Origin of the sequence: Thioalkalivibrio sp. AKL10, from assembly GCF_000381845.1 — a bacterium.
GTDB classification, from domain to species: domain Bacteria; phylum Pseudomonadota; class Gammaproteobacteria; order Ectothiorhodospirales; family Ectothiorhodospiraceae; genus Thioalkalivibrio; species Thioalkalivibrio versutus.
The window spans coordinates 138,596-367,573 of sequence record NZ_KB907144.1 but is presented as its reverse complement, the minus strand read 5'-3'; the positions used below and the strand labels follow the sequence as shown (position 1 = coordinate 367,573).

General features: G+C 66.6%; 205 protein-coding genes, 2 tRNA genes, 4 pseudogenes and 2 riboswitches (1 of these 213 running past the window's edge). Of the genes and pseudogenes, 141 read left to right on the top strand and 70 right to left on the bottom strand.

The annotated features are described in order from the left end of the window. Together G333_RS0110440 and G333_RS0110435 are read left to right on the top strand one after the other, a co-directional pair. Positions 1–3,188: the 3' portion of a PAS domain S-box protein gene (locus tag G333_RS0110440; RefSeq protein WP_019628430.1), read on the top strand. Its footprint begins 355 nt before the window's first position; 3,188 of the gene's 3,543 nt are visible here — the last part of the coding sequence; its start codon lies off the left edge, out of view; it ends in the stop codon at positions 3,186–3,188. 24 nt (positions 3,189–3,212) lie between these two features. Then, positions 3,213–3,572 (top strand): diacylglycerol kinase, encoded by a 360-nt coding sequence (locus G333_RS0110435; RefSeq protein WP_018951167.1) that lies wholly within the window; start codon positions 3,213–3,215, stop codon positions 3,570–3,572. Between the two features lie 190 nt (positions 3,573–3,762). Here the strand turns inward: G333_RS0110435 and G333_RS0110430 are convergent, their stop codons facing one another. Beyond that, positions 3,763–4,881: a zinc ABC transporter substrate-binding protein ZnuA gene (locus G333_RS0110430; protein WP_019628429.1), complete on the bottom strand. Its 1,119-nt coding sequence runs from the start codon at positions 4,879–4,881 to the stop codon at positions 3,763–3,765. Between the two features lie 44 nt (positions 4,882–4,925). Here G333_RS0110430 and G333_RS0110425 point away from each other — a divergent pair, with 44 nt between their 5' ends. Then, on the top strand, positions 4,926–5,759 hold the full coding sequence (locus G333_RS0110425) for an ATP-binding cassette domain-containing protein (RefSeq protein WP_051080807.1): 834 nt from the start codon (positions 4,926–4,928) through the stop codon (positions 5,757–5,759). Beyond that, positions 5,756–6,577, top strand: coding sequence for a zinc ABC transporter permease subunit ZnuB (gene znuB, locus G333_RS0110420; RefSeq protein WP_026287963.1), 822 nt, complete (start codon positions 5,756–5,758; stop codon positions 6,575–6,577). Before G333_RS0110425 ends, znuB begins: the two co-directional genes overlap by 4 nt. 438 nt (positions 6,578–7,015) lie before the next feature. Here the strand turns inward: znuB and G333_RS0110410 are convergent, their stop codons facing one another. From G333_RS0110410 to lgt, 3 genes are read right to left on the bottom strand one after another with little or no spacing between them, the layout of a single operon-like run. After that, the gene (locus G333_RS0110410; protein ID WP_019628427.1) at positions 7,016–7,510 is read right to left on the bottom strand and encodes a dihydrofolate reductase; all 495 of its coding nucleotides are present in this window, start codon (positions 7,508–7,510) and stop codon (positions 7,016–7,018) included. Positions 7,511–7,527: 17 nt separating this feature from the next. Next, positions 7,528–8,346, bottom strand: coding sequence for a thymidylate synthase (locus tag G333_RS0110405; protein WP_019568494.1), 819 nt, complete (start codon positions 8,344–8,346; stop codon positions 7,528–7,530). 1 nt (position 8,347) lies between these two features. Continuing rightward, on the bottom strand, positions 8,348–9,163 hold the full coding sequence (lgt, locus tag G333_RS0110400; RefSeq protein ID WP_019628426.1) for a prolipoprotein diacylglyceryl transferase: 816 nt from the start codon (positions 9,161–9,163) through the stop codon (positions 8,348–8,350). Positions 9,164–9,264: 101 nt separating this feature from the next. Between lgt and G333_RS0110395 the strand changes: the two genes are divergently transcribed. From G333_RS0110395 to G333_RS0110370, 6 genes are all read left to right on the top strand, one after another. After that, positions 9,265–11,298: a thioredoxin domain-containing protein gene (locus tag G333_RS0110395; protein ID WP_019628425.1), complete on the top strand. Its 2,034-nt coding sequence runs from the start codon at positions 9,265–9,267 to the stop codon at positions 11,296–11,298. Positions 11,299–11,456: 158 nt separating this feature from the next. After that, the gene (locus G333_RS0110390) at positions 11,457–11,870 is read left to right on the top strand and encodes a rhodanese-like domain-containing protein (RefSeq protein ID WP_018146120.1); all 414 of its coding nucleotides are present in this window, start codon (positions 11,457–11,459) and stop codon (positions 11,868–11,870) included. 157 nt (positions 11,871–12,027) lie between these two features. Next, the gene (locus G333_RS0110385; protein ID WP_018951172.1) at positions 12,028–12,843 is read left to right on the top strand and encodes a GNAT family N-acetyltransferase; all 816 of its coding nucleotides are present in this window, start codon (positions 12,028–12,030) and stop codon (positions 12,841–12,843) included. Positions 12,844–12,847: 4 nt separating this feature from the next. Then, positions 12,848–13,588: a 1-acyl-sn-glycerol-3-phosphate acyltransferase gene (locus tag G333_RS0110380; RefSeq protein WP_018951173.1), complete on the top strand. Its 741-nt coding sequence runs from the start codon at positions 12,848–12,850 to the stop codon at positions 13,586–13,588. Between the two features lie 24 nt (positions 13,589–13,612). Then, the gene (locus tag G333_RS0110375; protein ID WP_019628424.1) at positions 13,613–14,845 is read left to right on the top strand and encodes a glycosyltransferase family 1 protein; all 1,233 of its coding nucleotides are present in this window, start codon (positions 13,613–13,615) and stop codon (positions 14,843–14,845) included. Continuing rightward, a complete protein-coding gene (locus G333_RS0110370; protein WP_026340949.1) occupies positions 14,820–15,350 on the top strand; it encodes a phosphatase PAP2 family protein in 531 nt (176 codons plus the stop codon). The genes G333_RS0110375 and G333_RS0110370 overlap by 26 nt, the downstream gene beginning before the upstream one ends. A 285-nt stretch (positions 15,351–15,635) precedes the next feature. On the opposite strand, the gene G333_RS0110365 is transcribed toward G333_RS0110370, so the two are convergent. The 7 genes from G333_RS0110365 to G333_RS0110335 all read right to left on the bottom strand — a co-directional run bounded on the left by G333_RS0110365 (position 15,636) and on the right by G333_RS0110335 (position 23,904). Then, a complete protein-coding gene (locus G333_RS0110365) occupies positions 15,636–15,965 on the bottom strand; it encodes a hypothetical protein (RefSeq protein WP_018169389.1) in 330 nt (109 codons plus the stop codon). Positions 15,966–16,035: 70 nt separating this feature from the next. Next, entirely contained in the window at positions 16,036–17,220 is a 1,185-nt protein-coding gene (locus tag G333_RS0110360; RefSeq protein ID WP_026182143.1) for an alanine--glyoxylate aminotransferase family protein, read from the bottom strand. 64 nt (positions 17,221–17,284) lie between these two features. Continuing rightward, positions 17,285–18,550, bottom strand: coding sequence for a glycolate oxidase subunit GlcF (gene glcF / locus G333_RS0110355; RefSeq protein ID WP_019628422.1), 1,266 nt, complete (start codon positions 18,548–18,550; stop codon positions 17,285–17,287). 4 nt (positions 18,551–18,554) lie between these two features. Beyond that, a complete protein-coding gene (glcE, locus tag G333_RS0110350) occupies positions 18,555–19,664 on the bottom strand; it encodes a glycolate oxidase subunit GlcE (protein ID WP_019628421.1) in 1,110 nt (369 codons plus the stop codon). Between the two features lie 23 nt (positions 19,665–19,687). Further along, positions 19,688–20,092 (bottom strand): DUF302 domain-containing protein, encoded by a 405-nt coding sequence (locus tag G333_RS0110345; RefSeq protein ID WP_018146111.1) that lies wholly within the window; start codon positions 20,090–20,092, stop codon positions 19,688–19,690. 28 nt (positions 20,093–20,120) lie between these two features. Further along, on the bottom strand, positions 20,121–22,904 hold the full coding sequence (locus G333_RS0110340; protein ID WP_018951179.1) for a TRAP transporter permease: 2,784 nt from the start codon (positions 22,902–22,904) through the stop codon (positions 20,121–20,123). After that, complete coding sequence (locus tag G333_RS0110335; protein ID WP_019628420.1) at positions 22,897–23,904, bottom strand: TAXI family TRAP transporter solute-binding subunit; 1,008 nt, start codon at positions 23,902–23,904, stop codon at positions 22,897–22,899. Before G333_RS0110335 ends, G333_RS0110340 begins: the two co-directional genes overlap by 8 nt. 147 nt (positions 23,905–24,051) lie before the next feature. Between G333_RS0110335 and G333_RS0110330 the strand changes: the two genes are divergently transcribed. The 10 genes from G333_RS0110330 (at position 24,052) to G333_RS0110285 (ending at position 33,046) form a co-directional block, all read left to right on the top strand. After that, positions 24,052–24,846 carry a transglutaminase family protein gene (locus G333_RS0110330; protein ID WP_018146108.1) on the top strand — a complete coding sequence of 265 codons (795 nt, stop codon included), beginning with the start codon at positions 24,052–24,054 and terminating at the stop codon, positions 24,844–24,846. Positions 24,847–25,126: 280 nt separating this feature from the next. Then, positions 25,127–26,386: a serine hydroxymethyltransferase gene (gene glyA, locus G333_RS0110325; RefSeq protein WP_018146107.1), complete on the top strand. Its 1,260-nt coding sequence runs from the start codon at positions 25,127–25,129 to the stop codon at positions 26,384–26,386. Positions 26,387–26,419: 33 nt separating this feature from the next. Continuing rightward, positions 26,420–27,001 carry a transcriptional regulator NrdR gene (nrdR, locus tag G333_RS0110320; protein ID WP_018176383.1) on the top strand — a complete coding sequence of 194 codons (582 nt, stop codon included), beginning with the start codon at positions 26,420–26,422 and terminating at the stop codon, positions 26,999–27,001. Continuing rightward, complete coding sequence (ribD, locus tag G333_RS0110315; protein ID WP_019628418.1) at positions 27,001–28,176, top strand: bifunctional diaminohydroxyphosphoribosylaminopyrimidine deaminase/5-amino-6-(5-phosphoribosylamino)uracil reductase RibD; 1,176 nt, start codon at positions 27,001–27,003, stop codon at positions 28,174–28,176. Before nrdR ends, ribD begins: the two co-directional genes overlap by 1 nt. 360 nt (positions 28,177–28,536) lie before the next feature. Beyond that, complete coding sequence (locus G333_RS0110310; protein ID WP_019628417.1) at positions 28,537–29,220, top strand: riboflavin synthase; 684 nt, start codon at positions 28,537–28,539, stop codon at positions 29,218–29,220. Positions 29,221–29,244: 24 nt separating this feature from the next. Next, entirely contained in the window at positions 29,245–30,351 is a 1,107-nt protein-coding gene (gene ribBA / locus G333_RS0110305; protein WP_019628416.1) for a bifunctional 3,4-dihydroxy-2-butanone-4-phosphate synthase/GTP cyclohydrolase II, read from the top strand. 77 nt (positions 30,352–30,428) lie between these two features. Beyond that, positions 30,429–30,908: a 6,7-dimethyl-8-ribityllumazine synthase gene (gene ribE / locus G333_RS0110300; RefSeq protein WP_018169400.1), complete on the top strand. Its 480-nt coding sequence runs from the start codon at positions 30,429–30,431 to the stop codon at positions 30,906–30,908. A 48-nt stretch (positions 30,909–30,956) separates the two neighbouring features. Continuing rightward, positions 30,957–31,493, top strand: coding sequence for a transcription antitermination factor NusB (gene nusB / locus G333_RS0110295; protein WP_019628415.1), 537 nt, complete (start codon positions 30,957–30,959; stop codon positions 31,491–31,493). A 25-nt stretch (positions 31,494–31,518) separates the two neighbouring features. After that, a complete protein-coding gene (gene thiL / locus G333_RS0110290) occupies positions 31,519–32,511 on the top strand; it encodes a thiamine-phosphate kinase (RefSeq protein WP_019628414.1) in 993 nt (330 codons plus the stop codon). Between the two features lie 13 nt (positions 32,512–32,524). Beyond that, positions 32,525–33,046 (top strand): phosphatidylglycerophosphatase A, encoded by a 522-nt coding sequence (locus tag G333_RS0110285; RefSeq protein WP_018146099.1) that lies wholly within the window; start codon positions 32,525–32,527, stop codon positions 33,044–33,046. 470 nt (positions 33,047–33,516) lie between these two features. Here the strand turns inward: G333_RS0110285 and codB are convergent, their stop codons facing one another. Both codB and G333_RS0110275 read right to left on the bottom strand, forming a co-directional pair. Beyond that, on the bottom strand, positions 33,517–34,764 hold the full coding sequence (codB, locus tag G333_RS0110280; RefSeq protein ID WP_026340947.1) for a cytosine permease: 1,248 nt from the start codon (positions 34,762–34,764) through the stop codon (positions 33,517–33,519). A 45-nt stretch (positions 34,765–34,809) separates the two neighbouring features. Then, a complete protein-coding gene (locus G333_RS0110275) occupies positions 34,810–35,388 on the bottom strand; it encodes an NAD(P)H-dependent oxidoreductase (RefSeq protein WP_018146097.1) in 579 nt (192 codons plus the stop codon). 312 nt (positions 35,389–35,700) lie between these two features. Between G333_RS0110275 and G333_RS0110270 the strand changes: the two genes are divergently transcribed. From G333_RS0110270 to G333_RS15190, 3 genes are all read left to right on the top strand, one after another. Then, entirely contained in the window at positions 35,701–36,648 is a 948-nt protein-coding gene (locus G333_RS0110270; RefSeq protein WP_018169409.1) for a sodium-dependent bicarbonate transport family permease, read from the top strand. A gap of 4 nt (positions 36,649–36,652) precedes the next feature. Then, positions 36,653–36,943 carry a hypothetical protein gene (locus G333_RS0110265; protein ID WP_018169410.1) on the top strand — a complete coding sequence of 97 codons (291 nt, stop codon included), beginning with the start codon at positions 36,653–36,655 and terminating at the stop codon, positions 36,941–36,943. A 151-nt stretch (positions 36,944–37,094) separates the two neighbouring features. Beyond that, complete coding sequence (locus G333_RS15190; protein ID WP_019628412.1) at positions 37,095–37,637, top strand: hypothetical protein; 543 nt, start codon at positions 37,095–37,097, stop codon at positions 37,635–37,637. Positions 37,638–37,682: 45 nt separating this feature from the next. On the opposite strand, the gene thpR is transcribed toward G333_RS15190, so the two are convergent. The 6 genes from thpR to dksA all read right to left on the bottom strand — a co-directional run bounded on the left by thpR (position 37,683) and on the right by dksA (position 44,163). Continuing rightward, positions 37,683–38,204: an RNA 2',3'-cyclic phosphodiesterase gene (gene thpR, locus G333_RS0110255; RefSeq protein WP_026340946.1), complete on the bottom strand. Its 522-nt coding sequence runs from the start codon at positions 38,202–38,204 to the stop codon at positions 37,683–37,685. 4 nt (positions 38,205–38,208) lie between these two features. Then, on the bottom strand, positions 38,209–39,570 hold the full coding sequence (locus G333_RS0110250; protein WP_019628410.1) for a sigma-54 dependent transcriptional regulator: 1,362 nt from the start codon (positions 39,568–39,570) through the stop codon (positions 38,209–38,211). After that, on the bottom strand, positions 39,567–42,494 hold the full coding sequence (locus tag G333_RS0110245) for an ATP-binding protein (RefSeq protein WP_019628409.1): 2,928 nt from the start codon (positions 42,492–42,494) through the stop codon (positions 39,567–39,569). The genes G333_RS0110250 and G333_RS0110245 overlap by 4 nt, the downstream gene beginning before the upstream one ends. Beyond that, positions 42,484–42,657, bottom strand: coding sequence for a hypothetical protein (locus tag G333_RS15185; RefSeq protein ID WP_019628408.1), 174 nt, complete (start codon positions 42,655–42,657; stop codon positions 42,484–42,486). Before G333_RS15185 ends, G333_RS0110245 begins: the two co-directional genes overlap by 11 nt. A 92-nt stretch (positions 42,658–42,749) precedes the next feature. Further along, positions 42,750–43,697 (bottom strand): tRNA glutamyl-Q(34) synthetase GluQRS, encoded by a 948-nt coding sequence (gene gluQRS, locus G333_RS0110235; protein ID WP_019628407.1) that lies wholly within the window; start codon positions 43,695–43,697, stop codon positions 42,750–42,752. A 13-nt stretch (positions 43,698–43,710) separates the two neighbouring features. Continuing rightward, entirely contained in the window at positions 43,711–44,163 is a 453-nt protein-coding gene (dksA, locus tag G333_RS0110230; protein ID WP_018146088.1) for an RNA polymerase-binding protein DksA, read from the bottom strand. A gap of 168 nt (positions 44,164–44,331) precedes the next feature. Between dksA and G333_RS0110225 the strand changes: the two genes are divergently transcribed. Further along, on the top strand, positions 44,332–45,102 hold the full coding sequence (locus G333_RS0110225; RefSeq protein ID WP_018169416.1) for an HAD family hydrolase: 771 nt from the start codon (positions 44,332–44,334) through the stop codon (positions 45,100–45,102). 13 nt (positions 45,103–45,115) lie between these two features. Here the strand turns inward: G333_RS0110225 and G333_RS0110220 are convergent, their stop codons facing one another. Then, positions 45,116–45,823, bottom strand: a complete 708-nt coding sequence (locus G333_RS0110220; RefSeq protein ID WP_019628406.1) for a MarC family protein — start codon at positions 45,821–45,823, stop codon at positions 45,116–45,118. Between the two features lie 389 nt (positions 45,824–46,212). On the opposite strand from G333_RS0110220, the gene cysM reads away from it, so the two are divergent. From cysM to kdsB, 9 genes are all read left to right on the top strand, one after another. Beyond that, on the top strand, positions 46,213–47,124 hold the full coding sequence (cysM, locus tag G333_RS0110215; RefSeq protein ID WP_019563198.1) for a cysteine synthase CysM: 912 nt from the start codon (positions 46,213–46,215) through the stop codon (positions 47,122–47,124). Continuing rightward, positions 47,121–47,927 carry a 3'-5' exonuclease gene (locus G333_RS0110210; RefSeq protein ID WP_018146084.1) on the top strand — a complete coding sequence of 269 codons (807 nt, stop codon included), beginning with the start codon at positions 47,121–47,123 and terminating at the stop codon, positions 47,925–47,927. Before cysM ends, G333_RS0110210 begins: the two co-directional genes overlap by 4 nt. Beyond that, a complete protein-coding gene (rlmD, locus tag G333_RS0110205) occupies positions 47,927–49,255 on the top strand; it encodes a 23S rRNA (uracil(1939)-C(5))-methyltransferase RlmD (RefSeq protein ID WP_019628405.1) in 1,329 nt (442 codons plus the stop codon). Before G333_RS0110210 ends, rlmD begins: the two co-directional genes overlap by 1 nt. 27 nt (positions 49,256–49,282) lie before the next feature. Beyond that, positions 49,283–49,921, top strand: a complete 639-nt coding sequence (locus tag G333_RS0110200) for a MotA/TolQ/ExbB proton channel family protein (RefSeq protein WP_018169421.1) — start codon at positions 49,283–49,285, stop codon at positions 49,919–49,921. Further along, entirely contained in the window at positions 49,918–50,346 is a 429-nt protein-coding gene (locus G333_RS0110195) for a biopolymer transporter ExbD (protein ID WP_018650355.1), read from the top strand. The genes G333_RS0110200 and G333_RS0110195 overlap by 4 nt, the downstream gene beginning before the upstream one ends. Positions 50,347–50,417: 71 nt before the next feature. Beyond that, entirely contained in the window at positions 50,418–51,554 is a 1,137-nt protein-coding gene (locus G333_RS0110190; RefSeq protein WP_019628404.1) for a glycosyltransferase N-terminal domain-containing protein, read from the top strand. 2 nt (positions 51,555–51,556) lie between these two features. Continuing rightward, a complete protein-coding gene (gene lpxK, locus G333_RS0110185; protein WP_018951195.1) occupies positions 51,557–52,579 on the top strand; it encodes a tetraacyldisaccharide 4'-kinase in 1,023 nt (340 codons plus the stop codon). A 3-nt stretch (positions 52,580–52,582) separates the two neighbouring features. Next, complete coding sequence (locus G333_RS0110180; RefSeq protein ID WP_018169424.1) at positions 52,583–52,777, top strand: Trm112 family protein; 195 nt, start codon at positions 52,583–52,585, stop codon at positions 52,775–52,777. An 8-nt stretch (positions 52,778–52,785) separates the two neighbouring features. Next, on the top strand, positions 52,786–53,553 hold the full coding sequence (gene kdsB, locus G333_RS0110175; protein ID WP_019628403.1) for a 3-deoxy-manno-octulosonate cytidylyltransferase: 768 nt from the start codon (positions 52,786–52,788) through the stop codon (positions 53,551–53,553). 115 nt (positions 53,554–53,668) lie between these two features. Here the strand turns inward: kdsB and G333_RS0110170 are convergent, their stop codons facing one another. From G333_RS0110170 to G333_RS0110150, 4 genes are all read right to left on the bottom strand, one after another. Next, positions 53,669–54,529, bottom strand: a complete 861-nt coding sequence (locus tag G333_RS0110170) for a PA4780 family RIO1-like protein kinase (protein WP_019628402.1) — start codon at positions 54,527–54,529, stop codon at positions 53,669–53,671. Positions 54,530–55,006: 477 nt separating this feature from the next. Beyond that, positions 55,007–58,459 carry an AAA family ATPase gene (locus tag G333_RS0110160; RefSeq protein ID WP_019628401.1) on the bottom strand — a complete coding sequence of 1,151 codons (3,453 nt, stop codon included), beginning with the start codon at positions 58,457–58,459 and terminating at the stop codon, positions 55,007–55,009. A 7-nt stretch (positions 58,460–58,466) separates the two neighbouring features. Then, positions 58,467–59,747: a DNA repair exonuclease gene (locus G333_RS0110155; RefSeq protein ID WP_019628400.1), complete on the bottom strand. Its 1,281-nt coding sequence runs from the start codon at positions 59,745–59,747 to the stop codon at positions 58,467–58,469. 199 nt (positions 59,748–59,946) lie between these two features. Next, positions 59,947–60,693: an HAD family hydrolase gene (locus G333_RS0110150; RefSeq protein ID WP_019568204.1), complete on the bottom strand. Its 747-nt coding sequence runs from the start codon at positions 60,691–60,693 to the stop codon at positions 59,947–59,949. Positions 60,694–60,820: 127 nt separating this feature from the next. On the opposite strand from G333_RS0110150, the gene G333_RS0110145 reads away from it, so the two are divergent. From G333_RS0110145 to G333_RS15390, 3 genes and pseudogenes are all read left to right on the top strand, one after another. Then, complete coding sequence (locus G333_RS0110145) at positions 60,821–61,405, top strand: cytochrome b (RefSeq protein ID WP_018938486.1); 585 nt, start codon at positions 60,821–60,823, stop codon at positions 61,403–61,405. 13 nt (positions 61,406–61,418) lie between these two features. After that, the gene (locus G333_RS0110140) at positions 61,419–63,014 is read left to right on the top strand and encodes a hypothetical protein (RefSeq protein ID WP_018938487.1); all 1,596 of its coding nucleotides are present in this window, start codon (positions 61,419–61,421) and stop codon (positions 63,012–63,014) included. 376 nt (positions 63,015–63,390) lie between these two features. Then, positions 63,391–63,596: pseudogene (locus G333_RS15390) on the top strand (hypothetical protein). Positions 63,597–63,899: 303 nt separating this feature from the next. Here the strand turns inward: G333_RS15390 and fabA are convergent. Continuing rightward, positions 63,900–64,412 (bottom strand): 3-hydroxyacyl-[acyl-carrier-protein] dehydratase FabA, encoded by a 513-nt coding sequence (gene fabA, locus G333_RS0110130; RefSeq protein ID WP_018146069.1) that lies wholly within the window; start codon positions 64,410–64,412, stop codon positions 63,900–63,902. A gap of 92 nt (positions 64,413–64,504) precedes the next feature. Then, a complete protein-coding gene (locus G333_RS0110125) occupies positions 64,505–64,819 on the bottom strand; it encodes a hypothetical protein (protein ID WP_018938677.1) in 315 nt (104 codons plus the stop codon). A 200-nt stretch (positions 64,820–65,019) separates the two neighbouring features. On the opposite strand from G333_RS0110125, the gene G333_RS0110120 reads away from it, so the two are divergent. From G333_RS0110120 to mnhG, 9 genes are all read left to right on the top strand, one after another. Beyond that, complete coding sequence (locus G333_RS0110120; RefSeq protein ID WP_019628397.1) at positions 65,020–66,354, top strand: hypothetical protein; 1,335 nt, start codon at positions 65,020–65,022, stop codon at positions 66,352–66,354. A 110-nt stretch (positions 66,355–66,464) separates the two neighbouring features. Next, on the top strand, positions 66,465–67,166 hold the full coding sequence (locus tag G333_RS0110115; protein WP_018146066.1) for a TIGR04211 family SH3 domain-containing protein: 702 nt from the start codon (positions 66,465–66,467) through the stop codon (positions 67,164–67,166). Positions 67,167–67,420: 254 nt separating this feature from the next. Beyond that, positions 67,421–69,721 carry a putative monovalent cation/H+ antiporter subunit A gene (locus G333_RS0110110; protein ID WP_018938679.1) on the top strand — a complete coding sequence of 767 codons (2,301 nt, stop codon included), beginning with the start codon at positions 67,421–67,423 and terminating at the stop codon, positions 69,719–69,721. After that, positions 69,718–70,143 (top strand): Na+/H+ antiporter subunit B, encoded by a 426-nt coding sequence (locus tag G333_RS0110105; protein ID WP_018146064.1) that lies wholly within the window; start codon positions 69,718–69,720, stop codon positions 70,141–70,143. Before G333_RS0110110 ends, G333_RS0110105 begins: the two co-directional genes overlap by 4 nt. Beyond that, positions 70,143–70,490 (top strand): Na+/H+ antiporter subunit C, encoded by a 348-nt coding sequence (locus G333_RS0110100; RefSeq protein ID WP_018146063.1) that lies wholly within the window; start codon positions 70,143–70,145, stop codon positions 70,488–70,490. Before G333_RS0110105 ends, G333_RS0110100 begins: the two co-directional genes overlap by 1 nt. After that, positions 70,487–71,992: a Na+/H+ antiporter subunit D gene (locus G333_RS0110095; RefSeq protein WP_018938681.1), complete on the top strand. Its 1,506-nt coding sequence runs from the start codon at positions 70,487–70,489 to the stop codon at positions 71,990–71,992. Before G333_RS0110100 ends, G333_RS0110095 begins: the two co-directional genes overlap by 4 nt. Continuing rightward, positions 71,989–72,462, top strand: coding sequence for a Na+/H+ antiporter subunit E (locus G333_RS0110090; protein ID WP_018938682.1), 474 nt, complete (start codon positions 71,989–71,991; stop codon positions 72,460–72,462). Before G333_RS0110095 ends, G333_RS0110090 begins: the two co-directional genes overlap by 4 nt. A gap of 15 nt (positions 72,463–72,477) precedes the next feature. Further along, positions 72,478–72,753: a cation:proton antiporter gene (locus G333_RS0110085; RefSeq protein WP_018146060.1), complete on the top strand. Its 276-nt coding sequence runs from the start codon at positions 72,478–72,480 to the stop codon at positions 72,751–72,753. After that, a complete protein-coding gene (gene mnhG / locus G333_RS0110080) occupies positions 72,746–73,144 on the top strand; it encodes a monovalent cation/H(+) antiporter subunit G (RefSeq protein ID WP_018146059.1) in 399 nt (132 codons plus the stop codon). Before G333_RS0110085 ends, mnhG begins: the two co-directional genes overlap by 8 nt. A gap of 139 nt (positions 73,145–73,283) precedes the next feature. Here the strand turns inward: mnhG and G333_RS0110075 are convergent, their stop codons facing one another. Continuing rightward, on the bottom strand, positions 73,284–73,733 hold the full coding sequence (locus G333_RS0110075; protein WP_018146058.1) for a hypothetical protein: 450 nt from the start codon (positions 73,731–73,733) through the stop codon (positions 73,284–73,286). A gap of 261 nt (positions 73,734–73,994) precedes the next feature. Between G333_RS0110075 and G333_RS0110070 the strand changes: the two genes are divergently transcribed. Both G333_RS0110070 and G333_RS0110065 read left to right on the top strand, forming a co-directional pair. Beyond that, complete coding sequence (locus tag G333_RS0110070) at positions 73,995–74,684, top strand: metalloregulator ArsR/SmtB family transcription factor (RefSeq protein WP_018938683.1); 690 nt, start codon at positions 73,995–73,997, stop codon at positions 74,682–74,684. Then, the gene (locus G333_RS0110065) at positions 74,681–76,000 is read left to right on the top strand and encodes an MFS transporter (protein ID WP_019628396.1); all 1,320 of its coding nucleotides are present in this window, start codon (positions 74,681–74,683) and stop codon (positions 75,998–76,000) included. Before G333_RS0110070 ends, G333_RS0110065 begins: the two co-directional genes overlap by 4 nt. 29 nt (positions 76,001–76,029) lie before the next feature. Here the strand turns inward: G333_RS0110065 and G333_RS0110060 are convergent, their stop codons facing one another. Next, entirely contained in the window at positions 76,030–76,488 is a 459-nt protein-coding gene (locus G333_RS0110060) for a DUF6231 family protein (protein ID WP_018951206.1), read from the bottom strand. 105 nt (positions 76,489–76,593) lie between these two features. On the opposite strand from G333_RS0110060, the gene G333_RS0110055 reads away from it, so the two are divergent. The 5 genes from G333_RS0110055 to G333_RS0110035 all read left to right on the top strand — a co-directional run bounded on the left by G333_RS0110055 (position 76,594) and on the right by G333_RS0110035 (position 82,088). Further along, on the top strand, positions 76,594–77,076 hold the full coding sequence (locus G333_RS0110055) for a Crp/Fnr family transcriptional regulator (RefSeq protein WP_018146053.1): 483 nt from the start codon (positions 76,594–76,596) through the stop codon (positions 77,074–77,076). Between the two features lie 24 nt (positions 77,077–77,100). After that, positions 77,101–77,892 carry a YdcF family protein gene (locus G333_RS0110050; RefSeq protein WP_018951207.1) on the top strand — a complete coding sequence of 264 codons (792 nt, stop codon included), beginning with the start codon at positions 77,101–77,103 and terminating at the stop codon, positions 77,890–77,892. Beyond that, positions 77,892–79,964 (top strand): hypothetical protein, encoded by a 2,073-nt coding sequence (locus tag G333_RS0110045; protein ID WP_019628395.1) that lies wholly within the window; start codon positions 77,892–77,894, stop codon positions 79,962–79,964. The genes G333_RS0110050 and G333_RS0110045 overlap by 1 nt, the downstream gene beginning before the upstream one ends. A gap of 88 nt (positions 79,965–80,052) precedes the next feature. Next, positions 80,053–80,682, top strand: a complete 630-nt coding sequence (locus G333_RS0110040) for a YdbL family protein (RefSeq protein ID WP_038038247.1) — start codon at positions 80,053–80,055, stop codon at positions 80,680–80,682. 38 nt (positions 80,683–80,720) lie between these two features. Then, positions 80,721–82,088, top strand: a complete 1,368-nt coding sequence (locus G333_RS0110035; RefSeq protein ID WP_019628393.1) for a YihY/virulence factor BrkB family protein — start codon at positions 80,721–80,723, stop codon at positions 82,086–82,088. Positions 82,089–82,107: 19 nt separating this feature from the next. On the opposite strand, the gene G333_RS0110030 is transcribed toward G333_RS0110035, so the two are convergent. Continuing rightward, the gene (locus G333_RS0110030) at positions 82,108–82,539 is read right to left on the bottom strand and encodes an SRPBCC family protein (protein WP_019571418.1); all 432 of its coding nucleotides are present in this window, start codon (positions 82,537–82,539) and stop codon (positions 82,108–82,110) included. A 157-nt stretch (positions 82,540–82,696) separates the two neighbouring features. Here G333_RS0110030 and G333_RS0110025 point away from each other — a divergent pair, with 157 nt between their 5' ends. The 3 genes from G333_RS0110025 to G333_RS0110015 are packed head-to-tail and all read left to right on the top strand — an operon-like array spanning position 82,697 to position 87,501. After that, positions 82,697–83,155: a hypothetical protein gene (locus G333_RS0110025; RefSeq protein WP_018176363.1), complete on the top strand. Its 459-nt coding sequence runs from the start codon at positions 82,697–82,699 to the stop codon at positions 83,153–83,155. Positions 83,156–83,209: 54 nt separating this feature from the next. Beyond that, entirely contained in the window at positions 83,210–84,337 is a 1,128-nt protein-coding gene (locus tag G333_RS0110020) for an efflux RND transporter periplasmic adaptor subunit (protein ID WP_019628392.1), read from the top strand. Continuing rightward, positions 84,334–87,501 (top strand): efflux RND transporter permease subunit, encoded by a 3,168-nt coding sequence (locus G333_RS0110015; RefSeq protein ID WP_019628391.1) that lies wholly within the window; start codon positions 84,334–84,336, stop codon positions 87,499–87,501. The genes G333_RS0110020 and G333_RS0110015 overlap by 4 nt, the downstream gene beginning before the upstream one ends. Here G333_RS0110015 and G333_RS0110010 read toward each other — a convergent pair. The 12 genes from G333_RS0110010 to metG all read right to left on the bottom strand — a co-directional run bounded on the left by G333_RS0110010 (position 87,479) and on the right by metG (position 98,137). After that, a complete protein-coding gene (locus G333_RS0110010; RefSeq protein ID WP_019563177.1) occupies positions 87,479–87,904 on the bottom strand; it encodes a DUF1841 family protein in 426 nt (141 codons plus the stop codon). The genes G333_RS0110015 and G333_RS0110010 overlap by 23 nt on opposite strands. A 27-nt stretch (positions 87,905–87,931) precedes the next feature. Then, positions 87,932–88,582, bottom strand: coding sequence for an endonuclease III (nth, locus tag G333_RS0110005; RefSeq protein WP_019628390.1), 651 nt, complete (start codon positions 88,580–88,582; stop codon positions 87,932–87,934). A gap of 66 nt (positions 88,583–88,648) precedes the next feature. Next, positions 88,649–89,086 carry a hypothetical protein gene (locus G333_RS0110000; RefSeq protein ID WP_018169451.1) on the bottom strand — a complete coding sequence of 146 codons (438 nt, stop codon included), beginning with the start codon at positions 89,084–89,086 and terminating at the stop codon, positions 88,649–88,651. Positions 89,087–89,193: 107 nt separating this feature from the next. Further along, the gene (locus G333_RS0109995; protein ID WP_019628389.1) at positions 89,194–89,895 is read right to left on the bottom strand and encodes an electron transport complex subunit E; all 702 of its coding nucleotides are present in this window, start codon (positions 89,893–89,895) and stop codon (positions 89,194–89,196) included. After that, on the bottom strand, positions 89,892–90,587 hold the full coding sequence (rsxG, locus tag G333_RS0109990; protein WP_019628388.1) for an electron transport complex subunit RsxG: 696 nt from the start codon (positions 90,585–90,587) through the stop codon (positions 89,892–89,894). The genes G333_RS0109995 and rsxG overlap by 4 nt, the downstream gene beginning before the upstream one ends. Beyond that, the gene (gene rsxD / locus G333_RS0109985) at positions 90,580–91,641 is read right to left on the bottom strand and encodes an electron transport complex subunit RsxD (protein ID WP_019563175.1); all 1,062 of its coding nucleotides are present in this window, start codon (positions 91,639–91,641) and stop codon (positions 90,580–90,582) included. Before rsxD ends, rsxG begins: the two co-directional genes overlap by 8 nt. Then, a complete protein-coding gene (gene rsxC, locus G333_RS0109980; RefSeq protein WP_018951217.1) occupies positions 91,641–93,311 on the bottom strand; it encodes an electron transport complex subunit RsxC in 1,671 nt (556 codons plus the stop codon). Before rsxC ends, rsxD begins: the two co-directional genes overlap by 1 nt. A 32-nt stretch (positions 93,312–93,343) precedes the next feature. Beyond that, entirely contained in the window at positions 93,344–93,928 is a 585-nt protein-coding gene (rsxB, locus tag G333_RS0109975) for an electron transport complex subunit RsxB (protein WP_018146037.1), read from the bottom strand. Beyond that, the gene (rsxA, locus tag G333_RS0109970; protein ID WP_018146036.1) at positions 93,925–94,503 is read right to left on the bottom strand and encodes an electron transport complex subunit RsxA; all 579 of its coding nucleotides are present in this window, start codon (positions 94,501–94,503) and stop codon (positions 93,925–93,927) included. The genes rsxB and rsxA overlap by 4 nt, the downstream gene beginning before the upstream one ends. Positions 94,504–94,668: 165 nt before the next feature. Next, on the bottom strand, positions 94,669–95,376 hold the full coding sequence (locus G333_RS0109965; RefSeq protein WP_019628387.1) for a hypothetical protein: 708 nt from the start codon (positions 95,374–95,376) through the stop codon (positions 94,669–94,671). After that, positions 95,376–95,996: a methylthioribulose 1-phosphate dehydratase gene (gene mtnB, locus G333_RS0109960; RefSeq protein ID WP_019628386.1), complete on the bottom strand. Its 621-nt coding sequence runs from the start codon at positions 95,994–95,996 to the stop codon at positions 95,376–95,378. Before mtnB ends, G333_RS0109965 begins: the two co-directional genes overlap by 1 nt. A 101-nt stretch (positions 95,997–96,097) precedes the next feature. Continuing rightward, positions 96,098–98,137, bottom strand: a complete 2,040-nt coding sequence (metG, locus tag G333_RS0109955; protein WP_019628385.1) for a methionine--tRNA ligase — start codon at positions 98,135–98,137, stop codon at positions 96,098–96,100. Positions 98,138–98,591: 454 nt separating this feature from the next. Here metG and apbC point away from each other — a divergent pair, with 454 nt between their 5' ends. The 4 genes from apbC (at position 98,592) to G333_RS0109935 (ending at position 101,528) form a co-directional block, all read left to right on the top strand. Further along, positions 98,592–99,683: an iron-sulfur cluster carrier protein ApbC gene (gene apbC / locus G333_RS0109950; protein WP_018146032.1), complete on the top strand. Its 1,092-nt coding sequence runs from the start codon at positions 98,592–98,594 to the stop codon at positions 99,681–99,683. A gap of 27 nt (positions 99,684–99,710) precedes the next feature. After that, the gene (gene dcd / locus G333_RS0109945; protein ID WP_018146031.1) at positions 99,711–100,277 is read left to right on the top strand and encodes a dCTP deaminase; all 567 of its coding nucleotides are present in this window, start codon (positions 99,711–99,713) and stop codon (positions 100,275–100,277) included. 31 nt (positions 100,278–100,308) lie between these two features. After that, entirely contained in the window at positions 100,309–101,214 is a 906-nt protein-coding gene (locus G333_RS0109940) for a carbamate kinase (protein ID WP_019628384.1), read from the top strand. A 95-nt stretch (positions 101,215–101,309) separates the two neighbouring features. Continuing rightward, positions 101,310–101,528, top strand: coding sequence for a hypothetical protein (locus G333_RS0109935; RefSeq protein ID WP_026287977.1), 219 nt, complete (start codon positions 101,310–101,312; stop codon positions 101,526–101,528). Positions 101,529–101,561: 33 nt separating this feature from the next. Here the strand turns inward: G333_RS0109935 and G333_RS0109930 are convergent, their stop codons facing one another. From G333_RS0109930 to fnr, 3 genes are all read right to left on the bottom strand, one after another. After that, a complete protein-coding gene (locus G333_RS0109930) occupies positions 101,562–102,131 on the bottom strand; it encodes a DUF2058 domain-containing protein (protein WP_018146028.1) in 570 nt (189 codons plus the stop codon). A 71-nt stretch (positions 102,132–102,202) separates the two neighbouring features. Further along, positions 102,203–102,685, bottom strand: coding sequence for a DUF2390 domain-containing protein (locus G333_RS0109925; RefSeq protein ID WP_019628383.1), 483 nt, complete (start codon positions 102,683–102,685; stop codon positions 102,203–102,205). Then, positions 102,678–103,409, bottom strand: a complete 732-nt coding sequence (gene fnr / locus G333_RS0109920; protein WP_038034789.1) for a fumarate/nitrate reduction transcriptional regulator Fnr — start codon at positions 103,407–103,409, stop codon at positions 102,678–102,680. Before fnr ends, G333_RS0109925 begins: the two co-directional genes overlap by 8 nt. Before the next feature lie 290 nt (positions 103,410–103,699). Here fnr and G333_RS0109915 point away from each other — a divergent pair, with 290 nt between their 5' ends. The 17 genes from G333_RS0109915 (at position 103,700) to cobJ (ending at position 124,600) form a co-directional block, all read left to right on the top strand. Beyond that, a complete protein-coding gene (locus G333_RS0109915) occupies positions 103,700–104,938 on the top strand; it encodes a cyclopropane-fatty-acyl-phospholipid synthase family protein (RefSeq protein ID WP_018938707.1) in 1,239 nt (412 codons plus the stop codon). A gap of 131 nt (positions 104,939–105,069) precedes the next feature. Beyond that, complete coding sequence (locus tag G333_RS0109910) at positions 105,070–106,968, top strand: hypothetical protein (RefSeq protein WP_019628382.1); 1,899 nt, start codon at positions 105,070–105,072, stop codon at positions 106,966–106,968. 87 nt (positions 106,969–107,055) lie between these two features. Then, positions 107,056–107,302: riboswitch (cobalamin riboswitch) on the top strand. A 140-nt stretch (positions 107,303–107,442) separates the two neighbouring features. Beyond that, positions 107,443–109,257: a TonB-dependent receptor domain-containing protein gene (locus G333_RS0109905; RefSeq protein ID WP_019628381.1), complete on the top strand. Its 1,815-nt coding sequence runs from the start codon at positions 107,443–107,445 to the stop codon at positions 109,255–109,257. A gap of 3 nt (positions 109,258–109,260) precedes the next feature. Further along, the gene (locus tag G333_RS0109900; protein ID WP_019563163.1) at positions 109,261–109,815 is read left to right on the top strand and encodes a cob(I)yrinic acid a,c-diamide adenosyltransferase; all 555 of its coding nucleotides are present in this window, start codon (positions 109,261–109,263) and stop codon (positions 109,813–109,815) included. A gap of 113 nt (positions 109,816–109,928) precedes the next feature. After that, entirely contained in the window at positions 109,929–114,479 is a 4,551-nt protein-coding gene (locus G333_RS0109895) for a cobaltochelatase subunit CobN (protein WP_026340945.1), read from the top strand. Between the two features lie 143 nt (positions 114,480–114,622). Next, positions 114,623–115,066 carry a MotA/TolQ/ExbB proton channel family protein gene (locus tag G333_RS0109890; RefSeq protein ID WP_018951229.1) on the top strand — a complete coding sequence of 148 codons (444 nt, stop codon included), beginning with the start codon at positions 114,623–114,625 and terminating at the stop codon, positions 115,064–115,066. Beyond that, positions 115,063–115,353 carry a DUF2149 domain-containing protein gene (locus tag G333_RS0109885; protein WP_019628379.1) on the top strand — a complete coding sequence of 97 codons (291 nt, stop codon included), beginning with the start codon at positions 115,063–115,065 and terminating at the stop codon, positions 115,351–115,353. The genes G333_RS0109890 and G333_RS0109885 overlap by 4 nt, the downstream gene beginning before the upstream one ends. Positions 115,354–115,410: 57 nt before the next feature. Beyond that, the gene (gene cobO / locus G333_RS0109880) at positions 115,411–116,025 is read left to right on the top strand and encodes a cob(I)yrinic acid a,c-diamide adenosyltransferase (RefSeq protein WP_019628378.1); all 615 of its coding nucleotides are present in this window, start codon (positions 115,411–115,413) and stop codon (positions 116,023–116,025) included. Next, complete coding sequence (locus tag G333_RS0109875) at positions 116,022–117,314, top strand: cobyrinate a,c-diamide synthase (RefSeq protein WP_018146018.1); 1,293 nt, start codon at positions 116,022–116,024, stop codon at positions 117,312–117,314. The genes cobO and G333_RS0109875 overlap by 4 nt, the downstream gene beginning before the upstream one ends. After that, entirely contained in the window at positions 117,311–118,165 is an 855-nt protein-coding gene (cobA, locus tag G333_RS0109870; protein ID WP_018146017.1) for a uroporphyrinogen-III C-methyltransferase, read from the top strand. Before G333_RS0109875 ends, cobA begins: the two co-directional genes overlap by 4 nt. A gap of 22 nt (positions 118,166–118,187) precedes the next feature. Continuing rightward, positions 118,188–119,297 carry a cobalt-precorrin-5B (C(1))-methyltransferase gene (locus G333_RS0109865; RefSeq protein WP_018146016.1) on the top strand — a complete coding sequence of 370 codons (1,110 nt, stop codon included), beginning with the start codon at positions 118,188–118,190 and terminating at the stop codon, positions 119,295–119,297. Next, positions 119,294–120,238 (top strand): ABC transporter ATP-binding protein, encoded by a 945-nt coding sequence (locus tag G333_RS0109860; RefSeq protein ID WP_018146015.1) that lies wholly within the window; start codon positions 119,294–119,296, stop codon positions 120,236–120,238. Before G333_RS0109865 ends, G333_RS0109860 begins: the two co-directional genes overlap by 4 nt. Continuing rightward, positions 120,235–121,008: an ABC transporter permease gene (locus tag G333_RS0109855; protein WP_081624531.1), complete on the top strand. Its 774-nt coding sequence runs from the start codon at positions 120,235–120,237 to the stop codon at positions 121,006–121,008. Before G333_RS0109860 ends, G333_RS0109855 begins: the two co-directional genes overlap by 4 nt. 19 nt (positions 121,009–121,027) lie before the next feature. After that, positions 121,028–122,416, top strand: a complete 1,389-nt coding sequence (gene cobG, locus G333_RS0109850; RefSeq protein WP_018146013.1) for a precorrin-3B synthase — start codon at positions 121,028–121,030, stop codon at positions 122,414–122,416. Continuing rightward, entirely contained in the window at positions 122,413–123,066 is a 654-nt protein-coding gene (locus G333_RS0109845) for a precorrin-8X methylmutase (RefSeq protein ID WP_018146012.1), read from the top strand. The genes cobG and G333_RS0109845 overlap by 4 nt, the downstream gene beginning before the upstream one ends. Continuing rightward, positions 123,063–123,818: a precorrin-2 C(20)-methyltransferase gene (locus G333_RS0109840; protein ID WP_018146011.1), complete on the top strand. Its 756-nt coding sequence runs from the start codon at positions 123,063–123,065 to the stop codon at positions 123,816–123,818. Before G333_RS0109845 ends, G333_RS0109840 begins: the two co-directional genes overlap by 4 nt. Beyond that, the gene (gene cobJ / locus G333_RS0109835) at positions 123,815–124,600 is read left to right on the top strand and encodes a precorrin-3B C(17)-methyltransferase (RefSeq protein WP_018146010.1); all 786 of its coding nucleotides are present in this window, start codon (positions 123,815–123,817) and stop codon (positions 124,598–124,600) included. Before G333_RS0109840 ends, cobJ begins: the two co-directional genes overlap by 4 nt. 13 nt (positions 124,601–124,613) lie before the next feature. Here cobJ and G333_RS0109830 read toward each other — a convergent pair whose 3' ends face one another. Further along, positions 124,614–125,414 carry a cobalt-precorrin-6A reductase gene (locus G333_RS0109830; protein ID WP_026182138.1) on the bottom strand — a complete coding sequence of 267 codons (801 nt, stop codon included), beginning with the start codon at positions 125,412–125,414 and terminating at the stop codon, positions 124,614–124,616. Between the two features lie 4 nt (positions 125,415–125,418). Between G333_RS0109830 and G333_RS0109825 the strand changes: the two genes are divergently transcribed. The 3 genes from G333_RS0109825 to cobM are packed head-to-tail and all read left to right on the top strand — an operon-like array spanning position 125,419 to position 127,855. Then, complete coding sequence (locus tag G333_RS0109825) at positions 125,419–126,654, top strand: bifunctional cobalt-precorrin-7 (C(5))-methyltransferase/cobalt-precorrin-6B (C(15))-methyltransferase (RefSeq protein WP_026182137.1); 1,236 nt, start codon at positions 125,419–125,421, stop codon at positions 126,652–126,654. Beyond that, positions 126,651–127,094 (top strand): cobalamin biosynthesis protein, encoded by a 444-nt coding sequence (locus G333_RS0109820; RefSeq protein ID WP_018146007.1) that lies wholly within the window; start codon positions 126,651–126,653, stop codon positions 127,092–127,094. The genes G333_RS0109825 and G333_RS0109820 overlap by 4 nt, the downstream gene beginning before the upstream one ends. Further along, positions 127,091–127,855: a precorrin-4 C(11)-methyltransferase gene (gene cobM, locus G333_RS0109815; RefSeq protein ID WP_017942390.1), complete on the top strand. Its 765-nt coding sequence runs from the start codon at positions 127,091–127,093 to the stop codon at positions 127,853–127,855. The genes G333_RS0109820 and cobM overlap by 4 nt, the downstream gene beginning before the upstream one ends. Before the next feature lie 197 nt (positions 127,856–128,052). Here cobM and G333_RS0109810 read toward each other — a convergent pair whose 3' ends face one another. Continuing rightward, positions 128,053–128,610 (bottom strand): cytochrome c, encoded by a 558-nt coding sequence (locus tag G333_RS0109810; RefSeq protein WP_018146006.1) that lies wholly within the window; start codon positions 128,608–128,610, stop codon positions 128,053–128,055. Positions 128,611–128,630: 20 nt separating this feature from the next. Then, on the bottom strand, positions 128,631–129,761 hold the full coding sequence (locus G333_RS0109805) for a porin (protein WP_038032275.1): 1,131 nt from the start codon (positions 129,759–129,761) through the stop codon (positions 128,631–128,633). Positions 129,762–129,871: 110 nt separating this feature from the next. Further along, positions 129,872–130,094: riboswitch (cobalamin riboswitch) on the bottom strand. Positions 130,095–130,285: 191 nt separating this feature from the next. On the opposite strand from G333_RS0109805, the gene G333_RS0109800 reads away from it, so the two are divergent. Further along, on the top strand, positions 130,286–131,290 hold the full coding sequence (locus G333_RS0109800; protein ID WP_018951231.1) for a cytochrome-c peroxidase: 1,005 nt from the start codon (positions 130,286–130,288) through the stop codon (positions 131,288–131,290). Between the two features lie 64 nt (positions 131,291–131,354). Here the strand turns inward: G333_RS0109800 and G333_RS0109795 are convergent, their stop codons facing one another. Then, on the bottom strand, positions 131,355–131,804 hold the full coding sequence (locus G333_RS0109795) for a DUF4399 domain-containing protein (RefSeq protein WP_018951232.1): 450 nt from the start codon (positions 131,802–131,804) through the stop codon (positions 131,355–131,357). Positions 131,805–131,949: 145 nt separating this feature from the next. Here G333_RS0109795 and gltX point away from each other — a divergent pair, with 145 nt between their 5' ends. From gltX to G333_RS0109775, 4 genes are all read left to right on the top strand, one after another. Next, entirely contained in the window at positions 131,950–133,356 is a 1,407-nt protein-coding gene (gene gltX, locus G333_RS0109790) for a glutamate--tRNA ligase (protein WP_018951233.1), read from the top strand. 42 nt (positions 133,357–133,398) lie between these two features. Beyond that, positions 133,399–133,474, top strand: a tRNA-Ala gene (locus tag G333_RS0109785). A gap of 24 nt (positions 133,475–133,498) precedes the next feature. Next, the gene (locus G333_RS0109780) at positions 133,499–133,723 is read left to right on the top strand and encodes a hypothetical protein (protein ID WP_019568239.1); all 225 of its coding nucleotides are present in this window, start codon (positions 133,499–133,501) and stop codon (positions 133,721–133,723) included. 34 nt (positions 133,724–133,757) lie between these two features. After that, positions 133,758–133,833 (top strand) — tRNA-Glu (locus G333_RS0109775). A gap of 105 nt (positions 133,834–133,938) precedes the next feature. Here the strand turns inward: G333_RS0109775 and G333_RS0109770 are convergent. From G333_RS0109770 to G333_RS0109745, 6 genes are all read right to left on the bottom strand, one after another. After that, the gene (locus tag G333_RS0109770) at positions 133,939–137,829 is read right to left on the bottom strand and encodes an AAA family ATPase (protein WP_019628376.1); all 3,891 of its coding nucleotides are present in this window, start codon (positions 137,827–137,829) and stop codon (positions 133,939–133,941) included. A gap of 153 nt (positions 137,830–137,982) precedes the next feature. Next, positions 137,983–138,474 carry a hypothetical protein gene (locus G333_RS0109765; RefSeq protein ID WP_019628375.1) on the bottom strand — a complete coding sequence of 164 codons (492 nt, stop codon included), beginning with the start codon at positions 138,472–138,474 and terminating at the stop codon, positions 137,983–137,985. A 173-nt stretch (positions 138,475–138,647) separates the two neighbouring features. Further along, a complete protein-coding gene (locus tag G333_RS0109760; RefSeq protein ID WP_018938726.1) occupies positions 138,648–138,911 on the bottom strand; it encodes a hypothetical protein in 264 nt (87 codons plus the stop codon). 17 nt (positions 138,912–138,928) lie between these two features. Further along, positions 138,929–140,335, bottom strand: coding sequence for a deoxyribodipyrimidine photo-lyase (locus G333_RS0109755; RefSeq protein WP_019628374.1), 1,407 nt, complete (start codon positions 140,333–140,335; stop codon positions 138,929–138,931). After that, complete coding sequence (locus tag G333_RS0109750) at positions 140,335–141,882, bottom strand: cryptochrome/photolyase family protein (protein WP_026340944.1); 1,548 nt, start codon at positions 141,880–141,882, stop codon at positions 140,335–140,337. Before G333_RS0109750 ends, G333_RS0109755 begins: the two co-directional genes overlap by 1 nt. A gap of 45 nt (positions 141,883–141,927) precedes the next feature. Beyond that, positions 141,928–142,935, bottom strand: coding sequence for a MerR family transcriptional regulator (locus G333_RS0109745; protein WP_019628372.1), 1,008 nt, complete (start codon positions 142,933–142,935; stop codon positions 141,928–141,930). 131 nt (positions 142,936–143,066) lie between these two features. On the opposite strand from G333_RS0109745, the gene G333_RS0109740 reads away from it, so the two are divergent. Both G333_RS0109740 and G333_RS0109735 read left to right on the top strand, forming a co-directional pair. Then, on the top strand, positions 143,067–144,956 hold the full coding sequence (locus G333_RS0109740; RefSeq protein WP_026340943.1) for a thioredoxin domain-containing protein: 1,890 nt from the start codon (positions 143,067–143,069) through the stop codon (positions 144,954–144,956). 288 nt (positions 144,957–145,244) lie between these two features. Beyond that, on the top strand, positions 145,245–146,570 hold the full coding sequence (locus tag G333_RS0109735; protein ID WP_019628370.1) for a DUF3422 family protein: 1,326 nt from the start codon (positions 145,245–145,247) through the stop codon (positions 146,568–146,570). Between the two features lie 29 nt (positions 146,571–146,599). Here the strand turns inward: G333_RS0109735 and G333_RS0109730 are convergent, their stop codons facing one another. Then, on the bottom strand, positions 146,600–147,418 hold the full coding sequence (locus tag G333_RS0109730) for an inositol monophosphatase family protein (protein WP_018650325.1): 819 nt from the start codon (positions 147,416–147,418) through the stop codon (positions 146,600–146,602). 160 nt (positions 147,419–147,578) lie between these two features. On the opposite strand from G333_RS0109730, the gene G333_RS0109725 reads away from it, so the two are divergent. The 19 genes from G333_RS0109725 to G333_RS0109635 all read left to right on the top strand — a co-directional run bounded on the left by G333_RS0109725 (position 147,579) and on the right by G333_RS0109635 (position 164,757). Then, on the top strand, positions 147,579–148,316 hold the full coding sequence (locus G333_RS0109725) for an RNA methyltransferase (RefSeq protein WP_019628369.1): 738 nt from the start codon (positions 147,579–147,581) through the stop codon (positions 148,314–148,316). A 57-nt stretch (positions 148,317–148,373) separates the two neighbouring features. Continuing rightward, a complete protein-coding gene (cysE, locus tag G333_RS0109720) occupies positions 148,374–149,201 on the top strand; it encodes a serine O-acetyltransferase (protein WP_196800523.1) in 828 nt (275 codons plus the stop codon). A gap of 58 nt (positions 149,202–149,259) precedes the next feature. Further along, the gene (locus G333_RS0109715) at positions 149,260–149,772 is read left to right on the top strand and encodes an Rrf2 family transcriptional regulator (protein WP_018145989.1); all 513 of its coding nucleotides are present in this window, start codon (positions 149,260–149,262) and stop codon (positions 149,770–149,772) included. A gap of 6 nt (positions 149,773–149,778) precedes the next feature. Next, a complete protein-coding gene (locus tag G333_RS0109710) occupies positions 149,779–151,002 on the top strand; it encodes an IscS subfamily cysteine desulfurase (protein ID WP_018145988.1) in 1,224 nt (407 codons plus the stop codon). 54 nt (positions 151,003–151,056) lie between these two features. Beyond that, entirely contained in the window at positions 151,057–151,467 is a 411-nt protein-coding gene (gene iscU, locus G333_RS0109705; protein ID WP_018145987.1) for a Fe-S cluster assembly scaffold IscU, read from the top strand. Positions 151,468–151,474: 7 nt separating this feature from the next. Further along, a complete protein-coding gene (gene iscA, locus G333_RS0109700; protein ID WP_018939093.1) occupies positions 151,475–151,798 on the top strand; it encodes an iron-sulfur cluster assembly protein IscA in 324 nt (107 codons plus the stop codon). A 105-nt stretch (positions 151,799–151,903) separates the two neighbouring features. Next, the gene (hscB, locus tag G333_RS0109695) at positions 151,904–152,428 is read left to right on the top strand and encodes a Fe-S protein assembly co-chaperone HscB (protein WP_018169503.1); all 525 of its coding nucleotides are present in this window, start codon (positions 151,904–151,906) and stop codon (positions 152,426–152,428) included. A 31-nt stretch (positions 152,429–152,459) separates the two neighbouring features. Then, a complete protein-coding gene (hscA, locus tag G333_RS0109690) occupies positions 152,460–154,343 on the top strand; it encodes a Fe-S protein assembly chaperone HscA (protein ID WP_019563135.1) in 1,884 nt (627 codons plus the stop codon). 4 nt (positions 154,344–154,347) lie between these two features. Further along, complete coding sequence (gene fdx, locus G333_RS0109685; protein ID WP_018145983.1) at positions 154,348–154,686, top strand: ISC system 2Fe-2S type ferredoxin; 339 nt, start codon at positions 154,348–154,350, stop codon at positions 154,684–154,686. Positions 154,687–154,700: 14 nt separating this feature from the next. Then, on the top strand, positions 154,701–154,904 hold the full coding sequence (gene iscX / locus G333_RS0109680) for a Fe-S cluster assembly protein IscX (RefSeq protein ID WP_018145982.1): 204 nt from the start codon (positions 154,701–154,703) through the stop codon (positions 154,902–154,904). 367 nt (positions 154,905–155,271) lie between these two features. Next, positions 155,272–155,703: a nucleoside-diphosphate kinase gene (gene ndk / locus G333_RS0109675; protein WP_018145981.1), complete on the top strand. Its 432-nt coding sequence runs from the start codon at positions 155,272–155,274 to the stop codon at positions 155,701–155,703. A 107-nt stretch (positions 155,704–155,810) separates the two neighbouring features. Next, a complete protein-coding gene (locus G333_RS0109670; RefSeq protein WP_018145980.1) occupies positions 155,811–156,944 on the top strand; it encodes a bifunctional tRNA (adenosine(37)-C2)-methyltransferase TrmG/ribosomal RNA large subunit methyltransferase RlmN in 1,134 nt (377 codons plus the stop codon). Next, entirely contained in the window at positions 156,941–157,711 is a 771-nt protein-coding gene (gene pilW, locus G333_RS0109665) for a type IV pilus biogenesis/stability protein PilW (protein WP_018939091.1), read from the top strand. The genes G333_RS0109670 and pilW overlap by 4 nt, the downstream gene beginning before the upstream one ends. Next, complete coding sequence (locus G333_RS0109660; protein WP_019628367.1) at positions 157,708–158,880, top strand: helix-turn-helix domain-containing protein; 1,173 nt, start codon at positions 157,708–157,710, stop codon at positions 158,878–158,880. Before pilW ends, G333_RS0109660 begins: the two co-directional genes overlap by 4 nt. Before the next feature lie 46 nt (positions 158,881–158,926). Then, positions 158,927–160,207 carry a histidine--tRNA ligase gene (gene hisS / locus G333_RS0109655; RefSeq protein ID WP_018650321.1) on the top strand — a complete coding sequence of 427 codons (1,281 nt, stop codon included), beginning with the start codon at positions 158,927–158,929 and terminating at the stop codon, positions 160,205–160,207. Between the two features lie 23 nt (positions 160,208–160,230). Beyond that, positions 160,231–160,845 carry a tetratricopeptide repeat protein gene (locus G333_RS0109650; protein WP_018176998.1) on the top strand — a complete coding sequence of 205 codons (615 nt, stop codon included), beginning with the start codon at positions 160,231–160,233 and terminating at the stop codon, positions 160,843–160,845. Positions 160,846–160,890: 45 nt separating this feature from the next. Continuing rightward, the gene (gene bamB, locus G333_RS0109645) at positions 160,891–162,051 is read left to right on the top strand and encodes an outer membrane protein assembly factor BamB (RefSeq protein ID WP_018951250.1); all 1,161 of its coding nucleotides are present in this window, start codon (positions 160,891–160,893) and stop codon (positions 162,049–162,051) included. 49 nt (positions 162,052–162,100) lie between these two features. Beyond that, on the top strand, positions 162,101–163,552 hold the full coding sequence (der, locus tag G333_RS0109640) for a ribosome biogenesis GTPase Der (RefSeq protein ID WP_019563131.1): 1,452 nt from the start codon (positions 162,101–162,103) through the stop codon (positions 163,550–163,552). 35 nt (positions 163,553–163,587) lie between these two features. Further along, positions 163,588–164,757 (top strand): aminotransferase class I/II-fold pyridoxal phosphate-dependent enzyme, encoded by a 1,170-nt coding sequence (locus G333_RS0109635; protein WP_019628366.1) that lies wholly within the window; start codon positions 163,588–163,590, stop codon positions 164,755–164,757. Positions 164,758–164,840: 83 nt separating this feature from the next. On the opposite strand, the gene G333_RS0109630 is transcribed toward G333_RS0109635, so the two are convergent. After that, the gene (locus tag G333_RS0109630; RefSeq protein ID WP_018939084.1) at positions 164,841–166,508 is read right to left on the bottom strand and encodes a Na/Pi symporter; all 1,668 of its coding nucleotides are present in this window, start codon (positions 166,506–166,508) and stop codon (positions 164,841–164,843) included. Between the two features lie 48 nt (positions 166,509–166,556). Beyond that, positions 166,557–167,111: pseudogene (locus G333_RS0109625) on the bottom strand (sodium-dependent transporter); the annotation flags it as partial. Between the two features lie 3 nt (positions 167,112–167,114). Between G333_RS0109625 and G333_RS0109620 the strand changes: the two are divergent. Next, positions 167,115–167,534, top strand: a pseudogene (locus G333_RS0109620) (aminotransferase class I/II-fold pyridoxal phosphate-dependent enzyme); the annotation flags it as partial. Between the two features lie 25 nt (positions 167,535–167,559). Here G333_RS0109620 and G333_RS0109615 read toward each other — a convergent pair. After that, complete coding sequence (locus G333_RS0109615; RefSeq protein WP_019628363.1) at positions 167,560–168,933, bottom strand: sodium-dependent transporter; 1,374 nt, start codon at positions 168,931–168,933, stop codon at positions 167,560–167,562. A gap of 3 nt (positions 168,934–168,936) precedes the next feature. Continuing rightward, a complete protein-coding gene (locus G333_RS0109610; RefSeq protein ID WP_018938938.1) occupies positions 168,937–170,574 on the bottom strand; it encodes an alpha-D-glucose phosphate-specific phosphoglucomutase in 1,638 nt (545 codons plus the stop codon). Positions 170,575–171,002: 428 nt separating this feature from the next. Between G333_RS0109610 and G333_RS0109605 the strand changes: the two genes are divergently transcribed. Continuing rightward, the gene (locus tag G333_RS0109605) at positions 171,003–171,488 is read left to right on the top strand and encodes a DUF1249 domain-containing protein (protein ID WP_018145970.1); all 486 of its coding nucleotides are present in this window, start codon (positions 171,003–171,005) and stop codon (positions 171,486–171,488) included. A 44-nt stretch (positions 171,489–171,532) separates the two neighbouring features. Here G333_RS0109605 and G333_RS0109600 read toward each other — a convergent pair whose 3' ends face one another. Further along, the gene (locus G333_RS0109600; protein ID WP_019628362.1) at positions 171,533–173,668 is read right to left on the bottom strand and encodes an EAL domain-containing protein; all 2,136 of its coding nucleotides are present in this window, start codon (positions 173,666–173,668) and stop codon (positions 171,533–171,535) included. Positions 173,669–173,692: 24 nt separating this feature from the next. Continuing rightward, the gene (locus tag G333_RS0109595; protein WP_019628361.1) at positions 173,693–175,822 is read right to left on the bottom strand and encodes an HDOD domain-containing protein; all 2,130 of its coding nucleotides are present in this window, start codon (positions 175,820–175,822) and stop codon (positions 173,693–173,695) included. Between the two features lie 208 nt (positions 175,823–176,030). On the opposite strand from G333_RS0109595, the gene G333_RS0109590 reads away from it, so the two are divergent. Further along, positions 176,031–177,506: a MinD/ParA family protein gene (locus G333_RS0109590; protein WP_019628360.1), complete on the top strand. Its 1,476-nt coding sequence runs from the start codon at positions 176,031–176,033 to the stop codon at positions 177,504–177,506. 22 nt (positions 177,507–177,528) lie between these two features. On the opposite strand, the gene G333_RS14835 is transcribed toward G333_RS0109590, so the two are convergent. Continuing rightward, on the bottom strand, positions 177,529–177,705 hold the full coding sequence (locus tag G333_RS14835) for a PLDc N-terminal domain-containing protein (protein WP_018145966.1): 177 nt from the start codon (positions 177,703–177,705) through the stop codon (positions 177,529–177,531). Between the two features lie 174 nt (positions 177,706–177,879). Here G333_RS14835 and G333_RS0109580 point away from each other — a divergent pair, with 174 nt between their 5' ends. Continuing rightward, positions 177,880–178,329, top strand: a complete 450-nt coding sequence (locus G333_RS0109580; protein WP_018951260.1) for a YaiI/YqxD family protein — start codon at positions 177,880–177,882, stop codon at positions 178,327–178,329. A gap of 14 nt (positions 178,330–178,343) precedes the next feature. On the opposite strand, the gene G333_RS0109575 is transcribed toward G333_RS0109580, so the two are convergent. Further along, complete coding sequence (locus G333_RS0109575) at positions 178,344–178,550, bottom strand: hypothetical protein (protein WP_019628359.1); 207 nt, start codon at positions 178,548–178,550, stop codon at positions 178,344–178,346. A gap of 234 nt (positions 178,551–178,784) precedes the next feature. On the opposite strand from G333_RS0109575, the gene G333_RS0109570 reads away from it, so the two are divergent. The 3 genes from G333_RS0109570 to G333_RS0109560 all read left to right on the top strand — a co-directional run bounded on the left by G333_RS0109570 (position 178,785) and on the right by G333_RS0109560 (position 181,735). After that, positions 178,785–179,159 (top strand): hypothetical protein, encoded by a 375-nt coding sequence (locus G333_RS0109570; protein WP_019568738.1) that lies wholly within the window; start codon positions 178,785–178,787, stop codon positions 179,157–179,159. A gap of 53 nt (positions 179,160–179,212) precedes the next feature. Further along, complete coding sequence (locus G333_RS0109565) at positions 179,213–179,539, top strand: non-heme iron oxygenase ferredoxin subunit (RefSeq protein ID WP_018952305.1); 327 nt, start codon at positions 179,213–179,215, stop codon at positions 179,537–179,539. 213 nt (positions 179,540–179,752) lie between these two features. Further along, positions 179,753–181,735 carry a DUF1631 family protein gene (locus tag G333_RS0109560; RefSeq protein ID WP_019628358.1) on the top strand — a complete coding sequence of 661 codons (1,983 nt, stop codon included), beginning with the start codon at positions 179,753–179,755 and terminating at the stop codon, positions 181,733–181,735. Positions 181,736–182,046: 311 nt separating this feature from the next. On the opposite strand, the gene cysZ is transcribed toward G333_RS0109560, so the two are convergent. From cysZ to queF, 5 genes are all read right to left on the bottom strand, one after another. Then, complete coding sequence (cysZ, locus tag G333_RS0109550) at positions 182,047–182,805, bottom strand: sulfate transporter CysZ (protein ID WP_019628356.1); 759 nt, start codon at positions 182,803–182,805, stop codon at positions 182,047–182,049. Between the two features lie 13 nt (positions 182,806–182,818). Continuing rightward, positions 182,819–183,028: a DUF3185 family protein gene (locus G333_RS0109545; RefSeq protein WP_018650312.1), complete on the bottom strand. Its 210-nt coding sequence runs from the start codon at positions 183,026–183,028 to the stop codon at positions 182,819–182,821. Between the two features lie 151 nt (positions 183,029–183,179). Beyond that, positions 183,180–184,172, bottom strand: coding sequence for an IS110 family transposase (locus G333_RS0109540; protein WP_019628355.1), 993 nt, complete (start codon positions 184,170–184,172; stop codon positions 183,180–183,182). Positions 184,173–184,600: 428 nt separating this feature from the next. Beyond that, on the bottom strand, positions 184,601–185,896 hold the full coding sequence (locus G333_RS0109535; RefSeq protein WP_019628354.1) for an FGGY-family carbohydrate kinase: 1,296 nt from the start codon (positions 185,894–185,896) through the stop codon (positions 184,601–184,603). An 11-nt stretch (positions 185,897–185,907) separates the two neighbouring features. Further along, on the bottom strand, positions 185,908–186,330 hold the full coding sequence (gene queF / locus G333_RS0109530; RefSeq protein WP_019628353.1) for a preQ(1) synthase: 423 nt from the start codon (positions 186,328–186,330) through the stop codon (positions 185,908–185,910). A 217-nt stretch (positions 186,331–186,547) separates the two neighbouring features. Between queF and smc the strand changes: the two genes are divergently transcribed. The 11 genes and pseudogenes from smc to G333_RS14355 all read left to right on the top strand — a co-directional run. After that, positions 186,548–190,042, top strand: coding sequence for a chromosome segregation protein SMC (gene smc / locus G333_RS0109525; protein WP_019628352.1), 3,495 nt, complete (start codon positions 186,548–186,550; stop codon positions 190,040–190,042). 39 nt (positions 190,043–190,081) lie between these two features. Then, positions 190,082–191,299 carry a cell division protein ZipA C-terminal FtsZ-binding domain-containing protein gene (locus G333_RS0109520; RefSeq protein ID WP_019628351.1) on the top strand — a complete coding sequence of 406 codons (1,218 nt, stop codon included), beginning with the start codon at positions 190,082–190,084 and terminating at the stop codon, positions 191,297–191,299. Further along, positions 191,296–193,386 (top strand): NAD-dependent DNA ligase LigA, encoded by a 2,091-nt coding sequence (gene ligA / locus G333_RS0109515; RefSeq protein ID WP_019628350.1) that lies wholly within the window; start codon positions 191,296–191,298, stop codon positions 193,384–193,386. The genes G333_RS0109520 and ligA overlap by 4 nt, the downstream gene beginning before the upstream one ends. Before the next feature lie 156 nt (positions 193,387–193,542). Further along, positions 193,543–193,998 carry a transposase gene (locus G333_RS0109510; RefSeq protein WP_019628349.1) on the top strand — a complete coding sequence of 152 codons (456 nt, stop codon included), beginning with the start codon at positions 193,543–193,545 and terminating at the stop codon, positions 193,996–193,998. A gap of 301 nt (positions 193,999–194,299) precedes the next feature. Next, positions 194,300–196,201, top strand: coding sequence for a nucleoside-diphosphate sugar epimerase/dehydratase (locus tag G333_RS0109505; protein ID WP_026340942.1), 1,902 nt, complete (start codon positions 194,300–194,302; stop codon positions 196,199–196,201). Between the two features lie 229 nt (positions 196,202–196,430). Then, positions 196,431–197,597 (top strand): nucleotide sugar dehydrogenase, encoded by a 1,167-nt coding sequence (locus tag G333_RS0109500; RefSeq protein WP_019628347.1) that lies wholly within the window; start codon positions 196,431–196,433, stop codon positions 197,595–197,597. Positions 197,598–197,911: 314 nt separating this feature from the next. After that, on the top strand, positions 197,912–198,868 hold the full coding sequence (locus tag G333_RS0109495; RefSeq protein WP_019628346.1) for a hypothetical protein: 957 nt from the start codon (positions 197,912–197,914) through the stop codon (positions 198,866–198,868). Between the two features lie 142 nt (positions 198,869–199,010). Next, a complete protein-coding gene (locus tag G333_RS0109490; protein ID WP_019628345.1) occupies positions 199,011–199,757 on the top strand; it encodes a class I SAM-dependent methyltransferase in 747 nt (248 codons plus the stop codon). Next, positions 199,754–200,716, top strand: coding sequence for a hypothetical protein (locus G333_RS0109485; RefSeq protein ID WP_019628344.1), 963 nt, complete (start codon positions 199,754–199,756; stop codon positions 200,714–200,716). The genes G333_RS0109490 and G333_RS0109485 overlap by 4 nt, the downstream gene beginning before the upstream one ends. A gap of 28 nt (positions 200,717–200,744) precedes the next feature. Further along, positions 200,745–201,131 (top strand): hypothetical protein, encoded by a 387-nt coding sequence (locus G333_RS0109480; protein ID WP_019628343.1) that lies wholly within the window; start codon positions 200,745–200,747, stop codon positions 201,129–201,131. Positions 201,132–201,394: 263 nt separating this feature from the next. Beyond that, a pseudogene (locus G333_RS14355) lies at positions 201,395–201,709 on the top strand (MarR family EPS-associated transcriptional regulator); the annotation flags it as partial. 84 nt (positions 201,710–201,793) lie between these two features. On the opposite strand, the gene G333_RS14350 reads toward G333_RS14355, so the two are convergent. After that, on the bottom strand, positions 201,794–202,771 hold the full coding sequence (locus tag G333_RS14350; RefSeq protein ID WP_019628341.1) for an IS110 family transposase: 978 nt from the start codon (positions 202,769–202,771) through the stop codon (positions 201,794–201,796). 748 nt (positions 202,772–203,519) lie between these two features. Between G333_RS14350 and G333_RS0109465 the strand changes: the two genes are divergently transcribed. The 18 genes from G333_RS0109465 to G333_RS0109390 all read left to right on the top strand — a co-directional run bounded on the left by G333_RS0109465 (position 203,520) and on the right by G333_RS0109390 (position 227,743). Further along, a complete protein-coding gene (locus G333_RS0109465; RefSeq protein ID WP_019628340.1) occupies positions 203,520–205,148 on the top strand; it encodes a hypothetical protein in 1,629 nt (542 codons plus the stop codon). Further along, positions 205,145–206,077, top strand: coding sequence for a glycosyltransferase family 2 protein (locus G333_RS0109460; RefSeq protein ID WP_019628339.1), 933 nt, complete (start codon positions 205,145–205,147; stop codon positions 206,075–206,077). Before G333_RS0109465 ends, G333_RS0109460 begins: the two co-directional genes overlap by 4 nt. Continuing rightward, positions 206,011–208,641: an alginate lyase family protein gene (locus G333_RS0109455; RefSeq protein WP_231373043.1), complete on the top strand. Its 2,631-nt coding sequence runs from the start codon at positions 206,011–206,013 to the stop codon at positions 208,639–208,641. The genes G333_RS0109460 and G333_RS0109455 overlap by 67 nt, the downstream gene beginning before the upstream one ends. A gap of 198 nt (positions 208,642–208,839) precedes the next feature. After that, positions 208,840–212,064 (top strand): alginate lyase family protein, encoded by a 3,225-nt coding sequence (locus G333_RS14345; RefSeq protein ID WP_019628337.1) that lies wholly within the window; start codon positions 208,840–208,842, stop codon positions 212,062–212,064. Then, entirely contained in the window at positions 212,055–212,618 is a 564-nt protein-coding gene (locus G333_RS0109445) for a methyltransferase domain-containing protein (protein WP_026340940.1), read from the top strand. The genes G333_RS14345 and G333_RS0109445 overlap by 10 nt, the downstream gene beginning before the upstream one ends. Continuing rightward, positions 212,615–213,700, top strand: a complete 1,086-nt coding sequence (gmd, locus tag G333_RS0109440; RefSeq protein WP_019628334.1) for a GDP-mannose 4,6-dehydratase — start codon at positions 212,615–212,617, stop codon at positions 213,698–213,700. Before G333_RS0109445 ends, gmd begins: the two co-directional genes overlap by 4 nt. Then, positions 213,693–214,661 carry a GDP-L-fucose synthase gene (locus G333_RS0109435; RefSeq protein ID WP_019628333.1) on the top strand — a complete coding sequence of 323 codons (969 nt, stop codon included), beginning with the start codon at positions 213,693–213,695 and terminating at the stop codon, positions 214,659–214,661. Before gmd ends, G333_RS0109435 begins: the two co-directional genes overlap by 8 nt. Positions 214,662–214,708: 47 nt before the next feature. Beyond that, a complete protein-coding gene (locus tag G333_RS0109430; protein WP_231373041.1) occupies positions 214,709–215,143 on the top strand; it encodes a GDP-mannose mannosyl hydrolase in 435 nt (144 codons plus the stop codon). Between the two features lie 39 nt (positions 215,144–215,182). Beyond that, positions 215,183–216,604 (top strand): mannose-1-phosphate guanylyltransferase/mannose-6-phosphate isomerase, encoded by a 1,422-nt coding sequence (locus G333_RS0109425; RefSeq protein WP_019628331.1) that lies wholly within the window; start codon positions 215,183–215,185, stop codon positions 216,602–216,604. A 154-nt stretch (positions 216,605–216,758) separates the two neighbouring features. Next, on the top strand, positions 216,759–217,856 hold the full coding sequence (locus tag G333_RS0109420) for an IS630 family transposase (RefSeq protein ID WP_019628330.1): 1,098 nt from the start codon (positions 216,759–216,761) through the stop codon (positions 217,854–217,856). A 98-nt stretch (positions 217,857–217,954) separates the two neighbouring features. Then, a protein-coding gene (locus G333_RS14340; protein ID WP_155986121.1) for an IS5 family transposase occupies positions 217,955–218,832 on the top strand; the annotation gives its coding sequence in 2 pieces (ribosomal slippage) (positions 217,955–218,423 and positions 218,423–218,832; 879 coding nt in all). A gap of 167 nt (positions 218,833–218,999) precedes the next feature. Then, positions 219,000–219,824, top strand: coding sequence for a hypothetical protein (locus tag G333_RS15095; RefSeq protein ID WP_155986120.1), 825 nt, complete (start codon positions 219,000–219,002; stop codon positions 219,822–219,824). A 321-nt stretch (positions 219,825–220,145) separates the two neighbouring features. Next, positions 220,146–220,316, top strand: a complete 171-nt coding sequence (locus tag G333_RS15275; RefSeq protein WP_019628328.1) for a hypothetical protein — start codon at positions 220,146–220,148, stop codon at positions 220,314–220,316. 415 nt (positions 220,317–220,731) lie between these two features. Then, positions 220,732–221,385 (top strand): FkbM family methyltransferase, encoded by a 654-nt coding sequence (locus tag G333_RS14810; protein ID WP_081624529.1) that lies wholly within the window; start codon positions 220,732–220,734, stop codon positions 221,383–221,385. Positions 221,386–221,517: 132 nt separating this feature from the next. Beyond that, positions 221,518–223,344 (top strand): hypothetical protein, encoded by a 1,827-nt coding sequence (locus G333_RS0109405; protein WP_231373040.1) that lies wholly within the window; start codon positions 221,518–221,520, stop codon positions 223,342–223,344. Positions 223,345–223,479: 135 nt separating this feature from the next. Further along, complete coding sequence (locus G333_RS0109400) at positions 223,480–225,774, top strand: alginate lyase family protein (RefSeq protein ID WP_019628326.1); 2,295 nt, start codon at positions 223,480–223,482, stop codon at positions 225,772–225,774. Between the two features lie 161 nt (positions 225,775–225,935). Further along, positions 225,936–226,766, top strand: a complete 831-nt coding sequence (locus tag G333_RS0109395; RefSeq protein ID WP_019628325.1) for a sulfotransferase family 2 domain-containing protein — start codon at positions 225,936–225,938, stop codon at positions 226,764–226,766. Next, positions 226,763–227,743 carry a glycosyltransferase family 2 protein gene (locus G333_RS0109390; protein ID WP_019628324.1) on the top strand — a complete coding sequence of 327 codons (981 nt, stop codon included), beginning with the start codon at positions 226,763–226,765 and terminating at the stop codon, positions 227,741–227,743. Before G333_RS0109395 ends, G333_RS0109390 begins: the two co-directional genes overlap by 4 nt. A gap of 28 nt (positions 227,744–227,771) precedes the next feature. On the opposite strand, the gene G333_RS0109385 is transcribed toward G333_RS0109390, so the two are convergent. After that, positions 227,772–228,479, bottom strand: coding sequence for a bifunctional 2-polyprenyl-6-hydroxyphenol methylase/3-demethylubiquinol 3-O-methyltransferase UbiG (locus tag G333_RS0109385; RefSeq protein WP_196800522.1), 708 nt, complete (start codon positions 228,477–228,479; stop codon positions 227,772–227,774). Positions 228,480–228,978: the final 499 nt, after the last annotated feature.

Sequence of the window (228,978 nt, the reverse complement as noted above, 5' to 3'; positions counted from 1 at the left end):
CCCAGGTCTACGAACAGACCTTTACCGCCAATGCCGCCCCGAAGCTGCTGATCAACCCGGAGGATGGCGGGATCGTCGATGTCAACCCGGCCGCGGTGGCGTTCTACGGCTATTCGGCCGAGAAGCTGAAGCGCATGCACATCCAGGACATCAATACCCTTTCGGCGGACGAGGTGCATGCGGAGATGGAGCGGGCGGCCCGCGAGGAACGCCGCTTCTTCCGCTTCCGCCACCGCATTTGCGGGGGCGAGATTCGTGATGTCGAGGTGTACTCCGGCCCAGTGGTGCTGGACGGGCACCGATACCTCTACTCGATCATTCACGACGTGTCGGAGACCCGGCGCTACGAACACGAGCTGGAGTTCTACGGCGTGGCCTTCGGTCGCCTCCCGGTGGGGGTCTACCGCAACACCCCGGGGCCGGAGGGCCGCTTTGTCCGTCTCAATCCGGCCATGGTGGAGCTGTTCGAGGCCGCCAACGAGATCGAGCTGCGCTCGACGCCGGTCCGCGAGCTCTACCGCGATCCGCTCGAGCGCGACGCGTTCAGTCGCGATCTCGAGACCTATGGGCGGGTGATCGGTCGCGAAGTGGATCTGAAGACCCTGCGGGGACGGCCCTTCCGTGCCCGGATCACCGCCTATCGGACCGAGGATGCGGATGGCCGGTTCGTGTTCGATGGGGTGATCGAGGATGTCACCGAGCTGCGGGCGGCCGAGGCCTTCCAGACGCGTCTGCTGGGCAGTCTGGCCGAAGGGGTGTTTGGGCTGGATCGCTATGGCCGCTATACCTTCCTGAACCCGGCGGCCTGCCGCCTGCTCGGTTTCGAGAGCGAAGGCGATGCCCTCGGGCGGGACGCGCATTCGACCAACCATCACACCCTGGTGGACGGGACGCCCTATCCGTCCGAGGCCTGTCCGATCTACCGCGTCCTCGAGACCGGCAAACCGCTGGAGGCCTGGGACGATCACTTCGCGCGGGCCGACGGGACCCTGTTTCCGGTGAGCGTCTTTACCGCACCCACGTTCGACGTGTCCGGGCGGGTCGACGGCGCCGTGGTCTCGTTCCAGGACCAGACCGCCCGGCATGAGCGCGAGGCGCGTCTGACCAAGGCAACCAGCCACCTGCCCGGGGCGATCTACCAGTATCGGTTGTATCCGGACGGGCGGCATGCCTTCCCGTTCGTCAGCGAAGGCGTCCAGCGGGTGTACGGGCTGTCCCCTGACCAGATCCAGGAGGATGCCGATGCGGCCTTCGCCCGGGTGAACCCCGAGGATCTTCCGCGGATCCAGGTCAGCATCCAGGAGTCGGCGCGTTCGCTGGGGCCCTGGCAGGTGCGTTTCCGCGTCCGCCACCCGATACGCGGGACGGTCTGGGTCGAGGGCCGCGCGACGCCGCAAGTCCTGCGAACGGACGGCAGCATCGTCTGGCACGGGGTGATGATCGACATTACCGAGCAGGTGGCGATGGAGGAGGCCCTGCGCGAGCGTGGCGAGGAACTGGCCGCGGCGCAGCGCATCGCGCACGTGGGGAGCTGGGTCTGGACGATCCAGGAGGATCGCACGCGCTGGTCGGACGAGGTCTATCGTATCTTCGGCCTGCGGCGGGAGGATCGGCAGGCGAACTACGCGGGTTTCCTGCAGGCCGTGCACCCGGACGACCGGGACCGCGTGGCCGCCGCGGTGGAATCGGCGCTGGAGACCGGGGATTTCGACATTCATTTCCTCGTCCTGCGGCCCGATGGCCGTGAGCGCGTGGTCCACACGCGCGGCGCGGTCGAGCGCGATACCGGGGGCAAGCCCCGACGCCTGATCGGGACGGTGCAGGACGTGACTGCTCGCCGCGCGCTGGAGGAAAATCTGCGCCGTCTGGTCGGGATCCTGGAGCACACCCCCGATGTGGTCGGCATGCACGGGCCGGACGGTAGCATGCTGTTCCTGAATGCGGGTGGGCGCGCATTGTTCGGGCTGCCACCGGCCTCCGGAGAGCCGTGGGACCCCGAGACCGGCTGGAACACACGGGGCCTGCCGGCCGAGGTGGGGTCCCTGGAGGGCGCGATCCGGCGGTTTCATCCGCCCTGGGCCGCGGACGAAATCCTGCAGGAGGCGGCCCCGGTGGCGGTGCGCGAGGGCATCTGGCAGGGCGAGACCGCCGTGCTGGATGGCGAAGGCCGCGAGGTGCCGGTGTCCCAGGTGATCATCGTTCGCCGTGATGATCACGGGCAGGTGCGGCAGATCTCGACCATCCTGCGCGACATCTCGCAACGCAAGGCCGCGGAGGATGCCCTGCGCGAGAGCGAGGCGCGTTTCCGGCAACTGGCCGGCTCCGTGAACGAGGTCTTCTGGCTGCAGGACGCTGAATCGATCCTCTACGTCAATCCGGCCTACGAGCGGGTCTGGGGATACAGCCGCGAGCACCTGTACCGCGACTCGGTCGCGATGCTGGAGGCCGTGCACCCGGAGGACCGCGCTCGGGTGGAGGCGGTGTTTCTCTCCGGGGCTTTCGGCGACGGAACGGCCGACGAGACCTTCCGCATACGGCGCCCGGACGGCGAGCAGCGCTGGGTTCGCGTCTGCCGCTACCCGATTGCGGACACCGAGGGTCGGGTGACCCGGGTGGCCGGGACGGCGGTCGATATCACCGAGCTGAAGGCCACGCAGCAGGAGCTGGAACGCAACCAGGCGGAACTCGAGCGTCAGGCCTTCTATGATCGCCTGACCGGGGTTGCCAACCGGCGGTATTTCGAAAGCCTGCTGGACCGCGAAGTCCGGCGTGCCGAGCGGTATGGACAGGGGTTCGCGCTGGTGATGTTCGATCTCGATCACTTCAAGAAGGTCAACGACACCTATGGCCATGCCACCGGGGATGTGGTGTTGCAGGAGGTGACCCGGGTCGCGGGCGAGCGCCTGCGCAGCGTGGATGTGCTCGGCCGCTGGGGCGGCGAGGAGTTCATGGTCCTGCTGCCGGGCGCCGCGGCGGAGGAAGGCGCCCGGGTGGCGGAGTTGGTCCGGGCGCGCGTGGCCGGGCATGCCTTTCCCCGGGCGGGCCAGGTGACCGTGAGCCTCGGCGTGGCGGCATTCCATTCCGGCGAGCCGCGCGGCGAGCTGCTGCGGCGCGTCGACGAGGCGCTCTACCGCGCCAAGCGCGAGGGCCGCAACCGGGTGGCCCTGGCGCCGCCGCCCACCGCATGAGCGGGCGCACCGAGGGAAATCCGGGTGGCGCATAGTGGCCGGCGTGGCCTGAACCGGGTGCTGCATGCCTTTGGGTATTCCTGGCGCGGGCTGCGCGAAGCGTATCAACACGAGTCGGCGTTCCGTCAGGAGCTGGCGCTGCTCGCGGTATTGCTGCCGCTGGCGATCTGGTTGGGCGAGAGCGGGGTGGAGCGGGCACTGCTGGCCGGCAGTGCCTTGTTGATCCTGGTGGTGGAACTGCTGAACTCGGCGGTGGAGGCGGCAATCGACCGGTTTGGCGACGAGCGCCATCCGCTGTCGGCGCGCGCCAAGGACATGGCCTCGGCCGCGGTGCTGGTCAGCTTCCTCCTGGCAGCACTGGTGTGGGGGCTGATCCTGCTCTGACCGCGGTGGGGCATCCGGGCCTTTTCCCTTCGGTCACCCCGGCCGAAGCGAAGCGCAGAGCCGGGATATCCGGCCTTGGGGGCTGTCCCGGCGTGGGAGATCCCGGATAACCGCTACGCGGTTTCCGGGGTGACGGCACAGGAGGGTGGGGCGGCGATGCGCGGCTTCCGGAGGTGGGGCCGCGTGTCCGTCAGGAGCCGTTATGTGCCATGCAGTCGGTGAAGCCGTCCGCCATACCCTGCATCAGCAGGAACCAGGCATCGGGGCCAGGCTCCAGCTCCGCGCCGATGGGGTCGAGCATGCCGAGCCGGGTGCCGGTACCCTCGGCCACGGTTTCCGCCAGCGCCGGGCGAAACTGCGGTTCGGTGAACAGGCAGGCGACATCGCCCTGTGCCAGACGGCCGCGCAGTTCGGACAGCCGGCGGGCCCCGGGCATGCGCGAGGGATCGACGCTGATGGAGCCGGCCGCGTTCAGGCCATAGTGCTGCTCGAAGTACTGGTAGGCGTCGTGAAACACCATGAAGCGCTGGTCGCGTACCGGGGCCAGTTGCTCGGCGATCGTGGCGTCCAGCTCGTCGATGCGCTGGAGCAGGCCGTCCCGGTTGTCCCGGATCGTTGCGGCCTGTTCCGGATCGAGTTCCGCGAGGCGCTCCGCGAGTTGTTCGACGATGGCACGTGCGACGGCCGGCGACAGCCACAGGTGGCTGTCGTAATCGCCATGTGCATGCCCGTGCCCGTCGTCATGCGCGGCGTGTCCATGATCATCCGAGCCGTGAGCAGCGTGGTCGTGCGCGTGCGCGTGGTCCGCGTGTCCGTTGTGATCGTCGTGGGCATGATGGTCATGTCCGTGATCGCCGTGATCGCCGTGATCGCCGTGATCGTCATGCCCATGGCTGCCATCGTCGCCGTGGTCATGATGGCCTTCCCATACGCCCCCGGTGCGGCCCTCCAGAAGATCGAGATCGAGGTCGTGCATCAGGCTGATGACCGTCGCGCGGTCGGCGATCCCGTGCAGCGAGCGCTCCAGAAAGCCCTCGAGCTCCGGACCGACCCAGACCACCAGGTCGGCCTGCTGCAGGCGCCGTGCCTCGGAGGGACGCATGGAATAGCCGTGGGGCGAGGCGCTGGCCGGCACCAGCAGTTCCACCTCGTGGGTGTCGCCGGCCAGCGCGGCAACCAGACTGTGAATCGGTAGAATCGATGCGACGATGCGCGGGCTGTCGGCCTGCGCGGGCGTGGCCACCGTCACCAGAAACGCCAGGGCCAGGAGCAGGGCGAGGAAGGTCGGGCGGCGGGCAGCAGAGCGCATGGGCGGATTCTCCATCGGATTCAATAACGTTATAGTATACCAATATGAATCGCGAAACCCCTTCCCCGCACACGCAACCGGCGACGGATGCCTCGCCGTTGCTGGCCGCCCGCGACGTCTCGCTGGAACGCGGCGGGCGGGTGATCCTGGATCATGTCTCGGTCCAGGTGCGGCCGGCCGAGGTGACCGTGGTGATCGGCCCCAACGGGGCGGGCAAGACCTCGCTGTTGCGAGTGCTGCTGGGACTGTGGAAGCCGGGACACGGCGGGGTACAACGCCGGCGCGGGCTGCGCATTGGCTACATGCCCCAGCGCCTGCAGATCGAGCCGGTGCTGCCGTTGTCGGTGCGGCGTTTTCTGACGCTGCGCCAGCGGGCCCCGGAGGCCGTCCTGCGCGAAGGCCTGGAGCGGGTCGGCGTGCCGCATCTGCTGCACAAGCCGGTGCAGTCGCTTTCCGGCGGCGAGATGCAGCGGGTGCTGCTGGCGCGCGCCCTGCTCAATCGCCCGAACCTGCTGGTGCTGGACGAGCCCGCCCAGGGGGTGGATATTGTCGGCCAGGGCGAGGTGTTCAAGCTGATCGATGACATCCGCCACGAGACCGGCTGCGGGGTGCTGATGGTGTCGCACGACCTGCACCTGGTGATGGCCGGGGCCGATGCGGTGATCTGCCTGAACCAGCATGTATGCTGCACGGGTCGGCCGGAGGAGGTTTCGCGGCATCCCGAGTACCAGCGCCTGTTCCCGGAGACGGACATGCAGGGGATTGGCGTCTACCGGCACGATCACGACCATGTGCACGATGTGGCCGGGGATGTGCACGAACATCACGCCGGCTGCGGCCATGCCCACCGGCCCGGTCCTGGGGGCGATTCCCGATGATGGATGGCCTGCTCGACGATTTCCTGATTCGTGCCCTCCTGGCGGGGCTGATGGTGGCCGCCGTCGCGGGGCCGCTGGGGGCCTTCGTGGTCTGGCGCCGCATGGCCTATTTCGGCGATACCGTGTCCCATTCGGCGCTGCTGGGCGTCGCCCTCGGGGTACTCCTGGGGCTGAACCTGAACCTGATGGTCACGATCGTGTGCGTGGCCATCGCCATCCTGCTGGTACTGCTGCAGCGGCGGCAGGAACTGGCCTCGGACACCCTGCTCGGGATTCTCGCGCACAGTTCGCTGTCGTTGGGGATCGTCGCCGTTACCTTTATCGAGGGGTTGCGGGTGGATCTGATGGCCTACCTGTTCGGTGACATCCTCGCGGTGGGCACCAACGACTTGATGTCCATCGCGATCGGCGGGGGCGTGGCGTTGCTGCTGCTGATCCTGCTGTGGCGCCCGCTGCTGGCGCTGACGGTGCACGAGGAGCTCGCCCAGGTGGAGGGTGTGCCGGTACTGCTGGTGCGGCTGGGCCTGATGCTGCTGATCGCACTGGTGATCGCGGCGGCGATGCAGGTGGTCGGCGTGCTGCTGATCACGGCGCTGATGATCATCCCGGCGGCCAGTGCCCGGCGCTTTGCGGCCACCCCCGAGCAGATGGCGATCCTCGCCGGCATCATCGGCATGCTGGCCGTGGGGGCCGGGCTGTGGGGCTCCTTCCAGTACGACACCCCGACCGGCCCGACCATCGTGGTCGCCGCGATGCTGGGCTTCATCCTGGTCCACCTGCTGCCCGGCCGCCTGATCCCCCACTTTGGCGGGCGCTGACAACACCGTTCTTCACTACGAAGCGCACGAAGGCACGAAGAACGGGCTAAGGATCCGGGCGATTGTGCACCCTAGGGGGCACAGAGAAAGATTCTTCCTGATTAGCCACGAGGGTCAGCCAGTCAGGGGGATCGTCCAGGGGCGCAAATAGCCCGCCGCAGGTCGCTTTAATCCGGGCCTTTCTGGAATGTCACCGTCCCCGGCCCTTGCCCCTGTACTGTCATCCCGGCCGCAGCGAAGCGAAGAGCCGGGATCTCCCCCGTCGGGGCAACCCCGGCCGCCGTGATCCCGGATAACCGCTACGTGGTTTCCGGGATCACGAAGTAGGAGGGGCGTGGAGCCCTGGGGCGTGTACCACTGCGTTCCAGGGCCACCTTCGGCCGCCGGGTGCTGTACACACCCGGGCCCGCACGGTCCCTGGACGGCGCCGGGTCGCGTTCAGCGGCGGCGTTCGAGGCGTTCGAAGGTGAAGGGGCAGGCGTGGCGTTCGTCGGCTTCGTGGTGCTCGGACCAGACGACGTCCCAGTCCGTGGGGTCGAGGGCGGGGAAGAAGGTGTCGCCGGCATGGCACTCGTGCACCCGGGTCAGGTGCAGCACGTCGGCGCGCGGCAGGGTCTCCTCGAACAGGCCGGCGCCGCCGATCACGAAGGCGGGGCCGGCCTCGATGGTGGCCAGCGCCGCATCCAGATCGCGATAGACCTCGACACCCTCCGCTTGCCAGTCCGCCTGGCGCGTCAGCACCAGGTTGCGGCGATTCGGCAGCGGCCGTCCGATGGATTCGAAGGTGCGCCGACCCATGATCATCGGGTGACCGGCAGTCATTCGCTTGAAGTGCTGCAGGTCCTTCGGCAGGTGCCAGGGCAGGTCGTTGTCGCGCCCGATCACGTGATCCGGATCGAGCGCGACCATCAGATGAATCTCGGGCTGGGGCATGGGGACTCCGGGAACGCTCAGATCGCGATGGGGGCCTTGATCGGGGGGTGGGACTCATAGTCTCGCACCTCGATGTCGTCGAAGGTGAAGGCGAACAGGTCGGTGACGTCCGGGTTCAGGTGCAGGGTTGGCAGCGGCAGCGGTTCGCGCCCGAGCAGTTCTTCGACCTGCTCCTGGTGGTTGCGGTAGAGGTGGGCGTCGCCGAAGGTATGGACGAACTCGCCGGGCTTCAGGCCCACCACCTGCGCGAGCATGTGGGTCAGCAGGGCGTAGCTGGCGATGTTGAACGGCACCCCGAGAAACACATCCGCGCTGCGCTGGTAGAGCTGGCAGGACAGGCGATCGTCGGCCACGTAGAACTGGAACAGGGTGTGGCAGGGCGCCAGGGCCATGCGCCCAGCCTCCGCGTTGGCCTGTGGCGAGATGGATTCGTCCGGCAGGTCGGCCACGTTCCAGGCACTGATGATGTGGCGCCGGGAGTGGGGGCGGTTCCTCAGGTTGTCGATCAGTTCGGCAAGCTGGTCGTGGCCGGCCCAGTTGCGCCACTGCGCGCCGTAGACGGGACCCAGGTCGCCGGCCGCGGTGGCCCACTCGTCCCAGATGCGGACCTTGTGCTCGCGCAGGTAGCCGACATTGGTATCACCGGCGATGAACCACAGCAGTTCGTGGATTACCGAGCGCAGATGGGTTCGCTTGGTGGTGACCAGCGGGAAGCCGTCCGCCAGGTCGAAGCGCATCTGGTAGCCGAATACCGAGCGCGTGCCGGTACCGGTGCGGTCCGGGCGGTCCGTGCCGTGGTCGCGGATGTGCCGCACCAGGTCCAGGTATTGCTGCATCTCAGGCGGTCTCCGGGGCCGGGCGGGGTGCGGGCAGGGGGTTGCGCCGCGACCAGACGATCAGGGTAACGCCGAACAGGATCACCGGCAGGGTCAGGACCTGTCCCATGGTGAGCCAGTCGAAAGCGAGGTAGCCGAGATGGGCGTCGGGCACGCGGACGAACTCGACCGCGAAACGGAAGCTGCCGTAAAGCGTCAGGAACAGCCCGGAGATCAGTCCGGTACGCCGCGGCTGGCGCGAGACGACCCACAACACCACGAACAGCACGAGCCCTTCGAGAAAGGCCTGGTACAGCTGCGACGGATGACGGGGGATGTAGTCTGCGGCCGGGAAGACCATGGCCCAGGGCAGGTCGGTGGGTTTGCCCCACAGCTCGCCGTTGATCCAGTTGCCGATGCGCCCGGCGCCCAGGCCGATCGGGATCAGGGGTGCGATGAAGTCGGTCAGACGGAAGAACGGCTGGCCGATCTTGCGGGCGTATAGCCAGCAGGTGACCAGCACGCCGGCCAGCCCGCCGTGGAAGGCCATGCCACCCTCCCAGATGCGGAACAGGCTCAGCGGGTCGGCCAGCGTCGTGTCGAGGTTGTAGAACAGTGCATAGCCGAGCCGCCCGCCGACGACGACCCCGAGTACGCCCCAGAACAGCAGGTCACCGACCTGCCAGGGGTGCAGGGGGTCCCAGTTGCGACTGCGTGTGCGCCATACGCCCAGCGCCCAGAAGGCGACAAATCCGACCAGGTATGTCAGGCCGTACCAATACAGGGTCAGTGGGCCAATGGACAGGGCGACGGGGTCGATAAACGGGTGTGTGGGCATGGGCGCTTGCGGATGAAAAACCGGCTGCACATGCTACTCGCCCGGGCCCCGGCATGCACCTGTATGTCGCTAGCCCGATCCACCTGCAAGGAGGCCGCGCGATGAATCGACTGGCCGGGGCCAGCAGCCCGTATCTGCTGCAGCACGCCGACAATCCTGTGGACTGGTACCCCTGGGGCGAGGAGGCGCTGGAGCGCGCCCGCCGCGAGGACAAGCCGATCCTGCTCTCGATTGGCTACTCTGCCTGCCACTGGTGCCACGTGATGGCGCACGAGTCCTTCGAGCACTCGGACACCGCCGCGGTGATGAACGAACGCTTCGTCAACATCAAGGTGGACCGCGAGGAGCGCCCGGACCTCGACCGCATCTACCAGAACGCGCACATGCTGCTGTCGCAGCGCCCCGGAGGCTGGCCGCTGACCGTCTTCCTGACCCCGGACCAGGTGCCGTTTTTTGCTGGGACCTACTTCCCGAACACCCCGCGCCACGGCCTGCCATCGTTCGTGGACCTGATGACCCGGGTGTCCGATTTCCTCGCCGAGCACCCCGAGGAGATCCAGCGCCAGAACGACTCGTTGCAGCAGGCACTGGGGCGGATCTACAGCCCGGCCGGTGGCGCGATCCCGGCCCTCAGTGTCATCGACAAGGGGCGCGCCGAACTGGCGAAGACCTTCGACGAGCAGTTCGGCGGTTTCGGTGACGCCCCCAAGTTCCCGCACCCAGCCTCGCTCGAGTGGCTGGCCTGGCACTCGGCGCGCCATGGCGATGCCGAGGCGGAGCGCATGCTGGCCCGCACGCTGGATGCGATGGCCGCCGGCGGGATCTTCGATCAGGTGGGCGGTGGCTTTTGCCGCTACTCGGTGGATGCCCGCTGGATGATCCCGCACTTCGAGAAGATGCTCTACGACAACGGGCCGTTGCTGGGACTGTACGCCGAGCGCGCCGCCCACGGCGACGAACGCGCGCGGCGGGTGGTGGAGCCGACGGTCGCCTGGCTGGAGCGCGAGATGCGGGATCCCTCCGGGGCCTTTTATTCGAGCCTGGACGCGGACTCCGAGGGCGAGGAAGGACGCTTCTATGTCTGGGACCCGGAGACGGTCCAGGCGCTCCTGACGGAGGACGAGTGGGCCGTCGCCAGCCGGGTCTGGGGACTCAACGGCCCGGCCAATTTCGAGGGGCGCTGGCATCTGCACGAGGTGGCGCCAGCGGCGACCGTCGCGGATGCGCTGGGGATCGACGAGGCGGAGGCGAACACGCGTCTGGACCGTGCCCGCGAACGCCTGCTCGCGGCACGCGAGGACCGGGTCCGACCGCATCGCGACGAGAAGATCCTAGGCGCCTGGAATGCCCTGATGATCTCGGGCCTGGCGCGTGCCGCGCGCGCCCTGGAGCGCCCGGAATGGTTGCGCCTGGCACGCGAGGCGATGACCGCCGTGCGCGAGCGTCTGTGGCGCGACGGCCGGTTGTACGCCAGCGTGCGCGAGGGGGCGACCGGCGCGAAGCCGCGCGCCTACCTGGACGATCACGCCCTGTTGCTGGAGGCCACGCTGGCGCTGCTGGAGGCCGAGTGGGACAGCGACCTGCTGGCCTGGGCCACCACGCTGGCCGACACCCTGTTGGAGGAATTCGAGGACCGCGAACAGGGCGGTTTCTTCTTCACCGCCCGGGATCACGAGGCACTGATCCAGCGCCCGAAGGTCTATGCCGACGATGCCATGGCGGCTGGCAACGGGACCGCCGCTCAGGTATTGCAGAAACTCGGGTTCCTGCTGTCCGAACCCCGCTACCTGGAGGCGGCCGAGCGCACGCTGGCGAACGCCGGCCCGATGGTCGAGCAGGCGCCACTGGGCCACATGAGCCTGCTGACCGCGCTGGACATCCATTACCAGGCGCCGGCCCTGGTCGTGCTGCGGGGGCCAGCCGACGAACTTCCCGCGTGGCAGCAGCGACTGCGGGTGCAGGATGCTCCGGTGTGGACCTTCGCGATTCCCGCGCCGGCCGGCGATCTGCCCGCCGCGCTCGCGGAGAAAGCCGCCCCGGAGACGGGCGTGCGGGCCTATGTCTGTCGCGGGTTGCAGTGCGCGGCCCCGGTGACCGATCCCGTTGCGCTGGAAGGTGCGCTCGACGAGGGTTGAATCGCCCGGACTCGCACCCACGGTAGAATGAGAGCCCGTGTGTAGGAGCCTGCTTGCAGGCGAATGCCCCTGCCGGCATCTGACTCTGGCCGGGGCGTTCGCCTGCAAGCAGGCTCCTGCGGGGGGTAGTCCGATTCATTGCAAAAGGGAATGTTCGAATGAGCGAGAAGAAGCTGATGGATTTCGTCGCCGAGGCGCGGAAGAACGTGAAGGAGATCGCCCCGGCGGATCTTGCCGAGAAGATGGAGAACGGCGAGGACTGGCTGGTGGTGGATGTGCGCGAGCCCTATGAGTTCGAAAAGATGCACGCGCCGAACTCCATCCTGGTTCCGCGTGGCCTGCTGGAGGGTGCGGCCGATCCCAACACCCCGCACCGCATTGATGCGCTGGTGAACGCGCGCGAGAAGCCGGTGGCCGTGATGTGCGCAACCGGCGGCCGTGCCGCGATGTCCGTGCAGCGACTGCAGGACATGGGCTTTACCAACGTGGTGAACATCGCCGGCGGTATCAAGAGCTGGGAAGGCGAGGACCTGCCGGTGGAATCCGGCGCCTACACGGGCCCGCTGCCGTAGCAGGGGCTGGCGGGGCGGGGGCAGGGGCCTCCGCCCCGAACGGTGCCGTCTTCGGGCACGGTTCCGGCGGCGGGTTCATCCGACCGTCATCGTTCCTACACGGGGCGGTCAACCACGCGGCGTAGTCTCCGGGACAGTTCAACCGGAGGTCGCCACCATGAGCGAACCGCAGCTGTCCCCAGCTACACCGATCGCGGCAAACGAAACCGCCTACCGCATCCACCTCGCGTCCAGCCCGTCGGAGCTCGAGGCGGCCCAGCGCCTGCGCCACGAGGTCTTCGCTGGCGAGATGGGGGCTGCGCTTCCGGATGCTGGATCCGGTCTGGACCGGGATCCCCTGGACCCCTTCTGTCATCACCTGCTGGTGCGCGAACGGCGCTCCGGTACGGTGGTTGCCTGCACACGCATCCTCACCGAGGAGAGCGCCAGCACGGCCGGTGGCTTCTACTCGCTGTCCGAATTCGAACTGGGCCCGTTGATGAATCTCCCGGGGAAGACCCTGGAGATCGGCCGCACCTGCGTGCGCGCGGATCATCGTCAGGGGGCCGCGATCAACGCGCTGTGGACCGGCCTGGCGCGGTTCATGAACGCCCATCGTTACGACTACCTGATGGGCTGTGCGAGCCTGCCATTGAGCGAGCAGACGCCGGCCCAGCTGGCCTGGCTACGCCTGTTCCATCGAGCCCCGTCACGTCTGCGGGTGACGCCGCGTCGGCCGCTGCCTAATTCCCTGACCATCTGCCATGGCACACCCAGCCGTACCGGGCTGCCGCCGTTGCTGAAAGCCTACCTTCGCCTGGGTGCCCGGGTCTGCGGCGAGGCCTGTTTCGATCCCGATTTCAATGTGGCCGACGTGCTTGTCCTGCTGGATGTGCGCGCCATGCCGGACCGTTACCATCGGCACTTCATGGGCGCTATGACGCCCGCAAGCCGAGGAACGGAGCATGACCGGAACACTGCGGGCACTGGGTAGGCTGATGCGCATCGTGCTGCACATGCTGGCGGGGGTCTGGCTGACCTGGAGGATGGTCCGCCGGGGGGCCGATTTCGCGGAACGCAGCCGCATCCGCCGCGCCTGGTACGACCGCGCGCTGTGGATCGTGGGGGTGCGGCTCCGGATCCATGGCGAGGAACCCCGGCGTACATCACTGGTGGTGGCCAACCATGTCTCCTGGCTGGATATCCCGCTGATCGGCGCCGCGATGGACACCTGTTTCCTCTCCAAGGCGGAGATCGCACGTTGGCCGATCATCGGCTGGCTCGGTCGTCAGCATGACACCCGCTTTATCGAACGCGGGGCCAATCAGGCGTCGGCCCACTTCGAGGCGATGCGGGCCGGGCTCGACGAGGGCCTGCAGTTCGTGGTGTTCCCGGAAGGCACGACCAGCCGCGGCGAGTTCGTACGCCGGTTTCATCCGCGACTGTTTGCGGCCGTGGCCGGCACCCAGCATCCGGTGCAGCCGGTGGCGCTGGCCTACGAAGGCATGCCGAACGGCCCGGTGCCGGTGTCCTACGCGGAAGACGATCGCCTGATCTCGAATGTCTGGAAGCTGTTGTGTCGGCGCGAGACGCACGTGGACCTGCATCTTCTGGCCCCGCTGGAATCCGCCAACCAGGATCGGCGCAGTCTGGCCGACGGCGCCCGCAGCGCCATTGTCGATGTGCTCGGCCTGCCGGTCGATCCGCCTTCGGGGCGCGCAAGCGCCCGCGCCTCGTAGCGGCGGGCGGGGAGGGGGTTCACCATGTCGTCGCCGCTACACACGGAATCCCGCCGCCCCTCCCGCCCATGTCTGAACCTGGCCCTGGTGACCGAGACCTGGCCACCGGAGGTCAATGGTGTGGCCCATACCCTCGCGTGCCTGGTTGAGGGGATGCGCAGCCGCGGCCATCGCGTGCAGGTGCTGCGTCCGTGCCAGCCGGGCGAATCGAAGGCCGTCGTCGTGGACCCGCTGGAGACGGACGGTTTAATGGAGGAGCGGCCATTGCCGGGGTTGCCGCTTCCGGGCTACAGCGGTTTGCGCATGGGATTGCCGGCTCGCCGGCGCTTGACGGCGCTGTGGACCGAACACCGGCCTGACGCCGTGTATGTCGCGACCGAAGGGCCGCTTGGCCACTCGGCCCTGCGCGCGGCACGGCGCCTCGGGATCCCCGTCGCATCGGGGTTTCACACCCATTTCGATGGCTATGCCCGCTACTACGGCGTGGGCTGGCTGACACCTCTGGTGCGGGCCGTCCTGCGCCGTTTCCACAATCGCTGCGACGTAACCCTGGCCCCCACGCAGGCACTGGCCACAAGCCTTGCAGGCCATGGCTTCGAGCGCGTGCGGGTGATGGCGCGCGGCGTGGATACCCGGCACTTCACGCCGGCACGGCGATCCTCGCGCCTGCGTCGGCAATGGGGGCCCGGGCCGGTGGTCCTGTACGTCGGCCGACTGGCGCCAGAGAAGAATCTGGGTCTGGTGGTGGAGGCCTTTCGTGTGTTGCAGGAGCACGTGCCCGAGGCCCGCCTGGTACTGGTAGGCGACGGACCCTCCCGTGTCGCGCTTGAGCGGGCACACCCGGACCTGATCTTTACCGGGCAGCAGGTGGGGCAGGCCCTGGCCCAGCACTACGCCAGCGCCGACCTGTTCCTGTTCCCATCCACCTCCGAGACCTTCGGCAACGTGGTGATCGAGGCCATGGCCAGCGGACTCCCGGTGCTGGCCTTCGATACCGCGGCGGCTCACGAGCACGTGATCAGCGGCGTGAGCGGCGCCCGGGTGCGCTTTACCGGCGATGTGACGGCGGATGCCGCAGCCTTTGTCACGGCCGCCGCGGAACTCGCACAGATCCCGGAGGGGTGGAGCGAGATGGGGCGCCACGCCCGGGCGTGCGCCCGGGGCCTTGATTGGGTCGAGGTGGTCGCCGAGTTCGAAACGGTTTGTCTGGAACTGCTAGGAGAGGCGCGTGATGCGAGTCCTGCAATGGATGGATGAGTTCGAGTTGGCGGTCTGCGAGCAGTTCAACCATTACAATCGGCGACGCGTCGTCAGCGGGTTCTTTGGCTGGATCAGCCGCCTGGGCGACGGGGTCATCTGGTATGCGCTGATGCTTGCCCTGCCACTGATTCATGGGCCGCAGGCGGCCTGGGTCAGTCTGCAGATGGCGGTAGTGGGGCTGGCCTCGCTGCCGCTTTACAAGTGGCTGAAGCGGCGCACCAGCCGGCGTCGACCCTGCCATCGTGGTCGTCCGTTCGCGCGCACCGTGGACCCGCTGGACGAGTTCAGTTTCCCCTCCGGCCATACGATGCACGCGGTGGGGTTTACGTTGATCCTGGTGGCCTGGTTCCCGGTGTGGGCGTGGCTGGTCGTGCCGTTCGCGGTGCTGGTGGCCGCCTCGCGGCTGGTGCTGGCCCTGCACTACCCGAGCGATGTCGCCATGGGCGCCTTGATCGGCGCAACGGTGGCTGCGACCGTTCTTGGACTGGTCAGCCTGCTCTGACAGCCGAACCTGCGTCACCCACTTTGTAATCCCGGAAACCGCGCAGCGGTTATCCGGGATCTGGTTGAACGGCCCGGGGCGTTCCCGGAGATCCCGGCTCTCCGCTTCGCTGCGGCCGGGATGACGGGGAGAGGTTTGCTCCGGCCGGGGGGCGGTGACAGCTTCGCTCCGGCCGGGATGACGAGGAGGGCTTCACTCCGGCCGGGATGGCGGGGCGTTCAGGCCTTTCCGGGGTGATGGCCCACGGAATGCCCCGCCGGCTGTGTCCGGGGGCAGGGCGCGGCGTCAGCCGCGCAGGGCGAGCGCTTCCTCGTTGTAGGCGGCGTCGATGGTGACGATGGTCTTTTCCACCAGGCGGAAGCCCTCGACCGGGGCGTCGTCGCCCATGTATTTCAGGCGGGTCGGGCCGATGGACTTGACCGCCTCGGCCCGTTCCATGGTGGCGTCCGGGCTGTCGGAACCGGCGCCGTCCATCAGGGCGACCAGGACCTCGGCCGCGATGGGGTTGCGGTGGTCTCCGCTGCGCGCCTTTTCCAGTGACGCGGCGGGGTCGCCGTCCAGGAACACGCCGTCCATGTGTTCGTCCAGATACTGCAGCAGTTGACTTAGCGTCATGGTGTAGGTCTCCCGTTGGGTCTCGAAGCGCCGTCATCGCTCGCAGGCGATGACGGCGGCCGGTAATGGTTCAGCCTTGCTGCGCGTAGGTGGCGCGGGCGGCGGACAGCGCGCGGCCAGGGGTGACCGCGCCCATGTCGGCCAGCACGGCCTCCAGCGCGGACAGGCACAGCAGCACGTTCTTCTCGTTGGCGCCATGGCCCATCAGGCCGATGCGCCAGACCTTGCCCGCGTACGGGCCGAGTCCCGCGCCGATCTCCAGGCCGTAGCGGTTCAGTAGTTCGCCACGTACCGCGGCCTCGTCGACGCCTTCCGGCACGTGGATGGTATTCAGCTGCGGCAGGCGATGCTCGGCGTCCACCAGGAAGCTCAGGCCCATGGCCTCGAGCCCGGCGCGCAGGGCGTCGTGATGACGGTTGTGGCGCGACCAACTGTTCTCCAGGCCCTCTTCGGCCAGGATCACCAGCGATTCGTGCAGGGCGTACAGGGCGTTGATCGGCGCGGTGTGGTGGTAGGCACGCTTGCCGCCGCCGCCCCAGTAGCCCATGACCAGGTTGAGGTCGAGGAACCAGCTCTGCACCTTGTGGCTGCGTGCCTGGATGCGTTCCACCGCGCGTTCGCTAAAGCTGACCGGCGACAGCCCCGGGGTGCAGGACAGGCACTTCTGCGAGCCGGAGTAGATCGCGTCCACGCCCCAGTCGTCCACGTACAGCGGGCTGCCGGCGAGGCCCGTGACCGAGTCGACGATACTCAGGCAGTCATGCTCGCGGGCCAGGCGGCACAGCGTCTCGACATCCGAGCGCGCCCCGGTGGAGGTCTCGGCGTGCACGAAGGCCAGGATTTTCGCGTCCGGGTTGCCCTTCAGCGCGTCCTCGACCTTCTCGGGGGAGACCGGGGCGCCCCAGTCGTCCTCGACCAGGACGGCGGTACCGCCGCAGCGCTCGACGTTCTCCTTCATCCGGGTGCCGAACACGCCGTTGATGCAGACGATGACCTTGTCACCCGGTTCGACCAGGTTCACGAAGCAGGTCTCCATGCCGGCGGAACCGGGGGCGGAGACCGGCAGGGTCAGGGCGTTGTTGGTCTGGAAGGCGTACTGCAGCAGGCCCTTCATCTCCTCCATCATGCCGACAAACACCGGGTCCAGATGGCCGATGATCGGGCGGCTCATCGCGGCGAGCACGCGCGGATTCACGTCGGAGGGGCCGGGGCCCATCAGGGTGCGCTGCGGGGGGAGAAAGGATTTTGCCTGCATGGATGCGTCTACCGGATTGGAAAAGGGGGAATCTAGAGTGCTGTCGGGGCTTGGGCAAGCGCCCCTACGCACCGGCGGGAGTTGCGCCGCAGTGGCGTTCGAGCAGTGTGAGCCAGTGCTCGACCGGCGTATCGGTCCCGTACTGCAGGTGCGTCTGGCAGCCGATGTTGGCGGTCACGATGCGCGCGGGGCCGCTGGCCTCGAGGTTGTCCAGCTTGCGCTGGCGCAGACGGCCCGCCATCGCCGGCTGGAGAATGGAATAGGTTCCGGCCGAGCCGCAGCACAGATGCGGCTCGGCGACCGGCACCAGGTGGAAGCCGGCGGCCTGCAGTAGCGGTTCCACGCGGCCGGCCAGGCCCTGGCCATGTTGCAGGGTGCAGGGGGCATGCCAGGCGACGGGCGGGTGATCTGCCGGCGCCCGGATGCCGAGGCTGCGGATGGTCTGGATATCGAACAGCTCGACCGGGTCACGGACCTGCGCCGTGAAGCGGGCGGCGCGTGCGGCATACGTCGGGTCGTCGGCCAGGATGTGCGCGTAGTCGCGCAGCATCACGCCGCAGCCGCTGGCGGTGCTGACGACGGCGTCCACCCCGTTCGCAAGAATCGACTCCCAGGCGTCGAGGTTGGCCCGGACCCGCTCGCGGGTGCGCTCCGCGAACGCCAGGTGGTGTTCCACCGCGCCGCAGCAGCGGGCCTCGCCGGCCTCGACCACCTCGATGCCAAGGCGCCCGAGCAGGCCCCGGAGTGCGGCGTTGATGCGGGCGTCGATCGCATCGTGCACGCAGCCGCCGAGCAGCAGCACGCGCCCGTGGGGAAAGCCCGCCGGAGTCGCCGCGCCAATGCGGGTTGCACAGGCCCGGGCACCGTGGCGTGCGGGCACGCGGCGCTTCAGGGTGGCGGGCAGCAGTGGGCGGGCCAGGCGGCCGAGCCCCAGGGCGAGACGGAACGGCCAGCGTGCCGGCAGCGCGCGGACCAGCAGGGTGCGCAGCAGCCGATCGCGCCAGCCGCGCGGGAGGTCTTCCTCGATCACCTCCCGGCCAAAGGCGACCAGGTGGTTGTAATCGACCCCGGAGGGGCAGGTGGTCATGCAGTTGAGACAGGTCAGGCAGCGGTCCAGGTGGGTGCGGGTGGTGGTATTGGCCTCGCCGCTCTCCAGGACCTGCTTGATCTGGTAGATGCGTCCGCGCGGGCCGTCCAGCTCGTCACCCTGTTCCTGATAGGTGGGACAAGTCGCGTTGCAGAAGCCACAGTGCACGCAGGCACGCAGGGCGTCTTCGGCGATGCGCGCCGCCGGATCATTCTCGAAGCGCGGGTGCAGGCGAGTTTCCATGGCTTCAGCTCGTCGGCACGGTGCGTGGATGAGGGGTGATCAGCGGGGCGAAGAACACGCCGTCAGGGTCCAGGGCGGCGCGGACCTCGCCCTCCAGGCGCGCATGGGCCGGTGCGCGGGGGTGCAGCCAGGCCGCCCCGGCCGGATCGCCGGACCACAGGCGGGCGTGTCCGCCCGCTTGCTCGGTGGCAGCGCGCACTGCGTCCGGGGTGGCCGTGGAGCGCAGCCAGCGCTCGCCGCCGCCCCAGTTGAGCAGCCATTCGCCGGGCAGATCCAGCGGCGGGGTGGCGGGCGGCAGGCTCAGACGCCACAGGCGCTCGCCGCGGGCCATGGGTCGGGTGAGGAACGGCAGGTGCCGATCGCGCAGTTGCGCCCAGAAGGTCGGGCCGTCGATATCCGGTGCTGCGCCCAGGCGTTCGGCGGCCTCCTGCACGGCCTCCTGGCCACCGCCCAGGCGGATGTGGCCGATACCGTCAGCCCAGGCCAGGCCCGAGAACGGCAGGGCGGTACGGCCCCAGTCGCGCGCCTGCTCGATGAAGGCCGCGGCGGAGCTCTCCTGGCGCAGCCAGGCCTGGTAGGCGGGGGCGGGCAGCAGCTTGAAGCTGACCTCCAGCAGCAGGCCCAGGCTGCCGAGGCTGCCGGCCATCAGCCGCGAGACGTCGAAGCCGGCGACGTTCTTCATCACTTCGCCGCCGAAGCGCAGGATCTCGCCGCGACCGTTGACGATGCGGGTGCCAAGCACGGCGTCGCGCAGGCTGGCGGTCCAGGGGCGGCGGGCACCGGACAGGCCCAGGGCCACCATGCCGCCCACGGTGCTGGACGGCGTGGGCATGGCCGGTTCGAAGGGCAGCATCATGTCCACCTCTTCCAGCGCGGCCTGCAGTTCCATCACCGGCGTGCCGGCGCGCACGGTCACCACCAGCTCGCTGGGTGCGAGGTTGACGATGCCGTGATGGCCGCTGGCCTCCAGTGGCTGGACATCCGGTTGGAAGCCCGTGGGGAAGGCACGCGCGCGCTGACTGCCGCCGCCGGCAATCGCCAGGCGGTGCCCGGCGGCGACGGCCGTCCGGATGCGCTCGGCCAGCCCGGCGGACTGGTCGGTTCCAGTATCCATAGGTGTGCTCGCGAAGCTGGGGACTAGCCAGTCTCGAGGGTCAGGCGCACGCGCTCCAGACGATGGCGTACCTCGCCGGCCAGGTCTTCGACACCGGGTTTGTCGACCAGCCCCATGACCGCGACCGGGTCCATGAAGCCGACCGTGCAGGTGCCGTTCTCGTTGTCCTGCACCAGCACGTTGCAGGGCAGCAGAAGGCCGATGTTGGGGTCGGCCTCGACGGCCTGGCGTGCAAGGTTCGGGTTGCAGGCGCCGAGGATGCGGTAGGGGCGATGCTCCAGATCCAGTTTCTTCTTGAAGGCCGCAGCGACGTCGATATCGCTGAGGATGCCGAAGCCCTCCTCGCCGAGGGCGGCCGTGGTCTGCGCGATCACGTCCTCGATGCCGCCCTTCACGATGACATTGAAGCCGTAGTTGGGTTGTTCCATTGCGGTGTACTCCGATTGCGGTTCGTGGTTACGCCGAAAGGGCGGGGGTGTCGGCGGAAGGGCCGCGCCCCGGCGGTTCCGCGCGTCGGCGCTGATTCCAGACTACCAGCAGTCCCAGCGCCAGGGCCGGAAGGTAGAACCAGTATGGGCTGGGGCGCTCGGTCGGCACCAGCACGCCGGTGATGGTCCAGCCACCCTCCAACCCTACTCGGCCGGCCGGGCTGCCGAAAGCGACCGTCTGGATCTGTGCCTTCTGGTCGTCCGGGTCGAAGCGGACGTCCAGCCCGGCGTCGGCCAGACGCTCGCGCGGGGCCAGGTCGGGGTCGCCCAGGGGGAACATCACCGTGCGGGTGATCTCGCGGCCCTCCAGGTCGATGCCGGTGGCCTCCAGGCGCAGCGAGTCGCGGTCCGGGATGGTCTCGACGACCTCGAGCAGGGTCTCCGCCGGCTGGTGCTGATAGGGAGCCGCGATGCGGTCCATCAGCACGGTCGGGACCAGCAGCACGAAGGCGACTGCCATCAACGCGGCGGACTCCCAGTAGCGGCTGCGGGTCAGGAACCAGCCCTGGGTGGCCGCGGTAAAGGCGAGGATGCCGGCCAGCGAGCCGAGGAAGACCAGCGCCAGCTGGAACACGTTGTCCACCCCGATCAACAGCAACTGGCTGTTGAAGATGAAGAAGAACGGCAACGCGATGGTGCGCAGGCTGTAGGCGAAGGCCTGGATCCCGGTGCGGATCGGGTCGGCCTTGGCGATCGCCGCGCCGGCAAAAGAGGCCAGGCCCACCGGTGGCGTCACGTCGGCCATGATGCCGAAATAGAACACGAACAGGTGGGCCGCGATCAGCGGGATCAGGATGTCGTGCTGCGCGCCCAGATCGACGATGATCGGGGCCATCAGGGTCGCCACAATGATGTAGTTCGCGGTGGTCGGCAGGCCCAGGCCAAGGACCAGGCTGATCACTGCGGTCAGTACCAGCACCAGCAGCAGGTTGCCGCCGGACAGGGTATCGACCAGGTCGGTCAGCACCAGCCCGACGCCGGTCATCGCGACCGTGCCGACGATGATCCCGGCCGCGGCGGTGGCCAGGCCGATACCGATCATGTTGCGCGCGCCGGTCTCGAAGCCCTGGAACAGTTCCCAGACCCCGACCCACGCGGCTTGCAGGAGACGCCCCTGGCGCCGGAACAGGGCCACCAGCGGGCGCTGGGTCAGCACGATGAAGATCATGAATGCCACCGCCCAGAACGCCGCCAGCCCCGGCGACAGGCGTTCGACCACCAACGCCCAGACCAGCACCACCAGCGGCAGCAGGTAGTGCAGCCCGCTCAGGACCGTGGGGGCGACCCGCGGCAGCGGGCGTTCGGTATCCAGGGCCTCCGGGTCCGGCTCGCGCGCGACGATCCAGACCAGTACCAGGTAGGTGGCGAACAACAGGCCGGCGATGATCCAGGCCGCGGCATCCCCGGCGACGATCTTGATCCAGCCCAGACCCCAGTACACCGCACCCGCCAGGATAATCAGGCTGGCCACGGTCAGGGCGAAGCTGATCAGGCGCCCGCGCCAGGTCGTCACGGTGGCGCGCTGGAGGCCCTCCATGCCGTTCTTGCAGGCCTCCAGGTGGACGATGTAGATCAGCGCGATATAGGCGATCAGCGCCGGCAGGATGGCGTGCTTGAGCACCTCGACATAGGGGATGCCGACGTACTCGACCATCAGGAACGCGGCGGCGCCCATCACGGGCGGCATCAGCTGCCCGTTGACCGAGCTGGCAACCTCCACGGCCCCGGCCTTGTGCGGGGCGAAGCCGACCCGTTTCATCAGCGGAACCGTGAAGGTGCCGGTAGTGACCACGTTGGCGATCGACGAGCCGGAGACCACGCCGGTCATTCCGGAGGCCAGCACCGCCGCCTTGGCCGGGCCGCCACGCAGGTGCCCGAGCAGGGCGAAGGCGACGCGGATGAAGTAGTCACCGGCCCCGGCGCGCTCCAGCAATGCGCCGAACAGCACGAACAGGAACACGAAGCTGGTGGAGACCCCCAGCGCGATGCCGAACACCCCCTCGTTGGACAGCCATTGCTGAGCCATCGCGCGCGGGTAGCTGGCGCCGCGATGGGCGATCAGGTCCGGCATCAGCGGCCCGGCGAAGGTATAGAACAGGAAGATCGCGGCGATGATGGTCAGCGCCGGGCCGAGCACCCGGCGGGTCGCCTCGAGCAGCAGGATCAGGCCGATCCCGGCCATGATCAGGTCCAGCTCGGTGGGGGCGCCGGGACGTGCCGCCAGGGCCTCGTGGAACAGGTAGAGGTACAGGGCACTGAAGGCCGCGACCGCGGCGAACACCCAGTCCCCCAGCGGCACGCGATGCACGGGGTCGTTCCCACGCAGCAGCGGCCAGGCCACGGCGACCAGGGCGATGCCGAGCGCCAGGTAGACCTCGCCCAGGCGTTCCAGGCCGAGGAACTGCCACAGCCCCAGTGCGATCAGGGCCAGCCCACCCAGGGCATAGAGGATGCCGATGGCGTGTTGCCAGCCCTTGCCGCGGGCGGTGGCGCGGACCGCCGGGAACAGCAGATAGCCGAGGAAGATCGCGAACGCCAGGTGGATCGAGCGGGCCTCGGTCTCGGAGACGACGAAGATGTCGACCCAGTCTGCGATTGGCGAGGCGATCCAGATCTGGAACAGCGACCAGGCCACGGCGGTGAGCCAGATCAGGCTGCGGGTGGCGCGGCCCGGGTGGCGGCCGCCGGTCTCCAGTTCGGCGACCTGGCGGTCATCCGGGGCGGCTGGGTCCTGGGGTCGAGTCTCAGTCATCGATCAGTCCTGCCTCGCGGAAATAGCGCTGTGCGCCGGGGTGCATGGGGGCGGACAGGCCCTCGTCCACCATGCCCTCGCGTTCGAGACCGCTGAACGCCGGGTGCAGGCCGCGGAAGGTCTCGAAGTTGTCGAACACGGCGCGGGTCAGCTCGTAGGCAGCCGTGTTCGAGGTGCGGTCCGAGGTGACCAGGGTCGCGCCCACGCCGTAGGTGCGGATGTCCTGATCCTGCCCCGGGTAGGTATCGGCGGGGATCACGGCCGTGAGGTAATAGGGCGTCGAGCGGATCAGCTCCTCGATCGCCGGGCCCTCGATGGACACCAGGCGGGCGTCGCAGGTGGCGATGGGCTCCTGGATCGCAGCCGACGGATGCCCGACCGAGAAGACGAAGGCGTCGATCCGGTTGTCGCACAGCGCCTGCGCCTGCTCGCGCGAGGGCAGTTCGCCGACGCGGCGGAAGGTGTCGTGGTCCCAGCCGAGCTTCGCCATCAGCTCTTCCATCAGGGTGCGCTGGCCGGAGCCGGGATTGCCGATGTTCACCCGCTTGCCCGGCAGGTCGTCCAGGCCCTGGATGTCCGCATCCGGGCGGACCACCAGGGTCAGTGGCTCGGGGTGCAGGCTGAACATCGCCCGCAGGTGGTCGGCGGGCCCGAAGGCCTCGAAGCGGCCGCTGCCATGATAGGCGTGGTACTGGAGATCCGACTGGGCCACGCCGAAGTCCATGTCGCCGGAACGCACCATGTTCAGGTTGAATACCGAACCGCCCGTGCTCTCCGCGGTGCAGCGCATCCCGTGGCTGTCGCGGCGGGTGTTGAACAGCCGGCACAGGTGCTGGCCGGCCGGGTAGTACACACCGGTGACGCCGCCGGTGCCGATGTTGATGAAGCGTTGTTCCGCCTGGGCCAGGGGTGCGAGCAGCAACAGGCCGAGGGCAAGCAGCCCAACGGTCAGGTGCCGGGTGCGGCGTCTCGCGGTGCGTTGGTCGGGTCGTCCTCGCATACGGGCTCCGGGGAACAGGCGATTTCGGAAGTGTAGGGAATCGCGGGCCAATGTACACGGTCGCAGCCGGCTGCCAGGGCCACCTACGTGTAGCCCCGCCGTCGGGCAGGGCGTAGTGTAGGAGGTTCACCCCAAGAGGCCCCGTTCATGTGGCTCGAGACCCGTTGTGACTTCGAGTTCGAGATCGTCGAACCCACGCCGTTTGTGCTGATGCTGCGACCGCGCAGTGGCCCGCTGCAATGGGTCGCGCGCGAGGAATATCGCCTGGTGCCGACGGCGCCGGTGTCCGAGTTCGTCGACATCTACGGCAACCTCTGCCAGCGCCTGATCGCGCCGCCAGGGACGTTCTCCATCCATACCGCGGCGGAGGTGCAGACGGCCGAGGCCCTCGACCGGGCCCCGGGCGCACCGTTTGTCGAGGTGCAGTCCCTGCCGGATGCCGTACTGAGTTATCTCCTGCCGAGCCGATTTTGCGAATCGGATCGCTTCAACCTGATGGCGACCGAAATCACTGCCGGCCAGTGGCTGGGTTACGACCAGGTGGCGGCCATCGAGCAGTGGCTGCGCGAGCGCATCGAATATCTCCCGGGGACCAGCGATATCCCGATCTCGGCCGCGGAGGTGAATCAGCGCGGGAGCGGGGTGTGTCGCGACCTGGCGCATCTCGGGATTGCACTGTGCCGCAGTCTCAGTATCCCGGCGCGCATGGTGGTCGGGTACCTGCACGGCCTGCAGCCGATGGACATGCATGCCTGGTTCGAGGCCTTCGTCGGGGGGCGCTGGTACACCTTTGATGCGACCCAGGCCGAGTTGCGGGGTGGCTACGTGGTCGTAGGCTATGGCCGTGATGCGGCCGATGTGGCGGTCTACAACCAGTTCGGCCTGCCGGTATACCCGACCCGCCACGACGTCGACGTCCGTCGAATCGAAGGGCCGAACTAAGGCGTTGGAGCAAGCGCACGCGGCCCGTTTTCCGGATGAGCGGAAGGGGTTTGTGCCTCTGGTCTTCCCGGGGTGCGGCCGGGCATCAAAGTGCCTGATCGGACTTGCGAAACACCGGTCTTGGAAGGGGGCTCGGTGGTCCGCAGCGGCCGTGTCGGGAGACGCCCGGCCTGAAAAGAAGGGCCGGATGGCGTATGATTGGCGGCCTTTTTGCGGCAGCGCCCCAAGTAGCTGGCGCGCCGAAATCCGCTGAATCCAACGCTTTGAACGGGAGACCCGAATGTTTTCGATCGACATGAGTATCCACGGCTACGATGACGACCTCTGGAATGCCATCCGCGACGAGTCGCAGCGTCAGGAAGAGCACATCGAGCTGATCGCGTCGGAAAACTACACCAGCCCGCGCGTGATGGAAGCGCAGGGTTCGGTGCTGACCAACAAGTACGCCGAGGGCTACCCGGGCAAGCGCTACTATGGCGGTTGCGAGCACGTCGACGTGGTTGAGCAGCTGGCCATCGATCGCCTGAAGCAGCTCTACGGCGCCGACTACGCCAACGTGCAGCCGCATTCCGGCTCCCAGGCCAACGCCGCGGTGTACATGGCCCTGCTGCAGCCGCATGACACCGTCCTGGGCATGAGCCTGGACGCCGGTGGCCACCTGACCCACGGTGCCAAGCCGAACTTCTCCGGCAAGATCTACAACGCGGTGCAGTACGGCATCACCGACGAGGGCCTGATCGACTACGACGAGGTCCAGCGCCTGGCCACCGAGAACCAGCCGAAGATGATCGTCGCCGGCTTCTCCGCCTATTCGCGCGTGGTCGACTGGAAGCGCTTCCGCGAGATCGCGGATAGCGTCGGTGCCTACCTGATGGTCGACATGGCCCACGTCTCCGGCCTGATCGCTGCCGGCGAGTACCCCAACCCGATCGACCACGCCCATGTGGTCACCTCCACCACGCACAAGTCCCTGCGCGGGCCGCGTGGCGGCTTCATCATCTCCAAGGGGCAGCCGGAACTGAACAAGAAGTTCCAGTCGCTGATCTTCCCGGGCACCCAGGGTGGTCCGCTGATGCACGTGATCGCCGGCAAGGCGGTAGCGTTCAAGGAGGCCCTGGAGCCGGAGTTCAAGACCTACCAGAAGCAGGTGATCGCCAACGCCCGCGCGATGGCCGAGGTGCTGGTGGAGCGTGGCTTCGATATCGTCTCCGGCGGTACCGACAACCACCTGTTCCTGCTGAGCCTGGTCGCCAAGGGCATGACCGGCAAGGCTGCGGATGCCGCGCTGGGCCGCGCCAACATTACGGTCAACAAGAACGCCGTTCCGAACGATCCGCAGTCCCCGTTCGTGACCTCCGGCATTCGCATCGGCACCGCCGCGCTGACCACTCGCGGCTTCACCGAGTCCGAGTCCCGCGAGCTGGCCGGCTGGATCGCCGACGTGCTGGATGATCACGAGAACGAGCAGGTGATCGACGCGACCCGCGAGAAGGTCCTCGAGATCTGCCGTCGCTTCCCGGTGTACGGGCACGGCGAATAACCACCGCCAGTTGGCCGGCTGACGGGGCCCGGGATGCGCTGTCCGTCCTGTCATGATCAGGACACCCGCGTGGTCGATTCGCGGGTGGCCGGCCCGGAGCAGGAACAGATCCGGCGCCGGCGGCAGTGCCGTGCCTGTGGTGCGCGCTTTACCACCTTCGAGCGGGCGGAGTTCAGCCTGCCGCGGGTGGTCAAGCGTTCCGGTGAACGGGTCGCCTTCGACGAGGAAAAGCTGCGCAGCGGTCTGCGCCGGGCACTGCACAAGCGCCCGGTGAAGACCGATGATGTCGAGCGCGTGATCGACGACATCAAGCGCCAGCTTTCGGCCGTCACGGCCCCCGAGGTGAAGTCCGACCGCATCGGCGAAATGGTGCTGGCAGCCTTGCACGGGCTGGACCATGTGGCCTATATCCGTTTTGCCTCTATCTATCTCAGCTTCGCCAGTGTGCAGTCCTTCCGTGAGGCAATCGAACGGCTGGAGGATGACCTCAGCCCGGAGATGCGCCGTTCGCAGATGCGCCTGATCGACGAGGAGGCGACCGGAAACGCCCCGGAATCCGCGGCGGACGGGCGGGCCACCCCGGAGACGGACGGCGGCTCGCAGGAGGGGATGTAATGGAAGCGCCGACGACCGAGCAGGTCATTGCCGACCGCCGGCACATGGCGCGCGCCCTGAAACTGGCGGATTACGGCCGCTTCACCGCGGATCCGAATCCGCGGGTGGGCTGCGTTATCGTGCGCGACGGCCGGGAGGTAGGCGCGGGCCTGCACTGGAAGGCCGGCGAGGTGCATGCCGAGGTGAACGCGCTGCAAGCGGCCGGTGAGGCCGTGCAAGGCGCGACCGCCTACGTGACCCTGGAGCCCTGCAGTCATCAGGGCCGCACCCCGCCGTGTACCGATGCGTTGATCCGGGCGGGCGTCGCGCGGGTCGTGATCGCGATGCTGGATCCGAACCCACAGGTATGCGGGGGCGGGATCGATGCCTTGCAGGCGGCCGGTATCCGGGTCGACAGCGGCGTGCTGGAGGCCGAGGCACGGGCGCTGAACCCCGGCTTCGTGCAGCGCATGGAGCAGGGGCGCCCCTGGGTGCGGGTCAAGCTGGCCGCGAGCCTGGACGGGCGGACGGCCATGGCCTCCGGCGAGTCGCAGTGGATTACCGGCGAGGCGGCGCGGCGCGACGTGCAACTGTGGCGGGCGCGGGCCGGGGCGATCGTCACCGGCAGTGGCACCGTGGTCGGCGATGACCCGCGCCTGAATGTGCGCATGAAGCCGTTTGATCTGGCTGCCCACGCCGGCTTCCCGGATGACTCGCGGTATCACGATCTGCCGACCCGGCAGCCACTGCGCGTCATTCTCGATGCGCGCCTGCGCACGCCCCCGGGCTCGCAGATCCTGCGTGACGGGCCGGTCTGGATCCTCACCAGTCCCGATGTGGTGGGCTCGCCTGCGGCGGATGCCCTGCGCGGCAAGGGTGCCGAGGTGCGGGCCGTGCCGCTGGCGGAGGAATCTGCCGAGGGCGGGCTTGATCTGGGTGCGGTGCTTACGGAGCTGGGACGGGCAGAGGTCAACGAGCTCCACGTGGAATCCGGACCCGGCCTGGCCGGTGCGCTCGCCCGCGGTGGCTGGGTCGACGAGTGGCTGATCTACCAGGCGCCGTTGTTGATGGGCTCCAGCGCCCGTCCCCTGGTGGAGTGGCCACTGGCCCGCATGGCCGAACGCGCCGAACTCGAAGTCGTCGACACCCGCTGGGTCGGCGATACCCTGCGCCTGCTTGCCCGTCCGCGTTCCTAAGGGCTTGTTTGCATCACGAAGCGCACGACGACAGGAAGAGCGGGCAGGGCAAGTCGCAAGAGCGATCGACAGGAAGACGGGGAGGATGACGGAGCTCGAGGCGCGGCAATCCAACGCCTCGGCGCTGGATAAACCATAGGGCCCCTGTTCGGCTTCGTTCTAAGCGCCTTCCGATCTGCAATCGCCATTGACCTGCTTCGTGGCTTCGTGGGCTTCGTGATGGCCCTTGAAGGACTTGCGAGGACCGGCGTTGCCACTATAAACGCCCGGGTCGTGGTGCGAATTCATTAGCGTTTCCCTATGATGGGGCGCCTGTGGCCCGGCATTGTGCTCCGGACCCGACCGAACGAGTGGACATCCATGTTTACCGGAATCATCGAGACCCTTGGCAGCCTGGAGCGCCTCACCCCCAGCGGGGGCGATGTGCGCTTGCACGTCAATGCGACCGGGATGGACCTGTCGGATACCCGCCTGGGGGATTCGATCGCGGTCAATGGGGTCTGCCTGACGGTGACCGATCTGCCGGGCAATGGCTTTGCCGCCGATGTCTCGCGGGAGTCGCTGGATGTCACCACGCTGGGCCATCTCGGTCAGGGGGATCGGGTGAATCTCGAACGCGCGCTGGCGCTGGGTGATCGCCTGGGCGGGCACATGGTGTCCGGGCATGTCGACGGTGTAGGCGAAGTCGTGGCGATGGAGCCCGATGCGCGTTCCACCCGCGTGCGTTTTCGCGCGCCGGCCCCGCTGGCCCGCTACATCGCGGCCAAGGGCTCGATCACCATCGACGGCACCAGCCTGACGGTGAACCGGGTGGACGGCGCCGAGTTCGAGGTGAACATCATCCCGCACACCTGGTCACTGACCCGGTTTGCCGTGTACGCAGTGGGCACGCCGGTCAACCTGGAGGTGGACCTGATCGCCCGCTATCTGGAACGCCTGATGCTGGGCGATCGAGCGGCCGAGCCGGGTACCCAGGCGGGCGATTTGTCCGAGGCCTGGCTGGCCGAGCAGGGCTTTCCCAATCACTCCGGTTCGCGCGACTAACTGCGCGGCCGAAAGCAGGAATCTATGGAATTTTCCAATACCGAAACCATCCTGGAAGAGCTTCAGGCCGGACGCATGGTGGTCATCGTCGATGACGAGGATCGCGAGAACGAAGGCGATCTGCTGATGCTCGCCTCGCACGCGCGCCCGGAAGACATCAACTTCATGGCCAAGTACGGCCGGGGGCTGATCTGCCTGACGCTGACCCGCGAGCGCTGCAAGCAGCTGGCGCTGCCGTTGATGGTGACCGACACCAACGACGTGCACGGCACCAACTTCACGCTGTCGATCGAGGCGGCCGAGGGTGTGACTACCGGCATCTCCGCCTACGATCGCGCGCACACCATCCGCACCGCCGTGGCGCCCAATGCGACGCCCGAGGACATCGTCCAGCCGGGCCACGTGTTCCCGCTGATGGCGCAGCCGGGCGGGGTGATCGTGCGGGCCGGGCATACCGAAGCCGGCTGTGATCTCGCGCGCCTGGCCGGGGCCGAGCCGGCCGCGGTGATCGTCGAGATCCTGAACGAGGACGGCAGCATGGCGCGGCGTTCGGATCTCGAACGCTTCTGCGCCGAGCATGACCTGAAGATGGGCACCATCGAGGATTTGATCCGCTACCGCATCGAGAACGAGAAGACGGTCCGGCGGGTGTCCGAGCGTCCGTTCCCGACCGAGCATGGCCAGTTTCGCCTGCTGGCGTTCGAGGACGAAGTGGACCACGAACTGCATTTTGCCCTGGTGCGTGGCGAGCCGAAGCCGGACCAGGACACCCTGGTGCGCGTGCATCTGGAGAGCACGTTGTGCGATACCCTCGGCTATGCCGGTCCGGATCGTGGCTGGCCGCTGGATGATGCCCTGCGCCGGATCGACGAGGCGGGTGCGGGTGTGGTGGTGGTGCTGCGCAAGCACGAGAGTGGCAACGCCCTGGCCCAGCGGCTGGAGAATATCGGTCAGCCCGCGCCGGAGGAACGCAGCGGGCGCGAGAACTCCGCCGAATGGCGCATGTACGGGATCGGCGCACAGATTCTTGCCGACTGCGGCGTCGGGCGCATGAAGCTGATGTCCGCGCCGAAGCGCTTCCACGGCCTCGGGGGCTTCGGCCTGGAGGTGGTGGACTACGTCCACGAGTAGACCGACGGCGGTGCTACACTAGCGCCATTCGAAAACGGGGCCCGCGGGTCCTTCACCAGCCCAACCGGAAGTTCATCATGTCCGAGATCAAGACCCTGGAAGGCGTATTCACCGACGCCGCCGACCATCGCTATGGCCTGCTGCTGGCGCGCTTCAACAGCCTGATCGTCGAACGCCTGCTGGAAGGGGCCGTGGATACCCTGAAGCGTCACGGGGTGCAGGAGACGAACCTGACCATCGCCCGTGTGCCGGGTGCCTATGAGCTGCCGCTGGCGGCGCAGGCCATGGCGCGTTCCGGGCAGTACGATGGCGTGATCGCCCTGGGTTGCGTGATCCGTGGTTCGACGCCGCATTTCGATTACGTCGCGGGCGAGGCGGCCAAGGGCCTGGCGCAGGTGCAGATGGCGGAGGACCTGCCGATCAGCTTCGGTGTGCTGACCACCGACTCCATCGAGCAGGCGATCGAGCGCGCCGGCACCAAGGCCGGCAACAAGGGCGCCGATGCCGCCATGGGCGCGATCGAGATGGTCAGCCTGATGCGCCAGCTGCGCGGCTGATTCCGCACTGCCTACCCAGTGTTATCCGTCCACCCGAACAGGCTTGTCGTGACTGAACCCTCTGATCCCCGCCCCGAAGGTAGTGCCCCGCGCAAGGATGCCGATGCCGGCAAGTCCGCTCGGGCCCGGCGCCCGCGCAGCACGCCCGAGCAGCGGGCACGGCATGCGCGTTCCTTCGCGCGCCGGCGCGCGATGCAGGCGCTTTATTCCTGGCAGATCACGGGCGCCCACCCGAAGGACATCCTGGCCGAGTTCCGCGACGACGAGGAACACGCCAAGGCGGATGCCGAGTACTTCCGCGAACTCCTGATCGGCGTGACCGCTGACCGCGAGGCCCTGGATGCCCGCATGGAGCCGTACCTCGGCCGCCCGCTGGATCAGCTCGATCCGGTGGAGCACGCCCTGCTGTGGTTGGGCCAATGGGAGTTGGCCGAACGCATGGAGGTGCCCTACCGCGTAGTGATCAACGAGGCCGTCGATCTGGCCAAGCGCTATGGTGCCGAGCAGTCGCATCGCTACATCAACGGCGTGCTGGACCGGCTCTCCGCCGACCTGCGCGGCCCCGAGCGCTCCACCCCGCGCTGACCCCGGGCGGGTCAGCACTACGGCCATGGCCGGCCCCGATTCCGAATTCGATCTGATCCAGCGTTATTTCGGCACGCCGAGCGCAGGCGCGGTTGCCGATGGCGTGCGTCTGGGCATCGGAGACGATGCCGCCCTGCTGGCCGTGCGTAGTGGCCACGAGCTGGCCGTGACCGTCGACACGCTGGTCGAGGGCACCCACTTCTTTCCTGATCACCCGCCGGCCAGCGTGGGCCACAAGGCCCTGGCCTCCAATCTCAGTGACCTGGCCGCGATGGGGGCCGAGCCGTTGGGCGCGGTGCTGTCGCTGACCCTGCCGCGTGTGGATCATGACTGGCTGGCGGGCTTCAGCCACGGCTTTCTGACCCTGGCCGAGGAGGTCGGGATCCCGCTGGTGGGCGGGGATACCAACCGGGGTCCGCTGGCGATCAGCGTGACGGTCCTGGGCGAGGTGCCCGTCGGCCAGGCCCTGCGCCGCGACGGTGCACGGCCTGGCGATCGCCTGGTGGTTTCCGGTGCGCTGGGCGGAGCGGCCTGCGGTTTGGCCCACGAGACGCAGCGGCGTGCAGAGGGGAGTCCCGTAGACGCCTCGAGCCCCGCCTGCGCCCGGCTGTTCTGGCCCGCGGCGCGTCTGAGTCTGGGCCGTGGTCTGCGCAACCGCGCACGGGCCGCCATCGATATCTCCGACGGCCTGCTGGCGGACCTGGGCCATCTGTGTGCCGCCTCGGGTTGCGGTGCGCGAGTCGACTGGCCCAGCGTCCCGCGCGACCCGCTGCTGGCGGAGGTGTCCGAGCAGCAGGCTCGCGCCTGCGCACTGAGTGGTGGCGAGGACTACGAGCTGCTGTTCGCCCTCCCGCCGGGGGAGTCGCTGGACCTGCTCGCGTTCAGCGTGGACGTCCCGCTGACTGTGATCGGCGAGTGCACTGAGGGTGCGGGTGTGGTGGTGGAGGACGCAAACGGGCAACGGCTGGACGTGGCGCGGGCGGGCCACGATCATTTCGCGCACACGGATAAAGAATAGGGACAGGGGAGCCATGTCGGAGCAGAAGATCCGTAATCCGAAGATGCCATCGGTGAAGACCGTGTTCGGCGATCCCATTCACCTGTTGGCGTTCGGCTTCGGCAGTGGCCTGTCGCGCTGGGCACCGGGCACCACCGGCTCGCTGGGTGCACTGGTGCTGTACTTCGCGATCATGAATTTCCCGGAGTGGGCCTACCTTGCGATCACCGTGGTCGTGGTGATGGCCGGCTTCCACATCTGTGGCGAAAGTGCGCGCAAGCTGGGAGTGCACGATCATCCCGGCATCGTCTGGGACGAATGGGCCGGCATGCTCATCACGCTGGCGTTTGCCCCGGCGGGGCTGATGTGGGTGGTCGTCGGCTTCCTGCTGTTCCGGGTGTTCGACATCCTCAAGCCCTGGCCGGCGAACTACTTTGATGAAAAGTGGCACGACGGCCACGGGATCATGATGGACGACGTGGTGGCGGGCCTGTACGCCGGCTTCGCGCTGGTGATCCTGGGTGGGCTGTTCCAACAGCTGGTGGTCGAGGCTTAGGGAGACGCTGAACCGTGTTTCCCTGGACGTGATGGACTTGGCAGAGTCACATGCTGCCGGGAACCATGGGCACGCGCGGCCGCCTCAGGGGCAGGCAACAACGCAAGGAGTGAATGGCATGCAGTCCCTCTTTCGTTCCCTGACGCAGGTTGCGGTCATGGGCGCCGTTCTGGCGTTCGGTGGCGCGCAGGCTCAGCCGTCGGGCGGGCCGCCGCCCGGGTCTCCGGGCGCCAGTGGCGACACGCCCGCGGCGGGCAATTGGCCGCCCGGGCATGGTGGGACCCCGCCGGGGCAGCGGCGCGGCGACTCGCGCCCCGATCAGCGCCTGGATCTCCCGCGGGCGCCCGGTTCATCCTCGGCGCCGACTCCTGACGATCCGCCGCTGCCGGACCCGTCCGACCCTCCGAAACTGCCGACGCCACCGGCACCGAACCTGCCAGGGCTTTGATCAGGCTCTAATCCGCACTTCCCTAGCGCGGGCGCCACGCGGCGGGTGAGGCGGGAGCCATCAGGAGGGCATAGGCAGCCGTTGCCACTATGACGCCCAGCAGAGGAGGTACCACGGGTGCGTAGTACGCCGCGGCGGATCCTGCCGCGTACGCCAGCAGACCGGGCCAGTGGAAGCCGGGTAGGCGAGCCTTGTCCAGGCGGGGGTATTGCCCGCGATGGCGCAGCCAGAAGTCGGCGACGATCACGCCGCCGAGCGGCGGGATGAAGGTCCCCAGCAGGATCAGGAACGGCACCAGATAGTCACGCATCCCGGCGACCGCGAGGGCCGTGCCGATCGCGGCCCCGAGCACGGTGACCAGCCGCCGGCGCTGGGTGCGCAGCAGATTGCAGCCGGCCACGCCGAAGTTGTAGATGGTGTTGTCCTGGGTGCTCCAGATGTTCAGCAGGAGCATCAGTACCGTGATCGTCACGAAACCCTGGGCCAGCATGACGTGGACGATGTCGGCCTCGTGGTAGATCAGGGCACCGAGCGCGCCGGTCAGGACCATTAGTCCGTTTCCCAGCACGAAGGCCGCCAGGGTCGCGATGACCGCAATGCGCGGGGTGCGGGCGAAGCGGGTCCAGTTGGTGGCGAGGGTTGCACCGCCAACAAAGGTGCCGATCACGATGGTGAGGGCGGCGTGGAAATCCATCTCCGTGCGCGGGTCCTGACCAAGCAGGCCCCCGGGGCCGCCGGCGTCGCCGATCCCGATGAATAGCGTGAACAGGATGAACAGGAGCATGACCGGTACCGCGACGCGGGAGAGCCAGTCGAGACCGCGATAGCCGATCATCGCGGTGATGCAGAAGGCGAACCCGAACAGCACCATCAGCCCGACTTCCATTGGTTCCGGCAGTGCGGTGGTCTCGACCAGGATGATCGCGACGGTGGCCGTGCCCCAGGCGTACCAGCCGATCTGGGTGAACGCGAGGATGACGTCGGAGAGTTTGCTGCCCCATTCCCCGAAGCAGAAACGCCCCATCAGGACCGTGTGCAGTCCGCTCTTGCAGCCGATGTAGGCGAGCGTGGCCGCGTAGGTCCCCAGTAGCAGGTTGCCCAGTGCGATCACCAGCATCAGCTCGCCGAAGCTGAAGGCCAGGCCCAGCGACCCGCCGGCCCACAGGGTCGAGGTGAAGAAGGTGAACCCGAACAGCACCACGGCCATGGACCAGAAGCCCTTGCGGGCATGGTCCGGTACTTCGCTCAGGGGGTGGTCGTTGTGATTCACGCGCACGGCCGGTCGGAAGACCGCACGAGTGTACCGGCCACAGGGTTACCGTGCCGCGTGTCCGAGCTCGCGCATCTTCTTCAGCCAGCGTTCGCGGGCGGCGGCATCACCGCCGTTCTGCCCGATCAGGGTGTGGCGGATCGGGCCGAAGCCGCAGAAGCGGAAGATGTTGCGTTCCAGGCTCTTGAGGCTGTGGGCCCCATAGAACCAGCGGTAGGCCAGCGCCGGCATGCCCATGGTGACCACGATGCGTACCGAACGGCCCTTGAGGCGCGTGTGGCGCAGGCGGTTCATGTCGCCATCGCCGACGAATGCCGGGCGCAGGGTCTGTTCGAGGAAGCCCTTGACCAGGGCCGGCATATCGCCCAGCCAGAGGGGATAGATCAGGACGATGTGGTGGGCGACCTCGATCAGTTCCTGCGCCTCGAGGATCGCGGGCGGAACGGTCTCGTCGACAAACTCGGCCTGGTTCTTCAGCAATGGAAAGTCGCGGTGGGCAATCGTCAGGGTGTCCACCGCGACGCCGGCCTTCTCGGCCCCTTCGCGGTAGGCATCGGCCAGCGCGTGGTCAAGGTGGCCTTCGGCCGGGTCGGGGTGGCCCTGAAGGATAAGGATGCGCGTCATGCAGCTGTCCTCGTGGCGGGAAGACTTCTCTTCAAGCCTAGCCCGGATATTTCATGAATTGCACGCGCCCTCACTTGTCTCTTGGCCGCACAGGGAATTTCCCTCAGTCGGCCGTATCGCCCATACGCCACTCCTTCGGAAAATCCCCTGTGCGGCCAATATCCTGCGCGATCATCACGCGAATTCATGAAACATCCGGGCTAGATTAGATGACGGGGCTTGTTGTCACGCAATGGTTTTCTGCCGGGCGGGTCTCGCCTATGATTAGGGTGCGAGTTGCAGCGCATTGCGGCTTCAGCACACGGAGGCGAGATGGCATTCGATCCGGTTGTACTGTTCTTCCTGCTGGGCGCCATTGCGGGCCTCGCCAAGTCGGATCTGAAGATCCCGATGGCGATCTACGAGGCGCTTTCGATCTATCTGTTGCTGGCGATTGGCCTGATGGGCGGGGTCAAGCTGGCCGAGAGCGAGCTGTTGCCCTTGCTGCTGCCGGGGTTGGCGGTGCTGGCGGTAGGTTCGTTGATCCCGCTGATCGCGTTCCCGGTTCTGCGCTGGGTGGGGCGCATGCCGCGGGCGGACTCGGCCTCGATCGCGGCGCACTATGGCTCGGTCTCGGTGGTGACCTTCTCGGTCGCCGTGGCCCTGCTGGCTTCGCGCGGGATCGATTACGAAGGTCACATGGTGGTCTTCCTGGTGCTGCTGGAGATGCCGGCCCTGATCATCGGCATTCTGCTGGCGCGCATGGGCAGCAAGGGCCCGACGCGCTGGGGCAAGACCATGCACGAGGTGTTTTTCGGCAAGAGTATCTTCCTGCTGGCCGGCGGCCTGGTGATCGGTTTCATCGCGGGTCCCGTGCACATCGAGCCGCTGGAGCCGATGTTCTTCGACCTGTTCAAGGGCGTGCTGGCGCTGTTCCTGCTGGAGATGGGGCTGGTCGCCTCCAGTCGCATCGCCGACGTGCGCCAGTACGGCTTCTTCCTTGTGACCTTCGCGATCGTGATGCCGATCGTCTCGGCCGTGCTGGGTACGCTGCTGGGGTATGCGCTGGGCATGTCGATGGGCGGTACGCTGTTGCTGGCGACCCTCTATGCGAGTGCCTCCTACATCGCCGCACCGGCGGCCATGCGTATCGCGGTGCCCCAGGCCAATCCGGCGCTTTCGATTGGCGCGTCGCTTGGGGTCACGTTCCCGTTCAATATCTTCCTGGGTGTGCCGCTCTATTTCTGGATGGCCCAGACCCTTTATTCGCTGGGAGGCTAGCGCGATGGAATCCGATGACATGCATCTGCTGACGGTGGTGGCCGAGGCGATCCTGGAGGAGATGCTGATCGACGAGGTGCGCGGCATGGGTGCGGCCGGCTACACGGTGACTGACGCGCGCGGCTGGGGCCGGCATGGCAAGCGTCGGGGCAACTGGCGCCAGGGTGGCAATATCAAGGTCGAGGTGGTGGCTTCGGCCGAGTTGTGCGATCGCATCGCAGCCCGGTTCAAGGAACAGTACGAGGCGGACTATGGTTTGTTGATGTTCACCGTCCCGGTGGCGTTGAAGAATTAGGGACGCACCGGGTCCGGGGAATCGAGTTTCCATGGAGTGAAGTGTTTCGCGGAATTTCCGGGAACTCGACTGTCACCCTTGGGGGGCGCGGGGTCTGGCTGCTATCAAGGGGGCCTGAATGAACGGCGTTACAGCCCGCAGGAGGCTCCCAATGACGAGATTTCGTAGCACGGCCCTGGCCATCGCGCTGGGTACACTGTTTGCCGCCGGTTCGGCATACGCGCAGGCCCCGCAACATGGGGACCCACAGGGCGGAATGGGCCAGGGTATGCCGCCCGCCGAACAGGGTGCCCCGCCGGCCGGTGGTCAGCAGGTCCCGGGCCAGGGCGGCATGCCGCGCGGCCAGGGTCAGGAGCGTGGGCAGGGCATGCCTCAGGGGCAGCCGCCGGAGCAGCCCGGCCAGCGCAGGCAGGGGCAACAAGCTCCCGGGCAGATGGAGCGCGGTGGCCAGCCGGCACCGGGGCAAAGCGGAGCGCCGACTCCGCCCCAGGGACAGGGTCAACCTCAAGGGCAGGGGCAGCCCCAGGATGCGCCCCCGCTGGGACAGCAGCGCCAGCCCCGGGGCGAGGATGCACCGCCGCTGGGCGAGGGAACACCGACGCGACCGGGTACCGGAACCCAGCCAGCCGATCCGGCAGACCCCGCCCAGCCAGCCGACCCTTCGGCAACGGATAACCTTCCGCCCCTCGATTGATCCGACTCTCGCGGCCGCCGCTGGCCTGCCGCGCGGGCGGGCTGGTCAGGTCCGGGCGAGGATGCGGTAGGGCCCGGGATGGCCGTCTTTTCCCGACTCGATCAGCGCAATCGTGTCCGCCAGCCAGCGCAGGGGCGGTTCGATGCGTTCGGTGTCAGGCGGCGCGGCGTGGCGTCGCAGGGACACGTGGGGTCGGAAGGGACGCGGCGGACCGAGATCGATACCGCAGTCGTTGCACAGGGCATGTGCCTGCTCGGCGAGGTCGGCCAGTGCGGCGGGCGGCGCGGCGGGACCGGCCCAGGTGATGCGCGGCCCGGTGAAGTGACCCAGATGGTCCAGCGTCAGGTCGATCGGCGCGCAGGCGAGTTCCGTGATGCGCCCGGCCAGACAGTCGGCCTGTCCGACCGGGATCGTTCCGGCGAAGGCCAGCGTCAGGTGCAGGTGATCGCGCGGGACCGGTCGGCCGGGGCCGTCGAGTGCCTGGCCGAGGCGGGCTAGTGTGGCGCGTGTGGGGTCGTCGGGCCACAGGGCCAGAAAGACCCGCCGGGCTGCGGGGGATGCGGCCACCGATTCAGCCGCGCGGGCGGGGGAGATTCTCACGCTGACGGCGTTCCCACAGGGTCTTGCGGCTGATGCCGAGGGCCCGGGCCAGCTCGGTCTCGGTCATGCTGCCCTGGTTTTCCTGCACGAAGTTCCGGAAATACTCGTTCAGGCTCGAGCCCTTGCCCTTGCGGGTCGGAAACGCGGGGTTGGGGATCTCGTCGTCCCGGGCCGGAGTGCCCGTCGAGAGTCCCATGTGGTCCGCTTCGATGCAGCCATCCGGGCTCAGTACCCACCCGCGTTCCAGGGCATTCGCCAGCTCGCGCACGTTGCCGGGCCAGTCTTGCGACTCCAGTGCCTGGCGTGCCGCGTGTGACAGTTGTGGCACTGGCCCCGAACCGGCCAGTGCCTCGAGGAAATGCCGTGCCAGGGGGATGATGTCCTCGCGCCTTTCGCGCAGGGGCGGGATGGACAATTCCAGGACCCGCAGGCGGTAGTAGAGATCGGCACGAAAGGCCTGTTCCTCGATCATGGCCTCGAGGTCGCGGTGGGTGGCCGCCAGCAGGCGTACATCCACCTTCAGGTTCTCGTTGGACCCGACCGGGCGGAGCTCGCCATCCTGGAGGACCCGTAGCAGGCGGGCCTGGGCCGCGGGTGCCAGTTCGCCGATCTCGTCCAGAAACAGCGTGCCGCCGTGCGCGCTCTGGATCAGGCCGGTGCGCGCCTTGACCGCACCGGTGTAGGCACCCTGGGCATGACCGAACAGCTCGGCCTCGACCAGACCCTCGGGGATGGTGGCGCAATTGACCGCGACGAACGGGCCGCTGGCGCGCGGGCTCAGCTCGTGCAGGGCGCGCGCGGCGAGCTCCTTGCCGGTACCGGACTCGCCGCGCAGCAATACCGTGGAGTGGGTCATGGCCACACGCCGGATCTGATCACGCAATTGCTGCATGGCCTGGCTCTCGCCGATGAGGCCCAGTCCGGGGCGCGGAGCGGAATCGGTTCCCTCGTCGTCGGGTTCGGTGTTGGGGCGGTCGCGCTCGGCGCGCTCGCGCAGGGCGGCGCGCAGGGTCAGCAGCAGGGCGTCGTGGTCGAAAGGCTTGGCGATGTAGTCGGCGGCGCCTTCCTTCATCGCGTTGACCGCGGAGGGCACCGACGCATAGCTGGTCATGATGACCGTGGGCGTGCGGGTGAACTCCGGCAGCAGCTCGATGCCCTCGCCATCCGGCAGGCGCAGATCCACCAGTTGCAGATCGTAGGGATCGGCGGCTGCGAGCGCCCGCGCCTCGGCCAGGTTTTCGGCCACGCCGACCTCGAAGCCGTGATGCTCCAGGAACCGCCGCACGGCGCGGCGGATCGGGGCTTCGTCGTCAACGAGCAGGATGCGGGTCATGAGTCGTCGCGTGGCAGAGTCAGCAGGAATCGAGCACCGCCCTCGGGGCGGTTGGCGGCCATCAGGGTACCACCGTGGTCGCGCACGATGCTGTAGGCCACTGGCAGCCCCAGGCCGGTGCCCTGGCCGGCCGGCTTGGTGGTGAAGAACGGCTCGAACAGCCGTTCCAGGCTGGATGCGTCGATTCCGGGGCCGGCGTCGTCGATGGTGACCTGAACATGCCGTCCATGGACTCGGGCCGCGATGGCGACGGTGGCGTCTTCGGGCGAGGCCTGCTCGGCGTTGGTCAGCAGGTTGATGAACACCTGCAACAACGTGGCATGCGAGCCGCGGACGTGCAGCCCCGCGAGACCCGAGGTCGTGAATTGCAGGTCGTTGCGCCCGGCCAGGCGCATCAGGCGGATGGCCTCGGCCACGAGCTCGTCCAGTGCGATGGTCTCGAAGTGTCCGGCCGATGGGCCTTCGTCGGCGTGGGCGAAGGTGATCAGCGACTGGACGATGGCGTTGATGCGCCGTGTCTGGGCGAGGATGTCGTCGGCGATGCCGTGGATCTCCTGCGGATCGTCCTCGAGGGGCAGGGTCTGCGCCAGCGAGGCGATACCGGTCAGTGGATTGCCGATCTCGTGCGCGACCCCGGCGGCAAAGCGGCCGATGGAGGCCAGGCGATCGCCGTGGGCGATCTCGGACTCGAGCTGGGCGCGTTCGGTCACGTCCTCGATCAGGACCACGCGGCCTTCCACCTGACCCTGGGCATCCTGCAGTTCGGAGCGGTGCAGGTTCAGGCGGCGGTTGCCGTTGGGCAGATCCACGTTCAGCTTGTACCACTGGCGGTCCGGGCTCTCCAGGAAGGCGGTCAGCAGGCCGCTCCAGGGGCTGTCGAGCTGACCGATGTTCTGGCCCACGGCGTCTTCCGTGGCGACCTGCGTGAGCTGCGCCAGGGCCTGGTTCCAGCCGGTGATCTCGCCGGTATTGGTGAGGCTGGCTACCCCCAGCGGGAGCTCGTGCAGGATCTGGCGATGAAAGCGGCGCAGGGCGTCCAGCTCGGCCGCCAGGCCGGACAGCGGCAAGGGGCGGGTCTCCAGCTGTTCCTCGATCCGCCGCAGGCTTTCGCTCAGGGTGTGGCGCCCGGCGGCATCCAGGCGCAGGTGCTGGTCGACGATCATGCGCGCCAGTACCGGCCCCAGCAGGCCGGAGAGATTGCGCTCGATCCGTTCGCGGAGGTGGCGCAGATCGCCGCGTGAACGCGTATGGCGGGGCAGGCCGAGATCATCCAGGGCGCGCTGGACCTCGTGGCGCGCCGTGCCCGGGCCCAGGGTGGCCGCAAGTGCAGTCTCCATCTCGGTGACGTCGCCCGCCAGTGGCAGGCCCGCTCCGGTGGCGGTGGATTCGTTGGGGCAGCAGGCCCGGCCGGCCTCGGCCTCCTCGGGGTTCGGCCGGGTCAGCAGCGAGCCGACGACGAACAGGACCGCGTTGACGCCCAGGCTTAGCATTAGCGCGAAGGTCCACGGGTCCAGCATCTCCGCGCGCAAGAGGCGTTGTGGGTCGGGCAGGGCCGTCGCGATCCCGGCATCCGACAGCAATGGCATGACGAGGGTGAACGCCCAGCCGGCAATCCCGGCCCCCAGGCCCAAGAGAAATCCCACCCGGGTCGCCTGTTTCCACAGCATCAGGCCGATCAGGCCCGGCAGAAGTTGCGCCACCGCGGCAAACGAGATCAGACCCAGCTGCGCCAGGCCCTCGACGACCTGCAGCAGGCCGTAGAAGGCATAGCCGAGCCCGATGATGAACACGATCCAGATGCGCCGCCCCCAAAGCAGGCGGGTGTAGAGGTTGGCGCTGCGCTCCTCTTCGTGCAGTCGGGTCAGTGGCGAGAGGTAGTTGGTGCCCATATGGGCGAGCGCCAGGGTGGTCACGATCATCATCGCACTGGCAGCGGACAACCCACCGATGAAGACCAGCAGGGCGAGGCTGGGCGACTCCAGCAGCCCGGCGATGCCGATGGCGTAATAGTTGGGCGAGATGCCCAGCCCGGCCGCCTCCCCGGCCCAGTAGAGTACCGGCATCGGCAGGTTCAGCAGCAGCAGGAATGCGGGGAAGGCCCAGGCCGCGGTGTTCAGTGCTTGCGGGTTGATGTTCTCGGTGAACAGCATGTGGAACTGGCGTGGCAGCAGGAAGGCGGCCGCGAAGGCCAGGATCATCATCGCGAACCAGCCGCCCTGGCGCACCGGCTCGTACAGCGCATCGACCGCTTCGGGATGGGCGGCCAGCCAGTCGTTCAGCCCGCCGAGGCCGCCGAACACGGCGTACAGCGCCACGGCGGCAATCACGAGGATGGCGAGCAGCTTGACGATGGACTCGAAGGCGATGGCCAGCACCAGACCGGCGTGCTTTTCGCGCGGGGCGATGTGGCGGGCGCCGAACAGGATCGCGAACAGCGCGATGGTGCCGCTGAAGGTCAGGGCGAGCAGATGCGGTGGGGTCTCCGCGGTCAGCACCGCGGCGGACTCGGCCACGGCCTTGATCTGTAGCGCGATGTACGGGAGTACCCCGGCGAGCATGAACAGGGCGACCACGGGCCCGGTGAAGCGGCTGCGGTAGCGAAAGGCGAACAGGTCGGCCAGCGAGGTCAGCTGCTGTTCGCGGGTCAGGCGCAGGAGGGGACGCAGCAGCCAGGGGGTGGCGGCGAAGGCCAGGGTCACGCCGAGGTAGATGGTCAGGTACAGGTAGCCCTGGTCGGCGAGGAAACCAAGGTTGCCGTAGAAGGTCCAGGACGTTGCGTATACCCCGAGCGACAGGCTGAACACCCAGCCATTGGCCGCCAGCCGGCCCACTCGTGGGACGCGGTCGGCCAGGAACGCTATGCCGAATAGCAGGGCGAGGTAGGCCACCCCGACCGCGTAGATCAGACCCAGGCTAAGGGTCACGGCGCCCGCTCCGGCTCAGTGTCGCGATGGCTACGACGAACAGCGCCCAGGCCGTGAAGGGCCACCACCAGGCAGGACTCAGGTAGGCAACCCAGAGGACCAGCGGGCTCAGAAACAGCAATGCGCCCAGCAGGGCGATCAGGATGGCGCGAGGGGCGTCCATCGTCAGCCGCTCGCAAGCACCTTGCGGTGCGCGGGCGAGCGATCCTGCGGGGCCGTCCGGGTTGGCGCGCGGGTGGAGAGCATGCGGCGAGTCTACACCGCGCGCGCGGCCCCGGGCAGTGCCGCCGGCAATGGCAGGTGGTCGCCGAGGGTGTGTCCCTGCAGGCGCTTCAGGGCTTCGGCCAGCTGGGCCTCCGGTGCGTCGGGTGCCTGGGCGTCGCCCGGGGCCAGGCCGATCACCGTCAGGGTGTCGGCCAGCTGCCGCCGGGCGGTATCCGCGTGGATGCCCTCGGCTCCGGTGGCCTTGGCCAGCTTGTCGCCGCCGGGCGCGACAAGCACCGGGTGGTGGGCATAGGCCGGTGGAGTGGCGCCCAGCGCCTCGTAGAGCTGCATCTGGCGCGGGGTGGAGCCGAGCAGGTCGATCCCGCGCACCACGCGGGTTACGCCCAGGTCCAGGTCGTCCACCACGGTGGCGAGCTGGTAGGCGACGATGCCATCCGCCCGGCGGATCACGAAGTCGCTTCCGAGTGCCTCCAGATCGAAGGCGACCGTACCCAGAAAGCGATCCGCGATCGTCCAGTAGCGGGTGGTCGCCCGGGCACGCACGGCCCTTGGCTCGCGTCCGGGCGGCAGGCCGTGGCGACAGGTCCCTGCATAGACCGGCCCTTCCCAGCCCGGCCGGCCGCGCGCGGCCAGGTCCTTGCGGGTACAGCCGCAGGGGAAAGCCAGGTTCGACGTCAACAGGGTGTCCAGGGCGCGCTGATAGGCGGGACCGCGTTGGCTTTGCCACGTGACGGGGCCATCCCAGACCAGGGCGAAGGCCTCGAGGGCATGGAAAATGGCATCGGCCGCCCCCGGGTGAACCCGGGGGGCGTCGATATCGTCGATTCGCAGATGCCAGCGGCCGTCGGTACTCCGGGCATCGAGCCAGGAGATGACGGCGGCCAGCAGGGAGCCCGCGTGCAGCGGGCCGGAAGGGGTAGGGGCAAACCGGCCGACATAGCGGTCGGCCCGGGTAATCCGTTCGGGCGTGACCGTCACGGCCCGGCCGGGATCAGGCGCGCTGCTTTTCCTTGATCTCGTCGAGCTGCTTGCAGTCGATGCACATGGTGGCCGTCGGGCGGGCCTCCAGGCGGCGAATGCCGATCTCCACGCCGCAGGTCTCGCAGTAGCCGTAATCGTGGGTGTCGATCTTGCGCAGCGCCTCGTTGATCTTCTTCGACAGCTTGCGTTCGCGGTCGCGGGAGCGCAGTTCCAGGCCGAACTCCTCTTCCTGGGTGGCGCGGTCGGCCGGATCGGCAAAGTTGGACGCGTCCTGGCGCATGTGCCCCACGGTGCGATCGACTTCCTCGGCCAGCTCCTGGCGCCATGCCCGCAGCAGGCTGCGGAAATGCTCGAGCTGATCCGGATTCATGTAATCTTCGTCCGGCTTCGGCTCGTAGGGCGCAATGCCCCCGGCGACCATGTGCTGGGTGGAGGGCTTGTCGGTCTTTTCGTCAGCAGCCATGCGGGCTTTCTCCGGCTGGAAAAATGAGGCGCACTTAGTACCAGAGTCGGGCGGGCCGGGCAAGTCCCGTGCCATGACTGTTGGTGCCTGGTCTCGGCTGGATGCCGGGAATGTGCGGGCTCGCGGCCGGTTTTTCAGCGAGATACGGGAAAAGGCGGAAATAACGGGATGACGGAATTGCAGGCGCTGATTTTCGATGTGGACGGCACATTGGCGGACACTGAACGCGACGGTCACCGCGTCGCCTTCAACAAGGCGTTCGCGGATGCGGGCCTGGACTGGGACTGGAGCATCGCGCGCTACGGCGAGTTGCTGCGCGTGACCGGCGGCAAGGAACGCATCCGCCAGTATCTGTCCGAGGACCATCCCGAGGTCCTGAACGAGCCGGGGATCGATGCGCGTATTCGCGAGCTGCATGCGGCCAAGACGCGGCACTACGTGGCCCTGCTTGAGACCGGCGCGATCCCGCTGCGGCCGGGGGTGCGGCGGCTGCTGGACGAGGCGGAGGCCGAGGGTCTGCGCCTGGCGATCGCCACGACCACCACACCCGAGAACGTCACGGCCCTGCTGGAGGCCACGCTCGGAAGCGAGGGCCCGTACCGCTTCGAGGTGATCTCCGCCGGCGACATCGTGCCGGCCAAGAAGCCGGCTCCGGATATCTTTACCCATGCATTGGAGGCGATGAACCTGCCGGCGGAGGCCTGCCTGGCCCTGGAGGACTCCGACAACGGCGTGCGTTCCGCCCGCGGGGCGGGGCTGGAGGTCGTGGTCACGACGAACGACTACACCCGCGAGCAGGCGTTTGATGGCGCCTTGGCCGTGCTGGACGGGTTCGGTGAGGCGGATCAGCCCGCGACGGTCCTGGCCGGTCCGGCACTGGAAGGCTCGGTGGTGGATATCGCGACCCTGCGCGCCTGGGTCTCCGGGGCGAAGGGATAGCCAGCGCGCCGGCTCAATCGTTTTCGCGCGGCGGCAGGCGCGGGTCCTCGATCTCGGCCCCGTCGAGCATCTGGGTATCCAGCAGGAAGCCGACGGCGGCGTCGCTGACCCCGTTGATCACGAACTGCACGGCCAGGACCGCGAGAATCAGACCGAACACCTTGGTCAGGATGTCCTTGCCGGTATCCCCGAGGAATTTCACCAGATAGCGCGAATGGATCATCGCGTAGTAGCACGCGACCATGCAGGCCAGCACCGCCAGGAACACGAGGACCAGGTGATAGATGGTGGGGGCCTCGCTGGTCAGGATCATGACCGTTGCAATCGCCCCGGGCCCGCTCATGAACGGGATGGCCAGCGGGATGACCGAGATGTCCTCGGTCACCTGCCCCTTGTCGGCCTTCACCTCCTCGGCGGTTTCGCGCTCGCTGGCGGCCTTCTGCCGGATCATGCCGATCGCGATGCCGAACAGGATGATGCCGCCGGCGATGCGGAACGCCGCCAGCGTGATCCCGAACAGCTGGAAGATCACCCCGCCCAGCAGTGCAAAGGCGAACAGCAGCGATGTGGCGACCTTGACCGAGCGCAGGGCGGTGGAGCGGCGCTTCTCCTCGGAGGCGCGCGGCAGCATTGCGGTGAAGATGAACGCGGTCGTCAGTGGATTCACGATGACGAATACCGCGAGGAAAGTGACGATCAGGTATTCGAGCAATACGAGCATGGCTCTAGCTTAGGCAGAATGGGGTGTCGTTGCGAGGGCCTCCGTGGGGGTGCCACCGAGATCGTTCCGCACACCGTCATTGCCAGGGCCCGTGGCGATCGTTCGCCAAGTCCCCGAGTCCCATGGGTCTTCCGGACGGATGGCCGCGTCGGTGCGCTCCTCGCAATGACCCATACGACTACCCGTCATTGCGAGGCCCCGGAGGGGCCGTGGCAATCTCTGGAATGCCGCACGCCGTCGGAATCCGGTGGTTTCAGAGGGGGACCGCCACGTCGCTTCGTTCCTCGCGATGACGGTGCACTGAAAAACACTGGTCCCTGCGGGGGCTCGCGATGACGGGGCGAGCGTGCATGGGCATGGATCGGGTCCGATCGTTATACTCTGCGCGCATGAAGAAACGCCTGCACCCGGAATCCTTCCCGACCCTCGAGCACTTCGTCGGCAATACGCCGCTGGTGCGCCTGCAGCGCATGGCGGCGGATCTGCCGTCCACCGTGCTGGTGAAGCTCGAGGGCAACAACCCCGCCGGTTCGGTCAAGGACCGGCCCGCGCTGAACATGATCCAGGCGGCCGAGCGCCGCGGCGACATCCAGCCGGGCGACACCCTGATCGAGGCGACCAGCGGCAACACCGGCATCGCGCTGGCGATGGTCGCGGCGATGAAGGGCTATCGCATGATCCTGGTGATGCCGGACAACATGTCCGCCGAGCGCCGCGCCTCGATGAAGGCCTTCGGCGCCGAGCTGGTGCTGGTCTCGCGCGAGGAGAGCATGGAGGGCGCGCGTGACCTCGCCGATCGCTTAGAGGCCGAGGGCAAGGGCCGGGTGCTGAACCAGTTCGGTAACCCCGACAACCCGGATGCGCACTACATTGGCACCGGGCCGGAGATCTGGCGCGACACCGAGGGCACGGTGACCCACTTCGTCTCCGCGATGGGGACTACCGGCACCATCATGGGCGTGTCGCGCTATCTCAAGGAACGCGATCCGGAGGTGCAGATCGTCGGCGTGCAGCCGGCCGAGGGGGCGTCCATCCCCGGCATCCGGCGCTGGCCGGAGGCCTATCTGCCGACCATCTTCGAGGCCTCGCGGGTGGATCAGACCGTGGATGTGACCCAGGAGGAGGCAGAGGAGACCATGCACCGGCTGGCGAGTGAAGAAGGCATCTTCGCCGGGGTCTCTTCCGGTGGTTCGGTGGCCGCGGCGTTGAAGCTGGCGGCGCAGACCGAGGGTGGGACCTTCGTCGCGATCATCTGTGACCGCGGCGACCGCTACATCTCCACCGGCGTGTTCCCCGCATGAGTGCCCCGGTCCTGATTTTCGATCTCGAGACGGTCCCGGATATCGAGGGCGCGCGCCGCCTGCACGACTTCGAGGGGCTGAGCGATCACGAGGTCGCCGAGGCGATGTTCGCGCTGCGCCGTGCCCAGACCGGCTCCGAGTTCCTCAAGCATCCGCTGCATCGCATCGTGTCGATCGGCGTGCTCTATCAGGGTGGCGATGCGCTGAAGCTCTCCGCCTTCGGCCGCGAGGGCGAGGACGGCCAGACGCCCTCCGAGGCCGAACTGCTGCGGCAGTTCTTTGACGTGATCGACAAGCGCACGCCACAGCTCGTTAGCTGGAACGGCGGCGGCTTTGACCTCCCGGTGCTGCATTACCGCGCGCTGGTCAACGGCGTGCAGGCCCCGCGCTACTGGGAGCAGGGCAACGACGACCGCGAGTTTCGCTATAACAACTACCTGTCGCGCTTCCACTGGCGCCATGTGGACCTGATGGACGTGCTGGCGGGCTTCCAGGGCCGCGCGGTCACCAGCCTCGACATGATGGCCAGTCTGCTCGGCTTCCCCGGCAAGCTGGGCATGGATGGCTCGAAGGTCTGGCCGGCCTGGCGCGACGGGCGTCAGGCCGAGATCCACGACTATGTCGAGCACGATGTGCTGAACACCTACCTGGTCTGGCTGCGCTTCGAATACATGCGCGGCAACCTGACCGACGCCGCCCTGGCCAGCCGGCAACAGCAACTGGCCGAGTACCTGGAGGGCAGTGGTGCGGCGCACCACCGTGAATTCCTCGACGCCTGGCAGCCTGCCGGGACCGACACCTGATGGCACGCATCGACAAGACCCCGTTCGAGGCCCGGATCGAGGAGGTCACCCTGGACGGCCAGGGCGTGATCCGTCGCGAGGGCAAGGCCTGCTTCATCCACGGCGTGCTGAAGGGCGAGCGCGTGATGGCGGTGCAGACCGGGCGCAAGCGCCGATTCGACACGGCCGAGGTGGTCGAGGTGCTGGAGCCGGCCGCGGGTCGGGTCGAGCCGCCCTGCGAGTTCTTCGGCCTTTGCGGTGGCTGCAAGCTGCAGCACGCCTCGGTCGAGACCCAGCGTGAAATCAAGGAGCAGGCCCTGTTCGACGCGCTGGAACGCATCGGCCACGTGACGCCGGAGGCGCGCTTCGAGCCGCTGACCGCCGACACCCTGGGTTATCGCCGCACTGCGCGGCTGGGCGCCAAGCACGTGCCGAAGAAGGGCGGGGTGCTGGTCGGCTTTCGCGAGCGCGGCAGCCCGTATCTCGCCCAGATGACCCACTGCGAGGTGCTGCACCCGGCAGTGGGTGGGCGTATCCAGGCGCTGCGCGAATTGATGGACGGGCTGGAGGCGCGCGATCGCCTGCCGCAGATCGAGGTCGCGGTGGATGACGACGAGCGCGTGGCGTTGATCTTCCGCAACCTCGATCCGTTGTCGCAGGCGGATACCGAGCGCCTGTCCGATTGGGCCGAGGCCGAGGGCATCCAGGTGTATCTGCAGCCGGGCGGGGCGGACACGGTGGAGCCGCTGGCCGGGCCGATCGAGCCGCTGATCTACCGCCATCCGGACTACGGCGTGTCGGTGCCCTTCATGCCGACCGATTTCATCCAGGTGCACGCGCAGATCAACCGCAAGATGGTGCCGCAGGCCCTGGAGGCGCTGGACCTGCAACCGGGACAGCGCGTGTTGGATCTGTTCTGCGGGCTGGGCAACTTTACCCTGCCGCTGGCACGGACCGTGACCGAGGGCGAAGTGGTCGGCGTCGAGGTGGACGACGCGATGCTGGCGCGGGCGCGTGCGAATGCCCGTGACCAGGGCATCGCCAATACCCGCTACGAGCGCGCAGACCTGGACGATGTCGGGGCGTTGAAGAGCGCCGCCTGGTTGCGCGAGGACTTCGACCGGGTGCTGCTGGACCCGCCGCGTACTGGCGCGGCCGCGGTGATCGAGGCCCTGGCGCCGCAGCGGATCGAACGCCTGGTCTATGTGTCCTGCAACCCGGCCACGCTCGCCCGTGACGCCGAGCGCCTGGTGCATCATCATGGCTATCGCCTGGAGCGGGCCGGGATCATGGACATGTTCCCGCACACTGCGCACGTGGAATCCATGGCCGTGTTCCGGCGCGCCTGACGCGCTTCGATACTTTAGGGGAATTGCATGCTGGAGATCGTACAAGCGGGTGGGTGGCTGATGCTGCCGATCCTGCTGTGTTCCGTACTGGCCGTGGCCATCGTGCTGGAGCGGCTGTGGACGTTGCGCCGCTCGCGGGTCGTGCCGCCGCGCCTGCTGACCTCGGTGTGGGAACAGATGCGCACGCAGGGACTCAAGCTGGACGATATCCAGCGTCTGCGTGCGGGTTCCCCGCTGGGCGCGATCCTGGCCGCGGGTCTCGCGACCCATGACCGCGCCCGCCAGATCACCCAGGAGAGCATTGAAGAGGCCGGACGTCGCGTGGCCCACGAGCTCGAGCGCTACATGAACACGCTGGGCACGATCTCGATGATTACCCCGTTGCTGGGCCTGCTGGGCACCGTGGTCGGGATGATCGAGGTGTTCACCGTGATCACCGAGATCGGCGTCGGCAGCCCGCGCGATCTGGCCGGTGGTATCTCGCAGGCCCTGATTACCACCGCGACCGGGATCGGCGTGGCCATCCCGGCGCTGGCCTTTCATCGCTACTTCCGTGGCCACATTGACGAACTGGTGCTGGAGATGGAGCAGGAGGCCACCAAGCTGGTCGAGGTGATCCATGGCGAGCGCGAGGCCGGTGCGGTCGAGGGCGGGGCCAAGGCGTGAACTTCCGTACGCCAAGCCGGCAGGAAGAGCCCGGCGTCAATCTGACGCCGTTGATCGATGTGGTGTTCCTGCTGCTGATCTTCTTCATGGTCTCCACCACCTTCGATCAGCACGCGGACATCGAGCTGACCCTGCCCTCGGCCGACCGCGAGGCCGAGGCCGTGGAGCGCGCGTGGATCGACATCATCGTGGACGCGAACGGCAACTACTTCATCAACGGCCAGGAACTGATCAACCGCCGCGCGGAGACCTTGGAGCGCGTGTTGTCCGAGGCCCGCGAGGGCCGCGAGGACGACCCGGTGCTGATCCGCGCGGACGCCAATGCCACCCACCAGTCGGTGGTGCGCGCGCTGGATGTCGTCGGCCGCCTGGGTATCACCTCGGTCTCCATCGCCACCCTGGGTGACGCCGCCGATGACGACTGAGGCGTACCACCCGCAGCACGTCGAGCCTGACTCTGTGCTCGCGGCCGTCCCCTGCCGCGAGGAGGTGGGGGATGCGGGGTGATGCAGGAGGTTACGGCGCTCGGCGGTTTGCGGTCTGGGGCGCGACCTGGCGCGATTATCGTCGCGGTGAGGGGAACCGTGCGCGGGCCCGTCGGGGCTTCCTGACGCCACCCGACGAGCGGGGGCGGCTGGTCTGGATCAAGGCCGGCGGCACGCCCGAGGAGGTGCGCCTGGGGATCGAACTGCTCGGCGCGGTGCGCGACAAGCGCCAGGATGTGCGCATCGTCCTGACCTTCGAGCAGGATTACCCGGAGCTCTTTGAACGACACATGCAGCCGTTTCGCAAGGTGGGCGTGGGCTATGGCCCCTGTGACCGTCCGCGGGTGGTGCGCCGGGTGCTCGATCGTTTTCAGCCCCACGGCATCCTGCTGGCCGGCGGTCAGGCCCCGGTGAACCTCCTGCAGGCGGCCGAGGTCCCGGTGATCGCGGTCAATACCGAGCCGCCTGCCCGGGCCGTGCCTCCGGTCGTGCGCCACTGGCCGGTCGATCCGGCCGGGGCGCAGGCGTGGCCGGAGGCCGCGTTCGAAGCGGCACTGGCGCCCGCCGACCCGCAGGCGCGATTTGTCGAGGCCCAGGCCGATGTGGTCCTGCGCGCATTGGTCGGGGGTAACGTGGAGCGCCTGTGGTGGTGGCACGGCACGTCGGAGCAGTGGCCCGCCTGGCGCACGGCCTGGCAGGCCTCTGGCCGGGGGCAGAGCGATATCCTGCTGGCGAGCCTGCGCGGGGATGCGACCGAGGCCGGGCTGCCCGGCGCGGATCTGGCGGTCTCGGCCTGGGATCGTTCGACGTTGGCGCCAGGGACCATCCTGCATCTGGATGACCGACGCTGGTTTGCCGCTGCGGCCAGTGCCGCCCATGCGGTGCATCTCGCGGCCTCGGATCGCCAGGCCTTGTGGCAGGGCCTGGCCGGCGGGGCGGCGGTGAGCCTGGGCGAGGCCCCGGCAGCGGCGTTGCCCTGCCCGGTGCTGGGCGAACCCACCGCGGTGCTGGAGGCCTGGCAGCGGTTGAGCGCCGACCCGGCCGCGCGGCGTCAGCAGGGGGATGCGGCGCGGCGGCGCTTCTGGGACGAGCGGCGCCAGGTGGATGCCAATTTCGATGCTGTGCTGCAGCAGGTCTGGGACTGGTAGTCATGGGGTCGTTTCAGGCGTGGCTGAGCGCCCGGTTGTGGGATCAGTGGAGCCAGCGCGGGCCGTTCGCCGCGGCGATGTTCCCGTTGTCGTTGGGCTACGCCGGGCTTGCCGAGTGGAATCGTCAGCGCCAGGAGCAGGCGCGGCGCGATATCTCCATCCCGGCGCGCGCGGTGATCGTGGTGGGCAATCTGACCCTGGGCGGCAGCGGGAAGACACCGATGACGGTGTGGCTGGCCAAGCGCCTGCGCGCCGCTGGCTATCACCCCGGCATTGTCAGTCGCGGCTATGGCGGGCGTGGGGATGTGGCCGGGATCGCGGTGACGGCCGATTCCGATCCGGTGGTGGTGGGTGACGAGCCGTTGCTGATCGCCCGGCGCACGGGCGTCCCGGTGCAGGTGGATCGCGACCGGGTGCGCGGGGCGCGGGCGCTGACCGATCAGGGCGTGGACGTGGTGATCGCGGACGACGGCATGCAGCACCACCGCCTGCCGCGCGATATCACTATCCTGATGGTCGACGGGAGACGCCGCTTCGGCAATGGGCTTTGTCTGCCGGCGGGGCCGTTGCGGGAGCCGAAGCGGGCCCGGGAACGGGCCGATTTCGTGATCGTGACCGGTGGCGAGCCGGGTCCCGGCGAGATCCCGATGGAACTGGTCCCGTCCAGTCGGTTGCAGCGGGTGGACGGGGCGGAGGAGGCGCGCAAGCCCCACCGCTTTGCGCGGCGCGATGCCCACGCCATCGCCGGGATCGCGGATCCGGAGCGCTTCTTCCGCACCCTGGAAGCGGCGAAGATCGGTATCATTCGGCATCCGTTTCCGGATCACCATCGTTTCCTGCCGCATCAGATCCGCTTCGATGACGAGTTGCCGGTTCTGATGACGGAGAAGGATGCCGTAAAATGCCGGTCGTTTGCGCAGGATAATCACTGGTACTGGCCGATCGCGGCCCGGTTGCCAACCACTTTCGAGCCGGCGCTACTCGCGCGTCTGGAGACGGTCAGTCGGCTCAAACACCTGGGGTAATGCATGGACAAGCGTCTGCTCGATATTCTGGTCTGCCCGGTTACCAAGGGTCCGCTCAAGTACGATCGCGAGAATCAGGAGCTGATCTCCGTCTCCGCCGGTCTCGCCTATCCGATCCGGGACGACATCCCGGTGATGCTGGAGGACGAGGCGCGCAGTCTCTCCGAGGACGAGAAGGAACGCTGGCGCGAGGCCTGAGCATCCGCATGACGGGCTTCGTTGTGGTGATCCCGGCACGCATGGCCTCCAGCCGTCTGCCGGACAAGCCGCTGGCTGCGGTGGCCGGGCGCCCACTGATTGCGCATGTGATCAGCCGTGCGCAGGAGAGCGCCGCCACTCGCGTGATCGTCGCCGCGGATGACGAACGCATCCTAGCGGTGGCGCGCCAGTGCGGCGTCGAGGCCTTCCTGACCGATCCCGCGCTCCCTTCCGGCACCGACCGCATCGCGGCTGTGGCCGCCGCCGAGGGCTGGGGCGACGAGTCCATCGTGGTCAACCTGCAGGGCGACGAACCGCTCACCCCGGGGGCGCTGCTGAATGACCTGGCGGCCCTGCTCGAACAGACCCCGCAAGCGGATATGGCCACCCTGGGCGTGCCGATCCGCTGCGCGGAGGATCTGGCCGACCCCAACCAGGTGAAGCTGGTGACCGACCGCAACGGCCGGGCCCTGTATTTCTCGCGCGCCCCGATCCCCTGGGACCGCGAGGCGCGCCGGGCGGGGCAGCCGCCCTCGGTCGACCATGTCATCCGGCACCTGGGGCTCTATGCCTACCGCGCCGGCTTCCTGCGGCGCATGAGTGCCGAGCCGCCCGCGCCGCTGGAGCAGTTGGAGCAGCTGGAACAGCTACGCGCGCTGGACATGGGGGCCTGGATCCAGGTCGGCCGCCGCGCCGAGGCGCACCCGCCTGGCGTGGATACCCCCGAGGACCTGGACCGCGTGGACGCCTTTTTTTCGGGCACGGCCCGCGTGTAACGCGCAATCGGGCTTCTACCGCCTGCCTGCGAGGAAGCCAGCTCGCAGGTGAAGGGGGCGTTGCGGAGCTTCCGTTTCCGTCAGGACCGGGTTCGGGGGTCGCGCACCCAGTCGCCTATTGGTTGTCGGGGTGGGTCGGGTCGAGGGCGGCCAGCAAGGCCTCGTGCTCCAGTCGCGCATCCTCGATCTCGTCGAGCACCCCATCCACGTCGGGGGTCTCTTCGCTGTGCACAAAGTGCCCCGTCAGGGGTGTTTCCGGCGTCAGGTCACCGTTGGCGAACAGGTCCCACATCTCGTGGGCGTACTGCGTCTCCAGCAGCGTGGGGTCCGCGCGGCCGAAGGTTGTGCGCATGTTGTTCACGTCCCGCTGCAGCATGCGGAATGCGCTGTTGTTGCCGGCGGCGTTGACGGCCTGGGGGAGGTCGATGATGACGGGGCCGTGCGCGTCCACCAGCACGTTGTACTCGGACAGGTCGCCATGGATCAGGCCGGCGCACAGCATGCGCTGGATCTGGCGGATCATGAATGCGAACCACTCGCGTGCTGTCTCGGGGTCCAGCTCGACTTCGTGCAGCTGGGGCGCGGTGTTGCCGTCGGCGTCCAGCACCAGTTCCATCAACAGGACGCGGTCGAATACGCCGTAGGGGACGGGCACTCGAACGCCCGCGTCGGCAAGGCGGTAGAGCGCCTCGACTTCCGCGTTCTTCCACTGCGTCTCCTCGACCTCGCGGCCGTGACGCCCACGTCGGGCCATGGCCCGCGCATCGCGGCTGCCGCGGACCTTGCGGCCTTCCTGATACTCGGCCAGTTTGTGGAAGCCGCGATGCTTGGCTTCCTTGTACGCCTTGGCACAGCGTGTCGCGCCCCCGCTGCGGACGAGGTAGATGTTCGCCTCCTTGCCGCTTTGCAGCTGCCCGAGGACGGTATCAATGACGCCGTCTTCGATCAGCGGCTGGAGGATCTTGGGGGTTTTCATAAGCGCGTACGGGGTTGGCGAAACGAAAGACGCCGACCTGGGGGGAACCCCGGAGGCCGGCGTCGTGCGTTCCAAAACGGTTGGGTCAGGGCAGAAAGATCTTGGGTTTGCGCTTCTCCGCCTTGGCGGTGCGTTTCTCCATCAGTGTCTTTTCGGCCTTCTTCTTGCTGTCGCGCTTACGATCCATGGTCTTCATGGGGTGGGTCCTCTGGGGCGCCGGACGGGTCATCCGGCTGATTGCGTGCCCGTTTCTGCTGGCGTTTTTCTTCCTGCTTGGCGGCTTTCTTCAGCTCGCGCTGGCGCTTTTCGTATTGGTAGTTCGGTTTGGCCATAGGGCAGCAGGGTCTCCATTGGGGTGTCGCCAGCGAGGCGGGGTCACGAAGCGTTGTCTCTCCACAATAGCACCGAAACATCGCCGTGGGGGCGAGCGCCCGAAGAAGGGCAACGAGGCACCTGGCGTTTTCGTCCCCGTGCCGTTCAGGCGGGCGGGTGCAAGCCGGCTTGCAGGGCGCGGGCCAGGGCCTGGCCTTCGCGGATGGCCCGCTCCGCTGTGGAGTGGTGCGGTTTGAGGGTCGCGATCACGCGGTGTTCGAGCTCGGTCTTGGTCAGGATTGTGTTCGGGTCGATATACCCGTTGTCGGTGAGCCATTCGGACAGCCGTTCGCGGGCACTGCTCTGGAAGCGCTTGACCGTACCGTTCTCCAGTTCGCGCAGGAGCTGTTCGCCGTTGCCGTTCAGCTGGTTCGCCAGGTCGGAGACGGCGTCGATGAAGGTCGCACTGACGGCCTCGGAGGCCTCCAGGGCCTCGCGGTCTACCGGGCGGCCGCGACCCTGGCGCCAGGCGCGAGTCCAGGCGCGGGCGGCCTCACTACGGGCCTGCAGCGTCTGGCATTCCGGGGGTTCCAGCAGGGAGTCGGCGGGGCCTTGTAGCAGGGATTCCAGCGCGCCCAGGCGATCCACCCCCAGCTCCAGCAGGCGCTGCAACAGTTTCAGACGGTCTCGCAGCAGGTGAAACAGATGGATACCGGCCGGATCCTGCCAGGGGTCGATCAGGGGAATGCCCCCAATCCGCTGCGCGTAGTCCTCGGGCGCGTCGCTGCCGGGGGCGGGTACCGCTTCGGTTTCCGGAAGGCCCAGCTGCTCGTGGCTACCCAGCGCTTGCTGCCCCCAGCGGCGTGCGGCCAGGTCGATGATCTCGACGCTGGACTCCTGTGCCTGCCAGTAACGCGCGTCTTCGGGCTGGGCGGTCAGGTAGAAGACCTGTCGGCTGGCCTCGTGGGCCAGTGCCTGCAGGCTTTCGGCGACCGCCCGGAAGCGGTCCGGGTCCGCCGTGCCCAGCGCCTCGTCGAGGATGAGCGGGAGCGCGCTGCGCCCGCGTTCGGCCTCCAGCGCAAAGGCGATGCGTACGGCGAGCAGAAGCTGCATCCGCGTCCCGCTGGAGAGTTCGCTGAGCGAGCGGGTGGCCCCGCTGGCGGTCTCGCGGGCGCTGAACCGGGCCGAGGCATGGGGCGAGAACTGAAGTTCGTAGTGATGCCGTGTGAAGCGCCGGAACCACTCGCGGGCCTGGCGCAGGGCGGCGGGCTGCACCGCCTGTTCGTGTTCCATCTCCACCTGGTCCAGCAGGAAGTTTCCGGCCGTGGCGAACAGGGCCTGGTCGAGGCGCTGGGTCAGGGCGTCGCGGGCGAGTTCGCGGCGGGCGCGGGCGGTTTCCAGCTGGCGTTCATGGCCGGCGCGGTCGATGGCCGCTTCGATGCGGGCGATCTCCTCGCTCAGTCGGTCGCGGTCCGCCGCCTGGTCGCGCAGTATCTGGAGTTGCGATTCCAGGGGTTCCGCGGCATCGGCCTCGACCGCCTCCAGCAAGTCCGGGCGGTCCTCGAGGTGGCGGCGGCGTTCGCGCTCGCGTTCGCGCACATTACCCAGTTGCACGCTCAGTTCCTGCCAGTCGGGCCATAGCCGCAGCCTCTCGCGCAGGGTCGATTCATCGTCGTTCTCCAGGCCGGCCGCCGCGTACAGGGCGGCGATCTGCTCCCGCGTGCGGTTCGCGTCGGCTTGCAGGCGATCGAGTTCGCGCTGGGCGTCCTTCTCCTCCCGCTGTGCGGTGTCCCGCGTCTGCAGCCGGGCGGCGAGTCGGTCCAGGCGCTGGGCCAGGGTATCCGCCGAAGGGTCGGGGTCCGGAGGGGCCACGGCATACTGGGCGAGAAAGGCCATGACGGGTGCCCGGGTCGCCTCCCGATCGGCTGTCAGGCGTTCCTGCTCCGCCCGGGCCGCGTTGACGGCCTGGCGGGCCCGGTCATGGTTCGCGGTCAGGTGGATCCAGCGCTGCAGCGAGGCATCCATACAGCCGGGGTCGAAGCCGACCTGCCGGGCAATGTCCTTCAGGCGCCCCTCTTCCCGGTCGCGGGCGGCGCGCCGCTCTTGCAGTTCCCGTTCGAGTCGAGCGCGGCGCTCCGCCGTTCGCCGGGCGCCCTCCGCAGTTTCCAGTTCGCGCTCCAGGTGGGTCAGGCGCTCGCGGACCGCGTCGGCCTCCCATTCCGTGGGTAGCGCCAGACCGGTATCGCGGAAGCGTGCCTTTGCAGTCTCGCGGGGTTTGTTGTCGGTCGCCGGGCGAGCGGCGATGTAGGCGCCCCAGGCGACCGGGAGCGCGAGTACGGCGAAGGCGGGGTGTACCAGCAACGTCGCTGTGCCAATGGCGCCGCCCGCCGCGAGCAGGGCGATCCCGGCGGCGAACCGGCGCAGGCCGGTCCAGGGGGTGGGGCGCGGGGACCCCAGCCAGTGCAGCAGCTCGTCGCGGCCGCGTCGCAGTGTGTCGGGGGTGGGCAGGGTGTCCTCAGTCGGAGGCAGGGAGGCGAGTTCGTCTTCCCGTTGCGCGATGCCGGCCTGCAGCCCACGCAGGGTCTCCAGGGACTGTTCCACCGAGTGGAGCGTGGCGGGGTCCAGGGCCGGAATCGCCTCTGGCGTGCCCCCCAGTTCTTCGGTTGCCTGGTGCCGTGTCGCCTGGGCCGCGTGCAGCTCCCTTGTCGTCTGCTCCAGCCCCCTCTCCAGCTCCAGCAGCCTGCGAACCACGGGGCGTTGATCGTCCACGCGATCGGCATCCAGCTCGGGATCCGCCAGTCCGGCTGCCTCGCGGCGCTGGCAAGCGTCCTCCAGGCGTTCGCGGGCCTGTTGTTGTTCGTGTTCCAGGCGTCGCAATTCGTCCTGGAGTGGGGCGAGGCGTTGCAGTTCGTCGCCGCGGAGCCTGTCCAGACCGGGAGGCAAGGCCGCCACCCGGGTCTCCAGATCCCGGTGTTCGCGTCGGGCCCCCAGCAGGTCCATGGCGCGTTCGTACTGATCGGCCTCGTGGGCAGCGCGCTGGGTCTGCTGGCGTTGCGCCTTCAGGTCGGTCAGGCGCTGTTCGTCGTGTTGCAGGCCGCGTTGCTGCTGACGGCGCTCGCGCAGTTCCTGTTCCGCAGCCGTCAGCGCCTGGGACTCGCTACGGGCGTGGGTCGTCTTCAGGGCCAACGCGGGATCGTCGCGCAGGGTGGGCAGGTCGTAGCCACCGGCCAGTTCGCGGGCTAGGCGCAGGCCGATCTCCTGCTCGGTGCCGTGGTCGGCGTTCAGCAGATCCTCGATGCGCAGGGTGTAGCAGTCGATGAAGCGATGATCCGGCAGTGGGGGCGCCTCGACGCGTTCGCCATTGCGGGACCAGGACAAGTCGGTCCCCAGCCGATGGGCCTGTAACGGGCCCTGGGCGTCGACGAAGGTCGCCTCGATGTGGACTCCGGTCTGGCGCAGTTCCTGGGCATACAGGGCGGCTCGCAAGGCGCGCACCAGGCTCGATTTTCCGGACGCGTTGGGCCCGATGGCCACGTTCACGCCTGGCCCCAGGGCATCCAGGCGGAACCCCGGATGGATGCCCGGCAGACGGACGATATCCAGTGAGTCCAGTCTCATGCGGCCCTCACGCTTCGCTCTCGCGCTGGAGCAGCAGCCGGTCAAGGGCGTGCAGGGCGGCCGCTTCCAGGTGGCGGGCGATCGCCTCGTCATCCGGGCCCTCTGGGGCGAGGGCGCGATAACGCGGGTCATGAATCACCTGGGCGAGCGGAGCCCGGGCCTTCTCCAGGAGTTCGCGGCGGGCCGCGTTGTCCGGGCCTTGCAGCAACTGGAGCTTGCGGGCCAGCAATGCGGCGGGATCGCTGCCCGCGGCGAGTTCCGCCAGGTCCAGGGCGGGCAGGGCCTCCAGGCGCCAGTCATGGACGAAATACAAACGGCCGCCGAGTTCCTGCGGGGTGGCGCGCGGGTCGTCGGCGTACAGGCTGCGCTCCAGCGCATGGCGTTGATCGCTGCGTCCGGTCAACCGCAGGCGGCAGCCGACGGCCGCAGGCCTGTGGCTCCAGGTCTCCAGCTCGGCATGGAGGGCTCCCAGTGCCTCGGTCACCCGGCGGTGGATATCGGCCGCTTGCTGCAGGCCATCCACGGCGATCTCGAGGGTATGCCAGTACAGCGGTGCCAATGGAATCTGCTCGATCGCGAGGTCGCCGCCCGGGGTGATCTCGAGACACCAGGGGCCATGGCGGCCGGGCTCGCCCGGATCCATGCCGCTCAGGGAGCCCAGATAGCCCATCGGTCGGGGCGCGGCGAGCGGATCGGGGCGGTGGATGTGGCCCAGTAGCCAGGCCTCGACCGGGGCGGCCTCCAGGTCGCTGCTGCGCACGGGGGCGTGCGGGCTGCGGGACTGGTCACGATCACAGTGCAGGAGCCCGACGGTGGGGCAGTCTGTGGGGGCGGGAAAATCGCCTTCCAGCGGACTGGTGGTTACGCGCGCTTCGGGGAACGACCAGCCCGCAATCCGTAGACGCTGATCATCGTGGCCGCGCAACTCGCGGGTTTCCCACTGCCCGCCGGCCCCCAGCAGCTCGAAGGCCGGCAGGGATTCGGCCAGCCGTGGCAGGACCTGGACGTCATGGTTGCCGGCGACGCCGAGTACCCGGATGCCCGCCTGGGTCAGGCGCTCGACACCCGCCCTCAGGTCGCGGTAAGCCTCGTAGAAGTCGTCCTCCTGTTCGACCACGTCGCCGGCCAGCAGCACTGCGTCGATGCCTTGTTCCACGGCGTAGTCGACGCTGCGGCGCCACGCAGCGGCCGGGCCGAGGTTTGCGATGCCGAGCGCCTCGTCCACCGCGGGCGGGATGCGCGACGGCTGTCGGCCCAGATGGATGTCGCCCACGCACAGGAGCTTCATGGACGCGGGGAGGGGGTCGGGATCATGGGCGCAGTTTGGAAGAATCGCGGACCAAAGCCAATCCCGGAGCATGGGATGGGCCCCTTCATCGGTTCTGCCCGCGTGGGAGCCTGCTTGCAGGCGAAGCCCCTGCCAGAGTCGGACGCGGGCAGGGGCTTCGCCTGCAAGCAGGCTCCCACGGGTGCGGTGGTGCGCAGGGTCAGGTGTCGATGCCGAGTTGCCGGGGCAGCTGGCCGAGGCGGCCGAGGGTCAGGCAGGGGCGGGGATGACCGTGTTCCCAGGGGAGGGATTGCGGGTTGAACCAGGCGGCGCGGAAGCCGGCCTGCAGCGCGCCCAGGACGTCCGCCGTGCTGTCGTCCCCGACGTGCAGGATGGCGTCGGGCTCCATCCCCGCATGCTTGCGGGCCTGATCGAAGATATGCGGATCGGGCTTGGCCGCACCCGCTTCGCCGGCGGCGACGGCGAAGCCGAAGTACTGTCCGAGGGGCGTGCGAAAGACATCCGCGTTACCGTTGCTGATCGCGCCCAGGCGGAAGTGGCGTGCCAGGGTTGCCAGCACATTCTGGGCCTCGGGATAGGGCGTGACCTCGTTGCGCGCCTCCCAGAACACCTGGAAGCCTTCACCCGACAGACGTTCCGGGCAGCAGCCACAGGTCTCCGCCAGTTCGCGCAGCCAGCGCTTGCGCAGGCGGGTCAGGTCGTGGCGCTCGTGGTCGGGGGCCGCGCGCATGAAGGCCGTGCGCGCCTGGATCAGGGCATCGGGACCGAAGCGCTCGCACACCTCGGGCGCCTGCTCGCGAAGCCAGGCATAGAATCGCGCCTCGGCGTGATGGATGACCGGCATCACCGGCCACAGCGTGTCGTCGAGGTCGAAGGTCAGACAGCGGATACGGCCGGGTTCGAACGCTCGAGGTCGAACAGGCTCGCGACGGGGTGCGTGGTTCATCCGTACAAGGGTAGCGTGGAACTGCGACGGCGCGACCATTCGGATAACACCTTTGGGGGTACTCACGGCGTTCGGCCGTCGGAGTGGACTGCTACGCTGGGAAGGAAGCGACGAGGAGGTCTTCGACATGCAAACAACCAACGATTCCGGTGTCTGGCCGCGCTACAGTCGGGGCCAGCGGGTGGTGCACTGGCTGGTGGCGGTATTGGTGCTGGGCGCGCTGAGTCTCGGCGGGACGATTGGCTGGTTCGGTTTCGAAGGGTTGCAGGCGCGCTTCGGCGAGGATGCGACCAACACCATTTACACCTGGCACAAGAGCTTCGGGGTGCTGATTCTGGCACTGATGCTGGTGCGCATCGGGCTGCGGCTGCGTCATGGCAAGCCGCCCTACGCGGTGGCACTCGCCCGTTGGCAGCGGATTGGCTCGGAGGTGGTGCACGGGCTGCTCTATGTCCTGCTGATCGTGATGCCGGTGATCGGGTGGTGGGCGACCGCGGCCGGGGGCTATCCGGTCCAGCTGGGGCCGTTGATCCTGCCGGGCTTGTTCCCGGAAAACGAAGCCCTTTCGGAGATCCTGTTCGGCTGGCACCAGGCGCTGGGGGTGGCCATCCTGATCCTGGCGCTCGGCCATATTGCGGTGGCGCTGTTCCACTGGCGCGTGCGTCGGGATGGCGTGATGCAGCGAATGACCTTCGGTTCGGCTCGGCGCTGATTCCGGGGCGCCGATGCTGCGATTGCTGCTGACCCTTGTTGCGCTGAATGTGGTGCTGCTGGGTCTGGAAATCCCGCGCTACGCGGGACTCGCACCGTACTGGTTGGCCTGGGAGGCCGTGCTGCTGGTGGGCCTGTTCGCGCTTCTGCCGGCGGGCCGGCTGGCGCGGGGGTTGGCGTGGCTGGCGGGCGGGCTCCTGCTGGCGCTGGTGGTGCTGGCGTTGTTCGATGCCCTGACCCGGGCCAGCCTGACCCGGCCGCTCAACCTGATCCAGGACTGGATACTGCTGGATGCGGTGTACCAGTTGGTGACCGGGAATCTCGGTACGCTGGCCACGGTGTTGCTGGCCATCGTCCTGATCGCCGGGCTGGTCGTGGTGATCTGGGGAGCGGCTCGGGGGCTGTATGCGCTGGGCAGCCGTGCCGCAGGCGCGCGGCGGGTGCCGCTGCCCCTTGCCGTTGGGCTGCTGGCGCTTGGCCTGGTGGGTACGGCCGCCGGCATGCGCGACGTGGCGCCCGCCGGAACGGTCGCGCCGGCGGCTGGGATGGTGCAGCAGCAGATCGCGGCGGGGCAGGCCGCCATCGCGGAGAACCGGGCCTTTCGTGCGCGGCTGCAGCAAAGCCGTGAGCAGGCCGGGGCACAACCGCTGCCGGGACTTGCCGGGGTCGACGTGATTCTGGGCCTGGTGGAGTCCTATGGCGTATCCGCCGTTTTCGACGAGCGCTATGCGCCCGTGATCGTGCCGGGACTCGAGTCGATCGGCGACGATCTCGACGCCGCGGGCCTGCACGTGGTGACCGGCGTGCTGGAGGCGCCGATCGCCGGCGGGCAATCCTGGCTGGCGCAGGCCTCGCTGCTGTCGGGCCTGCAGGTCCGCTACGCCGGGCACTACGACGCGTTGCAGGCCGAGCCACGCGATACCCTAGTGCAGGATTTCCAGACGACCGGGCACCGCACGGCCATGCTCGCGCCGGCGATCCAGCTTGACTGGCCGGAGGGCCGGTGGTTCGGCTGGGACCGGATCGTGGACAAGTACGACTTCGACTACGCTGGGCCGCCGTTTTTCTGGGTCACGATGCCGGACCAATACACTTGGTCGTTCTTCGAGCGCGAGGTGCGCGCGACGTCGGAAGACGCGGTGTTCGCGATGCTGGGGCTGGTCAGTTCGCATGCGCCCTGGACGCCGATCCTGCCGGTGCTGGAGGACTGGGATGCGATCGGGGATGGCGCGATCTTTGACCAGTGGGCCGACCAGGGGCCCGCGCCGGAGACGCTGTGGCGGGACTTTGGTCGCGTGCGCGAGTACTACGCGGAGTCGGTGCGCTACTCGCTGGAGGTGACCGGGGCCTACGCCGCCCGGTTTGCCGATGAGGAAACGCTGTTTTTCATGCTGGGCGATCACCCGGCGGCCGCGCTGATTACCGGTCAGGACGCCAGCTGGGCGGTACCGGTCCACGTGATCTCGGGCGATCCGGAATTACTGGAGCCGTTCCGGGCGCGCGGCTTCGTGCCGGGGATGCTGCCGCCTTCGGAGCGGGCGGAACATGGCTTTGACGCCCTGCGTGGCTGGCTGCGCGATGCATTTGGCGGGGCGCCCGGAAAGGACTGATCGAGTGACGACTGTCGCGGTTTCTCGAGCCGAATGGCCGGGCCTGGTTAATCGTCTGGTGTTTACGGTGGCGTCGGTCCGCCGCCTGCCACGCGCTCTCTCGCGAGCGCACCGCGAGGTACTTCTTTGCTCGTGCAAAGAAGTACCCAAGAAACACGCCCGACTGCCGCGACCCCGGCCCGCTGCGCGGGCCGGGGTTTCCCTCGCTCCGAGGCTTTTCGCGGGCGGCGCTGAACTCGCTGCGCCTTCGGCTGCGCTCAGACATCCAGCGCCCCGTGTCTATTTAGAATCGTCCCGCGAAAAGCCTCTCCACTCGGCGCGACGACAACGGGGAGGCAGGTCCAAAAAACGGCTATCCCGGCGCTATGGCGAATGGATGATGGCTAGGTGTTCATACATCTTCGGCACGCTCGGCCTTTGGCCATGGCGTGCCGCACCCGCGAAGCGGGTGCCGGGGGCTTTCGGGCGGCGATGCCTATGGTTAGGCAGAAGCGTGGGATACGGTCGGTTTTGACCTTCCCCTCCCGTATGGAGCCCCTTGCGGAAGGGTTCTCGGGCCGGAAGAAGGCGCTGGATGTCTGAGCGGAGCGCAGCGCAGCGAGTTCAGCGCCGCCGGCCCGAGGGCCCTGGAGCAAGGTTCCCGGGCGGAATCCGGGTGCCCTTCTTTGGGTACTTTCTTGGGCAAGCAAGAAAGTACCTCGCGGTGCGCTCGCGAGAGAGCGCGTGGCAGGCGGCCGGACGAAGGCACGTAAACACCTAGCGCCGAACCATGGCCAGCCAGCAACCGGCAGGCGTCGGACCCGAGCCACCGTAAACACCAGCGACGAACCGGGGCCAGCCCGGGCCTAATGGCAGTAAGTAGGGGTCGGGCGGGTGCCGGTGGGGTTAGAAGTTTTCGGTGGAGGTGAACAGGCCGACGCGGAGGTCGTGGGCTTCGTAGATCGGGCGGCCGTCGACCTTGACGATGCCGTCGCCGATGCCGAGGACCAGCTTGCGCGAGATCACCCGTTTCATGTCGATGTGGTAGGTGACCTTCTTCGCGGTGGGCAGGACCTGGCCGGTGAACTTGACCTCGCCCACGCCCAGGGCGCGGCCGCGTCCCGGGTTGCCGAGCCAGGCCAGGTAGAAGCCGACCAGCTGCCACATCGCGTCGAGGCCGAGGCAGCCGGGCATGACCGGGTCACCCGGGAAGTGGCAGGCGAAGAACCAGAGGTCGGGGTTGATATCCAGTTCGGCGATCATCTCGCCCTTGCCGTACTGGCCGCCGTCGCTGTTGATCTCCAGGACGCGGTCCATCATCAGCATGTTGGGGACCGGCAACTGGGCGTTGCCGGGGCCGAACATGTCGCCGTAGCCGCAGGCCAGGAGTTCGTCGCGATCGTACTGATTCTTCTGCATGGGAGCGCCGCTCGGGGAAAAGGCCGGTATTGGACCGAAACCCGCGCGCAAAAGCAATTGCGGCGGGCGTGGTGGCGCTGACGGGCCGGTCGTCAGGCGTCGGATGGATACCGTAGCAGGTCCGCGAGGGTGAAGAAGCGATCGCCGCGCAGGTAGCCGGCCTGGATATCGGCGGTCAGGGCCGTCGGGCGCCCCTTGCTGTCGCGTTCGGCGACCCAGGGCGCGGGCACGGTATCCAGGATGTGCGTGCAGGCCAGGCGCCCGTCATCCAGATGGCTGGCATGGACCGCGCCGGTGCGGCGGTCGCGGAAGGCCGGGAGCCAGCCGGCGGTGAACCCGGCATCCAGCCAGGCGGGGTTCTCGGTGCGGGCCGGGGCGGGTGCCGGCAGGAGGTCGAGGCTGAGCATCGCGAAGTCTCCGGGGATTTAATCCGGATATCGGCGCGGGCACCGCAAACTTGAGTACGGATCCTTCCGTGCGCCGGCAGGCGCGGAGGCGTTGCGACATAATCGGAGCGCGAAGGCGGAGGTCCGAGTTGCGCTGTAGGGTGCGGGCACCGACCATGCCGTAAAACAATAAGCAAGGGGTCGTCGTGGCGGTCACTGTAATGCTGTGGGTAGTGGGGGTTGTTGTCGCGATTATCGTGCTCGATCTGGCGCGACGGCCGCTGCGGCGATTGCTGGTGGGCCTGACGGGTGGGATTACGCGCCTGGTCTGTGCCCTGCGGCGCCAGGTGTTGCATCTGCGCGATGCGGCTCAGCGCTGGCACCAGGCGCATCTGGCGAGGCTGGAGGCGGAGCGCGTCCATGTCGCGGTGCATGCCCTGGAGCGACGCTACGCTCGGCTGGTGGGCCATGATCTGGCCGAGATCCCCGATCTGCGCCAGCAGGTCCACGAGACGCTGCGCCAGCTGGAGGACGCCTACGCCCGCGACGAGGGGCGCTTGTCCGCCGAACCGGGCTGGGTCAGCCGGCTGGAGGCGCTGGTGAGCACGCCCGTCGGCGAGAGCCCGCAGGGGCAGCGTCTGGCGCAGGACATGCAGGAGACGGTGCTGCGCATCGCTCGCCTGGGTATGGAGGAGCACCGCCAGATGTCCCGTGGCCTGTTGTCGGCGCGCCGCCGCATGGAGGCCCCGTTGCACGAGCTGACCGGGCGCCTGGAGCAAGTTCACCGGCGACTGGCGGACCTGCAGCGTCAGGGCGAACGTCTCGACAACGGTCTGACTCGTTGCGAGAGCCGCGACCATCCGGCGCACCGACAGTGGCCGGCGTATGCCCAGGCGGGTAGCCAGTGGTTGCTGGGCGCAGCGGGACTGGCGCTGACGGCTGTGGCAGTGATCGTGTACCAGCGCCTGTTCGACCCGGCCCTGGGCTCGCAATTTCCGGCGTCCATGGAGGCCGGCGGCGTGGCCTTTCCGGATCTGGTGGTCGTGATCCTGTTGGGCGCGGCCGCGGTCTGTGGCTGGCTGCTGGCGGAGGCCCGCGGTGTCTCGCGGCTCTTGCCACAATCCCTGATGGACGGCAGCGAGGGCGTGCGCCGCGCCCTGGTGTTGGTTGCTGCGGTGGCATTGGCCGCACTGGCGCTGGTCTCCGGGTTTGGCGGTTTCCACCTGGAGTGGGTGGCTTATCGCCAGGAAATGGTCGATACCCTGCTGGCAGGGGACGAGGCACCCCCGGTGACGCTGGATCTGTTCGAACAGTCGGTGGGGGCGATCCTGGGGCTGGTAATCCCGCTGATCGTGGCGCTGGCACCGATCTGGCTGGTGGGCGTCCTGCAGGCGACCCGAGTGATGCTGGGTGGGCTTCTGAGCTTGCTGCTCGCCGTGCTGGCCGGGGTCCTGTATCTGCTGGCGGTGACGGCGGCGCAGATGCGCCGGCTGGCGCCGATGGCGTTTGACCTGCTCACGTTTCCGTCGCGGGTGGTGCGCGAGCAGTTCTTGTAAGGCTCGCGGTAACCGTTATGTGAACTCGATCAACCCCTGGCGCGGCCTGGCACGCGCTGTGCGGATACCGCTGTAGAATGCAGCGCCGTTGATCCCTGACGAATCAAGAGATGGCAGAAGACATGACGACGAATGGGTGGCCGATGCGGGTGATGGTGCTGGTTCTGGGCGGATTGCTGATGGTGGCCTGGAGCGGCGCCGCCGCTCAGCAGACCCGGTATATCAGCGAGGAGCTGGAGGTTGGCGTGCGTGGCGGTCCGTCGAACCAGAACCGGATCGTCAGCGCAGTACGTGCCGGACAGCCAGTGGCCGTGATGGAGCAGTCCGGTGACGGCTGGAGCCGGGTGCGCCTGCCCAGCGGCAACGAGGCCTGGATCCTGACCCGCTACCTGCAGGACGAGCCGCATTCGCGCGAGCGCCTGGCCGAAGTCGAGGCCGAGCTGGCCGAGATCCGCTCCGGGGCAGATGACCAGGAGGGCCGGATCGCGGAACTGCTGGATCGGCGCAATGCGTTGACCGCGGAACGTGACGAACTGCAGGCACAGCTCGCTGAGATGGAAACCGAGCTGGAAGAGTTGCGTGATATCGCCTCGCGGCCGCAGGAAATCCAGCGCGAGAATCGCCGCCTGGAAGAGAACCTGATCGATGCCCGCGACTCCGCCGACGAGTATCGCCGTCAGGTCGAGGTGATGCAGGCGGACAGTCAGCGCAAGTGGTTCATGACTGGGGCATTGGTCACGGTTGGTTCGGTGATTCTCGGGATCGTGCTTACGCGGATTCCCGCCCGTCGCCGTCGCAGCGAATGGAGCTGATACCGGGGTCTTGATCGGCGCTTTCCTGAGACCGGTTCTTCTCGTCTGAATCGGTCGCTGTCAGCGTGTCTTTCGGGGCTTGCGCGAGGAACGTCACGTTTCTTGCGCGGCCTCGGCCGAGTCGGTAGGCTTCCGCGACCGATTTGACCCTGGTGTGCCTTGAGCGGCTCGCCCCGTCAGGATCGGATGGACCCTCACATGCGCGGTCGCGGCCGCGTGCCTTGGCCCGGAACTGAAAGGACTGAGCTGACCGGATGCTGTACGCAATTCTGTCAACGTTCCTGGTGGCGGCGTTTGCGCCCACGATCCACCGCCTGACCGGCCGCACCAGTGGCTGGGTGCTGGGCTTGTTGCCGGCCGGGCTGTTCGTCTATTTCCTGAGCTTCCTGCCGGCGGTTTCCAGCGGCGAATCCATCGTGCTGGCCTGGCCTTGGCTGCCGGGGCTGGATATCCAGCTCTCGTTCCTGGTGGACGGCCTGTCACTGCTGTTTGCGCTACTGATCTCGGGTATCGGTTTCTTCATCGTCACCTACGCCGGGCGCTACCTCGAGAAGGATCGCGATCTCGGGCGCTTCTACGTGATTCTGCTGGCCTTCATGGGGTCCATGCTCGGGCTGGTGCTGGCGGATAACCTGATCGCGATGTTCGTGTTCTGGGAGCTGACCAGTATCACGTCCTACTTGCTGATCGGCTACAACCACGAGAACGCAGACGCCCGCAAGTACGCGCTCCAGGGTCTGTTCGTAACCGTCGGCGGCGGTCTGGCAATGCTCGCCGGCATCATCATGCTGGCGATGGCCGGCGGCTCCTACGAGATCTCCGAGATCCTCTCCAACGGCGATGTAGTGCGCGAGCATGCGCTGTATCTGCCGCTGTTGTTCCTGATCCTGCTCGGGGCCTTCACGAAGTCGGCACAGGTCCCGTTCCATTTCTGGCTGCCGCGCGCGATGGCGGCGCCCACGCCGGTCTCCGCCTACCTGCACTCGGCCACCATGGTAAAGGCCGGCATCTACCTGCTGGCGCGCCTGAATCCCTCGCTGGGTGGCACGGATGTCTGGTTCACCACGCTGGTGTTGGTCGGCTCGGTGACCATGTTCACCGGCGTGTTCCTGGCCTACCGCTCCACGGGCGTGAAAAAGGTGCTGGCGTATTCCACGGTGATGGCGCTGGGCACCCTGACCATGTTGATCGGCATTGGCACCGAGACCGCGTTGATGGCGGCGATGGCCTTCCTGCTGGCGCATTCCCTGTACAAGGGCGCGCTGTTCATGGTCGCGGGCATCCTGGATCACGAGGCCGGGGCCAAGGACTTCCTGCAGACCGGCGGACTGCGCAGCGCGCTGCCGGTGACGGCGGCATTCACGATCCTCGCGGCGCTGTCGCTGGGGGGCGTGATCCCGCTGTTCGGCTTTGTCGCCAAGGAGCTGATGCTGGAGTCGGTGCTTGGGGCCCCGGGGTTGGTCGGCATCCTGACCCTGCTGGCGGTGCTGACCGCGATCCTCGGGGTGGCGGTCGCCGCGATTGTCGGCATCCGGCCGTGGTTCGGGCCGAAGACGGACACGCCCAAGACCCCGCAGCATGACGCCCCGGTGGCCATGCTGGCCGGCCCCGCGGTGCTCGCGAGCCTGGGCCTGATCTTCGGCCTGGGGCCGGGGCTGGCCGACGAGGGCCTGATCAACGCGGCGGCGGCCAGCGTGCAGGGTGCGCCGGTGGACGGCTATCTGTCGCTGTGGCACGGCCTGAATTGGCCGCTGGCGATCTCCGCCTTCAGCCTGGTGGCCGGTGGGGTTCTCTACTGGCGCTGGGAACAGGCGCGCCGCGCGCTGGCCTGGGTCGATCGCGTCGCCGAATACGGCCCGGAGAAGGGCTATTTCAAGATGATGGACGGCCTGGTGTGGCTGTCCGAATGGCAGACCCGAGTGCTGCAGAACGGCTATCTGCGCTATTACGTGATCGTGATCGTCGTGGCGACCGCGGGTCTGGTCGGGGTCACCGCCCAGCTGTTCGAGGTCGGCGTAGGGTCGCTGAATCTCGAGCGCCTGAAGGTCCACGAGATCGCCATCTTGGCGGTCCTGGTGGCCTCCACGCTGTTCGCGGTGCTGACCCGCTCACGACTGGGCGCAGTGGCGGCCCTGGGCTCGCTGGGCTTCACCGTGGCGCTGGTTTACGTGCTCTACAGTGCGGCGGACGTCGGCATCACCCAGGTTCTGGTCGAGACCCTGACCGTGATCCTGCTGGTGCTGGTGCTGTTCCGACTGCCGGGCTTCCTGAATCTGTCGTCCACCGCGTTGCGCCTGCGTGACGCCGGGATCGCGCTGGTGATGGGCGGCATGATCACGCTGCTGATCCTGAGCACCGTGGATGCGCGGCTGTTCGACTCCATCTCGCAGTACTTCATCGACGAGTCGGTGCCGTCCGGTTACGGCCGCAACATCGTTAACGTGGTGCTGGTCGACTTCCGTGCACTGGATACCCTGGGCGAAATCTTCGTGCTGGCGCTGGCGGCGATCGGGGTGTACGCGATGCTTCGTTTCCGCGCGGAGGACCGCCGATGAACATGCATTCCCTGATCCTGCGCACCGCGGGACATTTCCTGCTGCCGCTGCTGCTGCTGTTTTCCGTGTTCCTGCTGTTGCGCGGGCACGACGAGCCGGGCGGCGGTTTCATTGGTGGGCTGGTCGCGGCGGCGGCGATCCTGCTGTACCTGTTTTCGATGGATACCGAGTCGGCACGCAAGGTGCTGCGGGTGGACCCTCGGGATCTTCTGGGTGCCGGCATGGTGCTGGCGGTGATCAGTGCCATTCCCGGCGTGTTTCGCGGGCAGGCCTTCTTTACTGCCCAGTGGTGGGAGTTCACTGCGCCGATCTTCGGCGAGATGAAGCTCTCGACCGTGCTGATCTTCGATATCGGGGTGTACCTAGTGGTCATCGGCTCGGTGCTGACCATCATGCTCAACCTCGCGGAGGCGGAGGACTAATGGAAGTCGTCATGGCCTTCGTGGTCGGCGGTCTCTATGCCGCGGCCATCTACATGATGCTGCGCCGCTCGATCGTGAAGCTGGTGATCGGCCTGGTGCTGCTGTCGAATGCCGCCAACCTGCTGATCTTTACCGTTGCCGGCATGACATCGGGCGCGCCGCCACTGATCTCCCCCGGGGACACGGTGCCCGAGGGGGTCGCGGCCGATCCCCTGGCGCAGGCCGTGGTGCTGACGGCGATCGTGATCGGTTTCGGGGTGCTGGCGTTCGCCGTGGTACTGATCCACCGCGCCTACGAAGTGGTGCAGGCCGATGACATGGACCAGATGAAGGACACCGATCGATGATGATGTCCGTGGCCCTCCCGATCATCGTGCCGCTGCTGGTCGGTGCGTTGTCGGTGATGTTGTGGCGTTCGCACTTCGCGCAGCGGGCCCTCGGTGTGCTCGGCACCGGGCTGATGCTGGCCGTCAGCGTGTGGCTGCTGGCGGATACCTGGGAGCACGGGCACGTGGTGATGGAGATGGGCTCCTGGCCCGCGCCATTCGGTATCGTGCTGGTGTCCGACATGCTGGCGGCGATCATGGTGGTGCTGACCGGAATCATCGGCTTCGCCACGGCGATCTATTCGCTCTCCGGCATTGGCAGGATGTCGGAAAAGTTCGGCTACTACCCGTTGCTGCACCTGCTTCTGGCCGGCGTGAACGGCGCCTTCCTGACCGGCGATATCTTCAACCTCTACGTGTGGTTCGAGGTGATGCTGGTCGCCTCCTTCGCGCTGCTGATCCTGGGTGGCGAACGCGCGCAGATGGAGGGGGCGATCAAGTACGTCACCCTGAACCTGCTGTCGTCGATGATCTTCCTGACCGCGATCGGCCTGACCTACGGGCTGACCGGCACCCTGAACATGGCGGATATCGCCGACAAGCTGTCCACCGTCGAGGACACCGGTCTGGTGACCGTAATCGCGATGCTGTACCTGGTCGCGTTCGGGGTGAAGGCCGCGGCGTTCCCGTTCTTCTTCTGGCTGCCGGCGTCCTACCACACGCCGAAGGTGGCGGTCTCCGCGCTGTTCGCGGCGTTGCTGACCAAGGTCGGGGTCTACGCGCTGTACCGCGTGTTCACGCTGATCTTCAATCAGGAAGTCGACTACACCCACGAGATCCTGCTGTGGGTCGCAGCGGCGACCATGCTGACCGGCGTGCTCGGGGCGGCCGCGCACTACGAATTCCGGCGCATCCTGTCGTTCCACATCATCAGCCAGATCGGCTACATGATCATGGGTCTGGCGCTGTTCACGCCGCTGGCCCTGGTGGGCGGGGTGTTCTACATCATGCATCACATCATCGTGAAGGCGAATCTGTTCCTGATCAGCGGGATCACGTTCGTGATGAAGGGCACCCATGAGCTGAAGCTGATGGGCGGGATCTACCGTACGCATCCAATGCTGGGGGTGCTGTTTCTGATTCCGGCCTTGTCGCTGGCAGGGCTGCCGCCGCTGTCGGGTTTCTTTGCCAAGTTCATCATCATCCGCGCGGGCATCGAGGCCGAGGCCTACTGGGTGGTGGCGGTCGCGCTGGTGGTGGGTCTGCTGACGCTGTACTCGATGATCAAGATCTGGGCCGAGGTGTTCTGGAAGGCGCAGCCGGAAGGGGTCGAGGGCGAGACGCTTGACGTCACTTCCGGCCCGATGATCTGGATGTGGGTCCCGGTGATCATGCTGGCGCTGATGACCGTGGCCATCGGCCTGTACGGCGAGCCGATCTACCAGATGGCTTTGATGTCGGCCGAGCAGTTGCTGGATCCGTCGCAGTATATCGAGGCGGTACTCGGGGAGGCCCGCCAATGATCGCGCTGACCTGGAACATCGCGCTGGCCCTGATCTGGGTCTTTCTGACCGGGACGTTTACCACTGGCAATCTGCTGGTCGGATTTTTCCTGGGCTACGTGCTGCTGGCCTTCGCCCTGCGCGACAAGCCGGGGTTCGCCAGCTATGCGCGGCGCGTGCCGCGCTTCATCGGGTTTATCGGCTTCTTCCTTTGGGAGCTGTTTATGTCGAACCTGAAGGTGGCCTACGATGTGATGACACCGACCCACCACATGGTGCCGGGTGTGATTGCCTTTCCGCTGGATGCCAAGACCGATGGCGAGATCACGATTGTCGCCAACCTGATCTCGCTGACGCCGGGGACGCTGAGCCTGGACGTCTCCACCGACAAGAAGGTGCTGTATATCCACGTGATGTACCTCGAGGACCGGGATGCGGTGATCCGCTCGATCAAGTACCTGGAACACCGCGCCCTGGAGGTCCTGCGCTAGGCGCGGGGAGGTCCGATGTTCGATATCGCCATTATTGCTTCCAATGCGTTGCTGAGCCTGGCCCTGGTGCTGGGGTTCTGGCGGCTGTACCTGGGGCCGACGCTGCCGGATCGCGTGGTGGCACTGGAGCTGATTGCGTCGCTGACCATCGGTTTCATCGCGGTCTACGTGATCTCCAGTGGCCGCACCCCGTTCATCGACGTGGCCATGGTGTTGGCGTTGACCGCGTTCCTTGCCGCAGTGGGCTTTGCCCGTTACCTGGAGAAAGGGGGGCACCGGGACGATGACTGAGTTCTTGACGGGGTTGTTCCTGGTCGTCGGGGCCGCATTCATGGTGGTCGCGGCGCTGGGTCTGGTGCGCATGCCCGACCTGCCGATGCGCCTGCATGCCACCACCAAGGCCGGTGTGCTGGGGGCGGGTCTGATGATGGTCGGCGTGGCGGTCTACTTTGGCGACGGCGGGGTCACCACCCGCGCGGTGGCGGTGATTGGCTTCCTGCTGCTCACCGCACCGGTGGCCGCGCACGCGATCGGGCGCGCCGGCTACTTTGTCGGGGTGCCGCTGTGGGAGCACAGCAAGACCGACGAGCTGAAGGGCCGCTACGACGAGAAGAATCACACCCTGGCCTCGCCCCCGGAGATGCAGGACGCGAAGCAGGACGACGACGTCCCGCGCGCGTGAGCCCGCCGGCGCTCGTGCGCGGATAGCCGATCATCCGGGTAGGGGACATGACGGCGCGCCAGACACGAAAAAGCCGGGGCGCAAGGCCCCGGCCATGGGTACAGTCGTCGGAGAGACGATCGTGCCTGAATAGCGGCCCTCAGGCCGCGTGGGTTTCCTTCGCCTCGCGGGCGGCCCTCGCCTGTTCCGGATCGTAGGCTGCGCCGGACCAGAGCATCTCGTAGGCGATCTCCTCGTTTCCGTTCTCGCACAGTTCCAGTACCTGCTGAAACAGGGGCTGGAAGGTCTCGCTCTGGTGCGACGCCTCGTGTTCGTCGAAGCTATTCCAGAAGGTGATGATGAGGGCTTCCTTGTCCTTCATCGGGCTCTCGACCGCCTGGCCGATGGTGGAGCCTTCATTGGAGACGGAGCCGGAGTTCAGCGCGACAAAGCCGCCGACGAAGCCGGTATCCGAGTGATAGGTCTTTACGTTCTCGCACAGGACGGCGACACGTTCCTGCAGATCGTCGATGGTGTATTCCGGCTTGAGGATCACGCGGTTGATGGTGACGACACCGTCGGCCGGGAAGTTGTTGATCAGTTGGCTCATGACGTTCTCCTGTTGCAGGGGAAGTGTGCCCGAAGGCACGGGTTGCTCGTTAAGTTAGTAAGCAACTTCTAATTGAAGTTCCCGAGTAAACTACTCAGGAATAGGCGAGACCCCAAAATCACCCAGAAATTGGAGGGCCCGATCCAGCACGCCCCTGGCGGCGGGAGGGCTTCTCCGCGGCTAGATGCGGGTCATCACCGGACTTGCGTGCGATCCCTGGGTCATCTATCGTTCATTCCAGTGAATATTGGAACGAACGCCGTGTCCGGACGTGAACTCAAGGATTTGCTGTACGAACAGGTGGCCCGCATCGCCCGTGCCGCGGCCAGCCCGAAGCGCCTGGAGTTGATCGAGGTGCTAGTTCAGGGCGAAAAGAGCGTCGAGCAGCTTGCGGCCGATGCAGAACTGAGCGTGAAGCTGACCAGCGCCCACCTGAAGGAGCTGCGTCAGGCACGGCTGGTCGAGGCCCGGCGCGAAGGGCGTCATATGTTCTATCGCCTGGTGGATCAGCATGTCGCCGATTTCTGGGTAATGCTGCGTACCCTGGCGGAGGAGCGCCTGCTCGAGTTGCAGGCCGCGACCCGCGAAATGGCCGAGGGTCCTGGCGAGCTGGCCCCGATGGCGGGCCCCGAACTGCTGGAACAGGCTCGTCGGGGCGATCTCATCGTTCTCGATGTCCGTCCCGGGATGGAATACGCGAACGCCCATCTGCCGTATGCCCGATCCATCCCGATCAGCGAGCTCCGCAATCGGCTCGGCGAGCTGCCGACCGACCGACCGGTGGTGGCTTATTGCCGCGGTCCCTACTGCCTGATGGCCAGCGAGGCTGTAGAGATCCTGGCCGCGCACGGGTTCCAGGCGACCCGGTTCGAGGATGGCGTCGCCGAATGGCGTTATCACGGTCTGCCATTGGCAACTGTGAGCAACGAGGACAAGGAGAACGCCACATGACGGACCATCACAAGGCCGCGGAGGCCTATGCCCACCTGACGCACGGGATCCGGGAGAACCTCGGGCAGTTTGGTCAGCAGCTGATCCAGGTTTTCTTCGTCGGCCTGACGATCGGGATGATGCGCACGGTCGTGCCGGCCCTGGCGGAGAGCGAATTCGGCGTGGCCGAGGGCTCGTTCATGCTGCTGACCGCGTTTGTGGTCGCCTTTGGCGTGGTGAAGGGGGCGCTCAATTTTGTTGCCGGTCGCCTGTCCGAACGGCTGGGCCGCAAGACCGTCCTGATGCTGGGCTGGGTGGCGGCGATCCCGATCCCGTTCATGATTCTCTACGCGCCGTCCTGGAGCTGGATCGTGGCCGCGACCGTGCTGCTGGGCGTGAACCAGGGCCTGGCCTGGTCGATGACCCAGACGGCCAAGATGGACATCACCCGTGCCGATGAACGCGGTTTCACCATGGGGATGAACGAGTTCTCCGGCTATGTCGGGGTCGCGGTGGCGGGGATCGTGACGGGCTACATGGCTACAGCGTTCGGTCCGCGCATGGGGCTGTTGATTTTTGGCCTGGTGGTCATCGCGCTGGCGATCGTGCTGACCGCGCTGTTTGTGCGCGAGACGCTGGACTGGGCGAAGGCCGAGGGTGCGCGGCATGCCGCGGGGCAGTCCACTGGGCCCATCCCGCGGTATTCGAAGAATATCTCCGATACGCCCAGCACCTGGGAGGTGTTCACGCTGATGTCCTGGCGCGACCGGCGCATGGCCGCGTTCAGTCAGGCGGGGCTGGTCGAGAAGTTCGTGGATGCGCTGGTGTGGGTGTTCTATCCGGTGTTCCTCTATCAGCAGGGGCTCAGTCTCGCGGCGATCGGCTGGGTGGTCGGGATCTACGGTTTTGTCTGGGGCGGATCGCAGTTCCTCACCGGCCGCCTGTCGGACCATGTTGGCCGCCGGCAGCCGATTATCTGGGGCATGTGGATCTGCGGCGGCGGGGTGGCCCTGACGCTGCTGGGCGAGGGCGTGCTGTGGTGGTCGTTCGCGGCGGCGGTGACCGGTCTCGGCATGTCGCTGCTGTATCCCAACCTGAGCGCGGCAGTGGCGGATATCGCGCACCCGAACTGGCGCGGTTCGGCGATCGGGACCTACCGCTTCTGGCGGGATCTTGGCTACGGAGTGGGGGCCTTCGGGTTGGGCATCGTGGCCCATATTGGCGGGTCGGTGGTCTGGGGCTTCTGGTTCGTGGTGATCGCGATGTTTGCCTCCGGCGCCGTGGTCTGGTGGTGGGGCGAGGAGACGCATCCGCGCCTGAACCCCGACGACGATTAGGCGTATGGCGGCTCGTCCGCCGGGCGCCGCTACCAGCGGCGCTTGTCCCACATCTCCGGGTTGGCCCAGAAACGGGCGTTCAGCCAGTCGGGGGTGAGCTTGTAGTCGTACAGGCTGGTGCGATAGACCGTGTGATCCGGCGCGGCCGCCTCGGCCTCCGGGTCGTGGCGGAAACCGAGGGCGAGGAAATCGTTCAGGCCCCAGCGTTCGTCGTCCCGCCGATGCAGGATCAGCACCTCGTCGGCCCAGCGGTCGCGCAGCCCGCCCAGGAGTTGCTGGCCCGTCGTGACGTCCAGTGCGCTCAGCGTATCCGGCAGCAGGACCAGCGGCACGCGCGGCCCGGGCGGGTGCTCGAGAAATGCCGCGACGCTCTCCTGCTCCACGCCCGGAGGGCTTTCCTGGCTATCCGTGTTGGCCACAAGCAGGACGGTTCGGCCGTCGCGCAGGCGCCGCGGCAGGTGGCGGCGCAGGGCATCGATGTCGATCAAGCGGTACCTCCCCGGTGGTTTTGGTCGCCCCGTCCCGGGGTCGCGTTCGTTATACTCTAATGTACTCCCACTTCTACTGCGGACCCGTCAGAAGGAAGCCTCTCCATGTCCAAGGAACTGCTGACCGAATTCCTCTCCAAACACCCGATCTCGGCGTCGCTGACACCGGCCGAGGTCGAGATCCTTCTCGAATACCTGGAGGTGCTGGAAACCCACCACAAGCAGGTGATCGCCGATATCGGCGAGGTCGGGGAGTCGTTGTTCTTCGTGGTCAGCGGGACCGCCGCGCTGTACCACGACGACGGCAACCAGGAGATCGAGGTCGGGCGCATGCAGACCGGCGAACTGGCCGGGTCCATGTCGTTCTTTGACCGCGTGCCGCGCGGCGTGCGCATGCGCGCCCTGAGCGACAATACCCGCCTGCTGCGCCTGTCGCGCTCCATGTATGACCGCCTGCGCGTCGAGCAGCCGTACATTGCGGTGAACCTGCTGGAGTTCGCCATCATCAGCCTGGATCACCTGATCCGCCGGGTCTCCGAGGACGTGGCGACGTACGCCCACTACCTCTATTCCCCGGGCAAGAAGTAGGGCGGATCGCAGGCGGAGAGCGCCGTGCTCGCGTCCCTGCAGACGGTTGCCGAATACCTGTTGCTGCCCCCGGGGCTTGGGATCGCGCTGACCCTGGTCGGGGTCGCCTTCTGGCGCGCCGACTGGCGCGGGGGGCGGCCGTTATTGGCGATCGGTCTGCTGGCGCTGGTGCTGCCAAGCCTGAATGTTGTTGCCCAGCCACTGGCGCACGCCATCGAGCGCGATCTGCGCGATGCCGTGGTGGCGGTGGGGCGGGCCGATGCCATCGTGGTGCTGGGCGGCGGACGCTGGCCCGGACGCGGCGAGGACGGCGGCCGCGATGCCCTGAATCCCCAGACCCACGAGCGTCTGCGCCATGCCGCCAGGCTGCACCGCGACACCGGGCTGCCGCTGCTGGTCTCGGGCGGGCGTCCGGGCGCGTTGCCCGGGCGGCGCTCCGAGGCCGAGCTGATGGCGGCCACCCTGCAAACCGATCTGGGTGTGCCGGTGCGCTGGCTGGAGAGCACCTCGCGCAACACCTGCGAAAACGCCACGCACACCCGCCAGCGCCTGCAGCAAAGCGACGTGCAACGGGTGCTGGTGGTGACCCAGGCCCTGCACATGCCGCGTGCCCTGGCCTGCTTCGAACGTGCCGGCCTGGCGGCCGACCCGGCACCGACCGGCTTTCGCGGCCCCACGAGCGATCCACGGCGGGTCGAGGACTTCCTGCCGACCCTCGAGGCCTTGGAGACGTCGCGCTTCGCGATGCGTGAATGGCTGGCCCGCCTGGCACGGCCGCTACGCGACCGTCTGCCGGAGCGGGGCGACCCGGCCTGATGCTCGCGCTGCGCCGTGCACCGGGCTTGTATGGCGCGGCGGCCGGGCTGGTGCTCTTTCTGCTGGCGGGTGTGGCCGTGGCCGCGGATGCGGAGTTCGATGGCGGCATCCAGCTGGATCTGCGGATCGAATCCCTGTTGCGCGACGATCTTGACGCGCATGGCCTGCGCACCCGTGTGCAATGGACGCGCGAAGGCCTGTCCCTGGCGATCCGCGCGGATCGCGTCGAACTCCCCGAGCCCATCGGAACCCTGCAAGACCTGCGCGTGGAATGCAGTGATCTGCAGGTAAGTCGTGCCGAGGTCCGCTGCGATACGGCGCGACTCTGGGGTGATGCCGGGGATCTGCACCTGCGGGGTGCCCCGGTAGGCCTGTATTGGGGGCGCGAGACGGGCGCGCTTGCGCTGGCGGGTGCGTGGCCCGGTTGGTTCGGGGCGCAGGGCGATTTCCACGTGCGGCTGGATCCCGCCCGCGGCTGGGATGTGCGGGCCGATCTCGCGGGGATCAACCTGGCGGCCCTGGCCGGGTCGGCGCGCCTGCCAATGGATTTGCCCGTGCATCTGGGGCAGGGCACGGCGGATCTCGCGCTGCACTGGCGTGAACGCGGGCGTTCCGAGGTCACGCTGACGGTGCATGATCTCGCATTCAGCGACGATCTGGGCCTGCAGGCTGGGGAAGAACTGGACGGCCGGCTGCGCCTCGCGGGCGATGCCGACGGCTGGGATGTTGATCTGGCACTGACAGCGGGTGTGGTGTTCGTCGATCCCTGGTTTGTCGATCTGGATGCCGAGGGTCCGGTGGCCCTGGACGCCCGCGGGGTGGTGGTGGACGGCGAGAGCCGAGCGGTGCGAGCGGAGTCGCTGTCACTGGATTATGGCGAGGCGGCCTCGCTGCAGGGGCAGGGCCTCGCCTTCGCGCCCGAACGTGGTCTGGATGGCCAGTTCCGGGGTGAGGTCGGGGCACTTGGCGTGATCTACGAGACCGTGCTGTCGCCGTGGCTGGTGGGCACAGCCCTGGGCGAACTGGATGCCGCAGGGCGTATGAGCGGCGAGGTCGAGGTGCAGGCCTCCGAGCCGCACTACGCCCGGCTCGAATGGTCCGGGGTCGAGGCTCAGGACCGGCGTGGGCGTTTTGGTGTGAGCGGTGCGCAGGGCGAGCTGGACTGGTCCGCCACCGTGCCGGGTGGCCCCGGCCGCATCGGCTTTGATGCGGCCCATCTGTACGGCCTGCCGTTCGACGGGTTTTCCGCCCGGGTGCGTGCGCGGCCACAGGGGCTGGAATTGCTGGAGGCGACCGAGATCCCGATCCTCGATGGGGGCCTGCGGGTCGGGGCCTTCAGCGTGCAGCAGACCGAGACCGGGCCGGACGTGCAGTTTCAGGGGGGGATTCGGGCGATCAGTCTGGAGTTGCTGACTGACGTGTTGGGCTGGCCTCGCTTCTCCGGTCAGGTGGCCGGGATGATCCCGCGGGTGCGCCTGGAGGACGGTGATCTGAACGTGGATGGGCGGCTGCTGGTCCAGGTGTTCGATGGCGAGGTGGTGCTGCGCGATGTCTATATTCACGATCTGTTCGGGTACGCACCGGAGCTCGGGCTGTCCACGCAGATCCAGCGCCTGGACCTGGAACTGGTCACGCGGGCCTTCGATATCGGCCGGATCCAGGGACGGTTGTCGGGGCACGTGAACGACCTGGTGATGGTGGACTGGTCGCCGGTGCACATGGACCTGGAGCTGATGACGCCAATGGACGATCCGGGACGACGGCGCATCAGCCAGCGGGCGGTGGAGAACATCACCGAGCTGGGTGGCGGCCTGCAGGCGGCGGCTTCGTCGATCTTCCTGCGCGTTTTCGAGAACTTCAGCTATCGCCGCCTGGGCTTTCGCTGCGAACTGCGCGGGGACGTGTGCACGGCCTCCGGGGTGGCAGATCGCCCGGACGGCGGGTTCGTGCTGGTACAGGGCGGTGGCCTGCCGCAGATCGAGGTGATCGGCTACAACCGCCGGGTGGACTGGCCGGAACTGATCGACCGCCTGGCGCAGATTCAGGGCGGCGAGGGGCCGGTCGTGCAATGAGTCAGCCGCGGTGTTTGGTTACGGTTCAGGATGATGGTGTAGATTGGGCACATGCGGGGTTTACCCGCCCGAACAAGGGATGACAGGCATGAAGGCTTTGTGGAGTGTTCCGGGACTGGCTCTGATGTTCGCGCTGCTCGCGGGCTGCGTGACCATCAATATCTACTTCCCCACCGCAGCGGCGGAGGAGGCGGCGCGCGCCATCGTGCGGGATGCGCTGCAGGTGCCCGAGGCCGAGCCGGCACCGGAGTCCGAGTCCGGTGTGCAGCTGCCGCCGTCGGAGCCGCGCCACACGGGCACGGCGAGCGCCGCGCCGGTGCTCGTGTGGGTGCTGGAACGCCTGGTGAGCCCGGCCGCCGCGCAGAGCCCGGACCTGCAGATCGAGACCCCGGCCATTAACCGCATCCGGGCCTCGCTGCGCGAGCGGGGGCCGCAGCTGGCACCGCATTTCCGCAGCGGTGCGATCGGTTTCGGTAACAATGCCGATGTGGTGATCCGCGATCTCTCCGAGGTTCCGCTGCGCGATCGCAGCACCGTGCAGCGACTGATCAGCGAGGAGAACTCGGATCGCGATTCGCTCTACCGCGAGATCGCCCGGGCCAATGACCGTCCGGACTGGGAACGCCAGATCCGCGAGACCTTTGCCCGCGTCTGGGTGGAAGAGGCCCCCTCGGGTTACTGGTACCAGGACGGCAACGGACAGTGGCAGCAGAAGTAACGGCGCGTGAGGGAACCCCCCATCCACGGGAGTGATGCGTGGCCGGCATAGCCTGGGCCGAGCGCCTGGATGCCCGGCGCCGCCAGTTGACCGAGCTGGTCAATGACACGGATCTTTCGGCGTTGCCGCGCTGGAAGGCCGTTCCGCTCGGGATGGTACGCGGTGTCTTCGCGCTGGTGCGCGAGGTCTCCGAGGGGCAGCTGACGCTGCGCGCGATGAGCCTGGTGTTCACCACCCTGTTGTCGATGGTGCCGCTGCTGGCGCTGTCATTCTCGGTGCTCAAGGCCTTTGGTGCCCACAACGCGGTGGAGCCATTCTTGCTGGGCGTGCTCGAGCCCCTGGGCGAGCAGGGGGTGGAGATTGCCCACAATGTGCTCGAGTTTGTCGACAATATGCGCGTGGGCGTGCTCGGGTTCGTGGGTCTGCTGTTCCTGGTCTACACGGTCATCGCACTGGTGCAGAAGATCGAGCTGGCCTTCAACGCCATCTGGCGGGTGGAGAATAACCGCAGCCTGGCCCAGCGCTTCTCTAACTACCTGTCGGTGATCCTGATCGGTCCGGTCCTGGTGGTTTCCGCCCTGGGGGTGACCGCCACCGTGATGTCGTCGGCGGCGATGCAGACGGTCGCCGGGATCGGGCCCGTCGGCATGCTGATCACCGAGATCTCGCGGCTGGTGCCCTATCTCCTGATCATCGCCGCCTTTGCCTTTATCTATGTGTTTGTGCCGAACACCCGGGTGAAGGTGATCCCGGCGCTGCTTGGGGCCGTGGTGGCCGGGTTGCTGTGGCAGAGCGTTGGCTGGGTGTTCGCCAACATGGTGGCGGGTTCGACCCGCTATGCGGCGATCTACTCCAGCTTCGCGATCATGATCATGCTGCTGATCTGGCTCTATCTCGCCTGGCTGATCCTGCTGATCGGGGCGAACGTCGCCTTCTTCGTGCAGCACCCGGAATACATGAACGTGCGCGGTATCCGCCTGCGCTTGTCCGGCGCGGGGCGCGAGCGCATGGGCCTGCACCTGATGCAGCAGGTCGGACAGCGCTTCCATGACGGGCATCCGGCGCCGACGCTGGACGAGGTCGCCGCGGCGCTGGCCGTCCCGGGCAATGCCCTGGGAGGCTCCGCGCGCCGGCTGGAGGAGGCCGGGCTGTTGCTGAAGGCGGGCGAGGAGGGGCAGCAGCTGGTCCCGGCGCGGGATCTCGACGCCATCCGTGTGGACGAGATCCTGGAGGCCCTGCGCGCGGACACCGACGACCGCGCGATCCGCCGCTTGCGTGGCAGTGCGGCGGTGGAGCGGACCCTGAAGGACGTCGATGTGGCGCGGCGGGAGCGTCTGGATGGACGCACCCTGCGCGATCTATTGAACGAGGCTGCCGGCGATTCCGGGGCGGTGGAAACCGCCTGACGGCTGGCCTGCAGGGCCGTCAGGCGCGTGGCGCCTCGGCATCCAGGCGCTGCTGGGCGCGGTCCATCAGCTGCCCCGATACGCGCTCCACCAGCGACTGGGCCACGCGTCGCACGGCGGCATCCAGGATCGGATTCAGCTTGTACTCCAGTTCGAAGTCCACCCGCGTATGGCCCTCGCCATCAGGGGTCAGCCGGTAACTGCCGCGATTGTGAATCCCGCGGATGGAGCGCCAGGCGAAGTGTTCGGGGGCGATGGCGCTGCAGACTTCGACGTCGAAGCCCATGCGCATGCCGGCGGCGCGAATGGTCCAGCGGTAGCAGTCATCGCCCAGCCGCTCGATATGTTCCACGTGGTCGCACAGGTCCACGAAATTGGGGACGTGGCTCAGGAGCTCGAAGACCCGATCCGGCTCGGCGCGCAGGGAGGTGGAGTGGCTGATCGTTCGCATGGCGGATTCGTCTTCGATGGCGGCTCTTTGGACTAAGAGCCTGGCGCGGGTTCGGGGTTCCACGCAAGCGTGGGTCGGATCCGCTTCCACCGGCTTGTCGCATCCGGGGTGGGGGCCTACGATGTTTGCTTATGCTGGCGACCCCCGGATGCCCTTTATGTCCACCGCGCAACAATGTCCCGAACTCGACTTCCTGCAACGATTCGAGGCCGGGTCCACCGGCATCCTGTACTGGGAGCAGCTGGACCAACTGTGGGAGCGTCTGCGCGAGCGCGCGGACGCCGGATGGTATGTCTATGCGGTGGGCGACGACGTCCCGGATCAGCCGGTGCCGGAGGAGACCTTCCGGCGTTTCGTCGACGAGATCGACGCCCTCTTGCGGCGTGATCACGACGAGGATTACTGCGGGATCGTGTACGTCGATGACCGCGAGCATCCGGAGTTCGTGAAGATCTTCGATCCCAACAACCTCGGCTCCAGCTGTGGCTCCTCCGGGCTCCGGGTCCTGCCGGGCTGGGTCGTGTCGCGGGTGCCGCCGGTGGATCTCGAGGTCGCGGTGCCCCCCACCGGCAGTCGCCGGCGCTGGTGGCAGCGGCTGTTCGGTGGTGCACAGTGAGACCCGGGGCCGGGTTCTTGGTGCAGTTCGTCCGGGCGCGGCTGGAAGCGTAGCGTGAGCGGGTCTGTCTGGCAGGGCCTGCGCGCCCAGTCCCGGTTGTTCATCGCCCTGGGCATTCTGATCCTCGTGGTGGTCTGGATCGTCTCCGGGATGCTCGGGCGCGAGACGGAGGAGGCGCCGCGGGCAAGCGATCCCCAGCCCATGGCGGTGGCGGTAACGGCGCTCACCGCCGAGCCGGTAGAGCGTTTGCTGGTGCTGCAGGGGCGGGTGGAACCGGACCTGCGCGTGATGGTTCGCGCGGAGACCGCCGGCCAGGTCGCCGAATGGGCTGTGGCCCGTGGGGCGCGGGTGGCTGGGGGGGATGAACTCGCGAACCTGCGCATGGATGATCGCGAGGCGCGGCGGCGGCAGGCGATTGCCCGGTTGCGCGGGGCGGAGAGCGAATACGAGGCGGCCCAGCGCCTGCACGACCAGGGGCATGTCTCGCGTAGCCAGCTGGAGGCCCGCGAGGCAGAGCGCGAGGCCGCACGGGCCGAGCTCGAGGCGATCGAGCTGGACATTCGCAACACGCGGATCGTCGCACCCGTCGCGGGGATCGTGAATCAGCGCCTGGCGGATCGAGGCGACTTCGTCAGTCGCGGCGACCCGGTGGCGGAGGTGGTCGACAACGACCCGCTCCTGGCGGTGGTGCATGTCCCCCAGCACCAGATCGGGCGGGTCGAGCCGGGCCAGCCGGCGCGGATCCGTTTCCTTGATCGACGGCGTGCCGAGGGCGAGGTGCGGTTCGTTTCGCGCGTGGCCGAATCGGGCACGCAGACCTTTCGCGTCGAGATTGCCGTGCCGAACCCGGACGAGGCCCTGCCGTCGGGTATCAGTGCCGGCGTCGAGATCCCGACCGCCGTGGTGCAGGCGCACAAGCTGTCCCCGGCCTGGATGGGGCTGGATGACGCCGGGCGTGTGGGCGTGAAGACGGTCGACGCGGCGGATCGGGTGGTGTTCCACGCCGTAGAGGTGATCCGGGCCGCGGCCGATGGCGTCTGGGTGACCGGCCTGCCCGAAACGGCACGGGTGATCACCATCGGCCACGGTTTCGTGACCGATGGCGAGCGGGTGCGCCCGCAAGCGGCGCAGGTGGACCCCGGGGCGTCGGTGCCGGAATCGGTGGACGGGGCGGCGCCGTGAGGTCCCTGATCGCCTGGGCGGTGGTACATGCCCGGACGGTACTGCTTTTTCTTTTGTTGATCCTGGTGCTGGGGGCGACCGCCTACCACATCGTGCCCAAGGAGGCGGCACCGGAGATCGATGTCCCGATCTTCTTTGTCTCGGTGCCGTATCCCGGGGTCAGTCCGGAAGACGCCGAGCGCTTGATGCTGCGGCCGCTGGAGCGCGAGCTGCAGGCACTGCCCGGGGTGGACGAGATGCAGTCCTGGGCGGGCGAGGGCTTTGCCCTGGTGCGTCTGGACTTCGAGCCGGGCTGGGACAACCGCCAGGCGCTGTCGGACCTGCGCGAGGAGGTCGACCAGGTGCGCCCCGAACTGCCGGCGGGGGCGGAGGAGCCGAGCGTCTCCGAGGTCGATCTGTCGCTGTTTCCGGTGCTGACGCTGAATCTCTCCGGGCCGCTGGACGAGCGGGCGCTGGTGCGCCTGGCGCGCGAGCTGCGCGACCGGGTCGAGGCGATCCCCGGGGTGCTGGAGGCGGATGTCGGCGGGGATCGCGAGGAGCAGATGGAGGTCCTGGTCGATCCGCTGGTGCTGGAGACGTATGAACTGTCCTTCAGCGAACTGACCCGCGCGATCGAGCGCAACAACCGGCTGGTGGCGGCCGGCGCGCTGGACACCGGGGCTGGGCGTATTCCGCTGCGCGTGCCGGGCACCATTGATGATGTCGACGACGTGCTGGACACCGCGATCCGCGTGGAGGGCGATGCGGTGGTGCGGGTGCGCGATGTCGCGGAGGTGCGTCAGACCTACCGCGACCCCGAGGGCTTCACCCGCATCGATGGTCAGCCTTCGGTTTCCCTGGAAATCCGCAAGGCGTCGGAGGCCAATGTCCTCGAGGTGGTCGCGGCCGCCCGTGCGACCATCGAGGCTGCCCGCGCCGACTGGCCGGAAGCCGTGGAGGTGACCTATCTGCAGGACATGGCGCGGGATGTGGGAGACCTGCTGGGGGACCTGGAGAACAGCGTGATCACCGCGATGCTGATCGTGGCGCTGGTGATCCTGGCGATGATGGGGGCGCGCGCGGCGCTGCTGGTGGGTATGGCGATTCCCGGGGCCTTCCTCGGCGGCATCCTGGTGATCTACCTGATGGGTTTCACACTGAACGTGGTGGTGCTGTTCGGCCTGATCCTGGTCGTGGGCATGCTGGTGGACGGTGCCGTGGTGGTCGTGGAGCTGGCGGATCGCTATGTGGCCGAGGGCATGGCCCGGGCGGATGCATTCCGCGCGGCTGCCCAGCGCATGGCCTGGCCCATCACAACGGCCATTGGGACCACGCTGGCGGTGTTCGCGCCCATGCTGCTGTGGCCCGGCATGGTCGGCGAGTTCATCGTCTACCTGCCGGCCACCGTGATCGTGACCCTGATCGCCTCGCTGGCGATGGCACTGGTCTTTATCCCGGCGCTGGGTGCCGTGATCGGGCAGAGTCGGCCGATCAACGCCGCGCAGACGCGCTACGTGCGCGCGGCAGAGGAGGGACGTTACGACGAACTGCAGGGGATTACGCGTGCCTATATCCACCTGCTGCAATCCCTGGTGCGGCATCCCGGCTGGACGCTGGCGGGGACGGTCGCGGTGGTCGTTGTGGCCTACGCGCTGTATGCCACGCAGGGCCGGGGTGTGGAGTTTTTCCCGCAGGTCGAGCCCGATTTCGTGCAGGTCCAGGTGCAGGCACGCGGCGATCTCTCGGTATGGGAGGCGGATGCCCTGGTCCGCCAGGTGGAGGGCACTCTGCACGGCGTACCCGAGATCCGCCACGTCTACGCGCGCACCATCGGGACCCAGCTGGGCCGTCTGCAGGGCGACTATGCCGAGGACGTGATCGGGGTGATCCAGCTGGAACTGATTGGCTGGCGGCAGCGGCCACCGGCGGAGTCGATCATCGAAGATCTCCGCCGGCGGACCGCGGACCTGCCGGGGATTCGCCTGCAGTTCCGCGCCCAGGAGCGTGGACCGAGCGAGGGTCGTCCGATCGTGCTCGAAGCCGCCAGCGCCGACCCCGAGCGGATCGCACCCGTGATCCGGCAGCTGCGCGCCGAAATGGACGCCCTCGGCGGGTTCGTGGACGTGACCGACGACCTGCCCCTGCCCGGGGTGGAGCTGGAGGTGCGCTTTGACCGTGAACAGGCGGCTCGCTTCGGGGTTGATGTCCCGTTGCTGGGCGAGGGCGTGCAATTGGTCACCAGCGGGATCTTGCTGGGAACCTACCGTCCGGACTACAGCGACGAGGAGGTTGATATCCGCTTGCGCTTGCCGGCCGCGCAGCGCCATCTTCAGCAGCTGGCGGGCCTGAACCTGCCGGGGGCCACCGGGCTGGTGCCGCTGGCCCATTTCGCCGAGCTGGTGCCGGTGCCGGCGACCGGCCTGATCAAGCGCCGCGATGGCCAGCGTGCGTACACCCTGGAGGCGGATGCGGGCCCCGGCTATCTGGTAGACGAGCGCCAGCGTGCGCTCGAAGGCCGGATGGCCGACCTGGAGCTGGACGCCGAGGTGCAGCTGCGCTTTCGCGGTCAGGCCGAGGAGCAGGCCGAGGCCACGAACTTCCTGCTGGGGGCGTTCGGGCTGTCGCTGTTCCTGATGCTCGCCATGATGGTGACCCAGTTCAATCGCTTCTCCCAGGCCTTTCTGGTGCTCTCGGCCATCGTGTTTTCCACCGCCGGGGTGCTGCTGGCGTTGCTTCTGCGCGGGGAGCCCTTCGGTATCGTGATGAGCGGGATCGGCGTGCTGGCGCTGGCGGGGATCGTGGTGAACAACAACATCGTGCTGATCGATACCTACAACGAGCAGCGCAGGCTTGGGCTGGATGCGATGGAGGCGGCCCTGCGCGCGGCCGCGCAGCGGATGCGGCCGGTGCTGTTGACGGCGATCACGACCATCCTCGGCCTGTTGCCGATGGTGCTGGCGTGGACGGTGGACTTTGCCGGCCGGGACTTCTACGTGGGCGCGCCGGTCACCGGGTTCTGGGTCCAGCTGGCGACGGCCATCGCCGGAGGGCTGTTGTTTGCGACTCCGCTGACCCTGCTGTTTACGCCCGCCATGCTGGTATTGCTGGACCGTTGGGGTCTGGACCGACGGCCGGTATCGGTGGGCGGGTCGGGTTCCGCGGTCAGCGGCTCGCCAGGCGCTTGATGCACTCGAGGTAGGCATTTTCGTCCGGCGCGGCGTTGCTGCGCTGGGCTTCCCACAGGATCTGGCCCAGGCACTCCATCATCCGGTGCTCGGCATCCATGACGCCAAAGCGGGCGCACAGGCCCTGGTGCAGCTGGCGGGTGCCGGCCGGACGGTCGGTGCGCGCCTGGTCGCGCAGGCTCAGGTGCATCGCCATGTGCAGGAACGGGTTGGAGGTGCCGAGCTCGGGTGGGAATTCGCCGGTCAACGCGGTCTCGCGGTCCTTCAGGTAGTCGTGGTACTCGGGGTGGTCCGAGATCACGTCCACCAGTTGCTGTTCCAGATCGGACAGGGCCTCGCCGGCCTGGGCCTTGTGCCAGGCGTCGACGAACTGGGTGCGGATCTGGTCGCGGTTGCCGTACATGGGGTGTCCTCGGGGTAATGGTGGTGGTCAGGCGCCACGGGTCGGGGGCGGCGTCTTCGCCTTGTATTCGCACAGATCCGCGATCGGGCAGCGCCAGCACTCCGGCTTGCGCGCCTTGCAGACGTAGCGTCCGTGCAGAATCAGCCAGTGGTGGGCGTCCTGCAAGTAGGCCTTCGGGGTCAGGCGCATCAGGCGCTTTTCCACCTCCAGCACGGTCTTGCCCGGGGCCAGGCCGGTGCGGTTGGCGACCCGGAAGATGTGGGTGTCCACCGCGATGGTGGGGACGCCGAAGGCGGTGTTGAGGATCACGTTCGCGGTCTTGCGACCAACCCCCGGTAGGGCTTCCAGCGATTCGCGATCACGCGGGACCTCGCCCCCGTGGCGCTCCACCAGCAGGCGGCAAGTCTTCATCACGTTCTCGGCCTTGGCGTTGTACAGGCCGATGGTCTTGATGTGTTCCTTGAGACCGTCCAGGCCCAGTTCGAGGATGGCCTCGGGGGTGTTCGCCACCGGGTAGAGACGGCGCGTGGCCTTGTTGACGCCGACATCCGTGGCCTGGGCCGACAGGATGACCGCGATCAAAAGTTCAAAGGGGGTGTCGTAATCGAGCTCGGTCGTCGGCTCGGGGTTCGCCGCCTTCAGGCGTTCGAAGATGGCTTCTCGCTTCGCGGCGTTCATGGATGCGGGGGCTCCAAACAAACCGGCCCCGCTTCGCGGGGCCGGCAACTCGCGTAGTGGCGTTGCTCAGACGTGGCGGAAATGGCCAATATCCGGCGCGGCGTCGCGCGGGTTGGACTCGGCTTCCTTCTCCAGGTCCTTGATCAGCTTGGCGTGCTTCTCTTCGATGTCGTGCATCGCCTTTTCGTCCATCTTCGGGAAGATGACGTCACGGATGAACGAACCCAGCTCGTCCAGGCAGCTCGGCCAGTACTTGTCGTTCAAGTGGAACGCATGGTGGGCATGGGTGCCCATCGGGTAGCTGTCGAACTTGCGGATCATGGTGTAGGACAGGTCGCTGTCCTTCTCGACAAAGTCCTTGGCGAAGTCGTACCACCACTTGTAGTACTTCTCCTGGAGCTCGTCGTTGAACCCGTGGTTCTCGAAAAAGGCGGCGATCGTGCCGCGCGGGGCGAGGCCGTAGCGCGTGCCGCGCTTGCCAGCAAACGGGAAGTGTCCAGCCATGCCAATCTCCTGGGACGTTTGAATGTCCGGGGCGGTGGCCCCGGTAGAACGGATTCGTGGCGCCGGAAGTTTACCGGCTGACAGCCAGGAATCAAGGCCGGAGCCGATCAGGCGTTGTCGGGGCTCGCCTCGGTTGCGGTCGCGGTCTCGTCGCCGGTGGGGCTCGGTTCCGCTTCGAACTGGCTGTCGATCCAGTTCTTGGCGGCGATCAGCAGGCCCATGGCCATGAAGGCGCCGGGGGGCAGCAGGGCCAGCAGGAAGCCGTGCTCGGACGGGTAGAGCTGCAGGGTCATGCCGTGGCCCCAGTCGCCGAACAGCAGGTGGGCGTTGGCCATCAGCGTGCCCTGGCCGAGGACCTCGCGCAGGGCACCCAGGGCAATCAGCACGCCGGTGAAGCCCAGCCCCATCATCAGCCCGTCCAGCGCGGCGCGCGGGACCGAGTTGCGTGAGGCGAAGGCCTCGGCGCGGCCAATGATCGCGCAGTTGGTCACGATCAGCGGGATGAAGATGCCGAGGATCAGGTACAGCCCGTGAAACCAGGCGTTCATCGCCAGTTCGATGGCGGTGACGATGGAGGCAATGATCAGCACGTACACCGGGATGCGGATCTCCGGGCGCGCATGGTCACGGATCAGCGAGACCAGCACGTTCGACAACAGCAGGGTCAGGGTGGTCGCGATGCCGAGGCCGATCGCGTTGACCATGGTGCCGGAGATCGCCAGCAGCGGACACAGGCCCAGCAGCTGCACCAGACCGGGGTTGTTGTGCCACAGGCCGTCGCGAATGATTTCGGTCAGGGTCGGGTTCATCGGTTTGCCTCGTCGTCCCCGTTGGCTTCGTTGTGCGGGAGCGGTTCCACCACGGAGCCGGTCGCGTCGGGCCGGGTCGCCAGCAGCTCCTCGCGGTGTTGGGCGAAGTATTCCAGTGTGCGATAGACGGCGCGAACCACCGCACGCGGGGTAATGGTGGCCCCGGTGAACTGGTCGAAGACCCCGCCGTCCTTGCGCACGTGCCAGCCCTCGGCCGGTGGGTTGCCCAGCGAGCGCCCGTCGAAGCCGCGGATCCAGTCGGAGCGCTCGGCCTCGATGGCATCGCCCAGGCCCGGGGTCTCGCGGTGCGCGGAGACCCGCACGCCCTGGAGTTCGCCGTCGCGGTCGACGCCGATCAGCAGGTGGATATTGCCACTGTAGCCGTCCGGGGCGATCGCGGAGAAGACGATGCCGACCACCTCGTCCTCGGCATCGCGGGCGAACCAGACCGGCAGGGGGCCTCCACCCAGCAGCTCGTGGTGGAGATCGATGGTGTCGTGGACCGGGTCGTTGCGGTAGTCGAGTTCCCCGGTCAGCTCCGCGATGCGGTTGCGATTGACCGCCATGCGGTTCTCCGCGATGCGCGCCTCGGTGGAGTCCTGTACCAGGGCGACGATGCCGGCCCCGGCGGCGGCAAACCCAGCGAGCAGGGCGGTCGCCAGCAGGATGTCCCGTGGCTTCAGATTACCCATGGCCGTCCCCCGGTGGCGGTCCGCGGCGCTCGCGCCCGAAGATGCGCGGGCGCGTCAGGTGGTCCAGGGTCGGGGCGACCATGTTCATCAACAGTACGGCGAAGGCGACCGCATCCGGGTAGCCGCCCCAGGTGCGGATGACGAAGATCAGCACGCCGATGCCGGCCCCGTAGAGGATGCGCCCCAGCGGAGTGGTGGAGGCGGACACCGGGTCGGTGGCGATGAAGAAGGCGCCAATGATCACCGCGCCGCTGAATACATGGAAGGCCGGCGAGGCGAAGGAGTCCGGGTCCAGCATCCAGAAGAAGCCGGCCGGGATCGCCACGCCCAGGATCACCGCCACCGGGATGTGCCAGTGGATGATCCGCCGGAACAACAGGTACAGCCCGCCGAGCAGGAAGAAATTGCCGATCCACTCCCAGCTGGTTTCGCTGAAGCTGCCGAACAGCGGGCTGGTGGTGATCTCGTTGACCGTGCGTCCGGCGCCCAGGCCCTCGCGCATCGCATCCAGCGGTGTGGCGCGGGTGATGGCATCCCAGTCCATGGCGGCCGGCAGGCTGCCGGTGAGGACCGTCTGCAGCGTCTGCCCGAGGCCCAGCGACATCTCGGACAGGGTGTCCGGGGCCGGCCACAGGGCCATTTCGCGCGGGAACGAGACCAGTACCACCACGTAGCCGACCATCGCCGGGTTGAACGGGTTGTAGCCCAGCCCGCCATACAGGTGCTTGGCGACGATGATGGCGAAGGCGATGCCGATCAGGGTGACCCAGACGGGTGTGAGCGGCGGTACCGCCAGCGCGAACAGCCAGCCGGTGACGATCGCCGAGTTGTCACCCAGCGTGGCCATCACCGGGCGCTTGCGGGCGGCGACGATCGCGGCCTCGAAGGCCACCGCGAACAGCACCGCCAGGACCACATTGACCAGTACGCCCCAGCCGAAGAACCAGGCCATGGCGAGGGTGCCGGGCACCAGCGCCATCAGGACCTGCTGCATGACCCCGCCCACCGAGTGGGCCGGGATCATGTGCGGCGAGGATTCGGTGCGAAAGCGCATCAGCGGTCGCCCGTGTCCGTGGAATCGCGTTCGCCGGATTGGGCGGGTTCGGTGTGCGTCTCGGGGGTGGCGGCCGCCTTGTCCGCTTGCTCGGTCGCCGCGCCCTCGACGGCGTCCCCGGCCTTGGCGGCCTTGCGCGCTCGGGCGCGCTCGAGCGCGGCCTGAATGGCGGCCTGTTTGTCACTGTTTTCGTTACTGTCGCCGTCGGCGCTGCTGTCTTTCTTCTTGAGCGCGGCTTTCTTCTTGGCCATGCGTTCGGCCTTTTCGCGTTCCTCGCGCTCGATGCGTTCCTGGCGAAACTCGTAGCGTTCGCGCGCGATATCCGACTTCTGGCGCTCCTTCTCGCGCGCCCAGATCTCGTTCTTGGCATAGCGGTAGTACTGCACCAGCGGGATGTTGCTGGGGCAGACATGCGCGCAGCAGCCACATTCGATGCAGTCGAACAGGCCGTAGTCCTGGGTCGCGTCGAAGTCCTTGGCCCTGGCCTGCCAGTACAGCTGCTGCGGCAGCAGTTGCGCCGGGCAGACGGCCGCGCACTCGCCGCAGCGGATGCAGGGCATCAGCGGGCCGGGTGCGGGCGTGTCCTGCGGACGGGTCGCCAGCAGGCAGTTGGTCCCCTTGATCACCGGGATGGCGTCGTCATGGACCGCGAAGCCCATCATCGGGCCGCCCATCACCAGGCGGTCCACGCCCTCGGCATAGCCACCGGCGGCGGCGATCACATCGGCGAACGGGGTCCCCAGCAGGGCCTCGACATTGCGCGGATGCTGCACGCCCGGCCCGGTGACGGTGACGATGCGTGACAGCAGCGGGCGACCCTGAATGACGGCGTCGCAGACGGCCTTGAAGGTGCCGGGGTTGTTGCAGATTATCCCGATATCCGCCGGCAGGCCGCCGCTGGGGACCTCCTGGCCGGTGAGGACCTTGATCAGCTGGCGCTCGCCGCCAGTGGGATAGATGGATGGCACCGAGACCAACTGGAGCCGCTCGCGCAGTTCGCCGGGAAGGGTCTCGGTCAGTGCCCGCATGGCCTCCGGCATGTTGTCTTCCACCGCGAACAGTACGCGCTCCACACCCAGCAGGTGGGCGACGATGCGGATGCCCTCGAATACCGCCTCGGGGGCGCTGCGCAGCAGCGAGTCGTCGGCGCTGATGTAGGGTTCGCACTCGGCCCCGTTCACGATCAGCGTGTGGATGCGCTGGCCGGCGCGCGGATTGAGCTTGACCGCGGTAGGAAAGGCCGCCCCGCCCAGTCCGACGATCCCGGCATCGCGAATGCGTTGGCGCAGCTTGCGGGGGTCGCGGGTGTCCCAGTCCAGCCAGGGCTCCATGCGGGTTTCGCCCCAGTCGTCGCGGCCATCGCTTTGGATGGTCATGCAGGGGGCGCTGAGGCCCGAAGGGTGGGGTACCGCGTGGTCGGCGATCTCTACCACCTCGCCGGAGGTGGGGGCATGCACGTGGGCGGCGATATAGCCCTTGGACTGGCCAATCCGCTGGCCCTTGGTCACACGGTCCCCGACTGCCACGCAGGGCTCCGCCGCCTCGCCGATATGCTGGCCCAGGGGGACGATCAGCCGGGACGGCACGCCCATCACCAGCACCGGGTCGCGGGTGCTGGCGTCGGTCTCTTCGGCCAGTTTCAGGCCCCCATGGAAGCGATGCAGCTGCATAAGCGTATTCTAACGGTTCGCGGGCATCCGGCTCAGCCGGACTGCCGCGAACCGTCCGCGATGACGTGGATGGGCCGTTCGATCGGCGAAGGGTTCGGCTCCGACCAGCGCCATTCGGTGATGTCGGTGCCGACCGGGACCATGGTGATGCAGTCCACCGGGCAGGGCTCGATGCACAGCTCGCAGCCGGTGCATTCTTCCTCGATCACGGTGTGCATCTGCTTGGCAGCCCCGAGGATCGCGTCCACCGGGCAGGCCTGGATGCACAGGGTGCAGCCGATGCAGATGTTCTCGTCGATGATGGCGACGGCCTTCTCCTGCTCTTCTTCCTCCAGCGGTGTGGGCTCGCGGTCGAGCAGGTCCGCGAGGGCACGCACGGTCGCCTGGCCGCCGGGCGGACAGCGGTTGATGTCCGCTTCGCCCGCGGCGATGGCCTCGGCGTACGGGCGGCAGCCGGGATACGAGCACTGGCCGCACTGGGTCTGCGGCAGCAGGGCATCGATCTGATCGACGACTGGATCCGCCTCCACGCGAAAGCGCTGTGCGGCGAAGCCCAGAATCACCCCGAACACGGCGGCCAGGCCGCCGATCGCGAGGATGGCGTACAGCACGCTCACAGCCGTACCAGCCCGGAAAAGCCCATGAACCCCAGCGACATCAGCCCGGCGGTAATCATGGCGATCGCGCTGCCGCGGAACATCACCGGCACGTCGGCCACCGCGATCCGCTCACGGATGGCGGAGAACAGGATCAGGACCAGCGAGAAACCGACCGCGGCGCCGAAGCCGTACAGGGCCGACTCGACGAAGTTGTGCGCTTCCTGGACGTTCAGCAGGGCGACGCCCAGCACCGCGCAATTGGTGGTGATCAGAGGCAGGAAGATGCCCAGCACGTTGTACAGCAGGGGCGAGGTCTTGCGCACCACCAGCTCGGTGAACTGCACCACGGCGGCGATCACCAGGATGAAGGCAATGGTGCGCAGGTACTCCAGCCCGAGCGGGAGCAGCAGGTATTCGTTGATCACGTAGGAGCTGACCGCGGACAACGTCAGCACGAAGGTCGTGGCCAGGCCCATGCCGGTGGCCGTCTCGACCTTGCGTGAGACCCCCATGAACGGGCACAGGCCCAGAAACTTCACCAGTACGAAGTTGTTCACGAGGATCGTACTGATGAGTATCAGGACGTATTCCACGTTAAATCCGAGTCGTCAGGTCAACAATACAGTATCCGGGAGTGGTACAGCGTACTCAACCCCGAGGGCTTCGTGGGTACCCGCTTTCTGCGGAGTGACCCCGTCTTTGGGCGGCTTCCAGGTGTGCGGCGGACAGCCTTCTTGTCAGCGGTCCTGAGTAAGAGACTAGCTGCCCTGCGCGCCCGCGGGCATGAGCGAGGTTAAGGGCCGTACCGGATGCGCGTCCTGCGCATTCGGGTCGGCCTCGGGCCGGGCGGTCATTAGCCAGGCCTGGTGCGCGCAATCGAGCTCGTCGCCACGCGCGGACAGGACCAGCACCGTCTCGGGCGTGCGGCCGATCTCTTCCGCCAGACGGCGGTAACTGCCGGCATCCCGCCGGCCCCCGATCCGGGTATCGAACAGCCCGTCCAGGCACTCTTCCACTTCCGGGTGCGGGCTGTGGCGCAGCCAGTCGCGCTGCACCGGGGCCGGGGTTGCGCCGAAACTGTAGAGGGCGACGCCGGCCGCGTGCAGGCGCACCAGGGCTTCGGCTGTGGCCGCGTCCAGTTGCGGCTGCAGCGCGCCGGCCTCCAGCGCGTCCGCCCAGACCATGCCCTGCAGTTGGCGCACCGGGGTAATGTCCTGGCCGCCGCGAATCCAGGCGCGGATCTGGGCGAGCAGGCCATCCGCGTCCAGCTCGCGCCCGGAGTAGGCGAGGATATCCGCCAGGGTGCGCTGTACCGCGGTGGACTCCGCGTGACGCTCGAGGAAGCCGGGCAGCGCCTCCTGGGCATGTGGCTCCAGCGTCTCGCGCAGCACGCCGGATGGGGCAAGGATCCCTTCGAAGGCCAGGATGATGGCCTGAGGCGCCGAATGCGCGGCAGAGGCGGCCATTACACGACGAGCTGGCGGGCCAGCGTCTCGCATTCGAACATGAACTCGAAGGCTTCGGTTCGCTGCATCGCCAGTTCTACGGTCTGACCCCAGGTGTAGAGGCCGTGCCCGTTGATCAGATACCCGGCAAGCTCCGGATGGCGCGTCATGGCGGCGTCGACCTGGGCGGCCAACTGCTGCATGTCCGGGTGATTGGCAAACACCGGGATCTGGAGGCCGCGCGAGGGGTGTTCGCAACCCGGGAGTTCGCGCAGGGCCTCGTAGTCGCGCAGCAGCAGCGTCCCGGCGACCTGGCGCGAAAGCACCGTGCCGTGGACGCTGTGCGTGTGCAGCACGGCCCCCAGCTTGGGGTCGTGGCGGTACATGATGATGTGCAGGAAGGTCTCGGGGCCGGGGTCTCCGCTGCCGGAGATCAGGTGGCCTTCCAGATCGACGACCATGAAGTCGTGCGCATCCAGCAGATCCTTGCCGCGCCCGGGAGCGGTAATGACAATGTGCTGGTCATCCAGGCGCGCGGAGAAGTGCCCGGTGCGCGCGGGGAGCCAGCCGTGTTCCGCGAGCTCGCGTCCGGCGTCGGCCAGCAGGCGGACCTGTGCTTTGAATTCGGGGCTTTGTTCCATGCGTCCGGGGACCGAGAAAAGAGCGGCAGCTTACGCGAGCAACGGGCGCAAATCCATGGGCCGCGGGTGTTCTGCGTAAATCGCGCCGCCGGGGGCGAGCACTACTTGACGCGCATGCCGGGCCGGGCGCCGTCATCCGGATTCAGGATGTACAGCTCCGAGCCGCCCGGGCCGGCGGCCAGCACCATGCCCTCGGAGACGCCGAAGCGCATCTTGCGCGGGGCCAGGTTGGCGACCATCACGGTATGCTGACCGATCAAGTCCTCCGGCGCGTAGGCGGACTTGATGCCGGCGAATACCTGGCGCGTCTCATCGCCGATGTCCAGGGTCAGCTTCAGCAGCTTGTCCGCGCCCTCGACGTGTTCGGCGTTGGCGATGCGCGCGATGCGCAGATCCACCTGGGCGAAGGTGTCGAAGTCGATGGTCGCGGCGATCGGATCCACGGTCGCCTCCGGGGCGGCGTTGTCGGTGGCGCTGGATGCCTCGGTCGCGGCCAGGGTGGCCTTCGACGCCTCCAGCAGCTTGTCGATGGTCTCCGCTTCGATGCGGGTCATCAGCGGCTTGAACTTCTGGATGCTGCGTCCGATCAGCGGCTCGCGGCTGGCCCAGCGGGTGTCTTCCAGGTTCAGGAAAGCGGCGGCGTCGGCGGCGAGCTTCGGCAGCACCGGGGCGAGATAGACGATCAGGATCCGGAACAGGTCCAGCCCCTGGGTGTTGATCGCCTGGACCTCGGCCTCGCGGCCCTCCTGCTTCGCCAGGACCCAGGGCTGGGCCTCGTCGATGTACTGGTTGGCCTGGTCGGCCAGGGCCATGATGCGGCGCATCGCCTGGGCGAATTCGCGCTTCTCGAACGCCTCGGCGATCGCCTCGCCCTCGGCAACGAAGGCCTCGTGCAGGTCCGGGCGCGGGAGTTCCGCGGCCAGTTCGCCGTTGGAGCGCTTGTTGATGAAGCCGGCGCAACGGCTGGCGATGTTGACCACCTTGCCGACCAGGTCCGAGTTCACCCGCTGCACGAAGTCGTCGAAATTCAGGTCCAGGTCGTCGACGCTGTCGCCCAGTTTGGCGGCCAGGTAGTAACGCAGGGACTCCGGGTTCAGGTGGTCCAGGTAATCGCGGGCGCGGATGAAGGTCCCGCGCGACTTGGACATCTTCTGACCATTGACGGTCAGGAAGCCGTGGCAGAACACCGCCGAGGGGGTGCGATAGCCCGCACCGTGCAGCATGGCCGGCCAGAACAGGGTGTGGAAGTAGGCGATGTCCTTGCCGATGAAGTGATACAGCTCGGCGTCGGAGTCCGCCCCCCACCAGGCGTCGAAGTCCAGCCCCTGCTGCGCGGCGTAGGCGCGAAAGCTCGCCATATAGCCGATCGGTGCGTCGAGCCAGACGTAGAAGTACTTGCCCGGCGCATCGGGGATCTCGAAGCCGAAGTAGGGTTTGTCGCGGGAGATGTCCCAGTCGCTGAGACCGGTGTCGAACCACTCGTCCAGCTTGTTGCGGATCGCGTCCTGAAGGCGTCCGGAGCGGGTCCATTCGCGCAGGAAGGCCTCGAAGTCGCCGAGCTTGAAGAAGTAGTGCTCGGAGGCGCGCGACTCCGGGCGCGCACCGCTGATCGCGGAGACCGGGTCCTTCAGGTCCAGCGGGCTGTAGGTCGCGCCGCAGGCCTCGCAGGAATCGCCGTACTGTTCCGCGGCGCCGCATTTGGGGCAGGTGCCCTTGATGAAGCGATCGGGCAGGAACATCCCGGCCTCGGGGTCATAGGCCTGGTCGATGGTGCGGGTCTCGATATGTCCGGCATCGCGCAGCGCGGTGTAGATCTGCCCGGCCAGCTCGCGGTTCTCGTCCGAATGGGTGGAGTGGTAGTGGTCGAACCCGATGCGGAATTCGGCGAAGTCGGCCTCGTGTTCCTGGCGCACGCGGGCGATCAGTTCTTCCGGCTCAATGCCCTCGGCGCGCGCCTTGAGCATGATCGGCGTGCCGTGGGCGTCGTCCGCGCAGACATAGATGACCTCGTGACCGCGCGAACGCTGGAACCGCACCCAGATATCGGTCTGGATGTATTCCACCAGGTGGCCCAGGTGGATCGGGCCGTTGGCGTAGGGCAGGGCGCTGGTGACGAGGATCTTGCGCGGGGTATCGGTCATTGCTTGGCTCGTTTGGGTGGCACCGGGCGCGGGTGCAGGGGCGCTATTGTCGGGTTTGGCTCGCGGGTTGTCGAGGCGTGCCAAGGGCTTCGGCATGTTGTCCACAGAAGTTGTGGATAACTCTGTGGGCAACCCGGTGGAATCGGTCGCCAGGCCTTGCCACACAAGGCCGCATGACAAATTGGTTAAAAAACGACCAACACATAAGAAGGCCGGGAAAACAGTATTTTGCAGAACAATGGTGCAGCGACTTAGATGCTTGTTCGCCTATCTTGGCCGATGTTCCCTATCTTCAGGTCCTTTGTGCATAAAACCGTCGCAAGGGCCTTGACACCTGCCTTGATTCGCGCCTGGGGGGCTACGGAAAGGACGGGTGGCTCGTGGTGCCATTGGCGTGGTGCACCGAGGCCAGTAGAATCGCGCGATCACTCCCAACATCGGATGCCACGTACCCATGGCCGAACTCGCGCGAGAGCAGATCGAAAACGCCCTGAAGACCGTTCAGGACAAGTACCTCGAGCAGGACCTGGTCGCCGCCGGCGAGGTCCGGGACATCCGCGTGGACGGTGCCCGTGCCGCGATCGATATCCAGATGGGGTATTCCGCTGCTGGGTACCACGACGAGCTGCGCGCCGCCATCCAGGGCGCACTGGCGGGTGTGGCCGGGCTCGAGTCCTCCGAGGTCACCATCAGCACGAAGGTCACGACCCACGCGGTGCAGAAGAGCCTGAAGCCAATGGCGGGGATCAAGAACATCATCGCCGTGGCTTCCGGCAAGGGCGGGGTGGGCAAGTCCACGACCGCGGTCAACCTGGCGCTGGCCCTGGTCGCCGAGGGCGCGCAGGTCGGTATCCTGGATGCCGACATCTATGGCCCCAGCCAGCCGCGCATGCTGGGGATCAAGGACAAGCCGGAATCCAAGGACGGCAAGAGCATGGAGCCGCTGGAGCGCCACGGCGTGCAGGCGATGTCCATTGGTTTCCTGATCGACGAGGACACGCCAATGATCTGGCGTGGCCCGATGGTTACCCAGGCGCTGGAGCAGCTCCTGAACGAGACCAACTGGAAGGAGCTGGACTACCTGATCATCGACCTGCCGCCGGGCACCGGTGACATCCAGCTCACCCTGTCGCAGAAGATCCCGGTCTCCGGTTCGGTGATCGTGACCACGCCGCAGGACATCGCGTTGCTGGATGCGCGCAAGGGCCTGCGCATGTTCGAGAAGGTCGAGGTGCCGGTGCTCGGCATCATCGAGAACATGAGCATCCACATCTGCTCGAAGTGCGGCCACGAGGAATACATCTTCGGCCAGGGCGGCGCCGAGGGCATGGCGGAGGAATACGGCGTGGATCTGCTGGGTGCCCTGCCGCTGGACATCCGCATCCGCGAGCAGGCGGACGGTGGCGAACCCACCGTGGTCGCCGACCCGGAGGGCCGCATCACGGAGATCTACCGCGAGATCGCACGGCGCACGGGTGCCAAGCTGGCCGAGCAGTCCAAGGACTACAGCAGCAAATTCCCCAACATCGTGATCCAGGACAACTGATCCGGTGCGCCACCAGGGACAGGGCCAATGAGCATCAAGGCGGACCGCTGGATTCGGGAGATGGCCGAGACGAAGGGCATGATCGAGCCCTTCGAGCCCGGCCAGATCCGCTACCGCGACGAGCAGCGGATCGTGTCCTACGGGACCTCGAGCTACGGCTATGACGTGCGCTGCTCCGATCACTTCAAGATCTTCACCAACATCAACTCCAGCATTGTCGACCCCAAGGGCTTCGACGAGGGCAGTTTCGTGGACGTGCAGTCGGACTGCTGCATTATCCCGCCGAACTCCTTTGCCCTGGCGCATACGGTCGAGTACTTCCGCATCCCGCGCGATGTGCTGACCATCTGTCTGGGCAAGTCGACCTACGCGCGCTGCGGCATCATCGTGAACGTGACCCCACTGGAGCCCGAGTGGGAGGGCCACGTGACGCTGGAGTTCTCCAACACCACGCCGCTGCCCGCCAAGATCTACGCCAACGAGGGCGTGGCGCAGATGCTGTTCCTGCAGTCCGACGAGGTCTGCGAGACCTCCTACAAGGACCGCGGTGGCAAATACCAGGGCCAGCGCGGCGTCACGCTCCCGCGCACCTGACCCAACCCTTCAAGTACGGAGTAGGCCCGCCATGCGTATCGTGATCGCGCTGGGCGGTAACGCCCTGCTGCAACGCGGCGAGACCCCCTCGGCCGAGGCCCAGCAGCACAACGCCCAGCGTGCGGCGGCAGCCATCGCGGCCGTGGCGTGCGAGCACGAGGTGGTCGTCACCCACGGCAACGGGCCGCAGGTGGGGTTGCTCGCCAATCAGGCGGAATGCGATCGCATCGCCTGGCCGCTGGATGTGGTCGGGGCCGAGAGCCACGGCATGATCGGCTACATCCTGGCGCGGGAGCTGCATAACGCGCTGGGCCATGACCGGGTGGCGAGTCTGCTCACCCAGACCGAGGTCGACCCGAACGACCCCGCCTTCGACCACCCGGAAAAGTTCATTGGCCCGACCTGGGACGCGGCCCGCGCCCGCGCGCTGGCCGACGAGCGCGGCTGGGACGTGGCACCAGACGGCGAGGGCTGGCGGCGGGTGGTGGCGTCGCCGGAGCCGCAACGCCTGCTGGGTATGGAGGCCGTCCGCAGTCTCGTGGATGGCGGGTCGGTGGCGATCTGTGCCGGGGGCGGCGGCGTACCGGTCGCGCGTGACGGCGACGGGCGTCTATACGGCATCGAGGCCGTGGTGGACAAGGACCTGACGGCCGCGCGCCTGGCCGCGCATGTCGGGGCGGACTGGCTGTTGATGTTGACCGATGTCGACGGCGTCTACATGGACTGGGGCACGCCGGACGCCCGGCGCCTGAAGGCGCTTCTGGTTACGGCCGTGGAGCCGGCAGCGTACCCGGGCGGTTCCATGGGGCCGAAGATGGAGGCTGCACGGCGCGCTGCCCAGGGCGGCATTCGGGTCGGGATCGGTTCGCTGGAGGACGCCGCGGCTATCCTGGCCGGACAGGCGGGGACCCGGATCCTGCCGGTGGGCGCCGCCTGAAGCCCTTGCCGGAACCCCTGCCTGTTACACTCGATGTTGCGCGCCCGCCGCAGAGTTTGCAGGCTTCGAGTACACATGGATCAAGAGTGAAGATGATGCGAGAGATTCAGCGAGCCGCCCCCCTGGTGATCGGTCTGACGGCCGTGGGTCTGCTGGCGCTAGGCTGCGGCAGCGGCGAGCCGGAGGAGTCGGCCGGCCCCGCCCAGGGCCTGGAGCAGGGCGGCATCACGCCGCAGGACATGTCCAGTGACGAGGCGCGGCGCCCGCAGCAAAGCGGCATGCCCGCCGCGGACGTGAAGCGCGCAACCGACTGATTGGATCGCTGGCCTGCGGGGATTCCCCTGCGGTCACCACATGAGGTCGTCGGGTACGACGTAGTCCTTGTATGGGTCGTCCGGGGCAGGTTCCGATCCGGTTTCGTCCTCGGCGGGGATGACCAGTGGCCATTCCGGGTCGCGCTCGCGGATGCGGTCGGCGGTCTCGCGCGGGATGACCCGGAACCCCTTTTCCGGGCGCACATCCAGGCCGGCAAGCGCGGCGCGGCCGTCGGCCAGGCGCTTTTGCAGGTCGGCGGTCACCGGGAGGTGGCGGATCTGCCCGCCCTGCTGAAAGTGATAATCCAGCGCGGCATCGCCGGTGGGAATCGGCGCCAGGTGGGTGCTGACCAGTTCGCGGATCTGCGCGTGACGGGCCCGGCGCTCGGCGCGCTCCTGTTGTTCGCGGTTCTTCTGTCGCGAACGCTCGGCCTGCTCCGCCTTGCGCGCTTCGGCCACGCCCGGGTCCGGACCCGTGTTGCGGTCCTTCTTCTTCTTTGCGTTCCCCTTCTGGGCCTTGTGCTTTTGCGACTTGGCCTGGCGAACCTGTTTTTCGTCGACCAGCCCCGTTTTCAGGAGCTGGCTGCGCAGATCATCCGACATGAATCCTGCCGTGTTCGGTCAATGTGCGGGGAGCATAGCCGGAATGCGGCCTTGCGTGCAGCACGTGCTGTTCAGGCGGCCATGAACTCGCGCAATCCGTCGCGGATCTCGGCGTCCGACAGATCGGGGAACAGGGTGTGCAATCGGCGCTGGCGGTCGATGGCGAATGCGGGGGTGGTCTGCGGCGCCACGCGCCGGGCCTCCGCGAGCAGTTGCAGGCCGGCGAGCCGCTCGCTTTGAAGTTCCAGTGCCAGCACCGCGCGGTAAAGCGCGTTGCGCTCGGGGGTGTGGAGCCGCCGGCGCAGTGCGCGGAGGCGTTCGGTGGAGGATGACTGCCAGCGCCGGGCCGTTTGCCGCAGTACGCGCCATTGCGAGGGTCCGAGGGGCTGCGGGTACCACAGGGCAAACAACGCCAGCATCACGTCCACGCCAAATTCGTCCTGCCAGCGCATCAGACGTTCGCGAGCGGTGGGATCGACCCACAGTGCGTCGGCGAATGCCCAGAAGGCGTCGAAGTCCGTGGCCGGCTCCGGAGTGTCGCCGGCTTCAGGCACTGCTCGCGGCGGAGGTGAAGGTGACCCCGGCCGTGTTGCGCAGGCCGTCGGGCTGGAGGATCTCCAGGTCCCGGGTGTGCAGGTTGATTACGCCCTGGTTGCGCAGCTGAGTAAACAGCCGGCTGATGGTTTCCTGGGTCAGGCCCAGGTGGTTGGCGATGTCTGCCCGGGACATGGGCAGGTAGAACCGTTCGGGGGACAGGCCGCGGGCGCGATGACGCTCCGACAGGGCGATAAGGAAGGTCGCCAGACGCTGCTCCGCGGTACGTTGGCCGAGCAACGCGTGCAGGCTTTCGTCCTGGGCCAGTTCCTGGCTCATCACGCTCATCATGTGCTGGCGGAAGGTTGGCAGGCGGCCGGCGAGGTCGTCGACATGCCCGTAGGGCACGGCGCAGACGCTGGTGGACTCCAGCGCAATGGCACTGACCGGATGCTTGCCGGAGTGGATCGCGTCCAGCCCCAGGAGGTCGCCGGCCAGCGCGAAGCCGGTGATCTGTTCGGTCCCGTCATCGGAGATCAGCACCGTTTTCAGTGCCCCGGTGCGGACCGCGTACAGCGCTTCGAACTTGGTCCCCATGGTGAACAGGGGCGCACCCTTGGCGATCGGCCGGCGTTGCTGGACGATTTGGTCGAGTTGCCAGAGTTCATCCTGGGGCAGGCCCATAGGCAGGCAGAGCTGGCGGAGGGTGCAGTGCTGGCAGGCTTGAGTGGGTCGTAGCGTCATGGGTGCAGGGTAGCCGTTTTTTCGACGTTGGGGAAAGCGATTTTCGGGGTATGCCATCGGGGGCGGGAATGCGGTACTGTCCCCAAGAGTTGTAGGCGATTACAGAAGGTTTTGCCGTCGGTCAGGGGGTCGCGCCCCGAGATGACTCGGGGTCCCCTCCCTCCGACGGCTGCGTGGACAATGCGGGCCATCGGTAATTAGACTGAGTCTAAAGTCTGCGGCGTGGTCAGGGTCGGCATTACGCGTGGGGGCTGAGAGACCCGACTGCCAGAACAAGGACAGGGGTAGCGATGATCGAGCGGTTACTGGAGCAATACATACGCTACGGGACCTTCGTGCTGCGGCATCCGGATGGCCGTGAGCAGCGTTTCGGGAACGGCGCGCCGGAAGTCACCATGCAGGTGCATGACAAGGCGGCGTTGCGCAAGATTGGGCGCGACCCGGGCTTCCAGCTGGGCGAGACCTACATGGACGGCCTGTGGTCGCCCGGCCCCGAGGGCCTGCAGGTGTTCCTCGACGTGGCCATGCGCAACTTCGCGCCGATGTTCAAGCAGCGGGTCAACCCTGCAGTGCGCATGCTGCGGGCCCTGATCGAGCAGGGCAACAAGGTGGCGCGCTGCTACCAGAACATCGCCCATCACTACGACGTCGATGAGTGGCTTTATCGTCAGTTCCTGGACGAGGGCATGTTCTACAGCTGCGCCTATTTCGAGCGCCCGGACATGACGCTGGAAGAGGCGCAGCAGGCCAAGTGCGCAATGCTGCGCAAGAAGCTGATGCTGGAGCCGGGGATGCGCGTGCTCGACATCGGTTGCGGCTGGGGCGGTCTGGCCTTCCATCTCGCCGAGCATGCCGACGTGCAGGTAGACGGCGTGACGCTGTCGAAGGAGCAGCTGCGGGTTGCCCGTGACGAGGCCAAGCGTCGGGGGCTCGAGGATCGAGTGCGGTTTCTCTATCAGGACTACCGCGAACACGACGACCAGTACGACCGCATTGTCAGCGTCGGCATGTTCGAGCATGTGGGCACGCCCAACTACGAGACGTTCTTCCGGCGCGTACATGATCTGCTGAAGCCGGAAGGCATCGCGGTGCTGCACACCATCGGGCGGCAGGAACCACCGGGTACCTCCAACCCCTGGCTGAGCAAGTACATCTTTCCGGGCGGGTATACGCCGGCCCTGTCCGAGGTGATGGGCGCGCTGGAGCCCACGCCGCTGTGCACCACCGATATCGAGTTCTGGCGCCTGCATTACGCCGAGACGCTGGCCGAGTGGTATCGCCGCTTCCAGACGGTGCGGGCCGAGGCCGTCGAACGCTTCGATGAGCGTTTCTGCCGCATGTGGGAGTTCTACCTGGCCAGTTGCGAGGGCACCTTCCGCTGGTGGGATCAGGTGGTGTTCCACGTGCAGATGGCCAAGCAGCAGGATGCGGTGCCGCTGACCCGCGATTACCTCTATCGGGACGATGCCCCCGAAGTGATCTCCACACCGCCCGGGAAGGCCCGGGCACAGCGCAGCGACGCCGCCTGAGGGCGCATCGGACGCGCCGGGCCGCTCGCGCGAGTATCGCCCGGCGCGCGCGAACCGAACACGGTTTCCCTACACTAAGGGGAGCGTTGCGGCCATGCCGGCGGTAACCACCCATTCCGGAGCAGGTGCGCGTGTTCGGTCGCTTTCGTAAACGCAGGGAGGCACAGGGCCAGGAAAGCCCGCAGGCCGGCGGACCGTCACAGGAGCACGTCCTGATCGAGGCGGCCGGGCGCAGCCGCATTACCGAGGTGGCTGCCACCGCACGGCGCGTACCCTGGTCGCTGAACTTTCTCCAGTTGCTGTGGGCTGCCGGGCCGGTCACGTTCCTGGCGATGCAGGGCGGCTACTTCCTCGGTTTCGGGCACGCTGCCCCGGCACAGAACTTCATCTTCTTTGCCGTTTACACCCTGCTGTTCGGGGTCATCGGCCTGGTCGCGCGCTTCGTCGCGGATGCCACACGGGGCAAGCGCCAGGAGCGCTCGCGCGATCAGCTGCGCAACACCATCGACTTGCTGCCGGATCTGCTGTTCGTCACCCGCGACCTGGCGATGGGCGAGATGACCCCGGACATGCGCCGGCGCAAGGCAGCCCAAGTCCTGCTGCACGAAGTGGATATCGCCCCCGAGGCCGTGGCGGTCGCGGTGCGCGAGATGACTGGCGATGCCAGCCTGGCGGCCGCCGCGGAGCAGATCGAGATTTATCGTCGCCTGGGGCTGCGCTCGCGCGTCGCGGATCTGGTGGATGCGACCGAGGACTCCCGGCTCGCGGCCCTGGAGAAGCTGCATCACGAGGCGCCGGAGGTTGCGGACCTCCTGCGCGACCGCCTGCGGGGCGTGGCGCCAACCCAGGAGGACGGTGTGCGCCGGGTGGATCAGTTCCTGGATCGACTGTTCTCCGCCGCGGACGCCGATGACCTGGCGCGCTGCACCCTCGACGACGTACAAGCGATCTTCGTGTTGGCCTTCGAGCTGGTAAACGGACGTCAGATCAAGCGGTTGAGCTTCGAATGGTCGGGGGGCTGGCAGCTCGGGGCGGCCCTGGACCGCCTCGAATCCCAGGGCAACCGCTTCCGTGTGGCTCAGGCCGGGGTGGTCAGCCGCCTGCGCTCCCTCGGCATCCTGCTATCCCAGCACGAGGCGTCGGGCCTGGATCCACAGGCCCTGCGCGAGCCGATCGTCAGTCTGGGTCGTCAGGTGCTGGAGGCGCTGCAGCGACTGGAGGATCTCGAACCTCCGGAAAATTCCGCGGATGGGCAGCTCCTCGGTCTTGCGCTGCGCCGAGTCGAGGACCTGCGCGAGGCGCGCGACCACCTGATGCAGTCGCAAAGCCGGTACACCAACGCGGTAGAACGCTGGGAGGCCCTGCGTCGGGCGCAGGTGGAGAAGCGGGGCGAGAAGCGCTGGTTCAAACGCAGCGTGCGCGGCATCCGGGTGAGCGAGGAGCTGATCGAACTGACCGACGACCAGAAGCTGAAACTGGCCAGCCACTTCTGCTCTTTCCTCAAGGAACTCAAGATCGAGCGCGAGGGTGACCTGTTTTACTTTGGTGGCTCGGCGCTGGATACGGAGACCGCCAAGCGGATCGGGATCCAGCTCGCCTTGATCATGGAGCCGCTGGTGGATCTTACGAATCCCAGTATCCAGCGCGCGATCTATGCCAACCCCGCGGCCTATCTGGGCGGGCTCTACGTGGGCATGAGCGCGGATGCCAAGGCAGGCCTGGGCTCGGCGATGGTGCGCAAGGTCCGGCAGGATCTCGGGCGCATGGCCGAGTGGCTGGCGCTGCGCCTCACGCGCATCTACAACCTGCCACTGAGTGACTCCATGCGCGATTTTCTGGTCAGCCACTATGGGGCCAATAGCGAGCGCCTGGAGATGCTGGCGACCCATACCGGGGACGAGTCGCACCCGGTGGCGCTGCGTGCCGAGCGCTCGCCCGAGTTCGACGCCATGCTGCAGGACAAGGCTTGGGGTCTGCTGCTCAAGCGCGGGACCCGCTACCTGTACGCGGAGGAACGGCGCCGCCGCTGATCGGCGGCGACACGCGAGCCTGCCAGCGTCATGCGAGAGCGCCTGGTGGGTGGGTTGGAGGCTGGTAATTTTGCACCCAACTGTGTAGGGTTCGCTGCGTTCCTCGGTGCCCGACCAGGCCTGGCTTGGCGGGTTAAACGGGAAGATCGGTGAGTCTCCGGCGGGCTGCAAGGCCTCGGGACGAGTCCGACGCTGCCCCCGCAACGGTGATCGAGCGAGAGACCGTCCGTCGGTTTCTGATGGTCGCGGCCAGTGCCACTGAACATGATGTTCGGGAAGGCGCCGCACCGGACGCTCGTCAGCCCGGAGACCGGCCAGGGAATGATCGCGCGGCATGCGGCGGGCATGCGAGGCGGATGATCGTGCCGGGCCGTTCGCCGGTCCTGGCCGATCCCCCTCGTGTCTGTCTCCCCCTGTCTGCGCGATCCCGACGAATCAACGGCGTGCGGGCGGCTCGCCGGGAGACTCTACACAATGAAACGCACAGCACTTTCCGCGGCCATCCTGCTGGCCACCAGTCCCGCCCTGGGGGACACACCGAATACCGACGAAGCCCAGACGCTGGAGACCGTCCAGGTCACCGCCTCGCGCATCGCCCAGACAGTGGACGAGACGCTCGCTTCGGTGACCATCATCGACCGCGAAGAGATCGAACGCCTGCAGCCCCAGCAGTTCACCGACCTGCTGGAAGGGCGGGCCGGGATCGAGACCTCCCAAAACAGCGCCTTCGGCAAGACCAGCTCCGTCTACACCCGCGGGACAAGCTCCGACCACACGCTGCTTCTGATTGACGGCGTGCGCATGGGGTCCGCCACTAGTGGTGGCGCCAGCTGGCAGTTTCTGCCGCCAGAGGCGATTGAGCGTGTGGAGATCGTGCGTGGGCCACGTACCAGCATCTACGGTTCCGATGCGATTGGTGGTGTGGTGCAGACCTTCACCCGAGAAGGCCGCAAGGGGCCTCCGAAAGTCAACGCGTTTGTGGGAGGCGGCAGCTTCAATACGCGGGAAGCGGGGGTTGGCGTAGCGGGCGGCACCGATAACACGAACTACAGTTTCTCGGTCAGCCACTTCGAGACCGACGGCATCAACGTGCAGGACGGTGTCGGTGACGACGACCGTGATGGTTACGACAACACCTCGTTGGCGACCAAGGTGTCGCACCGTCTGGATAACGGCGTCGAATTCTTCGGAAACATCCTGTATTCGGAAGGAACGACGGAGTTCGACAGCGGCTCGATCTTCTCTCCGGATGAATCCGACTTCGTGCATGCCGCACTTCGCGGTGGCGTAAGGATTCCCGTGACGCAGCGCTGGGATACCGAGCTCGCTGTTGGGCACAGTCGTGACGAATCGGATAACTTTCTTGAGGGTGAATTCTTTTCCCAGTTCGATACGCGGCGCGATCTGGTCGACTGGCGCAACGATATCGAAATTGCGGATAACGTTTATTTAATTACCGGCATCGACGCGTACGAGGACCGGGTAGAAAGTACAACCGACTACGACGAAGATTCGCGGTACAACGTCGGTGCGTACTCCGTGATTCATGTGGACCTCGGTCGGCATGACCTGGAAGGCAGCCTGCGCTACGACGACAACGAACAATTTGGTGACAAGGTTACCGGGCAGGTGGCCTGGGGTTATCAGATGACCGACCCGCTCCGTCTGCGGGCGTCCTACGGCACTGCGTTCAAGGCACCGACCTTCAACGACCTCTATTTCCCCGGATTTGGTAACACCGACCTGGAGCCGGAGAATTCGCGGACCTTCGAAGTCGGGGCGCGCTACACGCAAGGGGCCTACTATGCCGATGCCGCCATTTTCCGCACCGAACTGGACCAGATGATCGGTTTTGATCCGGTTGCATTCCGGGCTGAAAATATCGATGAAGCGCGCGTTCAGGGTGTCGAGCTGGAAGCGGGTTACGCGAGTACGCGCTGGGTCTCCCGCGCTTCGCTGACGTTGATGGATGCCGAAGACCGTGAGACGGGCAATGAACTTCGACGGCGCTCGCCAGTGACGGCGCGGTTCGATCTGGATCGGCAGCTTGATCGTTTCTCGGTTGGCGGCTCGGTGATCGCCAAGAGCCGGGCATTCGACGATCAGGATAATGATGTACGCCTGTCGGGTTACGGGTTGCTGAACCTGCGCGCGAGCTATCAGATCCATCCGGAATGGCAGCTTCAGGCTTCGGTCCAGAACGTGTTCGACAAGGACTACGAGACGGCGCTCGGCTACAACCAGCCGGGGCGTGCCGCATTCGTGAAACTGCGCTATCAGCAGAGGTGATCCATGGGTAATCGACTGTCGAAGATCGCGACCCGCACGGGTGATGAAGGCCGAACCGGCTTGGGTGATGGGTCGCGCGTGGACAAGGACTCGCATCGCGTCGAGGCCTTCGGAGATGTGGATGAGCTGAACAGTGTGATCGGCCGGTTGCTGACGCACGTTCTGCCCGAAGAGGTTCGCCGCTCGCTGGCGCTGGTGCAGCACGAGCTGTTCGACCTGGGGGCGGAACTGGCGGTGCCGGGGCATCAGGCGTTGCCGGATGCGTCGGTGGAGCGTCTGGACGTGGAGCTCGAGTCCTTCAACGACGATCTGCCGGCCCTGAAGGAGTTCATTCTCCCGGGCGGCGGGCCGGCCTCGGCCGACTGTCATATCGCCCGCACGGTCTGCCGGCGCGCGGAACGGCGTCTTGTCGCACTCAACCACCACGAAGCGCTGCGCCCGGGTTCGCTGGCCTACATCAACCGGCTGTCGGATCTCCTTTTCGTGCTTTGTCGCGTCCTCGCGCGCCACGAGAACGGCGAAGAGATCCTCTGGCAGCCGGCCAGCCAACGCGGCTGACGTGCTCGTCTGATCGGCGTCGCTGCGGCGGCGCCTGATTCCCATTGCAACGGTCGCGGGCGTGTCGAGTACACGCCTCGCGGCCCCTTGCGCCTGTTTTTCGGGAAGTCTCCATGCGTTTTCGTTGCACAATTCTGATGGCTTTGGTGTTTTTTTTATTCGGGGGCGGCACGGCCGGGGCCGGACCGCTGGTGGTGGGCGTCGTCTCCGATCGCTCGGCGGCGGAGGTCGCCGCCGGGGCGCATCGCTTCCTTGAGGCCTATCCGGAGGCGCAGGTCGTGCTGCGCACCCCCGAGCAGCTCACGGACAAGTCGGACGAGGCGGTGTCGACGCTGTGGCGCGAGGCCGATGCGGTACTCGTCGCGGCCGTCTTCGGGGATCAGGCCGCGCGCCTCGATCGTCTGTTGCGGGAGGCCCCGCCGCCCGAGGGGGCCCCGATCCTGGCCATTAACAGCGTGCGCCACCTGACGGCGTTGTCGCGGATCGACAGTGAGGCCGTACTCGCGGGTCTCGATGACGAAATGCGTACCGAACTGGCGGCCAACCCGGACCCTGGTGAGGATCCGCGCGCGCACCTGGCCCAGCAGCAGGAACGCTTCCCCGAGCAGGCAGACTGGCTGACCGGGCGGGCGTTCTACCAGGGGCGCACGCCGGAAAACATGGAGGGCCTGATGCGCTGGCTGGCCGCGCATGGCGGCCACGCGATCGACGTACCGGACCCGGACCCGCGCGAGACCATCCGTTACTATCGCCATGGAAGCTCCAGCCCCGATCCGGACGCCCTCGATCTGGAGGCGGGTCCGGCCGTGGCGCTGCTGGATCTGGATACCGGTGACCGGCCGGGCGACCGCGCCCTGCTGGATGCGGCCTGTGAGGCCCTAGAGAACCGCGATATCCAGTGTTTTGTGGTGCTCGCGCGCTGGGGCGGGGCGAGCCGCGAGGCGGTCGAGACCCTGGAGGACGTGACCGGGCCGGCGGATCTCGCGGGGATCGTGAGCCTGCAGGACTTCGTGGTCGGCGGGGGCGGCAACCGCGAGGCGGTGGCCGAGGCCTTCGGCGAGCTGGATGTCCCGGTGATCAAGGGCATCCGACTGGCGGCCGTGAGCGCGACCCAGTGGCGGCTGTCGCACGAAGGCATCCCCTGGGACAAGGTGCACTACCACGTGGCCATGCCGGAGTTGCAGGGCATAAGCCAGCCGATGGTGCTGGCGGCCGCGGGCGCCCCGGAACAGGACGAACGCACGGGTGTGCGCCTGACACTGACCGAGCCGGTGGGCGAGCGCGTGGAGGCCCTGGCCGAGCGGGTGTCGAGCTGGCAGCGTCTGCGCACCCTCGACAACGCGGACAAGCGGGTCGCGGTTGTCTACTACAACCATCCGCCAGGTCGCCAGAACATCGGCGCGGACAAGCTGGATGTCCCCGAGTCGTTGCTGGAGATCCTGCAGAACCTGGAGGCGGCCGGCTATGACCTGGGTGGCGAAGTGCCGGAGGATGCCGAAGCCCTGCTGGACATGATCCAGGACCGGGCGGTGAATCTCCCGGAGCAGGCAGATGCGCTGGACGCGATCGCCGGCCGGGTGGCCGCGCTCGATCGCGAGCAGTACCAGGCCTATTTCGACGCCCTGCCGGAGTCGATCCGGGCCGAGCTGGTGGATGGCCCGATCGGCTACCTGCAGGCGCGCCTGGAGGCGGCCAAAGCCGCCGACGAGATCGATTTGGCACAAGCCGCGCTGGAAAGCGGTGTCGGTGATCTGCGCCACATGCTCGAGAGTTATCCGCACGCGGCCCAGGATCGGGCGCTGGATCTGCTCGCACAATTCGAGGCGGCCTGGGAGGCCACGCTGGCGGGGGAAGACGCGCACGCGACGACCGAGCAACTGCGCAAGGCCCTGGTGCGCACGGGTATCCCCGGCCTGACCGGCTGGGGCGAGCCGCCGGGCGAGGCGATGACCCGCGACGGCGAGATGCTGTTCCCGGGGATCGAGTTCGGCAACGTGTTCATCGGCCCGCAGCCGCCGCGCGGCTGGGAGGTCAGCGAGCGCCTGCTGCACGCCAACACCACGTTCCCGCCGACCCACCAGTATGTCGGTTTCTACCACTGGATCCGCGATCACTTCGAGGCGGATGCACTGGTCTATGTCGGCCGCCACTCGACCCGCGAATTCCTGCCGCGGCGGCGCGCGGGGCTGGCGCCAGATGATTACCCCGAGATCCTCGGGGGCGCCCTGCCAATCATCTATCCCTACATCGTCGATGGCGTGGGTGAGGGCATCCAGGCCAAGCGCCGGGCCATGGGCGTGATGATCAGCCACCTGACCCCGCCACTGGCGGCCACCGAACTGTACGACAGTCTGCTGGAGCTGCGCCAGCTGGTGGAGACCTACGAGGCCGCCGCGCAGCCGGATGCCGCGACCCGCTCGCGGGCCGCCCAGACCCTGCGCGAACGCATCGAGGATCTCGGCCTGACCGAGACCATCGAGCACGAACTGGCCCGGGGCCATCATCACGACCACGGGCACCACCATGACGACCACGGAGATCACCACGACGGTCATCATGATGAACCCGATTCCGGGCACGGCGAAGGTCACGAGGATGATCACGGCGACGAGTCTCGGGATGCGGATCATCACCGGGAACATGGGGATGAAGCGCACGAACATGCCCATGAGCATGACCACGAGAACGAGCATGCGGACGAGGGTCATGACGACCACGGAACCACCTCGCTCACGGAGATGGACGAGGAGCTTCTGGTCCACGAGATCGGCCACTACCTGACCGACATGCAGGAAGACCAGATGCCCCTGGGGCTGCACGTGTTCGGGCGCGACTGGAGCGACGAGGCCGTGGACACGATGCTCAAGTCGATGGCGGGTGACGACGCGGTGGGCGACGACTGGGACGCCAAGCTGCGCGGCTCGCCGTCCAGCGAGCGCGCGCATCTGCTGGCGGCGCTGGAAGGCCGTTTCGTGCCGCCGGGGCAAGGCAACGATCCGATCCGTACGCCGGAGGTATTGCCGACCGGGCGCAACTTCCATGCGCTGGCGGCGGATCTGGTGCCCACACGCATCGCCTGGGGCATTGGTCAGGAGCTGGCCGCGGATGCCCGCGAGCACGGCGATCCCGAGGCGGATGGCAGCGAGGCGATCATCCTCTGGGCGTCGGATACCGTACGCGACGAGGGCGTGATGATCGCCTTTGGCCTGGACATGCTGGGCATTCGCCCGGCCTGGAACAGCCGCGGAATCGTTCAGGGGCTGGAACGCATGGACCTCGACGAAGCCGGGCGCGAGCGCCGTCGCGATGCCCTGTTCACGACCTCGGGTCTGTTCCGCGACCTTTACGAGGACCAGCTGGTGTGGCTGGATCGTGCTGCCCGCCTCGCGCTGGACGGCTCGTCCGAGATCATTCTTGAGGAACACCCCGAGCTGGAAGAGGCACTGGACGCGGCCCTGGCCCCGCTGGGGTCGGACCTGCGCGACCCGGGCGACGAGCCGCTGGCGCGCAACGACGTGGCCGCGCAGTGGCTGGAAGACACCCAGGCCCTGCGCGCGGCAGGCCTGAGTGGCGTCGAGGCGGGTCAGCAGGCTGCCCTGCGTGTCTTCGGCACCGCGCCCGGGGCCTACGGCGCGGGGGTCAACCGCCTGGCGGATCGCTCCGGGGCCTGGGAGGACCGTGCCGAACTGGGGGCGGCCTATATGCGCCGGATGGGGCATGCCTATGGCGCGGATGAGTCCGGTGGCTCCGCGCACGAGGCCTTCGAGGCCCGCCTGGGCCAGGTCGGGCGCACCTATCTCGGGCGCGCCTCGCACCTCTACGGCCTGCTGGACAACGACGACGGGTTCGATTTCCAGGGCGGGCTGTCGACCGCGGTCGAGAGCATCCGCGGCGAGGTGCCGGACAACCGCGTGCTGCAGCACGCCGATCCGGACGACCCGCGGGTGGAGACACTGGGCCGGGCACTGATGCGCGAGCTTCAGGGGCAGAACCTGAACCCGCAGTGGATCGAGCCGCTGATGGATCACGGCTATGCCGGGGCCCGCACCATGGCCCGGGATTTCGTCGACAACCTGTGGGGCTGGCAGGTGACGAATCCGGAGATCATCCGCTCCTGGGTCTGGGACGAGGTGCACGACGTGTATCTGCAGGACCGCCACGGGCTGGGCCTGGACGCGTTCCTGGCCGACGGCCACCACGTGCACGTGAAGACCCATCTGCAGGCCGTTCACTTGGTCGCGGCCAGCCACGGGTTCTGGGACGCCGATCCCGAGGTGCTGGATGCCTTGTCCGAGCGCTTCGCGGAACTGGTCGCCGAGCACGGCCTGCCCGGCAGCGGTCACACGCGCCCGGATCATCCCATGCTGGACGAGGTGGCCGAGCGCCTGGACGACGCTGACCTGCGCGAGGCCTTCGACGCCGTGCGGGCGGCCGCGCAGATCGATCGGGCGGAGTCGGAAGCCGACCCCAGCCGTGTCACCGAGATCCAGCCGCTGGAAGATCCGGCGGCGCGCGAGATGCAGGAGATCCCCGAGCCGGCCAAGACCGAGGGCGGCCAGGAGCCCGGCGACGAGACGGCGGGTATGCCCTGGCTCCCCTGGCTGGTTGCCGCTGCGCTGTTCCTGCTGCTGCTCGGCGGTATCGCCGCCGGCCGTCGCCGATAACGCTCGCTGGATATTTTGCCTGTAGGAGCCTGCTGGCATGCGAACCGACCATGCCCTGGCGGTCTCGGGCAGGTGCTTCGCCTGCCAGCAGACTTCTACAGGGCCGGTGTCATGATTGAACGAAGGGTAACGAGGTAAACCGAATGTCTTTCTCGATCACGATGGAGCTGATGGACACCGTGGTGCGCTGGCTGCTGGAGCCGGTGATCGTCGGCCTGCTGGTGCTGGTCGCGGTGGCCGTCTGGGAGCTGGGCCTGGCACTGGGCGAACGCTCCGGTGGGGTACGCCGCCTGGAACTGAGCGGCGATGCCGAGCGCCTCGCCTACCGTGCCCGGCGGCGCATCGACCGCGCCGATCTGCTGGCGCGCATCGGCCCGATGCTCGGGCTGATGGGGACGCTGATCCCGCTGGGTCCGGGCTTGGCCGCGATGGGCCGGGGCGAACTGGAAATCCTCGCCCAGGCCGTTACGGTGGCCTTCAATACCACGGTGCTGGGGCTGCTGGTCGGTATTCTCGGCTTCCTGCTCGGGCGGTTGCGCCGGCGCTGGTACGACGCCGCGATGGAGCGTATGGAGGCGGTGGCATGAGGGTCCCGCACTACCGCGCCTCGCGCTTCGACGCGCCCGACGAGGAGCCGATGGGCCCCTTGGCCAATCTGGCCGACATCATGCTGGTGTTTGCCGTCGGCCTGATGGTGGTGATGGCCGCATCGGGCGGCGGGCTGGAGCCGGCCAGTGGCGGCGCCGAGATCGAGCCCGGACGCGAGATCCCGGACCCACCCGAGGGGGCCGGCGAGGCCGGCTCGGGCTACGAATCCGTGGGGCAGGTCTACCGTGACCCAGAGACCGGACGGATGATCCTGATTGGCGAATAGTCACTCCCGGGGCCATCCGAACGCCCGTATGACGCAACGAATCAAGGAGTAATGAAGATGAGCGAAGACACCGAAGCGGCTCGCGCCGAACGCCACGCCCAGCGCATGGCACGCAAGAAGGAGGTCGTGGACCGCAAGATCGCCGAGGCCCAGGAGGAGAAGGGGGTGTTCCTGATCCTGACCGGCAACGGCAAGGGCAAGAGCTCCTCCGGCTTCGGCATGGTTGCCCGGGCCCTGGGGCACGGCATGCACGTGGGCATCGTCCAGTTCATCAAGGGGCAGTTTGCCACCGGCGAGGAGGCCTTCTTCCGCGGTCAGGACAACGTGCAGTACCACGTGATGGGCGAGGGTTACACCTGGGAGACCCAGGACCGCGAGAAGGATGTCGCGGCCGCCCGCGATGCCTGGGCGCATGCCCGCGACATGCTGCGCGATCCGAACGTCGACCTGGTGCTGCTCGACGAGCTGCACATCGCGCTGAAGTACCAGTACCTCGATGTGGCCGAGGTCCTCGAAGAACTGGCCAACCGCCCGCCGATGCAACACGTGATCACCACCGGCCGCGCCGCGCCCAAGGCGATGATCGAGGCGGCCGACACCGTCAGCGAGATCGGTGTGGTCAAGCACGCCTTCCAGGCCGGAATCAAGGCGCAAAAGGGGATCGAGCTGTGAGCGTGAGCTGTCCCGCCGCGTTCGTGGCGGCCCCGGCCTCGGGCCAGGGCAAGACCACGATCACTGCCGCCATCGCCCGCTACCACCGCAACCAGGGCCGGCGCGTGCGCGTGTTCAAGACCGGCCCCGACTTCCTCGACCCGATGATCCTGGAGCAGGCCTCTGGCCACCCGGTCGACGCCCTGCATCTGTGGATGGTCGGGGAAGAAGCCTGTCGGGCGATGCTGTACGAGGCGGCCCAGGAATCCGACCTGATCCTAGTGGAGGGCTCGATGGGGCTGTTCGATGGGGATCCCTCCGGTGCGGATCTGGCCCAGGCCTTCGGCTTGCCAATCCTGGCCATGATCGATGCCAGCGGCATGGGCCAGACCTTCGGGGCGCTGGTGCATGGCTTGTCGACCTACCGTCCGGGCCTGTCGTTTGCCGGCGTGATTGCCAACCGGGTGGGTAGCCCCGGCCATGCGCGGATGCTGGAGGAGTGCACCCCGGAGGCGATCCGCTTCTTTGGTGCCGTGCAGCGTAACGAGACGCTAAGTGTCCCGGATCGTCACCTGGGTCTGGTCCAGGCGGGGGAGATCGCCGATCTGGATGCGCGGCTGGAGGCTGCGGCGGCCGCGATCGAAGAGGCTGGAGTGACCGGGCTCCCGGAGCCGGTGACCTTTCATCCGGAGGCGATCGCGCCGACCGAGGCGGCGCTGTCCGGCGTGCGCATTGCCATTGCGCGGGATGCGGCCTTCGCCTTCATGTATCCGGCCAATCTGCGCCTGCTGGAGAAGATGGGCGCCGAGCTGCGGTTCTTTTCCCCGCTTGCGGGGGACGGGCTGCCAGAGGCCGATGCCGTCTGGCTCCCGGGCGGTTACCCCGAGTTGTATCTGGATCAGCTAGCCGCCAATACCGGCCTGAAGTCGGACCTGGAGGCCCATCATGCGGCGGGCCGACCGATCCTGGCGGAGTGCGGGGGCTTTCTCTACCTGCTGGACGAACTGGCCGATCGCGAGGGCCATGCCGCGGCCATGGCCGGGCTGGTGCCGGGCAAGGCCCAGCTGGCGGACCGCTTGCAGGGCCTGGGTCTCCAGGCGGCCCCGCTGCCGGAAGGCGAGCTGCGCGGGCATACCTTTCACCACACCCGCTCCGAGGTTGGTCTGGAACCCTATGGTCACTGCTGGCGGGCCCGCGGGACGGGCTCGCAGGGGGAGGCGATCTATCGTGATGGTCGCCTGACCGCCACTTACCTACATGCCTGGTTCCCTTCCAACCCCGCGGCCACGGCGCAGCTGTTTCGAGCATGAGTGATCGGCAACGGGACAAGGTGGCGCGGATCGGGCCTGGGGCGCACGCCGGGGCCCGCATCCCGTTGCGCGGCGAGCGAAAGCCCGGCTGCGTGGATCTGGTCGGAGCAGGGCCCGGCGATCCGGGTCTGATGACGCTGGACGCGGTGGCCGCGATGCAGCACGCCGATGTCCTGCTGCACGACCGCCTGATCCCGGAGGCGATCCTCGAGCTGGCCAACCCGAAGGCGCAGCGCCTGTATGTGGGCAAGGCGCGCTCACGGCACAGCTGTGATCAAGGGGACCTGAACGAGCGCATGATCGCGCTGGCACGGGAGGGGCACTACGTGGTGCGCCTGAAGGGTGGGGACCCGTTCGTCTACGGTCGCGGCGGCGAGGAGGCCGCGGCGATCGCCGCGGCCGGGATCCCGGTCCGCATCGTGCCGGGGATTACCGCCGCGGGTGGCTGCGCGGCGTATTCTGGGATCCCGCTTACCCATCGTGATCATGCCTATCGCTGCCAGTTCGTGACCGCCCATCGGCGTGCCGGCGAGACGGATCTTGACTGGGCCTCCCTGGTCCAGCCGCAGCAGACTCTGGTGGTGTACATGGGGCTGCACACCCTGGCCGAGGTCTGCGGCGAGATGATGGCGGCGGGTGCGGATGGTGCGATGCCGGCCGCGCTGGTGGAGCAGGGCACACGCCCGACGCAGCGCGTCATCGAGGGCACGCTGGCCGAGCTCCCGAAGCAGGTGGCGGATCTCGCCATCCAGTCGCCCGCGCTACTGATCGTGGGCGAGGTGGTGCGCCTGCGCGAGACGATTGCCGCGCAAGGTGCCCAGCCCGTCCCGGGAACGCATGAAATCGGCTGACACGAACCATCCGCAGGGCGCCATGCGCCCGGAGACGCCCGAGACCACCGGGCGCCTGCGCACCGGTCTGACCACCGGTGTCTGCGCGACCGCGGCCGCCGTCGCCGATGCTCGCTGGCTGCTGGAGGGGCAGCGGCTCCAGACGGTCGAGGTCACCCTGCCCAGGGGACAGGTGGTAAACCTGGCACTGAACGACCTGGAACCGACCCCGGGTGGTGCGGTCGCCGGGGTCATCAAGGATGCCGGCGACGATCCCGATGCGACCCACGGGGCGCGGGTCTGGGTCGAGGTGACCCTGCGCGGTGCGCCCGGCGTCCAATTCATGGCGGGCGCCGGGGTGGGTACGGTCACGCGTCCGGGTCTGGTGCTGGCACCGGGCGAACCGGCGATCAATCCGGTCCCGCGGCGCATGATGCAGGGCCACCTGGAGGCGCTCGCCGAGGCGACCGGTTACAGCGGGGGCTTTCGCGTCACGGTTGGCGTGGATGGCGGCGAACGGATTGCCGAACGGACCATGAACGCGCGCCTGGGCATCCTCGGGGGTCTCTCGATCCTGGGCACGACCGGGATCGTGCGGCCGTTTTCCTGTGCCGCCTATATCGCATCCATCCATCAGGCCATCGACGTGGCCCGCGCCAACGCGTCTCCGCGCGTGGCCTGTTGTACCGGCGGCACCAGCGAGGCGGCGGTGCGTGATCGCTACAGCCTGGACGACATGGCGCTGATCGAGATGGGGGATCTGTTCGGGGCGGCGCTGAAGTACCTGCGGCGCCACCCCCTGCCCGCGGTGGTGCTGGCCGCGGGTTTCGGCAAGCTCAGCAAGTTCGCGGCCGGGCACCTGGATGCCCATAGCCGCAAGTCGCGCATCGATCTCGACGCCCTGGCGGGGGAAGCCGCGGATCTGGGCGCCAGCCCGGACCTGGTGGCGCGCATCCGCGCGGCCAACACCAGTGCCCAGGCCCTTGCGGACTGCCTGGAACAGGGTGTGGCGCTGGCCGACCGGATCAGCGCGCGCGCCTGGCAGCGGGCCCGCGGGATGTTGCCGGAGACCACGGCGCTGGAGGTCTGCGCGGTGGATCGGGCGGGCCGCATCGTCGGGTTTGCGGATGGTGCCGAGGGGCTCGCGCCATGACGGCCGCGGCGATTGCCCTGCAGTCGGTGGCCAAGCGCTACGCCGGTGGCCGGGTGGGGCTGGCGAACGTGGATCTGGAGGTGCCGGCGGGCCGCTTCTTCGGCCTGCTGGGGCCGAACGGGGCCGGCAAGACCACCCTGGTGGGGTTGTTGACCACGCTGGTGCGGGCGGATCGGGGCTCGATCCGGGTCTGCGGGTACGACGTGGCCACGCAGGCGGTTGCGGCGAAGGCGTGCATGGGCGTGGTACCGCAGGAGGTCAACTTCAACAGCTTCGAACCGGTGGGTGAGATCGTCGAGGCCCAGGCGGCCTACTACGGGCTGTCCCCGAGGCGGGCGCGTGAGCGAACCGGCGAGGTGCTGCAACAGGCGGGTCTGCTGGACCGGCGCGAACAGTCGGCCTGGGGCCTGTCGGGGGGCATGAAGCGGCGGCTGATGATTGCCCGGGCCCTGGTGCACCGCCCTCGCGTCCTGCTCCTGGACGAGCCGACGGCGGGGGTGGACCTGGAGGGGCGCCATGCCACCTGGGAGCTGTTGCGTGGCTTGAACGCAGATGGCGTGACGATCCTCCTGACCACCCATTACCTGGAGGAGGCCGAGACCCTGTGCGACACCCTGGCGATCCTGGACCAGGGCGAGATCGTCGCGCGCGGTGATACGGGCGAACTGCTGCACGGGCTGAACGTGCAGACCCTGGTGCTGGAACTGAACGTGCCGCTGGAAGCGGCCCCGGCGCTGGAGGGGTTGGCGATGCGTCTGACCGATCGCTGGACCCTGGAGGTCGACCTGCCTCAGGGCATGGAGGTGAATGACCTGTTCGACCGCCTGGGCGCAAGGGGGGTGCGTGTCGCGGGGGTTCGCAACAAGCGCAACCGGCTCGAGTCGCTGTTCCTGCAGCGCATCGCGGAACGCGCTGCCGCACCGCCGGGGAGGGGGACATGAGACTCGCGGCTTACGGATTTGCCTACCGCGGGATGGTGGTCAAACAGGTGCGGCGTTTCCTGCGCGCCTGGGTGCAGAACCTCCTGCCATCGGTGGTGACGACGGTCCTGTTCCTGGTGATCTTCGGTCACCTGATCGGGCGTGAGCTCGGCACCATGCGGGGTGTCGATTACGCCGATTTCATCCTGCCCGGCCTGATCATCCTGGCGGTGGCCACCAATGCCTACAGCAATGTGACGCTGGCGTTCTACGGCGCACGGCTGCAGCGACATATCGAGGAACTGCTGGTCGCGCCGCTGCCTGCCTGGCTGATTGTGGCGGGCTTCGCCACCGGCGGTGTGATTCGCGGGCTGCTGGCGGGTGCGCTGGTGGCGCTGGTCGCGATTCCGTTTACCAATCTCCAGTTGCACCACCTGGCGGCCACGCTGGGGATTGCGCTGATCAGCGCCTTGCTGTTCGCCCTGGCCGGGCTTCTGAACGGCCTGTATGCGCGCAGCTTCGACCATACCTCCGTGGTGGCCACGTTCGTGCTGACCCCGCTGATCTACCTGGGAGGCTTGTTCTACCCGGTGGAACGGATGCCGGAGCCCTGGCAGTCCCTGGCGGTGTTGAACCCGCTGTATTACATGATCGAGGGGTTTCGCTACGGTCTTCTGGGGACCGGGTCCTTCGCTTGGGCCACGACCTTCTGGGTCCTCGTGGGGGTGACCCTCTTCGTCGGCGGGCTGGCCTGGGCCCTGGTGGCGCGTGGCGTGCGGATCCGGACATGAGCGCGGGCAGGGTGAAACCATGAGTACCGATCGTTCACGGGTGCGCCGGGCCTGTCCGGGGGTGGCCGCGCCGGTGAGCACCGGGGACGGTCTGCTGATGCGGGTGCGGCACCCGATCGGGGGGCTGGATGCGGGGCAGGCGCAGACCCTCGCGGAGGTGGCGCGGCATTTTGGTTCCGGTGCCCTGGAGCTGACCAGCCGCGGCAATCTGCAGTTGCGTGGTCTGGACACCGCGGGGCTGGAACCGGCTCGCGCCGAGCTGGAGAACGCGGGTCTGGCCGACCACGATCCCGTGGTGGAGGCGGTGCGCAATGTCCTGGTGGCCCCGGTGTCGGATATCGATCCGGAGGCAGCCATAGATGTGCAGCCCCTCGCACGGGCCCTCGAACGGGCCCTGGGGGAGTACCCGCGTCTGCGGGCACTGCCGCCGAAGGTGGGGGTGCTGGTAGAGGCCGGCGGCGATTTGCCGCTGGATAGAGTGCCGGCGGACCTGCGGCTGGAGGCCTGTACGGGGCTGGGAGGGGTGTGGTTTCGGGTGGCCGTGGGCGCGTCCAGTCGCACGGCCACGGTGCTTGGCTGGACGCGCCCGGAGAAGGTCGTGGACGTTGCCCTGGCGGTGCTCGAACGATTCGTCGCATTGCGCGTAGGCGATGTGGATCCGCCGGGGCGGCTGGCTGGCGCCGTGGCCCGGTTTGGCCCCGAGGCGTTGACGCCGCCGGGGCTGGAGCGGGTGCTCCCGGGCGGCGACTGGGTCGCGGCGCGGATCCCCGGATACGCGGATGCCGGGATTGGGATGTGTCTGAACGGGCGCGCCTTCGGGATCGTGTTTCCGTTCGGGGCCTTGCGCGCCGAGGCGCTGCAGGGGCTGGCCGAGCATATCCGGGCGCACGACGGACGCTTGCGGCTGACGCCGTGGCGCAGCCTGCTTCTGACCGGGGTACCTCCTGTGGAGCCGGACCGCGTCACCGAGTGGGGTGGCGTGACCGATCCGGACGACCCGCGCCTGGCGGTGAGTGCCTGTATCGGGCAGACGGGTTGCTCCGCGGGCAGTACCGCCACGCGGGCGGATGCAGAGGCAGCCGCTGCCTGCGGGCTGCTTGGGGGGGGCGGGCAGGTGCATGTGAGTGGCTGCGACAAGCACTGTGGGCGTCCCGCGAATGCGCAGGTCCTGCTCACGGCGCGGGAAGGCCGCTATGAGCTGGCGCTGCAACGCGCCCCCGTGCGATGGGAGACCGTCCTGACGAGGCTGGAGCCGGGGCAAGTCGAGCTGGCCCTCGCGGCCCTCGATGCTATCGCCCGCGAAGAGGGTGGCGGGAGTGAGTCGAGGATCGAGGCCCTGCAACGGCTGGAGGGAACAGTGCTGACGAGACGTATGAACGCGAAGATGAACAACGGAGATTCAGCATGACGCAGAGCGATACGGCCGGGGCCGTACCCGACTATATCCGCGACGGGGCGGCCATCTACCGGGAGTCCTTCGCGATTATCCGGTCCGAGGCGGAACTGGACCGCTTCCCACAGGAGCTGGTGCCTGCGGTGGTGCGCATGATCCATGCCTGCGGCATGACCGACCTGCCGCGGGACGTCGGGTTTTCGGCCGGCGTGGCCCGGGCGGCCATTGATGCGCTGGCCGCCGGCGCGCCGATCCTGTGCGACAGCAACATGGTGGCGCACGGGATCACGCGGGCCCGGCTTCCGGCGGACAACCCGGTGATCTGCAGCCTGCGGGAGGACGGGGTGGCGGCGGCCGCCGAGCGTCTGGGCACCACGCGTTCGGCCGCGGCGCTGGAATGGTGGCGACCGCACCTGGACGGCGCGGTCGTGGCCATTGGCAATGCACCTACGGCGCTGTTTCACCTGCTGGAGATGCTGCACCAGGGCGCGCCGCGGCCGGCCGCCGTGCTCGGTATCCCGGTGGGGTTTGTTGGCGCGGTGGAGAGCAAGGAGGCGCTGGCCGCCAGCCCGCTGAACCTCGATTACCTGACCATTTTCGGACGCCGGGGTGGCAGTGCCATGGCCGCGGCGGCCATCAACGCCTTCGCGAGTGACCGGATATGACGACATCCCCCAACCTGCATGAACCCGAGACCGCGGGTTGTCTGTACGGCGTGGGCACCGGGCCCGGTGATCCCGAATTGCTGACGCTGAAGGCCGCGCGGCTGATTGCCGAGAGCCCGGTGGTGGCCTACTTCTGTCGCCGAGGCGGTCGTGGCCAGGCGCGCGCCATCGTGGACGCCCACCTGGGTACGGGGCAGCAGGAGATGCCGCTGGAGTATCCAGTGACCAATGAGATCCCGCACGGCTCCGACGAGTATCGCCGCCGCATCGAGCAGTTTTTCGACGCTGCCGCCGAGCAGCTGGCCGCCGAATTGGCAGCCGGGCGTTCGGTGGTGGTGCTGAACGAGGGCGATCCGTTCTTCTACGGATCGTTCATGCACGTCTACCTGCGACTGAAGGATCGGTTTCCCACTCACGTGGTCCCTGGCGTGACCTCGATGATGGCCTCGGCTGCGCAATTGTCGACGCCGCTGACTATGCGGGATGACCTGCTCACCGTGATCCCCGGCACGATGCCGATCGACGATCTGCGCCAGGCCCTGCAGGGGACCGATGCGGCGGTCATCATGAAGGTCGGAACCCATCGCGATGCGGTGGTCGGTGTCCTTCAGGAGCTGGGGCTGGACGAGCGCGCCTGGTACGTGGAGCGCGCGAGTACGCCGGAGGAGCGGGTCCTGCCGTTGTCCGCGATCCCGGAGCAGGTGCCCTATTTCTCGATGATCGTGATTCCTGGGCGCGGGGTTCGGCGATGAGCGGGGATGGCGATCAGGCGGTTGGTCGGTTGAGTGTGGTCGGGGTGGGGCCAGCCGGGCCGGAATGGATTACGCCGGAGGTCGCTGCCCGTCTCGAAGCGGCGACCGATCTGGTGGGATACGGGCCGTACCTGGAACGGATTGCGAGCGCCCATCACCGTGTGCACGCTTCTGACAACCGCGAGGAACTGGCGCGCGCAACCCACGCCCTGGACATGGCTGCCGAGGGGCGGGACGTGGCGGTGGTTTCGGGCGGCGATCCGGGCGTGTTTGCGATGGCAGCGGCGGTCTTCGAGGCCCTGGAAGGGGCGCAAGCTCGGCGCTGGGGGGGCGTCGAGGTGGATGTGGCCCCCGGGGTTTCGGCGATGCAGGCGGCCGCCGCGCGACTGGGCGCACCGCTGGGGAACGATTTCTGCGTGATCTCGCTGTCGGACAATCTCAAACCCTGGTCGCTGATCCAGCGTCGGGTGCGGCTGGCGGCCGAGGCCGACTTCGCCATGGCCTTCTACAACCCGATCTCGCGCGCACGTCCCTGGCAGTTGGGCGAGGCACTGGGCATCGTACGCGAGGTGCAGGGGCCGAACACCCTGGTTGTGCTGGCCACCGCGGTGGGCCGCGGCGAACGCGAAGACGTGCAGATCTCCTCCCTGGGCGAAGTGGACCCGACCACGGCGAACATGAGCACGTTGGTGATCGTGGGTGCCGCGTCCACCCGGGTGGTGGAGCGTCCGTCGGGCCGGCGGCATGTGTACACCCCGCGTTATGTCGAGTCGGCGGAATGAGGCGGGAGCCGCGTTAGCCGTGTGCGTCCGGGAGATCCTCCAGCCAGTCGAGTACCGCCTGCGGGGCGTGGAATCGTGGCACCCCGGGGGCGTCCGGCGGGCGTTCGACCATCACGACCGGGATACCCCGTTCGCGAGCCGCCTGCAGCTTGGCGGCCGTGGCATCGCCGCCGCTGTCCTTGGTCACCAGAACGTCAATCGCGTGTTCCCGCAAGAGGCACGCCTCGTCCTCGGCCGTGAACGGGCCCCGGGCGTGGATCCAGGTGACCCGCGGCAGCGCCGGCGGCGGTTCGGGCGGGTCGATGGTGCGGATCACGTAGTCCAGCTCGGGCGCGGCCTCGAAGGCCTCTAGGTGCTGGCGGCCGGTGGTCAGCAGCACGCGTCGGCCGATATCCGGAAGGGCGCGGGCGGCGGCCGCGAGGTCGGGCACGCGGATCCAGCGGTCCTCCGGCCCGGCCTCCCACGACGGCCGGGTCAGTCGGGCCAGCGGGATGCCGGTGTTGCGTGCGGCTGTGACGGCGTTGGCCGAGATCTGCCGCGCGAACGGGTGGGTCGCGTCCACCAGTGCGTCAATCGCGTGTGCGTGCAGCCAGGCGGCCAGGCCGTCGGCGCCGCCGAACCCGCCGGTGCGCCGAGGCAGCCGCGACGGCCCCGGTTTTCGGGTGCGCCCGGCCAGCGAGACGGTGGCCTGCAGCCGCGGGTGCGCATCCAGCAGCGGCTCCAGCGCTGCGGCCTCGGTGGTGCCGCCCAGCAGCAGAACGTGCCGGGGGCGAGCTGCCCTGGGGCTGGAGTCAGGAGATGAACGGGAGCTCATGAGGATGACCAGTCTAGCCACGAACAGCGAACGAACGCCATGGCTGAACATTGTCGGTGTGGGCGCGGACGGCCTGTCCGGACTGGCAACGGAGGCCCGTGAGGCCGTTGCGCAGGCGACCACGGTGATCGGTGGGGCCCGGCATCTGGAGATGCTGCCGCCGCAGCCGGGGCAGGAACGTCTGCTGTGGCCCTCGCCGCTGGAGACTGCTCTCGACTGGATCGAGGCGCGAGCGGGGAAGCCGCTGTGCGTGCTCGCCAGCGGCGATCCGTTTTGGTTCGGGGTTGGCACGACATTGCTGCGGCGTTTCCCGGTGGAAGCCACCCGCGTGTTTCCGGTGCCATCGGCGTTCAGCCTGGCCGCCGCGCGCATGGGCTGGCCGCTACAGGAGACCCGCTGCCTGTCGGTCCACGGCCGGCCCATGGAGGCGCTGCGCCCGTGGCTGCACGACGGCGCGCGGCTGCTGATCCTCAGCCGCGACGGTGAGACGCCTGGCGAGTTGGCCCAGTGGCTCGATGAATTGGGTTTCGGGGCCTCGACCCTGACCGTTCTGGAACAACTGGACGGGGCCTCGGAGCGCGTAGAGGCCGCCACGGTGGCGGAATGGAGGACATGTGGGGTGGATCCGCTGAACACGATCGCCCTGGAATGCCGTGCGTCCTCGACGGCCTCCGTGATCGCGGCGAGCGCCGGCCGGCCGGAGGATCAATTCGAGCAGGACGGGCAGATTACCAAGCGCGAGGTGCGTGCGGTAACGCTGGCCCTGCTGGCGCCCGGGCGTGGCGAGTGCCTGTGGGACATTGGCGCCGGGTCGGGGTCTGTCGGTATCGAGTGGATGCTGGCGGATCCAGCGAACCGCGCCGTGGCCATCGAGCCGCGTGCGGAGCGGCTGGAGCGGGTCCGGCGCAATGCGCGTGCCCTAGGGGTCCCGGCCCTGCAATGTATCTCCGGGCGCGCGCCGGAGGCGCTGGATGATCTGTCTGCCCCCGACGCGATCTTCATCGGGGGTGGGCTGACGATGCCCGGGCTGGTGGAACACTGCGTGGAGAGCCTGCGCCCGGGGGGGCGCCTGGTCGCCAACAGCGTGACGGTGGAAGGCGATGCGGTGCTGGCGGCGACGCGCGAGCGCCATGGTGGCGAGCTGACACGGATCAATGTGAGTCGCTCGGAACCGCTGGGCGCGATGTCGGGCTGGAAACCGCTGCGGCCGGTGACCCTGTGGTCCCTGCACCGGAGTTGAACCAGGCGGGATCCTGGGTCGTGCCAGGCGTCGGCTTTGCCTCTGCCTGTACGACGCGGGAGCTGGAGGGTCTGATTCGTGCGGTTCTGGCCGAGGCCCGCGCCATGCCGGGAGTGGAGCGTGCCGGGGCGATCGGGGCCCGGCAGCTGGCGGCGCCGGCGCACAAGAGCGACAGCGCCATGCTGGCGACGGTGGCGTGCGAGCTGGAACTGGAACTCGTATTTCTGTCCGCGGCCGCGCTGGCGGACTGCGACGGCGTAGTGCTTACGGAGTCGCGGCGGGCACGTGCAACCGCCGATGTCGGGTCGGTGGCCGAGGCGGCGGCGCTGGCGGCAGCCGGCGCAGGCGCGCGTTTGCTGTTGCCGCGTCGTCTGTCAGCGCGGGCCAGCTGTGCGGTGGCCTGGGTCGATGCCCATCACCTATCCAAGGAGTCATCATGACGGTTCATTTTGTCGGAGCGGGGCCGGGTGCCGCGGACCTGCTGACCCTGCGCGGGCGCGATCGCATTGCGGCCTGTCCGGTATGCCTGTACGCGGGTTCACTGGTACCCGAGGCCGTGCTGGAGCATGCGCCGGAGGGGGCGCGTGTGATCAACACCGCGCCGTTGACGCTGGACGCGATCATGGACGAGATCCAGCGCGCGCATGCGGCCGGTGAGGATGTCGCACGACTGCATTCCGGCGATCTGTCGGTGTACAGCGCCCTGGGCGAACAGATCCGCCGCCTGGAGGCGGCCGGGATCGACTACACCATCACCCCGGGCGTGCCGGCGTTTTCCGCGGCCGCGGCGACCCTGGGGCGCGAACTGACCGTGCCGGAGGTGGCACAGTCGGTGGTGCTGACGCGTACGCCGGGACGGGCCTCGTCGATGCCGGAGCGCGAACGGCTGGAGGCTTTCGCCGCGACCGGGGCGACCCTGGCGATCCACCTATCGCTGCACAATATCGAGACCGTGGTCGAGGACCTGCGTCCGCACTACGGCTGCGACTGTCCGGTGGCGATCGTCTTCCGCGCCAGCTGGCCGGACGAGACCGTGGTGCGCGGTTCGCTGGGCAATATCGTGGAACGGGCAGTGGCCCTGACCACGCGGCGTTCGGCGCTGATCCTGGTGGGGCCGGCGCTGGATCCGGGCGATTTCCGCGACAGTGCGCTGTACGACCCGGCGCACGTGCGCCGTTATCGGGGCATGGACGGGGACTAAGCGTCGCGTCTTCGATCTTCCGCAGGCAGGGACGATCCCGGTGAGCGTTGTGGAGGCCCCGGTGTTCGCCTGCAAGCAGGCTCCTTGTGTCTTGCGGTTCACGGCGATGTGGCAGCCTGCTTGCAGGCGAAGGTGGTTGCTTCCTGGTCAGGATTACGGAAAGGGGCCGCCAGGCGGCCCCTTGGTTCCTACCCGGTTCAGCGGCGGCGGTAGTTGTCGTGACAGGCCAGGCAATGGTGGCGCACGCCGTTCAGGGCCTCGGTGGCGCGAAGCTGGAAGTCTTCGTTCCCCAGGTCCTCGGCCGACTCCACCTTGCGCTGTAGTTGTTGGGCGGCCTCGCGGTAGGCGGCCTTGTACTCGGCGAAGTCCGGGTCTTCCCAGGCCGCGGGCAGGGCTCCGGGTTCGCCGTGCCGCGCGGGTGTCTCGCGTGCGAACCAGGTTTCGATGTCGTCGGCGCGGCGCGCCAGTTCCTCGGCCAGATCGGGCAGACGTCCGGCGAATGGTGCGCCATAACGCAGGATCTGCTCGATGCTGCGGTAGGTGGCGGATGTGCCCTGCATGCTCTGCTGACGGAAGCGCTGGAAGGCCTCGGTGGCGTCCACTGTGTCCGGGTCGTCCAGGGTCTCGCTGTAGTCGTCACCCCAGGGCCCGGGCATCGGAAGCGTCACCTCGCCGGCATGGGCGACGGTGGCGGCGAGCAGGATCAGGACAAGGCCGGTGACCCGGAGGGCCGGTGTGAAGGTGGTTCTAGTCATGTCGGATCTCCTTTCCGGTTTCAGAAGCGGAACTGGTGCTGCAAGTGCAGCTCCCAGTCTGAAGTGCCAGCGTCGCGGTCCAGCCACATCAATTGGGTCTTTTGTCGCTGGCCGCGGTGATACCAGTTGAGGCCGGCGCCCCATTCGCGCTGCCAGCGCTCGTCGGTGCCGAGGTCGTCGCCGGCGTCGTGGCGCAGCACAGCGTGGCGCGCGGCGACCTCTAGCCCCTCCCAGGGCAGTGCCTGGGCCAGCTCGAGTTCGGCGCCCAGGTCGTGGTAGGAGGGACCGTGATCGGGCGATACGTCGCGGCGGAAGGCGGCGACTGAAATGGCGGTGCGGGCAAACTTGACGACGCTGTCGGCCGTTGCGGTGACCCAGTCGGCGCGTTGCTGATTTACCTGGTTCTCCCGTCCGCGAGTCCAGTCGCGCAGGTGATTGCGGTTCGCCGCCTGCAGGCCGACGCCGTGGGCCACCGTATGCTCGACCGGCTTGCCGACGGTCGTGTTGTCGCGCGGAAGGGTACCTACCGGTGCCCAGGCCCCCCGAGCGCTGAACAGGTGGCCGGAGGTGGACGGTCGGTCATCCCGCTGGTCAAGGCGGCCGCGACCGTCAAACACGCCGATGGCCCAGGCCCGGTCGTCGCCGTCGCCCCCCAGTAGGGTGACGCCGGTATCGCGTCCGGCCGGGACCTCGAACTGATTCCCCGCGATGCTCAACTCGGTGAACAGCCGGTTGGGGCCGCCGATGTCCCGCGGCAGACCGAAGGGCACGGTGAACTGGCCGGCGCGCAGGTCGAGGGACTCGGTCAGCGCGTATTGGAGCCAGACATCGCGCATCGAGAGCTCGCCGCTGCTGAAGTCGGGCTGCAGGCGAAAACTAAGATCGGGGTGGAAGAGGGTGCCCGTCGTATCCAGCCAGGCGCGGCGAAAGTCGAATTCGGTGGTGGTTCCCTCGTCGCCCCGCTCGATGGCGTAGCGGCCCTGGATGAGCGGGTCCAGGGTGATGGCGAAGTCGTCGGCTTCGCTTCCGAATTCGAACTGTGCCTGGAGGGGGGAAGCCCCGCCACTGGCGATCAACAGGCCGAGAAGGGTCGGGGCCGGAGCCAGGAGTGGCGGCCGGCCGGGTCGTCGGGTCGGTTTGTTCAAAGTCATTCTCCCTGGGACGCACACCCCGTGCGCCGTGGATGGAATGACGCTGGGTGGGCCAGGGGAGGTCGGGGACTATAGACACAGCGAGCCCGACCCGACCGCTTGCCCGCCGCAGCGTCAGGTTTCCTCCTGGCCGGTCTCCGGACTCGTGAAGCGGGCGGGGGTGCCCGGGCGGATCGCCTTCCCACGCCGAATTGCGGCGCAGTGGTTGTCGATCCGTTGTCTTCACCTACCGTTGCGGGGGCAGTGCCGGCATTGCGAACGGCAGTTCGCGCACCGGCTTCCCGATTATCCCCGGCGATGGAACGCCAGGGCACCTGGAGGCGGGGCGAAGGGTACTGGTGTGCAAACAGGCCGGCAAGAGGCGCGTTTGATGAGCGACCAACCGCAATGATTGATCTGGATCAACGGGCGGGCTGATTTCGCTGGTCGATCGAATACCGGGTCGATAGGGTGGGATTCAGGTGATTTGGACCGAGTCTATATCGGTCTTCGCCGACACCGATCCAATCTCAGGGAGACGCGCCATGATTCGACGTTCTTATCTTCGTAGCGCCATCTTTTCGGCCTGCACCGCCCTGGCGCTGGGCGTGGCCGCGCCCGCCGTGGCGGATACCGACTACTCGCAGTACCGGGATGTGTTCGAGCCGCTGCCGGCGCTGCCGCCGATCCCGGCGGACAACTCGATGACGAAGGAGAAGATCGAACTGGGCAAGATGCTGTTCTTCGAGCCGCGCATCTCCAGTTCGGGCGTGATCTCCTGCGCGACCTGCCACAACCCGGCGCTGGGCTGGGCGGATCGTATCCCGCGTGCGGTGGGTCATGACGGCCAGGTCGGCGAGCGCAACACCCCGACGGTGCTGAACTCCGGCTTCTTCACGGCACAGTTCTGGGACGGTCGCGAGGACGACCTGGAAGGCCAGGCGCTGGGTCCGATCCAGGACGCGATCGAGATGGCGATGCCATTGGAGGACGCAATCGAGCGTCTGGAAGAGTTCAACGAGTACCAGGAGAAGTTCGAGGCCGCCTATCCGGACTATGACGGTGACAACGTGATCAATGCCGATCACGTGGCCCATGCGCTGGCGACCTTCCAGCGCACGCTGAACACCCCGAACTCGCCGCTGGATCGCTGGCTGGTCGGGGACGAGGGCGCGATGAGCGAGCAGCAGATGCGCGGCATGAAGCTGTTCGCGGATAACGGCTGCGTCGCCTGCCACCGTGGCCCGGCACTGACCGACAGCCACTTCCATCGCATCCAGGTGCCGGGCTCGGAAGACGAGGGCCGTTACCTGGTGACCGGGGAGGAGAGTGATCGCTTTGCCTTCAAGACCCCGACCCTGCGCAACGTGGCCCTGACCTACCCCTACATGAACAACGGCGAGACCGCCACGCTGGACGAGGCGATCCGCATCATGGGGCAGGAGATGCTGGGCATGGAGTTTAGCGACGATGAAGTCGCGGACCTGGAGGCCTTCATGCACGCGCTGACCGGTGACATGCCGCAGTTCGAGATCCCGTCACTGCCATAAGCGACCGGTCGCCACTGGCGATGACAAGCCCCCTCCGGGTCCGGAGGGGGCTTTTTTGTGTCGCCTATTCGACGGTGATGGTGATCTTGTCGGAGGTCACTGGCGGGTCGAAGCTGAGGTGGCGGTAGTCCATGAAGAGCAATTGCAGGGTGTGGGTGCCTGGTTCCAGTTCGATTTCGCCTTCCGTCTGACCGCCTCCGAAGTGGCGCTTGTGGTCGGAGAAGGGGAGCGAGGCATCCAGGTCGACCTCGTCCAGCGGCTGGTTCACCAACAGGTGGTGATGCCCGGTGTTGTCGGCCTCGACGCCGGCCGGGGCCACGCCCATGCCGCGCAGGCCCATCTGGATCCGCACGGGACTCTCGACGGTGTCGCCATCCTGCGGGCTGATGAAATATACCTTGGCTTCATCGGCGGCCGAAACGCGCTCCATGCTGGTGGCGCTGCCAGCGGCCAGGGCGAATCCCCCGGTGACCAGAGCGATGGTTGCAAGTTGGGTGAGCGAAACCGGTTTCATTAGGACTCCTTTGGGCGGCGCAGGCCCCTGTGGTTGCCTGTCTTGAGTATAGCCAACCGAAACCGGGCTGCAGGGTCATCGGGGAGTATCGTTCTGCTACCCTAGTTCCCCCTATTCTTGCTACCCCTGATCGAGTGTCCTGCGCATGAGTTTCCGTACCCGCTTTGCTCCCAGTCCCACCGGCTATCTCCACATCGGTGGTGCCCGTACCGCGCTCTTCTCCTGGCTGTATGCCCGCCACCATGGGGGCGAGTTCGTGCTGCGCATTGAAGACACTGACCTGGAACGTAGTACTGCGGAGTCGGTGAACGCGATCCTGGAGGGCATGAACTGGTTGGGTCTGACCTATGACCACGGCCCGTTCTATCAGACCGAACGGTTCGACCGGTATCGCGAAGTGATCGAGCAGCTGATGGCCGCTGGCCACGCCTACCGCTGCTACTGCTCGAGGGAAGAGCTGGACGCGATGCGCGAGGAGCAGAAGGCGCGCAAGGAGAAGCCGCGCTACGACGGTCGCTGCCGCGCCCGTACCGAGCCGCGCGAGGGCGTGGAGCCGGTCATCCGCTTTCGCACGCCGGACGAGGGCGTGACAGTTGTTGACGACATGGTGCGCGGGAAGGTCGCGTTCCAGAATCACGAGCTGGATGACCTCATCATCGCCCGCTCGGATGGCTCGCCGACCTACAACCTGACGGTGGTGGTCGACGACATGGATATGGGCATCACCCACGTGGTGCGCGGCGACGATCACCTGAACAACACGCCGCGCCAGATCAACATCCTCAAGGCGCTGGGGGTGGAGCCGCCGCGCTATGGCCACCTGCCGATGATCATGGGGCCCGACGGCGCCAAGCTGTCCAAACGCCACGGCGCGGTGTCGGTCATGCAGTACCGCGACGAGGGCTACCTGCCGGAGGCCCTGCTCAACTATCTGGTGCGCCTGGGCTGGGCGCATGGCGACCAGGAGATCTTCGGACTGGACGAACTGGTTCGCCTGTTCGATATCAAGGACGTGAACCAATCCGCCTCCGCCATCAACCCGGACAAGCTCCTGTGGCTGAACCAGCATTACATCAAGACGCTGGACCCGGACCACGTCGCGCTGGAACTGGGCTGGCACCTGGGGCAGCTGGGGATCGATCCCTCCGAAGGGCCGGAACTGCGCGACGTGGTCATCGCGCAGCGCGAACGGGCGCGTACCCTGCGCGAGATGGCCGAGAACAGCGTGTATTTCTATCGCGAGTTCGAGGACTACGACGAGAAGGCGGCGCGCAAGCAGCTGACCGCCGAGGCGCAGCCCGTGCTGCAAACCCTGCACGATGGCTTCAGCGCTCTCGGGGCGTGGGAGAAGGAGGCGCTGCACGAGGTGGTGGTGCACACCGGCGAGCGGCTGGAGCTCAAGCTCGGCAAGGTGGCGCAGCCCTTGCGTGTGGCCCTTACCGGCGGCACGGTGTCCCCGCCCATCGATGACACGTTGGTGCTCATTGGTCGCGAGCGCGTTCTGGCCCGTATCGACCGTGCGTTGCAGAAAATTTCCGCCGCAGCGGGTTGACACATTTGGGGGTGCTGGCTACAGTACGCGCTCGCCTGACACGGGGCCATAGCTCAGCTGGGAGAGCGCCTGCATGGCATGCAGGAGGTCGGCGGTTCGATCCCGCCTGGCTCCACCACTCAGGGGTACTGCGAGTTCATTAATGCATCGTTTTGGAGTCATATCGCTCTACGTTGGATTGGTTCTGGCAGTGATCGGATTGATCGGCGGATTCGGGCTGATGCTCACCGGGGAACAGACTTGGTCGAAGCCCCTCATCGCGCTGGTACCGGTCGGGTTTTTGCTGGTGTTCAACGGTCTGGTGACGACGCTTCTGCATCGCGCTCCAGGTAGCGAGGAAGACCGGCCCAAGGGCCCACCCGAGTAAGCAAGCGGAAGTAAGAAGAAGACGTTGCCTCTACGTCCCCATCGTCTAGAGGCCTAGGACACCGCCCTTTCACGGCGGCGACCGGGGTTCGAATCCCCGTGGGGACGCCATATCCCGAAAAGGCCCGAGCCGCAAGGTTCGGGCCTTTTCTTTTGTGGTGTTGGGATCACACCGGTAGCGCCCTGGCCGCCGGGCGCTTGTCCCGGCGGCCGATGTCAGGCGAGGCGGGGATCGCGCTGGCGGGGTTCGTCGGGGTGCGGGCGGGGGATGATGCAGTGGTTGATACGCAAGAGTTCGCGTTCGGCCCAGGATTGCACCTGGGGGTCGCTGGCGAATCGGGCGTAATCGAGCAGGGCCTGGCGTTCGATGTTGGGATTGCCCTGTTCGTGGGCGATGCTGCGCGCGCTTTCCAGGTCCTGCCAGCCGTCGTCGGCTTTCCCTTTGCTGCTGGCGAGAAGGGCGACGGCGCGCAACCGGCGGATGGCCGGTTCGAAGGCGAGATCGCCGCGCTTGCGGCAGCCTGTCAGCGCCTCGTCGGCTATTGCCAGACGCTGTTCGGCCGCGATGTCACTGGTCTCCAGGGCGTCCAGCAGGATGAGCTGGAAGATGGTGTTGACGCCATCCATGATGTGGCGCATCGCCTCGACCTGCTGTTCGATGGCCTGGTAGGCATCGGCTTGGCCCTGCCGGGCCAGGGCCCAACTCTCGAGGGTGATGCCGGCGGCGCGCCACAGCGGATAGTCGTACTCGCGGGCGATGGATAGCGCGTGGCGCGCTGCAGGCAGCGCGGATTCCGGGTCGCTGGAGTAGAAGCCGAGTACCGAGCGGAAGGCATATACGAAGGCCTCGGTAGGCCGATGGCCGAGTTGGTCTGCCTGTTGGCACGCGGCATCCATTTCGGTCCAGGCGCGCGCGTGATTTCCCAGATGGAGCAACGTCCAGGCCATGAAGCCCCGGGCGCTGATCGCCGGGTTTTCGGTATGGCGCGCCACCAGGGTTGCGTGGTCGGCGTCGCGATAGAGTTTGACCGCCCGCGTCTGGTGTTCCAGCGCCTCGGCGAAGCGGCCGGTCCAGAAATGGGTGTTGCCCTGGACATAATGGGCCGCGATGCGCAGCAGGCGGTCGCCGGAGCGCTCGGCCAGTTGCTCCATCTCCGCGGCGAGGCGATGAGCCTCCTGGAATCCATGCCAGGAGCCGGCGCCGTGCCACAGGCCCCAGAGGACGCGGAAGTATTGCACCGGGTCCTGTTCCGGGGCGGTGAGGCGCATGGCGCGTTCGAAGATATCGTTGACCGTGCGCGAACCGTAGCCCAGCAGGGCCAGGTTGGAGGCCCCCAGGCCACCCAGGGCGCGCAGGGTGTCACGTTCGTGGGTCGCCAGATCGCCGCTCGCGTGGGCCTCTGGGTGACGCTCCAGGGAGTCCAGCGCGTCTTCGAAGTAGTGCGAGGCCTCGGGCAGGATGCCGCGGGCGAAGGCGGCTTCGCCGGCCTGCAGCCAGGCGTTTACGGCCTCCGGATAGCGACCGGCGTGGTAAAGGTGGTTGGCGATGCGACCCCAGTCGGCGGTCTGCATGCCATGCTCGCCGTCTTCCTGCATCAAGTCGGCCAGCTGGCCGTGCAGACGGGTGCGGTCGCTCAGCAGCATCGATTCGTAGGCCGCCTGGCGGAACAGGACGTGGCGGAAGCGATAGCGCACACCATCCACCATGCCGGCGGGTTCGATGAAGCCCTTCCCCGTCAGGCGCGTCAGCTGGCGGCGGATGGTATCGGCGGGCTGGCCGCGCAGGCGGCTGAGGATTCGGGTGTCAAAGTCGCGCCCGATGACTGCGGCGGAATGCGCCAGTTCGCGGGCACTGCCGAGCTGTTCCAGACGCGCGACCAGGAGATTGGAGAGTCCTGGCGGCAGGGTTTCGGGCAGCTGGCCGGTGCGGGCGGCTTCGAGGGCATAGCGCGTGAGCTCCTCGAGAAAGAGCGGGACGCCCTCGCCACGCTCGACCAGTTGGTCGCGCAGGCCGCTGGAAAGGCGGCCATTCGGGTCCAGACGGTCCACCAGGCCGTGTGCGGCGGCATCGTCCAGGCCGTGGAGGCGGATGTGCTCCAGCGACAGGTCGCGCCAGGAGGAGCGAAAGCTCATGCGGGCCGTCAGGATGGCCATGATCGGCCGGTGATGCAGACGCTGGTACAGGCGTCGCAGGAACTCCGAGGTACCGGAGTCCATCCAGTGCAGGTCGTCGCAGATCAGCAGGGTCGGTCCATGGGCCGACCGTCGGTGGACCAGTTCGACCAGGGTGTCGATGATGCGGTCGCGGTCCAGCCCCTCGTGAGCCAGGCTCTCGGGGCCGTCGGCCTCCGGGTGGGTCAGCCAATGGGCGAGGCGTGGTGCGAGTTTGGGGGGTGTGCCCGCGATCTTGAGGGCGCCTTCGAGGCGCCGCTGGCGGGCTTCGCGCAGGCTATCCTGACCCATCCAGGTGGCAAAGGCCTGACGTACAGGCGCCAGGAGCTGCCGAGTGCGATCCTCACGGCACTTGAGCAGGTAGCGTGAGCGAGCCTGCCCGCGGACTTGCTGGTCGAGCCCCCGGGCAAGCCGGCTCTTGCCCAGCCCGGCCTCACCCTGGACCAGCACGAAGCGGACCTCGCTAGTTTCCAGGACCTGGTCCCAGTGCCCCCGAAGCTGTTGCAGTTCCTGGCTGCGCCCGGTGAGGGGCGTGAGGTCGCGCAGGCTCTGTGCATCCACCCGGTCCAGCGGGCCGGGGTCGCCGGTGACGCGGTAGGCACCGGTACCGTCGTCGGTCGCGCGGAAGCTGAAGTACCCCGAGACACGGGCGTAGGTCGGTGCGCTGACGCGCAGGGTCCCGGGATCGGCTTGCTGCGCGCAGTCGTGGACACGGGCGGTGAGCTGCCCGGTCGGATCGGGCAGGTCGGGGTCGGCACCGGTGACGATCAGATCGCTATCCACGGCCAGACGCAGCTTGCAGTCGGCGGGGGCGGTCTCCAGCGCTTGCCAGGCGGCGTGTACGGCGTCGACGGTGGCCTCTTCGCGACCGGCCGGGTAGCCGAAATAAGCCAGCAGGCCGTGCCCCGGGGAGGGCACCACATGGCCGTGATGGCTCAGCAGGACGAAGTCGACGTGCTCCAGGGCGCGGTTCACCTGCTGCTGCTGGATCTCGATGTCGGCTTCCGCGTCGGGCTGGACATGGCAGGCCACGACGGTGACCCGCCGACGTTCCGGGCGCAGGATGGCCGGTTCGGCCTCCTCGGCCTTGACGCGCTGGCTAGTGGCTTCGGCCCGCTCGGCGCCGAGGATTTCCTCGCGCGTGCGTGCCAGCAGTTCGCCGGGCGCCTTGCCGGCCTCGGCCTCGAGATGGGCATAGTGATCGAGCGCGCGCTTCGGGTGGCCGCTGGCTGCGAGGGCCTTCATCAGGAGGTGGTGCAGGGTCTCGTCGTGTGGCTCCATCGCCAGCAGGCGGTGGAGCTCGGCGAGCAGGGGTTCGCCTTCGTTGGGCTTGGCCAGTGCGACGAGGTTGTGGGTGATGAAGACGAGCAGATTTTGCCAGTGATGGTCACGCTGGGCCTGGGCCCAGGCGGACAGTTCCGGAAGATCCTGCAGGGCGCGCAGTCCCTCGAGGAAGTGCCCGCGGTAGTCGCAGACGATTGCGAGGTTCGGATGTGTGGCTGTGGCTGCGCGGCTTTCGGCAGTGCGTCGCTCGGCGGTGCGTCGCTCGGCGCGGGCACGCTCGGCAGACGCGGCGGTCGTCTCGCGGCTCTCGGCAGTGCGTCGCTCGGCGCGCGCGCGATTCAGGGTGAGGAAGTCGATGCGCGATTCCGGTTGGGGCTGGAAACGCACGTAGCGGGGTGTAGTGTCGAGCAGGGGTGGGTCGCCGGCAGGGAGTTGGCGCCGTAGCTGAAACAGCCCCTGACGCAGGTTGACCCGGGCGCTGTCGGCGTCCAGATCCGGCCAGAACAGGCGGGCCAGTTCCTCGCGCGGGATGCGCCGAGGGCTCTCGGCGGCCACATAGGTGAGGAGCAGCCCGAGCTTCGTCCCGGACAGGGCGGGTATGTCACGGTCCTCCACGCGTACACCAACGGTGCCGAAGGTCGTGATTTCCATATGCGCCAAAGAGGCCTCCCCTTGTCTTGCTCGGCAGTCGTTCGCTGCCATTTGTGACCCGGTCAAATGACCCGGTGACCGTGCCTTCGGCGCGGTCCCGGGGCCGACCGAATGTCCGCCCGACTCGATTGTAACGGCATTCCTCGGTTGGGGTTAGTCGATGCGTATGGTCGCGTAGCCCTGTTGCTCGTAACCCATGATCGACAGGAACGTATTGCCGACCATGTGGATGCCGGGTAATAGGTCGTCTTGTTCGAGCTCGAAGCGCCGCGTGGCGATGTTGCACGCCTCCATGTGGATGCCATCCAGCTCCAGCAAGCCCTCCAGGCGCTCATGGATATGGCGCACCGCAGAGACGTCCTCGAGCTCCAGGTGATCGGTGGAGCGGGCGATCAGGCCGGCCGCCCCGCCACGGAAGGCGAAGACCATTTCCGGCTCCAGGCCCTGGCGCTGCATGTCGTCATAGGTCTCGCGGATCACGCTGAGGCGGGCAATCAGGCGTTCCGGGTCGGCAATGGTGATGTCCCAGAGGATGCGTCCCGTGTCCATGCCGGCGATGGCGCGCTGGTCGCCGGGCTTGTCGGCGAGTGCCAGGCCGGGGATCAGCAGGGTGCACATCAGGAAGGAGGCGAGAAGGCGTTGCATGGCGTTCGTCCCTTTTGCGGATGTCCTGTCTCAAGGGTAGCAGGCCAGGGCAACACTGCATGAATGACACGCGCCGGTGTTTGCCCCGGTTCTGCGATGCAGGGTTCCGGGTGCGAACGTCAGGGGGTAATGAAAGGCCGGATCGGGAAAGCGGTCCGGCCTTTGCGTGCTGCTCAGTGGCCGTGGTGGCCCTTGTGCAGGTACTCCACGCCGTCGAGGCTCTGGATCTCGATTTCTCGGACCGGGGTAAAGCGCGAGGCGCCCGGGCCCGTGATTTCCTCGGTGACACGGATGCGGAAGGGGGCCACGCAGTTCAGCAACTGGCCAACAAAGCGCTTGCCGTCGTGGGTTACACGCACGGGACTGGTCTCGTCGTAGCGGCTGAAGTTGTAGCTGACATTCTTCGGGTAGTACAGATTCTGTTCGGAAAAGGTCATGGTTGGGCCTGTCTGGGTCAGTGGTTTTTTACGGCCTCGAAGGCCTCGAGTGCGGCCTGGCGGCTGGCTTTCAGGTCCACGATCGGGGCCGGATAGCCGCGCGCACCGCCGGCGCCTGGCGCGTGAATATACCGCGTTTCGACATCCTTGAGCACGGGCACGAAGCGGCGCACGAAGGTGCCGTCGGGGTCGTGGCGTTCGCCCTGGGTTTGCGGGTTGAAGACGCGGAAGTAGGGCGCGGCATCGGCACCGCAGCCGCCGGCCCATTGCCAGCCCAGGGTGTTCGCGGCGAGATCGGCGTCCACCAGCGTGTCCCAGAACCAGTGGGCCCCGTGCTGCCAGTGCAGGCGCAGGTTCTTGGTCAGGAAGGATGCGACCACCATGCGTAGGCGGTTGTGCATCCAGCCGGTCTCCCACAACTGCTGCATCGCGGCGTCGATGATCGGAATCCCGGTCTCGCCGCGCTGCCAGGCCCGCAGGTCGCGATCGGCTTGGCGCCAGGGGAAGGTCTCGAAGCGTGGGTTGAGCGGTTGCTCCGGGGTGTGCGGGAAGTGGTAGAGCACGTGATGGGCGAAGTCGCGCCAGCCGAGTTCGCGCACGAAGGCCTCGGGGCCGCCGCTGTCCGGGTGCAGGCCGGCCTGGCGCAGGGCGCGCAGGATCTGGCGCGGCGACATCTCGCCGAAGTGCAGATGCGGCGACAGGCGCGAGGTGCCGTCCTGATCCGGGCGGTCGCGGCCCTCGGCGTAGGCGCGCACGGCGTTGTCGAGGAATGCTTCCAAGCGCTCCCGGGCCGTGGCCTCGCCCGGGGTCCAGGTGGCGCGCAGGCCGCCGGCCCAGTCGATCGCGGGCAGGAGCCCCAGCTGTTCGGGATTGAGCGAGTCGGGCCAGGCCTCGGGTCGCGGGAGCTCGGAGGGTGCGGGCAGCGGGTCGCGGTCGATGCCGCGTTGCAGGCAGGCCTTCCAGAACGGGCTGAAGACCTTGTAGGGGCGGCCCTGGCCGGTCGCGACCTCCCAGGGCTCGATCAGCAGGTGGGCATTGAAGCTGTGTACTTCGATGCCGTCGGCGCGCAGCCCGGCCTTGATGTCCGGATCGCGCAGGACGATGGCGGGATCGTACAGCCGGTTCCAGTAGACGGCGGTGGCGCCGGTCTCGCGGATCAGGGCCCGCAGGGTGTCGAGGCTGGCACCGGCGCGCAGGATCAGGCGCGAGCCCTGCGCACGCAGGTCGTGGTCCAGCGCGTTGATGCTGTGGTGCAGCCACCAGTTGGATGCGGCACCTGGCTGCCATGGGGCCTCTTCCTCAGGGGCATGGATGAACACCGGGATCACCGGGCCGCCGCGTTCGCAGGCGGCCTGCAGCGCGGGCTGGTCGGCCAGGCGCAGGTCGCGGCGCAGCCAGACGAGGGTGGGGCCGGGGCTTTGCATCAGATGCGGTCTCCCTGGGCGAGAGTCTTGCGGAGTTCTCCGGCCCGGTCGCGGATGGCTTGCAGGCGGTCGGGGTCCATCTTTTCGACGTGTTTCCACTGCAGCGCGGTGCGCGGGTGGCGGGCGAAGCGGTCGCGGTGGCGGTCGAGGAAGTCCCAGTACAGGGTGGTGAACGGACAGGCCTTGTCGCCCAGGGCCTCGGCCGGGTCGAACGGGCAGTGCGCGCAGTAGTTGCTCATGCGCTGGATGTAGCGCCCGGTGGCCACGTAGGGCTTGGAGGCCATGCGGCCATCGTCGGCGTATTGCGACATGCCGACCACGTTGGGGAGCTCCACCCATTCCACGGCATCGACGTAGATGCCCAGGTACCAGGCATGGATCGCGGCAGGCCGCACGCCAAGCAGCTGTGCGAACAAGCCGGTGACCATCAGTCGCTGGATGTGGTGGGCGTAGCCCAGTTGCAGGGTCTGGCCGACGGCCTGGTGCAGGCACTGCATGGAGGTGTCGGCATTCCAGTAGAGCGCGGGGAGCGGCTGGTCGGCCTCCAGCGCGTTCCACTCGTGCCAGGCCTCGCCAAAATGGAAGTACAGCCCGCGCACGTACTCGCGCCAGCCGAGAATCTGGCGGATGAAGCCCTCGACCGCGGCCAGCGGGGCATGGCCATCGCGCCAGGCCTGTTCCGCGGCGTCGATCACCGTGCGCGGATGGATCAGGTGCAGGTTGAGCGCAGTGGACAGGCGGGCGTGGTAGAGCCAGGGCTGGTCAGTCCACATCGCGTCCTGATAGGTGCCGAAGGCGGGCAGGCGGTGCTGGATGAAGTCGTCCAGCGCCTGTTGTGCCTGCTGCGCGGTGACAGGCCAGTCGAAGTCGTCGGCCTGTCCTGGCAGGTCCGGGAGATGCCGGGCGATGTCGTCCAGGCACTCGCGGGTGAGCGCGTCCGGCGAAAAGGACAGGGGTGGTGGCAGCAGGCCGGGGCCGTCACGCCCGAAATGCCCGCGGTTGTCGGCGTCGAAATTCCACTGTCCACCGGCGGGCTCGTCGCCGTTCATCAGCACGCCCAGGGCTGTGCGCTGCTCGCGGTAGAAGTACTCCATGCGCAATTGCTTGCGGCCCTTGGCCCATTGGTGAAAAGCGTCCAGCGGGACCAGGAAGTGCGGATCATCCAGGACCTCGAACGGGATCGCCTGGTCGGCGCAGGCGGCCTGCAGCTGGCGCAGCACGCGGTGTTCGCCCGGCTGCAATACGCGCACGTTTTGCGGTTGGAGTTGTTCGAGGTCGGCGCGCAGGGCGTCGTTCAGGGTCTGCTCGGGGTGTTCGCCGAGGTGGCGATAATGGACGGAAAAGCCGTCATCCCGGCGTCCCTTGGCGAAGTGACGCATCGCCGACAGGAACAGCGCGGTCCGCGCGATATGCGACGGGGCATGTCGGGATTCTTCGGCCACTTCGGCCATCCAGAGGTGATCCTGCGTCGGGTCCAGTCCCTGCAGACCGGGGTGGTCCGGGGCCAGCTGGTCGCCGAGCACGACCAGAAGGGTGCGCACGGCCACGGGCGAGGCGGAATCGGGCACGGGGCCGGCGCGGGTGGAGCGGGGTTATTCGGGCAGGTGGCGCGAGAGGCGAGCGGCGGCCTCCAGCGGAGGTCCGGGCAGGACCTCGATCTCGCGACCGTGTTCCATCTGCGACAGCTCGAGGGCGGCCGAGCCGGCGAGATAGCAGGGCGGGCCGGCCTGCTTGAGGATCGCCTCCACCCGCGGAAGCTCGGGGCTGCGCATCAGCTGCGAGGAGCCATGGATGATCATTGCCGGCGCGCGCAGGCGACGGATCAGCGTATCGAGGCCCTCGGGACTGGTGGCATCGAACAGGGGCAGGGTCTTCATGCCGCGGCGTGCGCAGGCGAGCTGCAGCAGCATGCCGCCAACCTGCTGGTGGCCGCCGCCCAGCACCAGGCAGGGGTAGGACGGCTCGTCGCAGGCCCGTGTGGCCGAGCGCAACTGATCGGCGAAGGCGGCGGTGGCCCAGGCGGCGAAGATGGCCAGGCGAACCTCGCCTTCGGCACTGTGGCGGGATTCCTCGCGCAGGCGGCGATAAACCTCGAGAAAGGCGCTTTCATGTACGCCGTCCCAGCCGTGCCGCATGACCAGCCGGGTGTAGATTCGATCCAGCTCGTCGGCATCCAGGTTGGCCACCGAGGCATACAGAGCCTCGGCGATCGGATCCATGGTGTGGGGGGCGATCCCGGGGCCGGGGCTGGCGCGGCGTTCGCCGGCGGCCTGGGGCCGGGTGCCATCGGCTTCAGGTGATTCGGCCCTGGCGGTGCCGTGTGCGGACTCGTCATTCAGTACGCGATGGACCTGCGAGACCGGGATGCCCTGTTCGAGCAGTTCCATGATCCGTTTGATGCGGGCGATGTCACTCTGGCTGTAGAGCCTGTGACCCTTGGGGGTGCGCATCGGCCGGATCAGCCCGTAGCGGCGCTCCCAGGCTCTCAGGGTGACGTCGTTGATCCCCGTCTCCGCGCACACGTGGCGGATCGGGTACAACCCTTCTTCGTCTTGAAGTTCGATGTGCGTCGCGCTCGCCATGAAATAATTGTACGACATTTGTACATCGCATGTACAAGGGGGGGTGATGCACGATGCGATCCGCGTGATTCCGGGAAAGGGAATGAACCTTCCCTGTCTGCGCGTCCCAAAAGGGTAGCAACCTTTTCTAGATGCTGCTGGAGACCCGCATGTATGCAACCGTCGGAAACCGCTGGATCGGGATGTATGTCCCGTTGTTGCTTGTGGCACTGGCTGCACCCGGTGCGGCTCAAGCCAACCCGGAGATGGCCGACAGTGTGTCACCGTACCTGCGTCTGCATGTGGACGACCCGGTTGAGTGGCGCGCCTGGGATCCGGCGTTGCTGGAAAAGGCCAGGGAAGAACAACGCCCGCTGTTGATCTCCAGTGGCTACTACTCCTGCTTCTACTGTCACGTGATGCAGGAGGAGAGCTTCAAGGACGACGGTATTGCCGAACGGATGAACGCGAACTTCATTCCGGTGAAGGTGGATCGCGAGGTCAATGGGGCACTGGACAGCTATCTGCTGGAGTTCCAGCGTGCAACGGCCGGTAGTGCAGGTTGGCCACTCAATGTGGTGGTGACCCCCGACGGTCATGCCCTGACGGGCGTGGTGTATGCCCCGCGTGACCAGTTCGCCGAATTCCTCGATGGCATCACCCAGCGCCTGGAGTCGGATTACGACCGACTGGTGGATCTCGCCCGGCGTGGGAGCGAGGAGCTCACCCAGCAACTGCGCAAGGGAGAGGAACCGCTTTCCGAGGGCCGCGCGGGCCGGCTGCCGCAGGTCCTGTGGAGCCGCCTGGAGCGCGAGGCCGACGACCTTCAGGGTGGTTTCGGTAGTTCCACCAAGTTTCCCCATTCGCCCTACCTGCACGCGATGCTGGAGGCCGAGCAGGCCGGCACGGCCCCAGGCTGGGTTGCGGAGTTTCTCGAGATCACCCTGGACGAGATGGCCCACTCCGGTCTGCGTGACGTGCTGGGGGGCGGCTTCTTCCGCTACTCCGAATCACCGGACTGGAACGAGCCTCACTTCGAGGTAATGCTGGAGGATCAGGCACAGCTCGCATTGGTTTATCTGCGTGCCGGTGAGCATTTCGGCCGCGAGGACTGGGTGGATCTGGGGCTCGAGAACCTCGATTTCGTCAAGCGGGACATGGCCCTGCGCGAGGACGAGACGGGTGACCAGGCGGAGGCTGCGGAGGGCGGTTTCCGCGGGTTCGCCTCCAGCCTGTCGGCCGTGGACGATCAGGGCCGCGAGGGCGGGGCCTACCTGTGGCCGGAAGAAGATCTGGAAGCGGCACTCGCGGACCACAAGTATCCGGAGTTGGTGCGCGCCTGGTTCGGCATGGAGGGCAGCTCGGTCTTTGATCTTGGCTACCTGCCGCGCAGTGGCGCGGGGATCGAGCAGCTTGCGGAGCGTTTCGACCTGGCAGGGGACGAGGTTCGCGAGCAGGTGGAGTCCGGCCGCGAGGCCCTGATCCAGGCGCGCGAGGCGCGCGGCCTGCCGCGTGACGAGAAGGTGCTGACCGGGGCGCACGGGCTGCTGCTGTCCGCCCTGGCGGAGGCGTCGGCGCACGATGCGCGCTTCCTTGACGCGGGCGCGGCGGTTCAAGCCTGGCTGCTGGAGGTCGCCGCCGACCCGGCGGAGCTGCCGGCGCTGATGGGGCTGCCCGCCGAGCAGGCGGGCACCGCTACGCTCAACGATTACGCCTACGTCGCACGCGGCCTGCGCGACTGGGAAGCGGCAACCGGCGAGGGTGAACATGGCCCGGCCCTGGCACTGCTGGAGGCGGCCTGGGAGCGCTTCCGCGATGGTGACGGCTTCCGTTCGGAGCCGGAGCCCCCGCTGCCGGGGATGATCTCCCAGCGTTTCCACCCGGCGGTGCACCGGCCGTCCCCGACGACCCTGATCTTCCGTCTCAGCGAGGAATGGGCCGAGGACAGCGAGACGGTGGATGCCGCCTTCGCGGACTACGACCTGCGCCCGGGCCGCGCCATCGATGCCGACCCGGAGCAGCATGCCCGCCTGATCCTTTGGCTGCAGGAACGCGACTAACGGGTGCCGTCTGAATCGGGGTTGTTCGCGTTGCCGCCGCAGGTGTGCGCGAACTACGCTGGGTTCCCCAGGGCCATGCTGGTCGTGCAGGCGGACAGGCTGCGGGCAGCTCGCCCGGCGAGAGGAGTGGTCCGCCCTTCGTGGTGACGGCAATCGAGGTTCGGGCGCTCTAAAGTGAAGTTGATCGGTGCGGCGTCTGGGCCAGCACGCTGTCCTTGCCGTCCATATCCACTTCCGTCAGCGTGGCCTGCCCGGGCTTCTGGAAGCCGTCTTCAGGTTGAATCCGCGATGAAAGAGAGTCCGTCCCTGCCCCCGAGTCACCCCCTGCGGGAGTCGATTCACGATGAAGTCCATGCGCGTTTCTACGAACCGCTGGACGCCCCTTCGACTGCCTCGTGGCTGGCGCTTTTGTCGCCGCGCGACTCCACCGAGCGCGAACGCGAACTGGTAGCGGAGCTCTGCCGTCGTTTCGGCGTGAACGAGCCGGTCCCGCAGAAGAACTTCGTCGCCTGCGATCTGGGGCCGTTTCGCTTGCGCTGGGAACGCCACAACGAGTTCTCCACCTGGTCATTCTTCGTGACCGGAGAAGCCTTCAGCGACCCGTTCGCCGACCCGGCGATCAACCGCGTGCCGGCCGACTGGCTGAGCGAGCTGCCAGGGAGCACCATCGCCGCGATCCATCTGGCGCTGGAGTCGCGTGACATGCCGGAGCGGTCCTTCGAGCAGCTGGAAGCCGTATTTGCTCCGCACCCCATCGTCGGCAACGGCGTGGCTGGCGGCGATGGCCTGGTATGGACCGATTTTCGGGTCCACGAGGACGGTTTCTCCCGCTTCCTGGTCCGCGATGTCGATCTCACTCGGCGTGAGGCCGGCCGTATCGCCCAGCGCCTGTTCGAACTGGAGACCTACCGGTTGCTGGCCCTGCTGGCGCTGCCGCTGGTCCGCGAACTGATGCCGGAACTCGACGAACTCGAGGGTCGGCTGAACGACATCAATGACGAGATGGCGGGGATCACCGAGCAGTTCGCCGCATCGGATCGCGAGCAGCAGTTGCTGGCGGTGCTCTCCGACCTTGCATCCGACGTCGAGCGCCTGAGCAGCTATGCCGGCAGCCGCTTCCACGCATCCCGCGCCTATGCCTCGCTGGTGGACAGAGGCGCTGAGGAACTGAGGACCAAGCGCATGCCGGGGCTGCAGACCCTGTGCGAATACCTGGGCTGGCGCATGGATCCGGCCATGGGTACCTGCGCGTCGCAGGCGGAGCGGCTGGAGGTACTGTCCACGCGCATCCACCGCACCGGATCGCTGTTGCGCACCCGGGTGGACGTGGCGCTGGAACGGCAGAACCGCGACCTGCTGAGCTCGATGAACCGGCGCGCCGACCTGCAGTTGCGCCTGCAGCGGACAGTGGAGGGGCTTTCGGTGGTGGTGATCAGCTACTACCTGACCAGCCTGGTGGCCTACCTGTTACGCGGGGTGGACGCGGCGGTCGCGTTGCCGCTGCCGGTGAACATTGCCATCGGGATGACGGTGCCGGTGGTGGTCGCCGGGGTGTGGTTTTCCCTGAGGCGGATGCGCGCGCGAATCGAGCGGAAGGCCGGGCGCGGGGCCTGACCCCCGGCACCCGGTGGGGCGCGGGCCCTTCAGGCGTCAGAGCGGGCGGTGGTGTCCTTTTCGGCCTTGTGCAGGCGCTGGAGCATGGCCTTGAGGACCTTCGGGTTGCCGGCGACGACGTCGCCGCGGCGCATCACGTCCGGGTTGCCCTGCCAGTCGCTGACCACGCCGCCGGCTTCCTGCACGAGGAGCAGGCCCGCGGCCATGTCCCAGGGCTGCAGGCCCATTTCCCAGAAGCCGTCAAAGCGCCCGCAGGCGACCCAGGCCAGGTCCAGTGCGGCGGACCCGGGCCGGCGGATGCCGGCGGTGCCCGGGATCAGGTGGCGCAGGCTGCTCAGGTAGCGCTCCAGGTCCTGGCCCTCGCGGAACGGGATGCCGGTGCCCAGCAGCGCGCCGTTCAGGTCCTTGCGTTCGGAGACGCGGATACGGCGACTGTTGAGGAAGGCGCCGGCGCCGCGCGTGGCGGTAAACAGCTCTTCCTTCAGCGGGTCGTAGACCACCGCCTGCTCCAGTCGGCCCTTGTGCTTCAGGGCGATGGAGATGCCGTACTGCGGGATCTCGCGCAGGTAGTTGGTGGTGCCGTCCAGCGGATCGATGATCCAGACGAAGTCGGCATCGCTGCCGCTGCCGCTTTGTTCACCGCCTTCCTCGGCCATGATCGAGTGGTCGGGATAGGCGCGGCGCAGGGTGTGCACGATGGCCTGTTCGGCGGACAGGTCGACATCCGACACCCAGTCGTTACGGGCCTTTTCGCGGGTGTTCATGCGATCCGGCCGGCCCCAGGCGCGGGTGGTGATGCGTCCGGCCTCGCGGGCCGCCGATACCGCCGTGTTCAGCATGGGGTGCATGGGGTGTCTCCTGGTGTTCTTCGGGGTGTCCGGCGGGCGCGCGCACGCGCCGCGGGAAGGCCGCGAACAATACACAAGCCGCTCTTTTTTGGGAAGTCGAGAGCCCCCCTGTGTACAATCCGCGAGCTTTGATGCGGGCATGGCAACGGAGACTCCACGAATGGAAGAACGCCTGAAACGGGTGCGCGTCGTGCTGGTGGGTACGACGCATCCGGGCAACATTGGGTCCGCCGCACGTGCGATGAAGGCCATGGGAGTGACGGATCTGGTGCTGGTGGCGCCGGAGCGGTTTCCGCATGCCGATTCCACGGCGCTGGCGTCCGGGGCGGATGACCTGCTGGCGCGGGCGCGCGTGGTGGATGATGTGGCCGCCGCGGTCTCCGACTGCGTGTGGGTGGTGGGTACCAGTGCCCGGCTGCGCACCCACTCGGTACCGGTGCTGGGCCCGGACGTGGCGGCCGGGCAGGCGCTGGAGAACGCGGCCCTGGGACCGGTGGCCCTGGTTTTCGGACGTGAACACAGTGGTCTGACCAACACCGAGCTGGATTACTGCAACGCGTTTGTGCAGATCCCGACGGTGCCGGATTTCAGCTCCCTGAACCTGGCCGGCAGCGTGCAGGTAATGACCTACGCGCTCCGAATGGCGGCCCTGACCGGAATGGATCCCGGGCAGGCGAGTGCGGCAGGGGAGGCACGCGACCCGCTCGCGACCCAAGACGAGATGGAGGGTCTGTTCCGTCATTTCGAGCAGGCCCTGACGACCATCGAGGTGCTCGACCCGGACAATCCGCGCAATCTGATGCGGCGCTTGCGGCACCTCTATATGCGCGCCGGACTGACCGGCAGCGAGGTGCGCATGCTGCGCGGTATATTGACGCACACGGAAAGGGGCCGCTGAGGGCGCCGGAAACCGGCGTGATAACCTAGCGGATGACTCGGGATTTGAGGCCGGCCCATGTTTGACAGGATGCGCGAGGACATTCGCTGCGTGTTTGACCGTGACCCGGCGGCACGCAACGCCTTCGAGGTGCTGACCGCATACCCCGGCCTGCATGCGCTGTGGTATCACCGCCTCGCGCACTGGCTGTGGAACCACCGGATGCGCTGGCTGGGGCGCGTGATCGCGAACTTCAGCCGCTGGGTGACCGGCATCGAGATCCATCCGGGGGCGACCCTCGGCCGACGGTTCTTTATCGACCATGGCATGGGGGTGGTGATCGGCGAGACCGCCGAGGTCGGCGACGACTGCACGATCTACCACCAGGTGACCCTGGGCGGCACCACCTGGGAAGGCGGCAAGCGCCACCCGACGCTCGGCAACGAGGTGGTGATCGGTGCGGGTGCCAAATTGCTGGGCCCGATCCACGTGGGCGACCACGCGCGCATTGGCTCCAACGCAGTGGTGCTGAAGGATGTTCCGGCGGAGGCGACCGCGGTTGGCATCCCCGCCCGGGTGCTCGGCCCGCGGCCCGAGCCCGATCCGCGCTTCCAGCAGATGGCGGACCGCATGGGCTTCGATGCCTACGGCCTCTCGCGGGACATGCCGGATCCGGTGGCCAACGCGATCCACCGCATCGTGCAGCGCGTACACGACCTGGACGAGCGCATGGAACGGGCCTGCCAGGCGCTCAAGCGCGCCGGTATCGATCCGGGCGAGGCCCTGGGCGAGGATGATTCGGGCCCGCTGGAGGCCTGCGATCTGGAAGGTCTGGAGCCGGACGAGTGCGAGGTTCCGCCGAGCGTGGCGACCCAACAAGAACGTAAACAGCAAGGGAATACTTGATCGTTTTGCTCGGGTATTGCTAAGCTTGCCGGCAAATGACTGACAAGTGCACTCAACCATGAAACTGACGACCAAAGGCCGGTACGCCGTCACCGCCATGCTCGATGTGGCGATGCACACCCGCAACGGGCCGGTATCCCTGGCCGAAGTGGCGCGGCGGCAGAAGCTTTCGCTGTCCTATCTGGAGCAGCTTTTTTCCAGGCTGCGCCGCAAGGGGCTGGTGAACAGCAGTCGCGGGCCGGGCGGGGGCTATGCCCTCAGCCGTGAACCGGAGGGGATCAGCGTGGCCGATATCGTGGTGGCGGTGGACGAGCCGGTGGACGTCACCCGCTGCGGCGGCAAGGCCAACTGCAATTCGGATTCGCGCTGCCTGACGCACGACCTGTGGACCGATCTGAGTCAGCAGGTCTATGACTTCCTCAGCACCCGCTCGCTGGCGGATGTACTGCAGCGCCATCGGGAACAAATGGAAAAAGACGGCGTGCAGGAGGTCGTGATGCACGGCGCCCCTCTGCAAGCCTCGACCGGAAAAAGCCATGCGACCGCCAAAGCGGCCGCGGAAAGGAGCTAACGCGCAATGAGTGACCTGAAACTGCCGATCTACCTCGATTATTCCTCGACCACGCCGGTTGACGAGCGCGTGGCCGAAAAGATGGCCGGCTGCCTGACCAAGGACGGCCTGTTCGGCAATCCCGCCTCGCGCAGCCACAGCTTTGGCTGGAGCGCGGAGAAGGCGGTGGAGAACGCTCGCGGCCAGGTCGCCGAGCTGGTGGGCGCCGATCCCAAGGAAATCATCTGGACCTCCGGTGCGACCGAAGCCGATAACCTGGCGATCAAGGGTGCCGCGCACTTCTACCAGCGCAAGGGCAAGCACATCATCACCGTGAAGACCGAGCACAAGGCCGTGCTCGACACCACGCGTCAACTGGAGCGCGAGGGCTTCGAGGTCACGTACCTGGGTGTGAAGGAAAACGGCCTGATCGACCTGCAGGAGCTGCAAGACGCGATGCGTGACGACACCATCGTGGTCTCGGTGATGCACGTGAACAACGAGATCGGCGTCATCCAGGACATCGAGGCGATCGGCAACCTTTGCCGTGAGCGCGGGATCGTGTTCCATGTGGACGCGGCCCAGTCGACCGGGAAGGTCGCAGTCGACCTGTCCAGCCTGCCGGTGGACCTGATGAGCTTCTCTGCGCACAAGACCTACGGTCCGAAGGGCATCGGCGCGCTGTTCGTGCGCCGCAAGCCGCGCGTGCGGATCGAGGCGCAGATGCACGGCGGCGGCCATGAGCGTGGCATGCGCTCTGGCACGCTGGCACCGCACCAGATTGTCGGCATGGGTGAGGCCTTTGCGCTCGCCGGTGCCGAGATGGGCCCCGAGCTGGAGCGCATCCGCATGCTGCGCGACCGTCTGTGGACGGGTCTCGACGGCATGGAAGAGGTCTATCTGAACGGCGATCAGGAACAGCGCGTGGCGCACAACCTGAACGTGTCCTTCAACTTCGTCGAGGGCGAGAGCCTGATCATGGCGCTGCGCGACATCGCCGTGTCCTCCGGCTCGGCCTGTACCTCGGCGAGTCTGGAACCGTCCTACGTCCTGCGTGCCCTGGGCCGCAACGACGAGCTGGCCCACAGCTCCATCCGCTTCTCCATCGGTCGCTACACGACGGTGGAAGAGGTCGACCACACGGTCAAGATTGTGCGCGCCGCGGTCGCCAAGCTGCGCGAACTCTCGCCACTGTGGGAGATGTACCAGGACGGCGTCGATCTGAGCACCGTCGAGTGGGCGGCCCACTAGGGGTCCGCTCGACACCACTAACGCAACGCGTACACACGCAACAGGAGAACGGTCATGGCTTACAGTGACAAGGTTCTGGACCACTACGAAAATCCGCGCAACGTCGGCAGCTTCGACAAGAACGACGACACGGTCGGCACCGGCATGGTCGGTGCCCCGGCCTGCGGCGACGTGATGAAGCTGCAGATCAAGGTCAACGACGACGGCATCATCGAGGACGCCAAGTTCAAGACCTACGGTTGCGGTTCGGCGATCGCTTCCAGCTCGCTGCTCACCGAATGGGTGCGTGGCAAGACCCTGGAAGAAGCCAGCCAGATCAAGAACACCCAGATCGCCGAGGAACTGGCGCTGCCGCCGGTGAAGATCCACTGCTCGGTGCTGGCCGAGGACGCAATCAAGGCGGCCGTGTCCAACTACCAGGAGCGCCACGGCGAGGCCGCGGAAGCCGAGAAGAAGTCTGCCTGAGGGTGCTATGTCGATTACAGTGACCGAACCCGCAGCCGAAAGGATCCACAACTTCCTCGACAAGAGAGGCAAGGGCGTGGGCGTGCGGCTGGCTGTCAGGACGACCGGCTGCTCCGGCATGGCCTACGTGGTGGAGTTTGCCGACGATATCGAGGACACCGATACGGTGTTCGAGGATCGCGGCGTGAAGCTGGTGGTGAATCCGAAGTCCCTCGTGTACCTCGATGGCACCGAGCTGGATTTCGGCAAGGAAGGCCTGAACGAAGGGTTCAAGTTCAATAATCCGAACGAGAAGGCCCGATGTGGCTGTGGTGAAAGCTTCAGTATCTGACTGACGATCGCATCCGGGGTGGTGCATGGCGGCCGATTGCTGGTCGTCGTCCCACCCCTTTTCTTTTGTCAGTGCGCCGCCAGTGCTTCTTGAGGCCGAGAGTTGATGAACGACCCATTCGAGCAGTTCGATCTGCCGGTCGCCTTCGAGGTGGACCGGCAACAGCTGGACGAGCGCTTTCGCCGCCTGCAGGCAGAGTTGCATCCGGACCGCTTCGTGCGCCAGGGCGACCAGGCCCGGCGCATGGCGGCGGCGGTGGCGGCCGACGTGAACGAGGCCTACGCGATCCTCGGGGATGACTACCGCCGTGCGCTGCACCTGCTGGAGCGCACCGGCGTGGCGTTCGACCCGGAACGCGATACCAGCCAGAACATCGAGTTCATCGAGGCGCAGATCGAGTGGCGCGAACGCATGGAAGAGGCCGCGGCGGCCAGGGATGGTGCCGCGCTGGAGGCCGCCGGCGAAGAGCTGGAGCAGGCCCGGGCCGAGGCACGGGCAAAGGTCGCGGATGCCTTGAAGGATCCAGTGGCCCCGGCACCGGAGGCCAAGGACCGCGTGCTGGAATTGCGCTTTTTCGACCGCTTGCTGGACGAATTGAAACGAACCCGACAGAACCTGGCGCGCGGTTGATCCGCGGCCATGTGAAGGAGCCGAACACCCGATGGCGTTATTGCAGATCACCGAACCCGGAGCCGAGTCCGCGCCGCATCAGCGCCACCTCGCGGCCGGGATCGACCTCGGCACGACCCATTCGCTGGTCGCCACGGTGCGTAGTGGCGAGGCGGATACCCTGCCGGACGAGCAGGGCCGGCATATCCTGCCGTCGGTGGTCCACTATGCCGCGGATGGGGTGAGCGTGGGGTATGCGGCCGCGGAGCACGCGGCGGATGATCCGCACAACACCATCGCCTCGGTTAAGCGCCTGATCGGACGCGGCGCTGCGGATGTTGCGCGCCTGTCCGGCGAGCTGCCGTTCCGCCTCAAGACCGGCGAGTCCAGCGTGCCGCGGATCGAGACGGCCGCGGGTGACAAGACCGCCGTCGAGGTGTCCGCCGATATCCTTCACACCCTGCGCCAACGGGCCGAAGCGACCCTGGGCGACGAACTCGAGGGCGTGGTGATCACCGTGCCCGCGTACTTTGATGATGCCCAGCGCCAGGCCACGCGCGATGCCGCGCAATTGGCGGGGCTGAACGTTTTTCGCCTGATCAGTGAACCGACTGCCGCAGCGGTGGCTTACGGGCTGGATCAGGGCGAGGAGAGCACCATCGCGGTTTACGACCTGGGCGGTGGGACCTTCGACATCTCCATACTGCAGCTGCGCCGCGGTGTGTTCGAGGTGCTGGCGACCGGTGGCGACTCGGCCCTGGGCGGCGATGACATCGACCGCACCATCGCCGACTGGCTATTGAACCAGGCCGGGATGGGCGGCGAGAACGACCCGCAGCGTCTGCGTCGGGTGTTGCTGGCCGCGCGCCAGGCGAAGGAGGCCCTGACTGATGCCGCGAGTACTGCCGTCGAGGTTGTACGCGCGGACGGCTCCACCTGGTCCGGCGCGTTGGATCGCGAAACCCTCGTGGGGCTGGCTCGTCCATTGCTGGATCGCACCATGAAGGCCTGCCAGCAGGTCCTCGCGGATGCGGGCCTGGAGACGGGTGCGATTGACGAGGTCGTGCTGGTGGGTGGTTCCACCCGTATGCCTGCGGTGCGCGAGGCGGTGGAAGGGTTTTTCGGTCGGGTCCCGCATGCCGGGATCGATCCGGACCGCGTCGTGGCGATTGGCGCCGCGCAGCAGGCCGACATCCTGGCCGGCAACAAGCCGGATACGGAACTGCTGCTGCTGGACGTGATCCCGCTGTCCCTGGGCCTGGAAACGATGGGTGGGCTGGTCGAGTTCATTGTCCCGCGCAACACCACCATCCCGGTCTCGCGGGCCCAGGAGTTCACCACCTTCAAGGATGGCCAGACGGCGATGTCCCTGCATGTGGTGCAGGGCGAGCGCGACGTGGTGGACGCCAACCGCTCGCTGGCCCAGTTCACCCTGTCCGGCATCCCGCCGATGGTCGCCGGCGCGGCGCGCATCCGGGTGACCTTCCAGGTGGATGCCGATGGGTTGTTGAACGTGACCGCGCGTGAACAGACTCAGGGCGTGGAGGCGCATATCGAGGTCAAGCCGAGCTATGGGCTGACCGATTCCGAGATCGAGCAGATGCTGCGCGATTCGGCATCGTCCGCGCGCGAGGATATGGAGGCCCGCCGCCTGCGCGAAGAACAGGTGGAGGCCGACCGCGTGCTGGAGGCGATCGACGCCGCGCTGCAGACCGATGGTGATCGCTACCTGGAGCCGGAGGAGCGCCAGACCATCGAACAGGCGCGCGATGCCCTGCGCGCCGAACGCGAGAAGGGCGACGACCCGGACGCGATCGAGGCCGCGCGCAAGCGCGTCGAGCAGGCCTCCGAGGCCTTCGTCGCGCGGCGCATGAATGACAGCATCCGGCGGGCACTCGCCGGTCACAACGTTAGCGAATACGACGCAGGGAACTGAGAACATGCCCCAGGTAATCTTTCTACCCCACGAGGAAATCTGCCCCGAAGGCGCCTCCCTCGAGGCCCCTTCGGGCATCAGCATCTGTGATCTTGCACTGCAAAACGGCATCGAGATCGAGCACGCCTGCGAGAAGTCCTGCGCCTGTACGACCTGTCATGTCTATGTGCGTGAAGGCCTCGACAGCCTGGGTGAGGCCACCGAGGACGAAGAAGACATGCTCGACAAGGCCTGGGGGCTGGAGCCGGACTCGCGCCTTTCCTGTCAGGCCGTTGTGGCCGACCGCGATCTCGTGGTGGAACTGCCGAAGTACACCATTAACCAGGTCTCCGAGAACCACTGAGCGAGGGATAGGCGATGAAGTGGACTGAAACCCAGGAAATTGCGATCCAGCTGGCCGATGAGCACCCGGACGTCGATCCGCGCCATATCAACTTCGTGGATCTGCGCCAGTGGGTGATGAACCTGCCGGAGTTCGACGACGATCCCGAGCGCTCGGGAGAACGCGTCCTCGAGGCGATCCAGCTTGCCTGGATGGACGAGGCTGACGTCGACGACTGACGGGTTTTTGGATCGACCACGAAGCACACGAAGAAGGGCCAGACCCTTTTTCGCCACAGAGAGCACAGAGGACACCGGGACGGGCAAGGGGCTGAAACGCCTACCCGATGCCAGGATAGCTCACCGATGCGAAGTGGTATCGCGGCCTGTGCTTCTGTGCCGTCCCTCGACCTTCTGCGTGTCTGCGTGCGCTTCGTGATGAATCCAGGCCGGTGACGTTGCTGCAGGGGCGTCAGGTCGCTAGACTACGCGCCGCACGTTGCGTCCGCGTCTTTTTTGCGTTGGGAACCCGCCGTTCGGCGGGTTCTCGCGTTTGTAGCCGGGCCCAGCGACCGATATTCAATCCAAGTACCAGGAGAGCCGCCCCATGGCCGTTGAACGCACCCTTTCCATCATCAAGCCTGACGCCGTTGCCAAGAATGCCATCGGTGACATCATCAGCCGTTTCGAAAAGGCCGGCCTGAAGGTCGTTGGCGCGCGCATGATGCACCTGAGCCGCGAGCAGGCCGAAGGCTTCTACGACGTGCACAAGGAACGCCCGTTCTTCAACGATCTGGTCGAGTTCATGATCTCCGGCCCGGCGCTGGTGCAGGTCCTGGAAGGCGAGGACGCCATTGCCAAGAACCGCGACATCATGGGTGCGACCAACCCGAAGGAAGCGGCTCCGGGCACCATCCGCGCCGACTTCGCTGTCTCCATCGACGAGAACGCCGTGCACGGCTCCGATGCCCCGGAAACCGCCGAGCGCGAGATCGCGTTCTTCTTCGGTGACGACGGCGTCTGCCCGCGTACCCGATAAGAGCTCCGCAGGCACTGCGGGGCCCGGCTGCACCGCGCAGCGGGCCCCGTAGGCAGGCATCCCTTCGGCACAGTACACTAGGGGACTTGAGCCAACCGGTCCCTGTTATGGCACACACATCCTCCACCCCCCTGAATCTCCTGGGCTACAGCCACCAACAGCTCGTCGAGCTGCTGGCGCAGTGGGGTGAACCGCGTTTTCGTGCCACCCAGCTGATCAAGTGGATCCATCAGCGCGGGGTCACCGACTTCGAACAGATGACCGACGTGTCGCGCAAGCTGCGCGATCGTCTGGAGCGCGAGACCGAGATCCGCGTTCCCGAGATCGGTCTGGAAAAGGCCTCCTCCGACGGTACCGTCAAGTGGGTGCTGCGGCTCCCCGACGGCAATGCCATCGAGACCGTCTTCATCCCCGAGGGCGGGCGCGGGACGCTGTGCATCTCCTCCCAGGTCGGCTGTGCGCTCGACTGCACCTTCTGCTCCACGGCCCAGCAGGGCTTCAACCGCAATCTCACCAGTGCCGAGATCATCGGTCAGGTGTGGCTGGCCATGCAGCGGCTCCCGGCGCCGGATGGCCGCAAGCGGGCTGTCAGCAACGTGGTCCTGATGGGTATGGGCGAGCCGCTGGCCAATTTCGATGCGGTGGTCCCGTCCTGTCAGTTGATGACCGACGACAATGCCTACGGTCTCAGCCGGCGCCGTGTGACCCTTTCGACCTCGGGCCTGGTTCCAGCCCTCGATCGTCTGAGCGCACATACCGATGTCGCCTTGGCCGTCAGCCTGCATGCGCCCAATGACGCGTTGCGCGACCGTCTGGTGCCGATCAACCGCAAGTACCCGCTCGCCGAGCTACTGGACAGTTGCCGCCGCTACGTGGAGGCAACCGATGCCCACAGTGGCGTGACGTTCGAATACGTCCTGCTGGCCGGCGTCAACGACCAGCCCGAGCACGCCAACGAGCTCGCCGGGCTGTTGCGGGGTATTCCCGGCAAGATCAACCTGATCCCGTTCAACCCGTTCCCGGGGGCTCCGTTCGAACGCCCGTCGGAGGCCACCGTCCTGGCCTTTGAGCGGCGCCTGCAGAAGGCCGGCTACGTGACCACCGTCCGGCGCACCCGGGGCGACGACATCGATGCCGCCTGCGGGCAGTTGGTGGGGCAGGTCGAGGATCGAACCAATCGTGGCATGCGCATGTTCCGCCTGCATGCCGAGTTGCCACAGACGGATCGGAGGGCTTCATGACTGGACGCGCGGGTTTGCGCATCGCCGGGGTTCTGACCCTGGCGCTGCTGCTGGGTGGCTGTGCCGCCACGGCCGACCGACCGGTCTCCGGCGAACGCGAGGATGCCGCCGAGGTGCATGCCGAACTGGGCATCGGCTATCTGCGCGAGGGCGAGTTCGAGCAGGCCGAGCGCAACCTGCGGCGGGCGCTGGACTATGACCCCGGCTATGTCCTCGCCAATATCGGTATGGCAGCGATCTACGAGCGCAAGGACCAGCTGGACCGTGCCGAGGAACACTATCGCCGGGCCCTGCGCCGCGACGAGGACAACCCCTTTGCGCAGACCAATCTGGGCGCATTGCTTTGCGCTCGCGAGGACTTCGACGAGGCTCAGGAGCTGTTCGCCAAGGCGATTAGGAATCCGGATTACGATCGCCGCGACATCGCCCACATGAACTCCGGCGTCTGTCACGCGGACGCGGGCGATGCCGAGGAGGCCGAGCGGCAGTTGCGCCGGGCGCTGGAACTCAATCCGCAGTATCCCCGCGCGCTTCTGGAAATGGCGCGGCTGACTTATCAGGACGACCGGCCGATGCAGACGCGGGCCTTCCTGCAGCGATTGGACAGCCAGGGGGTCGAGAATGCCGAGACGCTGCTGCTGTGCTATCAGGCCGAAAGCGCGCTGGGCAACAGCCGCGCGGCCAACGCGTGTGCCGAGCGCCTGAGCCGCCATCACCCGGACAGCGACGAGATGGCCGAGCTGCGCCGGCTGGAGCGTGAAGGGTGAGCGATCCACGCGACAAGGAACCGGGCCTCGGGCGAGTCGAAGATGTCGATGATTCAACGAACAACGTCGCCTCCCTGCGCACCGAGGGTTCGGACCCCGATCCGGAGCCGTCCTTCTCCGCCGCGCATGGCCTGACCACCCGGGACCACCCGGAGGCATCCGGACCGGAGGCGCCCCGCGGTGAGGACGAGCCCGGCACCAGTCTGCGGCGGGCGCGTGAGGCGGCCGGTCTGGACACCGCGACCCTGGCCAGCCGCATCCACCTCGGGCGCGGCACCCTGGAAGACCTGGAGGCCAATCGCTTTCATCACATGCCGCCGGCGTACGTGCGCGGCTATCTGCGCTCCTGCGCACGCGAACTGGGCGTGGCCGCGGACCCGTGGATTCAGTCCTTCGAGAGCCACGGGATGGTCGACCCCGAACTCCGGGCCGTCGCAACGCCCTCCGCGCGCGACCGTCAGCGTCGGCGCGGCCGCGGTATTTACTGGCTCGCCTTGCTGCTGGCCGTGATCCTGCTTGGGCTTGGGGTCTATGCCTGGAGCGAGCGCACGGACACGCCCGGGTGGCCGTCACTGAACCTGGGCGAGGCGCGGGATGCCGTCCCGAGCCTCGCCGATTTCCAGTCCCCGGACGACGCCGAAGGGCGGAGCCCGTCGATTGCCGGGAGCACTGATCCGGAGCCCGTCACGCCCGCGCCGGAGGCCCTCCCGGAGGGCACCCAGCCGGAGCCGGCGGGTGCCGAGGGATTGGCCGGTGCCCCGGAAGCATCCTCGGAATCCACCGTGCTGGCTGAGGCCCTGACCGAACGCCTGGCCGTGCCGGAAGAGCCGGTCACGCCAGAGCCCCCCGTGCGGGCCGAAAGCGCAGCCCCACTGGATGCTTCCCCGGTGATCGAGACTTCCGGTGAAGGTCCGGTGGCGGGTGAGGGCGCGCAACTGGTGCTGGAATTTGGCGAGACCTCCTGGGTGGAGATCCGCGATGCCGCCGACGAGGTGGTTTTGACCGGCGTGCTCAGCTCGGGTGACCGCGAGGAAATTCGCCTGGATCTGCCTGGCCGGGTGATCCTGGGCAACGCGTCCGGGGTCTCGCTGACGCTGGATGGCGAGCCGGTGGACGTCGAGACGCATATCCGGAGCGACCGCACCGCGCGCTTCGATCTGGAAGGCTGAGCCCGGGTCTTCCCGGCAGGCCATCACGTACAAACAAAAAGACACCATGAAAGCGATCAAGTCGATCCGCGGGATGCATGACATCCTGCCCGAGTCCATTCATGTCTGGCAGCATCTGGAAGCCACCCTGCGCGAGGTTGTGGAGGCCTACGGCTACCACGAGGTCCGCATGCCGATCGTGGAGTCGACCGAGCTGTTCAAGCGCTCCATCGGTGATGTCACGGATATCGTCGAGAAGGAGATGTACACCTTCGACGACCGCAATGGCGACAGCCTGAGCCTGCGCCCGGAAGGCACCGCGAGTTGCGTGCGCGCGGGGATCCAGCACGGGCTGCTGCACAACCAGGTGCAGCGACTATGGTACCTGGGGCCGATGTTCCGCCATGAGCGCCCGCAGAAGGGGCGCTATCGCCAGTTCCACCAGGTTGGGGTCGAGGTGTTCGGCCTGCCGGGGCCGGATGTCGACGCCGAGATGCTCGCGATGACCGCACGGCTGTGGCGCATGCTCGGGCTCTCGAACGTGCGCCTGGAGCTGAACACGCTGGGCACCCCGGAAAGCCGGCAGCGTTATCGCGACCACCTGATCGCCTATTTCGAGCAGCATCGTGACGCCCTGGACGAGGAGGCGCAGCGCCGGCTGTACGACAACCCGATGCGCATCCTCGACAGCAAGCATCCCGATACCCGCGAGGTGGTCGCGCAGGCCCCCAGCCTGATGGATGATCTGGACGCTGAGTCGCGCGCCCATTTCGACGGCTTGTGCGCGCATCTGGATGCGCTGGGCATCACGTACGAGCACAACCCGCGGCTAGTGCGTGGGCTCGATTACTATACGCATACAGTATTCGAGTGGATCACCGAGGATCTCGGTGCCCAGGGTACGGTCTGCGCCGGCGGGCGCTATGACGGCCTGGTCGAACAGCTCGGTGGCCGCGGCACCCCGGCGATCGGGATGGCAATGGGCCTGGAGCGGCTAGTCGCGCTGCTGGAGGCGCGCGAAGACGCCCCGGCAGCGCCGGGTCCGGATGCCTACCTGATCGTCGGCGGCGACGAACTGGTTGGCCCGGCACTGCAACTGGCGGACCAGCTGCGTGGCGAATTGCCGGGGCTGCGCCTGGTCCAGCACTGTGGTGGCGGCAGCTTCAAGTCGCAGATGAAACGTGCCGATCGTCTGGGGGCGCACTATGCCCTGGTGCTCGGTAGTGACGAGCATGCCGCGGGCACCGTCACGGTGAAGCCGTTAAGATCGCAGGGCGGCGAGCAGGTGGCCGTCGACCGTGCAGCCCTCACCGACCATCTGCGCACGGCTCTGCAAGAGCGCTCGTAGTCAACGCAAGGATAGAGAACACGATGAGTTATCTCACCGACGAAGAAAAAGCCGAACGCATCAAGCAGTGGTGGGCGAACAACGGCATGGCGATTGTGGCCGGCCTGGTTCTCGGGGTCGGCGGCCTGTTCGGCTGGAACTGGTGGAGCGATCGCGAGGAATCGCGCGCCCAGGTGTCCTCCGAGATGTATCAGGCCCTGCAGGTCGCCGGTCAGACCGGCCAGACCGATCGCGCGCTGGAACTGGCCGACGCGGTGATTGAACAGGGACGGGGTACGCCCTACCGCGCGCTTGCCTGGGTCTACCGGGCCGATGTGGCGATCGCTCAGGACGACACCGACACCGCGATCGACGCGCTGCAGGCTGCGCGTGACGCGGCCCCCGATCGCGGGTATCGCGAGGTGCTAACGCTGCGTCTTGCGCGCCAGATGATCCTGGCCGAGCGCCTGGATGATGCCGCGGCGACCCTGGCGGACGTTCGCAGTGATGCCTTCACGGGGCTGAAGCGCGAGCTCGAAGGGGATCTGGCCCGCGCCCGTGGCGATCGCGAGCGGGCCCGCGAGCATTACGAGGCTGCATTGGACGCGGGGCACAGCCCCGAGTACCTGCGTCTGAAATACGAAGAACTTTCCGTCTAGAGGACCCGTCGCCTGATGTCTGTGCCTTCCCTTGCGAGTCCGGTCGTGCGCCTGCTGATTGCCAGCGCGCTGATCCTGTCCCTGAGCGCCTGCGGTCTGTGGTCGCGCGATACCACCGAGCCGCCGGCGGACCTGCCGGAGTTCGAGGCCGAAGCGCAGCCGGAGCGGCTGTGGTCGCGCTCGGTGGGCAGCGGTGGCGAGCGCTTCCTGTGGCAGGTCTATCCCGGAATCACCGACGACCTGGTCGTGATGAGCGACGCCGCCGGGCGGGTTTCCGGTCTGAATCCCGACGGTGGCAGCCAGCGCTGGCAGGTGCGCCTGGATGATGCCCGGGTCTCCGCGGGGGTCGGCGTCGGTGACGGCCTCGCCGTGGTCGGGACGCTGGACGGCTACGCCATCGGCGTGGATCTGGACGGCGATGGCGAACGCTGGCGTGCGGCGCTCTCCAGCGAGGTGCTGGCAGTCTCGGATGTGTCTGGCGGCCTGGTCATCGTGCGTACCAACGACGGCCGCATCCATGCCCTGGACGCCGACTCGGGCGCCACCCAGTGGACCGCGCTGCGCACCACGCCCTCGCTGAGCCTGCGCGGGGCCCAGCGCCCGCAGATCACCTCCGGCCGTGTGCTGGCCGGGTTCGACAACGGCCGCCTGCTGATGCTGGGGCTCAACCGCGGCAACGTGCTGTGGGAGACCACCCTGGGGGTTCCCACCGGGCGCACGGAGGTCGAGCGCATGGTGGATCTGGACGGGCATATCCCGATGTATCGCGGCGCTGCCATTGCGGCCACCTACCAGGGAAGGCTCGCGGCGCTGGATCTCAACTCCGGCGAGATCTTCTGGGTCCGTGATTTTTCTTCCTATCAAGGCGGGGATGTGGATACGCGTTCCGATGTCCTGGTCGTGACCGATGCCGAGAGCCACCTGTGGGGCCTGGAGCCCCGCAGCGGTGGTGACCTGTGGCAGATGGATGGCCTGCGCCTGCGTGGTGTGACCGCGCCGGTGGTGGTCGGCCAGCACGCCATCGTCGGCGACTACGAGGGCTACCTGCACTGGATCGACGTCGAGGACGGGCGCATTGTCGCCCGGCTGCGCGCCAGTTCCGGTTCCGTGGTTACGCGTCCCACCCTGGTGAACGGCACGCTGTATGTCGTCACCGACAACGGGCAGCTGACGGCCGTGAATCCCTCAATCCGGGGTGACGAGTGAGCCACAGGTTTTCAGGACGCCGGGTTCTCCGCGCAGGGCGCAGCCGCAGATGATTCCGGTTATCGCCCTGATCGGTCGGCCGAATGTCGGCAAGTCCACATTGTTCAATCAGCTCACGCGCTCGCGCGATGCCCTGGTGGCGGACGTCGCCGGACTGACGCGTGATCGCCAGTACGGCATTGGCAAGGTCGGCGACTTTCCCTATCTGGTCGTGGACACCGGCGGGCTCTCGGGCGAGGGCGCGCAGATGGACCGGGCCATGGCCGAGCAGACCGAGCGCGCGGTGGCCGAAGCCGATCATGTGTTGTTCCTGGTGGATGCCCGTGACGGCCTGACGCCGCAGGATCAGGCGATTGCCGATCAGCTGCGTGGCGCCGGGGTCAAGGCGCGGGTCGTTGTGAACAAGACCGATGGTCTGGATGCCGATTCCGTCAGTGCGGAGTTCTATGCGCTTGGGCTGGGGCAGGTGACGTCCATTGCCGCGGCACACGGGCGCGGCGTGCAGGGCCTGATGCAGGCGGTGCGCAAGGACGTGGCGGCCGCGCGCCGGGCGGCCAGTGAAGATGCCGGAGACGACGAGGCCGCCAGTGACGGCCTCGACGAAGCCTCGCAGCAGGCGGCGCTGGATGACTGGCCGGGCATTCGCGTCGCGATCGTCGGACGCCCCAACGTCGGCAAGTCGACTCTGGTGAATCGTATCCTGGGCGATGAGCGCGTGGTGGCCACGGAAGTGGCCGGTACGACCCGCGACAGCATCTTTGTCCCGTTCGAACGCGACGGTCAGGAGTACACCCTGATCGATACCGCCGGTGTACGCCGCCGTGGCCGGGTCCACGAGGTGATCGAGAAATTCAGCGTCATCAAGACGCTGCAGGCGATCGAGTCCGCCCACGTGGTGGTCCTGGTGGTGGACGCCCATGCCGGGCTGTCGGATCAGGACTCCCACCTGCTGGGGATGGTCATCGAGGCCGGACGCTCGCTGGTGCTGGCCGTGAACAAGTGGGACGGCCTGGACGACCACGCGCGCGAGCGCATCCGCGACGAGCTGGACCGGCGCCTGGGGTTTGTCGATTTTGCCCGCATGCGCCTGATCTCGGCCTTGCACGGCACCAATGTCGGGCATCTGCTGGACGACGTGTGCGAGGCTCACGCCAGTGCCTTCCGCAAGATCTCCACGCCGGAGCTCACGCGCCTGCTGGAGGCCGCGGTGGCGGAGCATGCGCCGCCGATGATCAGCGGCCGGCGCATCAAGCTGCGCTACGCGCACCAGGGGGGGCAGAACCCGCCGGTGATCGTGATCCACGGCAATCAGACCGATGCGCTGGCCGGGAGCTACAAGCGTTACCTGGAAAACTTCTTCCGCAAGCAGCTCAAGCTGGTCGGGACACCATTGCGGCTCGAATTCCGCTCCGGGCGCAATCCCTATGCGGGCCGGCGCAACAAGCTCACCCCGAGGCAGCAGTACAAGCGCAAGCGCCTGATGCGGCACGTGCGCCGCTGATCGCGCCGGTGGTCCCGGGGCATCCCGCCAATCCGATGCGTGACCCGGCGCTGTCCGGCTTCGCCGAGGTAGTGGAGCCGTTTCGGGTGATGGACATCCTGGCACGGGCCCAGGCGGCCGAGCGCTCCGGGCGCGACATCATCCACCTGGAGGTAGGGGAGCCGGACTTCCCGACGCCGCCCGCGGTAATCGCGGCCGGTCGCGCCGCGCTGGCGGAGGGGGATACCCGCTACACCCCCGCGCACGGGACCCAGGCCCTGCGCGAGGCGCTCTCCGCCGACTACCGGCGACGCCATGGGGCCGAGGTCGATCCGGAACGCATCGTGATCACCGCGGGTGCCTCCGCAGCTATCCTGCTGGCGCTGGCGGCAGGGGTGAATCCGGGCGAGGAGGTCCTGCTGCCGGACCCCGGCTACGCCTGCAACCGCCAGTTCGTCGCCGCGCGTGGGGCGACCCCCGTGGGCTTGCCCGTCCATGCAGAACATGCCTTCCAGCCGACCGCCGAGTCGATTGCCGCCGGGTGGGGCGCCAATACCCGGGCGGTGCTGCTGGGGTCGCCGGCGAACCCGACCGGGACCTGCCTGTCGCGTGATCGGCTGGCTGCGATCGTCGAGGTCGTGCGCGAGCGGGGAGGCCTGGTGATCATGGACGAGATCTACGCCCAGATCGTCTTCGATACCCCGGAGCCCAGTGCCGCGGCCGGCTTCCCGGATGTGGTGGTGATCAACTCGTTCTCCAAGTACTTCGCCATGACCGGATGGCGCCTGGGCTGGATGGTGGTGCCGGAAGCCTGGGTGGACCCGGTACGGCGTCTGGCGCAGAACCTCTTCGTGGCCCCGGGCACTGTGGCGCAGGCCGCCGCACTCGCGGCTTTCGCCCCCGAAACCGAGGCCCTGCTGCAGTCCCAGGTCCAGGAACTAAAGGCGCGCCGGGATGTGCTACTGGACGCGTTGCCCAGGCTCGGCCTGGAAGTGCAGGCACGCCCGGAGGGGGCGTTCTATGTCTGGACCGACTGTCGGGCGCATGGAGTGGATTCCGAAGCCCTTTGTGCCCGAATCCTGGACGAGACGGGGGTGGCCCTGACTCCGGGGACGGACTTCAGCCCCACCCGCGGTCGTGATTATGTGCGCATTGCCTACACTCAGTCCGAGTCCCGCCTGCGCGAGGCGCTGGAGCGCCTGCAAACCGTGTTCGCCCGCGGGTGACACGGCTCTCGCGGTTCCGGGACCATCGCACTGTAGGAGGCTAGCCCTCTGGCGAGGCCAAGATCGCCGAAAGTACTCGGCTCCTATGCGCTGGTGGCTGCGGTTTCGGGGGCCTCGTGGCGAGCGCCCTCCGGGGAGGCCAACAGCAGGGAGTAGCGGCGCAGCAGCCAGACCCCGCGCTCGAACAGGCTGGTGGCACCGAACACTGCGTCGCGCGTGCTGCCGACGAGTTCGCCGCCGGTCAGTAGACGGCGCCGGATCGAGTCCATCAGTTCCGATCGATCATGGGTCAGCGACTGCAGCAGTTCGATGTCGTCGGCATCCTCGGTACGCGCCGCATCGTTCAGCGTCAGCAGCATCATGTGGAGGGTCTCGATCAGGCCATGGGTCAGCGCACGCGCCTCGGCCGAGTCCTTGCCAGTGCGTGCGCGTTCGACCTCGATGACCAGGTCGTTGAGGGTCTCCTGCAGCGACCCGATCAGTTCGTTCCGGCTCTTCAATACGATCGCATGGTCCAGGGTGGCGCCGCTGAGGGCGCCAGACAGGATCTCGTCCAGGAATTGTGCCGTCGCGTCCGCGACCTGGGTTCCGCCGCGCTGCAGGCTAACGCGGTCGTGACGGGGCTGTGGAATCTCGTCGCGCACGCCGTCGAGATATTCCGGCAGATGCCGCAGCAGGCGCAGCTGCTCCTGTTCAGCGAGCATCAGGGCACTGCCCGCGTCGTTCTGGGCCCCGGCGTACAGGTACTTCGGCTTTCCCAGGGTCTCCTCCGCGGTGGGTGGGGCCTTGCGTTCGAGATAGTCGGCGACGCGGTGGTGGAACGGGTGCATGACCATGTCGCAGGCAATCTGATAGAGCACATAGGAGAACGCGATCTGGAAGCCAATCCCGACCGGGAGCGCGGCCAGCAAGGCCGCGACCAGCGGGATGCCGCCGTAGAACTCGATCCAGAACAGTGGAAGCAGCAGGGCCAACCCCATGGCCTTGAGGATAAACTGGTACAGCGCTAGCTGCCGCCCGAGCCCCTTGTGCGAGGCGGCCAGCACAAGGGTGCTGATGCCCGTGCCGAAGCCCGCGCCGTAGACCACCATCAGCCCGTACTCCAGATCAATCACGCCACTGGCGGCCAAGGCCATGGTGACGATGGTGATGCTGGAGGCGGAGTGGGCGATGACCGCGAATACCAGCCCCGTCACGAACGCGATCAGCAGGGATTGCGCCGAGAGGGACATCAGTTCGGTCATCCAGGGGAGGTCGGCCAGCGGCTTGGCCCCCTCCTTGATGAAGATCAGGCCCAGAAACAGCAGCCCAATGCCGAGCAGCGCGCGGATCAGATGGCGCAGGCGAGCGGACTGGTCGCGATCGAAATAGAACAGCAGACCGGTCACACCCACCAGGATGAACACCATCAGGCTCAGGTCCAGGGCGGCGATCAGCACCAGCAGCGAGGTCCCGAGATTGGCGAAGTTGATGACCGGCTGGGCACGGCGCGCATCCAGCACGCCTGCGGTCACTAACGAGATCAGCACGAAGATTACGGCGTGGATGCTCTGGCTGATGGCCCCGCCTACTAGTCCCAGCGCGGCAGCCGAACGATCGCTTGCGGTTGCCCGTCCGACCAGGGTGCGCAGGCGCCGATCCGCCAACTGGCGCAGATGTTCGCTGATCAGGCGGATGCCGACGAAGAACAGCCCGAGTCCCGCGAACAGGGTGGCGGCGATCTCGAACGTGACGATCCATTCATCATTCATGGGCGTATTCTAACGGGGCCTGAGGACGAAACGTGCAGCGGGCGTCGTTCACAACGGCAGATGGCCGCCCAGGTCCGACAGCTGCCAAAAGAGGCCGAGCAGGGCCGCGGGCGCGAGATAGCGCAGGATCGTGCGCCGTAACGAGTCGGTGATTCGCCACTGTCCCATCTCGCTGGCGGCGATCTGGTTGGGGGTGACCCAGCCCGCGAACAGGGCGATCAGCAATCCGTTCATGGGTAGCAGGGTATCGATTGAGGCATGCTCGATCAGGTGGTAGAGCGTGGGCAATTCTCGCCCCAGCAGGGTTAGCTCGATCTGCGCCCATTCGGCATCGGTAAACGAGGCAATGGTGATCAGGCTGAGCCCCCAGATTGCGAGTCCGGAGATCATCGCAGCCCCGGCCGGATGCATCCCGAAGCGCTCCCTTAGCAGGTGCATCAAGACCTGCACATTGGCCATCATGGTGCTGAATACCCCGATACCCAGGACCACGAAAAATACGGTCGCGCGCAGCACACCCGCCGGGATTGCCGAGAGTGCCAGGGGCAGAGCCTCGAATATCAGACCCGGCCCCGCGGCAGGGTTCAGCCCATGGGCGAACACGGGCGCCTGGGCTGGATGGTGGTGCCGGAGACCTGAGTGGACCCGGTGCGGCGCCTGGCACAGAATCTGTTTGTGGCGCCGGCCAGCATGGCCCAGACCGCGGCGCTGGCGGCCTTTGCGCCCGAGACCGAGGCGTTGCTGCAATCGCGGGTGCGCGAGCTGAAACGCCGCCGGGACGTGCTGCTGGAGGCGCTGCCGGGGCTCGGGTTGGAGGTCCAGGCGCGGCCGGAGGGCGCGTTCTACATCTATGCGGACTGTACCGCCCATGGCCCGGACTCCGAGGTCCTTTGTGCGCGCATCCTGGCCCTGACGCCGGGAACGGATTTCAGCCCCAGCCGGGGTCGAGACTACCTGCGCATCGCCTACACCCAGTCCGAGTCCCGCCTGCGCGAGGCCGTCGAGCGCCTGCGGGGCTTGTTGTGATCCCCCTGGCCGCACTCAGTCGGGCTTATATCCAACCGGCCAGATTCAACAGGAGTGCACCGAGTCCGATTGGCGCAACATAGCGGAGAACGAGGCGCCAGATGGTGAACGCGAAGGGGGCCAGGGCGAGCTCGTCGCGGGCCACGCGGGTATGCACAACCCAGCCGGCAAATACCGCGATCAACAGGCCCCCCAACGGGAGCATCAGGTTGATGGCCACGTGTTCGATGGCGTGGTAGACGGTCGGGATCTCGCGGCCCAGCAGGGTGATGTCCAGGCGTGTCCAGGCCGCGCCGCTGAACGAGAGCACACTGGCCAGGCTCAGCAGCCAGACCGCGCCGCCACACACCAGGACGGCGAGCACGCGGGACGCATGCAGGCGCTCGTGGAACAGGTGCACGAAGGCCTGAACATTCGTGATCATGGTGCTGAATGCGGCCAGGCTCAGGGTGGCGAAGAACAGGGTCGTCAGCAGGACGCCGGCGGGCACGGCCGCCAGTGCCAGCGGCAGGGTCTGAAACATCAGCCCGGGGCCTTCGGCCGGGTCGAGCCCGAAACCGAACACGATGGGGAAGATCGCCAGCCCCGCGATCAGGGCGACCGCAGTATCCGCCAGTGCCACGCCAATGGCAGTGCGGCCGATGGACGTGTGCTGTGGCAGGTAGGCGCCGAACATCATCAGCACCCCGGAGGCCAGCGTCATGGTGAAGAACGCATGGCCCACCGCGATCAATACACCGTGCGAGGTCAGCGCGGAGAAGTCCGGCCGCAGCAGGAAATCCAGCGCCTGGCGGACATCCCCAATCCACCAGGCGCTGGCCAGTGCGGTCAGCAGCAGGACCAGCAGCACCGGCATCAGCACATGCAGCCAGCGTTCCAGCCCCTGGCGCAGGCCCAGGGCGACAATGCCGAAGGCCAGGGTAACGGCGAGGGTGCTCCAGGCGAGCATCTCGGCGGGGGAGGCCGTCATGGCGGCGAACACTCCCGCCACCTGGTCTCCGTCGGCGCCGACAAAGGCGCCGGAGGCGGCCTTGTGGATGTAGGAGAAGGCCCAGCCGGTGATCACCACGTAGAAGCTCATGATCAGAAAGGCGGAGAACAGGCCCAGCCAGCCGACCAGCTGCCACAGGTCGTGGGCGCCGCTCTCGCGAGCCACTTCGCGGGCCGCGTATCCAGGCGAGCGGCGGCCCCGGCGACCGATCATGACCTCCGCCATCATGATCGGTATGCCGATCAGGACGATGCAGCCGAGGTAGATCGCGAGAAAGGCGCCACCGCCGTTCTGCCCGAGGATGTAGGGAAACTTCCACACGTTCCCCAGCCCCACCGCCGAGGCCGTGGCTGCTAGGAAGAAGGCATAGCCGTGGCTCCAGCGCTGCGCAGTGGCAGTGATCGTCATCCGTCAGGTGATGACGTCGGGCTTCTCGCGGCGGGTCAGGCCGGGGATGTCGCCCAGGCGCGATGCGGCGTCAATAAGCGGGCCCAGCAGTTCCTGAGGGTCGGCATCGAGGTGTTCGGGATGGGTCTCGTGCTGCTCGATATACAGGCGCAGGGTGGCGCCCTCGGTGCCGGTTCCGGACAGGCGGAAGACGATGCGGGCACCGCTCTCGAACAGTACCCGCAGGCCCTGGTGCTCGGTCAGGCTGTTGTCCACCGGGTCGCGGTAGGCGAAGTCGTCCGCCTGGGCGACGCGCATGCCGGCCAGGGACTGGCCCGGCAGTACCGAGAGCTGCTCGCGGATGCGCGCCATCACCTGTTCGGCCCGTTCGCTCTCCACCGCTTCGTAGTCGTGGCGCGTGTAGTAGTGGCGGCCGTACTGGCGCCAGTGATCACGCACGATCTCCTCGACCGACTGGCGGCGTACGGCCAGCAGGTTCAGCCAGAACAGCACGGCCCACAGGCCGTCTTTCTCGCGTACGTGATCGGAACTGGTGCCAAAGCTCTCTTCGCCGCACAGGCGGATGCGCCCGTCGTCCAGCAGGTTGCCGAAGAATTTCCAGCCGGTGGGGGTCTCGAAGCAGGGGAGGGCCAGCTTCTCGGCGACCACGTCCACGGCCTGGCTGGTGGGCATGCTGCGGGCCACGCCCTTCAGGCCGTCGGCGAACGCCGGGATGTGATGGGCGTTGGCGGCCATGATGGCGAGGCTGTCCGACGGCGTGACGAAGAACCGGCGCCCGAGGATCATGTTGCGGTCGCCGTCGCCGTCCGACGCGGCCCCGAAATCCGGGGCATCCCGGCCGAACAGGGCCTCGCTCAGCTCGCGCGCATGGGACAGATTCGGGTCCGGGTGACGGCCGCCAAAGTCGGCCAGCGGTTCCGCGCGCAGGATGGTGTCGGCCGGGGCGCCGAGGCGGTTGATCAGGATCTCCTCGGCGTACGGGCCGGTAACCGCGTGCATGGAATCGAAGCGCATGCGGAAATGGTCGGAGCGCAGCAGTTCGCCGATGCGGTCAAAGTCGAACAGCGTGGCCATGTAGTCGGCGTAAGTGCCCACGGGGTCGACGACCTCGATGTCCATGTCGCCCATCTGTACTGCGTGTAGATGATCGATGTCGACATGCTCAGCGCCGTTGGCGATGCGGTAATGGCTGATGCGGGTGCTCTGTTCGAAGATCGCGTCGGTCACCGAGTGCGGGGCCGGGCCACCGTTGGCGGTGTTGAGCTTGACGCCGAAATCCCCCTCCGGCCCGCCCGGGTTGTGGGAGGCGGACAGGATCAGGGCGCCGGTGGCCCCCCGAGACCGGATCAGGTACGAGGCGGCCGGCGTGGACAGCAGTCCGCCATACCCGATGGCGACCTTCTGCACCCCGTTGGCTGCGGCCATGCGCAGGATGACCTGGATCGCCTCGCGATTGTGGAAGCGCCCGTCGCCGCCGACCAGCAGTTCGCCGTTCTTCAGGTCCGGGCAGGCATCGAAGACGCTCTGGATGTAATTCTCCAGATAGTGCGGCTGGCGGAACTGCCGGACGCGCTTGCGCAGACCGGAGGTGCCGGGTTTCTGGTCGGGAAAGGGTTGGGTCGTGACGACACTTATGTCCATGGGTCGCTCATCCTTGTTGTCCGGGGAGACGCTGAGCAATGCGGACGCTCGCGCTCGAGTCGATTCTGTGGCCTGACAGGGCGTGGTGACTGGCGTGCAGTCGCTCGGCACAAGGGAGCCGTTCTGCGGGCAACGGGTCCGTGTTCATCCAGCACGGGCGGCCGAGTCCCGTTTTTCGATGGCTTGTGAGGTGGGTGCCCCGTGTTCCCAAATCCTGTGTTGCGCCTTGATGAGGACAGGAACGGGCCGGTAGCACCACCACCGGACTGCGTGCCGGGCCGGGTCTCGGAGAACATGGACACCAACGCGTGCGAGTACAACATTGCTCGGCACCTCCCCTGTCGACGTTACCAAAAAGCCCTGGGGGTGTCCTGCTCTGGATGCGGACAATCGGTGTCCCGCGAAACGGTGCTGTTAGACTGCGCGACATGTTGCTGGAGCGTAAGACCCCGTCCCATCTGGAGCCCAGGCCCGAGAGCTTTGCGGCGCTGATGGAGATGTACGAGGAAAACTATCTCGCACTGCGGCGTTTGTGCCCCGAGCTCGAGCGGCAGCCGTTGCGGTCGGTCTCGCGGGTGGAGGGTGCGCTGGATCTGTATCTGGAGGTGCTGGAGCGCACCCGCTACACGACCACGCTGCACCTGACCTACCGGTTCGACCACCAGGGCGAGCGTCGGCAACAGCCGGACATGCGCGTACGCATGTTCCATGATGCGCGGCAGGCGGAGGTGCTGGAACTGCACTGCCGCACGATGGGCGACGGTCGCGCGCCAGAGATGCTGACCGGTCACCCGGGCCTGGTCTGCCGCTGGAGGCATAACCGGTTCCTGTACAAGTGGCTGCGCTACTGCCTGCGCCAGGGACACCGCTTCCTGGCCGATGCGGCGCCTGAGGTGGTCGCGGCCGATTCGTAGGGACACGCAATGGAGTCGCAGCGTCCCCCGGGTTGCCGGAGAGGCTACTGGCAGGTAGTGGGTGCGGCGAAGAGGGCCTCGTTCTCCAGCAGGGTATGCAGTGGCGCCGGCTGGCCGAACAGGAAGCCCTGAATCATCGGGCACTCCAGGTCGCGCAGATAGTCGCGGTGGGCCTCGGTCTCGACCCCCTCGGCCACGATGTTCATGTGCAACCCGCGGGCCATGGAGATGATCGCGTTGACGATGCAGGCCTCGTCCTCGCGGCAGATCGTATGGGTGAAGCTGCGGTCGATCTTGAGTGTGTGAATCGGCAGCTTCTGCAGGTAGCTTAGCGACGAATAGCCGGTGCCGAAGTCATCCACCGCGATCTGCACGCCGGCGGCCCCGAGACGGTTCAGCTTGTGCACCGTGTCCGGGGTGTCGCTCATCAGCAAGTTCTCGGTGATCTCGACCTCCAGCAGGTCGGGCGGGAAGCCCGTCTCGCCCAGGATGCCGAGGAAGTCCTCGACGAAGTCGTCACGCTCGACCAGCACGGGCGACAGGTTCACCGCCAGGCGCAGTTCCGGGTAGCCGGCGCGGCTGTGGCGCTGCATTTCGCGGATGGCGGTGCGCAGGGTCAGACGGTCGAGATCCACAATCAGGCGGGTCTCCTCGGCGACCGGGATGAACTCGGCCGGGCCCAGCAGCCCGAGCGTGGGGTGATCCCAGCGGATCAGGGCCTCGACGCCCACCATATGCCCGGTTTCCGTATCCACCTGCGGCTGGTAGAGGATGTGAAACTCGTCGCGCTCGAGTGCGCGGCGCATGTCCTGTTCCAGTTGCAGTCGCCGCGGCGGATGGCCGCCCATGTCCGGGCTGTACACGCGCACACCCGTCTTGCCGCTGCTCTTCTCGCGGTACATTGCGATATCCGCATTCTTGATCAGGGCCTCGAGGTTGTCGCCGGCATCCGGGTAGATCGCGATGCCGATGCTGGCCCCGACGAACAGCTCCTGGTCGCCGATCTTGAACGGGGCCTGCAGGCTTTCCAGGATCTTGTCGGCTACCTGGATGGCGGCCTCGTTGCTGGCCAGTCCCGGGATCAGCAGCGTGAATTCGTCGCCGCCGAAGCGTGACAGCGTGTCGCCCTTGCGGATGCAGGCTTGCAGCCGCTGGCCGACCTCCTGCAGCAGGCGGTCGCCCACGGTGTGTCCGAGGGAATCGTTGATCACCTTGAAGCGGTTCAAGTCGATGAACAGCACCGCCAGCTGGGTGCCCGAGCGCTGCGCATGCGAGATCGCCACATCCACCCGGTCGCGGAACAGGGCACGGTTGGGCAGTCGGGTCAGGAGGTCGTGATAGGCCTGGAAGTTGATGAAGGCCTCGGATTCCTTGCGGTCGGTGATATCCCGTGCCGTGCCGTAGATCAGCGTTTCGCCGTTGTCCGCGTCGTCGCTGTTGCTGGACGGCCACACCGCGACCTCGAAGAAGCGGCGGGTGCGCGAAGGCGTGCCGGGCTTCAGGGCCAGTTCCACCGAGCGGATGTGGGGGTGCGGGCTGGCGGCCTGTTCGAAGAAGTATTCCGCCTTGTCGCGATCCTCGGGTTCGACGAGGTCGAACACCGAGCGGTCGATCAAGTCGCGGCGGGCATGGCCCAGTAGCTCGTGGACACGTGAATTGACGAAACGGAAGCGATGGTCGGCGCCGAGAACGAAGACAATATCCGGGGAGTTATTGACGATCACCCGGTGCAGGCGCTCGGACTTCTCCAGGCGGGCCCGCATGGTCCGATTGGCGTCTTCCAGCGCCTTGTGGTGCAGGGCATTGCGGACGGTGGCCAGTAACTCGGCGGGCTCGTAGGGCTTTTTCAAATAGTCGTGGGCGCCCTCGCGCAGCGCCCCGGCGACATCCTCCACCGTGCTGTTGCCACTGACGACCACGGTGAGGGTCTCGAGCCCGGCGGCTTGCATGAAGCGCAGCACGTCCAGTCCGTTGAGTTCCGGCATGGTCAGGTCGAGCAGCAGCAGGTCGTAGTGCTTTTCGCGCAGGGCCTCGATGGCCGCGCCACCCCCTGCGGCCGTCCGCACGGGGTAGCCCTGAATGGTCAGGAGTCCGCGCAGGCTCTCGAGCAGGCCGGGATCGTCATCGGCAATGAGGATTTTGACGGATTGCGGGTCGATCGGCGCGTCGCGTTCGGGCATCGGGGTCTCGTGGTCAGTAGCGAATCATTGTCGCGTCGTCCCTGATGCGCTCGCTAACCCCCGTGATGCGTGGGACAGTGCGATTTCGAAGCGCGTCCCTGCGCTCCCGCTGGTGAATGAGAGTCCCGCACCGATCTCCTCGGTCAGGCGTTTGACGATGCTGAGTCCGAGCCCGGCATGGCCTGTGCCCTTGGTCGATGTCACAGGCGCGAATGCCGCGGCCTGGACCTCGGCAGGGAGCCCGGGCCCCTTGTCCTCTACCGACAGGGGCACAACCCTGCGGCCGTTCACGGTGGTTGGGGCACGGGTGGCGATGGTGATCTCCCCGCCGGATGCCTGGGCCTCGGCCGCGTTCTTCAGAAGATTGATGAGGATCTGCCGCAGGTGATCCGCGGGGGCCGACAGCGGCGGATCGGAGGGAGTCAGATCCAGGTGCAGGCGGACGCCTCGTGTGCGACAGAGTGAGCCGTCCACGATATCGGCGACCTGGCGGACCAGTGCATTCAGCGAGGCCGGTCCGGTCTCCTCGTTCCCGGCAGCCTGCGGATCGCGCAGGCGCAGCAGGATGCGCCCGACCCGGTCGATTTCCTCCTTGATCAGGCCGAGCTCGTGGCGCGCTTCGTGTTCTTCGCCGAGCTTGTGGTTCAACACGCCCAGGTAGTTCTGGATGATGCTGAGCGGGTTTCCGGCCTCGTGCACCGTGTCGCGGATGCGCTGCTCGGTGGCGCCGTCCGGGGCATCCGCCGGCTCGGGTGTGGCGACCAGCGCCCGGGCGATCTCGCGTGCGAGGGAGCCGATGAAGTCCGAGCGGGCCTCCAGGGCCTGCGCCTGACTGCGGGCAAGGCCCAGGATCAGCACCCCCGCGGGTTCCTGGCCGTCGGCGAGCAGCGGAAAGCTCCACAGGATTTCGGCTTCGCAGAGCCGGAACAGTTGCTGGTCGATCACGGGCAAGCCGGCGGCGTTCTCTTCCTCGTGGAGCTGAATCTCGCGATCCAGCAGCGTATCGGTCACCAGGCTGCGCCCGGGTAGCAGCGGCAGGGTGAAATCGGGGATCTCGTCGTCCTCCACCCAGGCGGCGACGGACTGGTGATCCGGGTCGATCAGAAACAGCAGGCTGTGGTCTATGCCCAGCGTCAGGTACAGGGTGCGGCGCGCGGCGGTGCAACGCTCCTGCAGGTCGGCCGCCCTGGCCAGTTCGCCATTCATGCGTTCCAGCTCGGTCAGATCACGGACGCGGGCGGCCAGTGCGCGCTCCGCCGCGTGATCGGTCTCCTCCGGCTTTTGATCCGCCGTGGTCCGGGTGGCGCCCAGATCGATTTCCAGTGATCCGGCAATTCGCCGCACATCCTCGGCCACGCGCCCGCGCAATTCGCGGGTCAATCCCTCGTTGAGGCCGAAAAGCGTATCCGCCGCGGCCAGGGCGGTCTCGTTGCACCCGGTCGCGGAATCCTGTGTGCCTGCGCCTGGCAGACAGCCCATTGCATGCGACAGGTTGACCAGTTTGACCAGGTGATGGGCGTCGCGCACGCGCTCGGCCGGTTCCAGGTGGTAGCGCACGGCATCGGCCATGAACGGGCCCAGCCCCCAGGCCTCGAGGCATTCGCCGCCCAGTTCCCCGTAGTGTTGACTGTAGGTTGTGCGTTCGGTCTCGATCAGGTGGGGGTCGTCTTCGGCGGACTGGAGGATGGGCCAGTAATGACCCTCGTCACCGACCAGGCGGACCAGGCGCCCGATGTCGATCAGCAGTCCGGCGAGGTAGGCCTCCTCGGGCCGCGGATAGCGGGTGAGGGTTGCGAGGACCTGTGCCAGGTTGGCGGTGGTCAGCGCCCGTTGCCAGATGGTGCGCAGGTAGCCGCGATGGCGCGGTCCGAACTCGCCGAACAACTGCTGGATCGACGCGGTCAGAGCCAGGCTGCGCACGGTATCCAGGCCCAGGCTGAACAGGGCACGATCGATAGTGCGGCAGGTGGAGCCGCGATAGTAGAAGGGCGAGTTGGCGGCCTGCAGCAGGCGGCTGGACATGCCCGCGTCCTGCATGATCGCCCGGGCCAGGGACTGGAAATCGGCCTCATGGGCCTGGGTGGCGTCCAGCACCGGGATGAGCGCCTGGGGCAGGCTCGGTAGACCGTCCGTTGCCGTATTGACGCTCGTCATGCTGCTCCCCGGTCGCGTGCAGTCGGCCTGCCGCGCCTTTTGCCCTGTGTGCGTGTCCGGAACCGAAGCTCTGATGCAGTCTGTCGGATCACCACTGGTTCCTGACTATACTGAGTGGTATTGCCCCGCGCCACCGAATGGGGTAGACCGACTGTGAGTTCGCCATCATTCTTTCCCCATGCCGATGAGTGCCATGCAGGAAGCCGCGATGTCCCGTCACAGCGCCTTGACGGATACCCGTTCCGGGGTCGCCACGCGCCCGCGGGTCCTTGTCGTGGCCAGCGGCAAGGGCGGGGTGGGCAAGTCCAGCATTGCGGTGAACCTGGGGATCACGCTGGCGCGGCGGGGGCGGCGGGTCGGCATCCTGGATGGGGATACCGGCCTCGCCAACGTGAACATACTGCTGGGGTTGCGCCCGCAACAGGGCCTGGCGGAGGTCCTGGCGGGCGAATGTGGAATCCGCGATATCCTGCTGGAAGGGCCGCACGGCCTGAAGATCATCCCCGGCGCCAGTGGTATTCGCGAATATGCGGAGCTCTCCGGGGCGCATCAGCAGCGGCTGGCGGAGGAACTGGCGAACATCGAGGCGGATTTCGACGACCTGCTGCTGGATACCGCCGCGGGCATCGGTGATACCACGCTCGATTTCCTCGCGGCCGGGCACCAGGTCCTGCTGGTGCTGACGCCGGAACCGACCTCGCTGACCGATGCGTTCTCCCTGCTCAAGCTGGCGTTGCGGCGTCAGGCCCTGGATGTCCGCGTGATCGTGAACATGGTGGCGGATGTCGCCGAGGCCCGCAGCGTCTTCCAGCGGTTTGCCAATGCCGTCGAGAAATATCTGCATACCCGGGTCGAATTTCTCGGCTTCGTCCAGCGCGACGAAAGCCTCCGCTCGGCCGTCACACTGCAGCACCCGGTCGCCCTGTTCGCCGAGAATGACCCCTCGGCGCGTCCGTTCCAGCGTCTGGCGAATGCCCTGGAAGACAGCCTTCCGCATGAAGACGCGCCAGCATTCAGCCTTTTCTGGCGGCGTCGTCTGAAGCAGGATGATCCGGCTGCGCATACGTCGTTGGGGGACGCCCGTCCACAAGCCCCGGCGCTTGCTGCGGAGCCGCCCCCGGTCGACCATGCCTCGGAAGCCTCGGAAGCCTCGGAAGCCTCGGAAGCCTCGGAAGCCTCGGACGGCTTGGGCAGCGAAGAGGGTGTGCTCGGGGGATTGCGCGCGGCGTTCGACGCGGCCCTGGAGGCCTCCGAGCCCGAGGCGCTGGCGGTGGAATTGGACGCCATGCACGAGCAGTACCGGGCGCGAACAGGCCGCGCTGCGATCGATCTGATGGCACTGGTGGACGCGCTGCAGGCGGATCCGGAGGCCCATGCCGGATTGCTGGGCCGTTTGCGTGCGCGGCTTGCGCCCGCGATGGACGCACCCCAAGACGTAGCGGCGCCGGCGACCATGCAAGCCGGGGAGGGTCGACGCCCCGGGGCTGACCGTCCTCCGCCCGATTTCGGCTGGAAGGGTCGGGACGAGTCGGCCGCCAGGCCCGCTCGGGCGGGCTCCGCGTCTCGTGTGCCGGCAACCGCCTACGACGCAGCCCGTTTTGGTCCCCAGGAGGCGCTACTCGAGAGACTGCGTCAGGCGGGCGATGACGCGCCGACCCTTGCGGAGTTCCTGCGCCGGATGTGAGCGCCCGGTGCCTGGGTTGGGCCTACTTGGGCCCGAGTAGCAACCACGCGATCAGACCGACCAGGGGAAGAAACAGCAGGATCAGGATCCACAGTACTTTCACTATGGGGGTCGCGGGGCTTTGTGCGGTCCGCACAATCGCCCAGATCACGATCAGCAGCCAGATCAGGCCCAGAATGCCGGTGACTTCAATGCCCATGTAATGCTCCTTGCGAGGCTTGGCCCGGAAAGGTCAAGCATGTTGGTTGACGTCTCCCAAGCAGATAGCACGTGTACCACCCCGGCGCCAATCCGAACGGTGAGGAAATGTGCCGGGCGCCGCAAACGACTACCCTGCGCCCCGATCATTAGCGAGCTTTCGGGAAGGAGAACCATGAAGATCTGGGTCGACGCGGATGCCTGCCCCGCGGTCATCAAGGAGATTCTGTTTCGTGCGGCGAAGCGCACGGGGGTTCCGGTCACGCTGGTGGCCAATCAGCCGATGCGCACGCCGCCGTCGAAGCTGATCGACTCGATCCAGGTCGGGGCCGGGTTCGACGTGGCCGACAACGAGATTGTCCGGCGTCTTGGCACCGGGGACCTGGTCATCACCGCGGACATCCCGCTCGCCGCGGATGTGATCGAGAACGGCGGGCAGGCGTTGAATCCCCGGGGCGAACTCTATACTCCCGACAACATCCGCGAGCGCCTCAGCATGCGCGACTTCATGGACACGCTGCGCTCCAGTGGGGTCGAGACCGGCGGCCCGGCGGCGCTGGGCCCGCGCGACCGCCAGGCCTTCGGCAATGCCCTGGATCGCTGGCTTGCTCAGAACGTGAAATAGCGTCCTCGGTCTCCCTAGATGCGTAGCTGGCGGATCAGTTTCAGGGTTTCGTTGGCGAGCTGTACCCAGTCATCATCCTGCGCGGTACTCCGGGATTCCTGCGCAACGGTGATGGAATGGTCCCGGCTGGGGCTGACAGTCCCTTGGCGGTATTCCTTCGGCGAGGATGGGGCGTTGTTCCAGGTCCGCGGGGCCTGATGATGGTGGCGTGAAGAGTTCACTGGTGGGGCCGTCCTTGATCGCGGGTGTGTGCGATTTACCTGCCCAGGGTAACGGCGGCGATGCCATCAGCTTGAGCGTGCAGCTGCGAACGATAACGCTCCTGAAGCCCCGACGGGGCCGACGTCGCGCGAACGGATCCGGGTTTCCTTAGGCCCGTCATTCAGGGGTGAATGGGCGTGACATGGTGCAGTTTCGGTAGGCTGGAGCCGGATAAGCGTCGGCAGTCGCCGCGAGTGCAACTGGGAGAGAAGATCGTGCTGAAAGGGATCAATGCCGTGTGGCTGGGGCTGGCCATGACCGCCCTGCTGGTGGCTTGCGGGGGCGAGCGGGTATCGCCGGTGACCCTGGAACAGCTGGCTGCATCCGCGCCGGCCTTCAATGGCGAACTGGTGGAAACCGAGGGTGTGGTGAATCGTTTTGATGATCCGGAGCACTACTGGCTGGAAGACGACGCCATCAACCGCGTGGCGGTCAAGCCCGGGTCGGCGGTGCGTGATCACCTGGGCGAGAACTTGCGGGTGGTGGGGCGCTTCTCCTACCACCCGGAAGAGGGCCGGCGGATCGAGATCGATGCGGCCGCGACCGCGGCCCTGCGGGCGTCCCCCTGAGCTGCAAGCGCAGGGGGGCGATACCGGAAATTTTCAGAAGCAAAGGAGTCGTGATGACGGAATGGATTGATGTAGCCCCGGTGGGGACCATCGAGGATGGCGATCATCGCCTGGTGGAGACAGCGGATACCGAGGTGGCGATCTTTAACCTGGGTGGTGAATATTTTGCCGTGGAGAACCTCTGTACTCACGAGGATGTGCCCATCGCGGATGGTGAGATCGGCGCCGATGACTGCATCACGTGTCCGATGCACGAGGCCCAGTTCTGCCTGCGAACCGGCGAGGTGATGGCCGCGCCTGCCGAGGAACCACTGACCCGGTTCCCCGTGCGTGTCGAGGGCGAAATGGTTCAGGTGGGAACGCAGCCGCTGGACCTCTAAGGAACGTCTCAGCAAGGGTCTCCCTGTCCGGTGCGAAACTGCACTGGATGTCCCGCTTTGATCGCGCCTGTACACTGTGGACGGGCTCACGCTGAACTAACGCGAGCCACCACGCAGCAATACGAGGACACCTCATCGATGGCAGGCAGGGAGCATACAGACAGGGAAGCACGGGCCGCGGACCCGGCCGCGGTCTGGTCGGGTCTGTCCGGTTTGTCGGATGCCCAGCGCCAGCAACTGGTGCGCGGGATCGTCCCGCGGGTGACCGATCACCTTGAGCGCTGCCTGGAATCCGTCGCGCAGGATTGGTCCGCTGGCGGTGACGAGGCCGACAGCGCGGAGTGGGCGAACCAGCTCCAAGGCTATCAATATGTGCTGCGTCGTCAGTTCGAGGAGGCCCTGGAGCGTGACTTTGTCTCCACAACCTACCCACCCGAGTATGAATTCTCCGGTTCCAGCTACGCCGATGACAACTCCGGCCTGCAAATCCTGGACGATTACCAGTCCACCCGCCGTTCCCTGCGCCACAAGCTCGAAGGGCTGGTCCGCGAGCAGAATCGTTACTCCTGGTTCGTATTCCTCCAGGCCGCGCGCGAGGATCACCGCTTCGAGCACCCCGGCTGGGCGCCGTGGTCGCCGCTGAACTGGTACGAGCGCCTGATCGAGTCGGCCGAGGAACAGTTCGGCCGGACGGATATGACGCTGGGCCTGATGCGAGCCTACGTGCGTTGTCTGGGCCAGACGGCCGCACCGACCCTGGCCTTTGTGGTCGAGACAGTCGAGGGCTGCGGGTTGGTCAGAGAGCCGGTGTCCGAGGTCCCGGAGGGCGACTTGCCCGGAGCGTCGCCGCGTGCGAGCTGGGCCCATGCCACCCGGGAAGGGGCCCCCGCCACGGCGTCGGAATCGGCTGCCACGGAGAGCGCCGCACCTGCGGTTGGCGGAGCAGGGGGCCTTGCGGTCTCTGGTGCCGTGATGCCGGCCCCGGATGCCGGCGCGGCGGACTGGTTGCAGTGGGCCGCGGCGGCTGGCTGGCTACCATCGGGCCATGGAGTTGCGGCAGGCGGCGGTGGCACCGCGACCGCCGCCGTGGCGGGCGAAGCCACGGCGGAACCACGGATCGAGAGCGTCATCGAAAGGGTCCTGGCCGGTGTATTCGCCGAGGTATCGCGTCACCTCGATTGCCATGCAGCGTTTCGCGCAATGATGCTGGAGCTGCAGCCGCTACTGGTGCGTGCGGTTAGCCACGACCTCGAATTTTTCCACGACCCCGGGCATCCCTTGCGCGAATGGGTCGGTAGCCTGATCAATACGGGCGTACGGATCAGCCCCGAGGTCAGCGCGGACGACTCGGAGACGGTCCGCCGCTACCTGGAAGCCATGCGCCGGAGTATCGAACACCTGGGGCGTGCGATCGATGATCTGGATCGCCCTGCGGCGCAGGCGCTGGCAGACGACTGGGCCGCCGCCGTGGCCGCGGAACACGAACACTGGCAGGCGCAGGCGGCCGAGTTCACGGGGCCGATGTGTCAGAGGGAACGCGCGGCCCGCGCCCGGCGCACCCTGACGGTCTGCGTGCTGGAGACCGGGGCCGAGCTCCCGGAGTGTTCCGCCGAGCAGATCGCCGAGGCCTGGGAGGACCTGCTGGCAGTGGACGAGGCGGCTGTGCAGGTGCTGGATGGCCAGGTGCAGGAGCTCGTGCGGGCCATCTGCAACCAGGCGACCCCGCAGGAAGCGAACCCGCTGGTGCAGCGCATCGTGGCCACGGCTCGTGAGCATGGCGCCGACGAGGCGCGCGTCAAGGCGGTCGTGCAGCACCTGGGGCAGGCCCATCTGCAACGGATCCGGGCCTCCGCCGACGAGCCGCGCTTCGATCCGCAGGCGCGCATCGAAGCGCGGCGGGCCGTGCGCCTCGAGGATGACGACCCCGACTTGTTGACCGATCTTGACGATCCCTGGGTCTTCGATGCCAGCCGCATTCGTACCGGCGAGTGGTTCGAGGTGGTCGACAAGGCAACCGGGCAGTTGCACCGCGTGGGCCTGGTCTGGCGTGGCGAGGCCACCCGTGGCTATCTGTTCCTCTCGCTGGATCTTGGCGCCAGCCGGCGCCACTCCCTGCAGGGTGTGGCCCAGGAGCTGCGCGAGGGCCGCATGCGCCCGCTCCCCGACGACAACCCGCTGGATGCCCTGCTCGCCTGACCTGCGCCTTTGCGCCAAAGGTCCAAGGCCTCTCTGGCATCTCGAAGCGCACGCAGGCACGAAGAAGGGCAAGGTCCAAAGCCGTCCTGACGAGCCATGACGTGTAGGCAGCCGCCGGGTCGTAGGGTCGTAGGATGGGATGAGCACCGCGAATCCCATCAAGGAACTGGAAGGCCTGCACCCGATCGGCGATGCCGGAAGCATCGACGCGGCCATCATCGTTATGCCTTTCAGCCTCCGTGCATGCTTGCGCTAACCAGGTTTTGCATTTCTCTGTGTCCTCCTGCGTGCGCTCTGAGGTGAGAAACGCTTCAGGCGGCGTCCCGGGGTTCGGGAGCGGGTGAATCCTGGGGCAGGCGCACGCGGAGGTGGGTGGCACCGATGACGGCGGCCGGGACCAGCAGCAGGTTCACCACCGGCACCATCGCCAGCAGCGTGGTGCCGGCCCCGAAGCCGAGTGTCGCCAGGCGGTGGGCGCGCAGCGTCCGGCGCACCTCGGCGAAGTCGAGGCCGTCGTTGGCCAGTGGCGCCTCCAGGAATTCCACGGCCAGTACCCAGCTCCCGAACGTGAACCAGGCGATCGGCGCCAGCAGGTTTAGCCCGGGAATGATCGTGATCAGGAGTACGGGGATAAAAAGCAGGCCGTAGTAGCCGGTCTTGCGCAGCGCGGTTACGGTCGCGTGGCCCATCTCGCCAAGGAACGAGCGCGCCGGCTGGCGCGGTTCGTGGCCCAGTCCGAGCGCGGTGCGGTAGGCCAGCGGCCCGGAGAACGGGCTGGCGATGATCGCCGCCAGCGCGACGGCGGAGACCCCAAAGGCCACCAGCAACGCCAGTGCGAACAGGGGCCACAGTAGCCAGGCGAGCCAGTCCCAGCCGCCGGGCAGCCAGGCCGCCAGAAGGGCCTCGAAGCCGAGCCCGGCGGCTGTCGCAAGCCCGATCACGACCAGGATGTTGATGATCAACGGGCCGATCACCAGACCGCGCAGGCCCGGGTCGAATACGCGCGCGAGCCCGCGAAACGGCGCGAGGAAGGCGAGCAGCGGCGTCAGGCGGAGGGTGCCGGCTGGCACGGATGTGCCCTTCTTAGCGGCGCACCCCAAAGATCGCGAGTACGAGGCCCACGACGGACATGATCCCGCCAGCGATCAGGTACATGCGCGTGTCTTCCGTATAGCGCCCCATGAACTCCTGGTGCAGTTCCTCGCCCAGGCTTTCCGTGGCGTTGTAGCCCATCACCAGCAGGATGATGCCGCCCACCAGCAGTGCAATGCCGAGAATTCGCGTCCAGTGCATGTCGTATCCCCTTGTTGTTGGGTGCCTCCCCCGAATGTAGCACCGATCCGCACCCTCGGCGTCATGGCAGAGCACATCGTGGGACGGGTTTTGTGGGAACGGCCTGCCCGTGCCTTGTTCTGGCAAACAGCGCCGTAGATACCGTCTTGCTCTATGAGGTGCAAGGCATGTCATTACGGGGTTGATAGGGGGTTTGCGACTTGAGCACGCCGAAGGCGATGTGCAGGAGCTTGCGCATGGCCGCCCCGATCGCCGCCATCTTGGCCTTGCCCCGCCTCAGGAGGCGGTGATATTGGTGCCGCACGTCCGGGTTGTAGCGGGTGGCCACCACAGCCGCCATGTAGAGCGTCTTGCGCAGCCGGCCCGAGCCGGCCTTCGCCAGCCGCGGGGGCCGCTGGATCGAGGTCCCGGACTCCTGATGGACCGGTACCAGCCCATGGAACGCCGCCGCCTGCCGGGCACTCGTGAACGTGCGGCTGCGCAGCGTCGCCGTCATGGAGGCGGACAACACCCGGCCGACCCCGGGGATGCTCTCCAGCAAGGCCCGATCCCGCTTCAGGTGGTCGTGAGCGTCGAAGTGATCATCGATCTGCTGCTGGAGCCGACGGTGTTCCTCACGCAGGGCCTGCAGGACGTTGTCGATCGACGCCTGGGCCAGGGTGTCCTCGCTGAAACGCGCCTTCTCCAGGCGGTTCTCTTCGCGCCGCATGTCCTGTTCCAGAGCCTCCAGGCGGCTGAGCAGGCGCTTGAGTTCCCGTACCTCCGGCGGTTCGGGCTGCCAGCGCCGTGGTGCGCGTTCGATGCCGTAGCGGGCCAGCATCATGCTGTCCTTGCGGTCGGTCTTGTTGCGCACCCCCATGCCCTTGGCATGCGAACGCACCTGGGCCGGGTTCAGCACGTGGACCTGCACCCCCTGATCATGAAGCCAGTACGCCAGCGGCTCGTGGTAGATGCCGGTGGCCTCCAGATACACATGGAGCCCCTCGGGGGTCTCGCCGGTGTTGCGCTCGAGCCAGTGCAGCAGCTCCGGGTAATGGTCCTGGCGGTTCGGGAACACTTTGGGCTTCACCTTGCCCGCCTCCAGATCCCGGACCCACATGCAGTCGAGCTTGTTCTTGCTGACATCAATGCCAATATGAGCCATCTCGTCCTCTCACCTTGTCCGTACAGCCTCACCCGTCCCTCACGGGGGGCATTGGATACCGTTCAAACTTCGAGATGAAAAAGGACTCGGGGGCCCATCTACGAAACAGGTTCGTGACCTCAGGATGCGATCGGGTTACCCCGAGCCCGGTACGGTTCATGGTAGCGATCCGTGAACCGCAAGACACAAGGATGCGACGAGCGCAGCGAATCGCATCAATCACCGGGGGGCTGAGCAATGATGCGATTCGCTGCGCTCATCGCATCCTACGTTTGTTGTCCGAGTCCGGCTTTGTCGGGGGCTTCGCGGCCAAGGCCGTTCCCACAAGATCCCCTCATGGAATGGGTGGCCCCACCCGGCATCGCGGTCGGCTTGCAGGCGAAGCCCCGGCCAAAGCGGGCGATTGCCGAGCCTCTCGGCCTGGCCGGTCAGCCCGTGAAACCCGGCTCCAGCCCCACGCCGATGCGCGCGAGCCGGGCGGCGCCGCTGGCGGCATCGTCGTCCTCGGCCGTGGTCACCGGCAATCCCAGGATCCGGCTGCGGAGGCGTGTCCACACGGGGTTCTGGGCGCCGCCACCCAGGGACACGACACGCTCCACGTGCGGGGCGCCCAGCTCGGTCAGGCGTTGGTAGCCGTCACGTTCCACGCGGGCAATCCCCTCGAACAGCCCCTGCAGGAAACGCGCGTCGTCCTCGGGGCGGGGCGTGAGGCGGGGTTGCAGCTCGGGGTCGTTGACCGGGAAGCGTTCGCCGCAGCGGGGCAGGGGGAGATAGTCGAGCCCGCTGTCGGTCTCGGGGTCGATCGCGGCGCTCAGCCGCTCCAGGGCCGCATCATCGAAGTGCTGGCGCAGTACTGCGCCGCCGCTGTTGGAGGCCCCGCCCACCAGCCAGCGCCCCAGCAGCCGGTGGCTGTAGATCCCGAGTTCCGGGGCGTAGATCGGTTCCGGGGCCAGCTGCTTGATCACCAGCGTGGAGCCCAGGCTGGTCACGCCCGTGGTGTCGTCGCCCACACCGGAGGCAAGGAACCCGGCGATGCTGTCGGTGGTGCCGGCGACCATCCGGCAGGCCGGGTTCAGGTGCAGCGATTCCGCCATTTCCGGGTCCAGCGGGCCCAGCACCGTCCCGGCCGGGACCACCTCCGGCAGTAGCGAGGCGTCACTGCCCAGGGTCTCCTGCAGCCAGTTCGGCCAGCCGCCCCACAGCGAGTCGTAGCCGAGCTTCAGGGCGTTGTTCTCGTCCATGCGGTCGAAGCGCCCGCGCAGGCGTCCGGTAACCCAGTCGGCCTGGTGCAGGACGCGGCGCACGCCGGAGAGCCCCTCGTGGCGCCGCAGCCACAACAGCTTGGCCGCCGATGAGCTGGGGCTGTGCACGGCGGAGTCCGCGGGCGCGACCCCGGCCAGTACCGACAGCATGTCGGTGGCCCGGGCATCGTTGTACATCAGGGCCGGATGGGTCGGGCGTCCGTCGGCATCCAGACGCAGCAGGGTGGCGGAGGTGCCGTCCACCGCGATGGCGGCGGGCTCGCCGTGCAGATGCGCGGCCGCTTCACGCAGCAGCTCGCGCACAATGGCCCACCACAGGGCCGGGTTCTGTTCCGCCCGCTGCTCGTCGCCCCCGACCGACGCCGGCAGTGCCCGGTGCGCGCCGTGGATGCGCGCCCCCTCCGGGTCCAGCAGCGCCAGCCGGATCCCGGAGGTGCCGAGATCAATGCCGATGGCGTGCATGGCAGGCTCGGTCAGCCGTTCATGTCCAGCGGGCTGCGCGTCGGCGCCGGCAGGTGCACCGGCTCCGGGGGCGTCCAGCCGGGCTTGCGGTGTTCCGCAACCACGGTGGTATAGACGCCGCCACGTACGTTGAAGTACGAGGTTAGTCGCATGTAGCGCGGGTCGGTCGCCGCCACCAGATCCGCCAGGATGCGGTTGGTGACCGCCTCGTGGAATGCGCCCTCATCGCGGTAGGACCACATGTAGTTCTTCAGCGACTTGAGCTCCACGCATTGGCCGTCGGCCACATACTGGATATGAATCTCGGCGAAGTCCGGCTGCCCGGTGGCGGGGCACAGGCAGGTGAATTCCGGGATGCGGATATAGATCGCGAAATCGTTCTCCGGCGCCGGGTTGTCGAAGGTTTCCAGGGTCTTGCTCGGCTGGCTGGGCATGGGTTTGTCGCGTCCTTGGTCGTTCCTGTGGGAGCGGGCCTGCCCGCGAAGCCCCCGCCAAAGCGGGAGGCAAGGAAGGCTTGGCGTGCAGGCGCGCCGCAGGGTTTTGTATGGTTTCGTGAAGCGGTTCGTTTGTCGAACGGGTAGTGGGTCACGGTAAAGGGCTAAGCGTGTACCATTCTAACCCCGACTTTCCTGACCGCGGATAGCGCCGAACGTGCGACTCGCCCGAATCAAGCTGGCCGGCTTCAAGTCGTTCGTGGACCCGACCACACTCGTCCTCCCCGGCAACCGGGTGGGCGTGGTCGGGCCGAACGGCTGTGGCAAGTCCAATACCATTGATGCCGTGCGCTGGGTCATGGGCGAGTCCTCGGCCAAGCACCTGCGCGGGGACTCCAGCGAGGACGTCATCTTCAACGGCTCCTCCAGCCGCAAGCCGGTGGGGCAGGCCTCCATCGAACTGGTGTTCGACAACTCCGACGGTCGCCTGGGCGGCGAGTACAGCGGCTACGGCGAGATCGCCGTCAAGCGTGCGCTGACGCGTGACGGCCAGTCCAAGTACTTCCTCAACGGTCAGCGCGCACGCAAGCGCGACGTGGTCGACCTGTTCCTCGGCACCGGTCTGGGTCCGCGCAGCTACGCCATCATCGAGCAGGGCATGATCGCGCGCCTGATCGAGGCGCGCCCCGAAGAGCTGCGTGTCTACCTGGAAGAGGCCGCCGGCATCTCCAAGTACAAGGAGCGCCGCCGCGAGACCGAGAACCGCGTGCGTCATACCCGCGAGAACCTGGAACGCCTGGACGACGTGCGCGACGAGGTGTCCAAGCAGGCCGAGCGCCTGAACCGCCAGGCCGCCACCGCCGAGCGCTACCAGGCGCTGGCCGCCGAGCGCCGCCGCAAGCGCGCCGAGGCCATCCTGCTGCGCCTGCAGGCCCAGGAGCAGGAGACGGAGGCCAGCCGCGGCCGCCTGAACGACGCCGAGACCGCGTTGGCTGCGAGCCAGGCCGAGGCCCAAAAGGCGCAGACCGGCACCGAGCAGGCACGCCAGGAGCGGGTCGAGCTGGAAGCCGCCACCACCCAGGCACAAAGCGCCTATTACGATCGCGCCGCCGAGGTCTCGCGCCTGGAGCAGTCCATCCGCCATGCGGAGGACGAACTGGCGCGCGAACAGGCCGAACTGCGCCAGCTGGAAAGCCGCATCGAGGCCGCCGCCAGCGAGCACCAGGCGGTGGAGGCGCGCATCGCCCAGGCGGAACAGGAGAGCACGCAGCGTAAGGAGGCCGCCACGACCGCCGAGGGCGAGCGCGAACGCCTGGAGGCCGCCGCCGAAGGCGCCGAAACCGAATACCAGACCGCACGCGAGGCACTCACCGAATGGGAGCGCTCGCTCGCCGAGCCGCGCCAGAATGCCCAGCTCGCGCGCTCGCGCATGGACAATGCCGAGCAGCTGCTCAAGCGCGTCGCCCAGCGCCGGGAACGCGTGGAGGCCGAACGAGCGGCGCTGCCGCAGACCCATCCGGGCACCGAGGCCGACCGCCTGGACGCGGAGCTCACCGGGCTGCGCGAGCGCTTGCAGGGGCTGCAGGGCGAACGCGACCAGCAGCAGGCCGCGCTGGCCGATCTCGAACAGGCCCAGCGCGAGGAGCAGGACACCCTGCATGCCACCGAACGCGAGGCCCGCGAGGTCGCCGGGCGCCTGGCGGGGCTGGAGCACTTCGCCGGCGAGGACGACCCGCAGGAGACCCGCGCCCGCCGCGAGGCCTGGGCGCGCGAGCACGGGCTGGACCTGTCGCGCCCGCTGGTGCAGCAGCTGGAGGTCGCCGAGGGCTGGGATACCGCGGTGGAGATGGTGCTGGGCACCTGGCTGGAGGCCGCCGTCACCGATCAACCAGAGACCGCGCAGGATCTCCCCGAAGCGATGCTGCGCCTGGTTGGCAGGGAGCTGTCGCATACGCCGCAGGCGCCGGCGGGGAGCCTGGCTGGACAGGTGCAGGGCTCCCCGGTCGTCACGGGCTGGCTCGCCTCGGTGCATTGCGCCGACGACGCGGACGCTGCCCGGGCGCAGGTGGCCTCGCTGGGACCGGGCGAGAGCGTGATCACGCCGAACGGCACCTGGCTGGGCCCGGGCTGGGTCGCTCATCGCACGCTGGAGGGTGGGGCCAGCGGTGCGGTGGCCCGGGTCCGCCTGGCGCGCGAGCTGCAGGAACGCCAGGAGGAACTGAACACGCAGGTGAGCCGGCTGCAGGCTGCGCTGGAAGAACGCAACGAGACCATCGCGGCCACCCGCGCCCGGCGCGAGGCGCTGGACGGGCAGATCCGCGAACAAAAGGCGCAGATCGAGGACCGTGAGCGCCGCGTGCAACGCCTGCGTGACCAGGCGCGGCAGCTGGAGCAGCAGCAGGAACGCATCGACCGCGAGGCGGGCGAGCTGGACGACGAGGCCGCGCGCGCCCGCGAGCAGTTCGCTGGCGCGGAGGCCGAACGCAACCAGGCCCTGACCCGCATCGAGACCCTGGAGGCCGACCGCGCCGCTCTGGAGGCGCGGGTCGAGGCCGCGCGCACGGCCCAGACGGGCGCCCGCGACGCGGTGCGCGCGGCGCGCGACACGGCCAACCAGGCGCGCATGGCCGAGCAGGAGGCGCGCCATCGCCTGGAACGCGAACAGAACGAACGCGGGCGCCTGGAGCGCCAGCGCGAGGACGACGCCCAGCGCCGCGAGCGCCTGGCGCAGGGGCTCAGCGACCGCCAGGGCCCGCTGGAGCAGTGGCGCGCAGACCTGCAGACCGCGGCGGAACAGCGCCAGGCCGCCGAGGCCCGCCTGACCCAGGCGCGGGCGGACCTGGAGGCCTGCGACGCGCGGCTGCGCGAGCTGGCGAGCACCAGCACCGAGCTGGGCAACCGGGTCGAGGCACAGCGTTCCACCTGCGAGGAGCTGCGTCTGGACCTGCGCGAACGCTCGGTGCAGATCGAACAGCTCAAGACCCAGTTCCAGGAATCCGGCTTCGCCGCCGAGGCCCTGGCGCCCGAACTACCGGAGGACGCGACCGTCCCCGCCTGGGAACAGGCGATCGGCGAACTGGATCGCAAGATCGAGAAGCTCGGACCGATCAACCTGGCGGCGATCGACGAGGCGCGCAGCCTGGAGGAACGTTCGCGCTACCTGGAGGAGCAGCACGCGGACCTGATCGAGGCGCTGGAGACCCTGGAGGCGGCGATGCACCGCATCGATCGCGAGACCCGGGCCCTGTTCAAGCAGACCTTCGACCAGGTGAATGCCGGGCTCGGGCACAAGTTCCAGCGCCTGTTCGGCGGCGGCGAGGCGCGGCTGGAGATGACCGGTGACGACCTGCTGGATACCGGGGTCACCATCATGGCGCGCCCGCCGGGCAAGCGCCTGTCGACCATCCACCTGATGTCCGGCGGCGAGAAGGCGCTCACCGCCTCGGCCCTGGTGTTCGCGATCTTCGAACTGAATCCGGCGCCCTTCTGCATGCTGGACGAGGTGGATGCCCCGCTGGACGAGGCCAACGTCGGACGCTTCTGTGATCTGCTGCGCGAGATGTCGGAGCAGATCCAGTTCATCTTCATTACTCACAACAAGGCAACGATGGCCATGGCGGAACAGCTGATCGGCGTTACCATGCACGAGCCGGGCGTGTCGCGCCTGGTTAGCGTGGATATCGACGAGGCTGTGGAACTGGCCGAGGCCTGACCGTCGGTACCGGGATCAACGAGGTTTTTTGTGGATTGGATGCGTATCAGCCTGGTCATTTTGGGGATTGTCCTGATCGCGGGGATCTGGGCCGCCCATCGTCTGCGCGCGCGGGCGCAGCAGCGCGATATGGAGGACGATGCGGCGGACTGGGGCGACGAGGCCGTACATATCCGTGCCAGTGACGAGCCGGGCGACAAGCGCTGGTACGAGCCGGCCGAGCCCGGGGACTCCGCTGAACCGGAGGCCGGCTGGGGCGATCCGCTGGATACCGGCCGCAGCGTTCGCACCGGCGGCGCGCGCGAACCCGCGTTCGACGAGCCGCGCATCCCCGGCGCGGCGCACGAGGAGCGCCACGAGCCGCACCTCGGCGTGACCGCCAACGACGACGAGCCGGATCTGGAACCCGACTACGGCCGGCGGGGTGAACGTGCCCAGGATATCTACGGCGTGCTGGACAGCGACGACGAGCCCACGCCGCCTCCGCCGCACGGGGCGTTCGAACCGTCGCCCGAGGATCGCTCGGCCCGGGCCCGGCGCAAGGGTTCGGCCAGCGCCCCGGTCGAGCGGGCCCGCGAGGCGTTCGGGGGGCTGGGTGCACGTCTGCGCTCCGGCATGGATCGCCTGCGTCCGGGCAGGCTCAAGCCAACGCGCGCCCATGACACCCTGGGCGAGCATCTGGATCCGGACCACGAGATGAACCCGGACCTGATCGAACAGCCAGCGCCGGATATGGAGACGCTGGGCGAATACGTGTCCGAGCCGCGCGTGGTGGGGCGCAATCCGAGGGCCGAACGCCGCCCGTCGGAGGAGAAGATCCTGCTGCTGCATGTGGTTGCGCCGCGCAACAAGCCGTTCACCGGCGTCGCCCTGGGTGCGGCGATGCAGCGCGCCGGAATGACCCCCGGCGAGATGGATATCTACCATTTCTTTGAACCGGAGACGGATGCCGGCGTGCCGCTCTTCTCCGCCGCCAACATGGTCCCGCCCGGCACCCTGCGCGAGGAAGACCTGGCGGACATGATGACGCCCGGCGTCACGCTGTTCACCCAGGTGCATCGCAGCGCCGAGCCACAGCGCGCCTTCGAGGCGTTGCTGGAGCACGCCCACGTGCTGGCGCGCGATCTCGGTGGCAGCATCCTGGATGCCCAGCAGTCCACCGCGACCAACCAGACGCTGGCCTACATGCGCGAGGACCTGAGCGACTGGCTGCGCCGCCACCGCCCGGATGTGCTGCGCCGGCGGAGTACGCGGTGAGCCGGTCGGGTTCGCCTGCCTCGCAGGCTGGCTCGACGGATTCTCCGAAGACGCGCATCGACGCGCTGCGGCGCCAGATCGAGCATCACAACTACCGCTACTACGTGCTCGACGACCCCGAGGTCTCGGACGCCGAGTTCGATGCCCTGATGCGCGAGCTGGAGCAACTGGAGGCGGACCACCCGGAGCTTGTTACCCCCGATTCGCCCACCCAGCGCGTGGGCGCCACCCCGGCCGAGGGCTTTGCCACCGTCCGGCATCGCCTGCCGATGCTGTCGCTCGCCAATGGCTTCGAGGCGGACGCGATCCGCGACTTCGACCGCCGCGTGCGCGAGCGTCTGGCGAAACAGACTGGCGACCCGGCGCGCGGCGAGGGTGCCGTCACCTACATGGCCGAGCCCAAGCTGGACGGCCTCGCCATCAGCCTGATCTACGAGAACGGGCGACTGGTGCAGGCCGCCACCCGTGGCGATGGCGAGACCGGCGAGGACGTGACCGCCAACGTGCGCACCGTGCGGCCGATCCCGCTGCACCTTGGTGACCGCTTCACTGACGATGCCCCGCGGGTACTGGAGGTGCGCGGCGAGGTCTTCATGCGCCGCGCCGACTTCGAGCGGCTGAACGCCGGGCTTGAGGCGGACGGCCAGCGCGGGTTCATGAACCCGCGCAATGCCGCCGCCGGCAGCTTGCGCCAGCTGGACTCGAAGGTGACCGCGCGCCGCCCGCTCAGCTTCTTTGCCTACTCGGTGGGCTTTGTCGAGGGCGGGACCCTGCCGGACACCCAGTCCGGCACGCTGGACTGGCTGCAAAGCCTTGGCTTCCCGGCCTGCCCGGAGCGCGAGGTGCTGGAGGGCGTGGACGCCTGCCTCGAGTACTACGAGCGCCTCGCCACGCGGCGGGCGGGGCTGGATTACGAGATCGACGGCATCGTGTACAAGGTGGATGCCCTGGCCGACCAGCAGGCGCTCGGCTTCGTCTCGCGTGCGCCGCGCTGGGCGATCGCCCACAAGTTCCCGGCCGAGGAGCGCACCACCACCCTGCGCAATGTCGAATTCCGTGTCGGCCGCACAGGCGCGCTGACACCGGTGGCGCGCCTGGAGCCGGTGCTGGTGGGCGGGGTGATGGTCAGCAACGCGACGCTGCACAACATGGACGAGATCGCGCGCAAGGATGTGCGCATCGGCGACCGCGTGATCGTGCGCCGCGCTGGCGATGTGATCCCCGAGGTGGTGGGCCGCGCTGGTGGCGAACGCCCCGCCGATACCCGCGCCATCGAGATGCCCGCAACCTGCCCGGAGTGCGACTCGCACATCGAGCGTCCGGAGGGCGAGGCGGTGGCCCGCTGTACCGGCGGGCTGGTCTGCCCCGCGCAGCGGCGCGAGGCGCTCAAGCACTTCGTCTCGCGCCGCGCGCTGGACATCGAGGGCTTCGGCGAGAAGATCATCGAACAGCTGGCCGACGGCGGCGTTGTGCAAAGCCCGGCGGACCTCTTCGCGCTGGACGCCGAACGCCTGGAGGCGCTGGAGCGGGTCGGCCCGAAGCTCGCCGCGAACCTGGTCCACGCCCTGGAGCAGGCGCGCGAGACCACGCTGGCCCGCTTCATCTTCGCGCTGGGTATCCGCGAGGTGGGGGAGGTCACCGCCCGCAACCTGGCCGAGTACTACGGGAACCTGGACACGCTGATGCAGGCCGACGCCGAGGCGCTGCAGGAGGTTCCCGATGTCGGACCCATCGTGGCCGAGCACATCGCCAACTTCTTCGCCGAGCCCCACAACCTCGAGGTCATCCGTGCCCTGCGCGAGGCCGGCGTGCACTGGCCCGATCCGCCCCGGCGCCCAGCGGCGGAGAAGGACGATGCCGCGCCGCTGGCAGGGAAGACCTATGTCCTCACCGGCAGCTTCGACACCATGACCCGCGACGAGGCCAAGGCCGCCCTCGAGGCCCGCGGCGCCAAGATCACCAGCTCCGTCTCCAAAAAGACCACCGCCGTCATCGCCGGCGCCGACCCCGGCTCCAAGGTCACCAAAGCCGAATCCCTCGACATCCCCATCCTCGGCCCCGACGACCTCGCCCAACTCCTCGCCTGAGGCAATTTGGGCTGTCGCAATTTCACTGTGGGAGCGGGCCTCGCCCGCGAAGCGCCTGCCGGTGTTGGGCTTGGGCGGGAGGCATTCGCGGGCAAGGCCCGCTCCCACAAAGCTCGTTCCTGCAAGTAAGTGCTTCAACAAGTCAAGGAGGTTGGAATGCCACGGAAGGCACGAACGCACCGTCTGCGCCTCGGCCGTTTCAGCGAGCCGGGGCGGGTCTATCTGATCACCGCGGTCTGTGCTGATCGGCAAGCATGGTTTTCGCAATTCGACCAGGGTCGCTGCGTCGTTCATGCGTTGCGCGATCTGGAAGGCGCGGCGTCGACGCTCTGTTTCGTGGTCATGCCTGACCATGTGCACTGGCTGATGCAGTTGGAAGGGGGTGACCTCTCCAGTACCGTGCAAAAGCTCAAGAGTCTCACTACCCGCCGGATTGGGCTGCTGCGGAGGTGCACGTGTCGAGTGTGGCAGAGCGGCTTCCACGATCGCGCATTGCGCCGGGAAGAGGATCTCCAGGCGGTCGCCCGCTATGTGGTGGCGAACCCGCTGCGGGCAGGGCTGGTCGGCAATCTCGGTGATTACCCCCTGTGGGATGCGGCCTGGCTGGAGTAAGCGGCTGAACGGACTTTGGCGGGGGCTTCGCGGCCAGGGCCGCTCCCACAGTGAATGAGGCAGGGAGCGGGGATGGAGTCTGCTAGCGGTAGCGGCCCTGTGGGAGCGGGCTTGCCCGCGAAGCCCCTGCCAGCGTCGGTTGGTGGCAACACTCTCGGCCGTGAGTGCATTTTTATAACGGCTTGCTTATGCTCCGCACGCCGCGATGGAGAGCGGGTGCGTACACTTTCTGTAGTGTAATTCGGGCTGTTTTTGTGGACGGGAGAGTCGGGCGAGACATGCCGGAACGGTGTTGCAGATCATGCTGAGGAAGGGCCTGGAAAGCTTGTTCAAGCTACCGCGCTCGAAGAAGCGCTGGCTCATGGTGATGGCGGATACCGTCATGCTGCCGCTGGCGTTGTGGTCCGGCTTTGCGATCCGCCTGGCCGAGCCGTTCCCGCCGATCATGCTGGAGACCTGGTGGCTGTTCCCGCTGGTGGTCCTGGTCGGTATTCCGCTGTTTGTGAGGCTGGGGCTTTATCGGGCCGTGGTGCGGTTCATGGGATCGCGCACCATCTGGGCCGTGGGGTCCGGGGTGGTGGTTCTGGCGTTGGTGCTATGGACGGCCGCGATGCTGGGACGGGTCGAGGGCTTCCCGCGTTCGGTGCCGATTAACTTCGCGATCGTGGCCTTCATCTATGTCGGCGGCAGCCGCTTCCTGGTGCGCACGTGGTATCGCTCGATCATCGAGGCGGGCGCGGGTGCCGAGCCGGTGGTCGTCTTCGGGGCGGGCGAGGCCGGCGTGCAGCTCCTGTCCGGGCTCAAGGCCGGGGGCCGGTTTCGGGTGGTCGCGTTCGTGGACGAGGACCGCAGCCTGCAGGGGAGTTCGATCGACGGGATTCCCGTCCATAGTCCGGATCGTCTGGAGCGCTTTGTGTCGCGTTTTCGGGTCAAGCGGATGCTCCTGGCCATCCCGTCCGCGACGCGCCAGGAACGCCGGCGCATCCTGGAACAGCTGGAACCGCTTCCGGTGTACGTGCAGACGGTCCCGTCGATGGAGTCGGTGGTTTCCGGGCATGCGAGCCTGGAACAGCTGGAAGATGTGGACATCGCCGATCTGCTCGGGCGCGACCCGGTACCCCCGGACCCCGAGCTGCTGACCTGCAGTGTGCACGGGCGGGTGGTGATGGTGACCGGCGCGGGCGGTTCCATTGGCTCCGAGCTGTGTCGGCGCATCATTCGTCTGGAGCCGGCGGCGCTGATCCTGTTCGAGCGCAACGAGTTCGCGCTCTACCGCATCGAGCGCGAGCTGCAGGAGTACTCGGCGCAACTGGAGCAGTGCCCGGCCATCCACGCGGTGCTGGGCTCGGTGGCCAATGCGCGGCGTGTGGCCTCCGTGCTGGCGGACTACGGCGTACAAACGCTGTACCACGCCGCGGCCTACAAGCATGTGCCGATCGTCGAGGCCAACCTGATCGAGGGCGTGCGCAACAATGTGTTCGGTACCGCGGTGCTCGCGGAGGCAGCGCTCAATGCCGGCGTGGACCGCTTTATCCTGATATCCACCGACAAGGCCGTGCGCCCCACCAACGTCATGGGCGCCACCAAGCGGCTGGCCGAGATGGTCCTGCAGGACCGCGCCCGCGAGAAGCGCGGGACCATCTTCAGCATGGTGCGCTTCGGCAACGTGCTGGGTTCGTCCGGCTCCGTGGTGCCGCTGTTCCACCAGCAGATCCGCGATGGCGGCCCGGTGACGGTGACCCATCCGGAGATCACGCGCTACTTCATGTCCATCCCCGAGGCGGCCGAACTGGTGATCCAGGCCGGCGCCATGGCCGAGGGCGGCGAAGTCTACGTGCTCGACATGGGCGAGCCGGTGCGCATCGTGGATCTGGCGCGGCGCATGATCTACCTGCATGGGCGTCAGGTGAAGGAAGACGGCGTGCCCGAAGACGGTGTGGAGATCGTGTTCACCGGCCTGCGTCCGGGCGAGAAGCTCTACGAGGAGCTGCTGATCGGCGACAACGTGCTGGCCACAGGCCATCCGCGGATCATGCGCGCACGCGAGGACTGCGTATCGGCGAAGGACCTGCACGCTGCCCTCAATCAGCTGGACCAGGCCGACCGCGACATGGACCCCGAGCGGGCCTGCCGCACCATCCGCGCTGTAGTACACGAGTACGCTCCGGCCAATCACCCACCGCAGGAACGCGTGGCTGGGTAAGGCGGGCGTTAACCTTGTCTGCCCCCGCTCGCACCATTGTTCATGGCGCCCCAGTATCCTCGGGCGCTGGGCAAACGTGCCAACGCCCCTGTAGGAGCCGCCTTGGCGGCGAAGCCCCTGCCAAAGTCCGGCGCGGGCAGGGGCTTCGCCTGCGAGCAGGCTCCTACGGGGCTCGGACGCACGGCCGACGAACTTGGCTACACCAATTGCAACAGGAAGGAAACCAGGAATGAAAATCGCAGTCGCCGGAACCGGCTACGTCGGGCTATCCAATGCCGTCTTGCTCGCGCAGCACCATGAAGTCGTCGCGCTCGACGTGGTGCCGGAGAAGGTCGAGCAGATCAACCGCAAGCACTCCCCGATCATCGATGTCGAGATCCAGGACTTCCTGGAAAACCACGCGCTGAACCTCAAGGCCACGCTGGACAAGCAGGAAGCCTACGCGGATGCGGACTTCGTGATCATTGCCACGCCCACGGACTACGACCCGCAGACCAATTACTTCAATACCAACACCGTCGAATCCGTGATCCGCGACGTGCTGGCGATCAACCCGCACGCCACGATGGTCATCAAGTCCACCGTGCCGGTCGGTTACACGCGCGAGATCCGCGCGCAGATGGAGACCGACAACATCCTGTTCTCGCCCGAGTTCCTGCGCGAGGGCCGGGCCCTGTACGACAACCTGCACCCCTCCCGCATCATCGTCGGCGAACAGTCCGACCGCGCCGAGACCTTCGCCGGCTTGTTGGCCGAGGGCGCGGTGGACAAGGACATCCCGATTCTTTTCACCAACTCCACCGAGGCCGAGGCGATCAAGCTGTTCGCCAACACCTACCTGGCCATGCGGGTGGCGTACTTCAACGAGCTGGATAGCTACGCCGAGATCCACGGCCTCGACACGCGCCAGATCATCGATGGCGTCTGCCTGGATCCGCGCATCGGCAGCCACTACAACAACCCGTCGTTTGGTTACGGCGGCTACTGCCTGCCGAAGGACACCAAGCAGCTACTGGCCAACTACGACGAGATCCCCAACAACATTATCGGTGCGATCGTCGACGCCAACCGTACGCGCAAGGACTTCGTGGCCGATGCGGTCATTCGGCGCAATCCGCAGGTGGTGGGCATTTACCGTCTGGTGATGAAGAGCGGCTCCGATAACTTCCGCGCCTCCGCCATCCAGGGCGTGATGAAGCGCATCAAGGCGAAGGGCATCGAGGTCGTCGTCTACGAGCCGGAACTGCCCGAAGACGACTTCTACCGCTCCCGCGTCATCCGCGACCTGGAAGAGTTCAAGCGCATCGCCGACGTCATCGTCGCCAACCGCATCACCGACGACATCCGCGACCATGCGGACAAGATCTATACCCGCGATCTTTTCGGCAGTGACTGACCCGTGTGCTCAATCCAGTCCGAGCGATAGGGGTGGGCGAGGTTCCGCGCGAACCTATTGGAGAGAGTGTGCTGGGGACCGGCCATCATGCGCGAGAGGGAAAATGGCACCGTGTTTGATAGCGGCTGTTGACCTCCAACATTCTTCCTTGACCAGTGTCGGCCCTGCTCGCTGCGATGCGTGCATCAAAGGGAGCTGGCAACTTCGGTTGCGCCTTGGGTTGACGCTCAAGCAGTGTCCCTTTTAGGGTTGCCCCGACCGTGTATTTAACCTTGGAAAACACGCGGTCGGGGCTAAGGGAAAAGGGAGGAAGTATGCAGAAGGATCGTTTCAAGTCGTCAGCCATTCGCGCGGCGCTGGGGTTTGGCGCCGCCGGACTTGCCATGCCGTTCGGGTCTGCTGCAGTCGCAGCTCCGGTGGGAAACCTGGCGGCATCACCAGACAATCGCTTCTCGGTCGACATCGGCCTGGAACATTCGCGACGCGACATGCACCAGCGGGGAACCGCCAACTACTGGACGTTTACTTCAGGGGGTGAAGCGCTTACCGAAGGTTTCCGGGGACTGGACGCTCGCGAAGACCAGACGGATCTCTACGCACAGATTAATTTTTCGGTTACCCCGCGTATCGAGTTGTACGGACGGGCGGGAGCCACCCGCACCCGCCTGACGGATTTCGATTCCTTCAATTATGCGCTGACGGAAGAAGACGGCACTGCCCGCATGACCACGGAGATCGGGCCGTTTGACGCTGATGTCGGCGAATTCAGTTCCGGGTCGACCAGCACGGGCTGGCTAGCGGCATTGGGAGCCAAGTTCGATCTGCACGAGTGGGAGGATCATGGCGCTGGCCTGACTCTCGATGTGATGTATCAGATTCGAGATGCAGGAGGGGGATGGGACTTGATGACTCCCTTCTTTGCTGGGGGCGGTGATCCGGTTTACCCCCCCGGGGAAGATCGCGTCCATGTGGATGGCTACAAGAGTTCCGAATGGCATGCAGCCCTGATTCTGGAACGTCGTGTCGGGTCTTTCCGGCCTTACGGTGGGATCAAGTATTCCCGGATCAAGAGCGACTATGATCTGGAGCGTTCCAGTGATCTTGACTTCCTGGATGGTGAAAGTGGCACCCTGCGGATGCGGAACGACCGCGAGGTTGGCTTCCTGGGGGGCATGGAATACCTGATGACATCCAATATGAGCCTGACGGGCGAGATCCGTGCGGGCGACGAAACCGCGCTCAACCTGGGCCTGCGTTATCGGTTCGAGTAGTTGCGCCTGGCAGCGGTGTCGTGAGGTGACCCATACAGTAAGCGGTCTCCGAATGGGATCTCTTACGGCCCTGATCCCGGCCACCTGCCGGGATCGGTTCACGCCGGTCCGGATGCCCGGTCTCGTGGTCTGACTTCCCCAGATGTCCGACTATGAAACCCTGTTCGAGGCGCGAGGCTCGAGCTATCAAAGGGCCATGGAGCTTGCGCCCGCCGCTCGTGACGAAGAATTCCTGCAATTGCTGGATCATGCTTCGCTGGCGGCCGGGGTTGTGGTGGCCGACGTTCCTTCGGGCGGGGGCTACCTTGAGCGCTATCTGCCTGAGGGGGTCCGCCACTGGACGCATGAGCCCTGCAGTGCCTTTCTGGCCAAGGCCCACCCCTCCAAATCTTCCAGACCACTGCTGCCATTTCCATGGCCGGCACGGTCAGTCGACGTGGTGGTCAGCCTGGCCGGTGTGCATCATCTGGATGACAAGAGCGCTTTCCTTGCGGAGTGCCGTCGTGTAGCGAGGCCAGCCGGGCAGCTGGTGCTGAGTGACGTCGATGAATGTTCACCGATCACTCGATTCCTGGACGACTTTGTCGGCAAGTTCAACAGCACGGGGCACCATGGCTACTATCTTTCCGATTCGGAAGTTGCGCGGTTGCGGGACTCTGGGTGGGCAGTGCGTTCCGATTCTCCGGTACCCCTTCGCTGGCGATTCAAAGAGCGTCGCGAGATGACGGAGTTCTTCAGGCTGTTGTTCGATCTCCGTGGAATCGGCCCGGCGGAGCTGGAAGGCGAGATCCGTGACCGCCTTGGGGTGCACGAAAAGCCGGACGGCTCCCTTGATGTGCACTGGGAGTTGAGAACCGTTGTCGCGACAGCGGATAGCGAACCTGCATGATTCTGCCTGCGCCCGAATTGCGCGTCCTCGCCGTTTTTCAGCGGGACGGCACGACGATTCACGACTATCTGTTCAATTACCTGTGGAAGAACTGTTCGATACGGCTCGACTGCGAACGCATTGAAGATGTGACGCACACTCAAGTGCGACGGGCAGACGTTGTGCTTATTGCGGCTTGCAACGCCTCAATGGAACACGAACGTTTGCTTCAGATTGAGTCATGGAGTGACGGGCTCAATCGCCCGGTGCTCAATAGGCCCGGGGCGTTGCTGGCGTCCGAGCGAGTCGCCCTTTCGCATAAGCTCCAGCGCGAGGGTATCGCAACGGCACGGGTGAAATACGTGCCGAACCGTGAGTCCCTGCTGACCGAGAGCGAACTTCGGGTCCCCCTGATTTTGAGAAGCGAGCTGTCCCATCTCGGCACGACGATGAAGAAGGTCGATGGGGTCGAGGACTTGTATGCGCTCGACGACGGATATTTCCACTCCAGGACCATTGCAGCGGAGTTTTTCGACTACGTCGATGCGGATGGCTACTACCGAAAGTATCGCTGTGCCGTGGTGGGAGACTCGGTGATTCCTCGACACGTAATTTCGTCTCGTGACTGGAATATACATGCGGATTCGCGCGACAAAGACCGAATCGAGCAGCACCGCAAGGAGCATATCGAGTTCGTGAACGGCGAGCTTGCGGAGTCCGCCGAACTGCTTCGTGCCAGAGAGGCCACCGGGCTCGACTACGCCATCGTGGATTACGCCCTGATGCGTGATGGCAGGCCCTTCATTTTCGAAATGAACCCGTGCTACAGCATTATGGATGCGCAGACCTTCAAGCGTCCCTCCGCTCTTGCGCTACGGGAGGTGCACCACTATTGCAGGGCGTTCGGAGAGTACCTGTACCGCTGTGCCGGGCGTTCCGCACCCGTCCCGCAATACGCTACCGAGCCTCTAGTGCTTTGAAACCTCTATCGGAAAGGGCCGCCCCGCGATGAAACCCAGCCTCGATGATCTGTTGATCTGCGATGACGTCCGGCGTGAAGACGATGGACGCCTGTCCTTGATGGGTGTACACACGGGCGCCACTGTGGTTGTTCACCAGCTTCCCACCATTATCTCGCAACTGTCCTTCGTCTTGCGTTTCTCGGGTCTTGAGCGCGAGCTGGAGCTATCCTCGAGGATCAAGGCCCCGGACGGGCACGAGGCGCATCCAGCACCGGGCCGCAAGCTCGCCCCGCAGACGCAAGCGGGCGAAGCCCTGTATGTCCTGCAGGCAGCTCCGATCCAGATCAGCGTCGCGGGATGGCACGAACTTCACATCAAGCTTGGTGCAACCACGCTCAAGACGGGTTTCCGAGTCGTTCAGCCTGACTCGTGAAGTCCAGGCTTTCACCCGCGCATTCGCTCAGGGGGGTGACGGTGTGGTAGTTCACTCATCGGAACCTGTCGGGGCTCTGGTTTTCCGCGTAAGCGCATGCGGCTCGAAATGATTCGACCGGGCGGAACGCGCGGTGTTGGAACGTTCGCTGAACAGGTAGCGAAAGCGTCTAACACTTGCGTTTGCCCATGCTGCGCGTGCGTGGTCCAATGCGCGCTCAACGCGTGAATGCAGTCGCCGTTAAGTGGCTTTGGACCGGCAGGTTGATCAACGACGATCCCAAGTACCAGGTACTTCGCCTGCTGGAGGCGGATCCGGAGATGAGCCAGCACCAGATCGCGCGGGCGCTAGGGCTGTCCGTTGGCAAGACCCACTACGCGCTGAAGGCGCTGCTGGATCGCGGCTGGGTAAAGACTCAGAACTTTCGCCGCTTCGACAATCGCTGCGTCTACCTGTACAAGCTGAGCCCGGGCCGTCTGCAGGAGAAGGCACGCCTGGCGTATCACCTGCTCAAACGCAAACGCGCCGGGCACGAGACGCTGATGACCGAGATTGAACAAATGCGCGCGGACATCCAGCAAAATGGCCAAACCCCCTGTAGGAGCGCAGCCCCTGCGCCATGGGGCGCTGGTGATGCCCCAATCGACCAGGGGGCTGGCATCCTACACCTGCGGTGGCTCCGAGACCTGTAGGAGATTCTGTGTCTCTCCACAAGGGATCTTAGGTTGGTAATCGGTCTGATTGTTCATCAGAGCGAAGGCGACGCGGGCCAGCTTTCGAGCCAAGGCGTTCAGGGCCTGGGTCGTCGCCAGGCCACGGCCCAGGCAGCGCTGGTAGTAGTCGTTCCAGGCGGGTTTGGACTTGGCCTGCATCGCGGCCAGATAGAGCAGCCGTCGCAACTCGGGGTCGCCCTGTTTGGTGAGTTTGCGTTGCCCCCGTTTCGTGCCGGAGTCGCGGATGCGGACATCCAGCCCCAGAAAGGCGACGAACGCATCACCGCTGCGGAAGGCCCCCCGCTGGAACGCCATGGTCAGGCCTGCCGCGGTGAGCGGTCCGACGCCCTCGATCTGCTGGCAGCGTCGGGCGTGATCCGACCAGCCGGCGCGACCGACCGTCTCGCGCAGCACACGCTGGAGGACGGCATCCAGCCGACCGATCTCCTGAAGCAGCTGCTTCAGGTTGGACTGCAGTTCGGGTACGCCTCGCAGACTCTGCTCCAGCATGACCCGTGCCCGCACCAGCGTGGCACGCTGGCGCAGCAGCTTTTGCAGGGTCCGGTAGCCCTCGGGTGGCGGTGTCCAGGGGCGCAGTTCGTCCTGTTCGCGTTGCAGATAACGCACCAGAAGCCGAGCATCCCCGGCATCGGTCTTGGCCCGGCCACCGATGCTCTCGCGGTAGCGATTGAGGCGATAGCCATTGATCAGATACACCCGGTGGCCCTGATGATGAGCCTCCAGAGCCAGGGCCAGGTGATAGTCGTTGGTCGCCTCCAGGGCGAAGTCGGCCGGCCCCTCCAGGCCACGGACCCACCGGCGGATCGCCGGGAGCTCGTTGGGACACGGCTGTGCGGTTTCACCGTCGATACTGATCCACAACTCGGCCTTGCCGACATCGACCCCGATCCGATGCGTTGCCATCATCACACCTCCCGAGCTAGCTTGGAGTGGTCTGTCGGGGCCTCACCGAACGCTGGCTTGCCATCTATCGTCGGTCCCGAGCCGATCGATTCCTTATCGGCGTTTAAGGTGAGGGGTGGGACGAACTCTCCTACCGTCTGTGCCACAGGCCAGATGCGGGCCTCGTCCCTCCACCCCGACAGACCCTTTCTAGGCCTGCCACGGGTAAACATACAAGCGCAGCCCTCTGCGCGATGGGGTGCTGGATGTGCCCAATCGGCCAGGGGGCTGGCCTCCTACGGTTCTTGGGGGTATTCCTGCTGGTAGGAGCGCAGCCCTCTGCGCGATGGGGTGGTGGGTGATGCCCAATCGGCCAGGGGGCTGGCCTCCTACGGTTCTTGGGGGTATTCCTGCTGGTAGGAGCGCAGCCCTCTGCGCGATGGGGTGGTGGGTGATGCCATCGGCCGGCGTCGGTTGATTTAGGACTTTGGTGGCACCATTTGTATGAGCGACGTCATCGCAGCCTGCTGTATTGCTGGCGATATCCGTGATCGGGCCGACAAGATCGGCATTTTCAAGCTGTCAGGTGCCATGAGGGGCGTAGTATCCTTGTCTCCTTTCCGCACACAGGCGCCGAGCCCGCTCGACGATCCTGTTCCCTTTGTTCCGGCAGCGGTTGGTCAGCTTGATTCGCGACATTCTGTACAGCCTGAGATGGAATAGCCGTCTGGGAGCCAAGTTTTTCTGGGCCGTCCCAACGGCTACCAGTGGGGTGGTGCTGTTTACCCTGGTATCGCAGCTGTCCATGCTGCTCGCCTTTTTCCTTCCGCTGAAGGTCATCATCCTGCTGGGTTCGGACGGCATCCCCCGGTATTTCCCGCCGGCCTTCGAGCAGTTCGACCGCGATGCGCTGATCGTCTGGCTGAGTATTGCCACCGTCGCGTTCTACGCCCTGTACCTCGTGGCGGAACGGATCGTGGAGTTCGGCGGCGAGCGGGGTTCCCGGGCTCTGCTCGCACGCAGCCGCAAGATGGTCCTGTTCGAGAACCAGGACGAGCTCGCCGCCCGCGCCTACAAGCGCCATGCCGAGGTGATTGCGGGAGCCGTGTTCCTGCTGCTGGCCGTGGTCGTTCTGTTCTGGCTCTATCCGGGTGTGGCGTTCCTTGTCTCGGGCTACCTACTTCTGGTCACTGCGGTGCTCGTGAGCGTGCTTGCCACGAACACGGGTTTCCGGAGCCGTTTTCAGGAGAACCTGAACGGCTGGCTAAGCGTCCTTTCGGGTACGGGCTTCATGCTGGCCTTTGCCTACCTGGTGATCGATTTCCTGTATCTGGATCCACCGGGGTTGATCCCCGCGATCATCGCGTTGTTGTTATCGCGCCAGAGCTTTGGGCGGCTGTCGAGTGTGGTCTCGGGGCTGGTGGGGCAGCACAGCCAGAAGGCCAAGCTGAGCGCGTTGTTCTTCCACTCGACTGCCTTCAGCCCGGAAGAGGACGACAAAAAGGAATCGATCTGGACGCTGCTGGCGCCAAAAGCCCGACGGGAATGGGTGCCGGACCTGGTTGCGGAAATGGTTGGGGAGACTGTGCCCGCCGACATGGATATCCAGTGGTGGCAGACGGACGTTTCCAATGTGGGTGTCCTGCATTGTGTCGTTCCGGGGGGGCGGAGCCTCTTTATCAAGCTGTTCGCGCCAGCGCGCGCCTCGTACGCCCAGCACGAAGCGACCTTGCTCGCGGATTCGCCAAAAGGCCTCCCCGGGCTGGCATGGATCGGCACGACGCAGGTTCGAGGCTTTCATTGCCACGTGTTGCAGGCTCCCGAAGATCTACCAGAACGCCAGGGCGATGCCTCCCGGGGCGTAGAGGAGATTCGCAAAGCCCTGCTCCTGGTGCGTCCGCCGCAGTCCCTGCTGACCCGTTACCAGCGTTCCCGACTGATGCTCTGGCAGCGCCTGCACGAAGGCATGCTGGATCGCCTGCAGATCGCCGTAACCGATCCCGCAACACAGACGAAACTGGATGCGCTTCGCGCCCAGCTGCAAAACTGGCGCGACCAGCTTGCGGCGCTGCCTCCTGCGCTCACAACCTCTGGCATAGGGCCTGGCAACATTGTGCTAACCCGCTCGGGGCAGGCGTGCCTGATCCACTGGGGGCAATGGGTGATCGAACCCGCAGGGGCCTCCTGGCCGGGCAAGCCGAAAAGCCTGCAGGCACTCGAGGAGATGAGCGACGAGCTCGGCTGCCCGCACCGCGGTTTGACACTCGCGGCATTGAGCTTTGAGTTCGAGATGCACTTTGACCGGCAGCGCTATACCCGGGCGCTCAGACTGGTGCCGCGAATCGCCGGGCTGCTGACAGCGGAGCACGAGCCCGCGGTTCTTGAGGTTGAGCCGTCATGACCGGGACTCCTGCCGTGACTGCAACCGACGTGACATGCCAGTGCGAGGGGAAGCAGCCAACCCGCCCGGCTTACTCCGTCATTGTGCCGGTCTATGATCACTGGTCGCTTGTACCCGAGCTGCTGGATTGCCTGCGAGTGCAGACCCTGCCGCAAGACGAGTTCGAAGTGGTCCTGATCAACAATGGCTTGAAGCCTTTTGTGGCGCCCCGGACGCTTCCCCGCAACGTTCGTATCCTGCAGTGTGACAGGCGGGGTTCCTACGCCGCCCGAAACGCCGGGGTGTCGGCAGCCGTCGGGGACTGGATGGTATTCACGGATGCGGATTGCCGCCCGGTGCCCGAGTGGCTCGAAGCTATGAGAGACGCAAGCAGAAAAGAGCCCGGAGACGTTCTGCTGGCCGGCCCCGTCGAGATGTATGCGGACACTCTTCGGCCCAATGCCTACCAGATCTATGATCTGATCCGCGGCATCCCGCAGGAGCACTACGTGCGCCGCGGGTATGCCGCCACCGCCAACCTTCTGATTCCACGATCGGTTGTGGAGGAATTGGGTGGTTTCGACGCTACGCGATTTTCGGGTGGTGATGCCGATCTTTGCCGCCGCGCGGTTGCCCGCGGGTATCCCATCCGCTTTGTCCCCGAGGCGCTGGTGTACCACCCGGCCCGTGTGTCCTGGGAAGAAGTGGTAGCCAAGGCGCGTCGAATCAAGGGTGGCCAAATCCTGTCTGGTTCGAGCACCTCACGCACGTACTGGGTGTTACGGACGCTGCTGCCGCCGGTACCCCTGTATTACCGGTATGCGCTGGCGAGCCAATACCCCGTTCGGTATCGGCTGATCAGCCTGGCGGTGCAGTCCCGATTGTGGGGCCACGAACTGATCGAGACGCTGCGCCTGCTGAAGCGCCTCTCGCGCCGTCAGCGGTCATAGGCGCTCGGCGCAGCCCCGCCGCCCCGAGTCGGTGTATAACCCAAAGTAACAACCGCAAAAGGATTCGCCACACAATGCCGACAGAAGCTCATCCTTCCGGTCCAGCCGAACAAGGTGGCGGTTTTGTCTCCATCGAGAAGGCGATTCTTCTGGACGTGTGTCTCGGTGTACCGTTGGGCTATGTCTGGTTTCGGGTCCCCGCCGCTTATGATGCCGAGGCCTCGCTGGTCAAGCCGGATACCTGTCTGTTTCGGGGTGAGCAGCTCGCGTTCATGAAAGACCGGTACGAAGCCGGTGATCCCGACATTGGCCGGGCAGTCGACAGCCTGAGCGAAAAAGCCGACCAACTGCTGGAGCGTGCGCCCTTCTCGGTGACGAACAAGCAGGGGCGGCCCGCATCCGGCGATCCACACGACTACTACAGCCTGGCCAAATACTGGTGGCCCAACCCGGACACCACCGATGGTCTGCCCTTCGTCCGGGAGGACGGGCGGATCAACCCCGACTGCTATTCCGACACCTACGACTTCTCCGAATTCGAGGCATTTGCCGAGGCCGTACTTGCGCTCGCGCTGGCGGCCTTCCTGACCGGCGACCGGCGTTATGTCGACCAGGGTGCGCGTCTTCTTCGGGCCTGGTGCGTGGACGAAGACACCCGGCAGAACCCGCATTTCCAGCACGCCCAGGCGGTCCCCGGCGAGAAGGATGGTGGCTGGCAGGGCATCATTGAGGCCCGGCGCCTGATCTATGTCACCGAGTCGGCCCGGCTTCTGGAGGCAGCGGGTGGTCTGACCGCGGACGACGTGCACCTCATCCAGAAATGGTTTTCCGACCTGCTGCAATGGATGACGGAAAGCGAGTTGGGTAAAACGGCGGCGGCGCGCAACAACAACATCGCCTTCTGGTACGACGTGCAGCGGATGGTGTACGCGGACTTCTGTGGCAAGGACGACCTGGCCACCGGCATCGCCCGCGATGTCTCGATCCCCCGGCTGCAGGAGCAGATGCAGGAGGACGGCAGCCTGCCTGCGGAGCTGGTGCGCGCGTATCCCCAGGACTACGTGGCGTTTACAGTTATGGCCATGGCCCTGATCAGCCGCGTGGGAGAAAAGCACGGCCTGGAGCTATGGGAACCGCGCGAGGCCGATGGCCACGGCTTTCGGGTGGCGCACGACTGGCTGCGCCGCGTGAGCCGCAGCCATCAGTTGCTGGAGAATCTGTGGCAGCAGGACGGGAACGCGCTGTCCGGCGCGGCCGCCGCAGACGGCGGCGAAACCACGGCGCGCTGGGACGGCGAGCAAATAGCCAAGTTGGAGGATCTCGGTGTTCAGTTGCGGTCCCTGGCGCATATTGCCCAGGCGCGCCGCCAGCAACTCGCGACAGAACGCAAACGTGCGGCCGAAAAGGCAGACACGACCCTGCGCGACATACGGGAAGCGCACGAACGCGAACGCCAGGGCTTTCAGGCTCAGCTGGACGCGGCCACCGCCACCGGGAATCGCCACGCCGAACAGGCAGAGTCCCTTGAGCAGCAGCTCGCGGATACCCGCAAGGAGCTGGAACAGCTTCGCGCAGAGCACAAAGCCGCACTGGAGGAGGCCGAAGCCACCAAGCTGCAGGAACTGCAAGATCTCCAGAACGCGCACGAGAAGGAAAAGCGCTATCTGCAGGCCCAGATCGAAGCCGCGAAAACCATGTGGGGCCACCATGGTGAACAAGAGTCCGAACTGAAGCACAAGCTCAGCGAGCTGCGCAGCGAGGTCAATGCCAGCCGCAAGGAGTGCGCCGACACTCGCAAGGCGCTCAAAAGCGCCCAGGAGCGGCTGGAGGAGGCCCGCACGGTGCATCAGCAGTCCATCGAGGCGCCCGAGGCCGACAAGCAGCGGGAGCTTCAGGAATACCGGGACGCACACGAACGGGAGAAGCACTACCTGCAGGCACAGCTGGATACCGCTAACGCCATGTGGGGTTGGTATGCCGCCCGTGCGGGCGAAGCGGGCCCCTCGGCCGATGCGGCCGTGGCCCTGTCCACCGGCCACAACGAGCCGGCCCTGGCCGGCCGGGCTGACGCGACAGCGCCCCGGCGGGCGAAGCCGGCAAGCGCGAAGCGAAGCGCCAAGGCGAAAAACGACCGCCGCGAGCGCGTACGCCACTACCAGGAAATGGTCCGCTATGCGGAAAAACTGGAAAAACAGTACACCGCCCTGTTAAGCAGCCGGTCCTGGCGGACGCCCGGTGCGGGCAGGGTGCTCCATCGGCGGCTCAAGGGGCTGGTCGGCGGCCGGGTGCCCGGGCACAGCCAGTGGCCTTCCCGCCCCGGCGCGATGAACCCCGAATACGCCCGTTTGGGGCGTGATGAACTCGCCAAGCGGATCGCCAAAGGCGATATCCAGGCCATTCGTCGCTACGCCCTGGCGCTGGAAAAAAAGATTACCGTTCTGGTGAACTCCACGAGCTGGAAGGTGATGGCGCCGGTGCGGGTAGCCGGCCGGGCCTATCGTCGGGTTATCATGCGCCGGCCAGCAGACCGCACGCGGTTGCCCAAACGACCCAAACACTTCTGAACTGAGCTGGATCAATAATCCCCATTGTGCCTGGCCCCATGGTTTCCGGGGGCATGCCTCGGTAGGTGCGGACTACAGGCACAGTGCCGGGCGCCATGGGGAAGTCGACAGCACGATTTGAATACCTGGTTGCGCAAGTGTTGCTGCGCACCCGTACCCACGGATGAAAGGGTTTTTCACAGCCCCTGAGCGGATTGAATGACCAACGGAACCATGGACCAGGATAACCTTCCGGACGAACTGAAAGCCCTGTACGCCCACCGCTGCCCGGCGGATGGGGAGTGGAAAGCCGCCTACGAGCAATCGGTGCTCAGCGGCGAGCCGGACACCTTTGTGCTGTACCGTATCATCGGTAACGACCTCTACCCGCGCCATGCCAAGGGCCAGTCGCGCCAGAACGTGCGCTTCATCCTGGAAAACGAGCCCGAGCTGGCAGACTGCGAAAAGCGCTGGGTGGTCAACCGCATCTTCGATGCCGGCGAACGCCAGGCGATCATCGATCTGCTGGAACAGCATGGTCAGCCGTATCTGGAGATCCCGTTTGAGGCCGAGGCGTTCGCGCAGATCGGGTGCGACTACTCTGCCTATCCGGAGCCGGGCTTCCTTAGCTCCACGGCCTTTTATGGGGCGGAACCGGTGCAACAGGAACGAGTTTTCACTGCGGCCTACCGTAAGAAGAACCTCTACCTGATGAACAACAACGGGGCGCGCAATGCCGCACTGGAGGACGGGCGCAGCCGCGCGAAATGGGTGCTGCCGTGGGATGGCAACTGTTTCGTTACACGCTCCGGCTGGGAGGCGATCCGCTCTGCGGTGCGCGCCGCGCCGCACCTGCCGTACTTCGCCGTGCCCATGCAGCGCATCACGGACAACGCCGAGCTGCTGCGGGACGACTTTACGCCCAGCCCGGTGGAAGAGCCGCAGCTTCTGTTCCGTCGCGATGCGCGTGAACGCTTTGGCGAAAACCATCCCTATGGTCGCCGCCCGAAGGTGGAACTCTTCTGGCGCCTGGGCATCCCCGGCAAATGGGACCGCTGGAAGGACGACCCCTGGGACCAGTCGCGAGCCGAGCCTTCACCCGACGCCGGTGCCTGGGGCGTGGCCGGCTGGGTGGCGCGGCTTGCCAGCGGCAAGGCCCATCTGGAGGCCTCGACCACCGAGAGCTTCAAGAACCGCGGGCTCGAGCGTCAGAAGGCCATTCGTGCCGCCATCAACCATGTGACGCGGGAAGTCTCCGCGCAGGCCGATCCCATCGGCCTGACCTGCTACCGTTTTGAGGCAATCGAGGCCCTTGGGGCCGAGTACCGGGAGCACGGCGAGTCCGGCTCCCAGGACGAGCTGCTGCGCACCCTGCTGAAGAACGCGGCGGAGGCGCTGAAGCGCCAGCCGGAATCGCCGGTGGACAAGGCCGAACCGGGCCCCTCCGGCGACCTGCAGGACTACTATCACCCCGCCCCCTACTGGTGGCCCAACCCGGACACCAAAGACGGCCTGCCCTACGTGCGGCGCGACGGCGAACGCGTGCCCGGCACCCGCATGTACGAGCCGGAGAGTCACCGCTACGACCGCACCCGGTTACAGCGCCTGTTCGACGACAGCACGACGTTGGCCCTGACCGCCTTCGTGACCGGAGACCAGCGCTACGCCACCCATGCCGTTCGCTGGCTGGAGCGCTGGTTCATCGACCCGGCCACGCGCATGAATCCGCATCTCGCCTACGCCCAGGTGCGTTGGGGCCGAAACGGAAATCACGGCGCACCGACTGGCATCATCGAGATGAAGGATTTGTATTACGCCCTCGACGCGGTGCGTCTGTTGCACCATATCGGCGTGCTGTCCAGCGACCAACTGGAGACCCTGCGTGCCTGGTTCCGCGACTACCTCGACTGGTTGCTCATCAGCGAGCAGGGCACGAAGGAAGCCCAGTCCCGAAACAATCACGGCACCTTTTACGACCTGCAGGTGGCCGTGATCGCCGCATTTCTGGACGACCACGATACCCTGTACGCCACGCTGGCGCGGGCCGAAGAGCGCATCCCGCTGCAGATCTCCCCGACCGGCATCCAGCACGAGGAGATGACCCGGACTATCACGGCTCACTATTGCTGCTTCACCCTGCAGGGCTGGCTGAACCTGTTGAACCTGGCTGCGCGTTTCGATGGCAGCTTTGTTGCGCGTGCCGCCGAACCCGACCATCCCTTACGCAAGGCCGTGGAGTGGCTGCTGGCACACGAAGGCTTTCCGTGGCCGTATCCGCAGATTGACCAGTTCGACTCGCATCGTTTGGAATCGTTGAAATACCTTTCCAACAGCTTGACGCTCACCTCTGTTGAGCTTTCCACGCGACAATCTCCGCCCGATTGCTATCCGCCGCACAATGGGGTCCATCCGTACTGGCGTCTATCCAGTGCTGCGGCGATTAAACCTAATCGTACGTCCCGAACGGCGCCATCTCCTTCTACAATCCCCACAAACAAGATAAAAGAGCGTTGGCTTTTATGTCGCCCGCACGGTGGTTTAACAGACATGCTGACACAAATGTGGAATTGTTATGACTATGCCAAGCGTTATGATCGCAAGCTGGTGTTCGATGGTTCTCGGTCAGGCTTGTTAGATGATCTTGGGAATTATTTTATGTGGATCGGCGACCGCGATGACGGTTCGTTGTCCCTTGACGATGCCACTCTATCTATTCTGAATGGTCTTGCCTGCAAAATTTTTCCTATCGAAGGGCAGCTGGATAGGTATGTCGTTCGTGTTGGAAAAAAGGAGGCCCCCTGCATTGGGGAAAAATTGGTCCGATATGAATCGATAGGTGAGACTCCATTAACATTTTGCTTTGATCGCGATTATCCAGATGAGCTTTTGGTTCATGAGCAATCATCATCTGTGGGTGGAGGAGGGCCTAAACGCGCAGCATCAATGCTGCGCGAGCTTTGCCTCACGCCGGAAGTCGCGGCTCGTTGTAATAAGGTTTTGGATAATATTCCGGATGAATTTTCGGCAATCCATGTTCGAAACACAGACTACGAAACTAATTACATTCCGTACTTAGACTCGCTCGCGGCCACGATAGAGGGTGACGTGCTGATATGTTCGGACGATGCGCGTGTTAGAGAGTATGCGAAGATGGCTTTTGGTCCGGGTAGGGTGTTCACGGTTAGCGAGGTTCCAAATACTGAAGGCAAGCGGCTGCATTCAAACCCAAAGCTTGACGTCGCCGACCGCTTTGAGCACAACGTCGCGGCTTTTGTTGATCTATTTGCGATGGCTTGTGCCTCAAGGGTCTATTTTACCGAAGTAACTAAAGGTAAGGCATCAGGGTTTTCGCGATTGGCCGATATACTGCAGAAAGACCCGGTTTGTGTATCGCGTCTTCTTGGGCGTGATTGGTATTGGGATAGGAGTCCGCTGTGGAAGTAAAGCTTCACTTAGGGTGTGGTGACAAACTGTTTCCTGGTTGGGTGCATGTGGATGCACGTAAGCTTGGGCACGTCGATCACGTGTGCGATCTGAGGGATCTGCGGGAATTTGAGGATGGGTGCGTGGATGACATCTATGCATGCCATGTACTCGAGCACTTCGGTCGTCGTGAGGTCAGTGGGGTACTGGAGGAATGGGCGCGTGTGTTGCGCGAGGGCGGCAGGGTGCGCATCGCGGTGCCGGATTTCGCAGCGATCTGTTCGCAATATTCGGAGTCCGGGGCGATCAGCGAAGTGCTGGGGCTGGTTTGCGGAGGGCAGCGCGACGAATTCGACTATCACAAGATGATCTTTGACTTTGAGCTAATCAAGGGTCTCCTCGAGGAGGCAGGTCTAGAAGGAGTTCGTCGGTACGACTGGCGGGAGACAGAACATGCAACGACAGATGATTATTCACAGAGCTATCTGCCGCACATGGACAAGGATGAAGGTCGTTTGATGAGCCTGAATGTGGAGGCGTTCAAGCCGGATGAGCAGCACGAGGTAGATAAATGAATAAGGTTGCATTGATCACGGGGATTACGGGGCAGGATGGCGCCTACCTGGCTGAGTTCCTGCTTGAAAAAGGGTACGAGGTTCATGGTGTCAAGCGCCGCGCGTCATCCTTCAACAGCGAAAGGATCGATCATCTGATTAAGGACCCACATGATCGGGATCGACGGTTCATCCTGCATTACGGCGATATGACCGACTCAAGCAGCTTGATCCGCATCATCCAGCAGGTACAGCCGGACGAGATCTACAATCTCGCCGCGCAGTCTCATGTGGCGGTCTCCTTCGAGGAACCGGAATATACAGCGGATTCCGATGCCCTGGGTACGCTACGTGCGCTGGAGGCGATCCGGATCCTCGGCATGGAGCAGACCACGCGCTTCTACCAGGCCAGTACCTCGGAACTGTACGGCAAGGTCCAGGCGACTCCGCAGGACGAGACCACCCCGTTCTATCCGCGCAGCCCGTATGCGGTGGCCAAACTGTATGCCTACTGGATCGTGGTCAATTACCGCGAGGCCTACGGGATGTACGCCTGCAACGGCATCCTGTTCAACCACGAATCGCCGGTGCGGGGCGAAACCTTCGTCACCCGCAAGATCACGCGCGCCCTGGCCCGCATCAAGCTGGGACTGCAGGAACGCCTCTATCTGGGCAACCTGGATGCCAAACGGGACTGGGGACATGCCCGTGACTACGTCGAGATGCAGTGGCTGATGCTGCAGCAGGACACCCCGGACGACTACGTGATTGCCACTGGCGAACAGCACAGCGTGCGCGACTTCGTGGATGCCGCGGCGCACGAACTGGGCATGCGCATCGAATGGCGCGGCGAGGGAGTCGACGAGCAGGGGTTTGACGACAAAGGCCGCTGCATTGTGTCGGTGGACCCGCGTTATTTTCGTCCCACGGAGGTCGAGACCCTTCTAGGGGATGCGAGCAAGGCGAAGCGGGAGCTGGGCTGGGAGCCGCGCATACGCTTTGACGAACTGGTGGCCGAGATGGTTCGAGAGGATCTGGAAAGTGCCGAGCGGGACGAACTTGTGCGTGATCACGGGTATCAAACCCTGAGCCGCCATGAATAGGCCGCAACGCATATTCGTCGCGGGGCATCGAGGCATGGTCGGGAGTGGGATCTGCCGCCAGTTGCGGGGTCGTGCAGGTATCGAGCTACTCACTCGAACCCGCGATGAACTGGATCTGACTGATCAGGCGGCGGTTCACGAGTTCATGCAGTTCGAGTGCCCGGACCAGGTCTATCTTGCCGCGGCCAAAGTGGGTGGTATCTATGCCAATAATACCTACCCGGCGGAGTTCATCCGCGACAATCTGGTGATCGAGACCAACCTGATCCACGGTGCCCATTTGGCCGGGGTGCAGAAGCTGCTCTTCCTTGGCTCCTCCTGCATCTACCCACGAAGCGCGGAGCAGCCCATGCGTGAGGAGGCCCTGCTCACCGGAGAGCTTGAGCCCACCAATGAGCCCTACGCCATCGCCAAGATCGCCGGGATCAAGCTCTGCGAGAGTTACAACCGGCAGTACGGCCGCGACTACCGCAGCGTGATGCCCACCAACCTGTACGGGCCCAACGATAACTTCCACCCGGAGAACAGCCACGTGATCCCGGCGCTGCTGCGCCGATTCCATGAAGCGGTTGAGACGGGGCAGGAGGAGGTGGTGATCTGGGGTAGCGGCACACCGATGCGCGAGTTCCTGCATGTGGACGACATGGCGGCAGCCAGCGTGCACGTGATGGAGCTGGACGAGTCGACCTATCAGGCCCATACCCAGCCGATGCTCTCCCATATCAACGTGGGCACCGGAAAGGATTGCACCATCCGCGAGCTGGCGGAAACCGTAGCCAAGGTGACCGGGTTTACCGGGCGCCTGCGATTCGATACCGAAAAGCCCGACGGCGCGCCGCGCAAGTTGCTGGATGTCTCGCGTCTGTCGGCCCTGGGCTGGCAAGCCGGGATCGGCCTGGAGGAGGGGTTGCGTGATGCCTACCAGTGGTTCCTCGACCACCAGGATCGCTTCCGCAGCTGATGTGGCTCTCCGAGTCTTCTTTTCGCGATGTGCTGGCTACGGCGCCTTTGGTATCGATCGATCTGGTGATCGAGAATGCCGAGGGCGAGATCCTGCTCGGTCTGCGGAACAACCGGCCGGCACAGGGCTTCTGGTTTGTGCAGGGGGGCCGTGTTCAGCGTGGTGAGTCCCTCGATGCGGCCTTCGAGCGGGTGAGCCGAGAAGAACTGGGCCTGGCCATTTCCCGTGGTGACGCTCGCCTGCTGGGGGCCTACGACCACCTCTATGAAGAGGATGTCTTTGGCGCGGGGATCGGTACCCACTATGTGGCGCTGGGCCACTATCTGCGCCTGGAGGTGGGCCTGGCCTCCCTGCCGATGGCGCAACATCGCGATTACCGCTGGTGGCACCCGGATGCGATGCGTGCGAGCGGCGAGGTGCACGCCAATTCCCGCGCGTATCTCGATGCTGTAGGTGATCTGCATTTTACGCGTGGCGCCTGACACAGTAGGGAGCGCGCTGGTGACAATCGAGGAGAGTGAATGAGTCTGGTTCCCTTGATCATGGCCGGGGGCACAGGTTCGCGGCTCTGGCCCCTTTCGCGTCAATTGAACCCGAAGCAGTTTCTGACCCTCACTGGGGAGCAGAGCATGCTGCAGGAGACCCTGGCGCGTCTGGACGGCCTCGAACACGCCGATCCGGTGGTGGTCTGTAACGAGGAGCATCGCTTCATCGTGGCCGAGCAGCTGCGCCAGGGAGGCGTGGAGTCCGCTGCGATCCTGCTGGAGCCGCTGGGGCGCAACACGGCACCGGCCATCGCTCTGGGTGCCCTTCACGCCATGGCCCATGGTGATGACCCTGTATTGATGGTGATGGCAGCCGATCATCGCATCGCCGATGTCGAGGCCTTCGATGCCGCTATCCACGCTGCCCGGCCGCTGGCCGAGGCGGGGCAACTGGTGACCTTCGGGATCGTGCCTACCCATGCAGAGACGGGGTATGGCTACATCCAGCGGGGGGAAGCGGTGGATGGGGGCGACGGCTATGCCGTGGAACGCTTTGTCGAGAAGCCGGATGCGGCGACGGCCGAGGCGTGGCTGGCCGGGGGTGAGCACTACTGGAACAGCGGTATGTTCATGTTCCGGGCCGGATGCTATCTGGCGGAGCTGGAGCGGTTGCAGCCGGCGATGGTGGCGTCCTGTCGGGCCGCGCTAGCGGAGGGTGAGCGGGATATGGAATTTGTGCGCCTGGGCCGTGAATCCTTCACCGCTTGCCCGGCGGGGTCGGTGGATTACGCGGTGATGGAACATACCCAGCCGGTGGTCGTGCCGCTGGATGCCGGCTGGAGCGATATCGGCTCTTGGAAGGCTCTGTGGGAGGTGAGTCCGAAGGACGCCAATGGCAATGCAATTCACGGTGATGTGCTGACCGATACCAGCCGCAATTGCCTTGTGCACGCCGAACATCGGCTGGTGGCGACCCTGGGTATAGATGACCTGGTGATCGTCGAGACCAAGGATGCGGTGCTGGTCGCCCACAGGGAGCGTGTGCAGGAGGTTAAGCGGCTGGTTGAGCGGTTGCGGGAGTGTGAACGCAGCGAACATCTGGATCATCGGGAAGTCTACCGGCCGTGGGGCTGTTACGACTCCATCGACGCCGGTCAGCGGTTTCAGGTCAAGCGCATTACCGTGAAGCCCGGGGCGCGGCTTTCGGTGCAGATGCATCACCACCGTGCCGAGCATTGGGTGGTGGTGAGTGGCACGGCGCGGGTGACCAATGGCGAGCAAACCTATCTGGTCTCGGAAAACGAGTCGACCTTTATCCCGGTGGGCCATGTCCACTCGCTCGAGAATCCGGGCAAGATCCCGCTGGAGCTGGTGGAGGTGCAATCTGGCGCGTATCTGGGCGAGGACGATATTGTGCGATTCGAGGACCAGTATGGGCGGGCCTCTTCTGTATATTGAGACTTTAACCCCCGATAATTCGCTAGACCCAAAAGTAAAGGGATATGCGCACACCCATGGGAAACCATGAATACATGTATGCATTAGTGTCCTTTAACAATAGTTCATTATATAATATAGGCCATGGGTTGATCTCCGTTTGAGAGGGGGCGTAATGGCTCAACGTGGTCGCAAACCGATCAAGCTGGACCTGTCGGATTCTGAGCGTGCCGAGCTGCAGCAGTGGGTACGGCGCCGCAAAACGCCAGCGGCCGAGAAGCAACGCGCGGAGCTGATCCTGGACAGTTCCGAAGGCCTTCCCGGGCGTGCAATCGCGACCCGGCACAAGGTGTCGATGCAAACGGTTTCCAAATGGCGAAGGCGTTTTGAGCACTATCGGATTGCCGGACTGACGGACGCTCCGCGTTCGGGACGGCCGAGGACCATCGACGACGACAAGGTGGCGCAGGTCATTGAAAAGACCCTGCAGGAAAAGCCCAAGAATGCCACCCACTGGTCGACGACCCTGATGGCGAAGGAAACCGGGCTCAACGCGATGGCCATCAGCCGGATTTGGCGCGCCTTTGGGCTCAAGCCGCATCGGCTCGACACCTTCAAGCTCTCGACCGATCCGCACTTTATCGACAAGGTCCACGACATCGTTGGGCTGTACATGCAGCCGCCGGATCGCGCACTGGTGCTGTGCGTCGATGAAAAGAGCCAGATCCAGGCCCTGAATCGGTCCCAACCGGCCTTGCCGTTATCGTTTGGCCATCCCGAGACCCGCACGCATGACTACCTGCGCCATGGCACGACGACCTTGTTCGCGGCACTGGATGTGGCCACCGGCGAAGTCATCGGCAAACTCCAGAGAAGACATCGCGCGAAGGAATTCCTGGCGTTTCTCAACGAGGTCGATCGTCAGGTTCCCGCGGATCTCGACGTCCATCTCATCATGGACAACTACGGCACCCACAAAACCGAAAAAGTGCGTGCGTGGTTCGCTGCGCGGCCGCGTTACCATGTGCACTTCACGCCCACCTCGGCGTCATGGATCAACCTGGTCGAACGCTTCTTCGCGCTCATCTCGGAACGCTGGATCAAACGCGGTTCGCATCGCAGCACTCGGGAACTCGAGGATTCCATCCGCGAATACCTGGAGACGTACAACGATGAACCCCGACCGTTCATCTGGCGCAAAACAGCCGACCAGATCATCGCGTCCATCGCCCGTGTAAGTGATCGCCTCAATAATGATGCGAACTATTGTTAAAGGACATTAGGGAAACGCTGATTTAATCCGCCACCGCTCCCGCCTGGTGAGCGGGTTTGGGATAATGGCGCCAGGTTTCCTGCCCGAGGTGATGGCCGATGTCCCAGCGCAGCTTTTCCGATCTCGAGTATTCCGCCAAGCGCAAGCAGACGCGGCGCGACCGCTTTCTGGGCGAGATCGATGCGATCACGCCCTGGGCGGCGCTGGTGGAGGCGATCGAGCCGCACTACCCGAAGGGGAAGCGGGGCCGTCCGCCGATTGGTCTGGAACGGATGCTGCGGATGTACGTGGCGCAGCAGTGCTTCAACCTGTCGGATGAAGGGGTCGAGGATGCGGTCTACGACAGCCAGGCGATCCGGGGTTTTGTCGGGATCGACCTGAGCCGCGAAGACGCCCCGGATGCCACGACCCTGCTGCAGTTCCGCCGGCTGCTGGAGCAGCACAACCTGACCCAAGTGATCTTCGACCGGATCAACGCCCATCTGCAGCAGCGGGGTCTGATGCTGCGCGAGGGCACGGTGGTGGACGCCACCCTGATCGCGGCCTCGCCCTCGACCAAGAACCGGGGAAGGCCCGCGACCCAGAGATGCATCAGCCGAAGAAGGGCAACCAGTGGTACTTTGGGATGAAGGCGCATATCGGGGCCGATGTCGTCACCGGCCTGGTTCATACCGTGAAGGGTACCGCTGCGAATGTCTCGGACGTCTCGCAGGTGCCGGAACTGCTCCACGGCGAGGAAGCCAGCCTGCATGGCGATGCCGGCTACATCGGCGCGGAGAAGCGGCTGGAGGGGCATCACCCCGAGACGCACATCGCGCGCAAGCGCGGCACGGTGCGAGCGATGCCAGAGGGTCCGGAACACGATCAGGTACGCGCCGCTGTCATTGGACCACTTCACACTGCGCAGCTGCACAGCCTGTTCGCCCTGGCGAACCTGTACCGTGCGCGACAATGGGGGCTGCTGCCGCAGGGGTAGTGTGTCCGCAGGACCGGAAATCGCCCCTGTAACCGCCAAAAACGGCGGTTACAGGGGCCCAGGCCGGCCGTAATGGCCCCAGTGCCCTTCCAAAAACCCCTCGGCCGGGCACGGAGCCGAATGCGGGGGCGTTAATCAGTGTTTCCATAGCCGTAGGAGGGCTTGAAATGGAACCTCATCTTCTTAAGCAAGCATCGTTCTTCGAAATTCACAGCCCCCTCCTTGCCTTCCGAAGAGATGTCACTAGTCAGAACGGCGAGGATGGTATTATCGAGGAAATCTTTTCTATTATTGGGTCAGGTGAGAAATTTTGCGTTGAACTCGGTGCCTGGGATGGCAAGCACCTTTCTAATTGCTTTAATCTAGTCGAGAACCACCGGTGGTCGTGTCTTTTTATTGAGGCCAACGCCGGAAAATTTTCTAGTTTGAAGAAGAACCACGGAGAGAATGAAAGGGTTGCCTGTTTAAATGCATTTGTTGGATTTAAAGGTGCCGAGACTCTGGATTCTTTGATGAAGGGCGCCGGAGTTCCGTCCAATTTTGATTTGCTGTCCATAGACCTGGATGGTATCGATTATTTTGTTTGGGAAAGCGTTGTGGAATTTTCTCCAAGAGTTGTGGTTGTGGAGTTTAATCCATCGGTTCCAAATGATGTTATTTTTGTTCAGCCAAAAGATGTCCGTATAAACCAAGGCGCGTCTTTATTGGCGCTGATATTATTGGCGAGAATGAAGGGTTACGAACTGGTCTGCTGTACCAAGTGTAATGCATTATTTGTAAAGTCCGATCTGTTCGGATGCTTTGATATTCCGTCGAATTCTATTTGGAGCCTTTATAGTCCAGTTTGTGATGGGCGGATCTTTCACGGCTATGATTCGACGGTTTATGTGTGCGGGATGGAAAAGCTGATCTGGTCTGGTGTGAAGGTTTCTAGTGGCGATTTTCAGGTGCTTCCTCGCGCTTTAAGGGAATACCGAGATGCACAGGCATAGATGTTGGGTAACCGAAGAGTCTATAGGGCACGAGAAGATGCTCCTGTTTCGTGGCCGGTAGTGGCTCGATCATCGTGTTAGGGGGGGGGGGCACGCAGGACGGATAGCATGGCGGGTACGATCCATCCGAACGCGCGCACGACACCTCAGATCGGGGGGCTTGCAGGAAGCACCGCGGGGCGTGAGCGAACCGGATCTGGCCCGGCGCTACGGCCTTCCCCCATGAGCGTGCGCAAGTGGTGCTACCGTAATGGTGTCGCAGACTGGTCGCATTGCCCGTAGCGGCTGCACACCACCCTGACGCCGGAGCAGGAGGCGATTGTGGTCCAGGTTCGGGAAGTGGCGCTGCTGTCGCTGGTCGACCTGCTGATCGTGGTTCGGGAGTCCTTCAACCCGAACCTCGGCCAGGGGGCGCTGGACCACTGCCTGCGTCGGCACGGCGTAAGTGACCTGGAGGCGCTCAAGCGCGAGCAGGCCGGTGAGCCCGTTTAGCCGGGTCACAAGCCTGTTCGAGACTAGCCGCCGGGCTTTGTCGATGCGGACATGAAAGTACCTGCCACAGATGGCCGACCAATCCTCGCTCGGCTATCTGTTCGTGGGCATCGACCGCGCGTCGCGCTGAGTCTATCTCGACGTGCGGCGCTCGAAGAAGGGCGAAGAACACTGCGCAGCTGCACAGCCTGTTCGCCCTGGCGCACCTGTACCGCGCGCGATGATGGGGGCCCCTGCCGCAGGGGTAGTGTGTCCACAGAACCGGAAATCGCCCCTGTAACTTCCACAAACGGCGGTTACATGGGGATAAAATAGGCCGCCACGGCCCCAATTCGCGTCCAGCAACGCGTTGGCGGGACATGGAGCCGGATGCAGGTCCATTGATCAGTGTTTCCTTGATTGTAAGGGGTTGGATATGAGTCATGCATTGCGAACAATTGAGAGGTTTTATGGCGACAAGCCAAGAGGCATCATTCATATAGGTGCGAACAAGGGGCAAGAGATTCCTGACTACATGGAAAGTGGAATCCGGCCAGTCGTGTTGGTCGAGGCATTAGACGAACCCTTTGATCGTTTGTTCAAGGCTGCCAAGGAGGAGAGTGGTCTTTATCCGGTAAAATCCTGTCTTGCCGATGTGGCTGGTCGGTCCGTTGAGTTTTTCATAGCAAGCAATGGAGGGCAGTCGTCAAGCTATTATGAGCCTGATCGGCACTTGGACTTTTATCCCAACGTAAAATTCGATTCTTCTGTAACGATGGTTACTGAAACGCTGGATGATGTTATTGATCGGATGTCGGATTCTATTGACCCGACTAGTCTAGATTATATTAGCCTAGACACGCAGGGGTCTGAAGTTGATATCCTCAAAGGCGGGTTGAGGTCCCTAGGGCGCGCCCGGTTTGTGTATATGGAAGTCAGTTATGCAGGGCTATATAAAGGCTCTCCAGATTTATATGATGTAATTCACTTCATGCAGTCGTATGGCTTTGATATCTGTAATTTGGTAATGCGAAACAAGGGTTGGGGCGACGCGCTTTTTGCGAAAAAAGGGGTCATCGGGAACGTTTAGAAAGGACCTCTAGCGGTAATGGTAAAATTGCGGGTGTAGGGTGAAAGAAGGCCCGGAAGCCTGTGATGGAGCGCGGCACGGATAGTAATTTTTGCTAGGCAGTAATTCCGGGGGGCAGTCGGGAGGCCGTGTGTGAAGTGGTTGAGACAACTAACGATAATATTGGCGGCCGGGGGGCTGGCGTCAGACGCGACGGCAGATGCAACGAATGTCCTTGATCAGCTCGACGGGCTTCTGCAGAACGTCATCGAGCAGGGCCCTTTGGCGGAGCTGGACGGCGAGTCGTTGTTTACCGGTCGGGACCGTTTCCTGCCGGGCAAGGTGGCCTTGGGGTTTGGCTGGATGCTGTGGGCAGAAGAGGCTCCGCTCGCGGAGGCGTTCGATGCGCGCCTGGCGCAGTATCGAACCCTGCTGGAGTGGACGCAGGGTGAGTCGAATCGGAGCTGGGGCGTCTATTACTCGCTGAGCGCGCTGAACCGGCTGCGCCAGGCTGGACTGCTGGAGGACGCAGTGCCGCTGGACGTGCTGGAGCAGATGCGCGCCGACCTGGACTGGCGGGGGTTCGTAGATGCGGAAACCTACGAGCTGAAGCGCTACCCGGCGAACTATTACGGGGTGGCGTTCAGCATCGCGCGGTTGCGGGCGACTCTGGGATGGGACGATCCCGAGCATGCAGATGCGTTGCTGGAACGCATGGTGCAACACTACGCGGAACACGCCGGGGATTCGGGATTTTCCGATGAGGCGAATGATGGCGCAGGCCGTTTCGACCGCTACAGCGTGCTGCTGGCCGGCGAGATGGCGCAGCGCTTTCGGGAGACGGGCACGCTGCTGGATTCGCGTGTGCGCGCGTGGTTGGAACAGGCAGCCGAGTTTGTGCTGCAGAACCTGAACGCGGGCGGGCACGGGTTCCAGTTCGGCCGCAGTGTGGGGCCCTACGGCGATACGGCGTTTCTGGAGGTGCTGTCGGCGGCAGCACATTATGGACTGCTGGATGAAACCGAAGAAGCCATGGCCTACGCGTTTTCGCAGCGGGTTTTGCGGAAGTATCTGGATTTCTGGTTCGACGAGGGGATGGGTTCGGTGAACCTGTGGGAGCATGGGCGGGAGACCGATGGGTATCGGGGGAAGCACCGAATCCTGGGGGAGAATCTGAGCCTGAGCCATCACCTGCTGTATACCGGCGAAATCTGGCGTGATCTGGGGTACGAAGGCCCGGGTGTTTCCGACGAGGAATTTCACCGCTGGCTGGAGGCGCTGCCGCGTCACTCCCTGACACGCTTCAGCGACGGGGAATGGGCGCGCCTGAACCTGACGGTGCGGGACGGGCTGGACCGTTTCGGGCTGTGGCTGTCCAACGGCGGCCCGTATCACGATACCAACCCGTATTCGCCGATACCGGTGGCATGGGATGTGGTGCAGACGGCACCCGGGGAGACCTGGCCGCAGCTGGTACCGCGCCTGCACATGAGCGACGGCGAGGAGCTGGCACCGCTGGTGTTCATGCAGGATGCGGACTTCGCCGCGGACGGCGACAAGGGGGTGCTGCGCTGGGAGCACCCGGTGATGAACCGTATCGGCACCTCCCGGCTGGAGGCCGACGAGCGGGCCGGTGTGTCGGTGGAGTATCGCTTCTCGCCGGGCACGATCGAGCGTCACGATGTATTCGAACTGGCCGAACCCGGAGAGGTGGACTCCATCGAGGTGCAGTTCGCCTCGTTCTCCACGGATCCGGTGTTGCGGGATACGCGGGTGGAATTTGCTGAGGGCCGCGTGCGCGGTTTCGAGGTGTTCGGGGTGGATTCCTGCGAGTTGGCCGATGTCTCCGACGACCCGCGCTACCGGACGCCGCAAGGGCCGAAGGCGACCCGGATTCGCTGCGAACGCGCGATCGACGCGCCCGACCAGCACACGGTGGAGCTGGGCTGGCGGCTTTCCTACGAGCCTGCGGATCGATAGTCGGGTCTTTCGAGGTTTCACAATGACTTTTTTGTTTTACGAATGCGCTGGCCGGGCGCGGTGTGGTCGGTTGCGCGGCGGCGTGGGGTTAAGGTTGGCGGGATGAACTGGCGCAGATCCGTTTCGCGGGCTGCGATGGCGGTCCGGTTTTCGCGTGCCTGGCCTTGGGTGCGTCCGCTGTATGCGCTGATGGGGCCATTCGTGGATCTGAGGGCGCTGGTGTTCGGGTTGCAGGCCGGCGGCGGGCCGGCGACGTCGGCCATGCCGCGCGCGCGGGATCGAGGAGAACCGCCGCCCTGTGGCGACCCGGCAGGGGGTGCTCGTGCGGATGCGCAGACAGGCAGCGAATTCGTGCTGTACCGGATCGTGGGCAATGACCTCTGGCCCCGGCACCGGGTGGGGCAGTCCCGGGAGAATGTGGCCTGGATTCTGGAGCACGAACCGGAACTGGCCGGGTGCGAGAAGCGTTGGGTGGTCAATCGTATCGTGGATCCCGGCGAGGAGGAGGCGATCCTGCGGCTTCTGGAAGGGGCCGGGCAGGAGTATGTGCACATCCCGTTTCGCTGGGACGAATACCGGGCGGTTGGCTGGGATGTGTGCGGGGTGCCGCCGGAGTATGCGCCGGGGACGCGGGGCTTCCAGCAGCTTTCGGAATTGATGCAGGGGCGGGTGCTGATGCGGCTGTATCGGCACAAGAATAACTATGTGATGAACAACAACGGGGCGCGCAACGCGGCGCTGCGGGATGGTCGCGGCCGCGCTGAATGGGTGTTGCCCTGGGACGGTAACTGCTTTGTAACGCGCCAGGCCTGGAGCGAGATCGTGGAGGGTGTGCGTGCCCGGCCCGAGCGGCCTTACCACATCGTGCCGATGGCGCGGATTACCCGAAACGAGGACCTGCTGAACGACGGCTTTCGCCCGGAGGCGGTGGAGGAGCCGCAGATCATCTTTCGCCGGGATGCGCAGGAGAGCTTCGACGAGGCGTTTTGCTATGGCCGCCGGCCGAAGGTCGAGTTGTTGTGGCGGCTGGGCGTGAAGGGGCCGTGGGATGAGTGGCCGCGGGAGCCCTGGGACCTGGATTTCCCCGCGTTTGCGGGCGAGGCGGGTTGCTATACCGAATGTGGCTGGGTGGCGCGGCTGTTCTCCGGCCGGGCGGAGCAGGAGGTTTCGAAAGGGGACGAGGCGTTTCAGAGCCGCGGGCTTGCGCGGATCGAGGCCGTGGGGGCGATGCTGGAGCGTATCGACGAGCTGGCCTTTGATGACGGGCGCGACCGGCTGGCTCTGTGCGTGATCAACGAGGACCGCCTGGCCGACGAAACGCTGGCGCAGTCACTGCGCGAGCCGCTTCTGGCATACGCGAACGAGGCGCTGGGGCGCGGGCCGTTTAGTGTGGTCGACAAGACGACACTGCCGCCGAGTGGCGATGTGCATGATTACTGGCATCCGGCGCCATATTACTGGCCGCATCCGCTGCGTATTCCGGGCCTGCCCTATGTGATGCGGGACGGTGAACGGGTTCCGGGGACGCGGCTGTACGAGCCGGAAAGCGACCGCTATGACCGGACACGGCTGCAGCGCCTGTTCGACGATGGACTGGTGCTGGCGATGGCACACCACGCCACCGGGGACGAGCGCTACGGCGAGCATGCGGCCAGGCTGGTGCGTCGCTGGTTCCTGGATGCCGACACGGCGATGCATCCGCACCTGCAGTATGCGCAGGTGCGGCCGGGGCACAACCGCAATTGTGGTTCCAGTTCCGGCCTGATCGAGTTCAAGGATCTTTACTACTTCCTGGATGGCGTGCGTCTGCTGCTGCGGCGCGGTGTGCTGGGCGAGGCTGATCGCGCGGGGCTGGAGAACTGGATGGGCCGTTATCTCGACTGGCTGCGGACCAGTCCGCAGGGTCTGGACGAGCGGGGATCGCAAAACAACCACGGCACCTATTACGACCTCCAGGTGGCTTCCATCGCGGCCTTCCTGGGCGAATGGAGGCTGGTGCGGGAAACGCTGCGTGACAGTCGTTCAAGGATTCTCGTGCAGTTCGCGCCCGATGGCAGCCTGCCCAAGGAGTTGGCGCGTACCACCTCGGCCCATTACGAGTGCTTTACCATCCAGGGGTGGATCCACCTGGCGCGGCTGGCCGAGTCCGTTGGCGAGGATCTCTGGTCTTTCGAGGGGCCGGAAGGGCAAGGGATGCGCCGGGGTATGGAATGGCTGCTCGCGCATATGGGCAAGCCGTGGCCGTATCAGCAGATCAATGCGTTCGACGAGGCGCGCTTCCATCCGATTTTATTCGCCTATCAGGACAAGTACGGTGATCCACCGGTTGAGCTCGACGAGCTGCCAGCGCCCGGTGCGATCAAACCCGTTTTCTTCCCGCACGACGGTATTCCGCCGTTCTGGCAGGCGACGCTTGGTTGCGTTCGGTAGTGTATGTTCGCGGGTTTGGATTTGTAACCGCCGGAGAATGCAGGCGAGCGCCGCCGACAGTGCCCCGGCAGGGCTGACCCCTGCGGCAATGGGCGCCCTGCCGGGCGGCTGCCTCGTCCAACGATTCAGGTTCGCGCCTGTCGGGCGTTAATGACACCGCCATGTTCATCAATCATGATCACCGCATCGCTTTTCTGCACATACCGAAATGTGCCGGTACGACGGTGCGACGCCCGCTGGAACCGCTGAATCAATGGGAGGCGGCCGGTCCGCCCTGGCGTCGGGAGCACCCGGAGCTGGGCCTTCTGGATTTTGCACATCTGCCGCTTGCGGTGCTGCGGGATTTCTTTCCGGGAGCCTTTGCGTCGGTCGTGGAATACCGATCCTTCGCGCTGGTGCGTGATCCGTACAGTCGATTTGCTTCTTCTGTGTCCGAGCGGATTCGGTGGAACGGGGGTGCGCTTCTGGCGCGGCTGAGCCGCGCCGAACTGAAGAAGTCGCTGGACACAAGCATTGGCTACTTGTCGCGGCAGGATTCGTCTTTGTGCTGTCTGCCGCCGGGCTATATTCATTTTCAGCGCCAGCGTGACTACATCGTGCTGGATGGGGAGCCGGTCGTGGATGCCGTGTATCCAGTGGAGCGGGTTGCGCGGCTCAGGGAAAAGCTGAGCGCGTGCCTTGGGGCGGATGGAGTGAAGCTGACGGAGTCCGCCCCTTCTGCGAGACAGGTGAATGCCGCGCTCATGTATCGCTACGAGGGCCTGAGGCGAACCCATCGCGTTGTGGCGCCGCTGATGGCTCGATTGAGGCGGGTGCTTCCCGCCCCTACCAGCAGGCGCATCGATGACTGGATGTATGTGCATCGCGACGAGGGCGCGCGCAGTCTGTTCGATTCGGACCATGTGCGGGACTTTGTGTCGAGCTACTACGCCGATGACCTCGCACTGTATGCCCGAGTGGTGCGAGCGTCTGGAGGCGAGCGGGAGCCATGAAGATTTCGATCGCCCTGGCTTCCTTTAACGGTGAGCGCTACCTACAGGAACAGTTGCAGAGCTTTCTGGATCAGACTCGCCTGCCGGACGAAGTGGTCATCTCGGACGATGCCTCCACGGACGGAACGGTGGAGATCGTCCGGCGCTTCCAGGAATCGGCACCGTTTGCAGTGAAGGTGATCCAGGGCCGGGGGCGTCAGGGGTTTGTCGCGAACTTCAATCGGGCCCTCGAGGCGACCACGGGTGATCTGGTGTTCCTGAGCGACCAGGATGATGTGTGGTTCCCGAACAAGCTGGAGGCGATGGAGGCCGCCGCAGGCGCGCAGCAGGACGCGTGGCTGCTGATGTGCGATGCGGCGCTGGTGGATCACGATCTTGCCGAGGCGGGGTTCAGCAAGCTTGATCAGATCGAGAGCGCGGGACTGCCACTGGAATACCATGCGATGGGGTGTTGTTGTGCGCTTCGCAGGGATTTCCTGGACCTGGCCATGCCGATACCGGCCAACTTCAAGTCTCATGATGTATGGCTGGTGAGGATCGCGGACGGGCTTGGGCGGAAGCACGTGTCTCGCGCCGTCCTGCAGTATTACCGACGGCATGGGAACAATACCTCTCAAGGGCCGACGAGCGTGCTCACGCGCGTGAACCGGCTGGGGCACCTGCGGGCATCGCTGCTGAAGCGTTGGACCGGTCGAGCCTCGTGGATCGCGGAGGCACGGCTTCAGTCGCGATATGCGCAGATGCTGCGTGGGGGCGTCTTGCGGGCCGCTCGGAGGTGTTCGGACGGGTGCGCCCAAGAGCTTTTCGGGCTTTCGGAACGGCTGGAGTGGATTCGTTGCAATCTGGAGGCGCGCGTTCGACTTCGCGGGAAGCCAAGGCCGTACAGGATTCCCGGCGTCATTTCGGTCTGGCGGTCCGGCGGCTACGGGCCGTTTAACGGCTGGAAGAGTGCGGCGAGCGATCTGTTTCTGAGATAAGCGGCTGGGAGCCGTCACGACCGCTCACTCAGGTGAGTCCCGCAGCGTCCTTGTCGTGCTGTGCGGGTCTTCGAAGCATGTAGCAGATGCGCAGATCGCCGATGTAGCGATGGGCGACGTTGAGGCCCAGTGCGTGGGCGATCTCCTCGAACCAGTCGGGGTAGAAGCGGATGCAGTCGATCGGGTGGCGGTGGTAGGGAAAGCCTGGCGGGTGGGTATGCAGGATGAGGTGCCCGCCCGGGTTCAGTTGAGCCGCCAGGTCACTGACATGTCTGTAGGGGTCAACCAGGTGCTCGAGCATGGCCTGGGAGATGATGAGATCGAAGGTGCCCATCGCAGGCGGGGCGCCGTTGTAGTCCCAGTGATGGTCCATGTCCGGGTGGATCCCTGCGGTGACGATGTTGCCTTCGGAGCTGCCGGTCAGCCTGGCGTAATGCGTCTTGTCGCGATTGTATTCGCCGGGCAGGAGGGTGCGGCCGATGGGCGTCTTGATGCTCTGGACCGCGTGGACGATCGTCCCTCGGATGGTGCCGCTTTCTTTGTTCAGGCCCCGTATGTGCAGGCTGGAACAGGTTCTGTCATGGCGGAAGGCACCATGCGCGCGGGTCGCCTCCGGGATGTCCCACTTCTCGAACAGGGCGTTTTGGATCTGTGACCGGTTGCAGAGCCGGATCGCGAGGCGCAGCGAGGTCTTTCCGATCAGGCGGCCCATGCGGACATACAGTGTTCGAATCATGTGGGTTTGGGCACGGGTTGGAGGCCAGTGAGGCCTGTCAGGGCGGAGGGGTGGGGAAGCCCGGTCAAGTGTTATCGGCGGGGCAGGAGTTTGCAAGCCGGGGCCGGAATGGCGCCATACGCGCCAGGGTGCGGATCGTCATATGGCCCGATCGGCTTGAGACCTGCGTGGCAAACATGCTCCAATTCGCCTGCACGTCTTGAACGCGCACCCTTGTAGGAGGCCGCCCCCCCCTGGCCGATCAGGCGCCCAAACAGCCCCATCGAGCAGCGGGCTGGCCTTCTGCGCAGGAACACGCCAACGGAATTCGGTCCTCGTGAACATCCCCGCCAATGGCGCTGCCCTCTCCCGCGCCGCGTCCTTCCCGGTCAGCGCAATGTGGTGCGGCCTGCGCCCGATGGTCCAGGGCGCGCAAGCCCGTGGGGATGCCGCTGTAGGAGCGCAGCCCTCTGCGCGATGGGGTGTGTCTTGCGCCCGATCGGCCAGGGGGCTGGCCTCC

Bases quoted from the DNA above. Each gene is read 5' to 3' on its own strand.
- G333_RS0110430 (WP_019628429.1), bottom strand. From the start codon at position 4,881: ATGCGCTCTGCTGCCCGCCGCCCGACCTTCCTCGCCCTGCTCCTGGCC.
- G333_RS0110425 (WP_051080807.1), top strand. From the start codon at position 4,926: ATGAATCGCGAAACCCCTTCCCCGCACACGCAACCGGCGACGGATGCC.
- znuB (WP_026287963.1), top strand. From the start codon at position 5,756: ATGATGGATGGCCTGCTCGACGATTTCCTGATTCGTGCCCTCCTGGCG.
- G333_RS0110410 (WP_019628427.1), bottom strand. From the start codon at position 7,510: ATGCCCCAGCCCGAGATTCATCTGATGGTCGCGCTCGATCCGGATCAC.
- G333_RS0110405 (WP_019568494.1), bottom strand. From the start codon at position 8,346: ATGCAGCAATACCTGGACCTGGTGCGGCACATCCGCGACCACGGCACG.
- lgt (WP_019628426.1), bottom strand. From the start codon at position 9,163: ATGCCCACACACCCGTTTATCGACCCCGTCGCCCTGTCCATTGGCCCA.
- G333_RS0110395 (WP_019628425.1), top strand. From the start codon at position 9,265: ATGAATCGACTGGCCGGGGCCAGCAGCCCGTATCTGCTGCAGCACGCC.
- G333_RS0110390 (WP_018146120.1), top strand. From the start codon at position 11,457: ATGAGCGAGAAGAAGCTGATGGATTTCGTCGCCGAGGCGCGGAAGAAC.
- G333_RS0110385 (WP_018951172.1), top strand. From the start codon at position 12,028: ATGAGCGAACCGCAGCTGTCCCCAGCTACACCGATCGCGGCAAACGAA.
- G333_RS0110380 (WP_018951173.1), top strand. From the start codon at position 12,848: ATGCGCATCGTGCTGCACATGCTGGCGGGGGTCTGGCTGACCTGGAGG.
- G333_RS0110375 (WP_019628424.1), top strand. From the start codon at position 13,613: ATGTCGTCGCCGCTACACACGGAATCCCGCCGCCCCTCCCGCCCATGT.
- G333_RS0110370 (WP_026340949.1), top strand. From the start codon at position 14,820: ATGCGAGTCCTGCAATGGATGGATGAGTTCGAGTTGGCGGTCTGCGAG.
- G333_RS0110365 (WP_018169389.1), bottom strand. From the start codon at position 15,965: ATGACGCTAAGTCAACTGCTGCAGTATCTGGACGAACACATGGACGGC.
- G333_RS0110360 (WP_026182143.1), bottom strand. From the start codon at position 17,220: ATGCAGGCAAAATCCTTTCTCCCCCCGCAGCGCACCCTGATGGGCCCC.
- glcF (WP_019628422.1), bottom strand. From the start codon at position 18,550: ATGGAAACTCGCCTGCACCCGCGCTTCGAGAATGATCCGGCGGCGCGC.
- glcE (WP_019628421.1), bottom strand. From the start codon at position 19,664: ATGGATACTGGAACCGACCAGTCCGCCGGGCTGGCCGAGCGCATCCGG.
- G333_RS0110345 (WP_018146111.1), bottom strand. From the start codon at position 20,092: ATGGAACAACCCAACTACGGCTTCAATGTCATCGTGAAGGGCGGCATC.
- G333_RS0110340 (WP_018951179.1), bottom strand. From the start codon at position 22,904: ATGACTGAGACTCGACCCCAGGACCCAGCCGCCCCGGATGACCGCCAG.
- G333_RS0110335 (WP_019628420.1), bottom strand. From the start codon at position 23,904: ATGCGAGGACGACCCGACCAACGCACCGCGAGACGCCGCACCCGGCAC.
- G333_RS0110330 (WP_018146108.1), top strand. From the start codon at position 24,052: ATGTGGCTCGAGACCCGTTGTGACTTCGAGTTCGAGATCGTCGAACCC.
- glyA (WP_018146107.1), top strand. From the start codon at position 25,127: ATGTTTTCGATCGACATGAGTATCCACGGCTACGATGACGACCTCTGG.
- nrdR (WP_018176383.1), top strand. From the start codon at position 26,420: ATGCGCTGTCCGTCCTGTCATGATCAGGACACCCGCGTGGTCGATTCG.
- ribD (WP_019628418.1), top strand. From the start codon at position 27,001: ATGGAAGCGCCGACGACCGAGCAGGTCATTGCCGACCGCCGGCACATG.
- G333_RS0110310 (WP_019628417.1), top strand. From the start codon at position 28,537: ATGTTTACCGGAATCATCGAGACCCTTGGCAGCCTGGAGCGCCTCACC.
- ribBA (WP_019628416.1), top strand. From the start codon at position 29,245: ATGGAATTTTCCAATACCGAAACCATCCTGGAAGAGCTTCAGGCCGGA.
- ribE (WP_018169400.1), top strand. From the start codon at position 30,429: ATGTCCGAGATCAAGACCCTGGAAGGCGTATTCACCGACGCCGCCGAC.
- thiL (WP_019628414.1), top strand. From the start codon at position 31,519: ATGGCCGGCCCCGATTCCGAATTCGATCTGATCCAGCGTTATTTCGGC.
- G333_RS0110285 (WP_018146099.1), top strand. From the start codon at position 32,525: ATGTCGGAGCAGAAGATCCGTAATCCGAAGATGCCATCGGTGAAGACC.
- G333_RS0110275 (WP_018146097.1), bottom strand. From the start codon at position 35,388: ATGACGCGCATCCTTATCCTTCAGGGCCACCCCGACCCGGCCGAAGGC.
- G333_RS0110270 (WP_018169409.1), top strand. From the start codon at position 35,701: ATGGCATTCGATCCGGTTGTACTGTTCTTCCTGCTGGGCGCCATTGCG.
- G333_RS0110265 (WP_018169410.1), top strand. From the start codon at position 36,653: ATGGAATCCGATGACATGCATCTGCTGACGGTGGTGGCCGAGGCGATC.
- G333_RS15190 (WP_019628412.1), top strand. From the start codon at position 37,095: ATGACGAGATTTCGTAGCACGGCCCTGGCCATCGCGCTGGGTACACTG.
- G333_RS0110250 (WP_019628410.1), bottom strand. From the start codon at position 39,570: ATGACCCGCATCCTGCTCGTTGACGACGAAGCCCCGATCCGCCGCGCC.
- G333_RS15185 (WP_019628408.1), bottom strand. From the start codon at position 42,657: ATGGACGCCCCTCGCGCCATCCTGATCGCCCTGCTGGGCGCATTGCTG.
- dksA (WP_018146088.1), bottom strand. From the start codon at position 44,163: ATGGCTGCTGACGAAAAGACCGACAAGCCCTCCACCCAGCACATGGTC.
- G333_RS0110225 (WP_018169416.1), top strand. From the start codon at position 44,332: ATGACGGAATTGCAGGCGCTGATTTTCGATGTGGACGGCACATTGGCG.
- G333_RS0110220 (WP_019628406.1), bottom strand. From the start codon at position 45,823: ATGCTCGTATTGCTCGAATACCTGATCGTCACTTTCCTCGCGGTATTC.
- cysM (WP_019563198.1), top strand. From the start codon at position 46,213: ATGAAGAAACGCCTGCACCCGGAATCCTTCCCGACCCTCGAGCACTTC.
- G333_RS0110210 (WP_018146084.1), top strand. From the start codon at position 47,121: ATGAGTGCCCCGGTCCTGATTTTCGATCTCGAGACGGTCCCGGATATC.
- rlmD (WP_019628405.1), top strand. From the start codon at position 47,927: ATGGCACGCATCGACAAGACCCCGTTCGAGGCCCGGATCGAGGAGGTC.
- G333_RS0110200 (WP_018169421.1), top strand. From the start codon at position 49,283: ATGCTGGAGATCGTACAAGCGGGTGGGTGGCTGATGCTGCCGATCCTG.
- G333_RS0110190 (WP_019628404.1), top strand. From the start codon at position 50,418: ATGCGGGGTGATGCAGGAGGTTACGGCGCTCGGCGGTTTGCGGTCTGG.
- lpxK (WP_018951195.1), top strand. From the start codon at position 51,557: ATGGGGTCGTTTCAGGCGTGGCTGAGCGCCCGGTTGTGGGATCAGTGG.
- G333_RS0110180 (WP_018169424.1), top strand. From the start codon at position 52,583: ATGGACAAGCGTCTGCTCGATATTCTGGTCTGCCCGGTTACCAAGGGT.
- kdsB (WP_019628403.1), top strand. From the start codon at position 52,786: ATGACGGGCTTCGTTGTGGTGATCCCGGCACGCATGGCCTCCAGCCGT.
- G333_RS0110170 (WP_019628402.1), bottom strand. From the start codon at position 54,529: ATGAAAACCCCCAAGATCCTCCAGCCGCTGATCGAAGACGGCGTCATT.
- G333_RS0110160 (WP_019628401.1), bottom strand. From the start codon at position 58,459: ATGAGACTGGACTCACTGGATATCGTCCGTCTGCCGGGCATCCATCCG.
- G333_RS0110155 (WP_019628400.1), bottom strand. From the start codon at position 59,747: ATGAAGCTCCTGTGCGTGGGCGACATCCATCTGGGCCGACAGCCGTCG.
- G333_RS0110150 (WP_019568204.1), bottom strand. From the start codon at position 60,693: ATGAACCACGCACCCCGTCGCGAGCCTGTTCGACCTCGAGCGTTCGAA.
- G333_RS0110145 (WP_018938486.1), top strand. From the start codon at position 60,821: ATGCAAACAACCAACGATTCCGGTGTCTGGCCGCGCTACAGTCGGGGC.
- G333_RS0110140 (WP_018938487.1), top strand. From the start codon at position 61,419: ATGCTGCGATTGCTGCTGACCCTTGTTGCGCTGAATGTGGTGCTGCTG.
- fabA (WP_018146069.1), bottom strand. From the start codon at position 64,412: ATGCAGAAGAATCAGTACGATCGCGACGAACTCCTGGCCTGCGGCTAC.
- G333_RS0110125 (WP_018938677.1), bottom strand. From the start codon at position 64,819: ATGCTCAGCCTCGACCTCCTGCCGGCACCCGCCCCGGCCCGCACCGAG.
- G333_RS0110120 (WP_019628397.1), top strand. From the start codon at position 65,020: ATGCTGTGGGTAGTGGGGGTTGTTGTCGCGATTATCGTGCTCGATCTG.
- G333_RS0110115 (WP_018146066.1), top strand. From the start codon at position 66,465: ATGGCAGAAGACATGACGACGAATGGGTGGCCGATGCGGGTGATGGTG.
- G333_RS0110110 (WP_018938679.1), top strand. From the start codon at position 67,421: ATGCTGTACGCAATTCTGTCAACGTTCCTGGTGGCGGCGTTTGCGCCC.
- G333_RS0110105 (WP_018146064.1), top strand. From the start codon at position 69,718: ATGAACATGCATTCCCTGATCCTGCGCACCGCGGGACATTTCCTGCTG.
- G333_RS0110100 (WP_018146063.1), top strand. From the start codon at position 70,143: ATGGAAGTCGTCATGGCCTTCGTGGTCGGCGGTCTCTATGCCGCGGCC.
- G333_RS0110095 (WP_018938681.1), top strand. From the start codon at position 70,487: ATGATGATGTCCGTGGCCCTCCCGATCATCGTGCCGCTGCTGGTCGGT.
- G333_RS0110090 (WP_018938682.1), top strand. From the start codon at position 71,989: ATGATCGCGCTGACCTGGAACATCGCGCTGGCCCTGATCTGGGTCTTT.
- G333_RS0110085 (WP_018146060.1), top strand. From the start codon at position 72,478: ATGTTCGATATCGCCATTATTGCTTCCAATGCGTTGCTGAGCCTGGCC.
- mnhG (WP_018146059.1), top strand. From the start codon at position 72,746: ATGACTGAGTTCTTGACGGGGTTGTTCCTGGTCGTCGGGGCCGCATTC.
- G333_RS0110075 (WP_018146058.1), bottom strand. From the start codon at position 73,733: ATGAGCCAACTGATCAACAACTTCCCGGCCGACGGTGTCGTCACCATC.
- G333_RS0110065 (WP_019628396.1), top strand. From the start codon at position 74,681: ATGACGGACCATCACAAGGCCGCGGAGGCCTATGCCCACCTGACGCAC.
- G333_RS0110055 (WP_018146053.1), top strand. From the start codon at position 76,594: ATGTCCAAGGAACTGCTGACCGAATTCCTCTCCAAACACCCGATCTCG.
- G333_RS0110045 (WP_019628395.1), top strand. From the start codon at position 77,892: ATGCTCGCGCTGCGCCGTGCACCGGGCTTGTATGGCGCGGCGGCCGGG.
- G333_RS0110040 (WP_038038247.1), top strand. From the start codon at position 80,053: ATGAAGGCTTTGTGGAGTGTTCCGGGACTGGCTCTGATGTTCGCGCTG.
- G333_RS0110030 (WP_019571418.1), bottom strand. From the start codon at position 82,539: ATGCGAACGATCAGCCACTCCACCTCCCTGCGCGCCGAGCCGGATCGG.
- G333_RS0110025 (WP_018176363.1), top strand. From the start codon at position 82,697: ATGTCCACCGCGCAACAATGTCCCGAACTCGACTTCCTGCAACGATTC.
- G333_RS0110010 (WP_019563177.1), bottom strand. From the start codon at position 87,904: ATGTACGGCAACCGCGACCAGATCCGCACCCAGTTCGTCGACGCCTGG.
- nth (WP_019628390.1), bottom strand. From the start codon at position 88,582: ATGAACGCCGCGAAGCGAGAAGCCATCTTCGAACGCCTGAAGGCGGCG.
- G333_RS0110000 (WP_018169451.1), bottom strand. From the start codon at position 89,086: ATGGCTGGACACTTCCCGTTTGCTGGCAAGCGCGGCACGCGCTACGGC.
- G333_RS0109995 (WP_019628389.1), bottom strand. From the start codon at position 89,895: ATGAACCCGACCCTGACCGAAATCATTCGCGACGGCCTGTGGCACAAC.
- rsxG (WP_019628388.1), bottom strand. From the start codon at position 90,587: ATGGGTAATCTGAAGCCACGGGACATCCTGCTGGCGACCGCCCTGCTC.
- rsxD (WP_019563175.1), bottom strand. From the start codon at position 91,641: ATGCGCTTTCGCACCGAATCCTCGCCGCACATGATCCCGGCCCACTCG.
- rsxC (WP_018951217.1), bottom strand. From the start codon at position 93,311: ATGCAGCTGCATCGCTTCCATGGGGGCCTGAAACTGGCCGAAGAGACC.
- G333_RS0109965 (WP_019628387.1), bottom strand. From the start codon at position 95,376: ATGGCCGCCTCTGCCGCGCATTCGGCGCCTCAGGCCATCATCCTGGCC.
- mtnB (WP_019628386.1), bottom strand. From the start codon at position 95,996: ATGGAACAAAGCCCCGAATTCAAAGCACAGGTCCGCCTGCTGGCCGAC.
- metG (WP_019628385.1), bottom strand. From the start codon at position 98,137: ATGACCGATACCCCGCGCAAGATCCTCGTCACCAGCGCCCTGCCCTAC.
- apbC (WP_018146032.1), top strand. From the start codon at position 98,592: ATGGCCGAACTCGCGCGAGAGCAGATCGAAAACGCCCTGAAGACCGTT.
- dcd (WP_018146031.1), top strand. From the start codon at position 99,711: ATGAGCATCAAGGCGGACCGCTGGATTCGGGAGATGGCCGAGACGAAG.
- G333_RS0109940 (WP_019628384.1), top strand. From the start codon at position 100,309: ATGCGTATCGTGATCGCGCTGGGCGGTAACGCCCTGCTGCAACGCGGC.
- G333_RS0109935 (WP_026287977.1), top strand. From the start codon at position 101,310: ATGCGAGAGATTCAGCGAGCCGCCCCCCTGGTGATCGGTCTGACGGCC.
- G333_RS0109930 (WP_018146028.1), bottom strand. From the start codon at position 102,131: ATGTCGGATGATCTGCGCAGCCAGCTCCTGAAAACGGGGCTGGTCGAC.
- fnr (WP_038034789.1), bottom strand. From the start codon at position 103,409: ATGACGCTACGACCCACTCAAGCCTGCCAGCACTGCACCCTCCGCCAG.
- G333_RS0109915 (WP_018938707.1), top strand. From the start codon at position 103,700: ATGATCGAGCGGTTACTGGAGCAATACATACGCTACGGGACCTTCGTG.
- G333_RS0109905 (WP_019628381.1), top strand. From the start codon at position 107,443: ATGAAACGCACAGCACTTTCCGCGGCCATCCTGCTGGCCACCAGTCCC.
- G333_RS0109900 (WP_019563163.1), top strand. From the start codon at position 109,261: ATGGGTAATCGACTGTCGAAGATCGCGACCCGCACGGGTGATGAAGGC.
- G333_RS0109895 (WP_026340945.1), top strand. From the start codon at position 109,929: ATGCGTTTTCGTTGCACAATTCTGATGGCTTTGGTGTTTTTTTTATTC.
- G333_RS0109890 (WP_018951229.1), top strand. From the start codon at position 114,623: ATGTCTTTCTCGATCACGATGGAGCTGATGGACACCGTGGTGCGCTGG.
- G333_RS0109885 (WP_019628379.1), top strand. From the start codon at position 115,063: ATGAGGGTCCCGCACTACCGCGCCTCGCGCTTCGACGCGCCCGACGAG.
- cobO (WP_019628378.1), top strand. From the start codon at position 115,411: ATGAGCGAAGACACCGAAGCGGCTCGCGCCGAACGCCACGCCCAGCGC.
- cobA (WP_018146017.1), top strand. From the start codon at position 117,311: ATGAGTGATCGGCAACGGGACAAGGTGGCGCGGATCGGGCCTGGGGCG.
- G333_RS0109865 (WP_018146016.1), top strand. From the start codon at position 118,188: ATGCGCCCGGAGACGCCCGAGACCACCGGGCGCCTGCGCACCGGTCTG.
- G333_RS0109860 (WP_018146015.1), top strand. From the start codon at position 119,294: ATGACGGCCGCGGCGATTGCCCTGCAGTCGGTGGCCAAGCGCTACGCC.
- G333_RS0109855 (WP_081624531.1), top strand. From the start codon at position 120,235: ATGAGACTCGCGGCTTACGGATTTGCCTACCGCGGGATGGTGGTCAAA.
- cobG (WP_018146013.1), top strand. From the start codon at position 121,028: ATGAGTACCGATCGTTCACGGGTGCGCCGGGCCTGTCCGGGGGTGGCC.
- G333_RS0109845 (WP_018146012.1), top strand. From the start codon at position 122,413: ATGACGCAGAGCGATACGGCCGGGGCCGTACCCGACTATATCCGCGAC.
- G333_RS0109840 (WP_018146011.1), top strand. From the start codon at position 123,063: ATGACGACATCCCCCAACCTGCATGAACCCGAGACCGCGGGTTGTCTG.
- cobJ (WP_018146010.1), top strand. From the start codon at position 123,815: ATGAGCGGGGATGGCGATCAGGCGGTTGGTCGGTTGAGTGTGGTCGGG.
- G333_RS0109830 (WP_026182138.1), bottom strand. From the start codon at position 125,414: ATGAGCTCCCGTTCATCTCCTGACTCCAGCCCCAGGGCAGCTCGCCCC.
- G333_RS0109825 (WP_026182137.1), top strand. From the start codon at position 125,419: ATGACCAGTCTAGCCACGAACAGCGAACGAACGCCATGGCTGAACATT.
- cobM (WP_017942390.1), top strand. From the start codon at position 127,091: ATGACGGTTCATTTTGTCGGAGCGGGGCCGGGTGCCGCGGACCTGCTG.
- G333_RS0109810 (WP_018146006.1), bottom strand. From the start codon at position 128,610: ATGACTAGAACCACCTTCACACCGGCCCTCCGGGTCACCGGCCTTGTC.
- G333_RS0109805 (WP_038032275.1), bottom strand. From the start codon at position 129,761: ATGACTTTGAACAAACCGACCCGACGACCCGGCCGGCCGCCACTCCTG.
- G333_RS0109800 (WP_018951231.1), top strand. From the start codon at position 130,286: ATGATTCGACGTTCTTATCTTCGTAGCGCCATCTTTTCGGCCTGCACC.
- G333_RS0109795 (WP_018951232.1), bottom strand. From the start codon at position 131,804: ATGAAACCGGTTTCGCTCACCCAACTTGCAACCATCGCTCTGGTCACC.
- gltX (WP_018951233.1), top strand. From the start codon at position 131,950: ATGAGTTTCCGTACCCGCTTTGCTCCCAGTCCCACCGGCTATCTCCAC.
- G333_RS0109780 (WP_019568239.1), top strand. From the start codon at position 133,499: ATGCATCGTTTTGGAGTCATATCGCTCTACGTTGGATTGGTTCTGGCA.
- G333_RS0109770 (WP_019628376.1), bottom strand. From the start codon at position 137,829: ATGGAAATCACGACCTTCGGCACCGTTGGTGTACGCGTGGAGGACCGT.
- G333_RS0109765 (WP_019628375.1), bottom strand. From the start codon at position 138,474: ATGCAACGCCTTCTCGCCTCCTTCCTGATGTGCACCCTGCTGATCCCC.
- G333_RS0109760 (WP_018938726.1), bottom strand. From the start codon at position 138,911: ATGACCTTTTCCGAACAGAATCTGTACTACCCGAAGAATGTCAGCTAC.
- G333_RS0109755 (WP_019628374.1), bottom strand. From the start codon at position 140,335: ATGCAAAGCCCCGGCCCCACCCTCGTCTGGCTGCGCCGCGACCTGCGC.
- G333_RS0109745 (WP_019628372.1), bottom strand. From the start codon at position 142,935: ATGTCGTACAATTATTTCATGGCGAGCGCGACGCACATCGAACTTCAA.
- G333_RS0109740 (WP_026340943.1), top strand. From the start codon at position 143,067: ATGTATGCAACCGTCGGAAACCGCTGGATCGGGATGTATGTCCCGTTG.
- G333_RS0109735 (WP_019628370.1), top strand. From the start codon at position 145,245: ATGAAAGAGAGTCCGTCCCTGCCCCCGAGTCACCCCCTGCGGGAGTCG.
- G333_RS0109730 (WP_018650325.1), bottom strand. From the start codon at position 147,418: ATGCACCCCATGCTGAACACGGCGGTATCGGCGGCCCGCGAGGCCGGA.
- G333_RS0109725 (WP_019628369.1), top strand. From the start codon at position 147,579: ATGGAAGAACGCCTGAAACGGGTGCGCGTCGTGCTGGTGGGTACGACG.
- cysE (WP_196800523.1), top strand. From the start codon at position 148,374: ATGTTTGACAGGATGCGCGAGGACATTCGCTGCGTGTTTGACCGTGAC.
- G333_RS0109715 (WP_018145989.1), top strand. From the start codon at position 149,260: ATGAAACTGACGACCAAAGGCCGGTACGCCGTCACCGCCATGCTCGAT.
- G333_RS0109710 (WP_018145988.1), top strand. From the start codon at position 149,779: ATGAGTGACCTGAAACTGCCGATCTACCTCGATTATTCCTCGACCACG.
- iscU (WP_018145987.1), top strand. From the start codon at position 151,057: ATGGCTTACAGTGACAAGGTTCTGGACCACTACGAAAATCCGCGCAAC.
- iscA (WP_018939093.1), top strand. From the start codon at position 151,475: ATGTCGATTACAGTGACCGAACCCGCAGCCGAAAGGATCCACAACTTC.
- hscB (WP_018169503.1), top strand. From the start codon at position 151,904: ATGAACGACCCATTCGAGCAGTTCGATCTGCCGGTCGCCTTCGAGGTG.
- hscA (WP_019563135.1), top strand. From the start codon at position 152,460: ATGGCGTTATTGCAGATCACCGAACCCGGAGCCGAGTCCGCGCCGCAT.
- fdx (WP_018145983.1), top strand. From the start codon at position 154,348: ATGCCCCAGGTAATCTTTCTACCCCACGAGGAAATCTGCCCCGAAGGC.
- iscX (WP_018145982.1), top strand. From the start codon at position 154,701: ATGAAGTGGACTGAAACCCAGGAAATTGCGATCCAGCTGGCCGATGAG.
- ndk (WP_018145981.1), top strand. From the start codon at position 155,272: ATGGCCGTTGAACGCACCCTTTCCATCATCAAGCCTGACGCCGTTGCC.
- G333_RS0109670 (WP_018145980.1), top strand. From the start codon at position 155,811: ATGGCACACACATCCTCCACCCCCCTGAATCTCCTGGGCTACAGCCAC.
- pilW (WP_018939091.1), top strand. From the start codon at position 156,941: ATGACTGGACGCGCGGGTTTGCGCATCGCCGGGGTTCTGACCCTGGCG.
- hisS (WP_018650321.1), top strand. From the start codon at position 158,927: ATGAAAGCGATCAAGTCGATCCGCGGGATGCATGACATCCTGCCCGAG.
- G333_RS0109650 (WP_018176998.1), top strand. From the start codon at position 160,231: ATGAGTTATCTCACCGACGAAGAAAAAGCCGAACGCATCAAGCAGTGG.
- der (WP_019563131.1), top strand. From the start codon at position 162,101: ATGATTCCGGTTATCGCCCTGATCGGTCGGCCGAATGTCGGCAAGTCC.
- G333_RS0109635 (WP_019628366.1), top strand. From the start codon at position 163,588: ATGCGTGACCCGGCGCTGTCCGGCTTCGCCGAGGTAGTGGAGCCGTTT.
- G333_RS0109630 (WP_018939084.1), bottom strand. From the start codon at position 166,508: ATGAATGATGAATGGATCGTCACGTTCGAGATCGCCGCCACCCTGTTC.
- G333_RS0109615 (WP_019628363.1), bottom strand. From the start codon at position 168,933: ATGACGATCACTGCCACTGCGCAGCGCTGGAGCCACGGCTATGCCTTC.
- G333_RS0109610 (WP_018938938.1), bottom strand. From the start codon at position 170,574: ATGGACATAAGTGTCGTCACGACCCAACCCTTTCCCGACCAGAAACCC.
- G333_RS0109605 (WP_018145970.1), top strand. From the start codon at position 171,003: ATGTTGCTGGAGCGTAAGACCCCGTCCCATCTGGAGCCCAGGCCCGAG.
- G333_RS0109600 (WP_019628362.1), bottom strand. From the start codon at position 173,668: ATGCCCGAACGCGACGCGCCGATCGACCCGCAATCCGTCAAAATCCTC.
- G333_RS0109595 (WP_019628361.1), bottom strand. From the start codon at position 175,822: ATGACGAGCGTCAATACGGCAACGGACGGTCTACCGAGCCTGCCCCAG.
- G333_RS0109590 (WP_019628360.1), top strand. From the start codon at position 176,031: ATGTCCCGTCACAGCGCCTTGACGGATACCCGTTCCGGGGTCGCCACG.
- G333_RS14835 (WP_018145966.1), bottom strand. From the start codon at position 177,705: ATGGGCATTGAAGTCACCGGCATTCTGGGCCTGATCTGGCTGCTGATC.
- G333_RS0109580 (WP_018951260.1), top strand. From the start codon at position 177,880: ATGAAGATCTGGGTCGACGCGGATGCCTGCCCCGCGGTCATCAAGGAG.
- G333_RS0109565 (WP_018952305.1), top strand. From the start codon at position 179,213: ATGACGGAATGGATTGATGTAGCCCCGGTGGGGACCATCGAGGATGGC.
- G333_RS0109545 (WP_018650312.1), bottom strand. From the start codon at position 183,028: ATGCACTGGACGCGAATTCTCGGCATTGCACTGCTGGTGGGCGGCATC.
- G333_RS0109540 (WP_019628355.1), bottom strand. From the start codon at position 184,172: ATGGCTCATATTGGCATTGATGTCAGCAAGAACAAGCTCGACTGCATG.
- G333_RS0109535 (WP_019628354.1), bottom strand. From the start codon at position 185,896: ATGCACGCCATCGGCATTGATCTCGGCACCTCCGGGATCCGGCTGGCG.
- queF (WP_019628353.1), bottom strand. From the start codon at position 186,330: ATGCCCAGCCAGCCGAGCAAGACCCTGGAAACCTTCGACAACCCGGCG.
- G333_RS0109520 (WP_019628351.1), top strand. From the start codon at position 190,082: ATGCGTATCAGCCTGGTCATTTTGGGGATTGTCCTGATCGCGGGGATC.
- G333_RS0109510 (WP_019628349.1), top strand. From the start codon at position 193,543: ATGCCACGGAAGGCACGAACGCACCGTCTGCGCCTCGGCCGTTTCAGC.
- G333_RS0109505 (WP_026340942.1), top strand. From the start codon at position 194,300: ATGCTGAGGAAGGGCCTGGAAAGCTTGTTCAAGCTACCGCGCTCGAAG.
- G333_RS0109500 (WP_019628347.1), top strand. From the start codon at position 196,431: ATGAAAATCGCAGTCGCCGGAACCGGCTACGTCGGGCTATCCAATGCC.
- G333_RS0109495 (WP_019628346.1), top strand. From the start codon at position 197,912: ATGCAGAAGGATCGTTTCAAGTCGTCAGCCATTCGCGCGGCGCTGGGG.
- G333_RS0109490 (WP_019628345.1), top strand. From the start codon at position 199,011: ATGTCCGACTATGAAACCCTGTTCGAGGCGCGAGGCTCGAGCTATCAA.
- G333_RS0109485 (WP_019628344.1), top strand. From the start codon at position 199,754: ATGATTCTGCCTGCGCCCGAATTGCGCGTCCTCGCCGTTTTTCAGCGG.
- G333_RS0109480 (WP_019628343.1), top strand. From the start codon at position 200,745: ATGAAACCCAGCCTCGATGATCTGTTGATCTGCGATGACGTCCGGCGT.
- G333_RS14350 (WP_019628341.1), bottom strand. From the start codon at position 202,771: ATGATGGCAACGCATCGGATCGGGGTCGATGTCGGCAAGGCCGAGTTG.
- G333_RS0109460 (WP_019628339.1), top strand. From the start codon at position 205,145: ATGACCGGGACTCCTGCCGTGACTGCAACCGACGTGACATGCCAGTGC.
- G333_RS14345 (WP_019628337.1), top strand. From the start codon at position 208,840: ATGACCAACGGAACCATGGACCAGGATAACCTTCCGGACGAACTGAAA.
- gmd (WP_019628334.1), top strand. From the start codon at position 212,615: ATGAATAAGGTTGCATTGATCACGGGGATTACGGGGCAGGATGGCGCC.
- G333_RS0109435 (WP_019628333.1), top strand. From the start codon at position 213,693: ATGAATAGGCCGCAACGCATATTCGTCGCGGGGCATCGAGGCATGGTC.
- G333_RS0109425 (WP_019628331.1), top strand. From the start codon at position 215,183: ATGAGTCTGGTTCCCTTGATCATGGCCGGGGGCACAGGTTCGCGGCTC.
- G333_RS0109420 (WP_019628330.1), top strand. From the start codon at position 216,759: ATGGCTCAACGTGGTCGCAAACCGATCAAGCTGGACCTGTCGGATTCT.
- G333_RS15095 (WP_155986120.1), top strand. From the start codon at position 219,000: ATGGAACCTCATCTTCTTAAGCAAGCATCGTTCTTCGAAATTCACAGC.
- G333_RS14810 (WP_081624529.1), top strand. From the start codon at position 220,732: ATGAGTCATGCATTGCGAACAATTGAGAGGTTTTATGGCGACAAGCCA.
- G333_RS0109400 (WP_019628326.1), top strand. From the start codon at position 223,480: ATGGCGGTCCGGTTTTCGCGTGCCTGGCCTTGGGTGCGTCCGCTGTAT.
- G333_RS0109395 (WP_019628325.1), top strand. From the start codon at position 225,936: ATGTTCATCAATCATGATCACCGCATCGCTTTTCTGCACATACCGAAA.
- G333_RS0109390 (WP_019628324.1), top strand. From the start codon at position 226,763: ATGAAGATTTCGATCGCCCTGGCTTCCTTTAACGGTGAGCGCTACCTA.
- G333_RS0109385 (WP_196800522.1), bottom strand. From the start codon at position 228,479: ATGATTCGAACACTGTATGTCCGCATGGGCCGCCTGATCGGAAAGACC.